Source organism: Leptospira stimsonii, assembly GCF_003545885.1.
GTDB lineage: Bacteria > Spirochaetota > Leptospiria > Leptospirales > Leptospiraceae > Leptospira > Leptospira stimsonii.
This window is the reverse complement of sequence record NZ_QHCT01000001.1, coordinates 1-230686: the sequence shown is the minus strand read 5'-3', so window position 1 is coordinate 230686 and position 230686 is coordinate 1. Positions and strand designations below refer to the sequence as shown.

Genomic DNA, 230686 nt, shown 5'->3' with positions numbered 1-230686 from the left:
TTTTTTAGATACTCAAACACTCTTTCTCTTGTCCAAAAATTCCGCACCGGAACTCTTTGAGGCGATGAAATACAGCCTTATGGCCGGCGGAAAAAGGTTACGCCCGGTTTTGGCGCTCGCGGCTTCGGGTGGATTTCAAGTCGATTCTAAGAACGCTCTTTTTTTAGGCTCTTCTCTGGAATGTATTCATACGTATTCATTGATTCACGACGACCTCCCGAGTATGGATAACGACGATTTTAGACGAGGGATGCCGACTCTCCATAAAAAATTCTCCGAATCGACCGCCGTATTAGCCGGGGACGCGCTGAACTCTTTTGCATTTTATTTTCTCTCATTCGTCGAGATGGAGAATGGGGATGTTTCCCTTTATAGAGATCTATTAGAAATTTTGCATACAGGCGCCGGGGCACCCGGGATGGTTTCAGGACAGATTTACGACTTACAAATGGAAAGGGAGAATTCGATCTATTCCCGAAACGGGAACTCGGAAGATCGAGTCGGGCTCGTTCAGTTGACTCATCGATTGAAAACGGGTTCTCTGATCAAAGCGTCTCTTTTGATCGGTAACCGTTTGCGAAGGGATTGGAGAGAACGAGCCACTTCTCTTTCAAAATACGGAGAGGACCTCGGATTGCTCTTTCAAATTACGGATGACATTCTCGACGTGGAAGGAACGCAAGAATCGCTCGGGAAAACGCCGGGAAAAGACGTGAAAGCCGGAAAGATCACCTATCCCGCGTTATTCGGCTTGGATCGTTGTAAAGAAATGGTTCTGGATTTACAGAAGAATTTAATTTCTCTCTCTTCAGAATTCGTTTCTACTCCCGAAGAAACAATTTTTTTCCAGGAACTACCGATCTACATTGGCCAAAGAAAAAATTAGACTCGATTCGCTACTCTTAAAGAAAGGATACGCGGACACGTTGGAGAAAGCGAGAAGTCTGATTCTTTCGGGTTCCGTTTTGATAAACGAACAAAAAATAACCAAGGCCGGACTTCAATTTTCGGAAAATTCTGAAATTCGAATATTGAACGTGATCCCTCAGTATGTAAGCCGAGGCGCGTACAAACTCTTAAAGGCATTTGAAAGTTTTTCAGTAAAGGCAGAAGGAAAGGTCTGTATCGATCTCGGTGCGTCGACGGGCGGATTTACGGAAGTTCTTCTCGAAAAAGGAGCTTGGAAGGTTTTTGCGTGCGACGTCGGTTATGGGCAATTGGCAGAAAGAGTGAGAAATCATCCTGCGGTAGTCGTAAAGGATCGTTTTCATCTTAAGAATCTCTCCTCGTCCGAAATCGATTGGGAAAACGAAAAGAATCACGTTCCGAATCCGAATTCCATTTTAATAGTGATGGACTTGAGTTTTATTTCGCTTCGCTCCGTTTTTCCCGTTCTAAAAAGATTCAGGCAGGAAAAGAATATTCCTAAAATTGAATGTGTTACTCTGATTAAACCTCAGTTCGAGGCCGATCCGAAAGATCTTGTGAAGGGTGTTCTTAGAAATTCGAAAATTCGCTGGAAGGTCGTTCGATCCTTGTGTACATTTCTCAAAGTGGAAATCGGAGCTTCCATCTTAGGTTTGGAATGGTCTCCGATCGAAGGGAGAGAAGGGAACAAGGAAGTGCTTCTGTATTGGACGTTATAGAATTTTCAAATGATTCTTCTTTCAATTCTTCTTCGGATTTGGAATTATTGATTCCTTTCTTTCGGAATTGAGGTAAAAAAAAGAGTTTTGAAAAGAGGAATGTAAGAATCGGATTCTTTTTCTTAGAACGATTTTCCTTTCTCCTTTTGAAATCGTGCACAACATCGTTTGATAACTTAAAAAATCCATGGACGATTTTTCTTCCTAAAGATATTTATGATTGAATCATGGCCGAGTTACTCAAAGACCTTTATACGAAAGAAGTCCTACAAAAAATTGCGTCCTCCTTTTCAAAGGAAATAAAATCGGTTTCGGAAGAAGAATGGATTCGAAGATTCAAACAAAAAGATTGGAATCGACTCGAATTGAAACAAAGAATTCGAAGAATCGCGGAAGTCATTGCCGAGGAACTTCCGAAACCGTTTCCTAAATCGATCAAGCCGCTTCTTGCGATAACGGATTCGATCGAAAAACGATTTTCCGGAAAGGAAATTTTTCTTTCGATTTTTCTCGGAGATGTCGTTGAAATTCTCGGCATCGAATATCCGGAAGAATCGATGATCGCCTTTGAAAGAATTACAAAACTCATCTCTTGCGAATTCTCCATCCGCCCTTTTTTAATTCGACATCCCGAAGTTGCTTGGTCTCGGATGTTGGAATGGTCTCTTCATTCGGATCCGAACGTGCGAAGATTGTCTTCGGAGGGAAGTCGGCCCAGACTTCCTTGGGGCATGGGAATTCCCGGTTTAAAAAAAGATCCGAAGAGAACGATTCCCATTCTTCAAAATTTGAAAGACGATCCGGACGAGGTTGTCCGAAGAAGTGTCGCCAATCACCTGAATGATATCTCCAAAGATCATCCGGAAATTGTATTGGAGATCGCGGAGAGTTGGGTCGGAACTACGAAAGAAAGAGATGCACTTTTAAAACACGCACTTCGAGGCCTTTTGAAAAATGGAAATCAAAGGGCGCTAAAGATATTCGGATTCGGTTCCAAGGTAAATGCGAAAATTCTAAATCTAAACTTGAAATCAAAGAAAGTGAAGATCGGAGGCGAGCTTTTGTTTCGTTTTAGTGTAGTCTTGGAAGAAAAAAAGAAAACGAATCTTAGAATGGAATATAAGATAGAATACGCAAAGGACTCCGGGAAAACTTCCAAGAAAGTTTTTCAAATTGAAGAAAGATTTTTTGATCCGAAAGAATCCGTTTCCTATGAAAGAAAACAATCCTTTAAACAAATGACAACTCGAGTTCACGTTCCGGGAAAACATACTTTAGAAATTTATATCAATGGAGAGGAGAAGGCGAAGATTGAATTTCAGGTGATTGGTTGACTATAGAATGGTTCGCGGAGAATTTCTTTGAAGAGGAATTACCAAAATAATCTTTTGGCGCCCTGAAAATTCAATTCGACAATAGATTTGATATTGACTCTAAGAATAAAAATCCTCCTTTTTCGAGGTTCAAAAAATTATCAGATAAAACAAATGCAGAAAATCTAAAGTATCAATTTAGATTCTTTCGAAAAGGAGATTCTTTGAAATTCGGTCGAAGGTTTCATTCTGCAGGCTGATTGCGTCTGTTTTGAATGTTAAGCCAAGAGAACGCCATAGATGATAATTAGAATTCCTATCAGGTTGGTCGTAACTCCGATCGCGCCTAAAGTTTTTCCTAAAATCGGATTATCTTGAAATTCATCCTTAATTCCTTGGAGCCAGTTTGCGGTGTCTTTGAGTGCGAGGAAGAGCGATGAAATGGCGAACAAGGCCGCTCCAATCAACCCTAGGTTTTCGGATAAATTCGCGTAACGAAACGCAATGACCAATCCTAAAAGCATCGCACCTTGCATCAGAGAACCGATATGCGCGGCTTGCAAATAGCGGGATGGAAATTCCGCCTTCTTCCTTGCGAGCGCATACGGAAAACCGGTAAGACTTCCGTAAGCTAAATTCAAAACTCCGGCAACGATGAGAATCTTTTCAGAAAGGAGCATGGGGAGACCTCTTTTATCGAAAGAAAATAGAGAAGAACGGAGATTTCGTCTATTCATAAATTTTTAAGAGCATTCGAATTATTCGAGCCGTTTTTCAAAATTGAAACGGAAGTCGCACTTACATTTGAAAAGGAACCCGCTTCGTTATGAGATACATCTTGAATTAGGTTCCTACCAAAGGGTCCGGGGATGAAAACAGGAACGGCTCCCTTTGTTTTCGAGTAGAATCAGTAAGTTTAAAAAAACCTTAAAGCGAAGTTTGAGATCGGTAGAGGAGGTTAGTTTTCGAAAAGGAATCGGCGGGGTTCTCATCACATAAAAAAACCCCGTCGTTTCCGACAGGGTCCTTTGTTCCATTTCGATTGAAAGAAAGAGTTAAGGTCTTACTGAAATCACTTCGTCCTTGTTAACAAGGTTTACGATGTGTTTGTATTCAGGAGAATCTTTTCCGTATTTCAGCTCGGTTGCTCTTAAGAGGTGAACGTTTTTCTTGTAACGGTATTTGAACATCTGGTCTTCAGAAGCTCCACCGTATTTCTTGATCATGTTCTCTTCGAAAGCGTAGCAACTTGCCAGATACTTGTGAGCAGGATATTCCTTTTCATTCTCGTCGATCTCGATGTAGAGTTCGAGAATGGGGATACACTGTGGAAGATTTTGTAAATCATACTCAGTGAGGATCCATGATCTGTAAGTATCGGAAAGAAGTCTCTTAAACTCTGGTCTTTCTCTCAAGTCCGGGTTTTTGATTTCATCTAAGTGATTGATCGCCTTAGTGAAATAGTTCAGAGCTTGTTGTTTAGCAACGAGTTTCTCACGTGATACGACACGGTCTTCTCTTGCTTTGCGGTCGACTTTTTGCCAGTACCACTTCTCATCGAGACGCTTTTTTTCAGCTTCTTCTTTGCGGTATTGTTCCACAGACTCTCTCATCTTGAGAACTGTGTTTACTCCCGATTGGTAGTTGGATAATGCCAGCCTAAATTTGTTGTTAGCGAATGCCTTGGAGAGCTGGTGGAGTTCTTGGAAATTTTTGTCATAGCCCTTAAAGTCAGGGTTTTTCCACAGAGCTTCTTGTTCCTGGATTGCTTTTTTACGACGTTTCTGCTCTTCCGTGAGGTTCTTGTCATCGTCTTCGGGAACCAACTCGCCTTTTAGCAGCTCGTCAATTTTTTCTACAGCTTCATTGGCTTGCTGATTACCGCCCTGATTGTTTTGCTGAGCTAAAACAGACAGGTTGAGTCCCAGCACGGCCAGAAGAATGAATATGCTTTTCATCACCTTCATAATGCTCACACCTTTTACTTCTCTTTCAATGGTATTAGGGAAAAGGAACATCCTGCGCCTTCTCTCCTCTATATCTATCGGACTTCGTTTCATGGATATAAACTAAGAACGAATTTTTTTTACGCTTTCTTCCCGGTTAGGGACATAATTGGCTCATTTCCGGAATTTAATAAGAATCTTTTAAAGTTTTCTTTCATTTTACAGGAATTAGCCGTTTCCTACTTTCCTACATTCGTTTCATTTTTCCAGCAGATTCTGTTTTCAGAAAAGGTTTTCCTTCCTCCTTTTGATGAAAAAACTGGAAACTACAGTATGATTCTTAAGAATTACACACCCATTCAGGAAGGCGCCCCCAATTGTCCGCAGTGCGGCGGTGTTGGTTTCTCCCTTACCGAACATGTTCCGGGGACTCATTCCGGGGTCCTCTCGATCTGTCATTGTATTTCCGAGAATTGTCCCTGCCAAGGTAAACCACCTTGGAGAGTCTATGACGAAAGTCTGGGCAAAATGGTTCCTTGTGTCTGTCACAACGCAAGAATGGAGTTGGGACACTTAGAAACTATATTCAAAAAATCTGGAATTCCCCCGAAGTATCGATATCGAACCCTTGATCAGACGGATCACGGTCCAAGCGTTGGAATTTCTTTTACGATCGCACACAGCTGGGCGAACGATCTCGTCCAGAAATGGAACGATCCGGACTTTAAACCGCACGGGTTATATCTTTGGGGCGGGCCGGGGACCGGAAAGACGCTTTTAGCCTGTATCATCTTGAACGAACTCATTTTTCGATATAAGACAAATTGCAAGTATGCGAAGATCAACAGAGACTTTCTCAATACTCTGAGAGAAACTTACCAAAAAGATTCCGAAACTCACGGGATGGAAAAAACGATCGAAACACTTTTCGCCGAAGTCGAAGTATTGGTGTTAGACGACTTCGGAGTTCAGAAAGAATCGGATTGGTCCAATTCAAAGTTATACGATCTCATCGATGCGAGATACGAACAAGAAAAACTCACGATTCTTACTTCGAACACTTCTCCGGCAGAATGGAAAGACAAAGCGGAAGGTAGAATTTATTCCAGACTGAAAGAAATGACCGAAGAGGTTCATCTGGAATGTGCCGATTACAGATTGAAAATTTCCGAGTCCGGAGGGAAACTTTGAAACAAGCATTTCTTTCTCTCGGATCCAATCTCGGGAATCGATCCGAGTTTTTAAAAATCGCGATTCGTAAATTGAAGAATACGATCGGAATCGAAGTCATCAAAGAATCGGAACCTCTGAACACGGTCGCGCTGGAAGTCACGGATCAACCGGACTTTTTAAATCAGATCATAAAAATCGAAACCAGCTTTTCTCCGGAAGAATTGTTGCAAGTCACTCTTCGGATAGAAAAAGAAATGGGAAGAGTTCGAGTGCAGGATAAGGGACCGAGAGAAATCGACATCGACATTCTTACTTACGATATTCTTACGATGCACACGAAAGGTTTGCATCTTCCTCACCATTCTCTTTATACACGTCCTTTTATTCGGGAGATTTTAGAATCGATCGGTGAAACGTCTTTGTACGAACACTTTACGGGGGGCGAATATGAGAAACGTGCTTAAGATTTTTTCTCCTGAGAAAAAAGGGAAAGAAAAAATTTCCGTTGTGACCTGTTACGATTATAGTTTTGCGAAAATTCTCAATGAAACGGAAGTGGATTCCATTCTTGTGGGAGATTCTTTGGGAATGGTCTTTCAAGGCAATTCGAGCACTCTTCCCGTAACTCTGGAAGAAATGATCTATCATACCAAGGCCGTTCGAAGAGGAGCGCCTGAGAAATTCATCATCGCCGATCTTCCATTCTTGAGTTATCAGACTTCGATCGAAGACGGAATCCGCTCCGCAGGAAAAATGATGAAGGAAACCGACTGTGACGCAGTCAAAATAGAAGGTGGATCCGACTTTATCTGTGAGTTAGTGACCATTCTCAAACAAATCGGGGTTCCAGTGATGGGTCACCTTGGTTTGACCCCGCAGAGCGTCCACGTTTTCGGAGGTCATAAAATCCAAGGGAAGGGGGAAGAATCGAGTGCGAAACTTCTTCGGGAAGCGGAGAATCTTTCCGAGTCCGGTGCATTCTCCATGGTCTTGGAAATGATTCCCGCCGAATTGGGAAAAAAAGTCAGTGAAACCATCGGAGTTCCGACCATCGGTATCGGAGCCGGGCCGGACTGCGACGGACAAGTACTTGTCTTGAACGATTTGCTCGGAACCGACGCAAGTTTTCAGCCTAAGTTTTTAAAGAAGTTTTCCAATCTGCATTCGATCGTAAAGGACGCGGTGGGAAATTATCACAGGGAAGTAAAATCCGGAGAGTTTCCGGGGAAAGATCATAGTTTCTGATGAATTCTTGACGATAATCGGAACAATAGAAGCTTGTATAACAAAGGGAGAAGATCCCGTTCGGAGTGAAGTGTGGACATAGTTGAGTTAGAAAAGGGTCATCCAGAAACGGAGGCCATCATCAAAGAACTGGCAAAAGAATGCGGGAATCAAACCGAAATCATCCGCGGCGCGGCGGTATCGGATACGATTCATTTCATAGGAGACACACGCAAAGTTTCCGAAAAAGAAGGCTATGTCAAAGAACTCCCCGGGGTCGCAAAAATCTGGAACGTGTCCATTCCATATAAAAACATCGCAAAAACCGCGGCCGGTAAAAACGGAGAAGTGGTTCACAGAGAAACAAGAATCGTAGAAGTCAAAGGTCCGGACGGACTGGTTCGTAAGTTCGGAACAGGAAAACATATCTTTATCGTAGGACCGGATTCTCCACAAACCTATGAACAGACTCTTACGATCGCCAAACAGGCCGTAGAGCTTGGTAAAAAATATAATATCTTAGATAGAATCATCTTTAGAGGCGGGGCTTTCAAACCTCGCACTCGTCCGACCGACTGGAGAGGACTTGGTTGGGAAGGAATCGCGATGATGGATAAGGTGAAGGCTGAAACAGGTCTTCCTTACGTAACCGAAGTGATGGATCATACGATGGCCGAAGAAGTTGCAAAACACGCGGACATGATTCAGATCGGAACGAGAAACGCGCAGGATTTTGAACTTTTGGAAGCGGTGGGAAGAACTGGAAAACCTGTGATTCTCAAACGCGGCTTTGGAAACGAAGCCGTAGAATGGTTCTCGGCCGCGGAATACATCGCCAATCAAGGAAATTTGAATATAGTTCTTTGTGAAAGAGGAGTCAAAACTCTTTTTATCAAGGAAGGATATTGCAGAAACACTCCGGATTTGAACGTGATCACTCACGTAAAAAATCAGACGATTCTTCCGGTCATTTACGATCCTTCTCACGTTGCGGGAGACGATAAGATCGTGATCTCCAATCTTCTGGCTTCTCTTCCATTCAATCCGGATGGATCCATCACGGAAACCCTTCACGTAGAAGAATTTAGAAAAGAACAGATGTGCGACGCGGCGCAGGCGCTTCTCATGAGCATCTATGAGAAAGCGGTTCAGTCGATTTTAAAATACGAAGAGGCGATTCGTCCGATTACGGATGACGTGGATTCTTATTTTGTGAAACGGAAATCGGGAAAGTAAAAACTCGAACTAAAAACCCGGAAAAATTTCTAAAATAAAAATTATCTGAAGTCAAAAACTTTTGACCTTAGCTTGAACCGAAAGGCGATCTTGGAGTTTTCCAAGTCGCCTTTTTTATTGAGAACTTGCTTTGCCTCGATTATAGCGACAAGAACTTTCTCATTGATTTCTTTTGGGGCGTGCCTCTTCGCTTTCGCTCGAGTCGCGTGTCTACAGGCTCGCGGATTCCCGCTCGTCCTCTTCGAGGACGCTTACGCGCCTTCCGACCCGCTCACGCTGGGGAAGGTCGGAACTCCGTTTTGAAAATCTTCGGGCAACGAGGTTTGTTTGTAGAAAATCCTTCTAATTTCCTATGATTTGTCTTTAAAACAAGTGTGGGAACTCCATCAATTTTTGATGGGAGAAAAGAAAAACGGATGTCGAAATTCTTATAAAGAGGCCTGGAAAATGAATCCGCTTTTTTCAAAGTTGAGTTTTGAAAATAGGGTCCGGACTTCCGACCACAAATTGAATTTTCAAGTTCATAATCGACTTTAAACGTAAAAAATGTAGGAACTCTTACAATTTCCTCAAACCAAAATCATCAGATTTTGAGTCGATCACAGAATATTAAGCTTTCGAAAATATTCTATTTTATTCACAAGATTATTTGAACACATTTTGGTGTAAGTTGAGTTTCTAGGAATGAGGAGTTTCAATTGTTACGACAAGTTATCGTGCAAAGAAAACTTTTAAAAAGTATAGAAAGGCTGAGGGATTGATTCTTTAAGAAATTCTAATATTCTATGCGCTAAGACAATTTGAGGAATTGTCTTAGCTTCCGAAGGATTGTTCCCTTTGTGTTGAGTTTCAACGAAGGGAGTTCCTAAATTCTTTCCTATAAACCTAAGAGAATGTGTGCAGATTATTTTTTTTGAAAAGAAATTCGAAACTTTCAGAACGTTTATTCAATCTCGAACTTCTTTTTCAATTCTTCTCTTGTGGATTCCCAAGTCGCCGGTGTTTTGAGACTTAAGGCATAAGATGCGTTGGAATCGCCGGATTTTAATTTCTGTTCCGCGTCCGTCACGAGTGCTCTCAGATCTTCCAGTCCGAAGTTAGCAGAAACACCTTTGGTTTGATGGAGTTCGGCTTGAAGATCGGATTCTTTTTTTTCTTCCGTAAAACGAACGATGTTCTTGATACGAATTTCCATATTGGAAAGTAAAGATTCGACCATTTCTTTGAGCCAAGCGGCTTCTTCTTCGTCATCTCCCTGTTTCAGAGAATCCAGTCTGTTCCAGTCCACAAGCATGGTTACAACCTCGTTCCAACTATCCCTTTTTTTTAGGATTCGGCAAGCTACTTTTCGATGAAAGACCTATCAGTTCAAGGCATCTTTTAAAAGCTTGAACAAAAAAGCCGAGTCGATTTTTGTATTTTAGAACCGAAGTGAGGTCTAAATGAAAATTCATCCGACTGCGATTATCGACTCAAGAGCGGAATTACACGAATCCGTCGAGGTCGGTCCTTATTCCATCATAGAAGGACACGTTTCCATTCAAGAAGGAACCGTGATCGAGAATCACGTTAAAATTTGTGCCGGGACCGAAATCGGAAAATTCAACCGTTTTCATCAAGGAGCAGTGATCGGAGTGATGCCCCAGGATCTGGGTTTCAATCAGCAACTTTTGACAAAAACGATTATCGGCGATCATAATATCTTCAGAGAATACGCAAACATTCATAAGGGAACAAAAGAGGATTCTCCAACCGTAATCGGAAATAAAAATTACTTTATGGGAAATTCGCACGTCGGTCACGACTGTATCTTAGGAAACAGTAATATTCTCACGCACGGCTGTGTTTTGGCAGGACACGTGACACTCGGAAATTTTGCGTTTATTTCCGGTTTGGCCGCCGTTCACCAGTTTTGCTTTGTAGGAGATTACGCGATGGTCGCGGGTCTCGCAAAAGTCGTTCAGGACGTTCCTCCGTATTCCACGGTCGATGGAAATCCGAGTACGGTCGTCGGGTTAAACAGCGTGGGAATGAAGCGCGCCGGATTCTCACCCGAAGTTAGAAACGCGATCAAACACGCATACAAAGTGATTTATCATTCTAAGCTGACAACAAAGAAGGCTCTGGAAGAATTGGAAGCTTCAGGAAATCTTATCGAACCGGTTCAGTATATTATAAAATTCTTTAGGGATAGCGATCGAGGAGTTACGGATCACAGGTGAGAATTTTAATCACAGGGGGCGCCGGTTACATAGGGAGCCACATAGTTGCGCTTCTCCTCGAAAAGAAGCATGATCTTTTGATCGTTGATAATTTAGAAAAAGGAAACAAAGCGAATTTGTTTCCGGGCGTGGAACTCATCCAGGGAAACATCCAAGAAGAAAGGATTTTGGAAAAAGCGTTTTCGAAACCCGTCGATGCGGTTTTTCATTTCGCGGCTTGGAAGGCCGCGGGAGAATCCATGACCGATCCTTCCAAATACGCTTTGAACAATATCAACGGAACTCTAAAACTTCTTACCTTTATGGAAAAGGCAGGAACGAAAAAAATTATTTTTTCTTCCTCGGCCGCCGTTTACGGAGCTCCGAAATATCTTCCTATCGATGAAAAACATCCGCTTCAACCGGAAAATTATTACGGTCATACGAAGTTGGCGATCGAAGAAAATCTCAAGTGGTTCGATACTCTAAAAGGTTTTCGTTTTGCGGCATTACGTTATTTTAATGCGGCCGGCTATGATCCGAAGGGAAGAATCCGGGGATTGGAAAGAACTCCCGCAAATCTTCTTCCGATCATTATGGAAGCCGCTTCCGGAATGAGAAAGGATTTCGAAGTTTTTGGAACCGATTATGAGACTCCGGATGGAAGTTGTATTCGAGATTATATTCACGTAAATGATCTTGCTAAGGCCCATATTTTGAGTCTGGAATATTTGGATTCGGAGAAAAAATCTCTCACGGTTAATTTGGGATCCGAGAACGGCTATTCTGTTTTGGAAATGATTCGCCTTTCGGAAGAGGTTGTCGGAAAACCGATCCCTCATAGGATTTCGGGCAGAAGAGCGGGGGATCCGGCTGAGTTACTTGCTTCTTCGAACCTCGCAAAACAACTGTTAAAGTGGTCTCCCGAATACAGCGACGCGAAAACCCTTCTCAAAACGATGTGGGATGTGTATCAAAATCCAGCCTGATTAACGGATTGTTTTACACTCAGGGTTCACGGAAGTTACGTATTCCAAAGGGAGAGTTTGCAGGAATTCCCCCCCGGAAAACTTTCCTTTAAACTGTATTTTTCCTTCTCTGAAGAGACGCACCCATTCGTCTTGCAATTTGTTAGCTACGGGTGCATAGGACCAATGCCATTTTTCTTCGTTATAACCTTTATTGGCTCTCGAATTCTTCGGGGAGTAAGGTTGGCAAAATCCGAATCTTTTTGCGTTCGCCCGCATCCAGAGATAAAATTTTTCCCCTTTTCCCCCTTTTTCAAAATAAGAATTTTCTAATGCGTTTAGATCGACATCGGTTCCCCAGTGATGTCTGGAAGTCCCCGGTGCGCTGGAAAATTCTAAGATTAAGGAAATGATTTCCTCTGGAGTTTTCCCTTGGATCGGTGCTCTCATTTTTCTTTTCCCCGTATATTTTTCCTCCCAAATTCCTTTTTGAACTTTGAAGGAACGGAATGCGGATACGATAAACGGTTTTTGTTTTTCTTCCGGATTCTCTCTTTGATACGATTGAAAGAGTTCTAAAAGTTTTTCTAAAACATCCTTTCTTAGATAATGAACTCTTGATTCTCCTGGATTGGAATAGGGGACGAAAGCCGTTTCCTGTTTAAAGTCCCCGAGAAGATAGGATTCGTTTGGAACGCCGGGAGGATTTACTGTCTGAGAAAAGAGAGAACTTTGTATAACTAAGATCGCAAAGATGGAAATTAGAATTTTCATAGTTAGTTGTCAGGATGGAAAATTCGGACTTCTCTGCAATGGGTTTTTTCTATGGGAGAAAAAGGGAAAATTCAGCTTTGAAGACGGGTTGTGTTCGGAGTTCCGTCCAAATTTCCAACGGGGTAGGTTGTGTCTGACGCATTGAAAAGATTCGGATGGGTTCTCGCTCGTAATTTCTGTGGGAACTCCTATGAATTGAGGTTTCACTTTGATGATTTGTTATTTTAAGAAATTAGCAAGAGGGGAATACACCGGAGTTCCGTCCAAATTGAAACGGTAGATTCTCGAATTCTAAGGATACTTACGCGATTTTCTGTAGGAACTTCGATAAAAGGAGAATCTGATTCGACTCTTTCAAGCCTTGTACCCTGAAAAAAAACGGAGTTCCGTCCAAAACCGAAATTGCCACTCGTTCTTCTTTTCTTTTTGTCGGGTGTTCATTCTGGAAAACGCTATGCTTATAAATTAAGACATGTTTTTTAGGAAAAAAAATTTCAGGGAGATTCTTTCCAATGAAAAAGTGGTTCATCACTTCCTTGATTCCTTTTCTCTTGCTTACAAATTGTTACCTTTTTGATTCGATCGGCCTTTCCATTCCAGATACGGTCTCTGGAAGTGAAGCGAAGAATCAGATTCTTACGAGCGCACTGATCGGAGCGGTGGCTGTGCCGGATTCTACGGCAGTCATTGCGATCATTTCTCCGCAGTTGGCAAAAGTGGAGGAAGATCGTTACTACAAAAAAGTGGATGTGGACAATTGCGCGAGCTCTGCGCTTTTGATAAACGTTCTTACGATCAATGTAGGCGGATTTAACTGTAACTTAGAACCGAGAGAATATGTTCTCTGGTACGTTTATTAAAAAGTTTTTTAATACAGGCGATCTTTCAGATCGTCTGTATTAAGATCAATTTGAAAATAATAATCTTCCTTCGCTAAACCTTCCGCGAATTTCTTCCTTTTCTAAATCTCCGGGATTTCCGAACAACGTCGCGTCTTCCCTCGTTAATTCAATCAACTTAGAATCCTCTCTCAGATCTGCGATTCTGAAATCGGGAAGACCACTCTGACGAACGCCCAGTAATTCTCCAGGTCCGCGAAGTTGAAGATCGATTTCGGATAACGCAAAGCCGTCCGATAGATTCACCATCGCCTCGAGTCTCACTTTCGCATCGTCCGTAACTTTAGAATCCGTCATCAGAATACAAAAACTTTCCTGATCACCTCGGCCCACACGACCTCGGAGCTGATGAAGTTGCGAGATCCCAAATCGATCCGCGTGTTCGATCACCATTACGGTAGAATTCGGAACGTCGATTCCGACTTCAATGACGGTCGTCGATACGAGAATTTGGATCCTATTCTTCGAAAATTCTTTCATTACTCTATCTTTTTCCGCGGTGTCCATTTTACCGTGAACGAGTCCGACTTGGAAATCTGGAAAAATTTCATGTTTGAGTTGTTCATAGGCTTCGATACAGGATTTGAGATCGACCTTTTCCGATTCTTCCACCAATGGATAAACGATATAACATTGTCTTCCGGATGAAACGTATTTACGAATGGATTTGTAAACTCCGTCTCTTCTATCTTCCTGAAACCATTTGGTTTGAATTGGCATTCTTCCCTTGGGTTTGGATTTGATCGTTAGTAAATCCAAATCTCCGTAGAGTGTGAGACAAAGAGTTCTCGGAATCGGAGTCGCCGTCATGGCGAGAATATCCGGATTCTTTCCTTTGGAGCGAAGCGCTTCTCTTTGATCCACTCCGAACTTGTGTTGTTCGTCTATAATAACAAGACCGAGATCTAAAAACTCAACGTCTTCTTGGAATACGCTGTGAGTTCCGATGACGAATAATGTATCTCCTTTTTTGATTCGATAAAGTTTTTCATATCGATTCTTTTTCGGTTCCTTTCCGACAAGGAGTTCGATTCCCAAAAAAGGCATGTTTCCCAAAAAACCGAGAATGGTTTGGTAGTGTTGTCTCGCGAGAATTTCCGTGGGCGCGACCATACAGACTTGAATTTGGTTGTCCAAATAACGAAGAGCAGTTAAAAGGGCGACTAACGTTTTTCCGGAACCCACGTCACCTTGTAACAAGACCGCGGCCGGTTGTTCTTTTGCGGTCAACTCTTGGATTTTTCGGATCGCGGATTCTTGATCTTCCGTGAGTTGAAACGGAAGATTTTTTCGAATCACCGATGCGGTTTTCGAATCGGGCAAAGGCCAGAGCACCCGTCTGATCTTTTCTCTTTCTTTCTTTTTGTGCTCTATGAGAAGATTGAAGTAAAACAATTCTTCGTATTTGAGCCGATATCTGGCCTTTTCCAAAGCGTTTTCATCCGTTGGAAAATGAATTTCGCGATAGGATTCTTCTCTTGGAACGAGTTCCCTTTTCTGAATGATTTGTTTGGGAAGAATTTCCGGAATTCTTCCCTTTAATTTTTCCAACCCGAGATAAAGAATTTTCCGAAATCCACGAGAATCCAAACCTTCCGATTTTAAGGATTCCCCGGAGGGATAAAGAGGAATGATTCTTCCCGCGTGAATCATTTCCGGAAGTTCTTCCGGTTCTTCTTCCGCTTCCTTAGGAGTTTCTTTTTTTTTGGATGGAGCAGAACTTACCGTATAAGTTGGTTTGATCGCGCTTGTTAGAATTTCGTAATCCGGGTGAATGAGTTGGAAGCCGCGAAAGAATTCCAATTTTCCTGTCGCAACGAGCGTCGTTCCGGGTTGAAAAATTCTTTGAAAGAAATTGACTCCGCGAAAAAAGACCAAAGAGATTCTCTCGTTGTTCCTGGTTTTAGCTCCCACGACGAGCCTTGATTTTTTTCCGTGCGCGAGATAGGCGTCTACAACTTCCAAAATGAGAGTAACACTTTCTCCCGTTTTTAAAAGGACGTTGTCCGTAAGATTCCGATCCAGATATCTTCTCGGAAAAAAATTGAGAAGATCCTGAAGAGTGTGAATTCCTATGGACGCGAGGGCTACGGCTTTCGAAGGTCCGATTCCTTTGATCAAGGTAACCGGAGAAAGAAGCGTCGAGTTTGCGTTTGTGTTTTCCGATTTAGAGACCGAGTTCTTCATCTTTTACTTGTGTCGGAGTCCATTCCGGATCTTGAATCTGAGAATCCGCTTTTTGTTTTTCTTCGGTTGTTTCTTCGCCTAAACCGAGATAACAATATCTACAACCGTAGATTCTTGCGTGTCTTTTGATTCCTGGAGAAGGAGGTTCCGAAATGATCGCGTATAAATATTCCGTTTTCTGCAAATACTTTCCGCAGACCGGACAAATTCTCGGTTTGGGAAGATTCGGATCCCAATTGTTCCCGTAGACTTTTTTCGGATCGCCGTATTCTTTTGAAACTCCGTTTTCTTGGTCTCTTTTTTTCTCCGCTTTGTCGATTCGTTTTGTATCCACGGAATAAAGAAGATGGAAAAAAATCGCGGCGACTCCCAAACAGAGCATAACGGTTAAAAAGCCAATCATTGATTCAAGTAATCCTTAATTTTCGCCGCCATTCCCGGAGGAAGTCCGATTCCTTTGTCCTGTAATCGATGCGAATATTTATGAAAAGAGTATGTGTGTTGGGAAGTCTGTACGATTCCTTTAAAACAGTTTTCGATCGATTCCGCAAGAGATTCGCTAAGAGGAATGTTTTCTCCGATTTCCTTTTCATACTTTCGAAGAAGTTTTCGATTTACTCCCCGGCAAATCGAACGATAAAAACAAAATCGTATTACTAATTCCGAATCCGATTTTCCCGTTTGGATGTCCTCTTCCAATTGATTGAGATTGATGCAGTCCACAATTTCCAATTTATAAGCGTTGGTACTGTGTTCGTACGTAACTAAATTCATAAAAAGGTGTTTGAACAAGGCGATCTTATAACAATCTTCCATTCCGCACTCGCCCAGTTTCTCGTTTTCGCATCGGGTGTACATCACAATATCCGTATCCGATTCCGCGGTAGCTTGTCCGAAGTTAAGGGAACCTAAGATATCAAATGCGACGATGTCTCCTCCAAAATTGATTAGCTTGGAGAATTTTTTAAAGTCTTCGATTCTTTCTCTGGAGATATGCGTTTCGTGTGATCGGAAATACCGCTTGAGTCCGGTAAATTTTTGAATGGTGGGATAGTTTTTAAATGCTGGAATTGTCATGTTAGATTCTCACAAAATCTTCCGCCGACACCTCCGAATCCTGACTTACAAATTTAATCGCGGGAGAATTCCCTTTGCAATCTACTTCCATTAACAGGCGAATTTTGTGGTCCACCAGTCTATTCAATTTTACGGTTTCTACAAGCCCATTTTCTAAAAATATTTCAGAGAAGAAGCCGCCTGGTTGAAAACCGAAAATCGAATCTACGGCGCCGAAGTTGGAAGGATTTAAGAATACGGTTTTTCCTTTTTTTACGATTCCTTGATCTTCGTGAACGTGACCGGAAACGACGAGAGATGGAGAATAATCGTCCAAGTATCTTCGGATTCCTTGAGAACCTACGTTTCCGTAGTTCGGAATCTTATCTAAAAAACCGTAGGGAGGATTGTGAATCACGACTACGTCCGGTTGTTCTTCTTTGAAAAAATCTTCCGGTTCGCTATAACTTTTTCCATTCCGATTGTATTCGTGGAATTTGACCGCTAACTTTTCGGGAATTCCGGAAGTAAGAATCGGAGCACCTCCATAGCCGGCAAATTTATAACCGTCTTGTTCAAAGGTCTTTCTATGAATGTCTCTTTCATAAAGAGCGCTGTATTGCAGATCGATATCGTAGTTGCCCGGAAGAACTCTCACGGGAGCCGTCGCATATTTTTGAATGATGATTTCTATGAGCTCGTATTTTTCCTTCATCGTCTTTGCGGCTTGATGAAAGAGAGTTCTGTATTCTTTGGATTTTTCCACGATATCGGCAGGATATTTTTCCGGAAATCGAATCGCCCGTGTCGCATAATCATACGCGTTGATTTCTTCTTTTTGATCCTTGGAGATTCGATACATCTCTTCTTGGATCGTACAGAATTCTATGATTCGATCCGTACTGAAGAACGCTTTGTAGATAATGTCTCCGGAGAAGAGATATAGATCGGCAGTGGTTTGCTGAAGAATTTCCTTCAAGCCTCGAAGACCGTCGTGGATATCTGTCAGGTAAATGATTTTCATTTCTATCGATCCAGAGATTGTACCGTCTCTTTTTCGCTACAGTCTCTTAACAAAAAGAGAACCCGGTACACTCAGTTTAGGAACGGGTTGTGAAATGTCCAACCTTTCTAATCATTAGTCTCTCCACAGAAGAAGAAGAGAATCCTCATTTTCGGAAATCGGTTCGATTCGTATATATTCGGGACCAAAAAAATCCAAAAGCGGTTTGAGAATCGTTCCCGACTTCACAAACAAGAAGACGTTTCCTTTTTCCGGAATAACTTTTTGGATCGTAATTTTCCCCGCGAGGTCAGGAATCTCCGAAAGAAAAGTGTCCATGTTGACCGTGATCACGTTACGAACACCCGTTAGTCTAAGAATCTCCGGAATTTCTTCCACGATGGTTTCTAAAATCAGTCTTCTATGAAACTGAAAGATTTTCGAAAAGATTCGAATCGGATCGATCTTTCTGGGCGTATGGCTGAAAAGACGAAACGATTGAATTTGAAGACGGACTTGATTCTGAACGACTCGAACCGGTGTGAGAGTAACGTTGTAATCCACCGAATCCGTTTTTAAGAATTTAGACCAGAACAAACCCTTGATAGAAAAATGTCCGGTTAGAATGAGGACTCCGTTTCCCGAATCGAATTCAAGGGATTCCAGTTGATCTTGTGATTCTAAAATTTTCTTTTTTAAAATTTTATTCAAAGAATGGAGTTTGAGAGTAATTTTATAATTGCTCTTCTGGCTTTCTTTTTCCAAAGAAAATCCGGTAAAAAGATCAAGAGGGTTGAAGCCTATGAGTTTCCTCAAATTGAGCATGGGAGATCAAAAATAGTTTGCGGGTAAAGAAGAGTAAACTAAATTATTGATTCCAAGTCGGGAATGATTCTTAAGAACCAATCGGGGAAAGAATTTTTTTCGACCGGATATTGCGATTGAGGAGTTTGTATGAAAATCGGAGTCATCGGATCGGGAAGTTTTGGTACCGCCTTAGGAAGTTTATTGGCCGATAAAGGGTACGATGTTACGCTCTGGTGTAGAAGCGATTCTCAGGTGGAAAGTATCAACCGAGATCATATCAACAACAAACACCTTCCCACTTTTATTCTTCCTGAAAAACTGGTGGCAAGTAAGGATCTTAAAACGGTCGTTCAAGGAAAAGATATGATCGTATCTTCTCCTCCTTCCCATGCGCTTACCGAAATTCTTCGAGAGATCAAAGAATATCTTCCGGAAAAAGTTCCGATTGTTTCTGCGAGTAAGGGAATTGAAAACGGAACCTTACGCCTTGTTTCCGAAATCTTCGAATCGGAACTTCCGGGAAAATATCACGCTTATCTTTCTTATCTTTCAGGACCTTCTTTCGCGAAAGAAATCATTCAAAAAGTTCCCACGATCGTGAGTATCGCTTCCAAGAATGAAGCAACCGCTCGGAAAGTTCAGGAAATCTTTAGCTTCTTATATTTTAGAACGTATTGGACTCCGGACGTCGTCGGTGTTGAGGTCGGAGGTTCTTTGAAAAACGTCATCGCGCTTGCCGCGGGAGTGAGCGACGGTCTTGGGTTCGGACAAAATACTCGAGCCGCTTTGATCACGAGAGGTTTGAACGAAATCACAAAGATCGGCTTGAAATTGGGAGCGGATCCGATGACCTTTCTCGGACCTTCGGGAATGGGAGATTTGATTCTTACTTGTTGCGGGGAACAATCTCGAAATCGTACGGTGGGATTTCGTTTAGGGAAAGGAGAAACACTCGAACAAATTCTTTCGAGCATGAATGAAGTCGCCGAAGGTGTGAAGACCACACAAAGCGCTTACGAACTTTCTCAAAAGTTGGGCATAGAAATGGCGATCACAAACGAAGTCTATAAAATGCTTTACGAAGGTAAGAATCCGAAAGAAGTTGTGAAAGACCTTATGAAGCGCGATTTAAAAAGAGAAGGCGTTTCCGTCTGATTTAAATTGAAGTTCTTTTCTTCTAAATTCTGTATTTGTTTCGTTTTGAGTCTTGGCGCTTTTCATTCGATAGCGGCTCAAACAAAGCAAGAATTCGGATGGGCTAAAAGTTCGGACGGTTTTTCTTTCAATCTCAACGGAAGAACCGTTTTTCAATCGAATGCAGAGGTCGTTTCCTTTCCGGAAAGTCTAAGTCTATTAGAAAAATCTGATTTTCTTTTTTACGCAGGAGAATACTATATTCTCAACAAAGACGTTAGACGTTATGAAGCCATTTTAAAACTTACTGCGAACGCGGAACCGGAGTTGGCTCTTGGAGGAATCTTATTAAGAATTCTAAAAGAGATAAACTTTAATTCAAAAGATTCTTCTCGAAATCTTCTTTCACAATTCGCAAAGAACGAAAAAAATCCGTATTTAAAGGAACTTGCGGAAGGATTTGATTCTTCCGTATTCGAGAAAAAATCGCCGGAAAATCTAAAGTGTTCCCGAAAGAACGTATTCTATTCGCTTTGTAAGACTCTGCGTCTAAAAAAATATCTCGAAGATTTTAAAGTCGAAGCCAAGTCCCACGAAAGGGAATATCTAAATTTAAACAGAACCCTCGCTCCGTTTTTGGAAGATCCGGAACTGAAATACATTCCTTTCTTAAGTAATTTTATCTTCAATATCGCGGACCAACTCGCTGAATTAGGCCTGTCCAGAGAAGCGGTTCATTTTCAGAAAATTCTTATCATCTCCGAAAATTTAAGCGGAAGAATCATCGGTTATTCCTATGAAAAGCTCGCTTACTACTATCTGATCGGAGGAGATCTCGTTTCCGCCGAAAAAGTATTGGATTATATTCTTAAATATCATCCCGACTTGAGAACTCCTTATAAAAATCATCTTTATTTAAAGTTAGGCACCATTGCTTATCTCAATCAGGATTATAAAAAGTCTCTGGATTATTATCTCAATTTGGATTTTTTAGAATGGTCTTCTACGATTCTCAATCCGTTTTTGGGAGAGCCGATTTCGATCAACAGCGCGCGGGATTTGATTTCGATGGCGATTTGGAGAACGAAAAGTTCTTTCAAGGCAGTCGATGCACTGAAGTCCGTTTCGACTCCGAAGAATTTAACCGAAGACGATCTGTTTACCCGTTTGAGAATCATTCAGATTCTTATGAACGACGAGCCGGAAGTCGCCGGAAAAATGGCGACGGAAATTACGTTCCTCGCTCAGAGTAAAGGATGGAAGAGGGTGGAATATTCTTCCACGCTTTTGAACGGATTTATTCATTATAAGAAGAATGATCTTCGAAAAGCGATCATCGAATTTACGAAAGCGTACGGGATTCTAAAATCCGCGGATCCGGTTTATACGGAAGAATGGATTCGATTGACGGGTCTTTTTTATTCTCATAAAGAATCGAGATCCTTAAAAACGGTGAAGGGCGCTTTGGATCAGGCGATCGCGATTACGATTCAGAGAAGACCGGACGATATGCTTCTGCAGTTGAAAAATTATCTTCCGGCGGTTTACGGTTTGAGGGAATTCACGGACGCCGCGATCAACTACTACATCACACACGGTCATACGATCGAACTTCTCGGATTCTTATCAAGACTCGAACAAAAAGATGTGATGGGAAATAACGCTTATCCGAACACGTTAGTTTCCATCATCGATACGAGCAGGAGAATTTCTTCCTTTAGAGGATTTTATCCGGGACCAAAGGAACACTTAACTTCAAGTCGATCCGAAATTCGAAAAGCCGAAGTGACTCGGTTATTGGAAGAATTCGATCCGTTTCGAAACCAAGAGATCAAAAAATCGCATATCCCGGTCCTAAGCGTTTTTGTAAGAGACAAAAGAACTTACATCTTCTGGAAACCCGCGGATTCGCAAGAATTGGATTTGAAAGAAATCCCTTCCGAGTCTGCTTCCTCATTTACCGTGCAGACGATGCTCAAGGCTTTGGTGGAATCATCTTCCAAAAGCGATAGCGTTCAAATTTATTTGAACGTAGCTGGAATGGAATCTTTCGATTATCTCAAGAAAGAATTTCCGGACATCGACTTCCGACTGTTTACCAAATTCAGCAAGAAAGAAGATCAGACGAAGATAGAAAGAGTGTACATCGGTGATTGTAAGAGCGCAGATTCTCCCGTTAAACCGAACTTCGAGAAGATCGGTTCTGCCTATTTCGAAGGAAACAAACTTTTAACAGGAAGTCACTCGATGATGGTCTGGAATCTAAAAGTGGAGAATAATTCTCCGGAAAGTTTGAACGAATACGCCTGGACCTGCGGGGAAGATCCGATTCGTTTTTCGAGGTTACACCGGCGTTACGATTTTAGAAACACTCCTCAGAGATTGATTTTTACGAGAGATTCTTTGAGTGGAAACGGTTGGAAGGGGCGGTCGGAAGATTTTTTAGATTGGGTTTCCTTTTGGATTAATTCCGGCGTTCATCGTATGTATTATATCAAATCCTTGGACTTGAATTCAGAATCGGACATAAACCTTTTGGAAAAACTTTCGCAAGAGACGAGCGAGCCGGAATCTTCTTTTCGAGGAATTCGGATTCGAAAACACATCGAATAGGCCAAATCATACTTACTTTATCTCTTTTTATAAACGTTGATTATAAAAAAATGTACGGTTTTTTTTCTTTTAAACGATCGACATTTTTCGCCAATTTAAGGACTCTATCCAGTAAACTCACATGGACCCCGAAGGTAGTCAGTTCTACACTCCAACGATATCAGCTTTCCGTTCTTTTTCTTCCGAAACACGGCTCATTCTAAAATCAAATAAACTTAGATCCGCTCTAATCTCTATCCTCCAAACATGGAACTAATCGGCTTTTTCATCATCGTTCTCTTAATATTTGCGAACGGATTTTTCGTTTCCGCAGAATTCGCTTTGGTTTCGATTCGCCCGTCTCGTTTGGAAGAATTGATCAAGGAAAATCGTCCCCTCGCGTTGATTACCAAAAGAGCCGCTCAAAAGCTCAACGATATGTTGTCCGTTTGTCAGGTCGGAATTACGGTCGCAAGTCTTTTGTTAGGTTGGGTCGGCGAAGGATACGTTTCAAGATGGCTGACATTTTTCCTGGAAATGTTCGGTTATTCCACGAGCGAAGCGACTATTCACGGTTTGGCGATCACGGTTTCGTTTACGATCATCACCTTCTTGCACATTCTTCTCGGAGAACTTCTCCCTAAGACGATCGCGATTCAGAATACGGAAAAAATCGCCCTCTTTATCAGCATTCCTCTATTCTTCTTTTATTATACGTTTTACCCGATTACTTTCTTTTTAAACGCGCTTACTTCCTTGCTTCTCAAGTTGATGGGAATTCAGGAAAATAAAAGTAGAATGATGCATTCTCCCGAAGAATTAATGATCATCATCGAAGAACAGAATAAACAGGGAAAAATCGATCAGGAAGAATTTCAGATCATTCAAAATACGTTTCAATTTTCCGAACATCAGGCGAAGGACGTAATGACTCATCGTCTGAGTATCATCGGGATTCCACACGAAACTACGATGGATTCTTTGATTTCAATCATTGCGGAACATCATTTCTCAAGATATCCAATTTATGAAGGAAACACGGATAAGATCATTGGGATTATTCACGTGCAAACTTATCTCACTTGGCTTTCCAATTCCAAAAAGGGAAGAAAGGAAAAAGTTACCGCGATCATGCAACCCCCGATCTTCGTTCCGGAAGGCCTTTCGATTGAAAAAGTGATGCAGAAGCTGAGAGAAAACAAACAACATATGGCGATCGTCATCGATGAATACGGCGGTGTTTCCGGTCTCCTGACTTTAGAAGATATCATAGAAGAGATTTTCGGTCAGATCCGGGACGAAACCGACGATCATGAGACCGATCCGTTTCCGGCACAACATTCGGATAGCTTTGCGATCGACGGAGAAGCTGAGTTGGATGATCTCAAGGAAATTCTTATCGGTGTTCAAGACGAGGAGATCAGCGATATTCGCACGATCGCGGGTTTTATTCTCGGGAGATTGGAGGATATGCCTCAGGAAGGTTCCACCATTTCTCTTCAGTCCGGAACTCTCACCGTGGAAAAAATGGAAGGAAATAAGATTCTTTCCGTTCGTTTTACAAGAGGAAGCCTCAATAACAAGGCGCAGTCTAAATCTAAGTAGAAGTGGAAAACCGAAATGGCCAATCCTGGAAAAGAAATATTAATTGCGGTTTCAGGAAGTATCGCGGCTTACAAAACTTGTGAACTCGTGAGGAACCTTACGAAAGAAGGTTTTCCCGTAACCGTAATTATGACTTCTCACGCAACTGAATTTATCGGTCCGATTACCTTCGAAGCTCTGACCGGTAAGAAGGTTCGAGTCAACGAATACGAAGAAGGGATGGCCCATATCGATGCGAAGAATTCCGCTTCGGTTATGGTCGTAGTTCCGGCAACCGCGAATATTATCGGAAAAATGGCCAACGGAATTGCGGACGATCTTGTAACCTCAACGTATCTCGCCGCGAATTGTCCTGTGATCGTTGCTCCTGCGATGAATCCTTTTATGTATTCTCATCCTTCCGTTCAGAGAAACTTAAAACGTCTTTCCGATGACGGAGTTATTTTGGCAGATCCGACGAACGGAGTCGTTGTTTGCGGTGACGAAGGATATGGAAAGTTAGCCGAAATTTCGGTGATTCAAAAGATGATCATCGATGTGTATAGAAAGAATTCTTAAATAATTAAAAGAGACGCGAAAGAATTGGGATTTTCTAAAGCCATCATAACCTCCGGTCCTACTAGAGAATGGATCGATCCGGTTCGTTATATTTCCAATGCATCTTCCGGAAAGATGGGATTTCATATCGCGGAAGCCATCGGAAACTGGATCAAGGATGTAACCTATGTCCATGGTCAAGTGATGGAAGAATATAAGAATCCCAAAGGTTCTAAGAAGATACGTGTTGAAACGACTTTAGAAATGAGAGACGCAGTTCTTTCCGAGATTCAGAAAGATACGCTCTTGATCATGGCGGCGGCTCCGGCGGACTTCCGACCTGCAGAGAGTAAGGAGTCGAAGATCAAGAAGGAAGATGGGAGCGAAGTCCTTCTCTTGGAGTTAGTGAAGAATCCAGATATTCTAAAGGCGGTCGGTTTTCAGATTTCGGAAAAAAAACTTTCTGGTTGCTGTTTGGTTGGCTTTGCGGCCGAAACCGATTTCTTAGAAGAACACGCGATCGGAAAATTAAGAGCAAAGAATCTCAATTACATCGTTGGAAATTACGTCGGTAAAAATGAGAAGGGTTTTGGAGAGGTCGAGACAAGCGTTGTAATTTACGCCCCCTCCGGGAAAGTCGCGGAGATCGGCCCTCTTTCGAAGGAGACACTTTCCGGAAGAATTGTGGAATTCCTAAAAGAGGACGTTTCTAAGTCTGTCCTCCGTTAAAGCTAGTGGTCGGAAAACCGGTACAAATCCGTTTTCGGAATGGTCTCTAAACCAAACCCGCTAGCTTTTCTTGGTCTTGAGCAAGAAGGATCACGGATTCGCAGTAGGTTTCCCAGTCGGTTCTTCCGGAAGCAAAATCTAGATAAATGGATTCAAGTAAGAGAAAAAACATAAGTCACCTCTCTTTATAAGGATCGAATCAAACCTCCAAACTCCTTGAGTTCTTTTTCTTGCAGGAGAGAGCAGGGGAGGATCTTTTGAGTATAAGAATATGTCCCCAGCTCTTTCCGAATCTCGGCTCCGCCTTCTAAAAGAGTCATTAGAGGCTTCTAAAATTCCATTTAGGTCGGAAGTCCGGCTCTCCATCCTATCCTCGTTTAAAATCGGCGGAATTTGTCCTGTCATCGTAGAACCGGAAAGTTCAGAGCAGGTCTTAGAAGTTCTCTCGATTTTTAAAAAGATGGAACTTCCCTGGAAAATTCTTGGAGGAGGTTCGAACCTCCTAATTTCCGATCATCCGGACAATTTTGTCACTCTTCGGCTTTCCGGAAAATTTAAAGAATACGATTCGTTAGGAGGAGGGGCGTTTCAGATTGGAGCCGCAACCAACACGACTCCGACGTTTCGGCAGATTTCCCAAGCCGGTTTTACAGGGGCAGAGTTTTTAAGCACGATTCCCGGTTGGACCGGAGGCGCAGTCATTCAAAATGCGGGTTGTTACGGCGGAGAACTTTTTGATCTCATCCGAAATGTTGAATTCTTAAGAAATGGAGAAGTGTTAAAGAGAAAGCCTAGCGAGGTGGAACACGGCTATCGTTTTACTGAATTCTTAAATAGAAAGGATTCTATTATTCTTGGAATTGAGATTCTCTTGAAGGAAGGAGATTTAGAAGAAATCGAAGAATCTTTAAAAGAAAAGAGAGAAAGAAGGAATTCTTCTCAACCTGAGAATAAGAAAAGCGCGGGTTCGGTCTTTAAGAATCCTAAAATTTTTAAGGAAGACGGAAAGGAAATCAAAGCTTGGGAACTCATCGATCAAGCCGGTCTAAGAGGCGCCGTCAAAGGAGGAGCCCAAATCTCTCCTGAACACTGCAATTTTATTGTAAATCTTGGAACTGCAACCGCCTCAGACGTGAATTATTTGATTGAACTCGTCCTTGATAGGGTTTTTCGGCAAAGCGGTGTTCTCTTAAAGAGAGAAATCGAATATTTCGGCGATATTTCGTGAAGAGTCTCTTCTCCGGAATTCCGACACAAAAAAAATCTTAGTCCTTTGAAGCATACATAGAGAGATCGGCCTCATGAATAAGATCTTCTAATTTCTGGAGAGAACCGACCGACATTCCCCAAGTAAAGTGAAAAGGAGGATTGTTTTCCTTACATTTTCTCAAGAGAATTGACATAGCTTCATGAAATCTTTCCTGAGTTTGGAGAATCTTTTCCCGATTCTCATGTTGAACAAGGACTAAGAATTCATCTCCCCCGATTCTAAAAATCTTATCCGTCCCTCGAATTACGTATCGAAGAATATTTGCGAAACGGCAAAGAACTTGATCTCCTGTTTTGTGCCCATAGGTGTCATTGATAATCTTAAAATCATTGAGATCGAGTAGAGCTACAAGAGCAAGTTGGTCTTCCATTCTTCTTCCAGACCATTCTTCTTTGAGATGATTCAGTTTGTTTCTATTAAAAACGCCGGTCAGAGCATCTCGAAAAGCAAGTGTCTTTGTTTCTTCATATTGATTCGAATGGACTAATGAGATCGCGGTAAAGTCAGCTATCGTCTGAAGAATCACTAAGTCTTCCTGAGTAAATGAGGAACCGTCGAACCGATTGATAAGCTCGATTACTCCGTGAACTTGGCCTCTAAAAATCATTGGAACAGCGATGATCGTCTTTGTTTCGAAACCGGTTCTCTCATCCACTTTTGAGGAGAATCGTGGATCGTTTTTCGCGTTTTCCACAAAGACAGGACTTTTCGTTTCTACGACGGATCCTGCGATTCCTTCTCCGAATTTCAGTCGGATATTTTTAATTCTTTCTAGATCAAGACCTTCGGCGATAAGAAAGAATAATTCTTCCGAACTCTCGTCATATCTCATGAGGCTCCAGTTTTCAGGGCTGAAAAACAATCGCACTTCTTCCATGACTGCATCCAGGATTTCCTGTTGCTCCAAAGAAGAAGTGATGATTTTTCCGATCGAAGAATATAACTTTATAAGTTCAGGTTTTGGGTCTTTTAGCGGCATGGTTGCTCATTCTCTTTAAACGAAACGATGGAATTTGTATCTTTTGATTCAGAGTTTCTATTATAGATGCTTAAACCCGATTTTATCAAGATATTTCCTTCTTTTACGTTGTGGAAGTTATTCTTTTACCAATCTACAATCAATTCAAATGTTATTTGATCTCTTTTATGGGAGAATTTTTGAATTAGGCTCTGAATTCTATATTTTGCTCTCTCGGATATTTTGAAAGAAATTCCTTTTTCTTCTCTTCTTTCCATTTCTAAAAGAAGAACGAAGGTTTTGCACATTGAAATTCCTAAATACCTCGCTATTGTTCGGAGTTCCGCCCAGTCTTTTGCTTTAGGGCGAAATCAGATTCTTTTTAGATCTTGCGATTTCTTCTGATAAGAGATTCTTTCTAAGGAATTCGGTTTCTGCGTTTGAATTGCTTCTTCTTTATACTCGTTTAAGAGAATCTCAAGGTAGGCACTGAGACTTTTATGCTTTTTGATTTTTTCTAAAGCATAAGGGTAAAGTTGCAAAGGAACATAAAAATCTGCAGTAAAATAATTCGCTCTTCTTGAGCCTTTTAATTGCTTTTCATGGAAGAACCTATTTGTCTTTTTATTTTGTCCGCTCATACCGGAAACGGTTCCGAGAAGTTCTCGCGGAGAGCACGGCGATGAAGGTTTTTTTGTAAAAATTACACGGAGTTCCGACTTTTTTCCACAGCGAAATCCCCTTTTACCCCGTCCTCGTCCGGTAAATCATAGTCCGGAGTTCCGACCCTAAATCCCCAAGATCAACTCGATCCGTTCCTCAAGACCACGAACTCGGTCCAGATACAAAGCCTCCACGGAACATGCTAAAACCAAACTATGGAGAAGGTCCACACAGAGGGAAAGTTTCTCTTCCTTCCTCTGAATCAATTCGTTTCTTTCAAAAGCTACTTCAAGCAATCTCCTATACTGACTTCCGTATCGTTCCGTGTATTCATTTTGCAAATTTACGGGTGCAGAATAGATTAAACTAAAAGGAAGTCTGGCTTTATCGGGGTATTCTTTGGCTGTTAACGCGATTGCTCTAAAAATGGAAATTACTTCTTTGTGAAGTCCTTTGTCACGAACGACCCTTCTTCTAATTTCATTGAGAATGAGAAGATGCGTCGCGATGAGCGCCTTCCTAAAAAGATTTTCTTTGGAATGGAAATGATGATAGATACTAGGTTGTTCTAAACCACATTCTTTGCTGATTTCTCGTAAGGACGTTCCATGAAATCCTTTTTTAGAGAAGGCGATTGCCGCTCCCTCTAAAATTCTTTCTCGAGAATTTTTATAGTCCCTATTTAACGGATAAAGGGGACTTCCGTCTTTTCTTAACACTTGCTTTGTATCTCCGGTCTTAGAGATCTTTTTTTATATATTGATTCTAAAACGTTTTTTCAAATATCTTAATATTCGCACACTCAAACGTCAAAATTCTTTTTTAAAAACCTCGAAATAATTCCTAGTATCGTTAGGCAAAATCGAAGGCGAAGGTCCGAATCCGGGATTGTTTTGATTCGGATTATATTGACCTTTACTCTCTTTCTTATTTTCATTTCCTTGATAACTTATGAGAGTGCTAAACAATAGCTCAAAATTCGCAACATTCAAAGTGGAATCTTCTAAAGTGATTTCTACGAGAAAATGATTCCCTGAACTCGTGTAATCGAACTCGTAAAAAAAGACGGGATCCGCGTAAGCTGAAAAAATCGGAGCGATCTTCTTATCTTTTTTATCACTTCTATAAATCTGAACAAGGAAAGAATGAGCGGCATCATCGTGCGCAAGGCCGATTCCTAATTTGTATTTTTGAGTTCCGTCTTCTTGGATGGAAGGAAGATGAATCTTATAAATCACCGAGTTCCCTTTAAAAACTGCGCCATTGAACTGGTGCTTTTTTTCTACATTGTATCCCGAGTCCCTCAGATTTCTTCTGACTTCCTCTAGAAAAACTCTCAATTCTCTTTTTTCTTCGCTCGGTTTACCGGTGACGGAGGTTCCCGCTGGAGTTCTATCTTGAGAAAGGAGAAAATACGGTGCGTAAAAGACGGCTAAAAGCGATAATAAAGGGAGAATTGTGCGTATTTTAGAAATGGATCCGTTCATTTTGTTCTCTTCTTATGTAGTTTAGTCGAGGATATACACGATGAAAAGATTTTTTTATCCATTCATATCCCTCTTTTGTTTTTTTCGATTCGGCCGACATTCTTAAAAGATACTATTGGGATGGAATTCTATGCAATCTAAGACTCTTCTTCTGTTCATTTTTCTTGCTTCTCTCGGGAACTGTGTCTCGAATTCGAAATACGATTCTCTTTTGAAGGCCTATGAGGATTCCAAACTTGAAAATCAGAGAATTATAGGCGAAAAAGAAGGTCTCTTTAATTCCTTAGAAGAATTAAAACGAATTCAAGAAGAATCGGACAAACGTATTCGCGAATACAAAGGCCTCATGGCGACTTTTCAATCCATGATCGATTCCGGAAAACTAAAGATCAAGATTATCGACGGAAGAATGGTGGTCGTTCTTTCATCGGATATTCTTTTCCCGGTTGGATCGGCTTTTCTTTCCCCTTCCGGTACGGCGGCGATCCGAGAAGTGACAACTCTTCTTGCCTCTTTAGACGGAAAACGTTTTCAAATCGAAGGCCACACGGACGATACTCCAACGGGAATCAAAGGTTATACGAATTGGGAATTAGCTTCTTCCAGGGCATTGAATGTACTCCATACCATGGTAAAAGCCGGAATGCCCGAGATAAGAATCAGCGCGGCTTCGATGGGAGCCTCGAGGCCCGCACTTCCGAATACATCTCCCGAAAACAGATCGGCAAATCGAAGAATCGAGATCGTAATCGTACCGGATCTTTCCAATCTTCCTGGAATGGAAGAGTTAAAGAAGTATTCGAATTGATATATTATAAAAATATAATTCTATAAAAAAGTATAGGCCCAATAAATCAAGACGAGTTGCAATGGAAGTCGAAGGAGAAGGGTCCATTTTGGAGGATCGGTTTTTCTTCTGGATTGATAGTGGTAGAGATTTGCAGGAAAAACTGCGATTAAGAGGAGAATGATTCCCCAAGCTCCGATAGATCTTGTTTCCGGAAAGAAGAGAAGTAAGCCGAGTCCAATTTCGATAAGCCCGCTAATCCAAACAACGAATTTCGGATAAGGAATGTACGGAGGCATGATTCTCAAATAAAACTTCGGAATTACAAAATGAAGAATTCCCGCGAGGATATAGAGAACCGCCATCGAATAAAGGCTGAAAACGATTGTGTCGGGCATAAACCTTTCCTTTTAAAAGAGTAAAAGGTTATACGAGAATCGGTTAAAACCGGATTTTAAAAAAAATCAAATCGTCCTTTTTTCTCTGCCTCGATATCGGTTTCTTTGTTTTCGCATTCTTATTTGAAAACTTCCGATTCTGAGAGAACTGATTTGTTTCTGGCGAAATTCTTCCTTACGATAAGCGTCTTTCTTTTGAAGGAACCGATTTGATTTTAAATTCATAGGCAAAACTCTCCTTGCCCTGGAATTACTCGGCCATTATGGGAAAATTCGATAAAGTACAAGAAAAAAAAGAATCCTGAACATTTTTTTTTCGATTTTATTACTCAGGTTAGGCGAACCGTTTGAAATCTTCTTTGCGTGTATTTTCGTCAAATCAGGTTATAAGTTATGGATTTAAACAAGCCTCTTAAACGGGTGATGACCACAAGAATCGTTACCGTCAACTTGGACGATCCGGTTTCCCGAATCGGGAAGATTTTCGATAATTTGGAGTTTCATCATCTGCTCGTAATCGACGATCAAAAGAAACTCATCGGTGTGATTTCCGATCGCGATTATTTAAAGGCAATCAGTCCTTTTATCGGAACGAGATTGGAAAGGGTTCAAGACGATCTCACGCGGAAAAAAACCGCTTCTCAGTTGATGAGTCCGTTTCTAATTACCGCTTCCGAAGATCAGACGATACGATATGCAATCGAACTTATGATACGCTATAAAATATCCTGTCTACCGGTTATGGATAATCTAGGTGAGATAGCGGGAATCGTTACTACGAGGGATATTCTAAAAGAATCCCTTGTCATTCCCCAGGACTCAGCTTCTTGATTCCGCAATACGAAGCGAAGAAAGATTCGGTTTGGTCTTTTCCGAATTACGAATTAAGGAAATTGAATATTCGGAATAGATACTTTCGAGAGATTCCGCCACTTTTTCCCATGTGCATTCGAGAGCTTTTTTTCGAGCTCTAACTGCCATTCTTTTACGTAAATCGGTTTGATTCGCAAGAAAACAAGACATCTCCACGAATTCCTGTTTTTGTCCGAAACCCGGTAAAAACCCGGAAGAGCCGTGTCGTAAATAAGAACCAGCGGCGGCATATTGATAAGCGACCAAGGCGATTCCGCTCGCCATCGCTTCCAGGACCACGTTCCCGAAAGTTTCCGTCATACTCGGAAAAAGAAAAAGATCACCCGAGGCAAAGTGCCTCGCCAATTCTTCTCCTTTCTTCAAACCTGCGAAAATCAAATCCGGATTCTTTTTTTCTAATGAATCTTTGAGTGGTCCTTCTCCAACCAAAACCATCTTTGCGTTGGGGTTGGTTTCCTGGATTTTACGAAAAGTTTGAATACTCAGTTCGATATTTTTTTCCGCCGCAATTCGGCCAACATACAAAACAACGAGCTGATCCTCGGAGACTTCCCATTCCTTTCTGAGAATCGGATCTCTTTTTGAAGGATGAAAAAGTTTTGCGTCGATTCCTCTGGAAACAACTCGGACATTTTCGTATCCTTGGCTAACCAACTTTTCAACGATATCGTTTGAAGGTGTGAGAGTGATTTCAGTTTTATTGTGAAGATTGCGAAGATACCTCTCTACGAGTTTCCCGGCAAAACCCACTTTATAGAATTGGGTATAAGAATGAAAATTGGTTCGGAAATCACTGACAACTGGAATTCCTAAATCTTTTGCCGCTCTCACCGCGGACCAACCGAGAGGGCCTTCGGTTACGACGTGGACTATGTCCGGTTTTTCTTTTTTAAAATGTCGCTTTAATATCCTCTTCGCAGGAAATCCAAAACGCATATCGGAATACATCGGAATTCTACAACCCGCCATCAAAACTTCACGATATCCTTCTCTCGAATTCTCATTATCGCGGAGACCTTGTCTCGGACGAAAAAGAAGAATTTCGTTTCCTCTCTCAACGAGGTCGTTTACCATTTTATGAAGTGTCTTTGCAACTCCATTGATTTCAGGGTAATACGTTTCCGTTACGATCACGATTCGAAAGTTTCTTTTGGGAGCGATCAGAGAATGGCAAACTTCGACCGATTTAGAATTGGATCTCATATCCAGTATGGTACTGGGATGAGGTTGGGATTCCATTAAGGAATGATTAAATTTCCGTTACAGAACGGATTCTTAGAAATAAAAAAGAAGTAGGGAAGGAACCGAGCCCTTTCGGACTCGCAAAGGAATATCGAATCCGCTATTTCTTTTTTTTGATTTGGGTGTTAGAGGGAGTATTTTTTTTCTTGGAAATTTCTTCCCATTTCGCATTCAACCAGACGGAAGATTCCAACGTTTTACCGTCTGAGAATTTTACTAAATAAGGTTTTCCGGAAACGCTGGATTTAGTACCGATATATTCGATAAACTGTGCGATCGTTTGAATTTTGCCGTCTGTCGCCTTTAATTTGCGTTCCATGTGTTCTCTTGCTTCTTTCGGGTCGTGTTCCGCACCGTTGCGAACAAATTTACATTCGCAGGATTCCAGCGAGTTCATCAATAAATTCAAATCTTTCTGAAATTCGGAAGATTCTTCCGCTCCGATTGAAATGAAGGAGAGCAAAACGAATAACCAAATGCTTTTCTTTTTCATCTTCCTTGTCCTAAAATTGATTCTTTACGATTTATTTCCATTCTTTCGAATTTAAAAGCGATGAACATTAGATCATTCCAAACTTAGATCGGATTCACTTTTTTTGAAAATGAATTTTTGGATTTTAAAACTCTATCGGAGTAAAGAGTGCAAAATGAAAAGTTCTAAATTCGTACGTGTATCCGTTGTCCTTGAACAAGGGACCTCCGAAAGCGAGTCGAAATTTAAAATAACCGATTTTCGGAGTTTCAAAGTAAAACATAAAGGAAAAAACTTGCTGTTTACTGAAACTCACTTGAGATCTGGCGAGACTTCCCAAGGTAATAGCCTCTAGTGGAGTATACGTTCCTGGATGAGCGAAATAAGCGTACATTGCAATCGGATCAGGACGAAGCAATCCTTTGGATGCATAGTAATAGCCGAGCATCTCTAAATTCTTCCCGGTGGAAAGGTTACCGAGGAGATAACTTACCAGCGGATCTCCGCTAGCAGGATTAATATTTCCGGTTAAGAATTGTAAGGTGGAAAGATTGTTTAAGAAGGTAGTACGATTCGTCGTATCTAAAAATAAATAACCTAAACTCAGCGCAGGATCTTGAAAGTCGACCGAGCCGGTCATTTTCACGTTCGCCGGTCCCACTCCCACACCTAAACGAAAAGAATCCGATCCTTCCTTTCCAAGATAGACAATCGGAATTGCCATGGAATAAATTCCCTCTACTCGAGTATTAACGTCTTGTTTTGTGCGATCATCGGAGGAAGCCGAAGAAGAGGAGCCGTTCCCGGATGAGGATCCGGAGGAAGACGATCCGGAAGGCGCATTGATTGGCTTCGGCATAAATTGATTGTTTAGAAAAAAACTAGAGTTGTGTAGAAGGAAATGTACTCCGATATATTCAGAAATTTGAAAGTCTCTTGATTTTACATCCAACATCCAAGTTGTTTTTCCCGGTCCTTCCTGCGTCATTGTAGCATCGTTGCCCTTGCCTCGAATATCCACGGTAACACTTTCTAACGTTACCCCCGGATTGATCGAGAACCACTTTGGTCCTTTTTTTTCGGTATTAGGTTTTTCCCTCGTTTTTTCGTCAAAGGTTTGAATTGCCGGCTTATCGATCACTGGAATCGAATCTCCGTTAGGTGTTTGAACCAAAAAATTCGGCCCAAGATAAAACTCGGATGGTAAGAAAGTGCTTTTCGAATCCGCAAAAGAGTTATTTACGAAAAGAAATAAAAGGATAAGATAAGATGAGAAAAAATTTTTCATATTTATTCTTCAAAGTTATTACTAAAATTTCAAGAAGGAATGGAATTCAAGACGAATACGATTTGAAAAAAAGCTTCCGTCTTTTCAAGTTAAAAAATTTAAGCTTTCACTCTCTCAATTCTTCCAGAGCGTCTTCGAGTCGATCATCGCCCCAAAAAAGTTCTCCATTTGCGATAAAGCTGGGTGCTCCGAAAATTCCGATCTCAGTGGCATGTTCGGTTTGTTTTCGGAGACGATCCTTCACATCTTCATCGGATGCATTTTTTAGAATTTCTTCTGCATTGACGCCAATGTTTTTTAGAATAGGGCCAATGATTTCAGGTGAGGAGATGTCTTGGTCTTTTGCAAAGTTTGCCTGAAAAGTTTCCCGTATGAAAGATGGAATCCAAGGTTGTCCCTCATTCGCAACGACGATTCTGGATGCCAAAAGACCGTTTCTCGGAAAAATACTCGGAATCAAAAAGTTAATCCCGTACTTGCGAGTTCTTCTTTGCATATCCTTCCACATATACTTTCCTTTTGCGGGATAAAGATTGAATGGAGAATCATTCCAACCTTGCTCTTTGAAAATCGGTCCGAGTAAAAAAGGTCTCCATACAATTTTAATTTCTGGATCTTGAATCACTCTTTCGATTCTCATTACAGAGAGATAGGAATATGTGCTCGCAAACTCAAAAAAGAATTCAAAAATTTGCATATACAATTCTCCTTCAGCAATCTAATTTCCGGATGTGGATTCTAATTTCGATTTAAAAAAGGTCCAAATCTCTTCGCCCGGGTCCAGCTCATAGGTAGGGGTTCCCATTTTGATAAAAGGAACTTTTCGATTCACCCCGGGCCAATTATGGCCACCGTCCACGATCTTATAATGAAGAACGGACGTTTTTCCTTTGCATTGATTGTAAGAATAAATCTCTACGCTTGTTCCGTCTTCTTTCTCGTCTTTCTTTTTAATTTCGGGTTGTTTGAGACAGGAATTCCACTGGAGCCATCGATCTATCGAATCTTCTACGCTTAGAATTTCCCCTCCGTCCCTCACATAACCACCGTAATACGGAACAGTGGAATCCTTCGTTCCGTTGATAAAGGCTACCGATACGTTCCCTGAAGGTTCGAAATTTCTGAGTATGAATTCCGAAATCTGTGAGGAAACACTTACTCCCGCGCGGAATCGTTTCGTTTTTTCGATCAACATTCTTTGAGTCATAAAGCCGCCGTTGGAATGACCAAAAATAAAGATCTTGTCCTTATCAACCGGATGAGATTCTGAGATACGATCTATGAGTTTTTCTAAAAAGTGAACGTCGTCTACTTTTTGTTTGTCGGCAGGGGTCGCTCCTCGCCCATCGGCCCAGCTTCGATCAATTCCATCGGGATAAACTACTATAAATCCTTCCCGATCGGAGATCCGATTGAGTTTGGAATCTTCCATGATGTTTCTTCCGCTCCCGAGTCGTCCATGAAGTCCCAGAACTAAGGGAAGTTTCTCCGTTCCTGAATATTTATTTTCCGGTAAATGGATCCAATACGTTCTTTCGATTCCATCTACGGTTATTTTTTCCAATCGGGAACCGTCTTTTGTTTCCGTTCTAAGATATCTTAACAATCTGCATTCCGTTAGGAAGGATAGAAGAGATAAAAAGAATATTAAGGATATAAAATATGTTTTTCGTTTCATTTTTGTTTTTCGAATTCCTCGAGAGAGTTGATTAAAGACTTTTCGAACGAAGTGGAAGGCCAATAGAAAGGAGAGAATGGAATCAGGACCCAACCCCTCCATTGATCCAAAAGTAATTCGTGAACGGATTCTTTCGGAGTTTTTCCCGATTCGGATATTCGATAGGTTAGAATGTGTTCGCTTTTGATATGAAACGGAACGATCCCGAGAGTTAGAAAACTTGCGATCAGATTGAGAAAGTGAAATCCTCTATATTCATACTCTGCTTCCTTTTCTTGAAGAATGATTTCAAGAAGAATGTCCGATCGTTCATCTTCTCGATATCCTTTTTCTTGAAGATTCTTTTTGATATGATTCATCTCCGAGGTATAAAATGTAAATCCGGTAAATTCCAGTCGAAGAGGTTTTCCTTTAGGAATAGAAATGGAATCACGTATGATTGCCGGAGGATGAACGATTCCGATACAGGAAGAAATGAAAAGAACAGCGGTGAATAGAATAATATTCCGTTTCATCTAATATATCGACCTCGAATCTGAAAGAAATTTTTTCGCATAACTAGCGTAGACGAATTCGATTTCATCTTTGTCATCGAAGGGCATTAACAAAAGGGGTATCCAACCGATTGCGAAAACGTTTTCAATGGGATAAGAATATTCTGCGACTTTCTGATTTCGTTTCCATACTTTGAACAGAACGCGATCCGATGATTTTTGAATGATGGGAAAAATAAGAAAAGTTCTGTAAGCGGCGATCCGATTGAGGAGATAGAGAGAAAATTTTCCGGGTTCTTTTTCGAGCATCCAAGAAAGAGGTTGTGAATGTTCTCCGAAGAATAGAGAAAAACGAGGAGCTTTCTCCAAAATGATTTGGATCTTGATTTCGGAATCCTTTTTTGTGTGCACCGAAAGTTTTTTGAATTTTCCGGAAAGATAAAACGTTCTTAAAATTTCCGAGGCGAGTTTTTTACTGGAATCTTCTTTCCATCCGATCAATTCGTAAGTGACTTCCTTTTCCCCATTGGTTTCCAATTTTGAAACAACGGGCGGATCGCCGATGAGAAATGTGGAACAAGATTGAAAGAAAAGAATAATCAAAGAAGGAATTAATTTTCTCATCATTGAGAATAAAATGAAAGGTTTTCCTTTTCAGATCAAGCTCTAAATCCTTTCTTATAGGATGAATGTTGTCTTGGATTCCGATGCGAATGGAAAATGATCTTCTCGGAAGATTATTTTTTAAGAAATTCTTAAATTAAATTTCCCCAAGCATCGATTTGATGATCCACCGCATACAATCCCGGGCCTAAACGTTTCCCTTTTTTACTTTGATCCGCCATACCTAAAGCGGCAGATGCGAGTTGTCCTATGATCGCGTCCATTCCTTCGGTTGGAACGCCGTAGAAAAGAAAGTTGATCGGACTCAAGTCGCTTAACAAAAAGAAGGTTTTTTCGATTTCTTGTCCGTTTTTGTCTACGCAGAATGTTACCTTCCCGCCTTGATCGATTCCGGATTGAGGATCCAGAATACGATCAAATTCTAATCTTACCGGATAACCTCCGATCTTCTTTTCATCTGAAAAAGAAAGGTCGTTGATCCACTGGATCAAGTCCGTGTATTCGGCGGTCTTTGTGGATCCGGAAGAAATGAGAATCTTCGATTTTGTTCCGTTGAGAATCAGATCTTCGAAATGTTCTTTTTTGAGAATGGAGTTTCCAATCACTCCCAAGATTAAATCTCTGGAATAGAATTCTTCCTTAGGAATTTCGTCTATCGTTCTGTAGTTTCGACTTCCGGGCTTTTCGACTTTGAGATCTACTTGAATCAATTCTTGATTGGTTTCGTGCAATCTGGATTCGAGATATTTGCACAAGAAAGTTCCGATGTTTCCCTTGGCGCCGAGAATCAAAATTTTTCGGGAAGAAAGAATCATTCCTTGTCCGTTCAAGATCGTTTCGATCGCGTTTAGAATGGAATACGCGACTTCTTTGGATTCCTCTTTTACCTTTTGATTGGAGATCGCGATGGAGAAGGCGGGTAAAAAGAGTTTTTTATTTTTGTCCTGAACGTTCTTAAGACGATCGTATCCGTTTCTCGTATGTTCGACGGTGCCGACTAACGTTTGAGTCAAAAGTTCCGCGACAGAGATTTTAGGCGCTTCGGTGGGAACGGAATATTCTTTGCAGAGAAACGAAACGTCTTTTCCGTTTAATGCGAAATCATTGAAGAAGGGTGCGACGTAACCTCCGTCTTCCACCAGAATTACTTTTTCTTTTTTCCTATAAGAATCCAAAAGAAGACTAAGAAAGAGATGTCCCGAGAGCAGTTTCATCGCGTCGAAAAATCCGAGTTTTTCTTCTTCCAGACGATCGAAGAGAGGTTTGAGTCTGGATGAATCGCTGTAGAGAGGTGAAATGGAGTAGTAGATTTTATTCTTCGCTCCCACTTTGAGTTGCAGGCCGGACATATAAAAATGATCGGTGGGAACGTCCAGTAAAACGTCTAGATACGCCGCGGGAACAACTCCACCGTATTTTACGAAAGATACCGTCAGATTCTGCGCTCCGAGTCTTCGAAACGCTTCGATCAATGCGACGATCTCGGATGTGATATGGTGAATCAGAAAAACGTTAAATCCGCTCAGATCAAAATTATGATTTTCGCTATTCGCGATCCTTTCTAAAATCGGCATCCGCTTCAGATAGTGATTCAGATCCAAGGTGGTTCTTTTTGCGTTGAAGCTGAAGTTCAAGACCCGATCCAATCGAGAAAGATCGATATAAACGTTGGTTTCTTCGGAAAGTTGAACCTTTACGATAAAACCTTCTTTGAGGTGTTTTGTAATTTCATGATCTTCTAATATTAGAAAAATCTTTTTAAATAAGGGCAGTGTTTCGTTCGGATCCGTTTTTACGATCGATTCCGAAAAGGCCTTGTCCCAAAAAAGACTGATTTGATCCAATTTGCCGAGAGGGGTTTTTTCGATCTGCTCGAAGACTCGAGAAAAAGAACGATTTTCTTCCACATAGGACTTTTCCCCTCTTTGCGCGGCGGAGAGAATTCCATTGTTGATCGCTTCCGCGATCTTTGTGCTTCCTGCGATAAAAATTCTCGAACCGATATCGTCTACGATGACGTGCGGGACCGCGGTTAAATCGATGTTGGCTCGATCGTAATTCTCCACCGTAAGTCGAAAGAAAAATTCTCCCGGTTCTTTTTGATTGGGAACTCTTTCGAGAATGAATTGATAGTCTATGTTTTCGTTCGGGCTTGCGTGATGAAACGGAAAGACAAGCGCAAAGATTCCGGAGCTTTTTAGATCTTCTCCGTAAAACTCAGGATGAATCTTTTTCGCCCAGACCTGTCTCTGAAACGTTCCAAAGACCGTTCTTAAGTGATCCTGAAATTCTTCTTTAAAAAGGAGAATGTCCTTTAATACTCCGGCTCGCGCGTAGATCTGAATGTAGCCGATGTTCATCTTCAGGAGTTCGCTGTTGATGTTCGGATTGATTTTGTAAAAGATCGTTACGTCTCCGATTCCATTTTGCACTTGTTCGAAAACTTCTTCTCCGAGAGTTCGGGAAAGAATGGAAAGGCCCGTAAAAATTCTAAGATTGCGAAGATCCAAATCCCAGATTCCGTCCTTTCCTTCTTTGAGGACGGCGCCGAGAGACGTTTCCGATTCTCTGAGTTTGGAAGAATTAGGCATGTGAAATGACTACTTTGATCGCTTCGGGAGTATGTGCGGTCGTAAAGGCTTCGGACAGTTTTTCCGGTGAAAAGGAATGTGTGATCATGTTCTTTTCGAGCGCTTCGGTTACTTTTTTATCTTCCTGAAGAAGTTTGATCGCGAGGTGAAAATCTCCACAACGGGAAGTGTGGATCGATTTTCCTAAATTCAAAAATTCTAATAGAGGATTCCCATTGGATTCTCCTTTGAAAAGGATCGCGCTTCGAGGACGAATCAAAGAATTCTCGTGTTTGGAATTGGGTCGGATCAAAAGATCGATTTCTTCCGCAGTTCCCGCGATTCCAAGATCGAATCGAGGGACGTGTCCTTGGAAATCTTTCGAAAGAAGAATGGTTTCGGCTTCTTCAATACTTCCGTAATATACTTTGAAATGAGAGGGAAGAGAAATTTTTCCCACACTCGGAGCGACGTAGACGGTTTGATTGGAACGATTTTCCTTTTCCCAGTGAAAGTTTAGATTCTCCTCGCTGAAGGGCAAAAGGGAAAGTTCGTCTACCACGAGTTCGGTGAGTTTTTTGACTCCGAACACTTCCTGTCCGTTCGTGGTTTTCAGATGCAATTCTCGTTTGGAAAGTCGGATCGCACTTTCAAATCCGGAAGTCGTGCTCGTCGTGTCGTAGACGATCGCAAAACGTTCTTTCAGAGATTCTAAACTTTCCTTTCTGAGATCGATCGCTTCGTCCGCTCCAAGATTGAGGGAAAGTTTTAAGAGATGATCGTGTCTTGCGAGTGCTGAAATTTTAAAATCGATTTTGGAAGAAGTGCGATAAGCGGCTAACGCGGCGATGACGAGACTTCCCAATCTTCTCGGACCTAAGACCGCTACGTTATCTCCTTTCTTTGGTGGAGAAGCGATGACCGCTTGCAGAGAAGCGGCAAAGGGTTCGATGAGAACCGCGGTCTTATCGGGAATATTTGTGAACGGTATCGCCGCATTCTGCGGAGCTAAGATATAAGGACCGAATCCGCCGGGGAGTCTGTCGATACCAAGAACCTTTCTTTCCGGGCTGTGTGTTGGAATTCCTTCTTCGCAGAATTCGTCTACGGGATCGTCGCCTCTGGCTTCGAAGGTGTCGTTGATCTCGACAACGTATTTTTGTTTGATTCCGTTCTGTTGTTCTAAGTCTTCTGCGATGACCTCATGTCCGATCACTTGGGGTAAGGGAAAAGGAAGAAAACGTCTGGAGAGATCGGTGGAACAAACTCCGCAGAGTTTGGATTTCAGAAGTTTGTATCCCGGTCCAAGATGAAGGTATTCCTTTCCGTTTCTGGAAATGTCCCAGCCCGTTTCGAGGCTTCCTTCGAACTGATACTTTGCAGTTTCGAAAGAATCGTCCGAACGATAGTCCATAGCGTCAAATTGGATTTTCATACATCACCCTTGTTTAGACAAAGAATCTAAGAATTACGGTCAGTATAGAATGGCGCGGGATTCCGACAAATCCATTCTCAAGCGTTGGAGAATACAATCCTTCCCTTTCTCCAAACTTGAAATTCTCCAGGAGAGAAATGATTCCATTCTTCGTTGGAAGTGAGCGGTTGCGTCGCGATGACCGTGACTCTGTCGCCCGGTCGGGTCACTTTTCGAAAGTCCACGCTGAGATCCGCGTCCAGAAGTCGGGCCCTTCCAAAAGGAGATTTTCTCGTGATCCAAGAAAGTTTTGTGGAACAGAATGCGTAGAGGTGTTTGGAATCGCTAAAGAGAAGATTGGAGACTCCTTTTGACCGGAGTTCCGTCACAAGTTTTAGGACGGCACGAAAAAGTTCGGCTTCGTTTCCGGGGCGTTCCTGGAACATCTTCTTGAGTTTTCCCAGGAGCCAGCAGAACGCGTATTCGGAGTCCGTAGTTCCGACCGGCTTAAAATCACCGAGGGATTCTTCTTTGATCTTCTTAAATTGTCCATTGTGGGCAAAGGTCCAGTAGGAACCCCAAAATTCCCGGACAAAGGGGTGGGTATTTTTCAGTTCCACTTTTCCCCGGTTTGCCTTTCGGATATGACTGATGACGGTTTCGCTTTTGATCGGGAGTTTCCGTACGAACTCGGCAATTTTGGATTCTACCCCGGGCGCGGGGTCGTGGAAGACACGAAGTCCGCTTCCTTCGTAGAAGGCGATTCCCCAACCGTCTTTGTGAGGGCCGGTCTTCCCGCCCCTCTGGACAAGACCCGTGAGACTGAAGCTGATGTCCGTTGGGACATTCGCGCTCATACCGAGGAGTTCACACATTCTTCTTCCTTTTTTTTGTCAGCTTCTAATATATTAGATTAGTATTCGTTAAAACGGATTTGTGCCGTCCAGCGATTTTTTCAAGGATTCCTTGCAGAAATGAGCACGCAACTGGAAACTGAGCGGGTGATTTTGCATATAGATACAGAAACCGGCTGGAGAGGAGGAGAAAGACAACTTCTCCTTTTGGCGGAAGGCCTCAAGAAAAGAAAGATCCCTCAACTCATCCTGGGTAAACCGGGATCCGCCCTGGAAAGCCGTTGTTCCGACCATGGACTTCCGTTCGAAGCCCTCGCGATGAAAGGAGAATGGGACCTCGCCTCCGTGAAGGCGATTCGAGCGATCGTCGAAGAAAGAAAAATTCGACTCATCCACACTCACACAGCAAAGGCACACACACTCGCCCTCTTTGCAAAATCAAAACTTCCGACAACAAAGCTTGTCGTTTCCAGACGCGTTGATTTTAGTATCCGGAAGAATCTATTCTCCATCTGGAAATACAAATCCAAACGCAACGATCTCTTTCTCACGGTTTCCAATAAGATTCGGGAAATTCTTCTGAGAGACGGAGTCGATCCTGCAAAGACGGTTACCGTTCACAGTGGAATCGATTTCTCTTTTACAAAAAAATTACCGGACCCGGCGCGTTATAAAAAAGAATTCTCGATTAAAAAAGATACTATCGTAATCGGGAACGTAGCCGCGCTCGTAGATCACAAAGATCAAAAAACTCTTCTTCATGCGGTCGCAAAGATCGATCCTTCTAAAAATTTCAAACTTCTCATTCTTGGAGAAGGAGAACTCAGGAAAGAATTGGAAGACCTTACTAGTTCATTAGGAATTTCTGATAGAGTTATTTTTACCGGATATAGACAGGACGTTCCGGACATTCTTTCCCTTTTTGATATTTTTACTCTGACATCCAAAGAAGAAGGGCTCGGAACTTCGATTCTCGACGCGATGGCGGTGGGTCTTCCGGTCGTTGCAACCAAAGGTGGAGGAATCGGGGAAATGCTTACTCACGAAAAAGGAGCTTTTCTCGCCGAAGTCGGAGATTCCGATGCTCTTGCAAGATATTATGAAATTCTTATAGATGATTTGAAACTCAGAAAAAATTTCGGAACCTTCAACAAAGAATCCGTAAAAAGATTCTCCATCAAAAATACGATCCGTAAAACGGAACTCGCATACTATTCTTTCTTAGGGGAAGAACTTTTCGGAGCAACAGAATGAAACGTCTTCTCATCATCGACGGACACGCCTTCGTATTTCGCGCCTATTACGCGTTTGGCGCCTCCAATCTTACCAATTCCAAAACCGGAAAACCCAGCGGGGCTACATTCGGTTTTTTTAAAATGCTTTTTAAACTTCTTCAAGATTACGCGCCGACTCACGTAGCGATGACCTTCGATCCGGGCGGACCTCTCGAAAGAGGAAAAACCTTCGAAGAATACAAAGCTAATCGAAAGCCGATGCCGGAAGATCTCCGTCCTCAAATCAAAGAAGTGATGGAAACCCTTTCCAATATTGGATTTAGAGTCCTCAAAATGGACGGACACGAAGCCGACGATATCATCGGAACTCTTTGTGAAAACTACAAGGCCACCGCAAAAGAGATTCTGATTTTCTCGGGCGATAAGGATCTCTATCAACTATTAGAAAAGAAGAATATAAAGATGCTTCGAGGCAAAAAGGGAGTCACCGAATTCGTAGAAATCGACGCGGGTTGGGTCAAGGAAGAATTGGGAGTCGATGTAAAACAAATTCCGGATTATATGGGAATCGTCGGAGACACTTCGGACAACATTCCCGGAGTCAAAGGAATCGGAGACAAAGGCGCTTCGAAACTTCTTCAGGATTATAAAACCTTGGACGGGATTTATAAGAATCTCGATAAGATCAAAAATCCTTCGATGAAAACCAAACTCTCCGAACAAAAAGAGAACGCATATCTTTCCAAAGCGCTCGCGACGATCAAACGAGACCTTGATTTAGAAATCACCGAAAAAGATATCGAGACCCCGGATTACAAATCGGACCAGGCGATTCTTTATTTTAAATCGCAGGGATACAACGCGCTTTCCAAGGACCTCGCGAAGTCCGCGGGAAAAGAAGTTCCTAAGGACACGGAAGTGTCCGAAACAAAAGACGAAACTTCCGTTGTTCCTGCGGGAGAGAAAGGAAATTATAAGTTCATCACAAGCGTGGACGAACTTTCGAAAGTTTGCAGAGGACTTTTGAAATCCAGAATTCTCGCGGTTGATACCGAGACAACTTCTCCCAATCCGGCGATGGCTCAACTTTTGGGAATTTCTTTTTCCAATCAGGAAAAAACCGGATTCTATGTTTCGGTTAAGAATTCCGCATCTTTGTTTCAGGAAAAATCTTTGACTTTGGAAGAAGTCAAAGAACACCTCGGACCGGTTCTTGCGAGCGAGGTCCCGAAGGTAGGACAGAATATAAAGTATGATTTGATCGTATTAGAAAATCATGGTTTTGTGTTAAACAACATTCAGTTTGATACGATGTTGGCTTCTTACGTTCTTCAGCCGGAAGGAAGACGTCACAACATGGACGCTCTCGCAAAGGATCTTTTGAACTACGATACGATCACGTACGACGATCTCGTCGGGACCGGCAAAAAAAAGAAAGAACTGACCGATATCGATCCGGAACAAGTCGCGGAATACGCCGCCGAAGACGCAGACATTACATTTCGACTTTATCAGGTTCTCAGAAAATCGATCAAGGATTCCGGCGTGGAACCGATTCTTCGGGACATTGAGCTACCTCTGGTTCCGGTTTTGGCAGAGATGGAAAAACACGGGATCGCGTTGGACGTTCCTTACTTTGAAGAACTTGCAAGGGATTTTGATCGCGAGATTCGCCACTTGGAAAGTGAAATTCACAAACAAGCGGGCGCTCCGTTTAACATCGCTTCTACGAAGGAACTTCAAAAAATTCTTTTCGATCAACTTAAACTTCGAACCGTAAAAAAAACTCAGACCGGTTATTCCACCGATCACGAAGTTTTGGAAGAATTAGTCGGGGAACATCCGATCATAGAAAAACTTTTGGAATACAGAAAATATACGAAGCTCAAGTCCACGTATGTAGACGCGCTTCCGAAGATGGTCAATCCCAAGACGGGAAGAATTCATACGAGCTACAATCAGACGATCGCGGCCACGGGAAGATTGTCTTCCACGGATCCGAACTTGCAGAACATTCCGATTCGAGATCGAGAAGGACGTTTGCTTCGGAAAGGATTTATCGCGGGTTCCAGTGACTTTGAAATTCTCAGCTTGGATTATTCTCAGATCGAGCTAAGAATCATGGCCCATGTTTCCAAAGACCCAGCGATGCTCGACGCATACAATCACGGTCTTGACATTCACAGAAGAACCGCGTCTGCGCTTTACGGAGTTCCGGAAAAAGAAGTCAGCCCCGAAATGAGGGACAAAGCCAAGGTCGTCAACTTCTCCGTAATCTACGGAGTCACTCCTTACGGTCTGAGTCGCAATCTTAGAATTTCTCGAGACGAAGCAAAGTCTTTTATTGAACGTTATATGACACAGTACCCTGGCGTAAAAAGTTATATGGACGAGATGGTCGCCTTTGCGGAAGCAAACGGTTATGTTCAGACTCTTACGGGAAGGCGTCGTCCCGTGACTGATATTCATAGCACGCATAAGTCCGCGAAAGAAGCGGCCAAAAGAATAGCGATCAACAGTCCGATTCAAGGAACGAGCGCCGATATGATCAAGATCGCGATGATCTCGATCCATAAGGAGATACAAAGCCAGAAATTAAAATCGAAACTGCTCTTGCAAGTTCACGACGAATTGGTTTTTGAAGTTCACAAAAAGGAAAAGGATGAATTCAAGGCTTCCATGAAAAAGCACATGGAAAGAGCGATGCCTTTGGACGTTCCGATTCTTGTGGAGGGAAAGTTCGGAGTCAATTGGGACGAGGCTCACTAAGCGCCTTTGCATTTGACTAATATTGAGATTTGGCTCCGGAAAAAATTCGTAAGGTCCCAGTCGTTTCGACCCATACAGCTTTTTGAGGAAAGCCATCCGAGGAAGCGATTTTGAAACTCGCTTTCGATCGAGGCCCCTTCGTTCCCTAAGGAATGCAATGTTCGTGTTCGATCGATTCTAAAAGAATTTTTAAAAAGAATACGCAGTTGAATCGAAGAATTCTGCGGAGAGTCATGAATAGAATCTTGATTGAAAATTACCGTTTTCTTGCAGTTCATTCCAGTTCCTTGATTCAACCTTGATCCAAACGTCTGCGTCTGGCGGTTCTGCCTTATGAAAGGTATCTGCAATTTCTTTCCGCAGAGAAATAAAGGACTTTTTTTTGCGAAGAACGTATTTTCAATATTTGTTTGTCTGATTTGTTTTAGTTCCTGTACCCTCTGGCCCATTTTGACGGCGACGGCTCTTACTAAACGGAGCGATTCCGATTCTTCCTCCATTCTACTTTTAATGTTATTGGTTGGAGCTCCCACGTCAGAGGACGGTAACTCAACCACAGCGAACGGTTCTGGCGCTCAAACTTTTACCTGTGGATCTTCCGGATGTACGATTTTTTTATCAATGGGAATCAACGGGAACTTAGGAGGGATAACCGGTGCGGACACACATTGTGTGACCAGCGCTGTGGCACAAGGCGCTCCCGGAAATACAGCCAGTTATAAAGCTCTTATCATGACTGACAATGGGTCCAGAAACTTGGCCTCGTCTTGGGTGCTCTATCCAAACACTGTCTACCGAAGTATGAACAATGGCAACTTGGTGATCACTACGACGGACGCGAACGGACAATTTCAATTTCCTCTCTCTGCAGGAATTACGAGCCCCGGCGGAAATGCTGTCTATACAGGCATCGATACGACGGGAGCGAGCTGGCTTCCAAAGACCGGGGTAAATTGTTTGAATTGGACCGATAATACAAATCTTGTATCGGGTTGGATTGGAATAAGCAATGCACCCAATCAGGAACTCGATTCGGGAGGTTCTTTTACGTGCGATCAATCCCTCGTTTTATATTGTGTACAAAGATAAACGCTCTTCCGTTCGCGAAAAAGGAAAAAATTTATTTCCAATCGATTGGACAAAGAATTTTTCCCGTTCTAAAAGGATTTCATAGCGGAAGAAAAAAATATGGAATTGGAAGGGATGAAAGCGAATTTTCTTTGGAACATTTCGGTTTGCTAAGGCGATGTGTTCCTTTTGTGGGGACGAATCAAATCTCTTATACTTTACATTTATAATTCATAATATCAATTTACAAATTCCTATTTATTGGTCGTTCATTCCCTTTTTCGGAATCAACCTTGATGTAGGAATGAGCGACTAACTGTTGGATATTATGAATTGTATCCGCAATTTTTTATCGCGAAGCAATCGAGGATTCCTGGCTCGGTTCGTTTCTGCGACGTTAGTCGTTATATTCTCATTGACTTCCTGTACCTTGTGGCCGATTCTCACTACCGTTGTTGTTTCGAAACCAGAATCCGAAAATTCTTCTTCTCTTTTTTTACTTCTCTTGGCGCAAGGCAGTAGTTCCTCAGATTCTACAAATGGAACTTCCACTTCTAGTCCAGGACAGGTAACCTGCGCGGCGACCGGATGTTCTCTTTTTCTAACTCCCGTCTCGAATGGAAATTTTGGCGGAGTTTCCGGTGCCGATACAAGTTGCGCGGCTCAAGCCGCCGTGATCGGAGCGCCGGGTAACACAACCGGTTACAAAGCGTTTCTCATGGCTGAGGATGGTACGAGAAGTCTAACGACGTCTTGGGTCCTGTATCCCAATGCGAATTACTATAGTATCGAGAACAGTAATCTATTGATATCAACCACAGATGCGAACGGACAATTTGCGGCGACTTTAACAAATGAAATTACGCCTTCTGCAGGGTTAGCCTATACGGGCATAGATACGAGCGGGGTCACCTGGATACCAAGGACTGGACAAAGTTGTGTTAACGCGGGCGCTTCTTGGACGAGCACAAGCGCAGGAGTTACCGGTTGGGTGGCGAATCCTAATTCGCCCGGCATAGAAATAGGAGGGGCCGGAACTCTCACGTGCGCCACTGCCGCGTCGATTTATTGCGTTCAAAGGTGATGAAAAAGGGTGAGGTTGTCTGTGTTAAAAGTAAATTATATAATTCTGATATTCTTTTGTGTCTCGATAACCTTTTGTCAACACGCAAGAGTGGAAGTTTCGCCGATCGCAAATCAGAAAAAGAAAACCGAATCGAAAAGAGAGCGGATTCTCTTAAAACAAAATTATTACTTAATGGGCTTGCTTCCTCGGAAAATCGAATATGAGGAAGCAAGCGTCTGCCCGGAACGAGGAATCAAAGAGATTCATCAATATTCTTCTTTTTCTAATATTATTTACGAGCAGTTGACGCTTGGTATCTATTCACCACGTTCACTGGAAATTTTTTGTCATTGATACGATGTTAAGAATGAACCAAAAAAATGGAAACGATCTCTATTTGTGGGGATTATTCGTCGGATTCTTTACTTTAATTTTGAATTGTCATCAGACCGTCGTCATTCCTTCCAAATCGCCGCGTCTTGGGGAGTCGATTAAGGGAGTAAACTCCATTTCCAGAAGTTACATTCTCGGATACTTTGAAGGAAGTTATTCAAAGGCGGAATGTTCAGAGGGAATCGAAAATTTTAGAATTTTTAGAAGTATTTCGGACTTCGCGATCCATATATTTTTCGGAGGAATTTATGAGACCAGAAGTGTAGAAGTGGAATGTTCTCGTCCGAAATTGGATTTTACTTCGATTCAAAAATCCAGTTCTATGATTTTAAATGGCGTTCATTTCGATTCGAACTCGGATAAGATTTTAAAGGAGTCATATATCATTCTTGAGGAATTTTCAAAATATCTGAAAGAACATTCAAATATTAGAATATTAATTTTATGTCATACGGATCTCAATGGAAACCAAAAAAGAAACGATTCACTTTCTTTAGAAAGAGCTTCCGCAACAAAATTATTTTTGATTTCAAAAGGAATCGAATCTCCTCGTATGGAAATAAAAGGTTTGGGATCTAAGAGGCCTATGATCCGCAGTTTGGATGATCGAGCTTCTTCGCTTAACCGAAGAATTGAAATCCAGGTCTTGAATGGGAAAGAATACGATGCGATTTCAAAAAAGAAAATCGAAACCGAGGACGATTCGACGGAAGGTTACACAACGAAGATTATCTTTAGAAACGGCACTACTTTAAACGGAAATGTTATCAGTCAAACGGCGCAATCGATCCAGTTGGAAAGGAAGGGAGAGGTTCAGGAAATCGCGAAGGACAAGATTAGGAAAATAGAATATATTCGCAAAAAATAAGCGAAAATTCAGCTTCGAAAAAAGTTTTTTTACGAGATTGAACTTGATAGGAAAGCGCACCGATGTTTCTGGAGTATTCAATCTTCCCGCAAATTGACCGAATTGTCGATCTTTTTGCAGGCCTCAAGGAGTGGGCGAAGGTCTCAGGGGTTAGTAAAAACGTCTTTTGGACGGGAATTGTCTTGGTTTTATTTTCAATTTATAAATCAGGAATAAAAAACAATAAATTGTTTCCTAATTTTGTCTTACCAAATGTTCTAAAATGTAATAAGAGTTGGGGTTGTAATACGTTTTGAGGATCTTCAATGCCAAAAGAGAGCAAAGTTATAATTTGGAAGTTTCGTTTTAGGAAAATGCAAATTCAAATAGGGAAATACCTTCTCGTATTTTCCGTTTTACCGTTTTTCCATTCTTCGTGTACAGTGTGGCCAGCAATTACAACTTTGGCAACGACTGAGTCGAAAAAGGCGGACCAAAATAGCTCATTCCTTTTACTCCTTTCCGCGGGTACCGTAAGTATCATCCAGAATACGGTTTCCAGCGAAACAAATCCAGGAGTTGCACCTTGTGCAACGAGCGGGATAGGATGTGCCTTGTTTTTGTCCACACCGATGGCTAACGGTGGAAACTTTGGCGGAGTTGCCGGAGCGGATGCACAATGTGCGAATGATGCCATTGGGAGAAACGCGCCGGGTGTTTCATCGGGATCTACGTATAAGGCTCTGATCATGTCCGAAAATGGAACGAGAAATTTAGCATCAAATTGGATTCTCTATCCGAATACCATTTACTATTCGCTCGAAAATTCCAACCTAAGAGTCGGAATTACGAATGCGAATGCTGAGTTGCCGGGTGTGTCTGATAATAGCCTAACTGGAGGGTCGTTCACGGTTTTCACCGGAATTTCCAAAGGACCTCCTTGGGCGCCTTTTCCGGGATACACATGTTCTTCCTGGACAGTCGGAACTGGAGCGCCTAATTATGGTTTGGTGGGCACTACGGATATTGCTAACAGTTATATCGATAGCGGTGGGGGAATTGCCTGCGACTATATCTACAGCATTTATTGTGTACAAAGATAGTTTTATGCGTTCTATTTTCTTTCGTTTAAAAATTCTTACTTTGATTTCGAGTTTAACGGCGCTTCCTTTGTTTTATTGTCAACACGCAAGAGTGGAAGTTTCGCCGATCGCAGAACAGAAAAAGAAGACCGATTCGAAAAAAGAACGGATTCTCGTAAAACAAAATTATTACTTAATGGGCTTGCTTCCAAGAAAAATAGAATATGAAGAATCGAGTATTTGTCCTGAAAGAGGAATCAAAGAAATCCATCAGTATTCTTCTTTTATGAACGTTTTGTTTGAGCAAATGACTTTGGGAATTTATTCTCCGCGTTCCTTGGAAATTTATTGCTACTGAGACAACGATGAGAACATTTCAAAAAAAACGAAACGAACTTTTTATCCTGGGAATCTGCCTTGGATTCTTCTCCTTAATCCTGAATTGTCATCAGACGATTATAATTCCGTCGAAATCTCCGCGACTCGGAGAATCGATCAAAGGTGTACACGCCACTTCCAGGAGTTATGTTCTCGGATACTTTGAGGGAAGTCACTCGAAGGCAGAATGCTCCGAGGGAATCGAGAATTTTAGAATTTTTAGAAGCGTCACCGATTTTATCATCCATATATTTATCGGAGGAATTTACAATACACGAAGTATTGAAATAGAATGTATTCGCCCTAAGTTGGATTTTGCGACGATTCAAAAGTCGGGTTCGATGATACTCAAAGGAGTTCATTTTAATTCGAACTCGGATCAGATTCTGAACGAGTCCTACGTCATTTTAGAAGGATTGTCAAGATATCTAAAAGAAAATTCTAAACTAAGAATCTTGATCGTCGGGCATACGGATCTGAACGGAAATCAAAAACGGAACGATGCATTATCCTTAGAACGAGCCTCGGCGACGAAGAACTTTTTAATTTCGAGGGGAATCGATCCTCCCCGAATGGAAATCAAAGGATTCGGATCGAAAAGGCCGATGCTTCGAAGTCTGGATGAACGGGCATCCGCGCTCAACAGAAGAATAGAAATTCAAGTTTTGAAGGAAAGAGACGAAGACGTCGCTAATAAGCGAATCGAGCCGGAGGAAGAAGACTCGGATAAAAAATATTCTACGCGGATCATCTTTCGAGACGGTAAAATGCTAAAAGGCAACGTAGTTAATCAAACCGCCAATTCAATTCAATTTGAAAGAAACGGAGAAGTTCAGGAGATTCAAAAAAATAAGATTCGGAAAATAGAATACATCCGCCACTGATAAGAATTCTATTTTTAAATTTCTTTTTCTGATTTATGGCTCGATCCTTTCTAGAAAAATCGAGCCATGAAATCGATTTCTCGTTCTCTTTTCCTAAAAAAGACGGCCGCGTTTTTATTTTCTACCGGCCTCGTATTTCCACTAAAAAAAATAGTATCCAAAGAAGGTTCCGATATGTTATTGAGAACGATTCAAAAAACCGGTGAAAAGATTCCGGCGATCGGACTTGGAACTTGGCAGACCATGGATATTTCACCCGATTCTTCCGAACTCAATACCTTAAAGGAGGTTTGGAAAGAATTTCTTTATCAAGGTGGAACGGTCGTGGATTCGTCTCCTATGTACGGAAAATCGGAGGAGATCGTAGGGATCCTCGCCTCCGAAACGGCGGAAGAATTTAAGAAAAAAATATTCTTTGCGACTAAGGTGTGGACCAGAGGCGAAAGCGCCGGAAAAGCGCAAATCGAAGCTTCGTTTCGGAAATTCAAAACGGATCGAATCGATCTATTCCAAATTCATAATTTACTTGATACTCAAATACATCTGAAGACGCTACGTTCTCTCAAAGAAAAAGGAAAAATTCGTTATATCGGTTTGACACATTACGTATCTTCCGCATTTTCCGAGATGGAGAGAATCGCAAAATCGGAGAATATAGAGTTTTTACAGATTCCATATTCGATTGTTTCTCGCGAAGCGGAAGAGAGAATTCTTCCTTTTGCAGAATCGAACGGAATATCCGTCTTGATCAATCGTCCATTCGAGGAAGGAGAACTCTTTCGAAGAGTTCGCGGAAAAATTCTTCCGGATTACTTTCGAGAATGGGATTGTGAATCGTTTGGGCAGGCGTTTCTAAAATTTATTCTTTCCAATTCCGCAGTCACTTGCGCGATTCCTGCAACTTCCAAACTCGCACATTTAAAGGATAACATCAGAGCGGGTCAAGGAAAGCTTCCTTCGGGAAAGGATCGCGAAGAATTCAGGAAGAGACTTTTGCAAGTTTTGTAATCCGAAATTTCGTCGAAACCTTCTCCTCTGCGATTCATACATATTCTTTTTTGTCGAACTACGATTTTATATAATCAAAGAAAAGAACCGATTCGTTTCCGGTCGTTTCGAGAAACGTTTTGTCGAAACAATTTTTTAAAAGTCGGAACTCCGGATAAAACTCATCCTAGTTCAGGTCCTTCTTTTCTCTCTTTGATGGTTTTTTTCCGTCTTTTTACGGAGATATTCCCTTTTAAACGATTGAGAGGACGAAGCAAGGCTTCCTTGTTTAGGTCGGAACTCCGGAAGATTTTCTCACTTTTTCAAATATTCAAGAAAGAGCATGTTTACGAATCCAACATTCTAGTTTAGAATGATACCCCGTTCTAACTAATTGCGCCCGATTCCGTAAGGAGAACGATTTAATTTTAAACTGAAAATATTTCTTTCCTGGCTCAAAAATGGAGAAAGATTTCATTCTAAGTATTCAGAATTCAGAATGATTCAAAGTTGGTAAAAGAACTGTTTAGGGAGTCCTCATGAGTCGTAGTAGTCTTAAGTTTATCCTATTGATTTCCGGAATTTCCATCTTATTCACGCTGACTGGAATCATATCCGGGGTCGCATATTGGATTGGTAAGAAAAAAATTACGGAAACGTTTCTCAGCCAAATGAGAGGCGTTATCGCAATTGTAGGTCTTGAATTTGATTCATTCTTAACCTCTCATGAAAATTTGGCTTGGACGCTTGCGGAAGACCCAAGGACGATCGAATCCCTTAAATCCGGTAAACCGATCGCTTCTGAATATTATAAAAATATAATGAAACGATTTGCAATGTATGAGAATATATTCGTCTGCGGATTGGATTCCGATGCGAAGGTGATCGTGGACGGGATTGGAGGAAAAAGTATCGGTATTAAAATCGCAAGTTCTGGCATCGAAAAAAGTTTGAACGCGACAAAGGAAGGTAAATCCTATCTCGCAAAGGCTACAAAATCTCCTATTACCGGCCAACCGGTCGCCTTACTTTCTGTTCCGATCTTGGAAGGGGGCCGCGTGATCGGACTCCTGGGGATCGCTCTTTCCTTCGATTCTATTTCCGAAAAAATACTCAAAGAAATTAAGATCGGCGAACAAGGTTATGCTTCCGTGATGAGTCAGGACGGAATGATCATCGCACATCCGAAGAAAGAATTGATTCTAAGTTTGGAGGTTTCGAAAGAACCTTACGGAAAACAAATGTTGGATATGAAAACCGGAGAGGTGATGGAATTCAATTTTCGAGGCGAGGATCGTTTCTCCACGGTTTTTCGATTGGATCATTGGGGAATTTCCATCGTAGCGATTCAGCCGAAATCGGAAGTTCGCGAAGCCTTGATCGGTCTTCTGATTCTTATCATTCTTGCCGGGGTTGTAACGGCATCCTTATCCGCTTATCTTCTTTTTGTCCTTCTAAAGAAACGTTTGAATCCGCTCGAGAATGCGAGCAAACTTTTTAAGAACATGGCCGAGGGTGATTTGACTTCCGATATTCAGATCGTTTATGACGACGAAATCGGTTCTATGAGTCGAGATATGAATTCGTTTATCAAAAGTCTGCGGAATTCACTCAAAGATATACAAAACGTCGCAGGAGAATTAGCCGCGTCCTCGGAAGAGTTGACCGCTTCTTCCGATTCTTTCGCTACCGGCGCTCAGTCTACAGCGGCTTCCACGGAAGAGATGTCGGCCACAGTGGAAGAATTGTCCGCGGGTATGGATAATATTTCATCGGGTACCGATCGTCAGTATAAGAATATAGTAGAATTTCATAATAATATAAGAACTCTTTCTTCCAGTGTAAGAGAGATCGGAACCGAAATAAATCACGCGCTCGAATTGACCCAGGGTATTTCCACTCAAGCAGTAAAAGGCGAAGAATCTTTAGGTCAGATGAAGACGATGGTCCAGAATATCATTAAATCTTCGGGGGAGATGTCGGCCATTATCGGAATCATCAATGATATATCGGACCAAACTTCGCTTTTGGCCTTGAATGCCGCGATCGAAGCGGCCCGCGCCGGAGAAGCAGGAAAAGGATTCGCCGTCGTTGCGGAAGAGATCTCGAAGTTATCCGAAAAAACGGCGTCTTCCATCAAATCGATCAGTGCGATGATTTTAAGAAACAATCAAGAGTTGGATTCGGGAGCGAGCGGTATTCAATCTTCTTCCGAAGTGATTCATGAAATCATTTTGAGCACGGATATCGTATCCAAGGCGATGCAAAAATTACACGGGATCACAACTTCCCAAGAAGGAATCAACATTCAAGTCGCTGAAAGAGCGGAGAAAGTCGGGCAGGACGCTGAATTTGTCAAACGAGCAATGGATGAACAAAAGCAGGCGTTTCATGAAATCACGCAGGTAATCGTTCAGATCAATGATCATACGATCTCTACGGCTTCCGGTTCGGAAGAGATCTCGGCTTCGGCAAAAGGTCTGGAAGTTTCCGCCGAAAATCTAAGAAGAATTACGGATCGATTCGTACTCTGATCTTTTTTTTCACGGAAACGGATCGGCTCGAAAAATCATTCTTACCAAGCGAGTTTTCAAAATCAAAGAATGGAATCTTTTGCCTGGAACGAAGTTTCGTCTCAGGAGAAACAGAAAATTAAAGAAGAATCGAATTATATAATGATTGTCATTTTCATTCTTGTTCCGTAAAATTCCACTTGCGATTCGCTTGGATGAAAGGAATCGGATTTCGGATTTGATGCGTACTTATGAAATTGAAAATCGCAAATGGGATTCGTCACTCATCGAGATTCTTATCGGTTCTCTTGACTGTTACGTTTTGCCAGTATAATCCGGAATCTACATCCGCACCCGAGTTTTCATTGATCGGATTGTCTCGCGTTATTTCGGGCTCTGGACCGATCGGGATCTCCATCAATCAGACTGATGTTACGAGCGGTTCTTCTTACGACTTTCAATCCGTTCTGAGCGGATTCAAATCACCGAACGCGACGATCACAGTTACCAATTCTTCCGGCAGTTCGATCGATATTTCCTCCACGAATTTTTTAACTCTTTCAGGGGCAAACGCTTCGGACTTTATTCTTACCGGATCGCCTAACGGTACTATAGCGAACGGCTCGTCGATCACAACCGGAATCTACTTTACTAGTTCTTCGCTTGGAGTGAGAACCGCGATTCTTACTTTACAACCGGGAGAAAGTCTTTCTCCGATCTCGATAAATCTACAAGGAACAGCGGTCGGAAATCCTTCCGGAATGTCTTTATTTTCTCAATTCGAATCTCTTGCTTTTCTCGATTCTTCCGGAAGAGGGAACCAAGGTTTCGTTACAGGAAATTTCGGTTCTCCTTTTGTAACGGGTGTTCGTGGAAATGCGATTCGACTCGGATACGGGGCCTTTCCCACATTTGAATACATTTCGATACCGGATTCGATTCCGCAAAATTTTCACTTTTCAGGAACGCAGGCGATTTCCATTACCGCTTGGGTTCAACCGGATACGGGAAATTTCGGCACGATCTTTGATAAATCGCAAGACAATGACGCCAACCCGAATGTGATCTTCGATTTCTCCGTGAGCAATTCGGGACTTCGTTTGGGATCTTGGCAAGAAACCGCACTTTCGGAAGCGGTGACTTGGACCGGTTCGATTCCGGCAGGATGGCATCACGTGGCTTGTGTCTACGATCCTGCATCGAATCCGAATTCGATTTTGTATCTCGACGGAATTTCCGTTCAAACAGGAAACATCGTTTCCACAACGACGGCGCCGGCCAATTCTGCGGCGGCAAATATTGGAAGGTTTCGAAGAGACGCGACGCAACTATTTGTAGGAGCGATCGACGAATTAAGAATTTATTATCCCGTCGCGCTTTCGGCTTCACAAATCCAAACGATCTATAACAGTCGTTAACTGAATCAATGGGTATTTTATGACTCTTCAAGAATGGAAACAAACCGGATCGTATTTTTCCTATCAGGACTGGAAGATATTCTTTAAAGAAGAAGGAAAAGGAGAATTTCTCCTTCTCATCCACGGATTTCCGACGGCTTCTTTTGACTGGGAAAAAATTTGGAAACCTCTAACTAAAAAATACAAATTAATCGCTTCGGATTTGCTCGGTTTCGGATTTTCCTCCAAACCCTCGATAGAATATAGCATTTTCTTACAGGCGAATATCATTGAATCATTGTTAGTTGAACGAGGAATAAAAGAAGTCAATATCCTGGCACATGATTTGGGCGATACGGTTGCCCAGGAACTTTTGGCTCGATTTATCGAACGAAAGAAGTCCCAAAAAAAGGGCGTCATAATCAAACGAATGATCCTACTCAACGGTGGAATTTTTCCCGAATCGCATCGACCACGATTGATTCAAAAACTTCTGCATAGCCCGATCGGTTGGATTCTTTCCAAACTTATGAATCGCAAATCCTTTCAAAAAAGTTTTTCCGCAGTCTTTGGAAACAATACGAAGCCGTCTCAGGATGAATTGGATCAATTTTGGAATTTGGTTTCCTCGGAAGGAGGAACAAAAATCGCCCATCTTCTCATTCGTTACATACAAGAGAGAAAACTTTACCGAGATCGATGGGTCGGAGCGATTCTCAATTCTCCCGTTCCGATTCGGATGATCAACGGTATCGCTGACCCTGTCAGCGGAGCTCATTTGGTAGAACGTTACAGAGAACTTTCACCGAAGGCAGATATCATTGAATTGAAAGATATTGGGCATTATCCTCAAGTGGAAGCCCCCGATGAGGTATTGAAGGCGATTTTAAAATGAAAGCAGCGTTCGTTCATTCGTAAGAATGAGAATCATTCTTTTTCATTTCAGGGATTCTCCTTGAAAAAAAGCGGTTCTAAAAGATCGTGATGGAATCAGGAAAAAAGGAGATCGATTTCGAAAGATTCTCCTATTCTCTTCATGGCTAAATCAAGTTATAATAATCCCCGTTTTTTTGATTTTGTTTACGATGAATTTTTAGCCGCGGCAGTGGACGATCCTTCTGTTTCTTTTCATGAAGGAATCCTTTTTCATTCTTTAACCAGCGAAAATATATTAGAATTATTAGATATAACAGGTATTCTTCCCGAGATCCATAAGAAAGGATATGAGAAGGTTCAGTTGGAAATATCGGGAACGGGTCAGGATTTTCAAAGACTCGTTTTGACTTCCGAGAAGGAGATTCTTCTTCATCTTAGATTGAGCATCCAAGAATACAGATTGGAGATCAACGATTACTTCTTTAAGGAAAAATACTTGATCATCAATTGGTTACAGACACGTCATCCGAAATCGCCTACCACGGATAAACTTAGGTTGTATCCCGGACAAGACGTTCCTGGCTTGGGAATCTTTCATCAGATTTCGGATTTTATAGGGTTCCTCATTCTTTCACTCCGATTAAACGGCGCCGTGATTCGTCCCGAGTATTTTCACGACGCGGTTTTATTCTCTAAGAAGTTTCATTTTTTGACTCCCGAAGCCCAAGCCTTGTTTCTTGCACTCAGAAGGGATTTTAGGAATGAATCGATTCGTGGTATTTCAACTTATCTTCATTCCGGAAAAATTCAGGATCACAAAACCGTCGTTCAATGGAAAGCCGTCGAGATGATTCTTTTTCTCGAAAAAACTTTGAACCCTTTTGTTTTTAACAAGAAGTTTGATAAAAAAGTAAGTAAGATTTTGGATTCTATCAAACTGAGCATTGTCGAATCTTGATCTGAATTTTTCCCCGAAAATTTTAAGAAAGAAATCATTCGATTCCGAAAATCTCTTCCTCATCGTTTTGTCCTCGATTTGAAATTCCGAAAATGAGAACCAGGAGTTAACTCCAATTCGAAATGCGGAGAATGACTCGTCCTAAATCTTTTTTGCAAATCGGTGACGGACCGAAGATCTCGCTAGGTCGGAACAACGGCAATTCCCTTCTTCGGATGTACTCCGCTTCGATTCGGAAGAATTCTCATTAATCCTTTTTGCCTATTTTCTGTTCTAAGAATCCATTGTTACGGATTTTTTTAGAAAGAATTCGCGAATAAATCTCGAAATTTCCTCCCTTTCTTTTTTTTAAAAGCTTTCGTTTTATAAAAAGCTTCAAAAAAAACTTGTAATTCAATTCTGTTGATTTCAAAATCTGGCTTCGTCGAATTCAAGAATGGAAGAGAGAGTCAGTATGGATCACAGAAAGTTTTCGAGAGTTTTTCCTGCGGCGAATGAGGTCATCGAGGTTCAACTGATGGGGCTCAACTTTATAGATATTTTGAATGCAAAGGATATTAGCATCGGCGGTGTTGCCGTTGAAGTTCCGCACCTTTTTGAAGGTTGCGACTTGAATTCCCCCATTCAGATGATTCTTACGCTTCCAGGCAGAAACCCGTTGAAACTTTCCGGGAAAGTGAAGCGAAAAGTTACGACCTCCGAAGCCTCGATCTTTGGAGTCGAATTTGGTTCTTTGGATCCAAAGGCTAAATATTTGATCGAATCCTATATTCAATCCCGCGTTCAAATGGCTTCTTGATTTTCTCAAATTTTGTTTTCTTAGAACGTTCGTTTTGAAATAGAAAGACCCATTCGATTCTTCTTTTTTCCTGATTCATTTTCTTCCTTTCGATTTCGCTTTTAGAAGATAGAAAAAATCCTATCTCATCTGAATTCTATTCTTTCGAGAAAATCGACATCGATCCATAGGATTCCCATTGAAATCCGCTTCCAAAGTAGAAATAAAGATCTTGCAGAAATCTCATTTTTCGTATGTTTTTATAAGAATTCCTTGAATATGCGTTGAAATCAAACTTTGAATTTTTCATCCTTTGAGTCACCGGAATTTATTTCCTATGTAATCTGTACGTAACGAGAACGAATATGATAGGGGACAATCTAAAACCGAAGGATGCTTCTATGGGAACAGGTTTCGTAGATAACAAGATCAAGACAGAAAGAAAATTGGAAGTTCGCATCGCCGAAAACCAATTGGAGATTGAGAGAACCTTAGCGCTTCGTTATGAAGTTTTTAATCTCGAGTTAGGCGAAGGACTTCCGCAATCCGCGGCCACACGCAAAGACAGAGACGAATACGATCTCTTCTGCGATCACCTGATCGTTGTGGATAAAAATCGCGACGATAAGATCGTTGGAACCTATCGAATTCTTCGCAGAAGCGTTGCAAAGAAGAACATAGGTTTTTATTCCGATAACGAATTTGATATTACCAAAATCTATGAGTTGGATGCGGAAACGGCTGAAATCGGAAGAAGCTGTGTTCATCCGGACTATAGAGACGGTTCCGTTATTTCTATGCTCTGGGCGGGCCTAGGAATGTATATGAAGAAGAATGATGTACGTTATCTCTTCGGATGCGGATCGATTCATCAAACCGATGCTCAGTCCGCGAATGAAGCCTATGCCTATTTGAAAGAAAAGAACGCACTCGCAGGAAAAGAGTTCGACGTGAAGCCTCTTCCAGGATTCGAGATTCCCGGTTTCGATCCGGACTACGTTGTGGAAGACATGAAGTCGGTTCAAAAAACGATTCCTGCTCTGATCAAAGGATACGTTCGAGTGGGTTCCCTCATCTGTGGAATTCCTGCTTGGGATAAAGTTTTTAAGACCATTGATTTCTTTATTCTTTTTGATGTTCGCGATATCGAATCCAAATACGGAAAACGTTTTCTCGATTAAAATTCCCTTCTCAGACTGAACCGGAACCCCCTTGACGGGAGTTCCGGCGTTTTATTAGTATCTTTTTAGGCGTTTGCCTGAAGATATCTTTCCGATGAAACAAAATGAAATAGATTTTCAGCATCCTAGTACTCGAGATCAAATCCGATTCTATTCTTTGGTTGCGATTGCCGGAATCTTGATGGTCACGGCATATAAACTTGGATCCCCGTCTTACTACTTAGGTTGGTTCGCTTTTTTTATCAGCGCATTTTCCGTCGCCGGAAACGATGCAGTACAAACGGTCGGAACTTTTATCGAAAGTAAAAGAACCGTGCATTGGATTCCCAAACTCGCCGTTTTGGGCGGAACCGTTGCAATTTTATTTTTAGGAACCTGGGTCTTTAACGATTCTCAGGTTCATTTCGGAAGATTAGAAAGTTTTCCGGAAGTGAGAGAATTCAATCTCATTCAACTCCTCGCGCCTCTGATCTTAGTAATCATCACTCGACTGAAATCTCCGATCTCGACGACGTTTTTGATCTTAGGTCTTTTTGGTGGAAGCAATATCGAAAAGATGCTTACCAAATCTTTTTTCGGTTACGGGATCGCTTTCGGAGTTGCGATTCTCGTTTGGGGAATTCTCGTAAAGGTGGATCCAAGGGAATACAAGGAAGATCACGTTCCCGATCCAAGAAGCGAAAAACGTTGGGCTCTGTTTCAATGGGCATCTACGATTTATCTTTGGATTGCTTGGCTCCGTCAGGATGCGGCTAATATCGTGATCTATCTTCCGAGACAACTTTCCATCTTAGAATTCGCACTCGCGATCTCTATGCTGATCGTGGCTCTCGGAATTATTCTTTATACTAACGGTGGTACGATTCAAGAGATCGTTACGGAGAAATCGGATATTCAATGGTCCAAAGCCGCAACGATCGTGGACCTTGTTTACGGGACGATCCTGATTGTCTTTCATCAATGGAGCAAGATGCCGATGTCGACGACCTGGGTTTTTTTAGGAATGCTCGCAGGACGGGAGATCATCCTTAACTTTATGACATTCCGCGATTTACCGTATTTGGAAACGTTTCGAAAAGTTGGGAAAGACGTCCTGTTGGCTTCAATGGGAATCGCAGTGAGCGTTTTTATTTTTATCCTGGCTTCCCAGATTTATCCGGAGACAACTTCCGGTTTCATGAAATAGGGTTTTCGACCGCTTTCGTAAATTTCTATCGAAACATTAGATAATTAGAATATTCTCCATCTTTGGTTTCTTTTTTTCTTCGAGTAATTTTAAGAAGGGTTTGCCCGTCAGTTTGAATCTTTCTTTTTGCCGGGAACAGAAAAGAATTTCTTACAATGAAACTCCTTTTTCTTGCGATCAACTTTCGTTCGCAAAAAAATTCTTTTTCCGAAAGAAGATTCTTGGGAGTTCCAAACGTTTAAACCGATTTTTCCACTTCTTAGGAAAGAGATTTTTACAACGTATGAAAGGTTGTGCATGTTCTTCTGAAATTGCGTTTGTTCGAGAACTTGGTCGGAACTCCGTAAAAAGAAATCCTCACAGAGCCATTCCCATCGAAAAGAAAAGGATTCCGCTCTGAAAAATCGGGAAGAGTCGGAACTCCGTAGAGATGGAACTCCACTTTGGAAACTTGGTTAGAAAAAGAGATTTACGATTTGTAAAATGGAATTCGAAGGTCTTACTTACAAATTCTTCTTTTGGACGGAACTCCGGTGAAATCGAATCTTACAGAGCCATTCCCATCGAAAAGAGCAGGATTCCGCACTGAAAAATCGGGAAGAGTCGGAACTCCGTTGTTCTGAATGGGTTTCTATCCTTAGTTAAAAAGGTTATACCGAAGAATACAATAGATCGCTCTGAAACCGTCTTTCCAACCGATCTTTTTGCCTTCCGCGTAGGTCCTTCCATAATAGGAAATTCCTACTTCAAAAATTCGAACGTCCGGAATCTTTGCGACCTTTGCGGTAATCTCCGGCTCAAACCCAAAACGGTTTTCTTTGATATCGATCGACTGAATGATTTCTCTTCGGAATGCCTTGTAACAGGTTTCCATATCGGTGAGATTGATATTCGTAAACATATTGGAAAGTGTTGTGAGAACCATGTTTCCCAAACGATGCCAATAGTAGACGACCCGGTGGGGTCTTCCACCCAAGAATCTACTTCCAAAAACGACGTCCGCCTTACCCTTGTAAATCGGATCGATCACTTCGGGAATTTCAAACGGATCGTATTCCAAATCGGCGTCTTGAACGATTACGATATCTCCGGTTGCGGCTTTGAACCCAGTCCGAAGCGCCGCGCCCTTTCCTTGATTGATTTCGTGAAAGATGATCTGATCCGCCAACTTCTTAAAAGGAGCGGTTTGCAAAAGATCTCTTGTTCCGTCTTTCGAGCAATCGTCGACAAGAATGATCTCCTTGTTTTTGATCGGAACTTTTTTAACGGTCTCCAGAATATTGCGAATCGTATTTTTTTCGTTATAACAAGGAATGACGATGGAAACTTTCATATTTACCCCAGACCGGTGATCTCAGCCATCCGGAAATCCCGGATAATCGTTTCAGCTCTTACAATTATTTTTTCAAGAGCGATCCCGAAAACCAAATTCTGATACGATTCAGCGGCCTTGGGAAATTCTTTCTCGTCGATTTTGATCGAGAGCGTTTCTGAAATCCGATTTTTTTCCATACAATCCTGAATGGAAGTGATGATTCCTTTGAGAGCGAGACAGGTTTCTTTGAGAATATTTTGTCCGTCTTTTTCCATCGCGCTTTGATTTCCGTTCGCATCCAGAAGTGCTTTCACGTGTTCGTTGATGCGGTTTGAGGGCAATCCGCGACGACTGACGCCCATTCTTTCGATGATCGTCATCGCATCTTTGAAAATGGAAAACTCAGGTGTTCCTTTAAAAATGTAAGTTAATGCCGGAAGCTCAGAGTCGGCAAAAGAAAGAATGGCTCCGTAAAAATATCGGATTTCCGGTTTTGCGAGGGGATGAAAATCGATTCTCTGGTATTTTTTGAGTCTGGCTTCCTGCTCTTCCAAGATCTTGTTGATCGTATCCCCTTTGGCGGCTTGTTTTTTGTCTTCCAGTTCTTTGTGTTTGGCTTTTAGGGTTTCTAAGAATTGGATTTCTTCCTTTAAAAATTGAGTTAAATTCCCTTTTTGTTGGAGAATCATCATCAATCTGGACTCGAAGGCTTTCAGATCGAAGGCCTTCGGATTCTTTTTGGAATTTTCGGAATATTCCGCTCTGAGTTTTTCCAGAACGGCTTTGATTTCGGCGCTTTGTAAAGGTTCCATAGGAGATTGCTCCTATTCAGTATCGACCCATCTCTCCAAGGAAATAAGCAAAGAAGATATATCTTCGGAACAATAGAGAAGCGCGGTTCTGGAATCCCGGAACATCTGTTGCTGATTATAGGCCAATTGTTTGATATGATTGTCGTTCTTTGTATTCAGAACATTCAAGGTGTTGAGGACCATTTTTTTTAGTTTCTGAATCAAGCCCAACATCATTTCCTGCATTTCCCAAAGAGTCACCAATTTGAGTTTTTCGCTGTCCAGGGTCTTTGAGAGGAGAAGCTGTTTTCTAGAAGATTCATACTTTGCGGTGTAGTAATTTACGGATCTTGGATAGGTCGTAAGTTCTTTGTGGTAGTTTAGAATTTTGTCCAGCTTTTGAAAGAATTCGATATCGAATTCACGATTCAGATTACCGATGATGTTTTTGTTCTCGGACGGATCCCCTGTGATTTCAAAAATTTTAGAATTCTGAAGGTTATTCAAAACGGAATGAATTCTTTCTTTGATCTTCATAAGATCCGAAATTCTCTTTTCAACGATATTGGTTTCTCCAGGAGTCGAAGAGCCGAAATCGATTTTAAGAGAAGAATCTTTTGATTCTTTCGAAGAACTTGCGGATGGAGCGGAATGTTCCATGATATTCAAATCCAATCTTCCCAAATCGAGGGTATTACTGTCTTTTGCCTTGGTTTGATCCCAAGCCGGTTCTTGGAAAATGCTCTGTTGAACCGCGGCTTCGTTGATCATCGTAGACTCGTTCGGTTTTGGGATTTTGACGGAAGGTTGTTGTTGCGTCTTCGCGATGATTTCTTGCAAAGTAATCTTGCCTAGGCCCGGAGAGAGAGGTCTAGAAGTTTGCTTTGTCTGAACGGGAGCCGAAGATGGTTTATGATTATGAACCTGAGTCGCTCCTTTTGCGGGCGATTCCAGTGTGATTCTAACAAACTCGGCTCTTCTTGTATTACGATTGAATCGAAGAGCAAAACGATTTCCCTGTTTATCAATAAATTTTTGATTCAGCTGGTCCACAGAAAGCGCGTTCGGATCCACGGAAGAAATCGAATCGACGACGATGTATTCGGATCTTTTTACCATTAGAATCCGTCCTTGGAAATTCTTGGATTCTTCTCATACAATGACTTCTCAAGGAAGGATGAACTGGAGATCGGAATCGGTTGTAAATAAAATTCCAAATACGTGTTCTGTAGAATTTCTTCCATTACCATATAGATCGAACGGGATCTATTCAGGCAATACTCAAAGATTTGTAAATAAGAAGTTTCTCGAATTATAAAAGAGGTAGAAACTTTTTGTCTATCCGTCGTCAAAAAACACCTCCCGGATTCTTCAAAGTCTTGCAGAAATTGGATTCCTAATTCCGCGAGCTCTGATAGATCGATGTTCTCTTTTTGAAGACGGGAAAAAAAGTCAGGATCCAAAGAAATCGAAAGAAAAATCTTTCCTAATTGTTTTTGTTTCATCGTTGCACCTCTTCATAACCGGTTCTCGAGGGTTTCAGGAAGAATCAGAAAAAGGGGGCAGAAGTACGGAATTTTGCAGGAATTCATTTGACAGAGGGAAGGGTACAGAAAACCTGGAAACACTTATTCGATAGGAAGTATTAAGCCTTGGCTAATATTAAGTCTTCAGAAAAGGATATTCGGAGAACAAAACGTAGAAATGCGGCGAATTCTCAGAATCGATCCAGGCTCAGAACGCAAGCAAAGAAAGTTCTGAAAGCCATCAAAGATAAAGACCAGAACGCGGCTACCGCTCTATTTGTAGAGTATACCTCTCTTCTGGACAAAGCTGCAAAAACAAACCTGATTCACTTCAAAAACGCAGACAGAAAAAAAAGCAGAATGGCAAAACGCCTGAATGCAGTTTCTGCTACAGCATAAAAAACGGAATTATAGAGGGCGATTAGCTCAGCTGGTAGAGCGCCTGCCTTACAAGCAGGATGTCGGCAGTTCGATCCTGTCATCGCCCAAATAGTTTTCTTCCGGAAAACACCCCAACCTCTATGAATACCAAATCCCCCGTATTCAATCATCCCGACCTGATGGTTTCTGTTTCGGGAATTCGTGGGATCATCCCGACCGGCCTTTCTCCAGAAGTTATTTTTGATGCTCTTCGTGCGTTCGGCACCTGGATCGAAGGATCTAAGATCGTCATTGGAAGAGATTCTCGACCTTCCGGTCCATATATTGAAAATATCGCACTTGGTTTGATGCAAGCAATGGGGAAGGACGTCCTACAACTGGGAATCGTTCCTACTCCGACGGTAAAAGCCGTGGTCAATCTTTCGAAAGCGGGGGGCGGGATCATGATCAGCGCCTCTCACAATCCGATCATCTGGAATGCTTTTAAATTTATCGGCCCCGGCGGATTCTTTACGGATGCGAGTGCTTTGGAGCAGATTTTAGATACGGTTCGCAATCATTCTTACAGACCAATTCAGTACAAACCTTCTTCTAAAATCGTTTCCGGAAAAGAATGGTGTGAAAAACACATCGAATCCGTTCTCAAAAGGGTGAACGTAAACGCAATTCGTAAGAAAAAATACAAGGTTCTCGTGGACGCGGTCAGTGGAGCGGGGAGTTTTCTTGTTCCCGAACTTCTGGAAAGGCTCGGTTGTAAGCCGATTCTCATACACTGTAGTCCCGACGGAACATTTCCTAGACCACCCGAGCCGACTCCGGAAGCGCTCAAACAAACGTCTCGAACGATGAAATCTTCTGGAGCCGATATCGGTTTTGCTTTGGATCCAGATGCGGATCGTTTGGTTGTTCTCACGCCTAAAAAAGGTGCGATCTCGGAAGAATACACCCTTCCTTTGAGTTTTCTTTCTCTTACCTTGGGCAAGTTTCCAAAAAAAGCAAACATGGTAGTCAATCTCTCGACGAGCTTTATCAACGAATTTGTCGCCGGCGAGTACGGCGTTCCTGTTACTCGTTCTAAAGTGGGAGAAGCCAACGTTGTTTCCGATATGCTTCGCCACAAATCCGTGTTTGGCGGAGAGGGGAACGGCGGAGTAATCGATCCTGTGATCGCTTCCTTTGGAAGAGATTCTCTTTCGGGAATCGCGCATATCCTAAACGTAATGGCGGCAACGGGAAAGAAGATCGATTCTCTCTTGGAAGAAATGCCTTCGATTCATATGCAGAAGACCAGCTTTAAAATCGCAGGAAAGAATCTGCAAGATATCTATTCCAAATTCAGAGGAGAGTTTTCCTCTTATTCCGAAGAGACTTTGGACGGCTTGCGTCTTGCTTCGGAAGATTCTTGGATTCATATCCGACCTTCGAACACGGAACCGATTATCCGAGTGATAGGCGAGGCTCGAACCAAAAAAGACCTCAATTCTCTGCTGGACCGTGCGGGAAGACTTATGGAGAATGCCTGATATGTGTGGAATTGTCGGTTATGCCGGTAGTAAGAATGCGGAATCAGTACTTGTCGTCGGTCTGATCTGCCTAGAATACAGAGGATACGACTCGGCCGGGATTGCGGTCTTAGATCAGGGAGACATCCTGGTCAGAAAAGCGAAAGGAAAGATTAAGGATCTCGAGGCTCACCTCAGAGAGTTTCCAGCTCCTGGAAATGTCGGAATCGGGCATACTCGTTGGGCGACCCACGGAGAACCGAACCAAATCAACGCCCACCCGCATACGGATACGAATTCTACGATCGCGGTTGTGCATAACGGAATCATCGAAAATTATTTAGAACTCAAAAACGAACTCAAAAAGAAAGGACACGTTTTCCAAAGTTTAACGGATACGGAAGTTCTTCCTCATTTATTGGAAGAAGGTAAGAAGAGCGGCAAATCCAATAAGGATTCTTTCCTTGAACTCTTCGGCAAAATTCATGGGAAATGGGCGATTTCGACCGTTTTTGAAACGGAACCGGATCGTGTTTATTTTGGACAGGACGGAGCCCCTCTTCTCATCGGTAAGGGTAAGGATGAATTCTTCTTGGCTTCCGATATTTCTCCACTCACCAGAAACTGTGAAGAAGTTTATTACGTAAATTCGGGAGAATGGGGTTACTTCAATCAAAAGGAATTCAAACTTTTCGATTTTTCAGGAAAGGAGCTCACTCCGGTTTTCAAAAAACAGGAACTGCGCTGGGAAGACCTCGATAAGGGCGGTTATCCTCATTATATGATCAAGGAGATTCACGAACAAGCGGGAATCTTTCGTAAGGTCATTCAAGAACGTATATTAGATAACGGTGAAATTGTTTTTCCGGAAATCAAACTCAACAAGGACGTTCTTTCCAGAGTCAATCGTATCATCATACAGGCGGCGGGAACCAGTTATTACGCCGGAATGATCGGCAAACACTATCTCGAAAATTTCGCAAAGATCCAAACGGACACCGAAGCCTCCTCCGAATTTCGTTATAGAAATCCGGTCGTGGAAGGCGACACACTCATCATGGGAATTTCCCAGTCGGGTGAAACCGCTGACACGTTAGCTTCCATTCACGAGGCGAAAGCGAAGTTCATCAAAGTGATTTCTCTTGTGAATAACGTAAATTCTACGATTGCAAGAGAATCGGATTCTTATATTAGAACCGACGCGGGACCGGAGATCGGAGTCGCAAGTACGAAAGCGTTCACAGCTCAGGTTCTGAATCTTCTTTTGTTCTCCATTTACATGGCGAATTTGAAGTGGTTGATCAGCGACGAAGAAAAGAAAACTCTCATCGAAGAGATTCGTCTTCTTCCCGCGAAGATCGATCGGATTCTCGCGCAAGCAAACAAGATCGAAGAGATGTCTTCTCACTTTACCACGGCGAAGGATTTTATCTTTTTAGGAAGAACTTACAATCATCCGATTGCGATGGAAGGCGCGTTAAAGCTGAAGGAAATTTCCTATATCCATGCCTCCGGTTACGCCGGCGGAGAATTCAAACACGGTCCGATCGCGTTGATCACGAACGAGGTTCCTGTGGTTTGTATCGCGACAAAATCTGAAATTTATACAAAGATGGTTTCCAATATTCAGGAAATCAAAGCGAGAAAAGGGATCATCATTTCGATCGTTACGGAAGGAGATCACGAAGCAAAGGCTCTTTCGGATTATTGCTTTGAAATTCCGGAATGTTCCGAAATATTAAGTCCGATCTTAAACGTGATTCCTCTTCAATTGCTTGCATACTATTCCGCGATTTCAAGAGGTTGTCCTCCGGATCAACCGAGAAACTTAGCCAAGTCCGTAACCGTCGAGTAAGAAGATGCCGAAGATCCAGAGAATTCTCATCGATGAAAGAGAAGTTCCCGCGGGTTTACGATCTCTTACTCGGATTCGATCATTCTCGGAGATTCGAAACGGAATTCTGAATACCATTCAGAGAACGAAAGAACTCTATTCGGATGCAAAGGTATTTTACATTCATTCGAATCCAGCTTTTCAACAGGCGTTTTTGGAAAGAAATTCTAAACTCCTTCCTTACGACGGGAAGGATGTGGATTTGGTTCTATCGCCGGATTCTTGCCTTCCTTGGAATCTGATCGACGCCACCGCGAAGAATATAGAATCCGATCTGGAACTCAGCAAAGAGATTCAGAAATGGATTCGGAAAATCAAAGTAAAATCGAATCACTTTCAAGTCGTCGGAAAATCCAAACATCTTCACATTCATCCGTCCGCGACGATTTATCCCGGAGTCGTTTTTGATACGACTTCCGGACCGGTCGTAGTTGATAAGGACGCGAAGATCACTTCGTTTTCTTTCATTGAAGGTCCGGTTTTCATAGGTCCGAATTCTCAGATTGATAACGCGAGAATTACCGGAGCGACCAGCATCGGCGCCACGTGTAGAATCGGCGGTGAAGTAGGAACTTCTCTCATCGGTGATTTTACGAATAAACATCACGAAGGATTCTTAGGACATTCCGTTGTAGGAAGTTGGGTAAACATCGGCGCACTCGCGACGACATCCGATTTGAAAAACAACTATGGGGTTGTCAAAATTCGGGAAGAGAACGACGAGTGTATCACCGGTTCTATCAAGTTCGGATCCGTAATCGCGGATTATTCTAAAATTGCGATCGGAGTGATGTTGAATACCGGAACCGTAGTCGATTTCGGATCCAACGTCGTCGCTTCTCGTGTGAGTGGTTACGTTTCTCCGTTTACTTGGGCAGAATCGGGACAACCGTACATTCTCGATTTATTCTTAAGAGACGCTCGAAAGATCATGGCGAGAAGAAATCGGGAACTCACGTTATCCGAAACGGAACTTATCCGTATCCTATACGAATCAAAAGTAAAAAAATAAAAATCCGGAGGGTTCTCTATGGAAATTATAGAATCCAAAATACGTACGTCCTCATCGGAGTATAAAGAGAATTTTGAAGACCTAAAACAAAAGGTAGAATCGGTTCGCGGACTCATTCGTAAAATCGAATTGGGCGGCGGTGAAAAGGCGATTCAAAGACACAAAGGAAGAGGGAAGTTCACCGCAAGAGAACGGATCAACGCTCTCATCGATCCGGGAACCACATTCTTAGAATTTTCACCACTCGCCGCGGAAGGCGTTTATCCTGACAGTGTTCCTTCTGCGGGAATTCTTACCGGCATTGGAAGAATCTGCGGTGTGGATTGTGTGATCGTTGCGAACGACGCTACCGTGAAAGGTGGAACGTATTATCCTCTTACGGTTAAAAAACATATTCGTGCACAAGAGATCGCTCTGCAGAATTCTTTACCTTGTATTTATCTCGTCGATTCCGGCGGAGCCTTTCTTCCGATGCAAGACGAAGTTTTTCCGGACAAAGAACACTTCGGAAAAATCTTTTACAACCAAGCGAATCTTTCCGCGCAGAAAATTCCTCAGATCTCCGTTGTGATGGGAAGTTGTACTGCGGGGGGCGCGTATATTCCCGCGATGTCCGACGAATCGGTGATCGTTAAAGGAAACGGAACGATCTTTCTCGGAGGACCTCCTCTTGTGAAGGCCGCGACGGGAGAAATCGTAACTCCGGAAGAATTGGGCGGCGCTCTTGTTCACAGTACGATTTCCGGAGTTACGGATCATTACGCGGAAGACGACGCTCACGCGATCGAGATCACGAGGAACATCGTTTCGACGTTGCACCTTGCGGGAAATTCTTCTCAAAAAGGCGGAATCAGTTGGGAAGAACCTCTGTATCCCGCGGAAGAAATTTACGGAATCATTCAAAAGGACGTTCGTAAGTCGTATGATGTAAGAGAAATCATCGCAAGGGTCGTCGATGGGTCCCGTTTTCAAGAATTCAAAAAGTATTACGGAACGACGCTTGTTACTGGTTTTGCAAAAATCTACGGAAAGATGGTGGGAATCATCGCAAACAACGGGGTTCTTTTTAGCGAAAGCGCTCTGAAGGCTTCGCATTTTATAGAGTTATGCAATCAAAGAGGAGTTCCTCTGTTGTTTCTTCAGAATATCACCGGGTTTATGGTCGGAAAGAAATATGAGAATTCAGGAATCGCAAAAGACGGCGCGAAGATGGTGAATGCGGTTTCTACTTCCATCGTTCCTAAATATTCAGTCGTGATCGGAGGATCATACGGAGCGGGGAATTACGGTATGTGCGGTCGAGCATTCAATCCTAGATTCTTATGGATGTGGCCGAATTCTAGAATTTCCGTAATGGGCGGGGAGCAAGCCGCTAACGTGCTTCTAACCGTTAAGATGGAACAGCTCGAGAAAGAAGGAAAGAAAATGAACGAATCGGAACAGTTTGCATTTCGAAAGCCGATTCTGGATGATTATGAAAGTCGTTCTTCTTGCATCTATTCTTCCGCAAGACTTTGGGATGACGGTGTAATTGATCCCGCTAAGACGAGAGAAATTTTAGGAATTGCTCTTTATGCAGATCATTCCGAACGAACCGAGTTTCCAAAGTATGGAATTTTCAGAATGTAGAAAAAATTGCTTTCAAATTATATATCCGGAAATATCTTTCTAATTAAATTTTTCCGGAATCATCATGCAATTTAGAATTTATCATCTCTTCTTTCTCTCTTTGTGTCTTTTGCCATGGAGCTTAATGGGAGAATCGCTCATTCTCAAGGACGGAACCATTCTCAAAGGTCGAGTTACTTCTCAGAACGCACAAACCGTCGTGATTCAAACAGAAGACGGAAGGAAACTCGAATTCTCAAAGATCCGAATTCTTAAAATTGTCTATAAAGATGTCACGCAAGCGGAAGCCTTGAAGATTCAAAAGGAAGAAGAAGCAAAGCTTGCCGAAAAAGAACAAAAGAAGAAAGATCAAGAAGATAAGAAAAAAGCGGAAGAAGAACTAGCGAAAAAGAATAAAGAAGAAACGGATAAACAAAACAGAATCGATAAGGAAGCGAAACTCGCGGACGCGAATCAAAAAGAGAAAGAACGTCTTGCCCGAATTCAACAGAAAGGTTTGAGTCCTTGGAGTGTTACGTGGAGATCGGCGGTTCTTCCCGGTTGGGGTCAGTGGACGGATGAAAGAAAGTCTTCTGCTATCGTTTACTCTTCGCTTTTTATAAGTTCGCTTTACTTAGTGTATCGTGAAAATCAAATCTACAAAAATTCAGTGAAGGATTTGAATCATATCAACAATCCGTATGAGACATTCATTCCTCCTCCTTCTTTCTCGGATCCAGTCGCACTTTACATTTACAGTAAACCGTTTGAGGAACAGCGCGATCGAGTCAATCAAAACTATCACAAACTTCAGCTTTCCATTGCCTTTTCCGTTTTGATCTACGCGGTCAATGTTTTTGACGCCTATTTCTTCCACCCTCGCTTTGGAAAAACAATCGCTAACCATTTGATCCTGGACTACAATCCTCTGGCTCGTATGGATTCTTCTTCTACGTCAATTTCAGGTTCTCCCATGGCCGAAGCGCTCTGGAAATTCGGATATCGATTTAATTTAGAATAGAAGCAGTTTTTAGAATTTCTGAGCATCTTTTTCAGAGAAAAAGCAAAATCGATAAAAATGCCCAATAAATAAGCAAATTGGAGTACTTTTTCGTTTTTGGGTTTTTCTTTCGGAGGGAAAGTTTTCGGAGTTCCGACTCTTCATTCCCTTCCTTTCGAAAAAACGCGGGAACAACCACTTTTAAGCCATTTTGACTACCATTTAGAATTCTTAATTTATTATCTTCCTGGTACCAATCTTGCATTAATGTATGCAAATTGATTTGGGATGAGAATGATTATGAATTGGACCAAGAGACTACTCTTATTGCTCACTCTGCTTCTTCCATTTGTCCTTTTCGGACAAGAAGCAACTGCTCCCGCGGCGGCAACTCCCGTAGCGGATAAAGGAGACACTGCTTGGATGCTTGTGGCATCTGCGTTTGTGTTTTTTATGATTCCCGGACTCGCCCTTTTTTACGGCGGTCTTGTCCGATCTAAGAACGTACTTTCTACTATGATGCACAGTTTTGTTGCTATCTTAGTATTGACCATCCAGTGGACCGTCTTCGGATACAGTTTTGCATTTTCAGGAACGAACCCTTACTTCGGTAACTTTGATCTTGCTTTCCTCAACGGAATCGATGAGAATTCTTTAGAATTAACGATTCCAAAATACGTTCACTTTCTCTTTCAAGGAATGTTCGCTCTGATCACTCCGGCATTGATTTCCGGAGCGATTGCGGAAAGAGTAAAATTCGGCGGATACATCGCTTTTATCCTCCTTTGGTCCACTCTTGTTTACGACCCGGTCGCACACTGGGTTTGGGCCGCGGACGGCTGGTTGTTTAAGATGAGTGCTTTGGATTTCGCCGGTGGAACAGTGGTTCACTTGATCTCCGGTATCGCTGGACTCGCGGCGGCTATCGTCCTGGGTAAGAGAAAGGGAGAAGGTCCTGCTCTGATCGCACCGAATAACCTGACTTACACTCTGATCGGTGCCGGTCTTCTTTGGTTCGGTTGGTTCGGTTTTAACGCTGGCTCCGGTTTAGCCGTGAACGGGATTGCGGCAAGAGCATTCTTAGTAACTTTGATTGCGCCTGCGGCGGCTGGAGTTGCTTGGTTAGTTATTGAATACGCTCACACGAGAAAGGCAACCGCACTTGGAGCCGCTTCCGGTATCGTCGCCGGTCTTGTCGTGATCACTCCGGCGTCCGGATTTGTCGGAGTTCAAGGCGCTCTCATTATGGGCTTTCTCGTAAGTCCGGTATGTTACGGAGCAATTCTCTTAAAAGGTAAATTAGGATACGATGACAGTTTAGACGCGTTCGGTATTCACGGAGTTGGTGGTGCGTTAGGCGCGATTCTAACCGGGGTGTTTACACTTTCTCTCGGAGCTGGTGTCGCGAGCAGAGGTGATCAAATTCTGGTTCAAGTAATCAGCGTTGTCGCAACTGCGGCGTATTCCTTTATCGTTTCCGTAATCCTTGTTTTCTTAATCGATAAGACGATCGGATTCCGTATCTCCGAAGATAAGGAAATTGCCGGTTTGGATTCCGAAATCCACGGTGAAAAAGGTTACGAGATTTAATTTAGGTTACTGAAGAATTTTAATAAGGAGATTATATGAAATTAATCGTTGCTATCATTCAGCCGCATAAACTTGAAGAGGTTAAGGCAGAATTGACTAAGAATGAGATTTATAGACTTACCGTGAGCGACGTTCAAGGTTACGGTCAGCAAAAAGGAAAGACGGAAGTTTTTCGCGGCCACGAATATCAAGTGAACCTTCTCAGAAAAGTTCGTTTGGAAATTGCGGTAAACGACGAATTCGTTAAACCGACCGTTGATGCAATTCTCAAAGCGGCAAAAACCGGAGACGGAAAAATCGGAGACGGAAAGATTTTTATCACTCCGCTTGAAGATGTAATTCGAATCAGAACAGGAGAAAGAGGAAGTTCAGCGATCTGATTTCCTTTTGAATCAAGAATGGAAAAAGCCGGGATAAAACCCGGCTTTGTTTTTTTCTCACTCTGCGAACGTTAGCGGAACCCTCCGTCAAAAAGAAGAAGAAAGAAAGATAGATAGATAGATAGATAGAATTCTTTTGTCCTTAACTTGCCCGATTCTCTTGGAATTGAATTTTCTTATTTCCTAAGAATCACGAACCTTTCCTTTCCCGAAAGGTCCTTCTCCACTTTTCCTTCCGCCCAACCTTTGCCGATCGATTCCTCTACAAGAAGATTTGCAAGAGAGGGAAGTGTTTCCATATAAAATTTTCCATTCGGATTTAAGTAAGAATGCGCCTTTTCGATTAGGCTCGTCAGAAATTCTTTTGGATTTTCCAAAAAGAGGGCAAGGTGAGGTTCATAATCAACGACGTCCTTCATCATCGTTTCCTTGTCCGAGTTGGGAATATAAGGCGGGTTGGTTACGATCAAATCATAGCGGTTCTCAGGAGGAATGGAAGAGAACAAATCACTTGCAAAAAACTGAATAGATTCTTTCATTTCTCCTAAAAGAAGCTCGGAATTTTTTTTCGCCACATTCAGAGCCTCCTGTGAGATATCGCTGAGAGAAAGGTTCCAGTCGTTTCTTGCGATTTTGAGGCTGATTCCGATACAACCGCTCCCTGTACAAAGATCGAGAACGCGGAAATTCTGACTCTCATGCTTGAAATCGGAGAGGATTTTTTCTACGAGTTCCTCGGTCTCCGGTCTTGGAATGAGAACGTTCTCATTCACGAAAAAGACGGAATTGAAAAAAGATTTTTGTCCGGTGATATACGAAGTCGGTTTATTTTTGGATCGTTCTACGATTCTTTCTCTGTAAGCGTCCTTTTCGGATTCGTTTAACAATCTTTCAAAATTTACATACAACTTCACTCTTTGGAGATTTAAGAGATCGGCCAAAAGAATTTCCGCATCCAAACGGGCGCTGGAAATTTCTTTTTTCTTTAAGAAATCTTCCGATTTTTTGAGAAGAGAGAGGATGGAATCTGGATGATGCATTATGAAGTCGTATCCTTACTTGGAAAAAATGGCCGGAAACTCAAGATCGATATTCCCGTAGGAAATACGACACTCTCCGTGAAAGCCCCGCGCCCCACCCTGATCTTGGGTGGAGGGGTGTGGTTGTGGGAAAACTCGGGAGATTTTGCTCTATCATAAAAACGTAATTTTGCAAGAATAAAGCATCCTGTCTTTTTGTCGGAACTCCCACAAATCCAAATCTTTAGATCGCCGGAATCAGATATCCGCTCTTTTTTCTGGCGAGGATATTCGTAAAGCGAGTAGGGGCTTTGGTGCCCCCGAGAGGATTCGAACCTCCGACCAAAAGTTTAGGAAACTTCTGCTCTGTCCACCTGAGCTACGGGAGCGTTTAAGAATTCGGTTTCCGTTTTTGTGAGACTATTCTCTGGAAGTCGGCGATATTGTGTATAACAATTTTGTCTTCGTAGAGTTCGATTTTTCCGCTCTTAGAAAGAGTGTTGAGAACTTTTTGCACTTCTCCAACAGGCTGGGCGCACCATTCCGCAACGTCGTGTTGAGAAACGTTTAGAACGATTTCCTTAAAATCACTGTGTGCGTGCATCTTTTCATAGAGCATCAAGAAAACGTCGGCCACTTTTCCTTGAATATCATCCATGAGAAGAATCAGAAGTCTTCTTTTGGCATCGTTGATTCTTACCGAAAAGATCGTTAGAATTTTGAGAGCCAACATCGGATTCTTCGTCATCAAAAGTTCAAAGTTTGCTCGGTTAAAGTTTAGAACTTTTACTTCCGAAATCGCAATCGCAGTAGCGGAACGAGGTTGTTCCTCTAAAATCGCCATCTCTCCGAAGATGTCCCCTTGCTCTAAGATATCTAAGGTTTTGATCAAATAGTCTTCTTTCTTTGTAGGATTCGGAACCGTTTTTACGATCTTTACTTTTCCGGATTGGATCAGGTAAAAGTCGTTCCCCGGTTCGTTTTCGCAAAAGATAATTTGGTTCGGATCAAAGGTCTGACCGAATTTGGAAAACATGGATTCGAGCATCATATCCATATCAGGTGCTCATCTCCTTTGCTTTCAGTCTGGACTTTTGAGAAATGCTGTCTTTTTCCGGAGGAAGCAAAGCCACCTTTCCATAGAGCATTCTTGCTCTTTGACGATCTCCCTGAAGTTCGGAAATTTCCGCCAAATGAAAAAGGGATTCTTTGATGGATTCTCCCGAAGGGTATTTTTTGATATAGGTGGAAAAGGAAGAATTCGCGTTGTCGAGATCGTTCGTTTTCATAAGGCAGATTCCGAGTTGAAAAAGAGAATTCTCCACCAACTTCTTCTCGGAGTCGAATTTGAAATCCGTTCGATTGAGTAGATCCTTGTAAATTGTCATCGCATCACTGTGTTTCCCAACGTTCACCAATGTATGAGCCCGGTTATAAAGCGACGTGATGGAATTATCCACTCCTTGCGTTATCGAGGATTTTTCCACTGCGGGTTTCATGATGTTTTGGAGCGTTTCCTGAGAAACCCTATTTCCGCCTTCGTAAACGAGCGGAGGCATATTGAGGGGAAAGGGACTTCCTCTTCTCGCAAGTTCCAAAAGTTCCGTCGCACGACCGGAATATGTGGTTCCCGGATAGTGCTGTAAATATTTTTCAAACGCGTAGACTGCGTGCGGAAGATTGTTATTTTTATAGAATACTTCGGCTACGTTCATCAATTCGAAAGCCGGATTTCTGGTGTCGGATTGCCCCAGAATCTCTTTCAACTTTTTATGAACTTGTCTGAGCTGACTGGAAAAAACTTTCATCATTTTCAAAATGAGGTGGGTTTTCTCCGCTACAAATTGTTCAAACTCATTGGGTTTGAAAACGAGAATGGTAGCGTTGCCTATGACTTGAGCGGTCTCTTCTCTAGGGTATTTTCCGAGCGCGGATTTGACTCCGAAGAATTCTCCGATCCGGACGTCTTCTTTCACTTCTTGTCCGGTGTCCAATGCCGGAAATGTTAGGATGACGCGCCCATTTCTCAGGACGTAAATATCCTCCGCTTTATCCTTTTCAAAATAAATGATGGATCCGCCTTTATAATTTCTGATGATCGGACCGGCCAAATGATTACCTACTCAAAGTTATCAAATTCTTTCTGTGCGGGGAAAAATGCCAAATCCTTTTTATAACCAAGGGAGACGGCAAGCGATTCCAGGAGTTTTCCTGGAGAACCGGTTAAATACTTTTCTGTGTCCTCTATGCGAATTCTCTCCACGTCCGCGCCGGATTCTTCGAAAAAAGTTTCCAAACTAACATCCCCATAAACGGGAACGCCGTCTCTTAGGACAAGACGAATACTATTTAGGTCGGATTCGCAGAGGTTCGTATAGGGATCTTCTGAATTTCGAGATACGATCACCAAATCCGCTTTTTTTCCGACTTCGATGCTCCCAATTTCCTTTTCGACTCGCAATGCCTTTGCCGGGTTTGTCGTCACCATTTCAAAAAGAATTTTGGGAGAAAGGTCTTCTCCGTATTCGGTCTGATAAAATTTTCTCGCTGTACGAATTTCTTCCAAAAGATTCAAGGAACCGCATAAACTCGAATCCGTTCCTAAAGAGACGTTCACTTTGTGCTTGAGAAGATCTCGAATGTCGGTCGTTCTTTCGTAGAGAAATAGATTCGCTTCCGGGCACCAAACCAAATGAGCCTTCTTTTCGGCGATGAGCGCGATATCGGACTCGGATAAGACGACGCCGTGAACGAGAACGGTATGTTCACTCAAACAATCCATTTTACTCAGCGCTTTGAGAGAATCTCTCGATTCGGAATCGAATCCTTCCGCGATTCGAGTGATATAGGGAATATCGTCTTTTAGGGCTTTTGCATATTCTTCTTTTGGTCCGTCTCCCCAATTCAAAGAATAGGTACAGATACTATGAGAAAGAGAATAACGATTGAGAATTCTTACGGGAACGTTTCCTACAAAAGGATCTTGAACGAAGTGCGGAATATGATCTTGAACAGACGTAACACCGGAGATTAGATTCTTAAATGAGCCTAAAAGATAGAGTTGTTCCGGTTCCAATTGTTGTCTTTCCGAAAAGACGATCGAAGACTTGAGATCATTATCCCACGGGAGCCAGTTTAAATACGGCTTGCTCGGAGCCACTTTTGGAAGATAGGTGCTCAGCAGGTGATCGTGAGCGTTGATCAAACCCGGATAAACATAGAGTCCGTTGAGATTCAAACGAATTCTATTTCCGGCAGGAGGACCACCGGAATTGACGGAGGAGATGACTCCGTCTTTTACAACGATCGTTCCGTTCGGAATCCATTGATCCTTAGTTACAATGCAGGCGTTTACGAGTTCGTATTCCATTTTTTGATTACATTCTTTACTGAATTTGTAAGCCCGGATCCACGGGGGAGCTTCCGCGATTCAGTTGAAAGTAGAGTCCCTTTCCGGATTCCAATGAACCGATGATTCGAGAAGAATCGACAGTTTCTCCTTCGGTGACGGATACACTTTTGAGATTTGCGTAGACACTCGAATATCCGTTCTTGTGCTCCAATATTACGTATTTCTTATATCCTTCCATCTCATCCACAACCAAAACTTTTCCGGGAGAAGCGGGGCGAACCTCATTCTGCCTTGAAGCTTTGAAAAGAACACCCTTGTGCGGAGCAAAGCTTAACTTGCTAAAAACGGTTTGAACGGGAGGTCTGCTTTTGAGAGGAAAACGAAGATGAGGTTTGGAAGAATCAGGAAACTCTTCTTTGCTAATCGTTCTTGGAGTTTTCGAGGCGAGTTTTTCATTCTCCCGAGTTACGGGTTTTTTCACCTTTAAGGATTCTCCAGGAATCAAGGGATCGTCCTTTTTTTTACCGTTCCATTCCATAATCTTATGATAATCTACGTTGAACTTCTTTCCCAAAGAATAATAAGTGTCTCCTCTTTGGACGTTGTAAACGGTAAGATTCTGCGACCCAGCGGCAAAGATCGAAAAGGTGGTCGTAAAAAAAAGTAAAACTAAGAATCTCCGAAACGCACGGTTCATTTCTTTGAGTATCGGCAAAAGTGAGCGAGGAACTGCATTCAGGAATCGGTTCGGAGATAAAAAAAGGGAGCCCTTTGAGGCTCCCTTTGGTAGGAAAGATCTTTCCGTGAAAAATCAATCTTCGTCTTTTTGATGAACCTTGTATTTTTTCATCAACTCTTCCGCTACGTTTCTTGGAACCGGAGCGTATCTGGAGAATTCCATGGAGAATTCGGCCTTTCCTTGAGTCGAGGAACGTAAAACGGTAGAATATCCGAACATATCCGCGAGAGGAACTTCCGCTTCTGTTTTGCAGTAGTTATCTTCTTCGGTCGTGTTGAGAATCATACCACGTCTTTGGTTCAGAGAGCCTAGGATCGCTCCTTGGAACTCGGAAGGACCGTCCACTTCTACTTTCATGATCGGTTCCAGAATCTGAGGATTCGCTTTGTTGAATCCTTGGCGGAACGCATAACGGCCCGCGATCTGGAACGCCATATCGGAAGAATCCACATCATGGTAAGCTCCGTCGTTGATCACACAACGAACTCCGATGATCGGGAAGCCGATCAGAGATCCTCTCTCTAAACAACTCTTGAATCCTTTGTCTACGGACTGGATGTATTCTCTCGGAATTGCACCACCTACGACCTTGTTTACGAAATCGTAATTCAGAGATTCTTCGAGAGGGATCGGTTCCATGTAGCCGGCAACACGACCGAACTGACCCTGACCACCGGTTTGTTTTTTATGCGTATAATCAAAGTCCGCTTTCGTAGTGATCGTTTCACGATACGCAACCTGAGGCGCTCCCGTGATCAATTCCACTCCGTATTCGCGTTTCATACGTTCGATGTAAACCTCGAGGTGAAGTTCTCCCATCCCTTTGATGATGGTCTGACCGGATTCCGGATCCACGTGGGTTTGGAATGTCGGGTCTTCCTTGGTAAAACGGTTTAACGCTTTCGCCAAGTTGTTTAAGTGTTTCGATTCTTTTGCTTCGATCGTAAGTGAAATTACCGGAGCGGCAACGAACATCGATTCCATGGAAACTTTCAATTTTCCGTCTGTGAACGTATCCCCGGAAGCACAGTCGATACCGAAAAGAGCGATGATGTCGCCCGCTTCCGCGTAGTCGATATCTTCCATCTCATCGGAATGCATTCGACAGAGTCGACCGACGTTATGCTTCTTGTTATTCGACATGTTGTAGATGGTCATACCTTTGGAAAGTTTTCCTTGGTAAACGCGCACGTATGTGAGCTGACCATAACGTCCGTCTTCGAGTTTGAATGCGAGGCAAACCAATGGTTTTTCGAAATTGGATTCCAGAACGATCATTTCTTCGTTGTTTGCCTGATCCAATGCCTTGTTCTTAACGTCCACTGGGCTTGCGAGGTAATCCAAAACTCCGTCTAAAAGTTTTTGAACCCCTTTGTTTTTGAAAGCAGAACCCATAAAAACGGGAGTCATTTTGAGCTCGATGGTTCCAGTACGAATCGCTCTTTTGATCATTTCTTCGGTAGGAGTTCCTTCGAGAAGAGCTTCGGTCAATTCGTCCGAGAACATAGAAGCCGCGTCCAAAAGTTCTTCGTGTTTCTTTTGTGCGAGTTCTTTCAGATCATCCGGAATTTCTTTTTCCTGGATGTCCATACCGTCTTTTCCTTCGAAATAGTAGGCCTTCATTTTTACAAGGTCTACGATCCCTTTGAGGTCGTTTTCAAGACCGATCGGGATTTGTACGGGGACGGCGTTGTGTTTTAATTTTTCTTTGAGCTGGTCGATAACGCGGAAAGGGTTGGCTCCCGTTCTATCCAGCTTGTTGATAAAGGCAACACGAGGAACGTTATACCGTCTCATCTGGCGGTCTACGGTAATGGACTGAGACTGAACTCCGGCCACTCCGCAAAGAACGAGAATCGCAGAATCCAAAACACGAAGGGAACGTTCCACTTCTACCGTAAAGTCAACGTGACCCGGAGTATCAATGATGTTGATCGTATGATCTTTCCACTGGCAATAGGTGGCCGCGGACTGAATGGTGATCCCTCTTTCTCTTTCGAGGTCCATACTGTCCATCTTTGCACCGACTCCATCCTTTCCACGAACTTCGTGAATGGCGTGAATCTTGTTCGTATAGAACAAAATTCTTTCGGTAAGGGTCGTTTTCCCGGAATCGATATGGGCAGAAATCCCAATGTTTCTGGTCTTAATGAGTTTTTCGCTCGGTTTGAATTCGGCAACAGCAGTGCTCATGGCCATTCCTCTTATAAAAGATTGCAAATCCATTCGGTGAAATCACCGACGGGGAGCTTTGGAGAAAGTCCCTCAATTTACCAGATTCCAAAAAAGAGCGGATTTGTAAATCTAAATCATTGAATCAGTTGCTTTGGAGTCGTTTTTCATTTGCCGGTTAACGATTTGGAAAAAATATGATCTTTTGCATCCCAGAGGTCAATTTCACCCTTTTTGAAATCGAGAACGGATTTTGGAAAGCTTGCGGTTGAGAACCAAGAAGTATTCTTTTTTGGTCGAAGGCACCCGGATTCTTATTTGATCCATTCGTTTGGAGAATCGGAATCTCCTTTTCGCTGGGAATAGGTTCTTATGCACCCACTGAAACTTTTTAAAAGAAATGTAAATCGAATCGCGAAAGCATTTCTTTTGTTGTCGGTTGCAAGAACTCTTTGTCTCGGATTTGCAATGGCGATTCTGGCCGGCTCCTTTGCCATCTATGTTACCGAATCGGGTCGCCTCAGTTATACCAATTCCCTTTATATCGCAACTTCTTCCATTTGCGTCACCGGACTTTCTCCTGTTCTTCTTTCGGAACTCCAGAGACCGACTCAGCTGATTATGATGTTTCTCATCCAGATCGGTGGATTGGGAATCATAACGTTCACGGTTTTGATCGGGGTCTTAGTCGTGAGAGGTCTTTCTCGAAGTACACGTTTGGCTTCCTTTGTTTACGAGGCAACGGACGCTCATCTTGCGAAAAAAATGAGAGAGAAGAATCAGGGGCACAATCATTCCGGAGTAGTCGCTCCCGGTAAGAAGAAGTCGGAAGCGGAAGCCTCCTACGTTAGAAGAATGCTTCTTTCACTTTTTAATATTTCTCTTTCTATCGAGGCAGTCGGTGCGATTCTTCTTTACCTTTATATGCCGGAGACGGATCGCCTTCCTGGAACTCCGAACCGATTTTTTTTGAGTTTGTTCACTTCGGTTTCCGCGTTTAACAACGCGGGCTTTTCTATCGTGGACGATTTGAGTTTTCTTGCGAAAGATCCGATTTCTCTTTTGATCATCCAATTCTTAATCGTAATGGGTGGAATCGGATTTCCAGTGATTATCTTCATCGAAAAATCGATCTTGGAAATTATTCAGAAGTTCATGAGCAAAATCGAAACCGTCACCGAGACGTTTATGATGCGAAGAACGATGCTTTTGGGCGTGGATCCTCCCGGATGGTTTATCTTTGTGATCGCGACTTCCGTTCGTCTGGAAGAACGTTTGGAAGTGTATCGAAAAGAATTGTTCGGAGACGCGAATCGGATGCAGATGAGCATCATCGTATTCGGATCTTTGATCTTGATTCATATCGGTGGACTTTCGATTCTTCTAATTGAATACAACAATCTGGAAACGATCGGGAAGATGGATTTTGCGGATAAGTTGTTTAATTCTTTCTTCTTATCCGTTTCTTCAAGGACCGCCGGTTTTAACACGTTCGATATTACCGAAATCAGAAGTGCGACGTATGTTCTTCTTTGTTCTTTGATGTTTATCGGAGGAGGCCCTCAAGGAGCCGCCGGCGGGATCAAGATCACGACGTTCTTTATATTAATCTTATATTTGAAAAATGTAATTAGTCCTCAGACTCGAGTACAGGCTTGGGGAGAAGACGTTTCTAAGAATTCGGTCGCGATTTCGACTCGAATCTATTTTCTCGCGACGATTTCTCTCGTGATCTTTATGTTTTTGATTACCCTCGCGAATGGAAACAAACACGGAATCGAAACGATCTTCTTTGAAGTCATGTCCGCTTTTGGAACCGTCGGTTTGAGTCTTGGAATGACCCCTTACACGAATGACATTGAAAAATATCTTTATATCGCTCTGATGTTCATGGGGCGAGTCGGAACCTTTACTCTTCTGATTGCCTTCACTGGACACTCCGGACTCGGAGATTTGGGAAGTAAGGACGACGGCTTGAAGATTCAAGTCGGATAAAAATTCTTCGCTTTCTCATTCTTAATTCTTGCAAACAGACCCTTCTCAGGAAGGGAAATCCTACTTCGATCCAAACCGGAAGAGCCATTTTTAAGAATCGATTTTGATTCGACCTTTGATTTTCAACCCAATGAAAGACGATTCTCCGTAAGGAAAGTTTATCGGGATTTTCCGAAAATGGGAGATCGAAAAAGAGTTGAAGAGAAGAGCAGGTATGTAAGTATATATAGAGAAGGAAGAAGTATATATGGCGCTCAGCATCAAAGACCCCGAAACGGATTTATTAGCGAGAAAATTAGCCTCGCTGACGGGGGAAACGCTGACTGAGGCCATCACAAATGCACTTCGGGAAAGGTTAGATCGGATGGAACACAATCTGAACGTTCATTTTTCTTTGGATGAGATCTATGAAATCTCTCGTCGTTTTCGAGAACGGATTCAACAACCGTTTTCTTCTTTGGATCACGGGGAAGAGCTCTATAATCAAGAAGGATTGCCGGATTGATCGTAGATACTTCCGCACTGCTCGCGATTCTTCTCCAAGAAGAAGAACAGGAAAAATTTGTCCTCTCGATCGTTTCTACTCCGAATTCTCGAATGTCGGTTGCAAATTATTTGGAGGCCGCGGTTCGAACCGATCGCCTCAAAGATCCGGTACTTTCCCGCTTGTTGGATGAAGCCATCGCAAAATTGAAAATTTCATTGGAACCGGTGACCGTCGAACAAATTCGACTGGCTCGGGACGCTTACAAAGATTTCGGGAAAGGAAGCGGACATCCTGCGGGTTTGAATTTCGGAGATTGTTTTGCGTACGCGCTTGCGAAGGATCAACGAGCGCCTCTTTTGTTTAAGGGAGAAGATTTTCTTCACACAGATGTGGAGCGCGCAAAGACCTTTTGAAATTCTGGTTGCAGTTCGTTTGGAAAAGAAGAACGTCTGGCCGTGGATTATCGAATTCGAATTCAAAATCGACATTATCAGTTTTCTGATCTGAAAAGCGTACTCGCAAAGGCTAGTCCGCTTCGCTCAGGAGATATTTTAGCGGGAATCGGAGCTACGAGTTATGAAGAACGAGTCGCGGCTCAATTGATTCTTTCCGATCTTCCCTTGACCTTATTCTTGCAGGAACTTCTGATTCCGTATGAGGAAGATGAGGTGACTCGATTGATCGTCGACAGTCATGACTCAAACGCCTTTACATTGATTTCTTCTCTCAGCGTCGGTGAATTCAGAGAATTCTTATTAAATGAAAAAACGGATTCCGAAGTGCTTCGAAAGCTCGCCTTTGGAATCACTCCGGAAATGGCCGCCGCTGTTTCCAAACTCTGCTCGATTCAGGATTTGATCAGCATTGCAAAGAAGTGCAGAGTAGTTACGAAATTTAGAAATACGATCGGACTTCCGGGTAGACTTTCCGTTCGATTGCAACCCAATCATCCGACGGACGATCTCAAAGGGATCTCCGCAGGAATCTTGGATGGTCTTCTTTTGGGAAGCGGCGACGCAGTCATTGGAATCAATCCGGCGACGGACAATCTTCCTTCCGTACATTCTCTCCTCAATCTTTTGGATGCGCTGATTCAGAAGTATGAAATTCCCACTCAGAGTTGTGTGCTCAGTCATATCACGACCACTCTTGAATTGATTCGACGCGGAGCTCCGGTGGATCTTGTGTTCCAATCCATTGGCGGTAGTCAAAAGCTCAATGAAAGTTTTGGAGTTGATTTGAAATTGATCGAAGAAGCGCGAGACGCGGCTCTTTCCCTGAAACGCGGAACGATCGGTGAGAACGTTCTGTATTTTGAAACGGGACAAGGCGCCGGACTTTCTGCGGACGCGCACTATGACGTGGATCAGCAAACCTTGGAAACAAGAGCCTATGCGGTTGCCAGAAAATTCTCCCCCCTTCTTGTGAACACGGTCGTCGGTTTTATCGGACCTGAATACCTCTACAATGGTAAACAAATTCTCCGAGCAGGAATGGAAGATCATTTCTGCGGTAAACTTCTCGGTCTTCCCATGGGAGTCGACGTTTGTTACACGAATCACGCGGAGGCGGACGGAGATGATATGGACACGTTACTCACTCTCTTGGGAGTTGCTGGTTGCAATTATATCATGGGCGTTCCCGGAGCGGACGACGTGATGCTTTCTTATCAAAGCACTTCCTTTCACGACGCGTTGTATCTCCGACAAGTGCTCGGATTGAAACCTGCACCGGAATTCGAAGAATGGCTTACCCAAAAAGGAATTCTGGATTCGAATTTGATTCCTCTGGATCAAAAACTCCAAACGGGACTTTTATCTGACTTGGAAACGTTGGCTGGTTAAGAGAATGGATTGGAAAGACTGGAAACAATGGACGACGGCTAGGATCGGTTTAGGGCGCGCCGGAGTTTCGCTTCCTACAAAGGAGATTCTTCGATTTCGTTTGGATCACGCCAGAGCAAGGGACGCGGTTTGGGCGGAAGTCGATTTCACCGCTGTTTCTGATTTTTTTTCAGAAAGGAAAATTCCTTCTCTTGTGATTCAGTCAAAAGCGATTTCGAGAGAAGAATACTTAGCCAGACCCGATTTGGGTAAAAAGGTTTCTTCGCAAAGTTTTCAAAAATTAGAAGAATTGCGGGAAAGTCGTTCGAATTTTTCCAAGGATTTCGATTTAAGCCTCGTGATTTCGGACGGACTTTCTGCGAGCGCGATTCGAGATTCTCTTCTTCCCTTTCTGGAAATTTTTTTACCTTCCTTGGAAAATTCTAAAATTAAGATGAGTCCGGTCACAATCGTCAAAAACGGAAGGGTTGCCATAGGAGACGAGATCGGCGAATTTTGGAATTCAAAGGCGGTCATTATTTTGATCGGAGAAAGACCCGGGCTTTCCACGGAAAATAGCTTAGGTCTCTATTTGACTTATCATCCTTCCAGCGGACTTACCGATGAAAGACGGAATTGTATTTCTAACATTCGTCCCGAAGGAATGTCCTTTTCGGACGCTTCCAGAAAGGCTTTGTATCTCCTCGATCTTTCGCTACGGAAACAACTTTCAGGAGTCCACCTCAAAGACGAAGAAGCTCCTTCTCTTTCGGAGAATCGTAAAATCGAATAGAAATTCGAACATTACAAACGATATGTTTCCTTTCCATTCTTGGATTTTCCTTGATGAATTGAGGGTTTCTAAGGAATGTAACCGAGTATGCTCTTACAGTATTTGAAATTGCTCCGGATCCATCAATGGATCAAAAACGTAATCATTTTTGCGGGCATTATATTTGCAAAAAAATTAACCGATCCGGAATCTCTTCAAAGAGTCGTCTCCGCCTTCTTTTTATTTTCACTCGTCGCTAGTTGTCAATATGTGATCAACGATTATTTGGATCGCAAAGAAGACGCGCTTCATCCCGAGAAAAAACACAGACCGCTTGCATCGGGGAAATTGGATCCTTCGTTTGCCTTATTTATTACCGCGATCATTCTTCCTTTGTCCTTGATTCTCGCCTATCTTTTGCACCCGATCTTTTTCGCACTGGTCGCCTTTTATCTCGTCTTTAACGTTTTATACAGTAAGTTTCTAAAACATATGGTGATCTTGGACGTGATGAGCATCAGTATCGGTTTTGTGATTCGAGCGATCGCCGGTTCTGTGATCATTCATGTTTCTTTTTCCTCCTGGTTACTTCTTTGTACATTTATGTTGGCGCTTTTTTGGGGTTTTTCCAAAAGAAGGGGAGAACTCATTATTTTGGAAGGCAACGCCAAAAGTCACAGAAAAATTTTGGACGAATATTCCACGAGTTTTTTGGATATGATGTTGGGAATCGTAGCAACGATGACTCTGATGAGTTACGTCCTTTACGTGACGAGCCCGACAACAATTGCGAATCTCGGAACCGATCAGATGATCTATACGATTCCGATCGTTGTGTATGCGATCTTTCGATCCCTTTATATCATTTATATTAAGAATATGGGACACAACCCTACGAAGGCGATTCTTTCCGATTGGGGTGTTTTGGTCGCAGGCGCGATTTGGGTGGCGTTGGTCATCGCGATTATGTATTCCGGTTTCGGAAAAGGCGTTCGTTTCGATCTTTGATTTTTTTGAAGGTTCCTCTCCTTTTTTTGATTCCAAGATTTTAGAAGAAGTCCATTTTCAGAAGAGCGGGGAAACGGTTTCAGAAATCATTTAGAACTTTTCTCAAGTTTTTCGAATGTAGGAACTCCTATAAGAATTTAAAACCAATGCTTATCCGAAAACCAAAACTGTGGGAACTCCTGCGTTTTAGTCGACGGGATTCCCTTTCGAAACGTTGAATGGAACAAAAAAACAAGACGATTGTAGGAACTCTTACGAATTTTCTTTTACGGATTTGGATCAATTCTTATTCAAAAAATCTTCTTCGAAATCAAATCGTACTCTGAAGCGGGATGTTGAAGAATGCATTCGAGATTCTTACTTCACATTTTTGAAAAAAGTACAAAGGCAAAAAACGTTTCGATGAAAATTTCGTTCTAAAGAATGGAAATCTAACTTTGTAACGATTCCGATTGCCAAGCGAAGATATCATTATGAAAGACATTATAAAAAAAACGGCAAACATCGCATTCTGGATTCTTCTTTTTCTTACGATCACAATCGGAATCTCCGTTTTTAAGGCCTCCGATTTAAAACCGTCCGTTTCCTTAAACGGGATGGAGCAAACAAACGGAGAAAAATTCGATTCTCAAAATCGGGTTTCCGTCGTTTACTTTTGGGCGACCTGGTGCGGAGTCTGTTCCACAAATGTTCCCTTGGTTCAATGGTATTCCGGTCTTTTGGAAAAGAGCGATCGATTCTCTTTCGTATCCGTAGAAGAAGGAGAAGACGCTCTGAAACTTTCCAATTATATCCGAGAACGGGACATACGATTCAAAGTGATTCCGGGAAATTCTAAATTCTTAAATGAATGGAAAGTGAACGCATTTCCTGCGTTTTTTATTTTAGACAGAAACGGTGTGATCCGATTTGCGGATACCGGAATCATGAATCCTCTCAGTTTATTTCTAAGAATTTGGATCTCTTCTTTTTTCTTTTAATTGGTTCACTGTCTGATCCGAATAGATTCAATTTATTGCATTTAGTTATCAAATCGTTCTAAGGCGTAGAAAACGGTTTTTTTTTAACCTAGGCTCAAACGTAGTTTTTTTGGAAATATTTTTCCAAAAAAAGATTCCGATATTTCAGATATTGATTGTAAAAAGAATCTTTTTTTCATCCATTTCTATAGAGGGCGATTTTCTCTTAGGAATTCAACTTTCAATGCGTACCGATTTTTCCTTTCGATCCATTCTTCTTTCATTCCTCTTTGTTTTTATTCTACTTTCCAGTTGTAAGGAAAAGATTCCGGAAAATGCGTGCGATCCTTCTTCTGACACTTTCTTAGAAGCGGCGATCCTCAGTTCCGCTTCGGGAAATTTATTTCCGGTTTGTGCGCCTCCGCCGCAATCCTTCTCTTACCCTAAAGCGGTTTTTGCGAACGGAAGTCCGATCAGTTTGGTTCCGAGTGTCGTTGGGACCGGTTTGAGTTATACCGTTTCCCCTGCGCTTCCCACGGGAGTCGTTTTGGATTCTTTCAATGGATTGATTTCCGGGTCTTACATCGGTTATGCGGGAGTCGACACGATCTATCAGATTAAGGCTTCGAATTCTTCCGGAAGTTTAACGTATTCTTTGGAATTGATTCTATTCGGTTCCGCACCTTTGAAGACAGGGCAAACCGTGTGCTCCGATTCCGCCGGACTCGCGATCGCTTGCGCCGGTACAAAACAAGACGGAGAATTGCAAAATGGATCCACACCTAGTTTTTCCGGTCCCAATTTGATAAACGGAACGGATTATACGACCACTGATCTTTTGACCGGTTTGATTTGGAAGAGTTGTAACGAAGGTTTATCCGGATCTGCCTGTGGAAGCGGGGCTTTGAGTTCGCTGAGTTGGGTTGCTTCGGACTTAGCATGTTCCAATCTCAATGCGGGAAGCGGATATGCAAATCGAACCAATTGGAGACTTCCGAGTGTAAAAGATTTGGGTACGATTTTGAATTACGACGGATCCGACCCCGCGTCTTACGCGTCCTTCTTTCCCGCGACGAGCGCCTCCGGTCATTGGACTTCTACTCCTTTTTTTCCTTTGAACACAACGGACAGTTGGTATGTTTCCTTCACGGATGGGGTCGTGCGCGAAACGATAAACGGAAATACGAATCCACTTCGTTGTGTTTCCGGTTCGACGATCCCAAGTCCACTTTTCAAAGACAACGGAGATTCTACTGTGACGGACGTAAACACAGGTCTGATCTGGGCACAGTGTAGCGCGGGGTTATCGGGAAGCGGATGCGCGATAGGAGCCGTATCGCTTCCAAATTGGACCACTGCTCTTCTCACCTGCAACTCATCGAGTTTGTCCGGTCGAGTCTGGCGTCTGCCTTCCATCAATGAACTGAGAAGTTTGACGAATCTTAGTCTTGCAAATCCAATTCTCAATACCGTTTATTTCCCGGGAACGTTCAATGGAAATTATTGGACTTCGACTACGTACACAAATCCGTTAAACGCATGGACGATCGATTTTGGACCGGGATATGTGGATAGTATTTCGAAAGCGGCAACGGGGGCGGTTCGTTGTGTTGCGACGGGGCCGTAAGTTTTATCCTTTGAGCAAGCTCAGATTCGAATCTCTTTTTACCGATATGTAAGTGTATGGAGCCTTTTAAACCAAAACCTCTTCTGAATAAGTCGGAACTCCGGCAGATTAAGAAATCTAGGACGAGAGTAGAAGGGCAAAAGGTAATCACGGACGATGTTAAGAAACTAAAGTCGCTCAGCGTCACTCCCGACCTTCCTAAAACGGAACTCATCCAATACTACAAAGAACCGATCTGGATCGAATATTATATTCCTCGAGAATCAAGATTCGCTTATGAAGTGAAATATCTTTTCGTAAAGTTGATCGATCCCGTTCCAAGACCGGAACCGGCGGATCAAATTTTGAGAGAAGCGATTACGAAGGGAGAATTTATCGATATCATAGAAGTTCTTTTTCAACATCCGGAAAAGGAAGATCTGATTCGGAGCAGTTATCTCAATACGTTTCCTTTTTTAGAATCGATTTCAACGAATTATAAACAATACTTAAAGAGCGGGGACGCTTACGATCTTCGGATTCCTCTCTTCCACACAGAAGCTTTGATGAAACGAGAGCCGACGGTTGCGACTCTGGAATTTTTAGGTCCTTTTACGATCTTTAATTTGAATTGGTTGATTCGAAAGTTAAACGAGGCGGGAGAAGAATTTTCTCTCGAAGACGAAACCATTTCCGTATTGATCAAAAGAAGAAACGAATTCTGGGAACAAAATTCTCTCGAAGTCGATGAGGACTTCGAACTCTTCGCGGCCTTATTTTACGAACAGGCCTTTCCACATCGAGGTTCCGAATTCGACGACGCATTACTTTTGAGGGAAACCGACGATCCGAAAGTTTAACTCAATTTCTTTTGTCTTCCAGTGAGTTTATCTTTTAGTATTAGAAACGGCTCTTCGATTAACAAAAAGAAGAACCAAGAGATGACGAACGTAACAAGAATCAAGTAAAGACTCGTTAGTAAAAACATTCCAACCGTCGGTGTCGCTTGCAACAAAGGTAGAATTTTTTTTGCCGCTATCGGAATCGCGAATATATGCCAAAGATAAGCGGTATATCCTAACCGAGCGAATGGTCTGAAAACGGAGAGACTGAAAAAACTTTTTAGGAAGCCGGGAAAGAAGGAAAAATACATAAGAACTCCGAATCCAAAGGAAAGCAGGACGGGCCGAAAAACAAGCGCCCAGGAAGTCCCCGGATCGATCTGATGTGCAAAGATTACGACCGCAATCGCAATCATTAAAAGGGAAACGATTCGGCTCTTATATTTTTCAACTCCTTCCGTCGTCAATGGAAAGTGATGAAAAATCTCGTAGACGACCATCCCGGCAAGAATCGAGTCGAACCTCGCATGAAAATTATAAGCGGCGTCCATGTTCGAAGGAAACGCAAGATTCATTCGGACTAGGAACGCGGTGAGAAATCCGATGAAGTAAAAAAAGAATCGAATCTGCATGTTTACTCGGAACAGAAATACCGAGCAAAGAAACGGAAGAATCAGATAGAAATGTTCTTCGATTGAGAGCGACCAACCACCGTTGTAAAGATAATGAGGAAAAAAATCGGAAAGGTAGAATATATCAACCCAAACATATTCCATCCTAATTTTTGTCTCCTCTATCAAGGAAAGAATTTGAGCGTTATCGATTTGAATGGATTCTAATTTTGCGAGCTGTTGAGCCTTACTATAATAGAGGATTGCGAGAGCAAAATAAAAGGCCGGAAAAATACGAAGAGATCTTTTGATAAAAAATTGTTTGATTTCCAGTTTTCCATTTCTTTCGTGTTCTCGAAACAATCCGCCGTAGATCAGAAACCCGCTGAGTAAGAAGAAAAAATCCACTCCCGAAGAAAGGGAACCGAGAAAAAGACGCAACGGATCCTGATCTCCCGGGAGAATCGGTTTCGCAGTCACCCAAGCGTGGAATACGACAACGAAAAGAATGGAAAGCGCTCTGATTCCATTCAGATTTTCGTATTCGTTTTCCTTTTTATGGAATATAGAAAAACAGTATTCTTTTATATTCATTTTATTTAAAATACCCGTGTCTTAATTTACGCTTTTACACATCATCTCGTTATTCTAACAAATTCGGGCTCTTACAAAAAGAGCCAAACCTTACCTCTCAATTTTTGAAAGGGAACCAATCCGTAATTCCTGGAGTCAGTAGAGTTTTCACGATTATCCCCTAAGACTAAGAAGTAACCGGGGGGAATTCTTCCTGCGTCTCCGATCGGAACGTTCCCTTTAACGGCGGTCATCGGAATCATAGAAAGGGAAGGTGCGATCGTTTTGAAACCGGGTTTTAAAAATGTTTCCTGAAGAGGTCCGTCGTTGATGAGAATTCGATCGTTCTCAAAACGAAAATAATCTCCCGGCAAACCTACAACTCTTTTTAAACTAAGTTCTTCTTCCAATCCGTCCAAAACTAAGACGTCGAATCTACTCACCTGACCTTCCAAGAAAGAAAATTCCCATTTTCCGATCCGAGCGGGAAAACCCCATTTGGTAACTAAGATCAAATCGCCTTCCTTATAAGAAGGGGCCATGGAATAGCCTGAGATAAAATAGATCTGAAAGAGAAAGACCCGCATGAGAAGGATCGTTAAAAGGGAAAGGAGAATCGGAGAAATTCTCCAGAGAGCTTTGGCGATCTTTCCTTCTTTTTCGATACTTTTCATAAGAGACTGGAACAGGATCCATCGTAAGATCCGTAAGGAAAAGTCAAAAATAGAACGTGACTTCCTGAATCGAACGAATTTTCCCTTCTCCTTTTTTATGAAGTCGTTCGCGGGAAATTTTGAATGATCGTTTTATTGGGTATATTTCGAGCTATCAGTAAAATGATTCTTCGAGAAAATACATTGTCACGATCTATCAAGAAATTTCAGAAGGGCGCATTACAGACAATTTGATTTACAGACTTTACTCAATATTTTTTTATGAAATATCGAATAATTTAGGATCTCGGTCAAATGAAAGCAGCGTTCTTGTCACTTTTTGAAAAACGAATTTGGGAAAAGGATTCGTTAAACGGCCTTAGAGCGATTTCAATGTTGATCATATTTATATTCCATTTTTATGATGGACTGAATGCACACCTTCCGAGTGATTCGAAAGTCATTCATACTTTTTTTAGTAACCTCACATCCTCCGTAGACTTGTTCTTTGTCTTGAGCGGCTTCTTAATTTACGGCGTTTTGTACAGGAATTGGGAAAAAACCGGTTCCGTAAATTTTAAAGAATTTTATATCAGTCGAAGCCTACGAATTTTCCCGGCTTATTATGCGCTTGTATTCATCACTTTACTCATTGCAAAAATGCAATATAAAGCGATGAGTCAATCCACGGATCCGGCCGTGATCGAAAGTTTGCCGCTCTTTGCCGAGGCGATTGATCGATGGATCTACGATGCGCTCTATCTTTCTAATTATATCAAATCTTTACACTTTCATACTTGGTCGCTTTCTTTGGAAGAACAGTTCTATTTGGTATTTCCGTTAATCTGCTATTTAATCTTGTTTCGCTTATCAAAAAAACCGCGACTTACGTTTATCGCCGCCTTATATTTGTCAGCCCCATTGATTCGTTTTTTTGTTTATTATTTTAATGCGGGGGAACAGCCGTATCAGGTTTTCGATTCTCTCTTTCATAGACCCGCTCACACGCGTTACGATTCTATCGTGATCGGAATTCTTGCGTTTGAATTGTATAAGAACTGGAATATCATTCCTCAAAATCCGAATCGGACGCGAGAATTATCGCTCCTATTTCTGGGAATCTTTTGTCTTTTGGTAACTAGCTTTGTACCCTATTCCTTTTCCGTATATTACACAGTCTTCCGATTTAATTTTTCGAATATAGGTTACATTTTGGTGATGCTCGCGAGTATTCATCCGCTTTCCTGGGTTGGGAAATTTTTAGGAGCCAGAGTGTTTGCTCCGTTTGCACGTGTGAGCTACGGAATGTATCTCTGGCACATGGTTGCGATCTTTTTTGCGAGCGTAAAACTTAAGGTGAGAACGGACACGATATCTTGGGTTGAATTCTCAACGGCGCTCGGTACCGGTCTCGTGTATGCGATCCTCTTCGCATTGCTTTCTTACTTTTTGGTGGAATATCCGTTTCTGAGTTTGAAAAATAAACTACGTAAAGAATGACTTCAAGTTCAATGATCGTTGAATCTTGAACCCTTGGTTTGATTATTTTTTTCCGGAAATCATTTCCGTGAGTAGGATCAAGCCGATTCCCTCTTTTTTTATTTCGGTAATGGAATAACGATCTTGAAAGTGTTCTCTGGCGTATTTGCTCAGGCTATTATCCGTGACGTCCTCTATGAGAACGAAATTTACTTTTTGATTTTCTAAAACGATCGTGTTCAGATCTTCTACGCTCGGTAACAATAGAATCGTCTGGTTGAGATAATTCAATCCGAACGTATTTGCAATGTTATTTCTATGAGTAACGAAAACTTTTGATTCACTCCAAGGAATTGAAGATTGAATCTGCGTTAATTGATGAGAAATTCTTCTCATCGTTCGGATCACTTTATGATTTATATTCAGAGAGTATAGAATTAGAATTCCCAATATCGAAAGAAAGAATTTTTGGAATATCGGTTTTCCAATCTTGATTTGTTGAAACTCTTTTAGTAGAAGAAGAGGGACGAAGGCGCTACAAGTGAAATATCTCGAACCCCAATCGATGTTCGAATCATTTGGAGTCAAGATACAAACGAGCGTCAAGTTTGTTAAAAACGTAATGATCCATATCTGCGAAGTTTCCCGGATTTTTGTCCAATTCCATAAACAAAATCCGATCACGAAAAGATACCAAGCGGAATAACCGAAAAGACCAACTCTTCCGTTGCCGTTGATCAGAAGACTTCGGATACTTCCAAATTTCGTCGACCAATCAAAGAGCAGAATGGATCGATTCGATTCAACTCTTGGTCCGAGAATAGAATCGTAATGAACCCAGTTGTAGGCTATGAAAGCCGAAAAAAGGATCAAAAATCCGAATGAAAAGACGAAACTCCTTCTTATAACCTCCTTCTCAATCGTTTTGGCTTTTATCAATGGAATTAGGAAATTAGAGAATAAGAAACAGGACGTGAGAATGATCACTTCCGGTCTATACCAACAAGCGATCCCCATTAAAGCTCCCGAAAAAAACAAACGGAGTTGATTTTTGTTAAACGACATATCTTCGGTTAACAAAAATGTAATTCCGAATAGAACCAAGGTGGCGGCGATGGAAACGTCGGAGAACGAGATAAAATGATGCAACAAGGGAGTTCCGAAGATTGTAGCGATTGGAATCAGATAAAGTTTCGTAATTCTAAGTAGTAAAATCAGATAGAAGAAAAAGACAAAAGCGGAAAGATAGATAATACCTTCCGGAAAGCCGAATGCGACAAAGGGAGCGGTAATGATTGTATTTGCGAAAGGAAACGGAGTGATCTTTTCTCCGGGACGAGAAGTTGAAGTGTCGATCAAAAAGTATTTGTAAGCGGGGTCGATCGATTTACCGAGATAATGAACGGATTGGGATTGAAATCCGGATTCTACCCAGCCCTTAGCCTGCAAAATTTTTACCAAACTATCGGCGGCAAAAGAGGATTTCGGTAACGTATAATAAGTCGTAGAAAAGCAAAAAACGAATATACATACGAAAAAAACCACATTGAAAAAGGAACGTGCACGAGGACTTTTAAATTTATCAGAGAGATTTCCGATTTTCATACGTTATTGTTAAGCCGATTTCCTTTTTTGATTAAAAGTGACTCTGTCCTGATTGGATTTTATTATCGTTTTCTCGTATAGATGCCGTAAACAATCTCGATACTTCCAAGACTTTGTCTTTTTGAGATCTGAATCGACTGAATCTTTTCAATCGCAGTCGGATCGAATTGTTCTAGATAAGAAAGCATTCCATTTTTTGTATCCTTATCGTATTTCAAATCTTTCATTCCTTCCGTATATACTTTCGTATAAGCGAAATATTCGAAAGGAACGGAGACTTGATTTCGAGATACGGAATATTTTTCGAGTAACTCGACTAATTCCTGTACGTTGACGGCCTCGTAAACTCTACCTTGAAAATAAAGTCCTTCACTCGCCATTCCTCCGATGAGCCCGTTTTGGAAGATCAAAAGATTTTCCTTCGGTTCCTTCATGATAAATTCTTGAACTCCTTTCGTATTCTTAGCAAAACCTTTGGTTGTTTTGTAATAGATCCAAGTGGGAAAGATGGAAATTCCAAGAATCAAATAGAATGGAATTCTCCAGAGATTAGTTTGATTTCTTAAAAACCGAAATGTGTGCGACGCGAGAAGGAAAAGTCCGGGAAGACCAGGAGTTAAATAGCGTGAGCCGAATTCCGCTCCTCCATCGTTCGGTGCGGTACTCGAGGCGATGAGGATTCCAAGAATGGAAGACGCGATGAGCGCTTTTTCTTTAGTTTCAAGCCCCTTCCAGTTCTTTAAAAATGAAAACCCAAAAGCGCAGATTCCTAAAAATAAAAAAGGAGAATAGCCGAAAAGTCCGAGCTTTAGATTTCCATAAAATAAAAGATTTATAAAATTCTTAAATAGATTGGATCCATCGGCGGAATCGTAATTCGCATTGAACCTCGGACCTAATACTGAATGGAAATGAGTAAAGTTGAATCCGCAGTAAACGATAAAGAAAAAACAAAGAAGCGAAGAAACGATGAAAAAACTTTTTCTGCTTTTGATTTCTTTGGAAAGAGGAAGTTGAAAGAATGTTTCGGTAATCCAGTAGATCCCCAAAAAAATAAGATATTCCAAACGAAACCAATAACAAAGCGAAAGAAAAAATACGCTTCCAATCGCGTAGGTTATGGATAAGCTCTCTTTTGATTTTTGATAAAGAAGAATTCCGGAGACAAATAAAAAAAGACCGACCCCGACATCCATAAATAGATAACCGTTCATTACGATCGGAGATAATATCGAAAAAAGAAAAATCTGCCAAGACGGGATTTTGAATTCTTTCCCGAGAAGATATAAGGAAGAGCCGATCAAGAGGGCGGATAAAAAGTAGACTGCATAAACTCCTCCGAACGGAAAAACGATCGCATAAAGAATTCCTAAAGAGATAGGAAAGGCGATGATCTTGTGGCCGTTTACGATCGACATCTTCAGCAAACTAAACTTAAGTTCCGGATCAAAGTCAAACCCCGGATAGAATACGTCCAAGGATTGAAAGCCGCTTAAAAAAATCGATTTTCCGAGAATGAATTTTTCATAGTGATCGGCCGAAAGAAGATATTTCGGAGGAATGCTTAAGTAAAGAAAATACGAAAAAAGAAACGCGGCCAAAATCGAAGCGTATTTGTTTTGAAAGAAACGAGCGAAGAATTCTTTGAGTTTTAGGATCATTGAGTTATCAAAAATTCAAAAATAGAAAACGAATCCAATCGAGAGGAAAGAAAAAGAACCCAAGAAAACGTTCCCTTCATTTCGAAGTCAGAGTATCGATATCCGTTTCGGGGTCAATCTGCTTTCCCTTCTTAAGCCGATCTTTTTCGGTTTGATCGAAGATCGGTTTTCTTTTTACGAAATGAATTTTTTAAAGAATTACGAATTGTAAAACGAAGTATTTTTTCATTGATCCATTCTTGGAATCGTGCAAAACTTGAAGTTATGCAACAGGAAACTTCCTCTGATTCGAATTTACTTGGTCAATTTCTTTCCCAATCTCCGGTTAGGGCTCTCATCGATCGTTACAAATCGGAAAAGGGAAAGGTTCGGAGCTTTATGGAAAAGCTTCCTCTCTACGCGAGTGGATTGAAGGGAACCGAATTTCAAAATGCAGATTCTCTTTTGAGAAAAGAACTAGCTTCTCAAATTTCTCGTCTTAAGGAACCGATGCGAAGGCTCGAAGAGGGGTTCGTTTCCGCGAGAAAAATGGATCTAATCGGAAGCAGTGAAATCGCCGTGGTTCTCATCGATAAACTTACGAATACGATTCAGTCTGCAGGTTATGGAATTACCGGTCTTGGAGCCGGACTCAAAGCGACTCAAGAAGAATTGGAAAAACTTGCCGAATTCGATTTTTCCCTTTTTAAAGAAGTGGAAGGAATTGAAAATAAGATCCAGGCTTTGAAAGTTACCGCCGAATCTTCCGTTGAGGAAGTGCGAAACCTGGTCGGCGAGATTCGAGTCGCGCTGGATGAATTGGAGAACGCATTTCGATCTCGGAAAGATCTGTTTACGAAACTGTAAACGGTGAACAAAGGTCTTACTGGATAGATGGAATTCTGCGCACTTCCACGTCTACATTCGATATAAGAAATCTTAAATAATAAAAAGGAAATAAATCATGGCATTGATTGATGTAATCAAATATGAAGGACAACCCGGAGAGATCGTTTGGAAATTTCCGAGAAACGATATCAGCCATTTCGGTCAGCTTGTCGTAAACGAAAGTCAAGAGGCTGTTTTTTTTAAAGAAGGAAAGGCTCTGGATGTTTTTGGACCGGGAACACACACCTTAAAAACGGGAAATATTCCGCTCTTGGAAAAGATCGTCAATCTTCCGTTTGGCGGGCAGACTCCGTTTACTGCGGAAATCGTCTACGTAAACAAGTCCGTGATCAACATGACTTGGGGAACTCCGGCGCCGATTCAAATCGAAGACCCTAAGTATCATATTACTCTCGGACTCAGAGCATTCGGAAATTATAATATTAAAGTGATCGATTCCAAATCTTTTGTGAACACGGTCGTGGGAACGCAACAAAGATTCAATCACGACGGAGTCGATAAACTTCTAAAGCCGATGGTCGTCACCAGACTCAGCGATTTTATATCCGAAGTAGTATTAAAGACCGGGGTTCCGATTACTCAGATCTCTCAACACCTCGAGGAAGCCTCCAATGCGGGGAAAACGAAGACACAACCCGATTTCCAGAAATACGGACTCGAGGTTGTGGACTTCTTCATTCAATCGATCAATTTTGATCAAAACGACCCGAACTTCCAAAAGATTCAGAAGGTTCTCACCGATAAATTCGAAATCGAAACGATGGGAAATATGTATCAGCAGAAAAGAATGTTGGATATTGGAGAAGCCGCCGCGAACAATCCCGGAGGCGCCGCCGGAGAAGGGATGAGCGCCGGAATGGGTTTGGGAATGGGGATGAATATGGCCGGAATGATGGCGAATATGATGGGACAAAACCAAGCGGGAGCGAAACCGGCAGGAGACGATGCCGCGACAAGAATCGCAAAATTGAAATCTCTCCTCGACGGTGGACTGATCACACAGGAAGAATTTGATACCAAAAAAAAGGACATTTTGAATTCTATCTAAAATATGGTTCCCACTCTCACTCGATACAAAGCCGAATTTGAATGTATAAACGATTCCTGTAAGACACGATACGATCTAAATGAAATCGTTTATGAATGCAGAAAATGCGGAAGTCTTCTTCAAGTCTCCCACGACCTAGAAGCCCTCAAGGCGGTATCGGGTGAAGAATGGAAACAAACGTTCGACTCCAGATTTCGGTCCGTTCGGTTTCCGAATTCTTCCGGAATTTGGAACAAGAGAGAATGGGTTCTTCCCCATATCGAAGATAAGAATATCGTAACGTCGGGGGAAGGGCTTTCTCATCTCTTTCATTCCGAGCGATTGACCGCAGATTTAGGTCTTGGAAGTTTTTACGTAAAGCAGTGCGGGATCTCACACACCGGTTCTTTCAAAGATCTCGGAATGACGGTTCTATTATCACAAGTCAAACATATGATCGCGAGCGGAGTTCCGATCAAAGCCGTCGCTTGTGCGAGTTCCGGAGATACTTCTGCGGCTCTGGCTTCCTACGCGGCGAAAGCAGGAATACCGGCGATTATCTTTCTTCCCGCTGGAAAAGTATCGCAGGCGCAACTCATCCAACCGGTTTCGAACGGGGCGAAAGTCATCGCACTCGATACGGACTTTGACGGATGTATGCAAATCGTCAAAGAGGTCACTCGTGAAGCGGGGATCTATCTCGCAAATTCGATGAATTCGTTACGAATCGAAGGACAAAAAACGATCTCCGTTGAAATCACACAACAATTGGAATGGAAGGTTCCCGATTGGATCGTGATTCCCGGCGGAAATCTCGGAAACGTTTCTGCGCTTGGAGCCGGTTTCGAAATGATGCTTTCCCTCGGGTTGATCGATAAATTACCAAGAATCGTATTGGCCCAGGCGGAACACGCAAATCCGTTGTATTTGTCTTATTTAAAGAATTTTGAAAGTTTCGAACCTGTCTCTGCGAAGACAACGTTGGCTTCTGCGATTCAAATCGGAAATCCGGTCTCCATTCAGAAGGCGATCAAAACTCTGAAGAAATTCAACGGTGTTGTGGAACAAGCGAGTGAAGCCGAACTTTCCGACGCGGCGGCTCGGGCAGATCTTTACGGTCTCTACAATGATCCACATACAGGCGTCGCACTCGCGGCCTTGAATAAACTTTTGAAAAGAGGAACGATTTCAAAAGGTGAGAATGTGGTCGTCATCTCTACTGCGCATGGATTAAAATTCACTGAATTTAAGCTTAAATTCCATGCGGGAGAAATTGGCGGAACGGACTCTAAGATGGTGAATTCCATTCATAGAATCGAGCCAAAAGCAGAGAAAGTAATCGATTTGATTCGAAATCTGTTACATTTGTAATAAAGCCCGTTTTTAAGAATTTTAATACTTTTTTTCTTAATTATTTTTTTTTCGTCGAAAGTCAGAAGTTTTTCGTCATATCTCTAATCCATGAGGGATTTTGACGATGTATCAGCGGACTTTCAAATGGAAGTCGATTCTGCAATTTCGAAAGAAGTTCCCATATCTTTAATCACCTATGTCCTCACGCCCAAGGGTGAGAAAAAACTCAAATATATCATTCAAGGAATTCTCACTCGTTACGATCGTTTGGATCTAACGGAACTTCTCTATACTTCTTCTAAGGAATTGATCGTTAATGCGACAAAAGCCGCGATCAAAAGAATTCTTTTCAAAGAATCAAAACTCAATATTGAATCTTTGGAAGATTATCAAATAGGAATGGAATCCTTTCACAATAGTTTAAGCGATAAGAAGTTCCCATTTTATAGGGAGAAAATGAAAGAGCATGATCTAACTATAAAAGTAACATTCTTTTTTAATAAGCATCGTATTATTTTAAAAATTCTTAATAATTTTCACTTAACGGATCAGGAGGAGAAGAGAGTAAGAGAAAAATTTAGAATTTCTCGGGACTTCGATAATCTTTTTGAGTTCTTTATGAAGTTCGGAGATTCAACGGAAGGCGCGGGACTTGGAATTACGATGGTTGAAATTTTAGTTGCACAGAGCGGATTTGACAGACACTTGTTTACGATTTACAGTAGAGAAGGTATTTCGCAGACTGTTGCAAGAGTTGAAATTCCTCTGAGTGAGGATTATATTCCTAGGAGATTGAAATTCGGCAAAGGCCAAAGTTTCATACCTAGTTTAGTAGAATGAGGAATAATGGAACCGAGTAATCAAGTTAATAAGTTACAAGAACAAGCGAATCTAATGAATCTCGCTCTTGAATCCGTAGTTACGGAAGATCAAGCAGTAGAACTGATTCAAGGAAAGATTCGTGACGCTTTCCTTTTGAAAATTAGGATCGATATCGAAAATAGAAGTGGAGCCGTCGTCGCATTAGTAAGCAAATATAAGAATGAAGTAATAGAAATTTATTCTCTCTTTTCCAATTCTTCTTTGATTCGTAAGATTCGTAGTTTTGAAGATTCCGCCGCGTTTGCGTTGGATATGGTGGAAGCGGCGAAGTCGGAACCGTTCGACCCGGGCTTATCCGATAGTATCGGTCGGATCGTATACTCTAAACTCACCAAAGCTGTTTTGGAATCTTCTTATCCGAATTGGGAAAGAAACGACGCTTCCAGTCTTGTCAATATTTTAGAAAATCAAATCAAAACATCATTAAAAGTGAATATAGTTCGCATCCAAGCGGATGTGGAATATATGTCCAGTTTGAAGTTCAGAGCTAAGAACGTGTTTAGCGGAGTGATACCACCCGTAAATCGTCCGGCGGAAGAACCCGGAATCGGACAAGTTCCAGAAAGCCAGGAAAAAACTCCGGTCCAGAGGCAGATCGAACAGTTCAAAAGACCTTTCGGAAGAGTGGTGCTCGCAAAAACCGTTCTTTCCCCGGTCGGTGGTGTTGACTTTGACGATTTGAATGAAGGAGACAAACTCCTATTTCAATTGCCTATGGGGAGTATGGATGAAAAGGCCATGGCGAAAACCTTAGGCGGTTTTGATGACGCCGGCAATCCTAAGAGCGTGGTGGGAGAATTTATCGGAATCGCCGCTGGGAAAGGAGAATACCATATCTTTGCAAAAGGACCTTCCGGTGTCTTATTACAGGCCTTCGAAGAACGTCCCGTTCGACTCGCAAGAGTGAAAGGAAAAACGACCAGCGCCGCATCGACTCCGACAAAAGTGGAATCCGGAAGCGGATCTTTAGGAATGATCATCGTCGCGGGTGTTGTCGTTGTCTTGGGCCTACTCGTATTTCTCATTCTAAAATAACTTTCGAATCAAAAATCGAAGTCTTACGATCGTATCGTAAGAATGAAAGTGATTTGTTCGCACTATAAGATCCGGTTTCAGAATTCAAATTTTTACTGGGATCGGATGTTTCCGAAAAAAGTTAGAAGAAGACTGTTCTTTTAATTGATCTTGCAAGAGAACGTTCTCGCTGAAACGAATCATATACGATTCGGATTGGCAAATCGCTTCCGGAAATGACCGGTTCCATTTAGAGATTTGCGTGCGAGAGAATTCTTCGTTGAATAAGCTTTCGAAAGATGGAAGACTTCAAGCGATACCAAGATTGACTAGTTTTCTAGGGACGTAGATTTCTTCGTTGAATAAGTTTACGACAGAAGGAAAACAAACTCAAGCGATAACAAGATTGACTAGTTTTCCAGGAACGTAGATTTCTTTACGGATTGTTTTTCCTTCTAGGATTCCCTTTATCTTTTCCAGATTCTTCGCCAGTGTGATCGCGTCTGCTTGCGTTACGTCTTTCGGAGCTTTGAACTCGTCCCTCAATTTTCCGTTTACTTGAACTACGATGAGAATCTCGGATTCCACTAAGTATTTTGCGTCCGCTTCCGGGAATGTTTCGTGAGAAAGGGATCCTTTTTTGCCGGTTCGCTTCCAGAGTTCTTCCGCAATGTGAGGTGCGAAAGGAGCGATCAAAAGAATGAAAGGTTCCAATATTTTTTTCGGTCTTCTTTCGAGAGGAGTGAACTCATTCACGAAGATCATCAACTGTGAAATCGCCGTATTGAAAGAAAAATTTGGAATGTCTTCCGAAACTTTTTGGATCGTTTTATGAAGAATCTTCCATTCTTCCGGAGTCGGTTCTACGTCGTCGAGCCGAAAGGATTCTTCTTGGCCGCTGTGAAAGAGTCTCCAGATTCTATTTAAAAATCGAAACACTCCTTCGACTCCGCGCGTGCTCCACGGTTTCACCATCTCCAATGGACCCATAAACATTTCAAAGAGTCGAAGGCTATCCGCTCCGTATTCTTTGATCACGTCGTCGGGATTGACGACGTTTCCAAGAGATTTGGACATTTTACGTTTGTCTTCACCAAGGATCAATCCTTGATGAACGAGTTTTCCAAACGGTTCCTTTGTGGAGACAACTCCCATATCATATAAGAATTTATGCCAGAATCTGGAATAAAGAAGATGAAGAACCGCGTGTTCCGAGCCGCCGACATACATATCAACGGGCATCCATTTCTTTTCTAATTCCGAATCGCAGAAAAATTTACCGTTCTTCGGATCGATGTAGCGTAGATAATACCAACAAGAGCCGGCCCATTGCGGCATCGTGTTCGTTTCTCTCGTTCCGATTTCTCCGGTAACGGGATCCTTGTATTTCAACCATTCTTTCGCGAGAGCAAGAGGGGATTCTCCGGTTCCCGAAGGTTTAAATTCAGGTAAATTAGGAAGTACTAATGGAAGTTCGGATTCGGGAATCGCTTTCGTAATACCTGAGGGATAATGAACCAAAGGAATCGGTTCTCCCCAGTATCTTTGTCTTGCGAAGAGCCAGTCCCTCAGTTTGAACTGAATCTTTTTCTTTCCGATCTTTTTGGACTCGGCCCAAGAAATGATCTTAGAAGAAGCGGATGTATAATTCAAACCGTCGATGGATATTTCTGCGGAAGAAGAATTGATACAAACGGATGTTTTGGAATCAAACGCGGTGTCGGCGGAAATCTCACCTTCAATCACCGGAATGATTTTGAGATCGAATGCCTTTGCAAATTCAAAGTCCCTTTGATCATGCGCCGGTACAGCCATGATCGCGCCGGTTCCATATCCGTAGAGAACGTAATCGCTGATCCAGACCGGAATTTCTTTGGAAGGATCCGCCGGGTTGAGCACGTAGGCGCCGGTGAATACTCCCGATTTCTCTTTGCTCAATTCGGTTCGGTCCAAATCACTTTTGAGAGCGGATGCTTTCTGGTATTCTTCTACTTTCTGTTTTTGTTCCGGTGTTGTGATGGCGGAAACGATCGGATGTTCCGGAGCTACGACCATATACGTCACTCCGAAGATCGTGTCGGGTCTTGTAGTAAAGATTCGGATTCCATCGAGATCGCCGATCGATTTTTTAAAAGGAAAAGTGATTTCCAGTCCTTCGCTCTTTCCGATCCAATTTTTCTGCATCTCGAGCGTAGACGTCGGCCATTCTACTAGGGTAAGATCTTCTAAAAGACGATCCGCGTATGCAGTGATTCTCATCATATACTGGCGCATCGGTTTACGAACGACTTCGTATCCCTTTTCTACCCATTCTTCCACTTCTTCATTGGCAAGAACGGTTCCCAAGGCTTCGCACCAGTTTACGGGGATTTCAGCTTGATAAACGAGTCGGAAGTCCGAAAGAATCTTCTCTTTTTGCGCGGGAGAAGCCCCGTTCCATTCTTCTGCGCTGAACGATTTATAGTCCAATCCCTCAGAACCTTGTTTTGAGAATCTTTCGACAAGATCGTCGATGGAACCTGCTTTTTTGAGTTCCGGGTTGTACCAAGATTTGTAAAGCTGAAGAAAAATCCACTGTGTGAATTGATAGTAGTCCGGATCCGTCGTGGAAAGTTCGCGAGACCAGTCATAAGACAAGCCGATCATCTTGATCTGTCTTCGAAAGTTATCGATATTATTCTTTGTAGTAGTGGCGGGATGAACTCCTGTCTGCATTGCGTAACGCTCCGCAGGGAGTCCGAAAGCATCCCAACCCATGGGATGCAAAACTTCAAAACCTTTCATTCTCTTGAAACGAGAGAGAATGTCGGTGGCTGTGTATCCTTCCGGGTGACCTACGTGCAGACCGGCGCCGGACGGATAAGGAAACATGTCCAAGCAGTAGAATTTTGGTTTAGAAGACCGAATATTTGTCTGAAAGCTATTGTTCTCTTCCCAAAAATTTTGCCAAAATGATTCTACTTCCTGAAACGGATATTGCATTTGGATCCTTACTTTCTTACTGAGTCTATTACCTTGATCAATCTTTGAAATGTTTTACTCAAACATGACTTACAAAGATCGTATTGGTAAAGTTGCGTGACCTTTGATCTGCATCCTGTGCAAGTCAAGAGATGATTCCCTTTCGCTTCTGTTTGTTTTTCTTCGAGTAACGGCATTTTGCTCCCAGACTTATCCATGCTGATTTGTTTATTTACAGAGTGTCAATAAATCCGGAAAGAAACGTGATCCAACAACATCCCTTCCCGGCTGATCGGAGATTACGTTATAAAAAGCGGCTAGTTTAGAGTCAAAAAAAATTAGCGAACACTCATCAGAAATAAGTGGAATTTTTTTTAAAAAAATTGAGATCTTTTGTTTTATGTGGAATGCTTTTTTAAATGCATGTTTCCAATGTATGAAAGCCGATCGAATGGAAATATATTTCTTTCTCGACTAAACAAGGATGGTGTCGCGTTTGTTAAAGGTAAAAAATCTCAATAAGTCCTATTCAGTTTCGGGAAAAAAACTCGAAATATTAAAAGACATCTCTTTTCAGATCGAAGAAGGAGAATTCATCGCAATTATAGGTCCTTCCGGCTCCGGAAAATCAACATTGCTTGCTATTTCAGCAGGTTTGGATCGTCCGGACGAGGGAGAAGTGATCTTAGACGGGATCCCTCTTTTGGAAAAAAAGGAAGACGAACTCGCAAAATTACGAGGAGAAAAGATCGGATTTATTTTTCAAAATTTTCAACTGATCAAATCACTCAATGCGTTGGAAAATGTCTCTTTACCTCTTGTTTTAAATTCAAAATTGACAACGGCTCAGATAAGGGATCAAGCGTTTTCGTGGTTGGAAAAAGTTTCCATGAAAGAAAGAGCTTCGAATTTTCCGGGACAACTTTCGGGAGGAGAAGAACAAAGAATTGCGATCGCCCGATCGTTCATACACAACCCGAAAATTTTATTCGCAGACGAACCCACTGCGAACTTAGATAAGAAGAATGGAATCATGGTGATGAATCTTCTCGCAGAGTTGAATCAAAGAACTTCTTCCACTTTGATCGTAGTTACGCACGATCATTCCGTCGCGGATCTTGCGGATCGTGTTTTAGAAATGAGCGACGGAAGAATCATTCGAGAAATTCAAGGTAAGAAGAATCGATTTAAAAAGAAAACCTCCGTAAAATCTGCGAAGAAAAAGGTTTCAAAGAAAAAAAGATGAAACTGAAATTATTAATCCTTTCGATCCTGCGTGATTTTCGTTCAAGAAAAAGTTCGGCGTTGCAGATCGTTTTAGCGATCGCGATCGGGACCGGCTCTGTTACCGCGATTCACGCTTATAGAGAAGAATTGAGCCGGTCCATTTTAAAGGAAGCCCGTAACCTTATGGGTTCCGATCTTTTGGTTCAAACCCCTTCACCGATCACTTCGGAACAAAGAGAATTTATGTCCCAAAGTCTTCCAAAGGGATCGGAAACATCGGAACTCGTGCAGTTCGCTTCTATGCTTCGAAATCCGGAGAATGACGAAACTTCTTTGTCGCTTATCAAAACGATGAAGGGAAGATTTCCTTATTACGGAGAAATTCTAACCGAACCTGCGGGGGCTTATCGCAAACTCAAGGAAGGGGAGATTCTACTCGAAGAAAGTCTTATCAAAAATCTAAAGTTAAAGGTTGGTTCTTCCGTTTCTCTTGGCGAAAGAAATTTCATTTTAAAAGGGAAGGTTTTGAAAGAGCCGGGGATTGCGGGAAGTTTTCTCTCCATGGCTCCTACTTCGATTATCACTTCTTCTTCCTTGGCTTCCACGGGTTTGGAACAGAGAGGTTCGAGAATCAGTTATCTGATTCCGATTAAACTCAAGGATCCGAGCGTTGCGAGCAAATACAAAGAACTTCATTTTAAAGAATATATTCAAAAAGACTTAACTCTTTACGATTCTACTGAGACAAATTCGGGTTCTCGAAAATTCTTAACGAACACTCTGGATTTTTTCAGCCTTTTGGGTTTGTCCGCTTTCTTTTTGGGTGGAATTTCGATTCTTCTTGCGAGTCGAGCAGGAATCCGAGAAAAGTCGGGCGCACTCGCCGTGTTGAAATGTCTCGGTGCAAGTCCAAGAGCGGTAAGTTTGATCGTCTTAGGAGAGTTGCTATTCTTTTCTTTGATCGGTTCCATGCTTGGGATCGCATTAGGAAATATTTTATTGGGTTGGATTCCGGATCTCGCGGGAGAGGATCTTCTCGGTTTTAAACCTTCCATCGGATGGTCTTCTTTTCTTTGGGGGTTGTTGATAGGAATTTTGATTCCCTTCTTTTCCTCCATCGAATCTCTTGTGGAAATCCGAACTCTCAAACCGATTCTCGCATTAAGTGAAGAATTTCAAGAGGAAGCAGATCGAATTCCTAAGTTTAGAATCACTCAGATATTTGGCTACGCGGTTCTATTCTTATTGTTTTTTCTATTGGCTTGGTGGGAAACGGAAAGCCCTTGGAAGGGGTTGATTCTTTGTTCCATTCTTCTTCTACTCCCTTTAGTTGTTTTTTTGGCATATTCAGGAATTAGAATATTAGTTTCAAAAGTTAAAGAAAGAAGCGATCTGACGCCTTTTTCGAGATTTATCATCGGTAAATTCGATCGCCCTGGTACAACGTTGTCCCTTTCCGTGATCGGACTTACCAGTTCGTTGTTTATTCTTCTATTATCGCTGATCGTGAGTGAGAGTCTTTTGGAATACAGCGGTGCGAAGGACAAAGAACGAAGACCGAATCTTTTCGTTATGGACATTCGTCCCGAACAAAAGGAACACTTCGAAGAAGTTGTGAAAGAATTCGGCGGAGAAAAGGTGATCGTTGCTCCTGTGATCGGCGCGAGATTATCCAAGATAAACGGCGAAACCGTGAAGAAGGACGAGACCGAATCCTCAGCATTGAAAAGGGATTGGAGATCCACCGCGAGAACAAGAGAATACTTTCTTTCCTATCGAAATGATCCGTATCCGACGGAGAAGATTGTAGATGGTGATTTTTGGAGAAAAGGAGAGGAAGATCAAATCTCGGTAGAAAAGGAATTCTCCACCTATTTGAAAGTCAATTTGGGAGATAGCCTTACCTTTTTGATTGGGGGAGTAGAAGTGACCGGTGTGATTCGCAATTTCAGGACCGTGAACTGGGCCGATATGCGTCCGAATTTCGTCGTTTTATTTTCGAAAGGAATTTTGGAAAAGGCTCCCGGATATTATCTGAGTTCACTCCGGATCGAGTCCGAAGAAAAGAGATACGATCTTCAGAAGAGTTTAGTTTCTAAATATCCGAATCTTACGATCATTGATACGGACAAAGCGGTACGTGCTTTTCTCGGGATTTTGGAAAAAATATCCTTCACGATTCGACTGATGACTTGGTTGATTTTAGGCGCGTCTTTGTTGTTGATTTTGACCGCTTTGAATTCGAGTCGAAAGGAAAGAATCGAAGAAACCACCTTATTACGGATTATTGGCGGTACTTCGGGGTTTCTTAAAAAAGTATTTTTATGGGAAGGAATTCTTTTGGGAACTTTTTCCTTTCTCTTAGCATTGTTTCTGGCTTGGGTGGCAAACGAGTTGATAAGCCAGAAGGTTTTGGAGATTCAACCTTCGCATCCGTTTTGGGAATATTTGATTGCCTATGTTTTTACGATCTTCGCGACGACTTCCGTTTATTATTTGAACCTAAGAGGAGAATGGAAGAAACCTCCCGTGAGTTTTATGAAGGCGATGTAATATCTTTGCAAATCGAGTTCATGTCGATGGGAAGTCCTTGTTACTGTGCTAAGAGAATTTCAAATTTTCTAACTTCCTAATGAGAAGAATTTTTTGATTCGCAGTTTTTTTTTGAAAAGAAACGAGCGATTCAGCTTCGGAAAAGAACCGTAAAAGGTATGGAGCAAATTTTCTTTAATTCCGATGAGAGCATAGAATCTGCTTTGGCAGAAGTTCAGGACAAAGTAGTGACGTTGCTTGTGCCGGAATTTTTTTATGAAAATCTTCCGAAAGAAGAGAGAAGACTCTTGGGTAAAAAACTTCCCTATCTTTTGAGAAGATATGGAAAATATCTCTGTGCACAAAAAAGGTTCAATGAACAAGGGATTACCACCCTCTATCAGAAAAATCAAGGTGCCCTAAAAAAGTTAAATGTTCGAATGGGAACAGGGTATTGGGCTTTGCTAGGAACGTTGGCACACGCACACGGTGTTTCTCGTTGTTTTCTTTTTAATTATATGTTGTCCCTGGATCAGGCAGGAGTCGGAGATTCTCTCGTAAAAGTTTTAAACAGAGGAGTTCCTACCTTTCACGAGGTTTACAGATATATCTGGCAACTAGAAATCACTCACAATAGAGTTTCGCGTCTTCTGGTGTTCGAGCCGAATCCAATTTTGGCCTATTTTGATTCAAGTTTTCCTTGGTTTAAGACATAGTAAATAAGATCTGGAATTCTTTTTGAATCGATTGAACGAGGACGGGCAATCATCGATAAGAGATTTCCTCTTTTAGAAGTGGAAGACTTTATTTTAGATTGGAAGCGAAGAATTCCTTTTCAGAAATCTGAGATTTCGCAGAACAAACTTTATAGTTGGAAGCGGAAGGACAGGAAGCGGTTCCCCCGACCTTACATCCTTTGTCCTGACATTTTTTTCTATTATCAAATGTATCGGAGCCGGTATATCGACAATAATCTCTGCAAAGGTCTGTGGAACCGGAAGTGCAAATATAACAACCATCGGCTGAAAGATCTCTTAGCAAAAACAAAGAAGCGAAAATAGCGATTATATATAAGACGCTCTGAAGCTTTTTCATTCAATTCCCCTATTTGAAGCCGATCGTAAAAATTCTTTTCTCTCTGTAAAGGCGAAAAAGCTCGGAAGCTTTTCTTAGTTCAACATCGGGTCTTTCGTATGCTCTACGAAATAGCGGTAGATTCCGCCCTTACTTCTCAAAGCCTCTTGCCAGGTCGTTTCCGGATCCTGATTCAAGACAAAATCTTTTGTCGCTTCGTGAACTACCCATGACTTCCGATTCATTTCCGTTTCTAACTGTCCGGAACCCCACCCTGAATATCCTTGGTAAACGTGGAATTTAGAAGGAGAATCAATCAGTTCTAAAAGAGTATCGAAACTCCTCGCGAGATATAATCCCGGAATCACTTCGATTCCCGGCTGAGATAAATTATTATTCTCGTGAAGAACGGAAATAAAAGTCGGATCCACCGGACCACCTGAGTAAATCGGAAGACTCCGACTTACTTGGTCCGGAATTCCTTGAATCACATCACCGATGGCCGCTTCCTGCTTTTTATTCAAAACCAAACCGAACGCACCTTGGCTGTCGTGTTCTATCATAAGAATCACCGTTTGATTAAAGTAATCCATCACGATAGAGGAATTGGAAATTAAAATCTTTCCGTTGTACGTTTCTTCCATTCTTGTTAACCGATCTTAGACCGTTCCTATCTTTTAGACGTTCCATGAATTTCAGAAAGAATTTTATATGCAATTTCCAACGTTGCAACATCCGAATTCCGATTCACGATCGGATCCGTTTCTTTTCTGATACAACGGATGAAATGTTCGTGCTCTTGTTTTAATGGATTATCTTTGTGGACGAAGATTTTTTCTACGATCGATTCCTGGCGGTATTTGATTTCTTCGGATAAAAGAAGAATATCGGAAGTCGCTTGTCTATGAAGTTCGATTTCCTGATCCGTAAAATCCAACATAATATAAACGTCTTTTTGAGTGATGTTTAATGTTCTGATTTTTGCTTGAGTTGCTCGAGAAGCTGTAATGCTAGCGAGACATCCATTTTCAAATTCTAGTAATACGTTGGCGATATCTTCGTGATTCGACTGAACTTTCGTTCCGGATGCGGACAACTTTTTTACCGGAGAATTGACAAGGTTCAATACGATGTCGATATCATGGATCATCATATCGAGAACGACTCCGACGTCCTTGATTCTTGGATTGAAAGGAGCCAATCTTCGTGATTCGATCAGTAACGGATCCTTTACGATCTTGCCTAATTCTAATACAGCTCCGTTGAATCTCTCAACGTGACCAACCAGTAAGACTAAATTTTTATCGGCGGCGATCTTTACTAATTCCTTTGCCTGTTCGGTCGTCTCCGCGATGGGTTTTTCGACTAATACATGTTTGCCGGCTTCCAAGGCTTTCTTAGCTATATCATGATGTAGGAAGGTTGGAACTGCAATGATGACTGCATCTACTTTTAGAATTAATTCCTCAAACGAGGAGAATGCAGAAGTCTTATGTTTCTCGGCCATCTGCTTGGCTCTTTCTAAATCGGCATCGTAGATTCCTACGAGAGTTGCATCCCCTAGAGTTCTTGCTACGTTCACATGATATTGACCCATGTGTCCGGTTCCGATCACGCCTAGTTTTACTCTTTCTGTCATTTTTTATCCTTTTCTCTTACGCTTGTTTCTGCGTTCTTCGGGGAATTCCCGAGCGTCTTCTGATAATAAAAAACAGCCTGAAGTTCTTTTTTTTGAATCGAATCTTTCAGGCTTACGTTCTTCTTTATTTTGTGAAAATTTTTCCCTTGGAACCGGGGATGTTCTCGCCGGATTCTCTCGCGAATTCTTCGATCAATTCTCTTTGTCGTCGCGTTATCTTTTTTGGAATTTCGATTCTTACGATAACGTGTTGATCGCCTTTTCCGTAAGCTCCAAGATACGGCATCCCATGTCCTTTCAATCGGAAGACTTGCCCTGATTCCGTTCCTTCCGGAATTTTCATCTTGGCCTTTTTGCCGTCTATCGTTGGAACTTCGATCTCCGCACCCAAGATGGCTTGCGCTAAGGTTATCTTTCGTGTAAGAATAAGGTCGTTGCCTTGGCGTTCGAATAACTCGTGTTTTTTGATATGAGTTACTACGTAGAGATCTCCGTGTGGTCCGCCGTTAGGTCCAGCTTCGCCTTCTCCGGAAACTTTTAATCTGGAACCGGTTTCGATTCCGGGTGGTATTTTTATATTGATGGTTCTTCTTTTTTCTTGAAGACCTTGTCCATTACAAGATTTGCATGGATTGGAAATCGTCGTTCCTTTTCCTCTACAAGTAGGGCAGGTGGTCGCTACGGAAAAGAAACCTTGCGTTCTTCGGATTTGACCGGAACCTCCACAATCGCCACATGTCGTTGGAGAACTTCCTTTCGCCGCACCGGAACCGCTACAGTCCGGACAGGATTCCAATCTTGGAATTTCAATTTTGTATTCTCTTCCTAAGGCGGCGTCTTCGAGCGATACTTCTAAGTTGTAGCGTAAATCGGATCCTCTCTGCGGACCGGATCTTCTTCCGCTTCCCCCGAAACGTCCACCACCTTGTCCGCCTCCGAAAAAATCACCGAAGATATCCCCGAAATCTCCAAAGATATCGGAAAAATCAGTATAAGCCCCTTGCCCATATCCGGCTCCACCTGCGCCAACGCCGGCTTTTCCAAATTGATCATAGGCCTGACGTTTTTTCGCATCGCGAAGAACCTCATATGCTTCCGTGGCTTCTTTAAATTTTTCTTCGGATTCCTTATCACCTTTGTTTTTGTCGGGGTGATATTTGATTGCTAACTTTCGATAAGCGGATTTGATCTCTTCGTCGTTAGCCGTCTTGGAAACTCCAAGAATATCATAGTAACTTCTTTCACTCATTGTTTAATTCCAAGTAAAGCGCTGATTCTTATTGGGTAAGTTTGATTGCGAATTCAACACCTTCGATGTCCTTGAGAATACCCGCGTTCGTCCTTGCGGCCGAACGCGGGTTTGATTACTCAAAGTTTTTACTTTTTCTCATCATCCACTACAGTATAATCTGCGTCGACGACCTTTTCCCCGTTGTTGGCGGAATTGTCTCCAGCCCCCGGTCCGGGTCCTCCAGAGGAGGCACCTGGCTGTTCCGAACCTGGAGCTCCTTGAGAATAAATCTTCGTTGCGATGTCGGATGCGATTTTGGAAATCGATGCTTTCGCAGATTCGATTCTTGCTTTGTCATTGCTTTCGATCGCTTCACGAGCGCGTTTGATTTCGTCGGTCGCGAGTTGTTTCTCGTTCTCGGCGATTTTATCTCCGGCTTCGTTCACGGTTTTTTCCAAAGAATAAGCAAGAGTGTCTAACTCGTTCTTCGCTTCGATAACTTCTCTTTGAGCCTTGTCAGCCGCCGCGTGAGCTTCGGCGTCTTTCACCATCTTTTGAATTTCATCTTCGGACAATCCGGAAGAAGATTCGATACGAATCTTTTGTTCCTTGCTCGTTCCAAGATCTTTCGCGGATACGTGAACGATACCGTTCGCATCGATGTCGAACGTAACTTCGATTTGTGGAACTCCTCTTGGTGCGGGTGGAATTCCGATCAGATCAAAACGACCGAGAGTTCTGTTCGCGGATGCCATTTCTCTTTCTCCTTGGAGAACGTGAATGGAAACCGCAGACTGATTGTCCGCCGCAGTCGAGAACACTTGCGATTTTTTTGTTGGAATCGTTGTGTTTCTTTCGATCAGCTTGGTCATCACACCACCGAGGGTTTCGATTCCAAGAGACAACGGAGTTACGTCGAGAAGAAGAACGTCGGAAACTTCTCCCGCTAATACTCCACCTTGAATCGCGGCTCCAACGGCTACGACTTCGTCCGGGTTTACGGATTTATTCGGTTCTTTTCCGAAGATCTGTTTTACCAGTTCTTGAACCGCTGGAATCCGAATCGATCCACCCACAAGAATCACTTCGTCGATCTCAGAAGCCTTTAGTCCCGCGTCACGAAGCGCGTTTTCACAAGGAATTCTCGTACGATCTACAAGAGACTTTGTAAGTTGATCGAACTTCGCTCTCGAAAGAGTCATGTCCAAATGTTTTGGACCGGATGCATCCGCAGTGATGAACGGAAGATTGATCTGCGTGGACATCGTTCCCGAAAGTTCTATCTTCGCCTTTTCTGCGGCTTCTTTTAATCTTTGTACGGTGTTCTTATCCGCGGAAATATCGATTCCGGTTTGATTCTTAAATTCGGAAATCATCCACTCCATGATCGCCATGTCGAAGTCGTCTCCACCGAGGTGAGTATCTCCGTTCGTGGACTTTACTTCGAAGACTCCGTCGGCGAGTTCAAGAATCGAAATATCGAACGTTCCTCCACCAAGATCGTATACGGCGATTTTAGAATTTACATTCTTCTTATCAAATCCGTAGGCGAGCGCGGCCGCGGTCGGTTCGTTGATGATTCTTTCCACTTCGAGTCCGGCGATTCTTCCGGCGTCTTTGGTCGCTTGACGTTGTTCGTCATTGAAATACGCAGGAACCGTAACTACTGCTTTCGTAACTTTGTGGCCGAGATAGTCTTCCGCGGTCTGTTTCATTTTCATGAGGACGCGTGCGGAAATTTCCTGAGGAGTGAATTCTCCCGCGGAAGTTTCAAACTTTACGCCTTCGTTTCCGGAACGAACCACCTTGTAAGAAACGTGTTTCATCTCGGATTCGCATTCGCTCAGTCTGCGTCCGATAAAACGTTTCGCAGAACGGACCGTATTTGCCGCATTGGTGATCGCCTGGTTTTTCGCAAACTGCCCAACCAGAGTTTCTCCTTTTGCTGTAAATGCTACGATCGAAGGAGTCGTTCTCGCTCCTTCAGAGTTTTGAATAACGACTGGGTCTCCACCTTCCATGACGGAAACGACCGAGTTTGTGGTTCCTAAGTCGATTCCTATGATTTTTTCTTTGGACATTGTTGTGCTCCTTTATACTTCCCTGAGATTCTAATTATGCCTTTGGTTTTCCGATCCGAACCCTTGCAGGTCGAAGCGCGAACTTCTCTTCGTTTTCCTTATAGAAGTAACCGGGTTGATAAACTTCAATTACGGTTTCTTCCGAATATTGATCCCCTTCTTCAGAAGAAAGCGCTTCCATCGACATCGGATCGAAGGATTCTCCTTTCGGATCAAAGCGAACTACATTCGATTTTTCTAAAATGGAATAGAATTCCTTTAGGACCATCGCGACTCCGTCCACGAAAGGTTTTAATTCTTCCGAAGTTGTCTGAGTCGTCGCGACACGTTCCAGGTTATCGATCGGATTTAAGAATCCCGTAACGAGAGATTTTACCGCTTCTTTTCGGATCGATCCGAATTCTTGAGCGGAACGTCTTTTGAAGTTCTGAAACTCTGCCCTTTCTCTCGCCCACGAATCCTTTAAGGATTCGATTTCCTTTTTAGCGGTTTCTAATTCAATTTGAAGCGTGATTTCCGGTTCTACCGTTTCGGTTTGCGCCGTTGATTGTGTTGATTCTTCAGGATTCATGTTCTCTACTTTCGTTTCCTCTAATGTTACTGTTTGAGAATTTTTCTCTTCGGCCTTTTCTTCTCTGGAAGATTTGTTTTCTACGTTTTCGTTTTTGGCCATCGAATCTTCTCCCGTTATTTACTAATGCGCGTTACCATCTCCGAAACCAGTTTGGATGTGAAGTCCACAAGAGGAAGGGCTTTGTTATAGTCCATTCTCTGCGGTCCGATGATCCCCAGTGCTCCGATCTTTTTCTCTCCCATCTTATAGTTGGAAGTGATGATCGAAACTCCGGACATAAACTGATCTCCGTCTTTTCCGATGATCGTATAAACACCGTCTTGGTCGATATGTCCCGAAAAGAATCCTCGTAAGAATCCTTGGTCGTCTAGAAGAGAAAGCACTTGTGAAAGTTGTTCTTCCTCGTCTCTAAAATTCGAATACAGATTCTTAAATCCGTCGATATACAAGGTGACTTCGGAATTATCCGGAGTCATCGCCGAAGAAATCAGAGGAGCGATTCTCGTAAAATCCTCCGGTCCGTCTCTTCGTACCATCAGCTTCGGGACCACTGTATTCTGAATTTCGAATATATCATATCCTCGCAAGTTGTCGTTCAGATATTTCGAGATCTGATAAAGCGCTTCTTGCGAATAATTTTGATCCACGAAAAAATTTCTATTGAGGACGGTTCCCGATCTCATTACGAGAATCATAAGAATTTCGTCCCCATGAACGTGGATGAGTTCTAAATGTTTCAGTGTGTCCAAATTCTTCGCAGGACCGATTACGATTCCCGCAGCGTTGGACAAGGAAGAGAGGACCGAGGCTGTAGCTTTGAGGATCTGATCCAATTTAAACTGCATCTTCAGGTATTCTTCCTGGATTCTTTGTTTTTCTTTGAGGGTTAGTTCATACATTGTTACGAGGGAATCGACGTAGAATCGATATCCTCTTTCCGTAGGAATTCTTCCGCCGGATGTATGCCGAGAAGCAAGGTAACCAAAATCCTCCAGGTCTTTGAGAACGGCGCGTATCGATGCCGGAGAAAGTCCGATGTCGTGTTTATCAAAGAGCGTCTTCGAACCAACGGGCCGATTCTCCAGAATAAACTCATCTACAAGGGCTTTCAGAATTCTTTTATGACGGTCAGAGAGATCCATGCTTCTTTTTTAGCACTCTGAATGTTAGAGTGCTAATCCATACAATAAGTTTCCGAATTTGGGATAAAAATGTCAAGGAAGAAAGTCGTTCAGTGACTTCCGGGCAAAAAAATCGAAAAAATTTTAGCAATCTGCCCGGAAGAGTGCGCGAAGAATTCGTTTTTTGGAAGGAATTTTGGAGTGGAAAACAGGTGATTTTCCGTTTTGGAGCATTCTTCCTTTTCCTGGGATTTTTTTGAAAAAGGGACGAAAGGTCGGAACTTCGACCTAGATCCGGATTTCGGAAATCGACCGAACCCATGCCGAGAAGATTTGAAACCCAGGATCCCAATTCCCGAGTTGAGATTGGGCGTTGATATGTCCGAGTTCTCCGAGATTGATTGTCTCGAGATTCCAGAGTTTTCCCAGATTCTCAGAAAACTCGGTTTTCGAATACGGATCGTTTTCGCTGAAGAGGAGAACTCCTTGGGTTCCCAGAGGTTTTTGCGGGAACTCCCCAAATTCTTCCAGACCTTTCGGAAAGACCTTTGAATTCGGGTCCGGAGGCGCGACCAAGAAAACTCCCCGAATCCGATTCGAAAGTCGACCGAGCGTTTTTGCGATCAAAAGACAGCCGAGGCTATGACCGATGAGAATTGAATTCTCCGATCCTTCCGTCCTTTCGATTTGTCGGACCAAACTTTCTTCCCAAACGGAATAGAGCGGATTCTCCCAATCCTCTTGTTGAATTCTTTTGAATCCGTGAAGTTTCTCCCAATGGGTTTGCCAGTGTTCTGGACCGGAATTCGAAATCCCGGGAATCAAAAAGGTTCGCATTGTTGTCTTCTCATGGTTCGGTCTTTTTTTGTTCGATTCTCCAGAGAACGGAGAATCTGGATTTCCGGAAAACGTGCGCTTTCGTCGAGAAGCGGTTTTGGACGAAATTCCGACCAAAAAAAGAAGGTTCGGAGGATCCCCGGACTTCGGCCGTTTTCTCACAGAATTCCGCTCAACATAGGAGTTCCTACGTTTTCCTTGTCAAGTCTTCTTGTTCGTTAAAACAGAAAATATTCTTATATGGTAAACGGAATCTCAGAATTCTATAGAATTCCATAAGTTGGAAAACAACACTTTCCGAATTTCGGTCTTCCGTCGATCTTACTAAAAGAGAATGAATTCCCGCAAAACAAGGCTCACGATCTTATTTTCTTTTATCTGTCTTCTTTTCTTGATCCTCATCGGGAGAGTCGTCTTTCTTACATTTCTGAACGAACGAGAAGTCGTCCTCAAAACCGGAGATCGGGTCATGCGAGGTGCGATCTATGATCGCCGAGGAATTGAACTCGCGATGACCGTTGATTCCGCGACGATCGGAATTTATCCCGCAAACATCTACGATCCGAATTTCACCGCAGTTCAACTCGCGCCTTATCTCGAAATGTCTCCCGAAAAAATCGAAGCGATGATTCGGGAAAAGAGCCGTTACTTTCTCCTCAAGAGGGAAATCGACGAAGCCCTCGGAAACAAGATCATGGATCTTTCTCTTCCGGGTGTAAGAAGAGAAAAAGAATACAAAAGAGTTTATCCGCACGGAAATCTTGCTTCGAGTCTTGTCGGGTTTACGGGAATGGACGACGATCGCGCGCTCTCCGGTTTGGAAGTGCAATACAACCAAGACCTCATGACTCCGACGGAATCGGATTCTTCTCGTGGAAGTAATTTGCATCTTACCATCGACGGTTTGATTCAATACAAACTTGAAAAGGCTCTCGGCAAACGTTTTGAAGAAACCGGATCCAAAAAAGCGATCGGGATTCTTATGGAAATCAATACCGGAAGAATTTTGGCTTCCGCTTCGTTTCCGGCGTTCGATCCGAACCAGTACAACGAATCCGGAGAAGATTCTCATACAAACTGGGCGATCCGTCACGTCTACGAGCCCGGTTCCACGATGAAAATTTTCTTGGCCTCCATTCTATTCAATGAAAATCTAATACGTCCTGACGAGAAGTTTCACTGTCCCGGTTATATTGAACTCGGTAAAACGAGAATCAAATGTACGGACGCGCACGGGCATCTGAACCTGGAAGAAATTCTTCAATACTCTTGCAACGTCGGAATCATCAAAGCCTCACAAAGAATTCCGGAACCTCTTCTCTACGATTATATGAAGAAGTTTCAATTCGGAGAAAAGACCGGATTCTTACCGAACGAATCGGTCGGTTACTTTCCTCCTTTGAAAAAATGGACTCCCGCCACGACGATGTTTATGGCGATCGGACAAGGTGTTTCCGTGACTCCGATTCAACTCGTGGCTTCCGCCGCTTCGGTTGTCAACGGAGGAAGAATGCTGACGCCAAGAGTTGTCTCTCACTTCAGCGATTCTTACGGAGAAATTCTTCACGAATTCAAAACTCAGGAAACCCCGATCGGAATCCGAGAATATACGACCGAAAGAATTTTGAGAGCGATGACCCGAGTCGTTCAATCCGGAACCGGTAAGAACGCTTACATTCAAGAGTATTCCATCGCGGGAAAGACCGGAACCGGACAAAAAGCCGTATCAGGAAAAGGTTATGTAGAAGGTCTTTGGTCCGCTTCGTTTCTCGGATTCTTTCCGGCAGAACGACCCAAGGTTGTAGGCTTGATTCTTTTTGACGAACCGAAAGGAGGAACTCATTCCGGAGGAGGGCTTGCGGCGCCCGTTTTCAAAGAGGTGGTGGAAAATATCATTCCGATCATCGAACAAGGGGAAAAGACGCTCAACGTTTCTCTCAAACGTTTTCAAAGAAAGAATTTGAAAGTTGTGGAACCGGGAGAAGTTCCCGATCTCTTGGGAAAAAGCAAAAGAGAAGCCCTGGAAATATTGAGGCCTCTGGGAGTTCCGGTGAAATTTCATGGAAGCGGATTTTGTTATCAACAAGAGCCGAGCGCCGGAGAAAAGATCGGCGACGGAAGACTGAATTTATATTTTAAGTAAATAGAATATTCTATAATCCTAAAATGAATACTTCTTCAGACGAATCCGTCCTTTTAAAAAATCTGAAAGCCTTGTCTTCAGTTTCACCCGGAATCGAAGAGAGAATTCTTCAATCCGAAAGAAAACTGGAAGTCAAAACTTCCAAGACGGGATTTCCGATTTTGGTCGCAGATGGGATTTCTCTCCACAGCGCTATGGATCCGGTCACCGAATCCAAACGTCTTCTCGAAGGTTTGAAAAAAGAGGACGAAGAAAGGGTTTTTCTTTTTTTCGGAGCGGGAATCGGTTATTCCATTCAAGAGAGTTTGAAACGGAAGAACGTGACGACGGTCTGGATGGAGGCGGAGGCGATCGTGTTACGTTATGCGCTTTCGTATTTCGATTATTCCGAATTCATAAAATCCGGTTCTTTGCGAATCTTACTATCTCCAATCCTCGAACAGGATCTTTATGCCGCTTTTCGCGGAATTTCCGGATTCCCGATCAGTTTTATCGCACATCGTGGAAGCAACCAATGGAAAAAAGAATCCTATGAAGAATTGAGATTTATCGCGGAAGGTTTTTTTCATAAGAAGGACGTAAACATTTCCACGCTCACTCGTTTTGAAAGAATCTGGACTCGGAACTTCATCACCAATCTTCCCGCACTTTCCGGAATGCAACCGATCAAAACCTTGTTTGGAATCTGCGAAGGGAAGGTTGATGTTCTCGTATGTGGGGCGGGTCCGTCCCTTCTTCTTTCCTTGGAAGAAATTCGAAGTTACAGAGAACGTTATGTGATCATTTCCGTGGACACCGCTTTGATGGTTCTTTGGAACTCGGGAATCGATCCCGACCTGGTTTTTTCCGTGGATCCACAAGCGCTCAATTCCAAATATCTGGAAGGATATAACGGAAAAGCAAAAATCGTTTTCGATCCGACTTCTTCGTATCATTCGCTTCGTTTGCCCGGAGAATTTAAGCGCGGTTTTTTTACTTCATCACCGTTTCCTCTGATCAAGATTCTTTCATCTAATCCGGAAGAAGAAATCGGAGTCATCGATTTCGGCGGTTCCGTTTCCACAAACGCGGTCAGTCTTGCGGAAAGGATGGAAGCGAAGAATGTTCTTTTAGTAGGACAAGATCTTTCCTTTCCGGATAAACTCGCTCACTGCAAAGGTGCGGTCTTAGAAGAAAGGCTGAATTATATCGAAAGTAGAAAGTTAAGAAGAGAATATCACAATCACAAACAGATGACTGCTCTTCCGGTAAAACACGCTCCTTCCTTAAAAGGCGGAACCATTCGAACCAACGAAAAACTAATGATCTTTAAGAAATGGTTCGAAGACCATCCCAAAAAAAATCCATGGTTTAACCTCGGACGGGAAGGCGTTGTCTTGGAAGGAATTCCCAATCCAAAATTCTCGGAATATATTCAAAATAATGAATGTAATTTCGATGTTGTTGGATCGGTGCGTGAGAAAATCGAAAGGCTCTGTGAATCTAAGGATGGCACATTGACTTCGATCGGGTTCGAAAACATCGATCTTCGGAAAAGAATTCTTTCTGAACTAACAAGTCTTTCCATACAGCTCAAAGGATTTTCGGAAAAGGTCAAAAAGGGAAAAGTGCTTTCGGATCGTCTTTATTCTCAGATCAAATCCGAAGATCGGTTTAAGGATCAGATTCTGAAGAGCTTAAAAGAAATGGATCGGATCGACGAGGAAGTTTCTTCCAGAAAAGGACTCACTGAAATTTTAGGAATGAGCATTCAAAGAACGGTTCTTATGATTACGGAAGGGTATGAAGGCGGCTTAACTTTGGAAGAGAAGAAAAATGAAAGACTGGGAATCGCCAAAAAAAGCCTTCTTTTGTATCAAGGGTTGGAAGACGCCTGCACTCTTCATTCTAAACTCATTTCAAAAACGATCGTTCAGCTTTCTAAATCCTAATTCTTCTTGGATTACCCTTCGTGTCTCGTTCGGAGAAGAATATTCAAAAAATATCATTCCACCTTTTTGGAATTCTTATAAGAATCTGACTCTTTGTCGCTTAACAAATATGAACAAATGTTCACTTGGGTCATTTTTTATCCGAGCGATTCGAGTTTTTGTTGATTCTAATTTAAAATCGATTCTTTTTTTCCAAAAAATAAAGAGGCGGGACTATGGGGATTCTGAATTTTGCGACGTTCGCGTTATTTGCATTTGCTATTTTTGTTATGAATTGTAATCCGAAGGAGGACGATAAAACAAAGGATTTTATCGCGGCGAGGGCTTTGATCGGTTGTTCTTCCTTGGATGAATGTTTTTCGAACATGGCTTCTCTTTCCAAAACGGGAGCTTCTTTTCAGGTGTTTAAGAAGAATGGAACTCGCGTTTATTTAAAGGAAACCGGTGATTTGACCTCCACAAAAACAGGACCGATCTTTTCGGCTTCGAAGTTGGTCACCGCATCTTTGATCTTACGACTTGTAGATCAAGGATTGATGAGTTTGGATGAAACAACGGGAACAAGGCTCGGATGGACCGGTGTAAAAGGGCAGATCAAGCTCAGACAACTTCTTGCGTTTACTTCCGGACTCAACCCGAGTTCGCCGAGCGCGGAAAGTAAAAGTTGTATCTTTACTCTTCCCGCAGGCGCTAGTGCCACTGATAAAAATAACTGCGTTACTTCGATACGAGATTCTACACAAACTCTAAAAGCGCCGGGTGACGTATTCTATTATAATTCTTTTCATATGGCGGTTGCACAAAGAATGGCGGAAATCGCCGCAGGTCAGACTTGGCAACAAATCTTTGATACTGAATTTGCGGCCGCGGGAAAGTTAAATTTTTCCGCAACCGATCCGGACAATGGAAAATGGTATGCGGATATTACGAGCAAGTCCGGTGACGGAAGTTTGGCCGGCGCCTACGGTCTATTTATCAACGCGGTGGATTATTCTAAAATTCTCAACATGTTGATCAACGACGGAATTTATACTCCCGCAACGGGAGCTCCGGTTGCGATATTGACCGGTGGTTCGAGAGTTGCGTTAATTCGAGAACTCTTTAGCGATCAGTATCAATCTCAGACTACGATCGAATATTCACAATTTGCGGCTTTTGGTTATCGTTGGCATTACGGTCTCGGGAACTGGAGATTTTGTTCAACTCCGGATGTTCCCAGCACTTGTGAATTGGATATCGTCTATCATAGTTTTGGTGCGAACGGATTCTATCCTTGGATCGATCGGAATGCAGGTTATTATGCGGTTGTCGGAGTGAATAACTTCAACACGAATGTTTTCAGCGTTTTTTCTTTACTTCAACCGAATTCGACTTCTTTGTTTTTTGGACAAGATGCGAAACGTTTTATTCCTCCTTTGCTTCAGTGATATGGATCAACGGATTCGCTCGAATTCGAAACAATTGTCCGGGTCGCTATCATCGGCGGCTCCCGAGATGGCGAAGTTGAAACCTTCTCGAGTGCTCTCGACGATCCACCAGTGAGCCCAGTCTAGAACCCAAGGATCGAATGGATTTTCACGGTTCGGTTTTAAGACTTTGATTTTTAAATCCGAACCGTTGATATCCCATCTGCCCTTTTGAATTTGAGGTTTTGAATCCGAGGAGCGTTCGATCGTCTGCGTAAATGTTCCGTTTGCCTTCAAGTCCAAGACGATTCTTGTCTTTCGGTAATCGGCGAAATATTCCCAAGAACCTGCTAAATCTTTTCGCGTGACTTTTTCCTTTGTCGGCTCGGGAAGAAATGCGGGACCACATTGAACGAAGAATAAAAAGATAAGGAAAGCCACTCGTTTCATAGAAGTTCCGAAAGTGGAACAATTTGGAAGATCGTCAATTCAATCCTCGAGAAGCTGAATCCCAGGATATAATTCGCTTTCGAGTTCTATACCCGAATTGTAAACGAGTTCAAACGGAACAATACATAGCTTTGGAATTTTACTTCGAGATGAAATCGTTCGAAGCACCTCCGAAACGTTTTGATCTTGAGAATTTTGTTCCGATTCTTCTCAAAAATAATTTTCCAGGCAAGAATGCTTCGTATGGAATCAAGGATTCAAATCGAATACGTATTCCAATACGGAGTTGTCACCGCCGTAAAGATTGTAGTTATTTCTTCTTGCCTGGGCTCGTTCTTCCGGAGTATTCCAGAGCGTGTTTTGTCCGACGGGTGCGTAATGTAAGTTGGACTCGTGAGCCTTTCCATTCACGAAAAGTCCGGCATTCTGAGAAGTTACATAAAAACTGATTTCGTCTTTTTCCTTTGCAACGAATTCAACGATCAAAGCTTGTCCGTCGATTTCCGTGTTATTGAATCCATCGATAAAGAATTCCAGATAAGCCAGATACCGTTTTCCGATAACGGTTTGAAACTTTGGTAGATTGTCCTCAACGAATAACAAAGGTACGTTTTCACTTGTTTCCTCGTTCTTAATATAAACGAGAATCCCACCGCCGGCCATCCATTCGTCTCCCTTGAGAGTAAGAGATTTTGGATTTGTAGAATTGGGAACGCAAGGAAGAGCAACGCCGTTTTCGTCCATTTCACGAACGGTGGTAAACGAGTGTGCATTGACTTGCGAGGAAATCGAGACATTTTGAAGGAGAAGAGCAGAGAGAACAGGAGGAACAGTGTTCTCGCTCCGAGAACACTGTATCACCGAAAGGAAAAGAAAGATCACTCCGATTCCGAAGAATTTACGTTCCATTGTATTTGCTCAGGTCTTTGTTTTTTGGATGGATTCCGCTTCCTTGGGAATCGGTTCCGACTCTTTATAAGCCCTGAGATATAAAAGTTTTTCACAAAAGATCTATTTTTCGAATTTTTTTCTTTTTTTCGATTGACGGAAATTGTGCACCGCAATACAAAAGGATTGTGCGATGCACAAAAGAATCGATCTCAAGGAGAAAAATCGAATGGAAAAGCAAATTCTAGATGTTCTGAATGCGGGTCTTGGACTCATCAAAGCTGGTCAAGAAGGTCTGGGTAAAGCGAAAGCTGATCTCGAAAAAACCTATTTGGAGCTTGTTACGAAAGGAGCTTCCGACAATTCTGAAGCGACTGTCAAAATCCGCGAGACTGTTGATAAAGTTCTCAACGACATCAAAGAAGTGTCTTCTGTAGCCGGAAAAAACTACGAAGAAACCAGATCTAAGATCATCGAAAACTACAACAAAATCACCGAAGAGATCAAAAACAAAATCCCTGAAGGCCAAATTGAAGCTGTAAAAGCTAAAATTAACGAAGTGGCTGAAGCGATTAAAAACACTACTTCCGGAAAAGCACCCGCTTCTAAATAAGAATCGAGTTCCCATTTCCCTCTCGGGCGGGTTGAAACCCGCCTGAACCCTTTCTTCTTTCCTTTCTTGACAATCGTTCCCCTGTCGATACACTTTCTCACCTATGAGCATTCGATATCGATGGATTCTTCTTTTTCTCTTAGCCGGCTTCTTCTTCTCCGTTCAAAGCCTATTTTCACAAAATATCGTTCCTGTTCCTGCACATTCTTCTTCTGAAAATCAAGATTCGGATTCGAAGAATCTCGATTCTCCAGCGCAGGGAAAAACGAAAGAAACGTCTCTTTCTCAAAAGGAAATTCGAATGAAGAAAAAATTCTTCCTTGGAGGAATCTATTTTCCAGGTTACGGTTCTGCGATTTTAGGTTGGAACGCCTGGGAAAAAGTGACGATCGGAATTCAATACTATCAGAACTCGAGTCAAGTGAACGGAGACTTTGATTCCAGATATTCTTACTTTTTAGGTTACGGAGTCGCAAGACAATCCGACCGAGAATCGAAAAACGCGGGTGGAGGAATCTTTCTGAATTATTTTTTGGCGGATTCTTCCGTTTATATTCCCGTCCAGGTCGGAGGGGAATTTATGAGAAACACGAGACATGACCAATTTATCGATACGCGAGGCGGGCAATCGTATCAAAACGAAAGAGTGAATTTTGATTACGGTCCTCGCTATTATGCGGGAACAGGAATCGGAGTCCGTCATCAGTTCGAATCCGGATTCTTCTTTGGCTTCGAGGTCGTCGTGAGAACCTTCGGTCGTTATCACAAAAACGTTTCTCTCAATACGTTAGAATATGGAAATCGTTCTGCTACGATCGAAGATTACTGGATTCGAAAAGAAGAATTGAAACGGGACCACGCCGGGAAAGTTTCCGATGCGGGTTTTGATCTCGCGGTTGGAATCGCTTTTTGAAAAAAGAGATTTTTCTTAGATGATCGAAAAAATCAAAGATCGAAGAGATTTAAGTCGACCTCTCGTTTTTGCTCACAGGGGTTTGAGCGGAACGTTTCCTGAGAATACGATGATCGCTTTTCGAAAAGCGATCGATGCAAAGGCGGATTTGATCGAATTGGATGTGACTCTTTCGGAAGATCGGGAAGTGGTCGTGATCCACGATGACGATCTGGATCGAACGACAAAACTCGTCGGGAACGTTCGAAATTTCGATTCGGAAATATTAAGCGAATTGGACGCGGGCTCTTGGTTTTCTAAAAAATTCAAGAAGGAAAGAATTCCGTTTCTAAGAGAAGTTTTGCGTCTGATTCGAAAATCCAAGACGGATTTGAATATCGAGATCAAATCCACTGGTATGGATTTTCCGATGAGAGAAGATTCCATCGAAAAGAGAGTTTTGGATTTAGTTCTGAAGAATGGACTTGAAAAGAGAATCGTGATTTCCTCGTTTTCTTGGGAATGTTTGGAGAGGGTTCGTAATTTTAATTCTAAGATTAAACTGGGCGTTTTGGTCGGGGATGATGAAAGCGGGAATCTGGAAGAGGCGATCGTTTTTGCCGAGAAGATCGGGGCATGGAGCATTCATCCTTCCAGAGAAGAAGCGAAGGAAGTGAATCTGAAAAGGATTCAAGAGAAGAATTTTTTGTCGGTCGTTTATACGGTGAATGAAGTCGATGAGATGAAACGTTTTTTGGATCGGGGCGCGGACGGTCTTTTTACAAATTTTGCGAAGGACATGAGGAGGCTTCTAAAGAAAGCATATTAGATTTTTATGTTTTCTTTGGACGGTTTTTTTAGGAAGGCGGCGCTTCGAGAGGGTTCGGTGTTACCCTGAGAATACGGGAAATCCTTTTTTGCGACCGTTCTAATTGCCAGATGAAGCTGTAGACCTTGTGGTCGATGGGTTGTCCCACCCAAAACTTTCTCAGCGAGATACCGACTTCTTTCGATTCGAGATACAAAAGAAAATTCAGGAGGAAACAACGGGAAACCCCGTGAGCTTCCGCCAACGTTCCCAGGAGTAACCAATCTCCGGTTTTCATTCTCACGTTCACTCTCTTTAGTTTACCGACGTTCTTCTGATATTTCCTTTTTCCCGCATTCGAATTCAATCTCCTCATGGAAGAAATAAAAACTGCATATTTCTTCACGAGAGATCGGATCCTCTCAGGAAGAGCGCTTCTTTCTTCCGCCGATAAATTCTCTAAATACTTTTCCGGGATCAGAATGGTCTCGGCTTCGGAATGAAATTCCCGAATCTTAGAAGTAATCTTCGGTTCGCTCTGAAAAATGAATTTCCTCATATTCAAAACGGTTCTCTCGAGTTTTGAAGAATCCGGACTTTGGGAAAAAAAATTATGTTTTTGCATCAAATGGACACAAAAACACATCTAACTAAGTATTGTTCAGAATACAAAGAGGCTCGATTCCTTCTTCAAATTTGAATTGTAACCTCATCGTAATTCGAATCCAACGGATATCTGTCAAATTTTCAAAAAGGACCAAACAGTTTTTATGAATCATTTTTTCTCCGCTCTCAAATTTGCGCTCAATACGAAGAATAATTCCACGAAAGGAATTCTAGAAGAAGAATTCAAACTTTCCCTTGGAAACGAAACCGTAGGAATTCTTAAATTCTTTCCGGAAAAAAGAAAAACTTTCAAAGGGGCGATTCTTGCGATCAACGGGATGGCCTATCTTGGAAATCAAGATCCTCGTTTCAAAGCGGTCTGTCGCGGAATGGCCTCTTGCGGATTTTTGGTCTTTTCTCCGCAGATGCAGGAGATCAGCGAGTTTAAGATCCGTCTCGAGAGTATTGAAAAGATCAAAGGTCTGATTCTCAATCTTTCCTCGAATCCTGAATATTGTCCGGATGGTAGAATCTCCTTATTCGCTCCTTCGTTTTCAGCGAGTATGGGTTTGATCGCGGCCGCGACTCCGACGATCGGAGAAAGAGTAAAATCCATTTGTACGATCGGCGCCTATGGAAACGTTCAGACGACTCTTGATTATCTCATGTCGGCGGAAGGTTCGGATGAATACGGGAGAATGATTCTTCTTTGGAACTTCGTTCATTTTGGAATCGGGGAGAATGAAGAAGTAAGAAGAGCGCTTCACGCGTCTATCTTGGACGGAAGTTTTCTTCGGGAAAGTCCGGAACTACCGAAAGTTTTAGAAAGCTTACAGCCCGCCAATCGAGAAATTTTTAGAAAGCTCAAAGAAGATCGAAACTATCGTTCGGAGATCTGGAACCGAATCGTTCAGAACGCGGGACCGTTTCGTTCCTTTCTCCAAGACCTTCAGGTTTATAATAAATTGGAGGATTTGAGAGCGCACGTTTCCCTCATTCATGGAGTGGAGGATAACGTTGTCCCTGCCTCCGAATCTTCTCTGATTTTGGAACGTTTGTTGGAGAGGGACCTTCCGGCAAATCGATCGAAGTTGGTTTTGACTCCTTTGATCTCTCACGGAGATATTGGAATCACATTGAAAACGCTTCCTTCGATCTTTCAGCTCTTAAACGGCTTTGCGTTCTTCTTTAAACACGCGGCCGCAAAAGCGTAGAATTTAGTTTCTTTCCACTGGATCGATGTCCGTATTGATCCAGTATTCGTCTCCATAGTCGAAGAACAATTCTTCTCCGGCTTTCACTTTTCGAATCGCCTCAAACCTCGCGGTTTTCCAACGAACCGATACGACTAACTTTACGTTCGGTTTTGTACTATGATTCATAAAGCGGGTATAATTACTTTCTTTGCCTTCCCCGTAGATCCAGTGATCCTTACAGATCCAAAGCAGATATTTCGATTCGCAATATTTGGAGGAATTCGCAATTCGATCGGTCAGGATCTTGCCTGTATAATATCCGATGGTATCGCCTTTGTTGACGTTTTCTTTCGGGAACAAACCCATTCCGATTCCGGGAATCGATGACGACTTAATTTCAAAATCCTTTTCCTTAAAGATACGGGAACGTGAAGACTTCTTACGTAATTGCATTTTTGAGACTCAAACTCCTAAAAAGAAAAGGATGGCTTATGAGTATCATTCCCAAGAGAGTATAAAATTTGCAACTGAATTCTTGTAACCCCTTTCAAAACTCATCTTCAACGGTTCTAAACCTTTGATTCTCAAAGGAGCTGATCGTACGGATTCTATCTTAGATGTTCTAACAATGGATTGGAAAAAATTTATCTTAGAATTCGATCGTTTCTTCTCATCGAATCGAACGGTTGATTTCGAGTTTCGATTTTTTTCCGGTCTGCGGATTTCCGTCTCTTTCCATAAAAAATGTTGCAGGTTGAAAAGAATCTTTTTCAAACAAGGAGTTCCTTTCTCTTCATTCAAAGTCGGGAATCACTCGCTTCTTTATTTGCTTCGAGTTGGGGATATTCATAAAACGTAAAGCGTGTAGAATTTAGACAAGACTTAAGTCATCGGTGTTTCATTCCGGTTTCTCCGAGTATTCTGAAAAACGGCGTCTTCAAAACATTCTTCTCAAACTCTCGATCGACAAACTTTGATTTGTCTCTCATTAAAACTTCTTGTCAGATGAATGCTCGAAGTGGACCTTATTCGTATGGAAAAACCTTATAGAAAGAACGTCGGGATGGTCGTCTTCAATTCCCGTGGAGAGGTTTTGGTCGGAGAGAGGCTCAATTTTCTCGGTTCCTGGCAATTCCCTCAAGGAGGAATCGACGAAGATGAGGACCCTGAAGCCGCCGCGCTTCGCGAATTGCACGAGGAGGTCGGGATCGATTCCGGAAAGATCGTTTCGGAATATCCGGATTGGATTGCTTATGATTTTCCCGAGAATCTTCCTCTCAATCGTCATCTTCAGAAATACAGGGGACAACTTCAAAAATGGTATTTGATCTTTTGGGACGGAGTAGCCGCAGACTGTGACTTGGATATTCACGAAAGAGAATTCGAATCCGTCCGTTTTATTCCGATTGAAAACACTTTGGAAACCGTGGTTCCGTTTAAAAAAGATGTATATTATAAAATCGTAAAGGACTTCGGTCCTAAGATTCAGACTTATTTGGAGAAAATGAAAACGAAATCATGACGGAAGAACGTTCTTTTTTTATCCCTCCAGGAGGACCTCCCGGTCCTGTGCCGGGCCTTCAGCTCGTTTTTAACGCCGTGGGAGAGCTTTCCCTTCGAAAACTCGTCTCTGATTTTTACGATCAGATTCCACAGAGCTCGATCGCATTTATGTTTCCGAAGAACGTGGAAGAAAGCAAAACAAAGTCCGCGGACTTTCTCATCCAAGTGACGGGCGGTCCACCGCTCTATTCTCAAAATTACGGGCCGCCTCGTATGAGGGCTCGACATCTTCCTTTTCCGATCGATGAAAAGGCAAGAAGAGTTTGGCTTTCCTGTTATCGTAAGGCCTTGGACGGTTGGGAGGCGGATTCTGTACAAAAGGAAATTCTCTGGAGTTTTCTGAAAGACTTTTCGGGATGGATGGTGAACTTGGAAAACAAGACGGAGGAGTCGAATGGCATCGAAGAATAACGTAAGAGCAAAAATTTTGGTCCGAGGAAAAGTGCAGGGAGTCGGCTTTCGTTATTATATTCTTCAGCGTGCCCAAGAATGTAGGCTCAGCGGATTTACCCAGAATCTTCCCGGAGGAGAAGTGGAAACCGTGGTCGAAGGTGATAAAATGTTTATCGAAGATCTCTACAAAGCGATTCAGAGAGGACCGAAAGGATCCGAGGTAAAGGAAGCGGTTATCCATTGGGAAGAAGCGAAAGGAAACTTTAGAACCTTCGAAATCAAGAAGTAGTTTTATTTTCCACCTCTTGCAATCGCAGTGTTCACCGATCGTTTGGAGTCTGGTTTCGAAGAAGTTTCTTCCACCTCCGTCACAGACGGTTCGGTTTCCGCTTCGATGAGCCATTCCGCTCGAACCTTATCCAATAACTTCTTTCGATTTTCCTTATATGCGATTTCACGCGTAAGTTGCTCGAATTGTATAATCGATTCTTCATGTTCTAAAGACGATTCCAAAAAACCGAATGCGCCTAAAAAGCTTAGGATCTTGGAAAACCAAGAGAGATTTTCCTTATAACAAACGTATTTGAGTTTTAAGATTGCTTCTTTAAAATCGCTCTTTCTGTAATAAGCCGCCAATTCGTTTTTTTCTTTTTTCAAAAGGAATAGGAAGATTCTTACGAGGTCTTTTTTGTAGGAATATTTTTCGATCATCACATGTATCAAGTTGAGAATCGTTTCCTCTTTTTTCTGGCAGATACACGAGATTTTTTTTCCCTTCTCATACCAATCACAAGAAATACAATCCGGATCCCTTTTCAGATTGTCGACAATCGAATAGGAAAATTCCTTATCTTCATCCAGGTTGATCATTACAAACTGTGAAAGGGCGTCGCTTTTCATCGACATCATCGTCTTTAACATTTTGATCGATTTTAATTCTTCCGCGGACGATCGTAGATTTTTTAGATGGTCGTGTTTTCGGGAAATATAATTCGCGAGAATTAGAAAATCCTTAAACGTTTCCGGTTCAAGATTTCCCAAACTTTCGCCGATGATCTTCAATTCTTCCGAAACGAATTTTTCTTCCATACTTGAGATCGAACCGGAGTAGTTTACATCGATTACGATTTCCTTCCTATGCTCCGTAATTAGATTCCAAGCGGTCTGATATTTTTCTTTGAGACGTTTTGAGAATTGATTGAGATAATAACTTTTGAGAATGTCGAAAGCCTTTCCTGAAAGATCATCAGCGACGTGAAAAAGCCCGGTCGTTTTTGTGACCGCGATATGTTCGTTCTCGTGGATCGTTTCGAAGATGATCTGAATCGAATCTTTGATCGTTTCTTCTTTTAGAAGTTCACTAAACGTAAAGGAATGGATCCATTTTTTGATATCGAAAGAATCTCTTACGAACGTAGACGCGCTTCCCGAGATTAGATATTCGAAAATGGAAATTAATTCGCTGATCTGAAACGGCTCACAACCTAAGATATAATTTTGGATCGCGAAGGAAGACTTGCTTAAACTGTTGAGATAGATTTCTTTTAGGTTTTCCCGATTGGAAGGTTTGAATTGTTTTTCTGAAATCAAACAGATACCGACCGTAAGCTGACTCGTTTCGGGGAGAAATTTGAACTCCGGGAATGCGAAGATCAGATTCATGTCGGACAATTTTTTGAGAGTGTTTATATAGATCGGTTTGGATCCTTCGTCTTTCCAGACCTTTAAAATTTTTCCGGAAAAGAATCCTTCCAACGTAGTATGGTTTCTGATCTGATAGAGAAGTTCGATTTCTTTAGGATTTAAAAAGATCGCTTCCTGATCGGTAGCGTCCGCCTCGTTTCTGAGATATAGATAGGTCGGCATGAGATTTTCGTATTTCTCATGGTCGTATAGGGATTCTTTCTCCAAACGCTCAACCTCACAAGACGAATTTCAAACCGAAAGGTGAAGAGATTCTACACTACATATAAATCGAGAATAGCAAAAAAAACCGATTCGAAGAATTTATGTTTCATTCCGGGACTTTTTTTAATGCGGCATTCCTTTTGAAATGACCTTCCAAATTCCCGAAAGGTCAAAGATTAGAATGATTTGAATCGTTACGATTGAATTCGATAAGACTTGCTCCGACTTTTAAAAAACGGATTATAGGTCTTTGTATACTGGGGGAGAATACTTGAAAAAGAGAAGATTGGGAAAATCGGGAATGGTTGTTTCAGAAATTTGTATGGGAACGATGACCTTCGGTTCTAGTTGTGACGAAAAGGAAGCATTCCGAATTTTGGACCGTGCATATGACGCGGGAATCGACTTTTACGATACGGCCGAAATTTACCCCGTTCCACCTGACGCTAGTTATGTGCATGAAACGGAAAAGATATTCGGCAAATGGCTCAAAACGAAATCGAGAGATTCGATTCTTATAGCGACCAAGGTTTGTGGTCCCGGACATGGTTGGTTTTCTCCGCCGGTTCGCGAGGGAAAAACGGCTCTGGATCGAAGAAATATCCGAGTCGCAATCGAAGGAAGTCTGAAACGTCTCGGCACCGATTTTGTGGACCTTTATCAAACCCATTGGCCCGATCACGATTTCGGATACGAGGAAACTCTTGAAGTTCTAACCGAACTCATTCAAGAAGGAAAGGTTCGTTATATCGGAAACAGCAACGAGACGGCTTGGGGAATGATGAAAAGTCTTTCCGTTTCGGAACGATACGGTTTCGCACGTTATGAATCCATTCAAAATAATTTCAGCATTCTGAATCGAAGATTTGAGGACGCGTTATCCGATATCTGTCGTAGAGAAAGTGTGAGTTTACTTCCGTATTCTCCGATCGCAGGTGGTGTGCTCTCTGGAAAATACAATTCTCCAAATCCTCCGCAGAACGCACGATTCAGTCGTTATATTAATTCCGGCGAAAGACAAAGAAAGATGGCGAATCGTTTTTTAAACGACGGGACCTTGGCTTCGACAGAGAAGTTATTGACGGTCGCAGAATTGGCGGGAATGTCTCTGACGGTTCTTTCCGTCGCTTGGTCCAAACAACACGACTTCGTTGCGTCCACGATCGTCGGTGCGAACACTGTGGAACAATTGGATGAGATTCTTAAGGCTCAGAACGTGATTTTATCCGATGATATTCTCAAAAAAATCGACGAAGTTTCAAAGGAGATTCCTTATCCGATGGGATAAGCGGTCGTAAATTTTTTGATACTTTCGGAGGTTCCGAATAGAATTAAAATTTCATTCTCTTGGAATACGGTTCCGGATTCCGGGAGAATGATCGTTCCTTCCCGTTGATTTTTGTTGTCGGAATCTGCCTTTCGAATCGCCACAAGGTTGAGTTTATATTTTTCTCTCAAACCCAAATCCTTCAGTTTTTTCCCGAAAAGGTGGGAAGAAATTTCCACTTCGAAAAGACTGTATTCTTCGCTTAACAATGTTGCTTTTTTTACGCCTTGATAGCTGAGTTGTTCCGCCATCGAAGCGGCGGCTCTTTCTTCCGGATTGAAAAGATTTTCGATTCCGATCATTTGTAGAATCTTACGATTGATTTCGGAATGATATCGTATATGCAAAGATTCTAATTTCATATCTTTGAGATGATAAGCGGTCGTGATCAGAGATTCGAAGTTCTCAGCCAAGGCGACTACGATATCGTCCATATCCTCTAAATCCAATTCTTCCAAAGATTGTTTGTTGCTCGTGTCGACGCAGACAGCGAGCGCACAGTGATCCTTGATTTCTTCGATCGTCTTGATGTCTTTATCGATTGCGGTGACTTCATGTCCGTTTTCGTTTAAGTAGATAACGAGAGATTTTCCGAATTCTCCCAAGCCGATGACGGCGATTCTTTTTTTATGAGTTTTGTTTTTTCTTTTTACGGCCATTGTTTTCCTGCCCTATCCGACGATGATGGATTCTTCCGGATATCTTAGGCCGGAAGTTTTTTGTTTCGGAACGAACGCGATGAGAATCGTTAACATCCCGACTCTTCCTCCGAACATCATCAGACAAATCATCAGTTTGCCGGGTGAAGTCAGGTTGGGAGTGATTCCTCTCGAAAGTCCCGCAGTTCCGAATGCGGAGACGGCTTCATAACACAAATCTAAGAATTCGAATTTTTCAGTCATCGTTAAGACGAAAATTCCGAAGAAGATGAGAAAGAGGGAAACTAAAATTCCTGCCGAGGCTCTGGACACGGAACCGGACGATATTCTTCTTCCGAAAATTTCCACTTCTTCCTTTCCTCGTATATGATTGAAAAGGTGAAGACCGGAAACCGCAAGAGTCGTCGTTTTGATTCCTCCTCCGGTGGAATTGGGAGAGGCTCCCACCCACATAAGAAATAGGGAAACGAAAACCATTGGCGTTCCCATTTTAGAAATACTTAATGTATTAAAACCGGCTGTCCGCGTGCTGATCGAATAGAACAGGGAATGAAATAGTTTATCCGTTTCATTCAAACCCGCGAGAGTGATTTTGTATTCTAAAACGTAATAAGAAAGACAACCCAGTAGTATGAGCGTTAATGAAACAGTAAGAATGAGTTTCGCCCCGAGTTCCATTCTTTTTCGCTGTTTGTCAGTGTTAAAAGCCCAGTGGATCAAATGATTTACCGTCGGAAATCCAAGTCCGCCTAACACGATTAAGATCATAACCACGGAAAGGAACTTTCTTTGGTCGAGCATCCAGCCGGTTTCAAACCCTTGGGGAAAGACGGAGAACCCGGCGTTGCAAAAAGAACTCACTGCGTGAAAAAGGGAGTTGAAAATTCTATCTTTTAGAGCCGTTTGCGACGGATCCGGATACCAGAAAAAAATGAACAAGGCTCCGAGTCCTTCGATCAGAAACGTCTGAATTGCGACCTGCTTTAGGATAAAGGAAACTCTTCCCACTGTTTCCTGACTGAAGAGATCCTTGATGAGAAGCTTATTGGTAACGCTGACTTGCCCCGCCAAAAAGATGGCGAAAAAAACGGTGAGGGTCATCAGTCCAAGTCCGCCGATCTGGATCAGAACCATAAGAATCGTTTGTCCACTTCCGGTCAGTTGAGTCGCTACGTTGATCGTGCTGAGACCCGTCACGCAGACGGCGCTCACTACCGTAAAAAAAACGTCGATCGTGTGAATCGACGTCGTCTGTGCTCTTGGTAGGGAAAGCGCCATCGTACCAAGAAAGATAAGAATGGCAAAACTACCTGTGATTACGAAAGAGGGACTGATTTGTCTGTAATTGAGGAGATCCGTTTTACGGATCAGGCGAGAAAAATTGCTGAACAAAAGAAAAATCTGGCTCAAGGAAAGAAACGCCAAACTTGCGTCTTCTCCGCTCAAAGAGTTGAACGTAAGAAGAACATAGATTTCTTTGCTGATCAGTTCCTGAAAAACGAGAAGAGAGATTACGATAACTTCCGTTTTGTGAGCTACGAGATAATCCGTAAAGTTTCCGAGAACAAAAAGAAAAGAAAGTGCCTCGTAGATAACTAAGGAAATTACGATTCCGTTGACGAGAAGTCGAATCCAGTGAGTCCATTCGTGAGGATAATAAAAACCGTAAATGAGAATCAAAAGTCCTAAGGAAACGATTCCGCAAAGAGAATAATAAATTCTTAATATAGGTTGAATGGATTCGTGATAAAGGATCGCGGCGTTATGACGGAATTTTAGAAAATCTTCGAAACTTTCCCGAAACGATTTCATCAGAAAGAAACGTTAAAAAGTGTGATATCGATTTTGTATTCTCGACCCGGAGCGACGGAAGCGGAGGAGCCGGATATCGGGATCGGAACCGAATTTCCAAATCCGAGAGAATCGGGCGATGTCGGTTCCACCGGAGGAGAAGCGGGTTCGTTTTCTTTTCTATCCGCTTCCAATTCTTTCATATCCTTCCAAGCGTTCGCGAGGGCGAGACTCGTACCAAAAGTAAAAATAAATATGGAACCGCCGAAGGTCTTTTGAAATTTATGAACTCCATGAATCTTTGCCGAAGAAGCGATCGCGTATCCGATACCGAGAGTGATCGGAAGGGTCATAAAGAAGATGATTGAAAATCGTCTCGCCGTAGTTTCCGTATATTTCTCTTCTTCGAAAACTTGGTTCTGTCTTTTTTTTCTTTCCGATTGTTGCGCTTGTCTTTGAAGAATCGCTTCCACATTGATTTCGCCGGTGAGGGGATTGATGAGATTTTCCTGTCCTCGTTCCACGTTCGGATTGGTGGTTCGTCTCAAACCTCCGGTGCCCGTAGTAGAAAAAGGAGGTTCGAAAGGAACTTGTGCGTTTTTCGGAGAAACGAGGACCGGTTTTTTAAAAGCAGGAGGAATCGTATATTCCTGATAACCGTCACGATTGGGAGAATCCTTATAATTTCGAAGATTGAAGTCGTACGGATCCGCAAAGTCGCTCTGACTCTGGGAATACAATCCGCTCAGGTTTATGACGGAAAGAATCAGAAGAATGGCCGTTAAATTACGGATTTCCTGGAATCTGGGCATGGCCTTTCCTCTACAATCTGCCGAACGCAGGTCGAGGCAAGAATTTTTAAGGCCGATTTAGGAGGCGGATTTCCTGCCGCTCAGAATCTCGGAAGTATAAAGAAAAGAATTCAATCTCACCGATTCCAAGGTCTCCGCACTCAGACCGATCTTAGCCGCTTTTGAATATTCTTCTTCGATGGTCGTGCCGAAAATTCCTGGATCATCCGTAGAAATCGTAAATCGTAAATCATGTTTTTCGAATCTTAGAATCGGATGAGTTTTTGGATCTACCACCATGCCTATGTATTCGTTCGAGCTTGGACAGGATTCGATGATTGCGTTTGTCTTTTTGATTTGGTCCATGCAGAAATTCTGAAAACCGAAACATTCTTGTAGAAATGAGGGGGAAGTTTCGAGCTCGATCGTTTCTTTGTGTTTGAGGGAATCGATTTCATTCCCGATTCTTTCCCGAGAAGGAGTTTCCATATAAGAATCCAATTCTTCCTTTCGATCATAGTAGAATTGAAGTTGATCGAGACGTTCCGATTTGGATTCGAAAATTTTCCTTTGAATGCTGGACGGATCCAAGCCGAGAGCGATCGCGTGACCGAGACGATGCGCCCCCCACTGCGCGGATTCTACAACCCAGCGAGAAGCCGAAAGAATGGACTTGTCCTGAAAACTTTCGCCTACGTGATAGAGAATCGAAAGAGCCGTATCTTTCTCGGCGGCGTTGTCTTTATTCACTTCTTCTAAGAATTTCCGTTTGTCCTTGGGCGGAAATCCTTCTTCAATATAACAAAAATCTAATCCTACCAAATATTCTCGAATGAGAGAATTCCTTTCCATCAGACGTTTGAGAAGTGCGTATTCTTGGAAAACGTCTCCGTCCCTATGCAAGGAGACGACGAGTTTTCCCTTGGCACGGCCTCCGGTTTTTTCCTCTCCTTTCGCCAAACCTTCGCAGGCCGCGATCGTCTTTTCGTAGATTCCTTCTTCCGTGTCTTTTGGAGAATACATGATTCTATATTCGCCGAAGGTAACTCCTTGAGAAAATTGATCTTCTACGATTCGAGATGCGACTAACGCGATTTCGTCGGGATCGAACTTGGATAACGCGATGATAAGATTGAATTTAGCCTGAAATTCCGGAAACGGTCCGTGATGATTGAACTGATAGAGTTTTCGAAAAGAATCGGGATTCTTATAATCCTCGAAAAAAGTTTTCGTAGAAATACTCTTTCCATAACATTGTTGATAAGAATGGGTGAAGATTTCCCAACGAGGTGAGGGATTCGATTTTCCGATTTCAAAAAGAAATTCGGAAGTGATGGAGCCGTAGAGATGATTGTGAAGATCGGTATAATGTTTCATAGTTTCTTTTTCGGACCGCATTTTTGTTTTCGTTTTCAGTGAGTTTTCGATCTTGGAGAATGATTTTCAATCCGCCTCGAATTGTTCCTAAGACGTACTTGAAAAAGATATTACAAACGTGAAAGAAAAATTTTCGGAAAAGAAGTAGTTTTAATCCGCAACCTTATAATTCTGGATGAACCTTGAAAACTCTACGTCATTTACTTCATACTTTTTATAGAAACATACGACCTAGTCTTTTGAATACGATGATTCTCAAGTTGGCGGTCCCGGTCGTGTTTGGAATGCTCAGTCAAACCGTTGTCTGGGTGACCGATACGATGATGGTGGGAAGGCTTGGTAAGAATTCGATCGCGGCGATCGGGATCGGAGGAATTGCGCACTTCACCGTTCTCGCTTTTTTGATGGGATTTTCGATGGGGATTCAGGTCATCGTTTCGAGGAGATTCGGAGAAAAGAACGATTCCGAAATCGGAAAAGTGGGGCTTACGACTTTATATCTTGCTTTGTTTTTTGGAGGATTGTTGTCGATCGGAGGAGCGGCTTCGAGCGGATGGATGATGGAACTTCTCAACAAGGACGAGATTGTGAGAGGACTTTCGAGTGATTATCTCTACTTTCGTTTTTTGGGAACGATCTTTTTCTTTTTACTATTTACGACTCGCGCCTTTACGGACGGACTTGGGATCACGACCGCGGGACTCGCATCCATGATCATAACATGTTTTGCGAATATATTCTTGAATTGGATTTTGATCTACGGACATTTCGGTTTCGAGGCAATGGGAGTGAAAGGCGCGGCGATCGCTTCTTCTCTTGCGGGTGGCGCCGGATTGCTTGCGTTTCCTTATTACTTTTATAAAAAAGATCTTGGAAAGTATTTCAAAGGAATTTCTTGGAAGTTCAGCTTTCCTCATCTGGAGGAAATTCTCAAAGCGAGCACAGCGCCCGCGTTAGCCGAATTACTGAATAATATTTCCTTTATGATCTTCATCGAGTTCGCGACCATTGTTGGAACCGCCGCGGTCGCAGTTACGAATATGTTGTTTAGCACGTTGAGTCTTTCCTTTTTACCGGGTTACGCATTCGGGGTCGCGGCGACGACGATCTTAGGACAAGCGCTGGGGGCTGGGAAAGCGAAGCTGGCCTATCACGGAGCGTTCCGTTCCGCATTCTTTTCTGCGTGTGGGATGGGGACGATGGGTTTGGTTTTTATTCTATTCGGAAAGAAGATGTTGTCCGTATATACGAACGATCCGGAGTTGATTCAAGAAGCTTACGGACCGCTTGTGATTTTAGGAATCATCCAGGTTGCGGACGCCTATCATATGGTGATCGGGTCGGCGCTTCGGGGAGCGGGGTTGCAAGGATTTGTATTCAAGGCCTATACCTTGGCTTCTTATTTTGTATTCTTACCTGTTGCGTATTTCTTGGGGATCTACTTAAAACTCGGGTCCGTAGGACTTTGGTCCGGGATTGTCGCCTGGGTTTTCGTGTTAGCTCTTGTTTTTCTGATTCGTTTTAGAAGAAGGGATTGGGCACACAATCGAGTTTAAGTGGATCAAAGGACCCGGAGGAATGATTCTAAGGTAGGAATGTAAGCGTATTCTTTCTTGCCAGATCCGGTTTTTCGGTTTTTCTGGTCTGAAGATGAAAAAAGCGCTCATAACTGGGATCACGGGGCAAGACGGATCCTATCTAACAGAATTTCTCCTCGGAAAAGGGTATCAAGTGCATGGGATCGTAAGAAGAGCCAGCATGTTCAACCGGGGAAGAATCGAGCATCTTCGCGGGAACTCCAATCTGGTCCTGCATTACGGAGATCTTACTGATTCGAGCAACCTGAACCGAATCCTGGAAAAAGTATCCCCAGACGAAATCTATAATCTTGCGGCACAATCCCACGTGGGAGTTTCTTTTGAAGTTCCGGAATACACCGCAGAAGCCGACGCCGTAGGAACTCTGAGAATTTTAGACGCGATCAAACAGATCGGAGTCAAGAGTCGTTTTTATCAGGCCTCTACTTCCGAACTTTACGGAAAAGTCCAGGCGATTCCACAGACGGAAAGCACTCCATTCTATCCAAGATCGCCATATGCTGTGGCAAAGCTCTACGCATATTGGGCCGTGGTAAACTACAGAGAAGCGTTTGGGATTCACGCATCGAATGGAATTTTATTCAATCACGAATCTCCGAGAAGGGGAGAAGGATTTGTGACAAGAAAGATCACGATCGGTGTTGCCAATCTTCTCGCGAAAAAAGGTGGACCGATTCACCTCGGAAACATGGACGCAAAGAGAGATTGGGGATATGCACCGGATTACGTCGAGATGATGTGGATGATGTTGCAACAACCCGATCCGGATGACTACGTGGTCGCGACAAACGAAACCCACACGGTGAGGGAATTCGTGGAAAAATCCTTCGGGTTTGCAGGAGTGCAGGTTCGTTGGGAAGGAAAGGGAGACACGGAGAAAGGATTTGACGCAAAGAGCGGACAACTCTTGGTCGAAGTAAACCCGAAATTCTATCGTCCGACCGAAGTAGATATTCTCATCGGAGATCCCGCGAAGGCAAAGAAAAAATTGGGATGGGAACCGAAGGTGAAATTCGAAGAACTCGTAAAGATCATGACCAAAGCGGATTGTGAGTTGGTCGGTATCAAACTCTAAAAGAAAAATCTATTTTTTGAATATACTTTGGGCGATTCGCTCGCGAGCACATTCTAAAAAAGGCTCGCGATCGCGCTTTCCGCTTCAATCTCTCGCGAATAATCCACTCCATTCTACTTTTCTAATATACTAAAGTTCTCTTTTTCAGAGAGAAATCCAAGCCCTAAAAAGTGATTTTTCTTTGAAAGGCGCTCGAGATTTCCGCTACGATCGCTATCGCAGGGAGCGGAAAAAAAATAAAACCTCAAAAAAGGGTTCGGACTTAAGGAATCCATTTTGATATTAAAAAGGAGAGAAAGAAAAAAATCAAAATGAAATTCTCACCTAAGAATTTTCTTTCTAAAATAGAAGAGGATCGAATTTAGGAATAAACGATCCCATGAAAATAGTTAAAAACCAAAAGGTGTTCCCAGAAAAAAAACTTAGGATTTGAGAACTCAAATTCCCCTGAGAAGAGTGCGAAAGACGAAGAGATTAAAAATTTCCATTCAGAGAAAAGATTGTCGTAGTTCCGACCATTTTCCGTAAAAGCCGCGAGCCCCCGCCCCAATCGGGTGGAGGAGGAGGGCTCGCGGGAAAAAAGCGAGAGACATTTCTCTATCAGAAAAAACTACTTTTTACAAGTAAAAGTTTTTCATTTCGTTTCGTAGGAACTCCTACAAAAAATTCTATTCAGACTTGTTTTTCCGAAAAGAATCTTCCCGGAATAGTTTGAATCGATTAACCCCAGCCTTCGCCCCCATCAACGTCGGCCCAAAGATACCAAGAAAGGATCGTCCGATAAGGAGAGAATGATTTCAGGAATTCTTGAATCTCTTTCTTATTGTCCTTTGAGATTCCATAGTGTTTTTCCACCGACTTTCGGAGAATCAAATCGTTGATCGAAAAATGATCCCAGCGATCAAGTGCAAAGATCAAAACCATCTCGGCGGTCCAAGGACCCACACCTTTCAAAGAACAAAGAAGTTCCAACACATTCGTATCTTCTAATTTATGGAGTTTAGAATCTGAGATGATTCGACTTTGATACGCTTCAGCTACTCTTTTGATCGTTTCCGTCTTTGCCTGCGAAACTCCGATCTTTCTCAAATCTTCGTTCGAGATCCGGAGAACTCTTTCAGGAGAAGGAATTTTTTTCGTTTCAGCAAGAGCGATCAATCTTCTCTCGAAAGTGAGAGCGACCTTCGTTGAGAGTTGTTGTCCTAAAACGGATTTAATGAGAACCTGATAGGGAGAACCGATCGTCTTTAGATTGCACGGACCGACCGAATCGATCAATGTTTTGGTAACCGAATCCTGCTTTCGGAGCCACTGAATCGCTTTTTTGAGTCGAAAATCTCTGTCTTCAATATTCTGCGAGAAAGAAATTCCGGAACTAGAAGATTTCGCTGATTTTCTTGGAGCAGTCATTCCAAATCCGGGAAAGACGCGTTATGCTCTTTTCTTGAGTTTGTTTTCCATCTGGGATTTTTTTCTATAGATATGAACTAACTTTTCCAATTCCACTAAATCCGTACAACTGAGTTTTCCTTGATCCAGTTTGATCCACTTATTTTTCGTAAGAAGATCGAGGACCAAATTCTCATCTTTCGGATACGAAAGACCGACCATCTTGATTAAGTCTTTTGTACCGATCTCAAAGTTATACGAAACCTTCGGGGTGATCTTGATTCGATTCTTCTCGACCAAAGTAAGAAGAGTATCCGCGATTCTTCCCTGAGGATCGTTGATCATTAAATTTGCGAGTTGTTTATAAGCGGTCCAAATTCTTTCCGAAAGAAGGGTGATCAGACGAGTTGCCAATTGAGGCTGAGCCTTCACCATTCCTTCGAAGTTCGCTTTGTTGATGGCGAGAAGTTGAACTTGACCCCAAGCGATTGCGGAAGCGGATCTCGGCTTATTGTCCAAGAGCGCCATTTCCCCGAAAATGTCCCCGTTTTGAAGAACGGCGAGTAATACTTCGTTTTTATCCACGATCTTGGTGATTTTCACCTTCCCGTTCTGGATGATATACAATTCTCTCCCGGGTTCGTGTTCGCAGAAAATCATCTCGTTGTCCGCGTACATCCGGTTGAACTTCGTCAGATCGATCGGAGCCGATTGCATCGGCTGATTCATTGTCTGAAGTTTTAGTTTTGCCTGAGTGGCAAACGGACCGTTCGGAAGATATTGGAGATATTTCTGAAATGCGTAGGCCGCGTGCGGGTTGTTCTTCTGATTGAAGTAATTTTCCCCGATGTTGTAGAGTTCGTTCGGATCTTCTTCCACAGCGGAGCGAAAGGTCAGACGAGTGATCGTCTGGTCGAACTGACGGAGTTTCATCGAGAAGTAGCGGATGATTTTCATCGCTACCGGTGTATTCCTTTGAATGAGGGTTCCGAATTGATCGTAGCTCACTTCGATCACGGAAACGTCCGTGAGCGCCACTGCGGATTCGATCTGCGCGTGTTGGCTCATCGCGGCGACGACGCCGAAAAAGTCCCCGGGACCTTGTACGGAATTCGGGTCTTCTCCTACAACTGGGTTTTCACGTCCTATTTTTACCTTACCCTCGCGGATAATAAAGAAGCTAGGCGAATCTTTTTTTCCCTCTACGATAATGTAGGAGCCCTTCTGAAAGTTAACGATTTGGAAGATGCCTGTGGACATGCTGTTGGGTTAGTATTTTTTTTGAAAATCAGAGTTCAACTGTTTTCATTATCGGATTTTAGGAATCCAATCTCCAAAAAAAGAACTACTTTTCTCCACATTCTGACAATTCCGTCTTAGATCCGCTCAAAATCTCCCATTCAGAGAGCTCTAAAGAGGCTTTTTCGGCGAGTTCTCGGGAAAACGACTGGGTGCAGATGGATTTGAAAACCTCTTTCGCTTTGTTTTCCTCTCCGATCTCAAGATAAAGTTTTCCGGCTTCAAAAAAGGCATTCAAACCCTGGGTAGAAGAGGGTTCTTCCGAGTATTGCTGAAGGCTGATTTCGAGAACTTTTTCAGGGCGTCCCAGCCGGGAATAGTTGTTTTTTAAGACCTGATAGGCCTTGGATTTGAATTTGCTCGAAGGATAAAGAATCAGAAAACTCTTAATTTCTTCTATTGATTTGTGAAATTTTCGGTCTTTGTAGGCTTCTTCTGCGATTCGAAGAAGATTTTGCGCTTGGGTTTCTTGAAGCGGACTCGCTTCGGAGCGAAGGGAATTCGAAAGAGAAATCCAAGCGAAAATGAGAAAGAGTATGAAAACGTAAGAACCTTTGGCCTGCAAGATAATCTCCGGAGGAAAAATTCCCCTAATAAAGATTATCTGCAGAATTGCCGAAAAGGTTGATTACTTTTTCTTATCGATTGTCTTCCGGTGGTGTTCGCAGAGCCGATAGAGTTTGCCTGAAGAGGGATTCTTCTTGGCAACTTTCGTTCCACAAACAATACAAAGGCCGTTGTTTCTTCTTCTTTGGTACAAGAGTTGTACTCTTTCCGCTCCGGAAAGATTATACTTACTTACCTGTATTCTGAATCCCTTATATAGATAATTCCCCACTGCATCAATGGATTGAGATTTTACTCCTGTTACCAGGGACTCAAGATCGTCGTTCGAGATTTTTTTTGGTTTCATACAGTTACTTGAGACGAAATCACCTAATTAAAATTACAGAAAAAAATGCGCGTTAGATCTTTTTTTAAAAAACGTTTAAAAAAAAAGAAAAGTAAAGGAAACAAAATCATAGAAGGGAAGCCATAAATTTGAAATAATTTGTTTCCAAGAAAGAGAGGGAACGGATCCGAAGATCGTGATAACGAGCGGAATCCTTGACTTAAAAACAAGGGAATCCTGCCCAAAATTTTGGATAACGAAACAGGCGTTCGGCGGTCGAGAAACGGCGAAAAGCGGCTAAAAGCTTGCAAAATTGGAGTGGATCCAATAAAATTAGAGAGTCAATTTCACAAAATGAAAAGGAAGGAGATGTTTCAATGAAGAATGAACATTTGTACCCTCATCTAAAAAATCGAAATGGGTTCAAAAATCGAAATCGTCTTTTCCAAAGGATTCATTCTGTATATAGGGTATTTTACCCTATGTTTCTTCTCTGCATCGTAGTTTCGACTTTTGCTTGTAAGGCGAGCCCGAAAGACCAAGTGCAAAAGATATTATCCGACAAACAAATCCCTGTGGAGGAAAAGATACGTCAGACATCGTTCCTCCTTTTGGGAGATCGGCTGAAAGAAATAGAAATCGCCCCAGGAGAAACGTCCGGAAGCGGCAACGTAAGAGTCACTTTAGCAGTAGGTGGAAATTCCGCGCTTACCTTTTTAGGTCAGAAAGAATACAAAGAAAGAATGAAACTGGAAATCGCGCTTCTTTCTTTTCGACTTTTGCAGACGCTCAAAAATCTTCCGATCGAAAGTATTCGAGTAAGTATCATAAAACCGTATTACGTAAAAAATTCCCCAACGGAATCCATAGAAGAATTTGAAGTTTTTAGAGCGAGGATGGAAAAGAATTCGATGAAGTCGATTCAAGGTTTCGAAACCGTCGATTCCTTTGCCGCCGATTCGTACGATTCTCCCGATCCAGCCGTTTTGGATGTGATGGTTCAGATCGTTCAAGCCTGGAAAGTGGAGTTGGATGAATTGAACCGTGTGGAAGTGAACTAAAAGAACGCAATCTCAGTAAACGAAGAAAAAACGGAAACGTTCTCCTTCTGAAAAGAATGGACCGAGATTGGAAGATCCCATTCTAAAAGATCCATGTCTCTTCTACTTTTAAAACAAGTCATGAGTTGATTATAAATTATATTTTCAAGATTAGAATATGCGAAGAAAATGGAAGTTCATTTTCTATCGTTTTTAATATGATATTTTACTCCTAATTCTTCCCCGTAAGATCCGTATTTTCTTTGAAAAAGAATGATTTAAACTTTTTCCGACAAACGAAACGATTCCGTAAAACGCATGAAAACGGACTTGAAGTTCGTCTGAAATAAACTTACGAAGAAGTATTACTTTCAGCTCCGAGAATTCCTTTTGATCCCGTTATCAATAAAAATGAAATATTCCGATTTAGAATAATTTAAGAATATTGAATATTCAAATTTTATTTTATACTTTTAATATAAAAATTTTAATTCATTCTACTTTTTTATTTTTTGTTTGTCATATTTTTTACGTTTTTGGCAAATGTTTCCGAATTTAAAAAAGGAGGTTTGTTGCAATGACCATAGAAAAAGAAAATTTGGACGATCTGGAATCAGGAAGAGTTTTGAATGATTCTGAAATGGAATGTCTCCGGGAAGCCTGTAGAAGCAATCCGTTGCATTATACTTGGATACGAATTTTATTCTCTTTTGGATTGAGACCTGAGGAATTGATTTCGATTCGTGCGGAAGACGTCGACATTGAAAATGGAATATTAAGAATTCGTGGTTTAAATGGGTTGGCGGAACGTTCCTTGATGATTCCGGGATGTTTATTAAAAGATTTTTACGGTTCTCTCAAAGGGAAATTGCCGGATGAATTCCTATTCTCAGGAAGAAAAGGGAAACTCCATCGAAGGACGATTCAAAAACTTCTTCAAAAGATAGAAAGTAAAACCGGAATTGAAATCACTTTTCCGATGATTCGAAGGACAATCGCAATGAGAATGCATAAACACGGCATTTCTATCGCGTATATTTCGTTCTATCTCGGATATAAGACTCGAAGGGCGACCTATAAATTGATTGGGAAAAGCGCGAAGGTCGAGCGGTTAAAAATATTTTCCATCGAGGAAATTATAGACATTGGAGCTTAAAAATGAGTTGTAAACGCGTTCTGAAAGCTTAATTTAGTCCTAATTCTCCAAAAGGAAGCCATCTTTGGAAATCAAGACGAAAAAGATCGGTAAACATACTCTAGTTGCGCTCAATGGAAGGCTGGATATCGGACATTCAGACGAAGTCGAAGCAAAATTACTAGATGATGTTCAGTCCGGCCAGGGTGATATTTTGATAAACCTGGAAAATATTTCATACATCTCCTCTTCGGGGATTCGTATCTTTGTAGGTATGGTCCGTGAACTGGAAAAGCAAGGAAGGAAGTTGAAACTCTGTTGTATCACTCCTCCCGTAAAAAAAGTTTTCGACGTGGTCGAACTGCTGGATCTGTTTGAAGTTTACGAAACAGAAAGCGCGGCTCTCGATTCACTAACCTAAAATCCGGGAATTTTCCCGGATTTCCCTCGGGGTCTATGTCCCGGAAATTTCTTTCTAAACTCATCTCACCGAACGCAGTCCCTCCGGCGCTGTTGTTTTTGATCGTCTTTGTTTTTGTTTGGATTCCACAAAACGATCGATTGGAATTCCCTCCAGTCTGGCCGGATGAAGTCCTTTTCTATTCCCCAGCTCAAGATTTTGCAAGTTTCGGAACTTTGAGAACGAACGTTTTAGAAGGTCTGATTCCGGGAATGGAAGAGATCACACTTTGGATGCCGCCGATCTATTTTCTTACGGGCGGATTTTGGATGCAATTCGTTTGGCCGGGCTTGGAAGGTTTGCGTCTTTTCACTTCGATCACGGCCGCGTTTTCGATTCTTATTTTATTCGGGATTTTAAAAAGAATCGGATTCTCCTCTTTCTCCGCGCTCTTCTCTTGTCTTCTCCTCGCGACAGATCTTCTTTTTTTAAGAGTGGGTTTGATGGCGAGAATGGAAGCTCTCTGCCTATTCTTTGCGTTAGGAAGTCTTTTCTTTCTTGTACGAAGCGCTCTGGAAGAATCCCCTGAAAAAGTAAGTTGGATCGAAGGCGCCGGCGCCGGTGCTTTGCTCGGGCTTTCTTTTCTCTCTCATCCTTTCGGCGCGGTTTTTGGAATTCCTTCTCTCTATCTTCTTTGGAGAAGGGGTTCTCTGTTTCAGCCTTTGTTTTGGTTGGGCGGAATACTACCGTTGATCGTATGGATCGTTTGGCTTTTTCCGAAATGGGATCTATTCTTATTTCAATTCGGGTTGCAGTTCGGAAGAAAGAAAGAACTCTTTTCCGTTTTTTCCATGATCACAAAGATCAAGATTCTCATCGGAGGATATGAAAATCCGGGAGTAAGAATTCTATTTTATATTTTTCTTTTGGCGGGAATTGGAATCAATCGAAGACTTTTGAAAGAGAAAAAAGAACGTTTCATCTTTCTTTTTGTTTGGATTCTTGGGACGCTCGCATTTCTTTTTCTTTCCACGGAATTTTATTATGTGATGTATCTTACGATTCCGATTTCTGCGTTAGGCGGAATTCTTTTGGAGGATTCCGATCGAAAGAGAGTCGTCTATACCGGTTCCGGACTTTTATTCTGCAACTTACTCGTTCTTTTTCTTGCGTATCGAAAAGTGGGATTTGTGAATCCGGAATTCGATCTCGGAAAAAAATTTTCCGAAGAGATCGCAATCGAACTCAAGTATTCTAAAAAAGTTTATATCCAAGCGATCCCAGATCCGTATTTTTATCTGAAAGAAAAATATCCGAATCAACAAATCTTAGAATTCATTCCTGGAGAATTGCCCGTGCCGCCGGAAATGTTTATCGGAACTCTCGATTCCATCGATACGTTTGTTTTTAGCGAAGGAACGAAACGAAACGAAACGATCGATTCTTATCTAAGGGAAAATTCCTCTTCCTTTTATAAGAAGAATGTTTCTGTATCTCCTTCCACCACTCGAAAATTGGTCCGAGCTCAGGCGGAGATCTATCTTCGGAAAAAGAAATGAATTCTTTTCGGATCCAAAAACTTCTCTTCGGAGCGATTGCATTTGCTTTTTTCTTTCATGCCTGCGTGGGAAAAGAATCGGACCGACAAGGTCTTTCGGCACTTTTACCTTTGATCGGTCCGCTCTTAAACGTGGGAATCATCGGAGATTCCCTTTCTCAGAGATCGGATGGTTTCGGTTTGAGAGAAAAGTTGGGAACAAGATTTACCGTTACCGACTATTCCGTTTCAGGAAGATCGGTGCCCGGTTGGAACGACGTGATCGGAACCGCTCTTACGGAACAACAGGATCTTTTGATTTTAGAATTAGGGACGAACGACGTTTCCAGTTATCCGATCGATCAGTTTCCAGGAAATTACGAAATTCTTCTCCAGTCGATCCAAAAGGTGAGCAACGCGGCGATTCTCGTAACAATTTTGCCTCCGACGATTCAACCCGGTTATCGCGCAAATATTCTTCAGATCAATCCTTATCTAAGAAGCCTCGGTTCCCGCTATTTAACCGCGGACATGGAAACCGTTTTTCTTGAAACCGAAAAGACGATTCCCTTGTATCCTCAGATCGATCCGATTCATCCGAATCCGGTCGGTTACGATCTGATGGGAACCGTGTATTCGGACGCTATTCGGAAGATTTATTTCAAGTAAATTCAATCATTCTTATATTCACAATTCAGAATGAATGGATTGAATACTTGCGCTACATAGAGTCTTCCTTCGAACGGAATCGCCGTGCTTCCTGCCGAAATTAAATCGCCCGAAGTCGCGAAAATTTCATCGAACTTTCCGTTCTGATTGATCCGAAATATCTGAGTCGGTGCAGGATAATCTTCGTTTAACATATGTCTTATGAATTTATACGTTGAAGGATGACCAACGACGAAAATTCTTCCGTTGGAATCGAGTTCTAAATTATCCGTTCCGGAATCTAAAAAAATCGTTTCCGCCGGACCAAGAACCGGGTTTCCATCCTGTCTCTGAATTGGAAAACGAAAGACGCTCCGATCCGTAAAGCCGGAACGATAGAGAAATTCTTTTCCTTGAGAATCCTTTACGTGGAGAATTCCGTTTCCATACGAAAGTGGATTGTTCAGGTTCGACCAAGTTTTTCCGTTGTAGTAAGCGATATCGGCCCGTTTGAATCCGAAAAGATCGTCCCAGAGAAGGTAACGGAGAAAACTTCCCGCACCGTGATCGTTCGAAACGTAGATTTCGTTTTCGCTAACGGCGTGGAGGTCGTTTGGACTCGTGATCAAAGGATCTGTGAGAGTTCCTACATGAGACCAATCTTTTCCCTTTCGTTCGAAAATTTCCACGGTATGTTTTTTATAAAGTGTAGGATGAGAAATCACATAAAGACGATAGGTCCCTTTCGTCTTAAGGAGACTCATTCCGTGAGGTCGGAACTCCGGAGGAAATTGCACCGGAAGTTCTTTCGGAACCGAAGAATTTTTGAGATCGATCCAAAAGATCTTTCCCGTCTGATCGGAGATTCTTCTCTCGTGGCTTGAGACATAAAGAATTTTCTCTTCGGCGTCTAAGGCTAAATCTTCCGGACCGGGGAGTCCTTCGATTCGAACGCAAGCCGATCCGGACGGCCCCAGCGATTTGACTTCCGCGCCGCAACTGAGAACGGCAAAGAGAGAAAGGATAAACGCAATTTTTAGAAAACCGGAGGAGTTCCCGCAAAGGAGGGCTTTTTTTAGCAGAAGAGACTGTTTCATATCGTTTTACGGTCCATTTTTCGCGAAACTACGGTGTCCTTTTCCCCAGAAGATGATTTCGATTTCAAGCTGGATCGTCGGAGATAAGACAGATTTCCGTAAAAGTCGCGAGCCCCGCCCTGGTTTAGGGTGGAGGGGTGGGAGGTGGAAAAAACTGGAGAAACTTTCCTTTATCACAAAACGGCTGTTTTGCAAGCGAAAGTCAATCTTCTCTGGTAGGAACTCCTTCACCACCAATGGCCGTTTGAACTCCGTGTTTTAAATTTTTAAAAGGATTGCCGGAAACTTTGGAGAGAGGCAAGGAAAAAACTTAAAAAAAATGTTTGCTATTTTTATGCACTGCACAAAAATAGCAATAGAGATCCTCTAAAACGAATTGAGGGGTTGCTGTATGGAAAAGAACAAATTAAACGACATAATCAACGCTGGGATCGGCGCCGTTCAAACCTCCCGCGAGATTTTCGACAAACTAGTAGATGATTTAAACGATGGAAAGGAAAAGATCGAAGAAAGATTCGATCAGCTCAAAGCTCAAGGTGAAAAAGACATGAGCGAGAATGCACTCAAATTGAAAGTCAATCTTGCATGGGGATTGGTTCGGTTCGAAGAAATCCGAGACAACATTCTGAATCATTTCATTAAGAAATAAGTTTCTTTGCGCTGGAGCAAGATTCTATTTCTTACTCTCTGGTCTTTGATTTCCGCCGGAGAGATTCATTCCAAGGAAATTACACTATTCTCACACTTCATTGATTCCTCTCCCTCCATCACTGGGGAGAGGATTCTTCTCAAACAAAACTTCACACCGGCTTCCACATTCAAATACTGGATCGCTCTTTTTCTAATCGAAAAGAATTTGGTCTATCCTAGTTTTCAAAAAATAAGTTCCGAAAAACATATCCCGCATTCGCCGCGAGCTCTGAATCTCCGAGAAGCGATGTTGTATTCTTCCAATTCTTTTTTTCTTTCGTTTCTGGAAGACGAACCGAAACGTTACGAAGAACTTCAAGATTTTCTAATGCGAATCGGATTCGTTTCGGAAGTTTATAAAAAACCGTTTTTGAATCGTAAGAATCTTTTCCTTTCTCCTTCGATCAAAACATCTCCGGAATCACAACATAACTTTCTCGTTTCCTTCCTAAAAGACGAAGGTCGTTCGAGAGGAGTTTCTTCAAAGACGTTTCAATTTTGGAAGGAATCCGCTTTTTGGTCCGAATGTGATTCTCAAAATTCAATCCTTTACGGAAAGACAGGATCTCTCGGTGGAGCGTTTTGGTTTTTGGGTTTTTTAGAAAAGAAACAAAAATTTTGGGAACGTTGGACGAAAGATCTCCCAAAAGAATATTCCGTGATCACGGTTTTGCAAACGGGAGAAGGATCTTCGAGAGAAGGGGCGATTCGTTCTTTCTATCGGATCGCGGGTTGTGAGAATGAAATCGAAAACGTTTTGAAAAGAATCTCGGAGTGACTGGATTCGAACCAGCGACCCCTTCCCCCCCAGAGAAGTGCGCTACCACTGCGCTACACCCCGATTCTTAAATAATACAGTAAGAATTTTGGAAAAGGCTCTTCTGTAAACTGAAAAAAGGGAAGGCCTTTAGCAGAGAAAGTCCGGGCAAAGAAACCAGATGATTTGTCCGTCTAAAAATTTTTCTCTCGGAACGTTCACCGCCAACGCGGAACCGGGAGAAAAAAGAAAACTTTTACCAACTCCTCCGATTCCTAAAAGTTTTTCTGCAAAGATGGAAACATCCGGACTATGCCCGACAATGAGAATCGTATCCGAGTTGGAAAAACTTTTGATCAAAGGACAAACTCGAGACATGTCTTGTCCCGCTTCTAAATCCTCTAAGGATTCCGTTTCTTGATCCGGATGAAGAATGTCCGTATAAATTTTCGCGGTCTGCGTGGTTCTGAGATAAGGACTGTGATAGATCTTTGTGACTTTAAATCCGACTTGAAAGAAACGCGCCATCTTCTGAACGTCTGCGACTCCCTTGGACGTAAGAGGTCTGGATCGGTCTGTGCCGTCTGGAGAATTCGGTTCCGCTTCTCCATGTCTCGCAATGATTATCTTCATGTTTTCAGAGGATTGACCGGGAACGAATTCCCGAAAATCGCCGAGCCTTCTCTCGCTGGAACCTTCGTTTGCAAAAAAGGTCCAACCGTTCTATATTCCGGCTTCCATCGGGATTCTTTTAGAGAACGTAAAGGTTCTGGACCCCGTAGACCGGTTTGTTAGAAAAGGCTCTGATTCCAAGGAAAAGTGCATGTCCGAATTTGCAATTGAAATCGATTCAATACAAAAAAAATACAAAGAACAAAACGCTCTCAAAGGAATCTCGTTCCGAGTCCCTAAGGGATCCGTCTTCGGACTTTTGGGTCCGAATGGAGCGGGAAAGACCAGCTTAGTCCGGATCCTTATGGGATTCTCCAAACAAACATCGGGAAACTTTCATCTATTTGGACTCCCGTTTTCACCAATCCTTCGCAAAAGAATCGGTTATCTTCCTGAAAAAGTTTCGATTCCGGGTTTTTTGACTGGCGAAGAATTTCTAACGTTCAGTGGAAAGTTAGCAGGAATCCGCGGCTCCGAGATTCGAAAAAAGTCGAATGCTCTTTTGGAAAAAACAGGAATCGCAGACGCCGCTTCCAAAAAAGTTTCCGGTTATTCGAAAGGAATGTTACAGAGACTCGGGCTTGCCTCCGCTCTGATCGGAGATCCGGAACTTTTGATTTTGGACGAACCGGGTTCCGGACTCGATCCGAAAGGTTATATCGATTTCCGAGAAACTCTCGTTGAAGAAAATAAAACCAAGGGTACAACCGTATTACTGAATTCTCATAGACTTTTGGAAGTTGAAAAAGTCTGTCACGAAATCGGAATTCTCAATCTCGGAACTCTCGCCGCAATCGGTCCTCTGGAATCTCTGAAAGAAGGGAAGAATCGAATTCTTGTAAAAGTGGAATCCGTTTCTCCGGAATTGGATTCTTATATCCGAAAAATTTCTTCCGAACAAAAGATCTCGGACAATCAGATCGAATTCCTTCCCACGAACGAAATCGATCTTAGAAAAATTCCCGCGGAACTCGTAGGGTTGGGCGCGAACATTCTAAAGTATGAAAGAATTACCGAATCCTTGGAAGAAGTTTTCTTAAGAGTTACGGGAGGAAATCATGAGTAATCTTTCCTGGATTCAAGATCAGATTCCAAAAGTGTTTTCTATCGCGTTTCTAACTCTCAGAGAAACACTTCGAAAAAGAATCGTATATTTCATTTTTATAATATCCGCTCTCTTTTTATTTTTCAATTTCAGTTGCGACATTCAAGTCGGCGGCGAGGATCAATCCGGGAATCCGAATTTTCAAATCTATATCGTATTTCTCTTTTTCGCTTTTTGGAATACGGTTCTCGCCCTGTTTCTTCCGGTTTCTCTTTTAGGCGAAGAATTGGAAAACAAAACCTATCTTCCGATTCTATCCAGGCCGATTTCTTCTTTAACGTATCTCGTTGGAAAATCCTTCGGCGTTTTGATTCTCATTTTAGCGAACGCAACTTTTCTCATCGGAACGTATCTTGTTAAACAGCAGTTATCCGGAGGAATTTTTTCCTGGGATCTCTTGAAAGCTTCTATCACGATGTTTCCGATTTTTTACTTTTTGATCGTTTTCGGATTTTTACTCGTTTTATCTTTTGGGAAGAATGCGGCTTTTTTCGGCGGACTGGCTGTTCTGATTTTTTCCACTTTTTTGGATCTGTTTATCTATGAGCAAGCCGCGGCGAGTTTGGTACAAACTACCGATTTGAAAAAGCAGATTCTCGAAGTGATCTACTGGATACTTCCTCAGGAAGGAACGATCTTTTTCTTTTCGAGTTCTCTTCTTGCAAAGAGTCTTTCCCAGGTTCATTACTACGGGGAATATTCCTTGGCTCAGATTACTCTCTGGATTCTTCTCTCTTTAGGTCTTGGAAAAGTTGTTCTGGACAGGAAAGAACTTTAAACAAAAAGTACCGATTGACAAATCTCTAAAGAGTCATAATTCTACCTTGGGTTGACGTTTTGTCGACTCGATTGGATTTTGGAAATCGGTAATGAAGATTCAATGGTATCACTATGAAAAGGAAGGTTATTATCTTTCCGTTAAGAATCTCAACGTTCCTATCGAATCGCTCAATCCTCTTTATCTCAGAATCACACATCTCAACCGAAACATAGATAAGATCATCAGTTTTCTTCTGGATCGTTATCTTCAATATCTGGACATTACTTCTCTCCGGGAATGTATCTTTTCCATTTTAAGGGAAACGATCATGAACGCCGTAAAAGCGAATCAGAAGAGGGTGATCTTTCAGGAAGCCGGTCTGGATATCAACGATCCGAAACAATACTCGATCGGAATGGAAAAATTCAAATCGGAACTCATTTCTAAAAAAGATCTTTATACCGATCTTTTGGAAGAGAAGGGTTTACACGTTTTGATTACGTTCGGATTTAATCAGAATAGTTTTTTATTAAAAGTCGCCAACAACGTAAGTATTCTTCCCGAAGAGGATCAAAGAGTTCAGGAAAGAATTTCTAAAGCGCATACATACAACGATCTTTCCGAAGTTTTTGAAAATCACGGAGACGAATCCGAAGGCGCCGGGCTTGGTCTCGCGATGTCCTTGCTGATGTTGAAAAACGAAGGGATCGAAGGGGATTCTTATCGAATCAAATCGGAAGAAGGCGTTACTTCTGCTTATATCAAGATTCCTTTCGGTTTTAAAAAAAGAAATATAAACCTTCAGAAAACGGGGGAAATTCTTTCCGAAGTCGATACACTTCCCACGTTTCCGGATAATATCAATCAGATCATGAGTCTGATTAACAAACCGGATTCTTCGATTCAGAGTATTACAGAACTCGTAGCGAGAGACGTTTCTCTTTCCACGAACATTTTGAAACTCGCAAACTCTGCGTCCTTCAGTCAAAGAGCGCGGGTTGAAAATTTGGAAGACTCGATCAAGGTGATCGGTTTGTCCGAGTTGAACAACATTCTTCTGAGTTTAGGAACAAAAAAAATCCTGGAAGAACGTTATAAAGAATTCGAAGCGATTTGGGAACGCTCCAGCCTCTCAGCCTTTATCTGTAGAAGACTCGGGGAAAGAATGGAATGGAAAAAACAAACCATTACCGTTTTGGTTTGTGCCGCGCTCCTTCACGACGTTGGACGGGTGATTCTTCTTTCGCTCGAGCCGGAGATCTCATCGAAAATTACGGAACTATTAGGGAACAGATCTTTTCCTTCCCCGTTGACTTTGGAAGAAGCCGCATTAGGAATTTCGCATACAACCTTAGGCGGAATGATTTGCGAAAAGTGGAATTTTTCGGATACGATTCGCGTTTCCGCCGAGATGCATCACCGGCCGCTTCTGGTTAAAAAAGAATTTCAGGATCCCGTTTTTACGATTTATCTTTCCGATATGATCATCGACATTTCGCAAGGTCTCGCGGATTATTCTTTGATTCAGACTTCGGTTCTTCAGCATTTCGGTTTTAAAAAAGAGGAAGAATTCTCCGAATTTACGAAGAGAATTTTACAGGAATATAAGGATTTTAATAAGAAGTCCTAAGAATTCTTTCCTAACATTTCTTTTAGGAAAACGGAAAGAAACGTAGCGGCTTCGTGAAAATCCTTCGGTTTTAATTCTTCCGGTCTTTTATCCGCGTCGATCTTTGCGTTTTCCAACGCTCCAAAACATTCCGCTCGAAACGATTCTTCCGAGAAATTCTTCGACGTTTGCACTTCGAGTGGAAGTGAAGTGACAGGTGCGTCCCGAAAAGAGGAAGTCAATTTTTTTCGTTTTCCCCAAAACGCCATTCTACATAGACATTCAAGAGCAATAAATCCGAACTCGTCGCCAAACGCGGGTTTGGCTCTGAATTCCAAAACGGAAGAATCCACGTTCGGTCTCGGATAAAAAGCTCCGGCTTTGATGTCTTTTTTGAGTTTCCAATTCCCGTAAGCGGATAAGTAGAATTGGATCGAAGAAGCCTCGTTCGAGATTCTTTTTGCAAATTCCTTTTGTACAAGAAAGGTCGCGCCGATGAGACCTTTTAGATTTTTCACCGCGCTCAGGGTAAGTTCGGAGGAAATATAATAAGGAAGGTTTCCGAAAAGATAAACCTTTTGATCCGCATACTCCGGAAGAAACCCGAGCGCGTCTCCTTCTCTGAGTTCAAACTCCGGAAGATATTCGCGCAACCAAGTCGCGTAAACGGGATCGATTTCAAAAAGTGTGACCGGTTTGTGAAAATCCAAAAGACCGTGAGAGATCGCGCCCAGGCCCGGACCGATCTCCAAAATTCGATCGATGGACGGAAGCAGATCTTGGCTCAAACCGGAGAGGATGATTTGGATCGCATTGGGATCGATGAGAAAATTCTGTCCCCATTTTTTAAGTGGAGCCGAGGACTTGGATTCCAGAAATTTCCGAATTTCAGAAACTTTTCGAAAGGGGTATTCTCTGGAGTTCATCTTTCTCCAGAAACACCCAACTCTCCGAAAGCCCAAGCAGTTTTCGATTTTGATTCCAGACTTCCGCGCGATCCTTGCTCCCGAACGGGGTTTCCAGAAGAATCCAACCTTTTCCGAATCGTGTTTTCTGAACAAGGGAAGACAGAGAATCTTTTTTTGTATGAAAGAATAGAATCTTAGAATCGCTCGAGAGAGGAATTTCACGTACCGGTTTCGACTTTTTGAGAGGAATCTTGCTTACGAGATTCCAAAGATCGGCGTCCCGACCGGAATAGAGGAGCTCCGAATGAAAAGATTCGCGGGAACAGAGGAATGCCCAGCTCAAACAAGATTCGTCATCCACGAAGATTTTATTTAGGTCTTTTCCGCCAAACGAATTGCAGAAGATATTTTTAGAAGTTCGAAAGGCGTTTGCGATCTTCTTATTCGCGTATTTACACTTTCCAGAGAAAAATAGGGAATCTCCGTTTCGAAGGAGAAAGAAGAATCGATTGTAAACGATACGATTTTCTTTTGGAAACAAATCGGGCGCCATGTAGAGAAAAAAATGAATTCCAAAAACAGAAAGAAAAAACAAGGAGCAAAAAAAAGGATACGCTCTTTTCGAAATAGTTCTCCGGATTCTTTGATCTATATATTCTAAATTTTGAATATTTAAGAATTCTGTTTTTCCTTCTTCCTTCTTTAGAAATTTATTTTCCGTCCAGTATGCGAAAAAACAAACGAGAAAGGAAAGGAGGAGCCAGCCAAGAAGCCCGGCCCAAAGAGCGTCCCCCATTTCTCTATAAAATCCGAGAGGTTTGGAAAGCGAATCGGAAAGATAAAAAAGAATTTGGATCAAAAATTCCGTAATCGACCAAGAAGATTCTATTAAGAATCGAATTCCCGTTTCGTGGAAGAGCAAAGAAAGATAAAGAATCGGAAGTAAAATCCCGGCTAACGGAACCACTATGAGGTTGAGAAGTATCGATCCAAAGCTGAAGGCCCCGAAGGAAAAGAGTAAAACGGGCATCGTTCCCAAACCGGCCGAAAAGGAAACGATCAGATTTTCCTTCAAAAAAGAAAGAATCGGATTCTCCTTGGAAAAAATTTTGAAAGGGATTTGTAAAGGATAGGAAAAGAAAAAGATTCCCGCTACGGCGCCAAAGGAAAGGCAAAAAGAGACCGAGTGGAATCGAGGAGGATCCCAGATCCAAAGAATCCAAGCCGAAGAAAGAAGAAGATCTACCGGCCTAAGTTTTCGAAAGAAAAGTCCTTGGATTAAAAGTAATCCGGCGAAAATCCATGCCCTCGTAAGAGAAACGGGATAACCTAAAGCAGATAGATAAAGGAACCCGGTAAGAAGAGGAACGATCCTTGGCGTCGCATATCCGAGAATTGGAAAGAAGTTGAGAAGTCGAAATTGAACTCCCATTAAAATTCCGAGGTGAAGACCGGAAGCGGCAAAAAGATGTAAGATTCCTCCTTCCTTCGCTTTTTGTTTGAAGTTCCTGGAAAGTTGTTTCGCTTCCCCGAAGATAAGGCCGGATGCGATTCGGTTTGTATTCTTTTCCAAACCCGCTTCTTTGAGGTGACTTTGAATTCTTTCTCGGAATCGATCCTGAAAACAGACTTCGTTTTCTCCGAAGAGATTTTTCCGCGGAAATGAATAGGTTCGATTTTCCATTTCTCTTTGGAACCGATCCGGATAAAGGCTCGTCGCCAAAATGAGAAAGAATATTCCGAAAATAATATATTCTGAAAATATAAAATATTTTCTAAAAAGAGTTCCGACTGAGATAAGAAGAATCGAGATTCCCATCCAGAACAAACCCGTTTGTGGAAAGATCCACTGGATGCAGATCCCGAGCAAGGTTCCGAAACAGAATTTCGAAAAGGAGGAGCAAGGTTGCCAATTGCGAAAGTGTTTTCCCATACCCTAAACGGTTCCGAGAAGCGTTCGGGTGTGCGATCGATCCTAATTATTTTTCGGTTTTTAAATTCAGCGATTTTTAGAACGGGATTCGATTGAATCGTTTCCGGTCGAGGGCGATCCCGAAAGTTCAGGCGTCGTCAAAAAGGGATTTGGATTGTAGAAAAATCCGTCGTAACAACGACATTCTTCCGTGAAAAAGTCGCGGTCCCCACCCTCATCGGGTGGAGGAGGCGGGTCCGCGGGAAAACTCGGGTGATTTTTCTCTATCAGAAAATACGAATTTAGCAAGTAGGAAACGTTTTTTGCAGGAGCTCCTACAAAACGTCTCGCTTGGAGAAAACGTTCCCTTTCCACAATTCTTCAAAATTCGGAAGGGTTGAAGTCAACGCGTATTCAAGGATGGATTCGCGAAAGTGAGTCGGACACGATTCTAAGAATCAAAAACGGAATTTCGCAAAGATTAAAAACGATACATTCCCAGTTCTTTGCGAACCCGATCCAAAACTCCGGTGATGGTTTTTTGGGCCTTTTCCTTCCCTTTTTTGAGGGCGCTTTCGACAAAACTTGAGTCTGCTCCGATTCTTTCTCTTTCCTTCCTAAAAGGGGCAAAGTAGTCTAACGTGTCCTGAAGAAGTTGTTTTTTGAGATCTCCGTAGCCGGTTCCCGGCGTAAGGAATTTTTCTCTTAGGACTTGTTTATCTTTTTCATTTAAAAATAAAGAATGGATCGCATAGATATGACTTTTGTCCGGATCTTTCGTTTCGTCGACTCCGGCGGAGTCGGTCATAATGGACATTATAGATTTCTTAAGCTCTTTTTCTGAATCGAAAAAGTTGATCGTGTTTCCGTACGACTTAGACATTTTTTGTCCATCGGTTCCCGGCACGAGGGCTGTCGCTTCGTCGATCTCAGGTTCGGGGATCTTAAAAACATGTCCCACTTCTCTGTTAAAGCAGGCCGCGATATCTCTCGCGAATTCTAAGTGTTGTTTTTGATCCTTTCCCACTGGAACACGATCTCCGTCGAAACCGAGGATATCGGCCGCCATCAGAACGGGATAAAAGAAAAGCCCACCTCTCGGATGAAACCCTTTGGCCACCTTATCCTTATAAGAATGTGCCAACTCCAGCTGATTTACGGAAATAAAATGACTTAAATACCAAGTCAATTCGTTGACTTCCGGAACCGAAGATTGGAGCCAGAACGTGCATTTTTCCGGATCGATTCCAAGTGCGAGAAAATCACAAACAGCATTGTAAGTGTTTTCTTTTTGTTTTTCTTTCGATGAGAATGTGGTTAAGGAATGTAGGTCTGCAACGAAACAATAAAGGTCTTTGGAATCTTGGTATTCTTTGAGTTTACGGATGACAGAGAAAAAATTTCCTAAATGAAGTTTTCCGGAGGGTTGGACTCCTGTAAGAATCCTCATACTTCCTCCATTCTTGTCGTTTCGTATTCTTTTCCGGCGAGTCTTTCGTATTCTTTCATCAGAGCTGATAGTTCCGTTTCGATTTTTTTATGTAAGGTCAATTTCGTAATCGTGGCCTTGTCTTTGTATATTACGGAATAATTATAGAGTAGTTTTGACATTTCCAAAAAGACAAACTCCAAAGTTTTTCCGTTCAGTCGGTTTCCCGAGACTACCGTAGAATCGTAAAAGGGAATAAATCTATGAAGGATCTTAATTTCCTCGATCACCTTTTCTTTGGAAACCAAGACACGATCGTTTAACTTTCCTGCCGTTTCGTATTGTCTTGCTAAGAGATGGTTTTCTACGAGGATATTGAGTTTTTCCGCGAACTTTCCCATAAACCCGGCCGCGTCTCCGAGTAGTTTCAAAAGATTCTGAGTGATCTGATCTTCGACACCCGCACTGGAGGTCGTATGTTCGTTGTAAGTCGCAAAACTATACTGGAAACTCGGATACTTTTTGTTAAACGCATCCAAAAGTCGGAGAAGGTTGTTGATTTGTTCTATATCACTCTTGAAAAGTCCGGGAAGCATGATGATAACATCCCGGCTTTGATTCTTACTTCCGATTTTAACGGTTCCTTCCAAGATCGGAGCGTAGGAAGCCTGAAAGTCGCGAAGAAGAAGATACATCAACTTGTGGGGAGTTCCCTTAAATGCAGATTTTATCGAAGCCGATTGCATATTTTCAGGAACGTGATTTTCGAAGTAATCGTCGACAATCTGATTCAGGAAGTCGAAATTCATTCTTCCCTTATCGTCGATTTTAAAATATCGTTCTCTCAAATTCTGGAGCTCTTCTTTGCGATTGAGTCGGGATTGAATATCATCCGCCAATCGGATCAGAGTCGTTTCCACCTCTTTGATAATGTCGGAAGAACCTTGGAATTTCGTCTCGTTGATCGGAGGAACGTTGAGTTGTTGAACGATTTCTTCCCAAGAGATCATTCTTTTTGTGGCCACGATATGGAACGCGCGGATTGCGTCCGTCATTCTCGGTCTTCCGTTTTCGAGATTCAGACCGTAGGTTAGGCCGGCCATGATCTGCGGCATTCGAGGCACTAATTTTTCGTCTTTCCGAATGAGCTCAGGAACCTGGGTCATAATGATATCTTTCGAATCTTCCCGGCTGAGATGGCGTGCATAATAAAGTTCTAATTTAGTGGCGCGATTGAGGAAAATTTCCGGCGAAATCTGATCGATGAACAAACTGTCCAAAGAGATGATACTGTTCAGTAGTTTATTAAAATTTAATACTACGTTGTAAACGAGGGGTTTCCAGTATCTCCAGCCTTGTTGTTCACAAAAGCGAAGCGCTTGGATTGTGGCGATGATCTGATCTTCTTTTAGGAATTTAAAAAGATTCTGAACTCCGGGAGCGATTTGCAGTTTTCTACCGAGAAAACCGACGTCGATCGTTCCGGTATCCTTAGCGAATTTATTGATTGCGGCATTTCCTCCGAAGAGGTTTGCGAGAAAGCCGATTCCGGCGGCTGAGGCCGCAGGGTCGTTCTTTTTTTGTTGGCTCTGTTTCGGGGACGTTCTTACGGAGGTGGAGGTTTTTTCCGAAGATCTTTTCGACTTGTCCTCTTCGTCCGCCTTTTTATTTTCCTCTTGTTTCTTTTTCTCAAAGTCTTCGTCGACCTTTTTCATCAAGTCGATTCGGATAAAGATATCGTTCGACTTTTGTATGACTTCGTCGATCTGCTCCTGATGTTCGGGACTTCTCTGTTTACGATAGAGATCCGCAAATATCTTATGGGCGTCGGTCCTTGAGTTTAGAGACAAAAGACTATTCCTTTTCGTTTAACGGGTTTTCAACGATCTGCGCACTGGAAGGAGCGCTGAAGTTAAAAAGAGAAGCGGATAAACCTACGTTAGTCTGCACACCGGAAAAGCTGATCGAAGTATATTCGCCGGATCCTCTGTGTTTCATTCTTAACGATTTCGGTGTGTTATCCGGATTCATTGTTACAACAATTTCTTCGTATGTTTTTGTCGGCGATTTGAGTCGGATCGATCCTCCAACTTGGGTCACTTCTTCGTAACCGCTTAACAATCCAAAGACGCCGCCCGTGCTTCCGCGGAGATCTTGTTTGCCTACGATCGCTCTTGCTGGAGAATAGAACCAAAGAAATCTTCCGTTGGAAGATACAACTCTGCCGTCTGAGAATTTGACGTGTAAATAGTTCGGTTTCTTAAAGGAAAGTGTTCCGGAAATTTCGTTATTGATGGTTACGCTGGCTCGAAGACTGGAAATTTCTCCCATTCTTCCTAAGAGTGCGTTGAGTCTGTCGCGTCCAGGATCCCCTGAAACAGAAATGCCGCAGACTAGGATCAGTCCTGCGGCACCCGGGAGTAGTCTCCTGATTTTCAAAAATGCCATAGTTTCAAACTATGCGCGAAGGTTGATTATCCAAGTACTTTTTTTGAATAAAAACCCATGCTCAACTCCCTACGGGTTCGTTTCGCAGGTTGATTATCCAAGTACTTTTTTGAACTCTGCAGTAACCGCAGGAACTACTTCAAAAAGGTCTCCCACGATTCCGTAAGTCGCAACTTTAAAGATCGGAGCGTCTCCGTCTTTGTTGATTGCTACGATATACTTAGAAGAACCCATTCCCGCTAAGTGCTGAATCGCTCCGGAAATACCACATGCGATATAGCAATTTGGAGAAACGGTTTTCCCGGTTTGTCCAACTTGGTGAGAGTGAGAAATCCAACCAGCATCCACCGCCGCGCGAGAAGCTCCGAGAGCCGCTCCGAGAGTGTCCGCAAGTTCTTGAAGAATCGGCCAGTTTTCCGGTCCTTTGATACCACGACCACCGGAAACGATGATCGAAGCCTCAGTCAACTGAACCTTAGAACCGCCGCTTAGATCGGTAGAAACGATTTTTACCTTCGCATCACCAGCCGCTGGAGAAGCCGCTTCTACAGCTCCAGCACCCGCTTTTTGAGTGATCTCTTGAGAGTTTGGACGAACGGTAAAGATTTGGACCGGGCTTGTTACTTTAAAATTTGCGTAGGCTTTTCCGGAGTAGATCGGTTTTTTTGCCACGACCTTTCCACCGTCAACGGAGAATCCAACAACGTCCGCAACGATTCCCGCTCCTACTTTTACGGCAACACGAGGAGAATAATCTTTTCCTTGTGAAGTGTGTGGAAGAAGAACCACCGCAGGGTTTTGTGCCTTGATTACTTCCGCAACCAGATTGGAATACGTTTCAGCGTTGTATTCGCCTGAGTTTACGGTGATGATCGAATCAGCTCCAACAGCCGCTAATTCAGGAGCGTGTTTTTCAACTCCGCTTCCGATGAGAAGAGCTACTACTTTACCGCCGATGGAATCAGCGATCTTTCTTCCTGCTGAAGTGATTTCTCTGGAGATTTTTTTAAGTTCTCCGTCTTTCAATTCGCCAACAATTAATACGTTGCTCACGGGTGTTCTCCTTAAATAACCTTAGCTTCTTCTCTGAGAGCTTTTACGAGTTGAGATGCGAACGCGTTTGCGTCTGCCGCTTCCAGTTTTCTTCCAGGAATACGCGGTGGAGGAGGTTCGAGTCCGACAACTTCGATTTTGCTTGCGGGGTTACCAAGATCAGCGGCGGATTTTGTTTCCACAGGCTTTTTCTTAGCAGTCATGATTCCTTTGAGAGAAGGATAACGAGGTTCGTTGAGTCCTTTTTGCGCTGTAAGAGCTACGGGAGTGGAAGTTTCGATGGTTTGTGTTCCACCTTCTACTTCTTTCGTTGCTTTCACTGCGGTTCCGTTGATTTCAAGGCTCACCGCAAATGCGACGTGAGGAATTCCAAGAAGTTCCGCAACTTGAACGACAACTTGAGAAGAATCAGTATCGATGGACTGTCTTCCTCCGATGATTACGTCTGCGTTTTCGGCTTTCGCGAAATTGGCGATCAGCTCTGCAGTGTTGTTCGTATCAAAAGGAACGTAGTTGTCGACTTTGACGTGAACCGCGCGATCTGCGCCCATAGCGTAAGCGGTTCTAAGAGCTTCTACAACTCTGTCTGGTCCAAGGGAAACAGCGATTACTTCGCCACCGTGTTTTTCACGCAGTCTGATTCCTTCCTCGATAGCAAATTCATCATAGGGAGAAATAATCCACTTGATTCCGGCTTCGTTGATGGATTTATCCCCTACTTTAATACTGGTTTCGGTGTCAGGTACCTGTTTCACTAATACGATGATTTTCATTAAATGGGTACTCCAAAAAAAATTAGTGCTGTTAACACAAAAATCTTGTGTCTATGTAGTGCAAACCACTTTTTTAAGCAAGTCTAAGCGATCTCATCGGTTGAGAATAGATATTTAAACCAGTAATACGTCCAGACCATAAATCCGATTACGATCAGAACATTCGCATCCGTCTTTAAGAAAAAAGCAAGTCCCCAAAAAAGCGGGAGAAACATCCAAGCGCAAAGAGACAGAAGTAGGAAGAGAGAATTCTTTTGAAAGGGAGAATTGAGGGCTTTTTGAAACCCGATTCTTAAGGAAGAAAGGCTTTTCGGAGATCCTTGTTCCTTGTAAGATAGGAAGAAAAAAAGTCCACAAAGGATTGTCAAAATGAGAGCGTAGATCATAAGATAGTTTTTGGAAAAGAAAGATTCTCTGTCGAGCTGTTTTAGTCGCAGGGAAGAAGGATATTAGAGAAGAGGAACACATGAGAGCATTACTAGAAAAGCCCAATGATTTATTCAATCCGACCGAGAACCACTTAGCGCTTCGGGAAAACGTCGCCAAATTCGCAAGGGAGAATATGGACCTTCAGGCGAAGGAAAACGACGAGCATGAAACCTTCAATCTTCCTCTCTTTCGGAGAATCGGTTCCGAACTCGGACTCTTCGGAGTCACCGTTCCGGAAGAAGACGGAGGAATGGGAATGGACGCTGTCGCCGCGGTCATCATTCACGAAGAAATGTCAGCTTATGATCCGGGTTTTATGCTTTCGTATCTCGCTCACGAAGTTTTGTTCGTGAATAATTTCTATCACAGTTCCAACCCCGCGCAAAGGGCGAAATATCTTTCGAAAGTGATTTCGGGAGAATGGATCGGCGGAATGGGGATGACCGAACCCGGAGCCGGAACGGATGTACTCGGACTCAGAACGATCGCGACCAAAAAAGGCGACAAATACGTATTAAACGGTTCCAAACAATACATTACAAACGGAAGTACGGGAAGCGTATTTCTGATTTATGCAAAGTTGGATAAGAATTCGAAGAAGATGACTTCGTTTATCGTAGAGAGTTCTTATCCCGGATTCAGCGTGGGAAAAAAAGAAGAGAAGATGGGAATGCGTTCCTCTCCGACGACTCAGCTTATATTCGAAGATTGTGAAGTTCCTGCGGAGAATTTGGTCGGTCAGGAAGACGGCGCTCTCGTTCACATGATGCGAAATCTCGAGATCGAAAGAATCACTCTTGCGGCTCAGTCTTTAGGAATCGCGAAACGTTGCGTGGACATCATGGCCGATTACACGATTCGCCATAGAGAGGCTTTCGGAAAAAAACTCGCCGAGTTCGGACAGATTCAAAGACTATTAGCGGAATCTTACGCTGACTTTCAAGCGGCTCGCGCTCTTGTTTACAACGTAGCTTCTCAAATTCATCCGGAGAACAGAAATTCTTTGGGAGCCGCGTCCGCAAAATTAGTCGCGACGCAGATGGCAGAACGAGTGTCTCGGAACGCGATTCAAGCGCTTGGAGGATACGGGTATTGCAGAGAATATCCGGTCGAGAGACTTCATAGAGATTCCATACTTCTTTCCATCGGCGGTGGAACAAACGAAGCGATGCAGAAGAATATCGTTGCCGATTTGAAAAAAATCTACGAGGGTACTCCTTGAGTCGAAAGAACATTCAACTGACCGAAAAACTGGAAGAGTATATCTTCCGGTTTTCCGTTCGAGAATCTTCCTCCTTTCAAAAACTCAGAGAAGAAACGGCAAGGTTGGCTCAGGCAAACATGCAAATCAGCCCGGAAGAAGGGCAGTTCTTAAACATTCTTACCAAAATCAGCGGCGCCAAAAGAATCATAGAAATTGGAACCTTCACCGGTTATTCTTCCCTTTGTTTTGCTTCCGCGTTGCCGGAGGACGGAAAACTTCTTTGTTGCGATATCAGCGAAGAATGGACAAAGATTGCAAAGAAATTTTGGAAAGAAACCGGATTGGAGCAGAAGATTTCTTTGAAGATCGGATCCGCATTAGAAACTTTGCAAGTTCTTTTGGAATCTCGGACATCGCCGGAGTGGGCGCCTGGATTCGATGTCGGACCGTCTTCAATCGACTTAGTTTTTCTCGACGCGGACAAAGAGAATTATCCGAACTATTATTCCCTGATTTTGAAATTACTCAAACCCGGCGGATTGTTGATTGCGGATAACGTTCTTTGGGACGGAAGTGTCGCCGACGATTCTCACCAAGAACCTTCCACGGTCGGGATTCGGAAGTTTAACGAACTCGTGCACAAGGACCCGAATGTCGATATCAGTATGGTCCCGATCGCAGACGGGGTTTCGTTGGTGCGAAAGAAGTAGATCTATCGAACTGGAACGAGTTTTCCATTTTTCAAAACATATTCAAACGTTTTAATTTTCTCTTTTGCTTCTTTGGAACAGTCTTTTGAGTTTAAAGAAATGCTTGAACTGCTGTACGTGATATGTCCACATTCTCCGTTGAATCCGGAAAAAGTAAGTAAAGAATCGAAGCCTGATCCGTTGAATCTGTATAAAACTTGGCTGATATCTCCGGATCTCCCTGAAGTTTCGGTAACCATTACTTCGTCGATTCCGTCTCCGTCCAAATCCTCAAACTGAATATCACCGATCCCGATTTGCAGATTCGTGTATGATTTTCCTTCTTTGAGGATCAGCAGATTTCTTTTATACGGAAAGTCATCATTGACATACCTGCTCTTCGACTGAACTTCCACATGATACACCTTCTTTTTTCCAAAGGAATGTTCCGTTTCCATTACCGTACTCAAATCGGTCTCACCGTCGAATGCCTTGTCGATTGTTTCCAAAAGCGCCCTGTTTGAATTTGGTGAGTTGTCGAAATACAATTTAGAATAGGAAAGATAGTTTTTTAGGTTGTCGGCCGGCAGATAACCTGAATAAACAATTCTACTTTGTTCCTCTTCGTCGGATTCGTAATCGGGCCTTTTTTCGCCTAAAATGTAAAAGTAAACTTTCCCTTGAGGAGTTATGAGTTTCTGAGTGAAGTAGAGTTCTGCACCTTTGGTAAATTCATATGGAACCTCGGAGTTAGGTATCAATTTTCCATTCGTATAATTGAATACTTTTGACGGGGTTTTTGTAAGCAAAGCCCATCCCGTCTGACTCAATTCGATCGTCTCCGTTTTCGCTAAAACTTCCGGGCTGATTCCCCTCATTAGATAAGCGGTAAATACAAATCCGGTCTTGCCGTCTTTTGTTTTGATTTTTGCCCAAGTGCCTTGCATCCCGTCGATGTTTAGCTTTTTTGAATGTTCCTCGATGAGTTCGACGATGTTTCTCGTCGCCAATCTTCCCAAAATTTTTCCCCCTGTGCTTGGCGTTTCTCTCAATAATAATTGAGTCGCAGTCACTAAACCGAATTTATCTCCGGTTACGGGAAGAAAGTTTAAAACGTTGTTTTTGAGAATTTCCTCTTCTTTGGAGATAAATCCGACTTTGTCCTTTTGACGAATTTTAAACCAAAGGAGTTTGCTGACCGAATCCTTGTCCGGAAGATCCGCGGCAAGAACGTCATACGGATATGACTGGTCCAAGGAGAACGCGATTTCACTTTTTAAGGTAGGTTTAGAATATACTTTAATATCCTTTTGAAGAACGACTCCGAAACCGATCGGCACGCTGGCACAGGAATATAGAAAAAGTAAAAAAGCTATATTCATTGATAAACGAATTAAAGAAGAGAATTTATTTTTGTGCATATCTTATCGGATCCGAAAGTTGATTTTATAAAAATGATGTTTGCCGTAAAATGGGTCAACCTAAAATGTATTTTCTCATTCGGAGAATTAAATTCTCGGGATCCGGTTCCATGAAATTCAATCCACGTTTTATATTCTTGTTTTTGACGACCGGTTGTTTTTTGGTCACCTTCCTCGGTTCAGAATCAGGAAAAAAAAGCATTAGACTTTTTGAATTTTTAAGATTTGAAAACGGGATCCGACCCGTTTCCTTTCATCCTGAGTCGGACACGATTCGAGATAAAGATTCCGGAAGATTGTTGGATTCTGCGGCGGATTGCAAACCGTGTCACAAGGTCGTTTACGGAAATTGGAATCGTTCTCGTCATAAAGTAGCTCATACGAACGAGATTTACAGAAGCAGTTTTTCTCAAGAACCCATGCAATGGTGTGAAAATTGTCATTCTCCCTTACGATCCAGTTTGGATCAAACTCCGTTTAAACCGGAAGAAGGAATATCCTGCAACGTTTGTCATGTTCGGCAGGGAAAGATTCTTTCAAGTAAAGACCCGAACCCGTCTCGAAAAAAATATCACGAGTATATCCTAATCGAATCCTTTGGAACCGAAGAACTTTGTGCGTCCTGTCATCAGTTCAACTTTCCGACTTGGCTCTCGTTGAAAGATCATATTTCTCCTTTTGAATATTCCAACTTGAATATGCAGGATACGGTAAACGAATGGCGTCATTCCGGATTTGCGAACGAATCGAATTGTATCGATTGTCATCTTGCGCCCTCGACTAACAATACACATTCCTTCCGTGGAGGGCATTCCATCTCCGAATTGAAAAAGAGTCTTGAGCTGGAAGCCGAATACGTCGGTCCAAGAACGATAGAGGTTCGAATCATATCGCTCGGGATCGGTCATTCGTATCCCACCGGCGATCTCTTTCGCGCACTACGGTTGAAAGTATATTCGGAATCCGGAAAGTTTCGGGAAGAGTTTATACTTCGAAAGTTATATCGAAATGCAACCAAGGAAGAAAAGGAGAAATCTAACGAACCCCGGATTTTAGAATCCGATACAAGGATCCCAGCTCCGTCCGGAAATAGAAACTCGGCTCAAAAAGAATTCTTTTTCGAAGCTTCCGATCGTCCCAAAAAGCTCAAGCTGGAATTGTGGATCGATTACCTAAACGATACCGAGAAGATTTTTTCCCATTTAAAACGAAAGGAAACATTGAAGAAAATTTCGAGTGAAACGATTCGTATTCGGGGACGGGAGAATTTCACTGAAAAAGATACGGGTTAAAAGTGGATGCAGAAATTCTAATATTCGATCCGAGCAGGTCGTAATTTGAGGAGAGAAAAAAAAGAAAGGGGAATTTAACTCTACAAAATTCCCCGATTCTTATTCTTTAATCAATCGTTCTATGGTTTTTTCGGAAAGTTGTTTCATCTGAACGCCTTTTCCGGTAATGGCTTCCAAGGATTTGGAGAAATTCTCCTGGCCTTTCAACATTCCTACTGAAAAGATATTCTCCGATTCTACTTCCAAGTTTCGGATCGAATCCGTTAGTTTATTCTTTTTATCCTGAATCTGCTCTTTTAGAACGGCTTGATCCATGTCCGGATTTTCGGACAATTCTCTGAACAGAGGCGTTTCTCCGAAAAGAATGTTGATGAGTTCGCTGTTCGGCGTGCTCCCTTCATTCAAAATTCCGAGCTTCATCTGTTCTTTCGAGAATTCTCCTTGTAGGCTAGAAAGGGTTTCCTGGATTTTCAGGTATCGGGAAGTGAGTCCCGATGAAAATTCTGTTTTGTCCAGACTTCCTTGTCCTTCCTGTGCGGACGCGGTTCTCCCACCAACGGAAGACCGTTTGTCGCGGATCAATTTTTCCGCGGAGCTGATCAGATTTGTGAGTGGAACTTCCATGTTCTTTCCTCCCTTCAGAATGATAAATCCGGAAAGAACACCAACTTGAGGTTGTGAACTTTAGAAGGGACTTCTTTCCTTAAGTGCTCTATGTCGCATCAAAGATTTTAATTCTGTAGACAATCTATACTAGATATCGGACGGTACTCGGGAAATAAATGAATTTTTTTTCGGAATTTGTAAAAAAAAATATAAATTGACTTAAGATTTCAAAGATTCATGCGACGAAACATCCAGAAACATAAACCCAAAAACATTCCCGGTGTGATCCAAACACCTAAGAACGCGGGGATGACGCCGTTTTCGCCCAACGATTTTCCCGCGGAATTGAAGATATAATAGATCAATACAACTCCGATCGTAATTCCTAAAGACGCGACCCCTGCCGTTTTTTTCGTAAAATAACCTGCGATCGTTCCGATCAACGTTACGATAATCGTCATCATTGGAAGTGCAAAGACGGAATGTTTTTCGGTAAGAACGTCTCCATAAGGAAGTCCTTTCTGAATTCTTCTTTTTTGTTCTTCACCCAACTGGATCAAATTCATCTCTTCCACGGAGCCCGCGGGAACCTTGAAATAGGTCGGGTCTTCCGGTAGTTCGTATTCTTTCTCTTCAAAGGATTCCTGGGAAGAAAGATTGAGATCGCTGTCAAAGTGCCATTCTTCCACACGTTTCATTTTCCAGATTCTTGTCTCGTAATTGTATTTTGCTTTTAAGGAAGAGATAACGGTTTCCGGAGATCCGTCCGGACGAAGCCGAATATAATTGAATCCTCCGTTGATCTCGTCCTTATCCGGATCATAGAAATACAAATAGTAGAATCCTTCCTTTCCCTTTACATGAAATTGATAGACGCTGTTGGCTAACGTTCCCATGCCTTCGGTAAGAGTATCGTGTTCTATCTTTGCGAGTTTGTTTACCGGTCTTACGATAAACTCCGTTCCCAAAAGCATGATGATCCACATGAGAATTCCAAAAAGAATCAAGGGAGCTACGATTCTAAAAAACGAAACTCCCGCGGCCATCATGGAAACCAGCTCTTTGTTCACCGAAAACTGACCCACCGTAAAACAAATCGAGAACATCAGAGACATCGATACTACGGTAGTTGAGATGATTTTAGGAAGACTATAAACGAGGAAGAGTGCGACGTGATAGCGGGGAGCTTTTGTCGTCGTAAAGTTTCTCATGTTGTCGTTTACGAGCGAAAGCAACATGATCCCTGTAAGAAGAATCACGGTTCCGATAAAAATTTTGAAGAATTCTCCGAACAAATACTTATCTAAGATTTTGAGAGGAAAAAATTCTTTCTTCCAATATTGAAAGAAGGATTTGATCGGATCGAGTTTGAGCGGGAATGCGGACATATCTCTGTGATTTTTCGGAACTTCGAACCATTCTTACGAAACTCGGAGAAATGACAATCACAAGAGGATCGAAAAAACGAGGGGTTTTCGAATCTTGACTTCCGTTTTTGATCGGGATTTTACGATCCCTTTCTCTTTTGGATTCCGCAAAGCTTACCGCAATTGTGAGCTCACTCTTTAAAAGATCCTGTCGTAAGAACGACGAATTTTCGTAAAACGAAAGCCCCACCCAAATTTAGGGTGGAGGGGAGGGGGGCGGAAAACTTCGGGAAACTTTGCTCTATCAGAAAATCAATATTTTGCAAGAAAAAGTCGGAAACGTAGGAACTCCTAGAAAATCCCGATCTGGGTTGCCTCGACTGATTCCAAATCGTTTTTCCAGATTGCAAGGACGCGTTATCGGTCGAGGGCCTCGATTCTTTTCCGTGAAACTTTTTTCCGGAAAAGATCCAACTGAAACGGGATTGAGAAATCTTTTTCTTCGGAATTTTATCCCTTTGCAAAGGCCGAAGCCGAGAAAGTGGAATCCGAATTCTCCAAATCCTTTTTTCGATTCTAACGAAGAACGGCAAAACTTGTGAAATACAAAGCGGCACTCAAAATTCCGGTTGCGACGGCAAAACGCAAAAGTCCAGGAACAAGTCCGTCCGCGGTTTGAAATCGATCCCAGAGATCCAAACGTTTTTGCAATTCCCGCTCTTTTCCGGGCGTTAAGGTAGAATATTCAGTTACCGCCTTCGAAGGTTCCGGCGCATGCTCCAATTTGAATCGGCCATTGCGAATTTTTTCGGCTACTTTCGATTCTGCGATCAATAACCTTTCCAGGCTTGCGTGTTTGAGCGCGGAAAGAGCACTCAATGCCTCGTCGATCCAAGAGTCAACGACCTCGAGCCATTTCTGCATGTTGTCTTCGGTAGCTCGAGTGAATTCGAATTTACTAAAGGCAGAGGACCAATCTTTCAGTTCTAAATCTTTCAGAAGTCCTGCGTCTAATATTATATTTTCCTTATGTTTGTGGATTTCCTCAAGTGCATCGAAAACCTGATTCCCTGCTACGACGAGACGAATTAACTCTGAGTGGCTTACGTGACGATCAGCAGTGACAACGGTATAAACGTTATTCAACAGCGCTTTGCTGTCCTCTAAATTAGCCATGGAATGATCGGCGTAGTGAAGTATTTCCAAAAGGCCGCTTAGATATTCTGGCCAACCCATTCCCACTTTTTCGGCCGCCTTCTTGTGAACCGAACGGCATCTCTTATCCTGTTCGAAGAGAAGAGTTTGGATTTTTTTACATTCTTCTTCCAGGCTTTTGATTGCCGCGGGAAGTTCCCTCTTTTTCAATTCTTCTCCTCGAAATCGAATGACTCCGTCCGAAGGTGTGTAAAAACCCTCTTTTACGCCGATCAATAAGTTTTTTTCTTTTTCAAGGGAGCGAAGTTTTTCGAGTTGTTCGGATAAACTCTGCGGATAAAGATTTTCGAGTTCTTCTTTCAAGGAACTCACTTGATAAGAGTAGAATTCTTTCGGAGAAGACGCATAACGGACGAACGATCTTCCGAGATACGCTCCTTTGTAATCGCTGTTGAGATATTCTTTTTTATAATATTCATCCACGCTTGTTAGAATTTCGGGATCGTGATTGAAATCCGTTTTGAAATTGGAAAGAATCCGTTCCGTAAATTTTTCTCTTAAAGAATCCGCGTCGTCGAAGATCAACCATCCGCTCCGGTCATCCAGAGATTTCGGAACATATCTTTTTTTTGCGTTCGCTTCTCTTTCATGATTGTAAGGGTGAGTCGCCCACATCCGCGGGGGTTGCGCGATCTCAGAGGTAAAAATCCGGTGTTTCTCCGGATTTTCGGAAGGCAACTCGGGAACTTTTCCATAATGCGGGTTGTTCCAGATCTTTCTAGATTGATCAATGATTTTGGAATGAATCGGAAAGATATCCTTCGCGCCTTTTCCCATTCTTATATGATCGATGATAAAACCTTGCGTCGTTTCCCAGGCTTCATCCGCCGCTTGCAATTTATGTAATGCGTGAATCAGGGCGTCGCTTCCGGTCACGGAAACCGCAACCAAATCGGCTTGAAATTCCATCTCTCTGGAGAGCGCTCTTTGTGCGAGAACGACTAAGTTGAAAAAAGATTCCATCGCAGATCGGAGAGACCAGATCACAAGACGTAGAATCCAACCGATCCATGCGACTCGAATATCAAAACGAGAAACGGAGCGTAAGAAATCGTCTAACGCATCTCTTCTTGCAATCAAGTGTGCGGCGATTTGTTGCGCGATATAAACCCAGTTTCCTACGGCCATACTCTTTTGCGCGAAGTGTCCGAACTCGTGCGCTAAAACCGCTTTCAATTCGCTGATGCTCAGAACGTTTACGAGTGCGAGTCCGATCTCAAGATTCTTCTTAGATGGAAAGAAAAAATTGAGCATCGATAAATCGTAAAAGACGCATGCGTTCACTTGCGGAGAAAGAAAGACTCGGTGTGGTCTCGGAGCTCCCGTCTCGTCCGCTAATTGATGGAGGAATTGAAAGAGGTGCGGTTGGTCTTTTTCCGTGATTTCGTATTCGTCTCCCATATTCCCTTTTTTTACGAAGAATAAGGCTTTGATCATAAATAAGGAGATCAAGCCGGAGCCGATGCCCGCGATCCAAGAATACAATTCCAAACCGTTTCCCGCGAGCCCATGATGAATAAAAGAATACGAAGCCCAGGCGAACCATCCGCTTAACGCAAGATAGACGAGAACAAAAAGAACAAGTCCTATAACGGTCAACCAAAGATTTCGTTTGTGAGCTTGATTCCACCCTGAAACTTCGGAGGGAAGCGTATTGATTGGAGAATTTATTTCCATAAAAGAACGTCCTTTTTGATTCCCAATTTTTCGAACCTTTGTTTTTACATAGTATAGTCGATATGGAGAAATATCGGGACAAATAATTCGAAAGAAAATTTTGGGAATGTATTTTTTTAAAATTTGTCATCTTCTTTTCGAAAAAAATTCTTTGTCGGAACTCCGACAAGGGAGGAGGGAAAGATCGTTCCGGATCCGGGTTTTTTCGAGACAGAAATTGAGGAACGGTTCCTTTTTCGGTTTTATTTTTTCGAATCAAAGATCGTTCTGATTTTTGTAACTTCGTGGGAGTTCCTACACAAAATCTCGAAGAGAATTCTTCTTGCGGAAAATCCTTTTTTAGGATAGAGAAATTTTTCCGAATTTTTCCCGCGGACCCGCCTCCTCCACCCGATGTGGGTGGGGACCGCGGCTTTCACGGAGGACTGTCTTTTTTCCGACGGATGAGTCTTTCAAATCAGGATTCTTATCTTTCGGGAACTCCTTTCGGCTGAAATAAGAGGTTTTACAAAAAATCCCGGAACTTTCGTCGAGAGAGAGAATTCTTCCCTTTTCCGAAAATTCATCTTCTTCCTCTCGATTCTCGGACGGAAGAAAAGAGAAGTCAATTTTCGATTGACGATTCCGTTTCCGGAGACGATTCTTCCGAGGGAAAGGAGTCCCTCATGAAATTTCGTTCTCTTCTAATTCTTGCATTTGTTGTTTCTCTTTCTTCCGGAGCCCTTCTCGCGGAAAAATCGACCGACGAGCATATCAAAACACTTTCTTCCGGTTCCGACAGTGAAAAATACGAATCCGCAGTGGCTCTTGGAAAAGGAAAAGAAAAATCCGCAATTCCCGAACTCATCAATCTCCTCAATCGCAACAACGAGCCGAAAATCGCGACAGCCGCGGCGATCGCACTCGGGAAAATCGCCGAACCAGGCGACACGGCGATTGCATTAAAAAACAAAATCATCTCTTCCGAAAACGGAGATATCGTCTATGCTTCGTTAGCTTCTCTTCTCAATATCACAACGAAGAATGAAAAACTGGAAGATTCCACAAAAGAAGCATTCGAATTCGCTGACAAGAATCGCAGAGGAGACGAGTACGTTTCCGATTTCTTGGATCTTATCAAAAAGAAACTCAAACTCTAATTTTCTCCAAAGCCCTTGTTGACTCCTCCGGAAATCAGCCGTTATTCACGGAATATTCTCCTGGATGAGGTCAAACGCGGGGGCCAAGAAAAACTCAAGTCCTCCCGGGTAACTGTGATCGGGGCCGGGGGCTTGGGTTCTCCCGTTCTCTTTTATCTCGCCGCGGCCGGGATCGGAAAAATTCGAATTTTAGATTCGGATATTGTCGACACGACCAATCTTCAAAGACAAATTCTTTTCAAACATTCCGAGATCGGTTCTTCCAAAGCCGAAACCGCAAAACAAAGAATTCAAGAATTGAATCCTTTTATCGAAGTCGAATCTTTTCCTTTGCGTATTCAAGAGGAGAATGCGGAGAATCTCCTAAAAGATTGCGATCTCATTTTGGAAGGATCCGATAACTTCGAAACAAAGTTTTTGATAAACGACTTATCTTGTAAGTTGAAGATTCCGCTTCTCATCGCGGGAATTCTTCGTTTTGACGGGATGATTTTGGGAATCCGCCCCGGAATCGATCCTTGCTACCGTTGTATCTACGAAACCCTCCCTCCCTCTGATGCGATTCCGAGTTGTTCCGAAGCGGGTGTGATCGGAAGTATGGCTGGAATTATCGGAAGCATCCAAGCTACCGAGGCGGTCAAATTCTTATTGGGACTGGTAAACGAAGAATCACCCGGCGTTTTCGGATCGATTCTTCAATTGGAAGCCAAATCCATGAATTTCCACAAAGTTTCTCTTTTAAAACGATCCGATTGTAAGGCGTGTTCTCATATATGAAGAAAAAAGAATATTCAAAATCCAACGTAGACTATATGGAGCAATCCGATATTCTAAGAGAATTTCAAACTCTTCCCGGGGTCGGTAAGTCGATCGCGATGGATTTTTGGAATCTAGGATTTCGAAGTCTGGATGAAATCAAATCGAAGGACCCGGAAAAACTCTACGTTCAAATCTGCGATTTTCACGGAGGACATGTGGATCGTTGTATGCTCTACGTCTTTCGTTGTGTCCACTACGCACTGAACACGAAACAACCGAATTCAGAAAAGCTAAAATGGTGGAATTGGAAAGATTCCGTCAAAACTCAAAAATTAAAACGATAGTTCGCGCCCACCTGAACGTAGGTCAAGACCGTCTTCGAATCCAATAAGATCGGAATTAAAATTTGAGGCGCGAAAACCTTGAGTAAGATCTGTGAGGGATCCGTATTCCCGCTACCTTCGTTTTCCGTTATATAACCGGACTGCAATTTATTTTTGAGAGTTAGATTGCTTGCTTCCACGAATAAGCTTACGTCTCCCTTGATCTTTGCGGAGAACTTTAGATTCACTTCCGTCCCTGTCGATCTCCATTGATAGTCTAAACCGAATTGGCTGAATTTCAACGGAGCGACTTCGAATCGAAACTCGTTGCTTTGAAAGGAGGAAGGACCTCGCATATCCAAACGGAGGAGTTGTCCTTGGAGCGTGAATCGTTCCAAAAATTTCCACTCGAATCCGATTCCAAAACTATAACCTTTGAACGGATTGCTCGTTTCTCGATAACTCACTCGGTTGGGATTGATCCCTGTAGGGGTGATACCCCCGAGGCTGTCGACTTCCTGAGAAGTTTTAGTCCAGATTCTTTCAATCCCTCCCAAGATTTGAAGATCCAACACCGGGTGCGGATACGGAGTAAAACCGATTCTGGAAGAAATTTTCTGAAACTTGGTCGTTCCGTTTCCTAAAAGAATATTTGTAGCTCTCTCGGGGGTAGAAGAGGAACCACTGCCTCCTCCGTAGGAAAGGGTTTGGAATCCACCGACGTCTAAATTGCCCTTTGCCTCTGTTCCCCGGATCTCGAAAGTAAAACGGTTCCATGCGTAAAATAAGCGGGTCGTGGAACTATGATTCTTGCTTCGATACGGAGTGGATTGTAGTTCCACTTGACCCCCGCTACTAAAAAGAAGTCCTGCGAGTTGCACTGTCTGAAAAAATGGACGGAGTTCCGATTGATTCTCTCCGCCTCCGACTCCAAAAGATCCTTCTAGATAATGGCGTTTCGCCTTTGCGAGTTGCTCTTCTCTTTTTTTAAGTTTCTCTTCCTTCGCTTTGAGTTTCTCGTCCTCTAATTTTTGTTTTTCCGCAAGTTCTTTGTCCTCTTTGATTTTCTTTTCCTGCTCGGAAACCTGAGGTTCTTTTTTTACGGGAGTCGGTTCGACGATCTTTGCAAAGGAAATTTTTCGGATCGCAGACTTAGGATACACTTTTGTGTTCCCATCCGCGAGCTTGAAGGTTACGGATTCCTTGTCCTGGGATACGATCGAACCTTCCAATTTGTCTCCGGATTTAAGAAGAATCGTTTCGCTACCGAGAGATAGATTCGTAAAAAGAAATACTGATAAGGATAGTGAAATAATTTTTTTCATACTCTGGATCGGTTTACAACCGGTATCGGGGAATCTTAGCATATTGGCTAATTCCTGCAATTCGATTTAACGTTTTAGGGTTCGATTTAGAAAGAAAAAACTCTTTCAAAAAAAGGGGATTTATTCTTACGAATTCAGATCACATTTGTAATAAAAACAAAAATCTATAATTTGCAAAAGTATAGAAATCCTATTTTAAAAATTGAAGAGAAGTGTGTCGACGTGGTGTGAATCGGGGCGGATTCATTTACGAGGAATCGTTCCTATTTGATTCGATTCTTAAGTGATGTGATGAGTTTGTCTTCTTTGTCCAACTTACTTTCCAAGAGAAGAATTTTTAGATTCTCCGGAGGATCGGAAATTTTCACTAAGTCTTTTTCCGTACAGATTACAAAGTCGTATGCTTTTGATATGGAAAGGAGTTCATTCTCGTCTTCCATCGTATACGAATGATGATCTCTATAGGATCGTGTGACCAATTCGATCGGATGAAAACTTCGGATCATCGAAAAGAATACTTCGGGATTTCCGATCGCAGTAAACGCATAAACTTTTTTCCCGTATAAAAGTTTTGTGGAATCCAATTTCATACTCGGCGATAAAAGTTTGTCCGGTTCCAAAGAAAATCTCAAGGCTCCTTTGGAAAATTTATTCTGAAAGTTTTGAACGATTCTTTCCACCGAAGGTTCGTATTTCGAAAACACGATCCAATCCGCTCTCGAAAGCGCGGAGAACGGTTCTCTTAGATTTCCTGCGGGGATTAAAAACCTTTCCGTTCGCACTTTGCTCGAATCCAAAAGTACGATGTCCATGTCTCTTTCCAAAACGTGATGTTGAAATCCGTCGTCCAAAATCACGACCGTCTCTTCGGAGATTCCCAATTCTTCCTTAAAACGAATATAGGACGCGTATCGATCGCTCCCGATCCAGACTTCAGCAAATGGAAGATGTTTTTTTAAGAGGAGGGGTTCGTCTCCCGCTTCTCTGGGACTGGATTGCGGCGTGACTCTGAGGCCGTTTTTGGTTCCTGTGGAACCGTAACCTCTGGAAAGAAGAACGATTTTTTTATCTGGAAATTCTCTGTGAATCGTTTTTGCGAGATAAATGGAGAATGGAGTTTTACCGGTTCCACCCATCGATAAATTACCTACGCTGATTACAAAGGCTCCGGGGAGTTTTTTTTTCGGAGTGAGTTTTTGATCGAGGAGAAAAAGTCCTCTGTAGACAAAGGATAGGGCGTAAAATATCGGAAATAATAGGACTTGAATGAGAGATAAAACCGTAAAAGACTTCATAAGTAAATTAGAATTTTCTAAATTTATACGTTTTCGGCCGTTTCGGCGAATTGAATGTCGTAGAGTTTTTTGTATTTTCCGTCCAATTGGATGAGTTCGGAATGTGTTCCGGATTCTACGATTCTTCCGTCTTCCATCGCAAAGATTCGATTCGCGATCTGAACGGTGGAAAGTCGGTGTGCGATGATGATCACGGTTCGATTCTTATAAAGAGACTCAAGCGCTTGTTGAACGAGTCTTTCCGATTCCGTATCGAGTGCGGAAGTCGCTTCGTCCAAAATCAGAATTTCCGGATTGAGAAGAAGCGCCCTTGCGATGGCGATTCTTTGTCTCTGACCGCCCGAAAGCATGACGCCTCTTTCGCCCACGATCGTTTCAAAACCTTCTTCGAAGGAAAGGATGAATTCCATCGCGAATGCTTGTTCGCACGCGGCGAAGAGTTGTTCGTCCGTAACACCTTGATTTCCGTAGCAGATGTTTTCCCGTATCGTTCCGTTAAAAAGAAACACCTGTTGCGCTACGATTCCGATTCTTTTTCTAAGATTACTCAGATCCAATTCTCTGATATCGATATCGTCCAAATAGATCGCACCTTCCTGCGGATCGATGAGGCGAGGAACAAGATCGACTAACGTGGATTTCCCCGCGCCCGATGCGCCTACCAACGCGATCGTTTCCCCTTTCGGAATATCGAGATCGATTTCTTGAATCGCAGGATTTTTGGATCCGGGATAACTGAAAGTTACGTTTTCGAATCGGATTCCTTTCACCATCTTCTTTAAGAATTTTGGATGTTCCGGATTTTTAATATCGGTTTCCTGATCCAGAAGTTCAAAAACTCTTTCTCCGGCTGAGATTGCGCTCTGAATCGAGTTGGAAAGCATACTCATCTGTTTGAACGGTCTCATCAAGAAGATCAACGTTAGGAAGAACGCCATAAACATCCCTCTGGAGAAGGTTCCGTCTTCCATGAGATAAGCGCCGAAACTCAAGAAAATCACCGCGACGATCGAGCTGAATAATTCCGTTAGAGAAGGGCCGATCTGATGATAAAAATGTCCTTGGAAGGTTTTGTCCGAAAGATCCTGATTGAGTTCCCGAAATCGATCGGCTTCGACTTTTTCCATGGAGAAAGCTCGAATCACGCGAATACCGGAGATCACTTCCTGCAAATGTCCGTTTAACGAAGAAAGACGTTCTTGTTGGTTGCGGGTCGCTTTTCGGATTTTATCCGCGAACGCGGAAACCGGACCCATCACGAGGGGAACGATGATAAAAACGGCTAAAAACATTTTCCAACTCAAGTAGAGAAGAAGAAGTAAATGCGTGATGATATAAAAAAAATCTATGATTGCGTCTTTGAGATCGGAGCTGATCAGTTTGCCGAGAACTTCCACGTCGTTGATGATTCTACTCATAAGAATCCCGGTTTTTTCCTGCACAAAGTGATTGAGTGGAAGCGTCTGCGCCTTTGCGTATAGCTCCGCCCTTAAGTCTCGAATCGCGAGATAACCCGCCGAGTTGATACAGTAGACGGCCGCGGCAAGGAAGACGAGTTTGAGAAGATAAACCGGAAAAACGATAAAACAAAAAAGTAAGACGAGCTCGTCATGGCTCATGGTTTTTAGAGAAGAATTGAGTTTGATCTTCCATTGGGCAAGTGTGAGTTCGATGGATTCCACGCTTGATAAAGAATCGTTCTCTTCGTGACGTTGGATGAGGGCTTTGTCTTTTTTTGTGAGGGAAATTTCAAAACTCGTCTTTTCTCCGGTTCCAAGGGAATCGAAGATCGGAATCAAAGAAGTGAGGGAGGCCCCGTTTAAGACCGAAACGAGAAAAGAAAGTACGACCCCGGAAATCAGTCTGTATTTGTACTTGAAGGAATACTTTAGGAGCCGTTTATAGATGTTCATTGGACAGGTTTAGTCTTTTGAATACTTCTCTACCCTTTTTTGCAGGAATCCTTGTTTTGTCCCTTCTTTTTTCCGGCTGTAATCGGAGAGAAGCAGATCCGGAAGAATTGATTCTTTCCATTCCTTCGGATCCGATCAGCTTGGACCCTTTGTTTTCCACGGATTTGTCTTCAAGGACTCTCGGCAAATTCTTATATCCGTTTTTGTTTCAAAAAAACTCCGGCGGAGAGGAAGGGTATCAACTCGTGGAATCCTTTCGATTACGAGGAACGGAAGAACTTCGTTCTCTTCAACTTACACTCCGGTCACATCGCCTAACGAACGGAGATGAATTAAGTGCGCAACAAGTCAAAGAATCTTTGGATAGACTTGTAAACACTCCTGGGCCGAGAAAAAATCAATATTCTTTTTTGAAAGAGACAAAAGTGATCGGAGAAAAAGAGATCGAATTGAAGATCAGCGGTGGACTGAGACAGGCAATCGACGCCCTTTCCTTACCGCCCGCCGCGATCGTTTGCTGTAAACAGAAAGATTCCGATCTCCTCGAAGCGGAATCTTTTGAAACATTAGAAAAGAAGAATATTGAGTCCTCTCTCAAAGCCGGTCGTTACGTTTTGAAAGAATGGAAAAAAAACAATTACATCCTTTTGGAAAAAAATCCGTTCCTCAAAGAAAACCTTCCTAAAAGGATTCGTCTGAGAATTTTGGCGTCCGCTTCCACAGGCGTATTTTTATTTTCCAAAGGAAGAATGGATCTTATGCGTGTTCCCAATTTTCTACTCAAAAATCCGAATCTAAAAAGAGAGAATTTATATTTTAGAAAAGGATCGGGGGTTCAATACATCGCGATTCAATCCAAGGAACCGTGTTTTGATCTCAATTTTAGAAAAGCGATCAATACCGCGATCGATCCGAATCTTGTGATTCAAAAATTGCTCGAAGGAAATGCGGATCCAACCTTCGGTTCCGTTCCGCCGGGAACAATTTCGGAAACGATGAAAAAGGAAATCCTCAATAAGAATCCCGAGATCGATACGATCTCGAGTCATAAAAAGAATCTCGCGATCGAATATCTGAAGCAGTCTTCTTGTTACCCGAAAATTTTAGAGAGAGAAATCGATTTTAGAATGCGAGGCGACGAAGAGAACAGCGCGAACGGATTGGCCTTGGCTGGATTTCTGAAAGAGATCGGTTTAAAGATCAAGATTCATCCTATGGAAAAAGCGATTCTTTATAAAGAGAACGCGGAAGGCAAAGGAGATCTAACGTTGCTTTTCTGGTATGCCGATCTTCCAGGTGCATGGAACTTTATTGATCCCTTATTTTCCGGAAAAGACAAAGGGAACGGCGGAAATCGGGCTCACTACGAAAATCCTGAGATGGAAGTTTTACTTTCCAAAACGAGGAAATCCGATTCCTTACGTTTAGAATCGGAGACCTCGAACGCTTTGCAGATTCTTTTGAGAGAATATCCCTGGGTCTTTCTCTGGTCTCCTTACGAAACGTTTCTTCTTTCCGAAAGAGCGAAACGATATTCTAATTTGGTGGAATTTCTTTAACTTCAGGAAGTTCGAGTTCCACGGAATCTTCGTCTCCGTCCTCAGGCTGTGGCGGAGCATTTTTTCGATCTCCTATCGCTGGAGAATTTTCTTGAGTATTCGTTTCCGTTGTTACGTTAGTCACATCGGAAGGAGGTCCGGGTTGTTCTCCGATGTAATAGTATTGTCCGTAGAGAGGATGAGCACAAGGAACGGAAGAATGAAGAAGCGAACCCGTATCTCCGCAGACGTCGACTTTCACAAAATCGCCGTTAAACGGTTTGATCAGCGTATCGGAAAAGCCGATATTGCTTGCGATATAATTCACGTAACGAAACCAGATATTTCCGCTGATCGCAGAACCGGAACCTTCAAACGGAGCTCCGACATCGTTTCCGATCCAGACCGTGGTGACCAAGTCCGGATTGACTCCCGCAAACCAAGCGTCCCTAACTCCCTTCCGAGATCCCCATTTTTTCCGAGCCTCTTTAGGAGATTGAACGGTTCCGGTTTTACCACCCATCGGAAAAGAATTTTCCTCTTTGAGTCGGAGTTTCATCGTTCCTTGTTCGCTTAAGACCGCTTCTAAAAGATTCATCGTTTCCGCACAAGCGACCGGATCCAAAATTTGGATCGCTTCGTCAGGACCTTTGAGGGGAGCCGAAAACATTTCGCTTCCTTCGAAATCCGTGATTCTTAGAATTTGAATCGGAGTCACTTTTTTGCCGCCATTGGCGATGGTCGCGTAAATGAGAGCAAGTTCCATCGGAGACAATTCTCCGGAACCGAGGGCGAGAGAAAGATTGGGTTGGAATCTTTTTTCCAATTTCGCTTTATCGATATCCAGAATCATAGAGACTTTTTCCAAGAAGTCTCCAACTCCGAATTCGTTTAACAATTTTACTGCGACCGTATTGATGGATTGAGCGAACGCAACTCTCGCAGTGATCTCTCCTTTATAACCTTTATACCAATTTTTCGGAGAGTATCCTCTGATATTGATCTCCTCGTCCACAACTTTGGAGGAAGGAGTGATGATTCGATTTTCGAAAGCGATCGCATAAACGAGAGCTTTGATCGTAGAACCCGGTTGTCTTAGGGCGGAGACCGCACGATTGAGGCGGAATATATTCGAAATTTTGTAACTACCCACCATCGCTTCAATATAACCGTTGTTCGGATTGATCGAAATGAGAGAACCGTTCATGTTGTCGATAATGGATTGTTGTGTTCTCGCTTCCTCTGCGTTGTCTTTCTTTTGATAAGAGGCTTTGATTTCGAGCAATTTCCTACGGACGGATTCGATTCCTTCACGAAGTGATTTTTCGGCCGCGTCTTGTTTTTCGTAATCAAGAGTCGTGTAGACGTTCATCCCTCTGGTTTCAATATCGATTTCGGAAAAAGTGTCGAGGATATGTTGACGGATTCCGTAATTAAAATCGGGTGCGAGGTTGACCGTAAAGTCCTTATCGAATCCGTATCTTGCGATATCGGAGGAATAAAATTCTTTTTCTCCGTCTTTTGTGACTTCGACTTTATAGATCGCTTTGAACTTCTTGAGATTGGATTCTAAGAGACTTGAAAAATTCTTTCCTATTCTGGAAGGATTTGGATGAAGATGTGTGTTCTCCGCCATCGGAGTTAAGACCATCTTTTGTCTTCTTAGCGCCGTCTTGAGGCTTCGAACAGGGTTGTAATTCGAAGGAGCAGGAATGATTCCTACCAGCATGGCGGCTTCTTCCGGAGTAAGCTCGGCGGCGGCCTTGTTAAAATAGTAACGACTCGCTTCTTCTACTCCCGTGTTTCCTTCCCCCAAAAAGATTCGGTTGAGATACATCGCTAGAATCGTATTCTTATCGAATTGACTTTCCAGATAAAAGGTACAGTAGAATTCCGTAATCTTATTGAAGATGTTTCGTGCGCCAAGATCCAAAGTGAGTTTCGCAAGTTGCTGAGTAAGAGTGGAACCTCCCTGTTTTTGAAATGTCGTCAAGTTAATGATGAGCGCTCTGATTAAAGCCGTGTAGTTGATTCCGTGGTGATTGTAAAATTCACGATCCTCGGAAGAGAGGAGGGCCCAGACAATATTTCCGTGTTCGGCGAGATTATCGGTTCGAATCGGCTTAAACTTTCTTCTCGAAAATTCTCCGATCATTTTTCCGTTTCGATCTAATATCCGAATCGGACGAATCTGACTTATCTCATAGTAGTTCGTTACTTCATTCTTAAATTTATCAAGATTGGAAACTACCTCGTCTTTTTTCGTAAGCCAGACCACGTAAGAGCCGCCGATTAAAAAAGACGAAACAGCAATCGTCGCGATTCCGCCGTATCTTAGAATTTGTTTCCAATGAGCTTTTGAAAAGAGGAAGAGGTTTTGAAGACCTTCCTTAAGGGAATGAAATATGGAAAATAGTTTCTCGCTACCGGATGCCATCGTTTCCTCTATATCTCTGTTGATCTCAGAGAAAGACAATAGAAACGGTAGATTCCTTGTAAAGTATTAGAATTCTTTCGAACGAGTTTCCGAGCCTTGGTTCGAAAACCTTTTCACCGATTTTGTCAAATGATTTTTATAGAGCGGCGTTTTGTAGGAACTCCGACAAATTGTTTTTCAAGGAATTTCAATTGAATTTTAATCAATCGATGTGGGAACTCCTAAAAAGGGAATCCTTGCTTTGAGGTTGAATTCAGGTCGGAACTCCGGAGTTTTTTATTGAGATATTCACTTAAAAATCGAATTTGGAGGGGAAGCGGAACCTCATCCGAATTTTAAGAACGTCTCGATCAGAGATTCAAATCGATCCTTGATAAAAATGAGGAGTTCCTTTTTTTCCGATTTCTCAGGCGAAGCGGGATTCTTTTCGGAAAACTATTTTGAAGAAACAACGAATGCGGGAACTCCCTTAAAAAACGGACTTTTCTTTCTGGACTATAAATCAGGTCGGAACTCCATGAACACTCCGTTTCAATTCAGAAACAAACGAAGACGAATTCTAAGAACATTTTGAAAATTTTTAGGAGTTCCTACCTTTTCTCTCTTCACAGAAAAGGCTTCTTTGACAAAAACTATTTTGAAAAGAAAACAAGTGCGGGAACTCCCTATTTTTTCACTTCTTCTTCAAGATCGTAAAATTCACTCTTCGATTCTTCCTTCGACCTTCATCGGAATCATTCTTATTGAGAGGAACACTGTCTCCAAAACCGCGAGTCTGGATTCTTTGCATAGGAATCGAATGTCTCTTGGAAAGATACTCCGCCACAGCTAACGCGCGTTTTTCGGAAAGCAGGAGATTGTCCTTTTTCTTACCCACGTTATCGGTATGTCCTTCGATCTGAATTTCGATTTCCGGATTTTCTTTTACGATTTCTGCGAGTCTGTCCAATTCCGGGGCGGACTCGGGAGCGATCTGAAAACTTTTCGATTCAAAAAATAAGTTATTGATCTGAATCGTACCACGCTCTTGGATCGGTGGTAATTGTAATACGACTTCCACGTTATCTGGAATTTTTTTTCGAGAACTCAAATTCAGATTTTGGGAAACGGGGAGATATCCTTTCTTTTGCGCGTAAAATCCGTAGTTTTCTCCGAACGGAAGGACGATGGAAAAGTTTCCTGTGGCCGGATCACTTTTAGCGCTTCCAATTTTTTCATGGGACTTTAAGGATTCATAATATATATCGGCAGATAGGGGTTTTCCATCCGTGTCGACTACTTTTCCGTTGACCACGACGACTTTGTCAGGTCGCATCTCCTTCGGAAGATACGCCATAAACAACTGTCCTTCTTTGCTTATATAAGCCCAGTCGCTGTTTGCCGGAATAGAAAAGAAATTCACACCTTTCAGATTTTCGGAAACCTCGGTCGGTTTGGTCCATTGGTCCCAACCTTCTCCGATTCTTCTTGTCATGTAGATGGAAAGACCTTTGTGTCCGTCGCTAGAAAAATAAAGAGTTCGATCGTCGCTCGCTAGAAACGGCGCCATCTCTTCGTGTTCGGAATTGATCACTTCTCCTAGATTCATTCCGAGAGGAAAGGTTCCGTCCGATAACATTTTGCTCACGTAGAGATCGAGTTTTCCTTTTGCATCCTTGTGTTGGGAAGAATAGATCAAAATTCTTCCCGAAGAAGAAAGTGTGGAGCCACCGAAAACTTCCTGGCTGGAATCGTTTTTCTTTCTATATAAATTATAAAAATCAGGAAATTTTAATATACTTGGCTTCGACCAAGAATCCTTCTCCTTAAAACTTTTGTACAAAGGAACTCTTCTTGTGATCTGTTTTGATTTGTCGTCGTATTCGTTTCTGAGTTCATCGATCTTCTTTCTGTATTCGTTCGAATTTTTGGAAGAACGGGCCGCGGCTTCTCCTTTGGATTCGAATTCTTTTCCGAGTTCGTCCAACAATTCCTTTTCGCCAAACGTTCCGAAGACGAATAGTTCGTTTCCGCCGGGAAGGGCGGAGATCACTGCGGAAGGCATCTCGTTGTTTAGGGGAGAACCCATTTCTTTTCCGTCTTCCCAAAATCCTCTTTCATCGAGTTTGGAATACCAAATCTTCTGAGTTCCGGATTTACCTCTTTTGATATAAGCGGTCCAGAAAAGATGTTTCCCGTCCGGAGACGCGGTCGGATTGAATGCAAAGATATTATGATTTACGTAATCGGGAATTTTTTTGATCGTCCAAGGTTTGATCTCGCTCTCATTGAGAAAAGGATGGATTTCATAACGGATCGGATTGCACGTAGAACCCTTCATGTTGCAAAGAATTCGAACGGTCTTGTCGTTGAGTTTGGAAAGTTCGGCTGTGATTTCGTTCGACTCGATCGGAATGAATGCGTTCTCCGTGCTCAATAATTTTCCGAATTGAAGAATCTTTCCCGTAAAGATTTTGTCTTCGGCTTGAAGACCCGTAAGGAACGGGAAACTTAGAATCAGAGGAAGAATGGATCGAAGTTTGGAGCGCATACACTCTAACCTTCGGTAGAATTTCGAAACTTCTTGATTCTCCTTTTTCTTGGCAAAAAACCCTACCTTGAAAATCATGGTCATGATTCTCCCCCTGGCAGGTATTCTCAGATGATCAGCACTTCCGGATTAACCCTAAACTTTGGTAAAAAAATTCTTTTTGAGAACGTTTCGGTGAAATTCAAGGAGAACTGCCGCTACGGATTGATCGGCGCGAACGGCTCCGGTAAATCCACTTTTATGAAGATTCTCGCGGGTCTGGAGCAAGCCGCCAACGGAACCGTTTCGATCGACGCTGGAGTAAAGGTCGGGTACTTAAAACAGGATCATTACGAATTTGAAAACGAAACCGTGCTCAACACGGTCATCATGGGTAATAAGGAACTCTGGGAAGTTTCCCAGGAAAGAGACGCGATCTATTCCAAACCGGAAATGTCCGACGAAGACGGAATGAGAGTTTCCGAACTCGAAGAAAAATACGGTGAACTCGGCGGCTACGAAGCCGAAAGTACCGCGGGAGAATTGCTCGAAGGATTGGGAATTCCTACTTCGAGTCATACGCAGACTCTTTCGTATTTGACCGGAGGTTTTAAACTCCGCGTTTTATTGGCTCAGGTTTTGTTTGAAAAGCCGGAAGTTCTTCTTTTGGACGAGCCTACCAACCACTTGGATATAAAGACGATTCACTGGCTGGAAGAATTCTTAACAAATTATCGCGGCGTTGTCATCGTGATTTCCCACGACCGTCACTTCATCAATTCGATCGCGACTCATATCGCCGACTTAGACTATCAATCACTTACGATTTATCCCGGAAACTACGACGAATACATGGAAGCTTCTACGATGGCTCGTGAAAGACTTTTAGACGAGAACAAACGGAAGAAAGAAAAAATTGCCGAACTCCAAGAATTCGTAACTCGTTTTAGTGCGAATGCGAGTAAATCCAAACAAGCCACCTCGAGACAAAAGCAGATCGAAAAAATCAAACTCGACGACGTAAAACCTTCTTCTCGGGTTTCTCCATATATTCGTTTTAAAATTAAAAAACCTTTGGGTAAGGACGTGATCCTCGCGGAGAATATTTCGAAATCCTATGACAGACCGATTTTCAAGGATTTTACGACCAATATCACCAAAGGTGAAAAGATCGCGATCATCGGAACCAACGGAGTTGGAAAGACAACTCTTCTCAAAACCCTAATGAAACAGCTCGAACCCGATTCCGGAAAAGTTGTCATCGGAGATTCGGTCACCGCTTCCATCTTTCCTCAAGATCACAGGGAAGGAATCGTGGAAGACGCGGATACGATCGTGGAATGGCTCTATCGTTATGCGGATCCGGGAACGGAGATGGAAGAGATCCGCGCCATTTTAGGAAGAATGTTGTTTAGCGGCGACATGGCTAAAAAACCTACGAGCGTCCTTTCCGGAGGAGAAAAATCACGCATTATCATCGGAAGAATGATCATGACGGGAGACAATCTTCTTGCACTCGACGAGCCGACGAACCACTTAGATTTGGAAACGATCGAAGCGCTCAACTACGCGTTATCCGTCTTTGAGGGGACCGTTATCTTCGTTTCTCACGACCGGGAATTCGTTTCCTCTCTCGCTACAAGAGTAATCGAAGTTTCCACGGAAGGAATTCGGGATTTTAAAGGAAGTTACGAAGATTTCCTTGAAAGAGAAGGTGCGGAATTTTACAAACGATTGTCCGGCGGCCCGGTTCTCGCGGAAACCTGATTCGTTTTTAGAATTCTTCCCGTATTTTCGATTCGATTTTTCGAATCGTACGAATCAAAGCCTATTTCGAAACATCGGAATAGGCCTTTTTATTCCATCCACATTTCAAGTCGTCTTAGTTAAAACACACTCTTTCCATTTCATTACGCGGCGAGTTGCAAACTTATAAGTATTAATGCGAAATGGATTCTGTTCAAAACTCATTTATAAATGCAGTCGCTTTTGTATGAAATTTATTTACAATTCGATAAAGATAAAAAGAGCAAAGATGATTCTTTAGAATCAACCGATACGTTCCAATTCGAATTTTAGAATTTTCTCTTTTTATCTTATTTGCTTAAAATCGGAATAAGAATTAAAAATAATGAATTCGAACCAGCCTACTTTCGTAGACCATGTAGAAAAAAAACGACCTCTTTGTCCCCGAACAAAATCAAACAGAAATCGTGGTCTTCTATTTCCCGATGGAATCGCTTCCGGATTCTTTCTTTCATTCTTACTTTTCCTTCTTATCTCGTTTTTTTCTCCTGAGTTAAAAGCCCAGGTAGAACTCGGAACGTTAAAAATGAATTCTCCCGATCGGGACTATTCGATGAATGGAAGCTGGTATTTCAAGGCATTGGATGACACTTCCTATTCCATGCCGAATTACTTCCATACTCATTGGAGTTTTTTTGAAGTAGCTAAGAGTTGGCACTTGGAAGGATACGAGTATGACGGAGTAGGATGGTTTCGGATGAGTTTCATTCTTTCACCCGAATATGAAGGCAAGAATCTCGCTGTCATGATTCCTTATATCGAAAACGCACATGAATTTTTTCTCAACGGTCGTTTGATCGGTAAGAAAGGAGAGATTTCTGAAAACGGGAATCTCGTCGTTTCGGATACGAGGAATGACGTTTATACGATTGATTCTTCACTCGTTAAAATAGGAATTCCGAACGTAATTTCGGTAAGAATCAGAAGCGCGGGCGGATTGGGTGGTTTTGCGTTAACTGATTTTTATATAGGATTGGAGCAGAATATTAGGAAAAGATTCAATCTCCACTTGATCTGGGCCTCCATCCTTTTCGGTTTTTTTGCGTTCAGCGGTTTTTATCATCTTCTATTTTATTCCGTTAGAAAGACCGAACGGCATTATTTATACTTCGGAATCCTTTGTCTTCTCGGAGCAATGCAAACTTTCGGTTACAGGACGATCACTTATTGGTTTTATAATGATGCGTGGTTGAATCAATTCTTGAACGGATCCGGAATTATTCTTTTCTCCGTCTTTATGATTTTATTCTTTCATAATTTTTTTAAATCCAAGCTTTCAATTCTTTCCGGACTTTTTATCGTTCTCGCATCCGTAATTTATGTTTGTTTTATTCTTTCCTACATTCCTATCCTTTTGGGGAGAAACGAGTTTGCTTTTATAGGACTTTTTTGGAGGAATCTACTTCCACTTTCCATCGTGAATATCTTCTTTTCCATTTTCTACGGACTTTATCACACGGTTCGAAATCTAAGTAAGAATCGATATGAAAGTAAGGTTTTGTTGATCGGTTTTTTTATACTCCTGGTTTTCCTCGTCCACGGTTTTATTTCATATATGGGTTATATTAATCACAATTCCTTTATGGAGTTGGGATTTTTATTGTTTCTATTTTCCATCGCTTTCTCTCTTTCAATTCGTTTTTCGCAGATTCATTCCAAAACCGAAACTCTAAACGAACAGTTATACAATAAGAATGAAGAATTAACAAAACTCTATACTTCATACGCTCGTTTTGTTCCGAAGGAATTCTTAAATAATTTAGGAAAACATTCCATCTTAGAAGTGAGTTTAGGAGACCAGATAGAAAAAGAAATGTCCGTTATGTTTTCGGATATCCGATCCTTTACACAGCTTTCGGAGAAGATGACTCCGGAGGAGAATTTTAACTTTCTCAATTCCTATTTAAAGAGAATGAACCCGATCATTCAGTCCCATTCCGGTTACATAGATAAATATCTCGGTGACGGAATCATGGCCTTGTTTCAGGAAAGTCCTGAGAACGCGGTGGATGCGGCGATCGAGATGCAGAATTATCTGATTACTTATAACGAGCACAGGCTTAAATCCAATTATATGCCGATTACGATCGGAATCGGAATCCATTATGGAAAAATGATGTTGGGTACGATCGGAAGCGATGAAAGGATGGAAGGAACCGTAATATCGGACGCGGTAAATGTTTCCTCCCGAATCGAAGGTTTAACAAAAATCTACGGTTCTAAAATTATTATCAGCGAACAAACGATGTATCGACTTCCGGATCCGGATAAATACAATTATCGTTTGTTGGATACGATCACAGTGAAGGGAAAAAGCGATCATCTTTGTGTCTATGAAATCGTGGACGGTTCGGAGCCTTCGCTCCTAGAATTAAAATTATATACAAAGCCTATTTTTGAAAAAGCCGTTCTCGAATATATGAAACAGAATTATGAAAGTTGCATAGAATACATGAGAAAGGTGCAAGAAATCAATGTCGATGATAGAGCCACACATTTGTATATTCTTCGTTGCGAGCAAGCAATGAACCAAGGTGCAAGACACAGCTGGAATAACGCGGTCTAATCGGCTCGATCTTTCATTTTGGAATTATCTTCAAAATGAGAATTCGGTTTGAGATCGGATGATAAGTTTATTTTTAGCGATTCTGTTCTCCTATCTTTTTAAATTATAACTCGAATTGAAATTTTATATTTTTCTTCGTTTCGGGAGGAAAGGAATTCTAAAATTTATTTTAAGAAGAATATAAAAAATATTCAGAAATAAGAATGTTTTGAGCGCGCACGGGAACTGGGATCATTAGGGAGAAAGAAAAATTCTTGCCTGAAATTTATTTAAGGAGCCATCTATGGTTATGCCAGCGTTAGTACAAAATATTCCCGCACGTTTGGGAGAGGTTTTAGGTCCGAATGGAACGGTTGAATTCGTCGATTTTCTGAACGAATCCTTTGGAAACAGTCAAGCGAATACAACCGAAATCTTGACGGAGAAATTGGAAAATCGAATTTCGAAGGAAGCGAGTCAAGTTCAAGTTGAGATAACTGGAATGCGATCGGAATTTGCAGATCTCCGATCCAACGTTTCAAGACTCAGCTCGGAATTTGTAGGTCTTCGATCCGAATTTTCAGGACTTCGCTTGGAGTTCGCAGATCTTCGCGCGGATTTTGCCGATCATCGATCTGAAATGAAATCGGAAATATCGGAGATACATAAAATGATAGCAACACAGACGAGATGGATCTTTGGGGCGATGATCGGATTGGTCGGAGTATTTTCGATAATCGTGAAATTCTAATATACCAAAGGATTAAGTCGAATCACTTTTTAAAAAGGAAAGAAGTCCTTTTAAGGCTTCTTTCCGGTGGGAAACCCGGTTTTTTTCCAACTCCGGAACTTGGGAAAAGGGTTTCTGGAATGATGGAAAGATAAAAACAGGATCGTAGCCAAATCCATAGGGTCCAACGGTATCGTATTCTTCGGAGATGATTCCTTCGCATTTACCTTCAAACGTTTTCTCGATTTTGCCATCCACGTATGCGATTACGCAAGTATAGTGAGCGTTTCGATTCGGATTCCCCTTTAACGTATCCAAAAGAAGAAGCGCTCTTCCTTTGTCATCCAGTCCTTCTCCTCCGAATCTTGCGGAATAAACTCCCGGAGCTCCGTCGAGCGCTGAAACACAAATTCCGGAATCATCGGCAATCGAGGGAAGTTTGGTTAGACGAAAAAGTTTTCTGGCTTTGATAAGTGCGTTTTCAGCAAAGGTGGAGCCGGTTTCTTCCGCTTCGAAAGAAACGTTCAAATCCTTCGGTGTAAGAATTTGAACGCCGAGTTCTCCGAGAATGGAACCTACCTCTTTTACTTTGTGCGCATTGTTTGTTGCGAGCGCGAGTTGCTTCAAGGAGCGAATTAACGATTTAGTTTGAATTCGTCAAAAGCGTCTTCAATGTTCGGGACCACTTTGAATACTTTATCTAACATCGTAATTTCAAAAAGTTGTAAAAGATCTTCGTCGTTCACAACGATGATAATATCACCTTCTGCGCTTTTGAATTTCTTCTTGTAGGAGACAATGATGCCTAACGCAGTCGAACAGATATGACTCACTTCGGTAAGATCGATAATGATCTTCGGACTAGGGTCAAAATTGTGTTCACTCAGGTTTCTGTCTAATTCTTCACTATCGGATTGAAGAATCGATCCGGCAATTTTAATGATGTGAATATCGTCTTGTACGGTTATTTCCATGGGTGTCCCGTTACTTCTGTGGCTGTTAGATTTCGGTTTTTCAACTAAAAAACTAAACCGGAATGGGATTTTTGACCCGTTTTTTTACAAATCCGGCGTTTTCTATGTCACTTGATACAGAATCGAAGGTTTCGCCCCTTCTTCTCTTCTTGCTTAGTGTTTTTTTATCAGATTATCCATCCAAATCGGAACCAAAGGAGAATCATGAGGTCCTCCTTTTTTCTCCTTTGGATATCGTCCGTTTTTTTGAATGCAAAAGGGAGGAAGGCTTCAAAATAAAAGTGAGGAATTTTTCAAAATCTATGATTGTATCCTCGAGATAATTCACGTCTGTCGGAGCAAATGATGTTAAAGAAAATCGGATTTATAACAGTTGGAATTTTATTCTTACTCGTATTGTTGTTTTGGGTCGGACAAGGGCCTCGAGTTGCGATTCCTCAAGATACACAACCGGGTGCGGAGTTCGTTTTTCCGGGAGAAGAAAATACTACTCAAGAAACGCTTTCCCTTTTGATTTCTTCTTTGAAAGAAAAATATCCGAAAGGTTCAGAGGCAAAGAGAGATGCTCATCCGTTTGCACACGGTTGTGTGAAGGGCATGTTTAGCGTTTCCTCAGAGGTTCCGGAAGAATTTAAATATGGTATATTCAATTCTCCTAAAACGTATCCGGTCTGGATTCGATTCTCGAACGGATCGATTACGAAAAAGCCGGACTTTGAAGGAGACATCCGAGGAATGGGAATCAAGCTGATGGGAGTGGACGGGCCTAAGTTGGCGGAAGACGAAAAACGAACTCAGGATTTTCTTTTGATCAATCACCCGGTTCTACCGGCGGGCGCACCGGAAGAATATCTTTCGCTCTTCAAAGCGGCGTTTGCAAAAAAACCGATGTCTTATTTTTTCGGCGGAATGCCTTGGAATTGGAAACTTACTGCGTTGAAAGAATCCATTTCGATCCGAGGGAAAAAAATTCCAGACGTATTAGAAATTCGTTATTGGAGTACGACTCCTTATCGATTGGGAAAAGAATCGCTCGCTGTCAAATATTCTGCGCGACCTTGTGAAACAAAGGAGCTTAAGCTTCCGGATTCTCCCGCGGAAAATTATCTTCGTCAAACGATGATTTCTCATCTTAAGGAAAAGTCCGCTTGTTTCGAGTTTCTGATTCAAAAACAAGGGAATCCGATCGCAATGCCTGTGGAAGATCCGGCGGTTCATTGGAACGAAAAAGATTCTCCTTTTGTCTCCGTCGCAAAGATTGAAATTCCAGTTCAGGAGTTTGCAACCTCCGAACAAGATCGATTCTGTGAAAACCTTTCTCTCAATCCTTGGCACAGTTTGCCGGAACATCGTCCGTTAGGCGGAATCAATCGTGTCAGAAAGCTTGCTTACGAAACGATCTCGAAATATAGAAGAGATCAAAACGGCGTCAAACCGATCGAACCTACGAAGTGAACTTGTTAGAAGGAAGTATTAGAATTTTATGAACAATCGATTCGATTTTAAGATTTCCTTTATGCGCTTTTTGGTTTGTAAGAATGGATTTCGCATTAGCAAAAAGGCTCTTATTGTATTCCTTTTTCTTTTGACCGCTTCTCTGTTTTCCCAAACTCAAGGCGGTTATTACAACCTTGTCTATTCTAAGATGGGTGTGATCGGATCGATTGAATTTAACGGAATGTCGATTCTTTCCGAATCCAAAGGCGACGACGTTAGCGGTCAGATCGATCTCAATGTATGGATTCTTCCCGGAGTCAATAAGATCAAAGTGAAAGGTCTTAAGAAAAGAAAGGAAGACGAAGTTGCGCCTCGCATCAAAGCGGTTCTTTACCTCGGACAAAAGGGACAGTTTCCGGACGAAGGTCAGAAAATTGCGGGTTACGAATGGGAGGAAGCAACGGGGTTAAAAGTTAAACTTCCTATCGAAGAGGTAATCACATTTACGCCGACGGAAATTCCTCCTTCCGATCTATGGAAAAGCGCAGAAGTAATTCAATTGAATGCGGAGGATAAGGAAAAAATCCAAAAGTTGATTACGGATTTATTCGATGGATTTCAAAAGAAAGACGAGAAGAAACTTCTTCAGTTGATGGAGTTTCGAACAAAGGAATTTGCCCGAGCCAGATACATTTCTCCGGATGAGGAAATTAAGGATCTGAAAAAGGGTGTGAAGAGTATTTTGAAAAGCGTGGGAGGGAAACTCGATAAACTTGAATTGAACGATCTTCAATATCAATTGATTGCGGATAACAAAGTAGTTTCGGTTTTTACGAAAGCAGGGAACAGTCCGATTGAAAGTAAGAAAATTGGTTTTTCTATTCCGCTCTTTTTGTCCAAGATTCAAGGCGAATGGGTGATTTCACGTTAGTTGAATGTTGACTTATTGATCGAAGGTCCTCTCTTTGTGGTTGCGTTACTGAAATCTTGACAAACTTAAGTTTCACTATATTTTTCAAGCTGGGACGTAAAGACACTGATTCAGGGGACTTTTATTCTAGTTTAGAAATTCTCTTGCGTTTCGAATTATCGGAATAGGGATATTAGCGCATTTACTATTGATTCCGTCTTCTTTGGTTTCTTCTCTTATCCAAGAGAGGGAAAGAACGGGAAATGAAGCGAAAAAAGACGTTACTTCCAAGTAGAGGGAATTTCAAATCATCGGCGGTTAGTTGGTGTCCGTTCGTTTTTACGATACGATGAAAAACGATCTCGGTGAGAATGAAAGTATTTTACGTTATGCGCACTTTCTTCTTGAGGATTTTTAGATTAACGGTTCTTTGAAACCGGAAAAAAGATACAGAGGAATCTATGTGATTGCTTTGTATCCATCCGTTTTGAAATTCGAGGAAGTTTTTCTCCTCGCGACCAGCATTCTCTTTCGATTTCCAATAAGGATCTTATTTGGTCGGAAGTATTTCCTTCGCTTGGGGATCAGCGACGTAAAAGGAATACGAGAACAAATTACAATTCAGATCGGGGATACAAAAAAGGAGATGGGATCGGGAACGTGAACTGCCGATGTATTCGCTTCAAGAGTCAACGTCAAATTCCCTTGGGATCCCGAGTCGTAGGAAAGATTTTTTCGTTAAACTTATGTTTAACGGGAGTAAGGAGTTATATTTTCTACTTATACCAAGGAGACGAAGGTGAGTTTGAGCTCCCCTTGGAAAACTCCTTCTTTTGAAGGGAATTTTTTTCCCGATTTCAGGGAAATCAACGATACATGTTTTTAAAGCGACCTGGAACGTCTTTGGATTGAATCGAAATTATTCCCCAGATTTTATAGGAGCTTCTGAAACGGACCAGATTCAAAACTTTACGTTCGGGGTTCGTTTTCTTCTACCGGTCGATGAATATCATAGGACGATCCGCTCTTCCAAATGTATCGAACTCTTTTTGTTATTAACTTTTATAACTTATTTTTTTATCGAGGTATTTAAGTAGGTAAGATTGCATTTTATACAATGTCTTCTTTTGGAATTTTCCGTTCTGCTTTTCTCTATTCTTCTTTTATCATTAACCGAACACATCCCGTTTAACGTATCTTATTGGATTTCCTGTTCCTTGAAACTCGCTTTCGCTACGCTTTTACAAGGGTGTTTTTCAAGAGGGAATTGGTTTTTCTCGTGGCAGTCGGAATCATATTAGGTTTTTATGTTTTATTTTTCGTAATCCTGCAACTGGAGGATCTTACATTGCTCGTCGGAACGTTGGGATTGTTTGTTCTGCTCGCGATATATTTCACCGGAAGTATTCAGGATTTAGAATCCGATCGAAATTTTAAGTAAAAAAATTATGAAATTTTAGACCGAACTTAATTTAAGATTACGGATCTATTGAGGCGGAATATTCTTCGTCGAATACAGATCGCGGCTTATTTGATTCAACCGCTTCCTCAATGGGAATCGATAGAATCGTTTTTTGAAGACATTCGACTTCGGAATAGGTTCCCAAAAAAATCTTTTCTATAATTTTTGTTTCTGTTTTTTCGCAAACGACTTTCAAATTGACCTTGCTCATTTCGCTTTAATTTGAATTCTAAGGATATGGAATATATTTTTAGAATTTCACTTCTATTCTTCTTCGTTTCTTGTGCGGTGACTTCTCACCAATCCAAGCAGGTTCAACTCGGCAAAACATTCTCTTTACAGAACTTGAATCAGGATACAAAGGGATCGATTGTCTTTCAGAAGTTCGTAGCGGCAGATTGGGAAGTCGAGCGGGCTGGCTTAATTAATCTAAACGATCCGAAGGCCGCGAGTTTAAAACCGGGTTCGGAGCCCATTCAAATTTATTTTTATGTGATCGATCATCCTAAATTCGGAAGATATATGATCGATACAGGTATTTCCAAGGAGTTTCGAAAGGATCCCAAAGAATGGCCCATTTCTTCCATCGTCGCCTCCGCGATGAAAACCGCTACTTTAAAGATTAAGATTACTGTGGAGGAATGGCTCAAAAAAGATCCTAAAAAAGTGGAAGGAATTTTTTTAACCCACATGCATCTCGACCATATCATGGGAACCAAAGACTTCGCTCCCGGTCTTCCTATCTTCGTCGGCCCTAAGGAGTCTACCGGAAAAAGATTCATCAACGTATTTGTTCAAGGGACCACCGATAACGTGTTAGGTGAGAATCCGAATCTTTCTGAACTCAAGTTTGAAGAAACGGAGAATTCTCCGGGAGTGATTGACTTCTTCGGAGATCAGTCGCTTCTCATCTTTCATCTAGAAGGTCATACGCGAGGAAGTCTTGCTTTTTTGGTGAAGAGTTCTTCCGGTCCTCAGTTGGTATTAGGAGATTCTTGCCATACAAGTTGGGGTTGGGAAAACCAAGTTCCTCCGGGAGACTTTACTGAGGACTTGGAGAAGAATGCTGTAGCCTTGGCTTTTTTGAAAAAAATCGCTTCCAAATATCCCGGAATCCAAGTTCATCCCGGACATCAAAGTATATCAGGAAATCGTAATTAATTTTTATCTTTAGGAACGCTTAGCGGAGAATTTGTATGAAAGAAATAGATCGTTCTAAACCCGTTCTTGTCACTGGAGGGGCGGGTTATATCGCTTCCTGGGTGATTCGATATTTATTGGAAGACGGACTTTCGGTGAGGGCTACCGTGAGGGATAAGGGCGATTCTAAAAAAATTTCCCATCTACTCAAATTGGGAGAACGCTTTCCCGGAAAATTGGAATTTTTCGAAGCGGACCTTTTAAGGGAAGGTTCGTTTTTGAATGCGATTCAAGAGAAGGGGGGAGTTGAGCTGATCATTCATACAGCATCTCCGTTTTTTATCGATGGAGTGAAGAACCCGCAGAAAGAATTAGTGGAACCCGCGGTCTTCGGCACGAAGAATGTTCTCTTATCCGCGAACCAATCCCCTTCGGTAAAAAGGATCGTACTGACTTCGAGTGTTGCGGCTATCATGGGAGATAACAGCGATTCGGCGAATCATCCGGACAATCGTCTTTCTGAAGCGGATTGGAATACAACCAGCAGTCTTACTCATCAGCCGTATCCCTATTCTAAAACGCTCGCGGAAAGGGAAGCGTGGAAGATTGCGGAAGGACAGACGCGATGGGACTTGGTTACGATCAATCCTTCCTTTGTTATGGGACCTTCTCTTTCCGAAAGAGCGGACGGAACGAGTGTGAACTTTATGCTCTCGATGATCAACGGCAAGTTTGCTCCGGGAGTTCCGGATATGATGATCGGATTTGTAGACGTGAGAGACGTTGCGCGTGCCCATATTTTAGCGGGATTTACTCCTTCTGCGAGCGGGAGACATATCGTTTCTGCGGAGACGTTGAAATTTTTGGATGTTGCCAAAAAGATTCGAGAGAAATTCGGAAATCGTTTTCCGATTCCGAAGAAAGCTCTTCCAAAATTTATAACGTATTTGATAGGGCCATTTTTCGGGCTGTCATGGCCTTATATTTCGCGTAACGTAGGAATTCCGTTTGCGCTGGATCATTCTTACAGTAAAAAAGATTTAGGACTGACTTATAGACCTATTTCGGAGACTTTTGCGGAGCATATTGAACAGATCGTTTCTTCGAATATGTTATCCAAATAAGAATCCTGAGAAGAAGATCGATTCCTATGAGAAAAATGTATCATAGGAATCGTATAATGTAGAATTCAAATATTCGTATTTCAGAATGGAGCAGAGTTCTAAGGAAACTACAAATCTTTCTATCATTATTATCGAAAAGTTCGAAAAGACTGTTTTAAGGTAATGAATACCTAACAAGCGTCCCCGCCCGCCAAAAATAAAGTCTCCAATTTACCGTTGATAATTTTAGAGAATTCATTTATATAGCCATCGTAGCCGTTGTGGTGGAAAATTAAAATCGGGGTTCCGTTTTCATCTAGGTCAAGGGCATCGATAAAATGATATTGCCCTCCGTAGATTGCCTGTTCGTTCATGAGTATATCAAATTTTTCGAATATTTTTTTGCCGAGCTCCTCACCATTCAATTCGTATAAAGCCGCGTAATAGGACTTCTCTTCGGGCTCCTTTTTGATCGCGTATCGAATGAAGATGTATTTTTTCCCAGGGGAATTGATCGTATAAAAATCTCCCCTTTTTAAGAATTTAAGTTCGTCCTTGTTCGGATGTTTCTTTTTAAAAATGGAATTAGCGGACGCATCCATGATTTTTGAAATTTTTTCCGAAGGATTGTAACGATCCGATCGAACCTTATCTCCGATCTTAGCTCCAAAAATAGCAAAGACGGAATCCTGATACGTATCGATTTTTCGAAACGCGTTGAAGTTTCCTTTGATCACTCTAATTTCCTGACAACCCGTGATCTCTTTCGTTTCGGGCAAAAATTCACCCGCGATATTTGTGCGTTCATAAGCGATCGCTTTTTCTTTTTCCTGAATCTTCTTCTTTTCTAAGAAATAAGTTTCTGCGGAATGATCGCTCGCGGACAACCATTGATTTTTGACTCTGATCGCTAAGGACCGAAACCAGGAACCTTCCGTGCTGGATTTGATGGATCCGAAAAGTTTGGCATCCGTCAACTCTTCAGGCTTTTTTTTACTGAGAAATTCGGAAGCGGCAAAACCCTTGGCACCGGTTTTTGTTTTGATTTCTTGCCATTCCTCAAATTGAGAATCCTCTTTGATCCAGACGCTTTCACCTTTATCCAGTTGAAAGAGTATTTTTCCGTCCTTCGGCTTTTCTCGAACGTTTAGCTTTCCTTCGAAAGTGAGTACGTATCTTGGAGAAAGTTTGTCTTCAGCGAATACGAAATCGGAAAAGAATAGGAAAAGAGCCGCTAACGCGATTTTTAAAAATACGGGCTGTGATTGTATGAGTATTCTTTGCATTTAAAGAAACTGGATCAAAGCCCTTAAGTTTTCAAGAAATTATTTTTTGATTTTTGCGTCGTTTAGGGACATTGCTTTTTTCTGATGGTCGTTTTCCCATTCTCCGATGAAAAGAATATTCCCGGTCTCACTTAAAAGAGTTCCCTTACCATGTCTCTTGCCTTGTAGCCATTCGCCCATATATTTAGAACCATCGTCATAAACGTAGATTCCCTTTCCTTGGTAGATGATTCCGTTTTTATATTCGCCAACGAACTCGATTTCATTTGGAAGAATTAAAATTCCTTTTCCTTCCGGTTCACCGTTTATAAAACGAGCACTGAGTTTTGTTTGATCGGGCCATATAAAAACACCTAACCCTTGTTTAACGTCTTCAACGAATTCTCCTTGATAGATGCTTCCGTCAGGATAAACGTATTTTCCTTTTCCATGCTTCTTTCCTAATTTCCACTCTCCTTCATAGGAGTGACCCTCAGGATTTCGAATCGTGCCAATACCGTTATATTTGCCAGAATAGAACTCACCGGCATAACGTGTGCCGTTTCTAAATTCTTTTGCTCCGAAACCAAAATTGCAATTTCCGTACGTGCATTTGGCCGAACGAAAGAACAGGAAGTATATACTAATAGTTCCAAGGAAGAGTAAGAGTAGAACGGAAAAGGTGAAAAGGATTTTCCTACGCTTCGCAAATTGCATAATGAAGGTAAGTCCATTTCCAGTAAGGATTCTGATCTTTGAGAAAGTCTTTCGTATGCTTTCGAGAATTTTATGTCTCATCTGACTTGCCGTCGCTTTAATTTTTAGGATTTAATGAGAATAAGTTCTAAGAGAGTTCAATTTATGAAATCCTTTTTTCGAAAATTAGTTAGGAAACCAATAATCGTTTAGAATGTTGGTTAAATAGGAAGTTTAGAAACGAAATATGAGTCAAAAAACGTTAATCATTCTTTTTGTGGTTTTTTTCGGTATTTCCGTAAATTGCTTCGGAGACAGTTTGCCAACAATGGAAGAACAATCAAAAGCATTTGAATCAAATCAACAAGGTTTGACATCACTGAGTCGGGGAGATCTCATTCAAGCGCGCGCTTATTTCGAAAAAGCGGTTAAATTAGATCCTCAATCGCCAGAATATGTCAATAATGTCGGTATTACCTTTCTCAATGAAGGCAAGTTAGAGCAAGCTATCATTCACTTTGCCAAGGCGTTGGAAAAGAATCCTTCCTACGCAAGAGCTCATTATAATCTGGGTGTCGCTTATCAAAAGCAACAGAACAACGAGAAAGCCGCGCTGAACTATGAAAAAAGCGTTGGAATCGATCCTTCAATTTCGGAATCTTATTTCAACTTGGGCATCGTTTATTCGCGCTTAGGCGATAAGAAGAAAGCCATTGCGAACTACATGAAATTTATCGAAGTCGCTCCGCAGGAATATGATAAACCTAAGAAGGATGCGAAGGCAAAAATAGAAGAGTTGAAGAAGGGTTGAGAATGCTAACAAGAGCATTATGCTTTTCTGTTTACGTTTTATTCATATTCTTCGCGTTCTCTTTTTGCGGTAAAAGTTATCCGTTAGAAAAGTTTGTGGAAACTAAACTCGAGAGGAGAACTGGAAAACCCGAATTATTCAGTTTAAACGGCGCTCCTTATTCTGCCGCGGTTTTTCGGGATGAGCTCGTCTTTGAAAGAGCTCATTTTGAACTTAAACAGGAGTTTCCTCAACCTGAAGAGCTCGAAAAATATTTAAATAGATATGTTGAAGATACTGTCATCTTAAAGGATGCGGTAGCCGATCTGGATTTAAATAGCCCTGAGGCGGCCGCATATCTTTGGCCATATATTCGCAAAGGAATTATTGCTTACTACTTGGATAAAAAATCCGGTGTCTTTGAAACCAATAATAACTTTCCTGATATCGAGATCAGAGAAAAAGATATCGAGGATTTTTATAATTTGAATAAGAATAAACTACCAGTTGGTCTTTCAGAGACTGAAGCTAAGAAAAAATTAGAAAACACTGCAAGATATCTAAAGTGGAAGAAGCTCTACGAAATCCGGAACGAAAAAAAGAAAGAAGTCGTAGGTACCCTTAAGAAGAACAATTCTGTGCAGATAAAATACAACGCAATCAATAACGTAATTAGGGATTAAACGTATCATGACTAACCTAAGGAAAGATGAAATTCTCTTATCAATAAAATATTTCATATTTATAATATTTCTCCCGGTATTCTTATCTTGTTCCTCTAAAGAAGATGCACTTACTTTTTACAAAGAAGGTGTTCAAGCTTATTCCGAAAGAAATTTAAAAACCGCGATCGAAAAATTTGAGTTAGCTTCGAAAGAAGACAAGAAGCTTATCTCTTCTAGAATTATGTTAGGCAAGTCATACTATTATTCAGGGAGATTTGAAGACGCAAAGAAAGTCTTCGAAGATGTCGTGAGTGATTTTCCGGGAAATTCAAATGCACATTCTTGGTTAGGGCGCATTTTATTAAACGAAGGCACAAAGAAAGAGGAAGCCAAACAACATTTAGTTTATGCTACACAGTCTGATGATAGTCAGGTGGATGCCCTCTATTATTTGGGAAAAGCCTATGAACAAGAAGGAAAAATCAAAGAAGCGCTTCTAGAATATCACAAAGCTTTGGAAATAAAAAGAAAGTTTGATAAGATCCATCGGGACTTAGCGGAGCTCTACAGAAAAGCAGGATTGGAAGAGCGAGCGTCGGAACAAACGCAAAATAGAGAATGAGTCCTATACCAAATTTTTTTCCAGAATGAAATGATTCTTCTTTTGCAAACTAAAATGAAAAATATATGATAAAGAGCCATATCCAAAATTTCTATAACGTTCTTAAATTACATATTTGGCCGATTCAAATTTGCATGACTTCCTTTTTTTTGATCGGTTGCGGACATTCTGGCGAGGAGAAATTGCTCGCGCAATTAGGTCTAGAATGGAAAAGTTATTATGCATATCCTGAAATTGTCGGAATAAGCCCTCTTGATAATACGTTTAATGTTGCAAAGGACTCTTCCATTATCATCGATTTTAACAAACCGATGGACAAAATTTTTACCGAGGCCGCTGTATCGGTTACGGCTAACGGAGGAAATACTGCATTTACACCGAATTGGGTTTTCGATACGAGACTTATTTTGGAATTCAAAAGCGGTATAACGGAAGGGAAACGTTATGAAGTGGCCCTGAGTAAAACTCAGGTGAGGGATCAGGATCAAAACTTAATGGCAAAGAATTTTCTTAGCCATTTTTATACGGAAGGATTGGGTGCCCTTCCAACGGTGACTTCTTCATTGCCGGCATATACCGGAAACATTGTTACGGGATGGGGTGTGTCAGTTAGTCCAGTGATTAATTTTTCTGAACCGATGGATGAGGCAACGACTGATAGTGCAATTTCGATATCCGGTGGTCCGGCAGTTTATTTAGCTGTTTGGAATGCGGCTCGAACGTCCGTAACTTTACAATTAAAAGCTGACTTGGAAATCGGAACTACATATACCCTTCGAGTTTCCACTTCCGCGAAAAGTCAATCCGGGATTCCATTAGCAAAAGATTATATTGTTTCCTTTAGCACCGGAGTTGCCTCGCAACGGCCGACCGTACAACCGACGATGTTCACAACCGCGTGGCCTGCTACCTTTTTGCCCGATCCGGCAACTAATCCCGTTATCGCTGGAAATTCTAAGAACGATTACTTTATCTTTACTTTTTCTGAACCGATGGATAAACAATCTGTAATGAATGCCATTTCTTTCAGTCCGGCGATCTCCGGACAATTCGAATGGGTTTCTGGTAGTCTCGTTAAGTTTACTCCGGGGTCGCCATTACAGTCGGAGGCTACATACCGATTAAAAATTTCTAATACAGCAAAAAGCTTGCAGGGTCAGAATTTGCTCACCGGCTACATAATCGATTTTTTGGTGGATAATCCGAATGACAGCCGATCCATTCAATTTGCGGGATCCAATGGCCGCACCTTTGATGGTACATGCGTAATTCTTCCTGCCGTTGATTTGGCAGTCCCGTTGATTCCAGATCTTAATTTTATTTATCCTATTAATCCGAATACGACCTGTACACAGCAATACGAGTTCGAATTATTATTAAATACGTCCGGTGCTCAGGCTTTGAGAACATTCGGAGACGGGGATGTTTTTTCAGCAGGTAATATATCGATTGATTATGTTTCCGGAGGTCCAACTACGAGCGCTTTACGAATCGATCAATTGGATTATTTGCCATCCGCAAACCCACAACGTATTAAGGTAAGAATTCGGGGTGTTTCTGGAAACCAAGTTCGATATAAATTTACGATTCGTGGCGGTGCATCGGGAATCCGTGATATCAATGATAATATTTTAAATAACGACTTGGAGTTCTTATTTTTCGACCCTTAAAAAAATTCCAATATGGTACGTTATATTATTATGAAATATTTAGGACATACATTCGCATTCATTCTTCTTGCTTGTCAATTTACAGTGGGATGTTCGCAATTCTTAGACAATGCTTCAGGACCGCTCGACTTTCTTCCGGCATTGCACGTATTAGGTGATTCTTCTCCTCCATTTATCGAAATGAGTTCTCCCGGGCAAGGGTTGAGCGGGGTGGATCCGAATTCGGAAATTTTTATTCTATTCTCCAAAAATATGAATAAACCTTACACCGAAGGCGCTTTTTCATTAAGCAATAACGGCGTTAATCAAGACGGAACCTTTCGTTGGATCGACCGAGCGATGATTTTTAAACCGACTAAGGCATTGACCTCACCCGGATTATACACTTATTTAGTCTCCAGATCCCGTGCGGAAAGCGATATGGGCGTTAATCTTTTGGATGATCTTAGGGTTAACTTCAGTTTTAGTACTGACTTAAGCACGCCTAAAATCGTTACAACGGTTCCTCAAGACGGGTCGACTGGAATTCCGATCGATTCTAAAATCACTATTGAATTCAACAAGCCGATCGATATTGCCTCCCTTTATAGCGGAATTTCGATTAGACCGGATGTACCCCTGGACTTCTTGAATGTTTCCGTTTCCAATGGGGATACACGATTCGTATTCACTCCTAAGCAGGAACTTGTATTCGGAACAATCTACACTGTGACAATTCCTAATACGGTAAGGGATCAGGCGGGCAACACGCTCACAACGGCATATACCTTTAGTTTTACAGTAGGGAACGATTTTCAAGTGCCAGATTTGACACAGGTAAGTTTTCAGAATACTTCGATTTCCGTTCCCGCCGCTCCGGACATAGTCGTTCCGGGCGAATTCATCGTTACGTCAGGTTTAAATAAAGATAAACCTATATTCTTGGACTTTACGGAAGAAGTTAAGTTATCCTCAGTTTCGGACGGCGTACAAGTTTCACCCTCCGTTCCTTTTAGTGTATCTTCCGCAAATCCAACTAACACACGCTTTAGATTAGATTTTCTTCAACCGTTAGACTTGTCTCGAGTTTATACTTTAACAGTTTCTAATACGATTGTAGATCTTCAAAATAATAAGCTTCGAAAGAACTACACATACTTTTTGAAAGTAAAGGGAAGCTATTCCCAGAAGATCAGAGTCAAAGGAATTTATTCCGAAGCGGCGTTTACCAGAATATTTCTTACCAATCAAATCAATATTCCGGGTGGAGGTGCGACGCCGCTTTCGCAAGGAGTTTGCGTTCCTTCGCCGCCTTCCGTTGACAATTGTACACAACCTATCTTTATTCGTTTTTGTTATGGGGAAAGCGATCTTGATCCTGATTTAGATACGACCTGTCTCACTCCTGGAACTTTAACCGGAGATACGCAGTCAAAAATTCTTTTGAGTTCAGTAAGAGTTACATTAACGAGAGAATTTGGTAGTGGGACAACAATTAACGAATTTATCGGAAATTTAACCGATGCAACGCCGGTAATCTTTGCCCCCGGAATTTTTGCATTTGGTACGAGTGCTTTCGGTTTAGGAAAAGGTGCGACCTATCTATTGAGAGTCAGCGGCGGTACAAACGGCGTAAAAGACAATCACGGAAATACAATGGATAATGACTACACTGTTCGTCTTCGGTTCTAATAGTATTTAATGACAGCTTTTTTTCTAAGGAATAGAGTAACCACTCTGGTTACTTTTCTTCTCATACTACTATTGGGCGCAATCAGTATCAAGGATCTAAAGATTGATCTATTACCGGACATTTCATATCCTACGTTAACCGTAATTACCGTTTATGAAAACGTTTCACCTTCAGAAATCGAAACTTTGATCACCCGTCCAATCGAAGAGATTGTATCTTCGGTAAACGGGGTGGATCGAATTACCTCTGAATCTTTAGAAGGCGTTTCGATTGTGAAAATTCGATTCCGTTGGGGAACGAATATGGATACGGCTTCGATTCAAACGAGAGAGAAAGTGGACCTCGTAAAGGGTAGCCTTCCTATCGATTCGAAAAAATCGATCGTACTTAAATTCGATCCGAATGACGCGCCCCTTTTGCAGATCGCCGTTGTTCCCACCGGAATCAATCCGAAAGAACTTAGATACTTTCTAAAAAAGAACATCGCACCGTACTTTGAAAGAGTTGATGGGATTGCGGCCGTTTCGATTACGGGCGGTTATGAAAAACAAATATTGGTGAATATCGATCGGGGTAAGTTGAACTCTTACAGTTTGAGTCCTTCAGAAGTTATTCAAAGAATTGGGGCGAATAATTTTAATTTTCCTGCAGGCAATATCAAAAGAGACGATCGGGAAATTCTCGTGAGAACTATGGGGGCTTACGAGAATGTAGACAGTATCGCCGACTTGGTTGTCAATCTTTCCGAGTCAGGTGCGCCGGTATATCTTAGAAGTTTAGCGGAAATATTGGACTCTTATAAGGAAAGAACGAGCGCGAGCTTTTACGACGGGGAAGAATGTGTCGCTTTGGTTTTGAAAAAAGAAGCAGGGAAAAATAGCGTCTTTGTTTCGGATGAGGCAAAGGAGGTTATTCATTTCGTAAATGAAGAATTCGGCTCAAAACTCAAGCTCATTATAGTCGCGGACCAATCCGTATTTATCCGAGATTCAATCGGTGGAGTTGCTTCCTCGGGCGTTCAGGCAATCATCATTTGTTTTTTCGTTTTATCTTTTTTTCTCGGAACGTTTCGAGAATCGATTATAGTCACTCTATCCATTCCAGTTTCCGTACTCGTAACACTCGTTTTTATGTATTTCCAAAAAATGACTTTAAATACGATGTCGCTTGGTGGCCTCGCTGTCGGAGTCGGGATGATGGTGGATTCTTCGATCGTGGTATTAGAGTCCATATTCGGATTTAAGAAAAAATTTCCGAACGATTCTGTGAAAAGTTCTTTGGAAGGGACAAAAGATGTAGTCGGTTCTTTGTTTTCTTCCACTTTAACAAGTATCGTGGTTTTTCTTCCGATTCTTTTTATTGAAGGAATCGCCGCATCCGTATTTAAGGAATTCGCACTTTCGATTACTTATTCCTTGATTTCTTCTTTTTTTGTTTCCGTCAGTTTTATTCCGGTGCTTTGCACTTTACCTTTTTTTTCAAAAGAGCAGACAAACGACGGTCCTTTCTCCTTTTTCTGGGCTTTCCGAGAGAAATCTTTAAACATATTAGAAGAGTTGTATGTGTTCTCCGTTAAATTCGTGATTTCGAATCGAAGAAAAGTTACGTTATCCGTTCTCGCTCTGATTCCTTTAACCGTTTTGTTTTTTAAAGTTTTACCGGTCGAATTGATGCCCCAGGTCGAAAAGGCCGAAATATCAGCGAAGATCATTTTACCGGCGGGTTCTTCTTTGGAAAAAAATACTGAAATCTCCAGAAGAGTCGTGGAAATCCTAAATCAAACAGGATTGGTTGCGAGAACGTTTTTAAAAGCCGGTTATGAAGAAAAGGATCTGATCATAAACCCGAAAGGTGACTTCGGTTTAAACCGATCGGAGTTGTTTATCGGACTAACATCCTATGATGTTGCTGAGGATCTAATCGAAAAATCTCAGGAGGCTCTCGAGAATTTACATAATGAAACGGGTGCTCAGATTTTATTTATACCGGCGAAAGATTTGCTTTCAGATATTCTTCCGGAATCTGGGGAAGGATTGACTTTGGAAGTTTCCGGGCAGGATTTAACGGTCTTAAAAGAAACCTGTGAAGAGATTCGGAGGGACTTGAGTGAACTTCCCAATTTTACGGAAGCAACTTCTTCTTTTTCCGAAGAGACACCCGAGTTGAGAGTTCTTATCGATCGAGATAAAATGGCGGGGTTCGGACTTTCCGTTGAAAACGTTGCTAAAACTTTGAGAGCGGTTATCAAAGGAGAACAAGCTACCCGTTTTCGAAGGAATGACGATGAAATTCCTGTATTGGTAAGACATCGTCTCTCGGATCGTTCCGGAACGGAATCGTTAGCGGATACTTTATTTAAGATTCAATCGGGATCTTTTATTCGTCTTCGGGATTTCTCGGAAATCGTTTCCGGTTTTTCCAATAGAAAAATTCTAAGATATGACGGTCGAAGAGTCGGAATCGTCAAAGCTCAATTCACCGATATAAAATACAGCGAAGCGGCTTCCCTTGCTGAACCGGTTTTGAAAAAATATTCGGACCGTAAGGATATATCGATTCTTCCTGGAGAAACGCAGAAGATGATGGAGAAATCCATCGATTCTTTAACGTTTGCGATCGCACTTTCTATCTTGTTAGTATATATGGTTCTTGCATCCAATATGGAGAATGTCGGACTGCCGTTTGTCATTTTATTTTCGATCTTCGTATCCGGAGTAGGAGTTGCGATCGGTCTGATACTAACCGGCAAAACGTTAAATATCATCTCTGTCATGGGAATGATTCTTTTGGCGGGAGTTGTGGTAAACAATGCCATCATTCTTATCGAGTTTTATCAACTTCACTCGAAAGATTATCGAACGACCGAAGAATTAGTGATCGCGGGAGGAAGAAGAAGATTGAATCCGATCTTGAGTACGACCGCGACTACCATCTTAGGATTGTTACCGCTCTTGATCACTTTCGGCCCCCCTTCTCCTCAGGGACCTATGGCCGCGGCGGTTATGGGCGGATTGGTTGTTTCTACGATTTTGACCCTCGTTTTTATTCCTATGGCTTATATGGCCTACGTGGAAAATATTTCTAAGTTTACTCGCAAAAAATGAACGCCATTCTTTCCTTTTTTCTCAAGAGAAGAGTAACAACTTTCATGTTATTCTTCGGGTTGTTCCTTTGGGGAATGATATCGGTTCGTCTTCTTCCAGTTTCACTGATGCCTGCAACTGAATCACCCGCTCTTACGATTGTCACAAAATATCCCGGAGTCGCGCCTTCGCGCATCGAAGAAATCCTAACGAAACCAATCGAAGAACAAATCGTTGGTGTAGGCGGAATTGAATCCATTTACTCGACTTCCGAAGAGGGTGAATCCCGGGTGAACGTAGTTTTTTACGAAGTTCGAGATCTAACTTTGAAAGCCGTAGAATTAAAATCGAAGATCGATTTAATCCGCGACACGTTTCCAAGAGAAGTGGAAGAACCTGCAGTCATACGTTATGATCCGAGCGACCGCCCTATCTTTATAGTTAAATTGGAATCCGCGAATTATTCCTTAAAGGATCTAAGGGAAATTGCGGAAAATAAGATAAAAAAACGTTTAGAGAGAGTGGATGGAGTCAGTGAGATTCGTGTCGGCGGAGGTCGATATCGAGAAATCACTGTAGAAGTAAATCGTGATATTCTTAATCATTTGGGGATACCCCTCTCCGAGGTCATGGAAAGGATTAGAACTGCGAATGTGGATCTTCCGGCAGGTCGGATTCAATCCGGAGAGGATTGGATTAATGTTCGAGTTTTAGGGAAATTCTCCGCAATGAAAATTATGGAGGAGATCACGGTTCGCTCTCCCAAACAAGACAAACTGATTAAATTGAAGGATATTGCGATCGTAATTGACGGTCACAGAGATAGGGACGATATCTCAAGGGAGAACGGAAACGAGAACGTTACGATCTATGTGCAAAAAGCCGGAGAAGCCAATACGTTATTAGTCTGCGAAGGACTTCGGGAAGAATTATCGCAGATCTCGTTTCCTCTGGTGAAAACGGAAGTAACCTATGATCAATCCGAATTCATTAAGATATCAATTGATAGAGTTTCCAGCTCCGCCGCGACCGGCGGATTGATTGCAATTATCGTAATGTTTTTATTTTTACGAAACTTTCGAGCGACGATGATCGTAGGAGTTTCGATTCCATTATCCATTGTAATTACTTTCGCGGTGATGTTTCTTACAAAAACAGGCATTAACGTAATGACGCTCGCTGGATTAGCGTTAGGTGCCGGTCTTTTAATAGATAATTCCGTGGTCGTACTCGATCGAATATTTTTCCTGAGACAACAAGCAGATGCAAAGAAAGACGCTATTTCAAAAAATAGATTGGATGATTTCGGAAACGCAAAAAAGAAGAAAGGGAAAAAGAAAACGCGTGAGAACCCGGATTTAGAAGAAACGCCAATTTCGAATGAGAGTACTTCATCAATTGTGGACAATTCCGTCCTCGGATTGTATAAAGAATTGGCGGCTTCAACACTTACCAACATTGCAGTTTTTTTTCCATTCTTTATCGGATCAAAGGAATTAAAGCAACTTTACGGAGGAATGTCTTATACAGTTAGTTTCTCCATTCTTATTTCTTTATGCGTTTCTTTATTTTTTTTACCTCAGCTTGCTAAAATATTTCTTTCCAATCCGGAAAACTTCAAGCCGTTTCAAATTGATATCAACGCGATCCTCAAAATCCCGTTCATCGGCGATTGGCTTTCCCCTTTAGTTAATTTGATAGCACGAATCGGTAAATTATATTCTCGTTATGTTTCCAGCATCCTTAGTTTACAAAAATTGCGAACGTTTTATCTTTTTTCTCTAAAGCGATTATTACGAAAACCGCAACTCGTATATCTTTCGCTTGTTACTTTAATCGTCGTTGGAGGAGGGATTTCCCCATTTTTAAAACAAGAATACGTGGATCCGGTTGATGCGGGAGAAATTCGTGCAAGCGTCGAATTGGAAACGGGAACTCACTTGGAAGCCACGAGTGAGCGTGTTAAACGAATTGAGGAATTGATAAAAAAAGTTTCGGATGTGGATAAGATCAATTCTAAAATCGAAAAATGGCACGCGGATCTTTACATTAAGTTGAAACCACCGGACAAGAGATCGAAAAACTCGGACGAATTGATTGCGGAATTCAAAGATTTAACCGAACCTCTTAAAGATGTTTTTGTTTATTACGTTGAAAATGGATCGATGGATAGCGGAAGAGAATTGGATATCGAGTTCATAGGAGACGATCCGATCAAACTAAAGGAGATCGCAAAGGAAGCGGCGCAAAAAATAAAATCGATTTCCGGAATACAAGAGACGGTTTTACGATTTCGAGAAGGAAAGCAGGAGTTTCGTTTGAACGTTTTTCAGGACAAAATGGCTTTAACCGGACTGAATTCGCAAGAGGTGGGAAACTATGTTCGAACTGCAATCCAAGGATCTATCCCGACCAAGTTTATAGAAGAGTCCAAAGAAATAGATATTCGAGTCCGATTCAGAGAGGCAGATCGATTCGATTTGAATCAGGTTGCGTCCTATAAAATACCCGGCGCGAAAAATTCAATTTCCATTTCCGAACTATCAAATCCGGAAGAAAAGGAAGGAGAAACAAAAATTTATAGAAAGAACAAACGAAGAATGGTTACGATCACAGCAAAATTAGGAAGTCTTGATTTAGGGTCTGCAGTCAATCGTATCGGTGAAGTTCTAAAAGAAATACCGATGCCGGATAATTATTATTTCGAGTTCGGTAGCTCCTATAAAAAGTTAGAAAAGAATAAGAAAGAAATGGGATTTATGATCTTTCTAGCTATATTCTTAATTTATTGTATTCTCGCTTCTCTTTTTGAATCTCTTAGAATTCCCTGGATCCTCTTGGTTTCCGTTCCATTGGGAGTATTCGCCGATTTAATCCTACTTTTTGTTTTTCGAATGTCTTTGAATATTTCCGTGTATATCGGTTTTATTTTGTTGGCTGGAATTGCGATCAACAACTCGATTATGCTTGTTGATCAGACGATCCATATCTTTTCACACAGTAATGGGCAGAATCGCAATTTCGCTTTAATAAGAGCGACTTTAAAATCCGCCTCAGAAAGATTGAGACCAATCTTGATGACCACTTTGACTACTGTAACCGCTTTGATTCCAACGATGTTAGATTTTGGCGAGGGGAGTCAGTTGTGGAGACCACTTGCGATAACCGTTTTCTCGGGACTTAGTATTTCGACCGTGTTAACGTTGTTATTTGTCCCAGTTCTTTTCTTTGGCTCCGAAAAAACAGGAAAGCAAGGAAAAGAAGGCATGTTTTCGTTTTTAAAGAGTAAGTTCGGCCGCAAACAGGAATTTAAGTCACTTCCTCTTGAAGAATGATTTACTTCTTAGATTCCGTCGTAGGAGCAGGTTGCTTCACAGGTTCTGGTGCTTTTTCTCCTTCTTTAAGGCCTGAAACGTTTCCGATCGCAACTAACTCGCCTTCCTTGACGTCTCCTGAAATTTGAGAATTCTCACCGCTCACACTTTCAATCTTGATCAACTTCTTAAATAAGAGATTGTTTTTAGAAACGAAAATATAACCTTCATTCTTTTCCTTAGCCGGAAGAATACTTTTTGCCGGAATAAAAAAAGCAGGCTCCGGGTTGAGATCTTTGATTTCCGCTCTTGCAAACATTCCCGGTCTTAAGAGAGCATTCTCATTTTTATAAATGACTTTGACTTCGGCTGTTCTACTCTGAGGGTCGACTATCGGACTAATGATCAAAATTTTACCGGTTAACTTTGTTTTTGGCAAAGCATCTACTGAGAACTCTACTTCTTGGTCCGGTTTAATTCTGTTTAAATCCGATTCGTTTACAGAAAATTTTAATAAGAATTCGGAATCATCGACTACAACGAAAATCGCCTGACCTTCTTTTACGGCTTCTCCGGCGAAAATGGATCTTACCGCAACGATCCCCTTTAAAGGGGAAACGATTGTTGATTCTTTAATCAAAAGGTTTGTAGAATCGATGCTAGCCTGTATACTTTTCAAATTTGCAATTGCGATTTCTAATTCGGATTTTTCAACGATTGTGTTCAGGTCTACCAGTGCTTCGTGTAACTTGATCTTATCTGTTGGAACCTTAAAGCCTGCTCTTTTCAGATCTTCCGGGCGATAACCAACCTGAAGTGTATCTAGATTTTTTTGAGCTTTGAAATAATTCGTTTGAGCGGAAACGATCCCTGTTTCAATCCCTTTGAGTTCGGTTTCGGAGACTGCGCCGATTTTGAAAAGTTCCTTTTTGTTTTCATACGTTCTACTGAGATTATCGTATGTTGCCTTTGAATCTTTGAGATCAGCCTTTGCCTTCTCGATGTTGGCAAGTTCCCTTTCTACCCTTTGTTTAGATTGAATATACTTCGCTCTTGTTAGATCTATTTGTTTATTCTGAACTTCCAGAGAAGCCTTGTCTTTTTTAAGCTGTATTTCTAAGTTGAGCGTTTCCACCTTTGCCAGTGGTTGTCCTTTGGTGACTCGATTACCTTCTTCTTTATATACCTTTTCGATTCTTCCTAAAACCTTAGAAGTAATCTCCGCTTTATGATAATGTGAAACGCTACCCAATACGCTTATAACGGATTGTTTTTTTGTTAAGGCTAATGGAACCATTTCGAAAGGCGGTTTGTTGTCGTTTTTATTCTCGTCTTTTTTTTTCTTCCCGCACGATATCGTCATCGCCACGATTAATAGAATAATTCCGAATATTAATTTACGTTGATTCATTTAATTTTTCCCAGTTTTGATTAATTCGAGAGAATCGAGACTCGCCCCGACTGCCATTTCCAATTGAGAGACTGCCGTTAAATATTGAACTCTCGAGGAAATCATTGTATTGATAGCTTCTAAATAAAATATTTCAGTTTCGGCAAGATCGGTTCTACGCGCGTCTCCTAAACTCACTTGTTTCTCTTTAATAAGGAGACGTTTTTCGAAAACTTTGGCGTTCTCGTCAGCAAGCTTTAGAGATTCCCAAGAAAGTTTATAATTCTGTAATGCTTTAGCGACTTCAATCCGAATGATATCGTCCAATTGTCTTCTTGTAATCTGAGCTTGTTCGGCCGCGATACCAGTCTGCGCGATCTTTCTTTTGTATTGCATGTTGTCCATAATCCCGACGGTTGTCGTAGAAGTTAAGGAGCGATTCGTATCCTCGTTTCTAGAAATATAATTCGAAGTATCTTGAATCGAATTCGGTCCGAGTGCCATGCTGAATTTAAAATTGAATCCGAATTCTCTTTGTTTGGGATCGTATCTGTCTCCGGAAGAGGCATAGAATCCGCCCACGGAAACCGTCGGGATATAAAAAGATTTAGCGATTTCGTATTCCGACGTGGTCTGAATTTCGGCGGCTTTTGTTCGTGCGAATTCGATTCTGGATTGAAACGCCAAACCTACTAAATTATCCAAGGAAAGTTCCTTGTAGGCAAATTTGATTCCATTCAGAATATCCGCGCTGAGGCTTATTTTTGTGGCGCTCGGAAGTCGCAGTAGAATTTTAAATTCTTCCACCCCGGACTGATATGCAGTTTCTGTTCTTTTATTTTGGAGCGTGATTTCGTTTAATCTATTTTCGATTTGTAAAAGTTGAACCTCAGTTGTTTCCCCTAATTTTAATTCTCGTTGCGAAAAACGAAGCTGATCTTTTTGCCGTTGAATGGATTTAGCTTGTATTTCAAGTTGAGCTTTGTTGCTGAGAAGTCCGTAATAGGCGTTTCGCACCTTGAGTTTGAGATTGTTAATCGAAATAAGAAAATCGTATTTTGATAGGTTGAGATCGTTAAGTGCGGCTTGTAGAGCCAACGATCTCCTTCCTCCGTCAAAAATGACCTGATCAACGTTGAGCGCAATTCTTTGTGATCTACTATCCGATTCGTTTTCGACTACGTTTGCGTTTCTAAACCAAGATACGGATGCGGTAGGGAAATACGCTCTCCAACTTTCCTTAACGATCAAGTTCTTGATCATTTGTTGACTTCCAAGTAGGCGAACATCGGGACTATTTTCAACGGCGATGTCCTCCGATTTACGAAGGTCTAAAACTATATTATCCGTCTCCAAACCAATCAGACGCTTACTCGGAGAAATTAAGAGTAACGATGAAGCGATGAAGGTGGTAGTAAAAATTTTAGGAATCTTTTTTTCTACGAATCTCATTTTGAAACCTTTGGTCGGACGGTTTCTGATGTTATTCCCAAAATTTCCAGTTAAAGGAATTGGAACGGGAATCTTTTACTAAGACGGAACGGATTCTTTCGGATGCCATCTCAGCAATGAGAGTGTTATTATCAAAAATTTCCATCGTAACGCCGGAATTCAATTTGATTTGAGCGACTAAGATGCCTGAAGAATTATAAAGTCTAAGAAAAATTCCCGTCGTTACACTTTCATCCAGGATGTTTCCGGTCCGTTTTTCATAGATATAGCCGTCGATATATACGCTACAGTTTGCAACGGAACAGGCCTTCTGAATACTTTCCCTCGATGGTTCCATTGGTTTTTCGCCGGATTCTCCTACTAGGCCAGTCTGACCGTTTCCTAAGTTTCCATATCCGAGAAGATTTGCATTCTGAGGTGCTCCTCCGGTAACCGGAGCCGTATTTTCCTGAGCATTTTGTTTTGGAGGATCCGGTTGAAGTTCTTGGATGGAAACGTCGAGACCTTCTTTTGTGAGAAAAAAACGGATTCCGTTCGTGAAGTTTTCAGCGGAGAATCCACCGAAATTTGCAGGTCGAGAACTGAATCGATTGATCGATACTTTTTTAATGGTGCCTAACTTCTCCGTTTGACTTCTTACGTCTTCCACGTTCGATAACCAATGGATTTTAGTTCTTTGTAATATCGCGCAGTTAAAAAAATGAAGTGTGGAAAAAGTAAGTAATATAAAAAGTTTCTTTGATGTCATTCGTAGAGTGCCGTTCTTCTTTGTGCTACTATGATCCATTTCGGATTAATTTTGGAATTTGATGCTATAAAATTTTCCATTTTACCGAATTATATGGTATTATTATATTAGAAGCGTTTCGATTGTATTTATATACCTGTATGAAATTTATTTTCAGTTCACAATTAGCCTTGGTTTTGATTTTGATGATTTCTTGCCAAATGAAGAACGACAAGGATGAAAATGAGGATTTATTTCGGAGGCTTGCAGTAGGTTCGAGTACCCCTTCTTCCACCAATAGGCAATCTCCGGACTCTCAGTATTACAGAATCGGAGGGAGTATTTCCGGTTTACCGTCCGGCGCCAATCTAACGTTAGCTGTCAATGGAACGGATCAGACGATTTTCAATACTGGAGGCCCGTTTTTGTTTCCGTTTCCATATCCCGACCGGACAAGTTTTGTAATCAGCGTTCTCTCTTCTCCACCGGGATATACTTGCACAGTATCAGCTAACGCGAACGGTGCGATTCAAAGCGCAAATGCAACGAGCACGATTGTACTTTGCACTTCCCCTTGATTTTTTGAGGGAATTTTTCGCATTTTATCCATTTCAATTGAAAACTCAATCCTGTCTTTTGCCCTTCGGAATGCCCGCAGTCTCCTAATTCCTATTCCAGTTAATAAATTATGTCTCTTTAGGTTTTTTCTGTTTTCCCTCCCGAAAACGCGTCAAATTGCACGAATTTGCCTTTCTTACGGAAAAAAACTTGTCAAAGAAGAATTGGACCGCCAATTTAGCCGGAACTGCGTACTCTTTCGGGAGTTGTGCATCATTTTAACGAAAGGGTTTGAATCTGAGTCTTTTGAGATCTAAAACGAAGCGTATAAGAATGGTTAGGATTTCTTTTTTTAGGAATTCTTTCTCTGCGCTTGTTCTTTTTTTCACAGTGATCTTAGGGACCACTTTTCCGATCTCCTCTTTCTTCGAAAGATCGGAGTCTCAAATTTCTCACCAAAGAGCTCTTAACGCTTCATTGGAACTTTCTCATTGGGAAATCAAAGAGGATTTGAATCTGAATCAACCTTTAGAAACTAAAACTTCCTCTTTCGAAATTCCTCCCTATTTGACTTCTCAAGCTTCTCAGAGTGGTCTACCGAGTGATCAGATCTTTGAAAGTTACTGGGAAGATAAGGTTGTTCTATTGGTCCGCTTGGGAATCGTGGATGGCAGAATATTCCATTTTTCGCATATACCATTTTTTAGAATTTTCCAGGATAGAACTTTAGGGGATACCTCCGTTAGTTTCTTACTCTTTTGGGGAACTGTTCGTGAAAGAACTTTAGAACGTCTTTTTTTAAACAATTATAAAACACAAAACGTTTTCGGATCCTTAATATCAAAACTTTCTCAAGGTTTTGCATTCGAGAATTCGGAACGTGCAGAAAAAAGAAAAATCACACGCTATTTTGCCCGGTTAACGCACAGCGATCCGGAAAACAAAAGGAATCAAAATATCCTATGACAAATTCACTTTCTAACCTTCTCCATTTCATTTCTTCTACCCAAATTCTTTTTTCAAAACAAGCTTCCGTTTATTACAAACGAGTTCAACAAACATGGTCGATTCCGAGGTATAGACGTAAGTTCTTAAAGAGTTTACGATCTTTCTCGTTAACACTTCTCAAATCGTTCCTACTATTATTCTTAATCTTGGATCTTTCCGTGGCTCCCCTTTTGGCTCAACCGACTCTTTTTCGAGATCTTTGGAGAAATGGATCTGACGGTAAATTAGAACGTCAATATCAAAATGCAGAAAAGGCCCAAAGTGAAACGGAATGGGATCAGTCGTTAAAGAAAGGGAAGGATCTTTTACGTGCCGACTGGGAAGCTCGCGCAGACGAAGAGATTGATAGAGAGCTCGTAAAAAATGGTACCACGCAGGACGCAACAGCGAAGGCGGATTTAGAAAGAGAAAAACAGCTCAATCTTCAGCAATGGGAAAGTGACGTTCAAAATGAAATCGACTCTCGCAAAGGTGAATGGAAGGCGAGAATCGCAAGTTCAAGTTTAACGGATCTTCTTACGAACTTTGATCGCGAGACTCTACGTCAAGCGGTCATAGGGGCTGAGAATTTCTCTAAAACGGGGACGAATGCTACGGAAAAAGTCCAACTCTTTGATCAAGCGATGGGAGGAGTTCTCGGAACTTTCAGAGCTCAGTGGGAAGATCAGTTGGATACTCGTTTAGGAGGACTCGCGTCGAGTGTAACTTTCGGAAATGCAGTAGAGCTTAATTCGTTTATTAATTCCCTCAATGAAGTTAAGAAATATTTCTTATCGGAATATTATTATGAAGAATCTTCTATCGTAGCAAGTTATCGCGCCGGGTTCGTCTCGCGTGAAAATCAAAACGATGACTTGGATTCGCAGATCGCACAAGAAACGGATCCGTCTCAGTTGGCACTTTTGTTGATTAATCGAGCAAAGAAGAATATCGATCAAAATTTTGCGGGAATCGTTCCTCAAAACGGGACCGTAGTTAATCAACCGAACTTAACTGTTTCGGATGCCGACAAGTTTCAGACCGACGCCCTCAAAGCCTTGGAAGACGGCCAAAAACAGTGGCAGTCCGCGATCGACGATCTTCTTCTTGGAAAACTTCGATTCGATAGAGAATCGGAACAACAACGTAAAAACGGTGAAGCCGATTGGACGGATGCATATGGCCAACTCTTAAAGGCGAGAGAAGATTGGAACACGATAATCAAAGGACAGATCCAAAAGGGACTTCAGGCGTGGGACACTTCTGAAAATAACTTACAGCAGAATAAACAGGCGGCCCTTGCCGAGTTGGATAGAACTCTTGCAACCGGAAAAGAACAATGGCAGGCGCATGTCCGCGGGGTCGAAAGTGTAGTTTTAGGCGGAGCAGATACACTTACGACGATCGAAACGAACAAACAATTTTTTAAGGAAGCCTTGGATCGCGCTACGAAGCCGAATAGCGGATACAATAGTACGATTATCGCGGAATATCAAACACAACTAACGTATTGGACTGGTTTGGAAGGACGAGTCCGGACCTTAGTCGCAAATGCACAAAATTCGATACATGATACAGACATTCGCGGAAACGCGGTAGGACAAGGGCTTCTTGTAAACGCCGGCGGAAGCGATAACTATATTTACACTTCTGCGGAATTAGAATTAAGAATCGCGCAGGCGGAGTTAAAAGTATTACAGGATCAACGTGATCGCGCGCAAGGCGTTTATGACTACGCCGTTCAAAACGTCGCACAGAAAACTCAAGATCAGTTGGCCGCCGATCTGCAGACTTTAAAAACTCAGTTTCAATCCAAAGAACAAACGTATTTGAATCTTTTGAAAGAATTAAACGGCGGGGGATCCGGAACGAGTTATTCCACACCTGGATTGGATTCCAATTCCACTGCATCTGCGGCTGTTGATGGCGCTGTGGCTGGAGCGAATTTGCTCACCGATTTAGAAGCGGCGAACAAGTTGCTGGAAGAAAAACGAAAGGCATTAGAAACCGCAAGAGCCGATATGCAAAACTCTCAGGCTTCGTATGAGAGTGTGATCAAGATGCAGGTTTTGATCAACAACCCACAATTACTCGGTCAGATCGGAGAGCTGAGTTCGGACGGTGCGAAAGCGGATAATACAGGACTCAGATATGATATTCTAAAAGCAAATCAAGCTCTGGAAGAAAAGAGGGAAGTCCTAAGGCAACAAGAACAGAAAATGTATGAGCTGACGTATGAAAAGGAAAATGCTCTTCGTACTCAATCATTCTACAATCAGACCTTACAACAGGTCTTAGCCTTTGAAAACGTTAAAGACAATAAAGCAAGATTGGAAGGTATTCTCGGGGGAAGCGGAAGTTTGAGCGATAAGATCGATTCTCTCATGTCCGGAGACAATCTAGTTGTACTCTATGGGAACGACCTTGCATTACAAATTCGTAATAATCTAACACAATTAAAAACCCAGTTAGTGGATTTGGATACTCCGGTATTAAATTCGGCGACAAATTTCGATTCTCAGGCTAATGCGATAAAAGACGCGGCTACCCAGTTTCCGGTCGTGGACTATTCTCAAAAGAAACAGGACTTAGTGAACTATATTAATCAGTTGAAGTCCGCTCGTAATAATTTAGCGAACATCAACAATCTTGATACGAGTTACCTTCAGATCGGACGTTTGGATCAAGGTATCGACTATTTGGATTCTCTCTTAACCAATTGGGATGAAGTAGAACAAGGGATGACCGAAGGATTGGATAATATTCGTACGAATTCTTCGGATTACCTTGCATATGCGACAGCCAATGCAGGAATCAAAGGGACTCTCGCGTATTCGGATCGCATGTTGCAGTTTAGCGGTGAGCTACAAGGCGGAGTCGCAGGGATCGGACAGTTTCAGAGTTATCTAAACGAAATAGGTCAGACGAAACAATATTTAGATACGGTATTATTGGATACGGTTCAAAGGGGGGGAGTGTTAGTTGAGACTTCTCTCACTGGTGGTGACCGTACGCTTGCGCAACAATTCTTTAATAATATAAAGAGTGGATCACTACAAAGTAGTCAAAACTTTCAAACTTCATTTACAGGTTTGAGTCAATCTTTCAACGGATTGAGCGCAACATTGGGAAGTTTTGGAGAATCTCTAACCGGATTTAGATCCAGTTTGGAACAAAGAAACGGAAAGGTAAGCACGGTTTCTGGAGCCTTGTTGACTTTATACGAATCACTGGATTCGGATTATCAAAATCGCAAAGCCCAGCTTCAATTTTTATTGGATCAGAATGGCAATGATACGACTTTAAATCAGATTTCAAAGAGCTTGGAAAATACTCGGAATTTGGAAGGCGCCAAAATCAACGAGAAGGCCATGGAAAAGCTTATCGGATACTTAAAAGATCTGCCCGAGTCAGAGCGAAATATCAACAGCATTTACCTTAAAGTCCTGAAGGATTCGGACGCGAGACTCGCCGACTTGAAATTAGGTCCGAATGAATTGGAGGACAGAAAGGCTACGGAGCTGGTTCTTAATTTTATAAAAAACCAAAGTAGTGCACTGTCCAGAAGTCTCAGTTCGCCTGACTATAACGATTTTATCACTAGCCTGGAAACCCAACTTACGAATGCATCGGACACGAGAGCCTTTTACGAAGGCGGGGGAAGTCTGACCGACGCTGAAAGAAACGATATTCGTGCGAATGGAACTGCGGCGGAACGGAGAACTTTGAATGAATACTATTCTTTTGGAAGCACTTTCTTTTTCGGTCAGGGCGCCGTTTCTAAAGTAGCATCCTTGGATTCGACTGTTCAGGGTTTCGGCTCTTTCGCGAATTCCGTTAGAACAGGACAGGTTCTTTCCGCACTGAGAGACGATTACTTTAAAGCGCAAGAGAACAAGACGACCGGTTTATTAAAAGAACTTCAAACTTTAGTTCCCGGTTTTAGCAATCTGACCGCTTCGCAACTCTATCAGGATTCTTTCGAACTTGGAAATAGTACGGATCACGATACGGCAGAGGAAACGAGAAGAAAGAATTTGTTGGACGAGCTTTTAAGCGGTTTGAATACGAATGAATCGCTTCTGACAACGTTGTCGGACATTAATCTATTGAGTACATATTACGGAAATTCCACCGCCGTTCAAGTATATGGACAGGCTTTGAATTTAAACTCCGAGTTAGAACAGAAGAAATCGGATTATAATTCCATTTTGGCAAATATAACGCCAAACTTGGATTCGGCGGTTTATCCTGCCGAGGATTTGCTGAACTTTTTGTCGCCTTCATTGAATGCGTATTACACCAATCAGCTGACTTCGTATTCTAATCTTTATTCTATGAAGGATTTTGAATATCCTGCTTCGACTAAACCTTTTAACTCCATTGATTTTAGCGGGATTGAACCTTATATTTCAAGCGTTCAATCCAATCTTGCTCTTTGGGACTCGAAACGGAATTCTCTCCAATCCACAGTTGACGTTTATTCTAATTTGAAGAACGAATTGAGCGCCCTTACTCCGGGAAGCCCCGAATATAATGCAAAACTATCGGAAGTTACAAACGCGTTGTCCGTTTTGAATGCTTCTTTTCAGGAATTAAAAGGTTATTTCTCTATTCTTTCGGCCGATTCCATTCAGTTGAACGTCCAGTCTCAATCGATTTTGTCGAACATGAAAACGAGCGCCGGAGTTCCAAACGATAAGGTTGTTACCAATCTCGCCACTTTTGGTACTTTACCTCCGGATATTTTAGCGGCTCTTTCCGCCGATCCGAGTTCCGTTTATTTTGATATGTCCTCATTGCCCGGAGATACGGTTTCACAAGTAATCCAATGGGAAGCGGCTCTTATGCAAAACGGCGTAAACACGAACGATAAACAGGCTCAGTTTAACGCGGCTCTGAACGCCCGTAATTCTTCCGCAAGCCTATTTTTGAATCAACTCGCAAGTGCTAAATCGGATTTGGACGCAACGAATACTAAGATTACAAACTTTAAGAACGGGCTGGACGATCGGATTCAAGTATTCATGAATCAAGGAAGCCAAAATCAAATTTCAAGGGAAACACTCGCTACTACCGTCGAAGGTTTGAGAGCCTTTTTCTTAGAAAAACAGTACAAGGGAGAACAGGTCAATCCCGCAATTATCGAAGCACTTGAAAACGCAGGTGCGTTTACTGACGAAATCGAAAAACTGAATTTCTTTAAAAATATTCCTGCGGCAGATCGTACGGAAGCGAAGTTGAACGCGGCTCTTTCCGATGCAAAAGTTTATACTACTGCTTTGGGAGAAGCTGAAAAACTTTTCCAAGATCTTCGTGGAACACTAAACAGTGTTGAGCAAGGTGGAAAACCACTCTCCCTTTCTATCGAACAGATCAATGCTTCTCTCAAAAAATACGAAGACTTAAAAGCGAAGTTGGATGGAAAAGCATTTACTTTAGATCCGAAGATCGTTTCTGGAATGGAATCTTTAAAGGAATTCTCTTGGGAAAATCATAAGGAAACCTTAGTTCAGGCTTTTCTCACTCGAACCGGAGACAATTTTAGCGTTAATCAATTTTTAGCAGAAGTCAAAACGGGGAAATATGTACTTCCTGGAAACAATGGAACGACGGTTCAAAAAGACGCTAAATTTTTAGGTCAGGATCTTACGGCCTCTCAACTCGCGGAACTTACCGAGCAACTCCAATACTACGCCGATCAGACCATGATCCAAAACGTTAGTTTGTCTCAGAGCTTGGACGGTTTTCTTTCCACTCAAGACCCAGGTCTGAAAGCGGAATTGGAAAAGAAGGCGGTTTCCGTCGGCTATCAAAGAATTTTGGCTTCTCTCAACCAGGGAGTTTTTTCCGACGTGACCCAACTTCCGGCGAGTCTCGCTAGTTTCGCGGTCATTTCCAATTTCAACGCATTCTTAAAATCTAAACCGAATTGGAATCCTGCAAATTCTGCTGATCGTGATGCGGCAAGATCCGAATATCTGCTTCGGGTCGGCGGAGAACATGGAGAACCGGCGATTCTTTCCGATTTTCTTTCCAACTATGACACTCGAAATTCTTCTTATTATCTGCCCGATTTTCTAAAAGAAACCGAAGTGCTTCAGTCTTACTATTCAAGACAAGCGACCGACAATTTACAGCCGGATGATCTCGCTTCTCTCACCACTTGGTTGCAGGAAAAAAAATACGAACCGAATCTTGTGCAGGCTTTGAACAAGGCTGTTCGTATGGATAGTCTCCTGTCCGGTTATCTCGGAGAAGACGAAACGGAGTATTTGAACTATGCCGGGTCTAAGCTTGTCGGCGGTTTAAGTGATGCCGAGAAAGAAGGCTTTTTTCTCAATCAAGCCGGGGCTTATAGTCCTTTTCAGAATTTGAATCCTTCCTCCGAGTTGCAGACGAATCAATTCTTACGTGATTTTCAGTTCAAGACCGGATTTAAGGAATTGGCGGATACGATTGATTCCGACGGTTTACGTTTAGCAAAAGCGAAAGATCAGGCCAAAAGGGACGAGAATATAACAAAATTCTCATATGATTTGGTCAAAGGAAATATCATCGTAGAGTCTTATTTGAGTTATTTGAATATCGGTCCGAATGGAAGACTTGAACCCGATCAAGATACACAAATAACGAATCGTCTTCGAGAGCTTGAATTTCAAGCAGAACAGAGACTCGGTTCTTTTATGAATCTTGTGGAAGGATATAAAAGTTTCGCCTTTGATCCCGATAAGGAAGATCAAAACCCTTCGATTCGGAGAGCGCTCGAAGATTTTGCAGGCTCCGGTTATTCCGTGAGAGACGATGTTTATGCTAAGGACGGAAGCGGTAATTATACATTTATGCCGGGGATCAATAATCTCAAAGGGATTATCGACAACTACGTGGACAATAACCTTCCGGGACGTTCCGCAAACGAGGATCCTTACTCTGAAGTTGGAAGCGCTAAAGGTTCGATGACTAGTTCGGCGAACTCGATCATAGAAGCCGGAAAAAGCATCGGTATTATCACAAATATCAACAATACTCTTCAGGGTTTAGTCGGGGACGATCTGACGAACAAACTCGCGCTCCAGTTGAAAACGGTAAAAGACAACTATTTGAACGCGGAAAACATCTTTGAAGACGCTCAAAATAAACTGAATCTTCAGCAGACAAACGTTAGTAACGCACAGGCTTTATATACTGCGAAGCAGTCCCAGGTGACCGCGGCGTATACTGACTTTGAAACTACTCAGAAAGACCTTTCCAATTTGAGTGCGGTGTACGACTACGCGGTTCTTGCTAATTATTCGCAACATCAAAACGATCCGAATTCTACCGCGACGGAAATCGCAAAACCGACAGATCTCGCAAAACAAAGATTAGACGCCGCGAACGCAAACGTAAACGCAAAACTCAAAGAGATCCAGGATCTTCAGGATCGAATCAGTAAACAAACTACATTAGCTTCTTTGCAAGCGGATCCGAGCGTCGCCGAGAACAAACAACAAACGCAAGAATGGGCGGAAAGGGCGCTTCGATTCAGTAAGGCGGAAACCATCATCAAAGACCGTATGCAGGATTTGAAGAGTCAGATTGCCGCAAAACGAAGTCAGTTGCAGGGAAACCTCAATGATTTATTGGTTCCAGCCACTGGACGTTTTAATGAGAATGGTTTAGATGGTTTGATTGATCCGAATTTGTCTGGTTATAAAAATCTGGAAACTAAGCTCCGAGGAGAATATTCCATTATGGAAGGCGTTCTTGGGGGAAAAGTTGGTTTCTGGGATTTTGTAAACGGAGGACGGGGTGATACGAATCCTCCTCGCTATGGCGGAGGACTTGCTATTGAACATCCTCAATATAATATACTTGGCTACATACGAAGTCTAAACGGTGGATCTACAGCGATTCCGAATACGTTGCGGCAAGCCCAGGATGGCTTTGATGGAATGTGGGCTTGGAACCCTGGAGCTTGGGGTGAAATTTCCGCTGGGTTGCGACTGCAGAGTCCAAACTATTCCGACTATGATAACGCGATGTGGAATAAGTTTAACAATGATCAGTGGGCGCAAGCTGTTACCATCGCGCTCATGGGTTGGGGAGGACTTCAAGTAGGACTCGCCGCCATTGCCCGTGCGAGCGCCTGGGCGACCGCCGCTACAAATTTGAATTCTTCTATAAATTCTGCTACGGCCGCAACAAACGAACTCAAAACCTTACAAGCCAAACTCAATTATTATACCGACATTTCGACCGGTGATCAGTTAAAGAATGTGCTTCTCGGAACGGGTCCAATCGATTCTTTGAACACCGGATTGACTGCGTCGGATTTGGATTATCTCGTTGGGTCCGGAGGGAAGCTTACTTCCGACAGTTTGAAATGGAGTACTGGAAGCGGTCAGGATCTTAATCTCGATCGTTTGGCAGGAAAGGATGGAAACACCGTCGTTCAAGAAAGTTACGTTCACGACGCTTACGGTTTGATAGTTCGTCAGGGTCAAACCGTACCGGGAGGAACGAGCGCGTCTTCTTCCACCTACAATGAAGATGGAATCCTTGTCACGTTTATGACGAGCGCGGACCAGATGTCTTCCGCCCTTGCAGTATTAGCGAAATCACAATATCAGATCGAGAAAAGAGAATACTACGCGGCTCAGGAAGCCTATGTAGGACCCGGTGGTCAGAAAGCGGATCAGAAGATGATTCTGGACGACAGAGAAGGTTTCTACGCAAATCTCATCCAAACCCTTAGTCAGAACACCGGCAAAAACATCGAGTATGAGATGTATAAAACCGTCGTGAGCGATTACATGGGCGAAGGACAAATTGTAGATCAGCTTTATCAGTTAAACGCGGATCAACAAAAAGAAACACAGCTCAAAGTCTGGGAAAACAAAGAAAAAGAATTTTATAATAAAAAGCAAGAATGGGTATCGAACATCGAGTTTTTGCAGAATACCGGCAACACACGTTTCAACGATATGTTGAGCACGATGACGCAGAACTGGGATTCTTGGAGAAGCGAGTTTAACGAAAAACAAAAAAAAGCGGAACAGGCTCATATCGATAACCTCGCAAAAACTCTCAAAGCGAAAGCGGATTGGGAGAAGGATGCGCTTTCTAACTTAAAAACGCAAGGCAATGGCTTTGAAATCCGCGGCGCGTATGATCAGATTCAGGGTATATTAGACTCTATGACGGCTAGTATGCCGACAGAAGTTGGAGCAACGGTAAACGCGAATACGATTCTAAACCAAGTGTTGCAGAATCGTCCTGCCGAATTGGATGCGGCCCTTGTACAACGAGGTGCGTATGCGGACGTTCAGTTTTTTGTGGATCAACTTCAAAAGACGAAGATTGACGATTCAACGATCAAGAATTTCCAAGACTTACGAAAGGAAATGGATGAATCCTCGAAGAAAGTCGTAGTTCTTCAGACGTTAGACAGCTTGTGGAGCTTGCCTGTTAGTTTTGAGGAAACAATTAAGGCCGCAAATGAGGGACTGAGTAAACAACTTACAACTCAATTGGCGAATGATGAGTTTATTCCTGCCGGGGGCGGATATGTCCGCAATGTTACGGGACCGACAGGTGATACTGAAACCCAAATTCTCCCGGGTTACAATCCTTTCCTCTATGTTAAGCCTGGGAATCTCCCGACAGTTTTAGACGGTAACAAACGGGCTTGGGATCTTACTAATTACAATGCCCTCGTAGGAGCTGGAGCTCCAACAACAATTGAACTTCAATTGATGGTGAAGCTTGCACGGGAACAGATGACTCAGGATTTCAAAAAGACCTACGATCCTGAAAATACATTCAACCGAGAAACTGCGGCGATCGCCTTTGATCCAATGGCCGCGGCAAAAGTATTCCAAGCGGGTCAGTCAGCACTTCAAAGACTCTTTACCGATCCTCAGACCGCGTTAGAATTCGCGGCCGCCGACGACGAAAAGAAAGCTTCGATGAAACAATCGGCTTTGGACTCCGGTTACTTGGTCGGTCCGACCGAATTAGGCACTTTTGGGGATCATCACTTTGTCCAATTCTATGGAATTTTAAAACTCAAGGAAAAATATAACGAGACGAAGCAACAAGGGGAAGCCTTCAAAAAGGATGCGTTGACTCAAGGAGCTGGAGCGGTTTTTGGCCCTTCCGCGGCCGCGTTTGTATTTAAGAATAAAGATATTATCAATACGGGTATTGCCATCGCGGCGATGGTAGTTGCCGGTCCAGCGGGTGCCATTGCGTATGCGGCCTTGCAGGCGGCGAATGCATACTCTTCAACCGGTAACATCGGATCTGCAGTAGCGGCTTCCGTAGGCGGAGCGATTACCGGTTATACAGGCGGGGCGATTAATATCAATACGAGCTGGGATCCAGATAATGGATTTGGAGTGAGTGCGGGCGCTTTTGGTCAGTCGATCGGTTACTCTCAATCCGGCGGGTTCTCAGCAAGTCTTGGAGTCAGCCTTAAAGAAAGTGGAAATGTAATGAAAGCTGTTGGGGCAGCGGTTGCGGCTTGGAAACCTGGAATCGGTCAGAGTATCATCAAAGCGGGTGATGCCGTCGACAAGGTCGTAGGGGAATGTGAGCTGTGTTCCAAATTCAGTGCGGGCGTTAGTTATTCGGAACAAGGTGGTTTTGGCGCCGCAATCGGCTACAAGAACGATTTTGGAGTCACCCTTGGTATGAGCTATACCAAAGATGGTGGAGTGAGTGCGGCCGCGGGAATTTCTTCTAAGAGCGGTTACGAACTTGGTGTAAGCTATTCGAAATCGGAAGGTTACGGAGCTTACGCGGCTAAAAATACAAGTAAAGATGGCGTTTTAACAAGTCAAACTTCCCTTACTTACAACGAGAGAGATGGTTATGGAGCAAAATTTAAGGATTACGGCCCCGGCGCTAATTCCGCGAACACCTTTAGCGTAACACAAAAAGGTGGAGTGAGTTTAGAATATGACACTGAATCCTCGCTTGAGATGATGAAAGGCAAAGGTTTTGGTCTGAGTGCAAATTTCGGCTGGAACGGAACTACCGATCTGAGTCTTCAAATGGGGAACAGCATCGTGAGCTACAATAGCTATAACGGTTTTTCTCA

Annotated in this window: 194 protein-coding genes, 3 tRNA genes and 5 pseudogenes (1 of these 202 cut by a window edge); 112 read left to right on the top strand and 90 right to left on the bottom strand. The window is 42.2% G+C overall.

Features of this window, described 5'->3' with window-relative positions; all coding sequences use genetic code 11:
* The 3 genes from DLM75_RS01105 to DLM75_RS01095 form a co-directional block, all read left to right on the top strand.
* Nucleotides 1-886, top strand: partial view of a polyprenyl synthetase family protein gene (locus DLM75_RS01105; protein ID WP_118967906.1) — the 3' portion only. The gene continues 56 nt to the left of window position 1, outside the view; 886 of the gene's 942 nt are visible here — the last part of the coding sequence; the start codon falls outside the window, past its left edge; the stop codon is at nucleotides 884-886.
* Nucleotides 867-1646 carry a TlyA family RNA methyltransferase gene (locus DLM75_RS01100; RefSeq protein ID WP_118966725.1) on the top strand — a complete coding sequence of 260 codons (780 nt, stop codon included), beginning with the start codon at nucleotides 867-869 and terminating at the stop codon, nucleotides 1644-1646. Before DLM75_RS01105 ends, DLM75_RS01100 begins: the two co-directional genes overlap by 20 nt.
* Nucleotides 1647-1873: 227 nt before the next feature.
* The gene (locus tag DLM75_RS01095; protein ID WP_118966724.1) at nucleotides 1874-2980 is read left to right on the top strand and encodes a DNA alkylation repair protein; all 1107 of its coding nucleotides are present in this window, start codon (nucleotides 1874-1876) and stop codon (nucleotides 2978-2980) included.
* A 257-nt stretch (nucleotides 2981-3237) separates the two neighbouring features.
* On the opposite strand, the gene DLM75_RS01090 is transcribed toward DLM75_RS01095, so the two are convergent.
* Nucleotides 3238-3639 (bottom strand): hypothetical protein, encoded by a 402-nt coding sequence (locus tag DLM75_RS01090; protein ID WP_118967905.1) that lies wholly within the window; start codon nucleotides 3637-3639, stop codon nucleotides 3238-3240.
* Nucleotides 3640-4014: 375 nt separating this feature from the next.
* Nucleotides 4015-4926 (bottom strand): flagellar coiling protein FcpA, encoded by a 912-nt coding sequence (fcpA, locus tag DLM75_RS01085; RefSeq protein WP_026131228.1) that lies wholly within the window; start codon nucleotides 4924-4926, stop codon nucleotides 4015-4017.
* A 312-nt stretch (nucleotides 4927-5238) separates the two neighbouring features.
* On the opposite strand from fcpA, the gene zapE reads away from it, so the two are divergent.
* The 4 genes from zapE (at nucleotide 5239) to DLM75_RS01065 (ending at nucleotide 8538) form a co-directional block, all read left to right on the top strand.
* Nucleotides 5239-6096 (top strand): AFG1/ZapE family ATPase, encoded by an 858-nt coding sequence (gene zapE, locus DLM75_RS01080; RefSeq protein ID WP_118966723.1) that lies wholly within the window; start codon nucleotides 5239-5241, stop codon nucleotides 6094-6096.
* Entirely contained in the window at nucleotides 6093-6542 is a 450-nt protein-coding gene (gene folK / locus DLM75_RS01075) for a 2-amino-4-hydroxy-6-hydroxymethyldihydropteridine diphosphokinase (protein ID WP_118966722.1), read from the top strand. The genes zapE and folK overlap by 4 nt, the downstream gene beginning before the upstream one ends.
* On the top strand, nucleotides 6526-7323 hold the full coding sequence (gene panB, locus DLM75_RS01070) for a 3-methyl-2-oxobutanoate hydroxymethyltransferase (RefSeq protein ID WP_118966721.1): 798 nt from the start codon (nucleotides 6526-6528) through the stop codon (nucleotides 7321-7323). Before folK ends, panB begins: the two co-directional genes overlap by 17 nt.
* A 72-nt stretch (nucleotides 7324-7395) precedes the next feature.
* Nucleotides 7396-8538 (top strand): N-acetylneuraminate synthase family protein, encoded by a 1143-nt coding sequence (locus DLM75_RS01065; RefSeq protein WP_100785309.1) that lies wholly within the window; start codon nucleotides 7396-7398, stop codon nucleotides 8536-8538.
* Between the two features lie 943 nt (nucleotides 8539-9481).
* Here DLM75_RS01065 and DLM75_RS01050 read toward each other — a convergent pair.
* On the bottom strand, nucleotides 9482-9832 hold the full coding sequence (locus tag DLM75_RS01050) for an Hpt domain-containing protein (RefSeq protein ID WP_118966718.1): 351 nt from the start codon (nucleotides 9830-9832) through the stop codon (nucleotides 9482-9484).
* A 148-nt stretch (nucleotides 9833-9980) separates the two neighbouring features.
* On the opposite strand from DLM75_RS01050, the gene lpxA reads away from it, so the two are divergent.
* Together lpxA and galE are read left to right on the top strand one after the other, a co-directional pair.
* Entirely contained in the window at nucleotides 9981-10760 is a 780-nt protein-coding gene (lpxA, locus tag DLM75_RS01045) for an acyl-ACP--UDP-N-acetylglucosamine O-acyltransferase (protein ID WP_118966717.1), read from the top strand.
* Nucleotides 10757-11728 carry a UDP-glucose 4-epimerase GalE gene (gene galE / locus DLM75_RS01040; protein WP_118966716.1) on the top strand — a complete coding sequence of 324 codons (972 nt, stop codon included), beginning with the start codon at nucleotides 10757-10759 and terminating at the stop codon, nucleotides 11726-11728. The genes lpxA and galE overlap by 4 nt, the downstream gene beginning before the upstream one ends.
* On the opposite strand, the gene DLM75_RS01035 is transcribed toward galE, so the two are convergent.
* Complete coding sequence (locus DLM75_RS01035; RefSeq protein ID WP_118966715.1) at nucleotides 11729-12481, bottom strand: M15 family metallopeptidase; 753 nt, start codon at nucleotides 12479-12481, stop codon at nucleotides 11729-11731.
* A 512-nt stretch (nucleotides 12482-12993) separates the two neighbouring features.
* On the opposite strand from DLM75_RS01035, the gene DLM75_RS01025 reads away from it, so the two are divergent.
* Nucleotides 12994-13341, top strand: coding sequence for a TIGR04452 family lipoprotein (locus DLM75_RS01025; RefSeq protein ID WP_118966713.1), 348 nt, complete (start codon nucleotides 12994-12996; stop codon nucleotides 13339-13341).
* 45 nt (nucleotides 13342-13386) lie between these two features.
* Here the strand turns inward: DLM75_RS01025 and recG are convergent, their stop codons facing one another.
* From recG to DLM75_RS01000, 5 genes are all read right to left on the bottom strand, one after another.
* Nucleotides 13387-15567 carry an ATP-dependent DNA helicase RecG gene (gene recG, locus DLM75_RS01020; RefSeq protein WP_118966712.1) on the bottom strand — a complete coding sequence of 727 codons (2181 nt, stop codon included), beginning with the start codon at nucleotides 15565-15567 and terminating at the stop codon, nucleotides 13387-13389.
* On the bottom strand, nucleotides 15548-15970 hold the full coding sequence (locus tag DLM75_RS01015) for a hypothetical protein (RefSeq protein WP_118966711.1): 423 nt from the start codon (nucleotides 15968-15970) through the stop codon (nucleotides 15548-15550). Before DLM75_RS01015 ends, recG begins: the two co-directional genes overlap by 20 nt.
* Nucleotides 15967-16644, bottom strand: a complete 678-nt coding sequence (locus tag DLM75_RS01010; RefSeq protein ID WP_118966710.1) for a hypothetical protein — start codon at nucleotides 16642-16644, stop codon at nucleotides 15967-15969. The genes DLM75_RS01015 and DLM75_RS01010 overlap by 4 nt, the downstream gene beginning before the upstream one ends.
* A 1-nt stretch (nucleotide 16645) precedes the next feature.
* Nucleotides 16646-17647 carry a metallophosphoesterase family protein gene (locus tag DLM75_RS01005; RefSeq protein ID WP_118966709.1) on the bottom strand — a complete coding sequence of 334 codons (1002 nt, stop codon included), beginning with the start codon at nucleotides 17645-17647 and terminating at the stop codon, nucleotides 16646-16648.
* Nucleotides 17648-17761: 114 nt separating this feature from the next.
* Nucleotides 17762-18451 carry a hypothetical protein gene (locus DLM75_RS01000; RefSeq protein ID WP_118966708.1) on the bottom strand — a complete coding sequence of 230 codons (690 nt, stop codon included), beginning with the start codon at nucleotides 18449-18451 and terminating at the stop codon, nucleotides 17762-17764.
* Nucleotides 18452-18580: 129 nt separating this feature from the next.
* Here DLM75_RS01000 and DLM75_RS00995 point away from each other — a divergent pair, with 129 nt between their 5' ends.
* The 5 genes from DLM75_RS00995 (at nucleotide 18581) to DLM75_RS00975 (ending at nucleotide 25030) form a co-directional block, all read left to right on the top strand.
* Entirely contained in the window at nucleotides 18581-19588 is a 1008-nt protein-coding gene (locus tag DLM75_RS00995; RefSeq protein ID WP_118966707.1) for an NAD(P)H-dependent glycerol-3-phosphate dehydrogenase, read from the top strand.
* 6 nt (nucleotides 19589-19594) lie between these two features.
* A complete protein-coding gene (locus tag DLM75_RS00990) occupies nucleotides 19595-22180 on the top strand; it encodes a tetratricopeptide repeat protein (protein ID WP_118966706.1) in 2586 nt (861 codons plus the stop codon).
* A gap of 246 nt (nucleotides 22181-22426) precedes the next feature.
* Entirely contained in the window at nucleotides 22427-23764 is a 1338-nt protein-coding gene (locus DLM75_RS00985) for a hemolysin family protein (RefSeq protein ID WP_118966705.1), read from the top strand.
* A 15-nt stretch (nucleotides 23765-23779) separates the two neighbouring features.
* Entirely contained in the window at nucleotides 23780-24322 is a 543-nt protein-coding gene (locus DLM75_RS00980; RefSeq protein ID WP_118966704.1) for a phosphopantothenoylcysteine decarboxylase, read from the top strand.
* A 24-nt stretch (nucleotides 24323-24346) separates the two neighbouring features.
* Entirely contained in the window at nucleotides 24347-25030 is a 684-nt protein-coding gene (locus DLM75_RS00975; protein ID WP_118966703.1) for a phosphopantothenoylcysteine decarboxylase domain-containing protein, read from the top strand.
* Between the two features lie 46 nt (nucleotides 25031-25076).
* Here DLM75_RS00975 and DLM75_RS24815 read toward each other — a convergent pair whose 3' ends face one another.
* Nucleotides 25077-25202, bottom strand: coding sequence for a hypothetical protein (locus tag DLM75_RS24815; RefSeq protein ID WP_010572808.1), 126 nt, complete (start codon nucleotides 25200-25202; stop codon nucleotides 25077-25079).
* 99 nt (nucleotides 25203-25301) lie between these two features.
* Here DLM75_RS24815 and murB point away from each other — a divergent pair, with 99 nt between their 5' ends.
* Nucleotides 25302-26258 carry a UDP-N-acetylmuramate dehydrogenase gene (murB, locus tag DLM75_RS00970; RefSeq protein ID WP_118966702.1) on the top strand — a complete coding sequence of 319 codons (957 nt, stop codon included), beginning with the start codon at nucleotides 25302-25304 and terminating at the stop codon, nucleotides 26256-26258.
* A 37-nt stretch (nucleotides 26259-26295) separates the two neighbouring features.
* Here murB and DLM75_RS00965 read toward each other — a convergent pair whose 3' ends face one another.
* The 5 genes and pseudogenes from DLM75_RS00965 to DLM75_RS00945 form a co-directional block, all read right to left on the bottom strand.
* A complete protein-coding gene (locus DLM75_RS00965; RefSeq protein ID WP_118966701.1) occupies nucleotides 26296-27279 on the bottom strand; it encodes a sensor domain-containing diguanylate cyclase in 984 nt (327 codons plus the stop codon).
* A 125-nt stretch (nucleotides 27280-27404) separates the two neighbouring features.
* Nucleotides 27405-27617 (bottom strand): annotated as a pseudogene (locus DLM75_RS24935) (DUF1564 family protein); the annotation flags it as partial.
* 12 nt (nucleotides 27618-27629) lie between these two features.
* Nucleotides 27630-27899, bottom strand: coding sequence for a DUF1564 family protein (locus DLM75_RS00955; RefSeq protein WP_118966699.1), 270 nt, complete (start codon nucleotides 27897-27899; stop codon nucleotides 27630-27632).
* 147 nt (nucleotides 27900-28046) lie between these two features.
* Nucleotides 28047-28640, bottom strand: a complete 594-nt coding sequence (locus tag DLM75_RS00950) for a TetR/AcrR family transcriptional regulator (protein ID WP_118966698.1) — start codon at nucleotides 28638-28640, stop codon at nucleotides 28047-28049.
* 90 nt (nucleotides 28641-28730) lie between these two features.
* Nucleotides 28731-29408: a hypothetical protein gene (locus DLM75_RS00945; protein ID WP_118966697.1), complete on the bottom strand. Its 678-nt coding sequence runs from the start codon at nucleotides 29406-29408 to the stop codon at nucleotides 28731-28733.
* 130 nt (nucleotides 29409-29538) lie between these two features.
* Between DLM75_RS00945 and DLM75_RS00940 the strand changes: the two genes are divergently transcribed.
* Complete coding sequence (locus DLM75_RS00940; protein WP_118966696.1) at nucleotides 29539-30216, top strand: OmpA/MotB family protein; 678 nt, start codon at nucleotides 29539-29541, stop codon at nucleotides 30214-30216.
* A 20-nt stretch (nucleotides 30217-30236) separates the two neighbouring features.
* Here the strand turns inward: DLM75_RS00940 and DLM75_RS00935 are convergent, their stop codons facing one another.
* Nucleotides 30237-30593, bottom strand: coding sequence for a DoxX family protein (locus DLM75_RS00935; protein WP_118966695.1), 357 nt, complete (start codon nucleotides 30591-30593; stop codon nucleotides 30237-30239).
* Between the two features lie 393 nt (nucleotides 30594-30986).
* Between DLM75_RS00935 and DLM75_RS00930 the strand changes: the two genes are divergently transcribed.
* Nucleotides 30987-31424: a CBS domain-containing protein gene (locus DLM75_RS00930; protein WP_118966694.1), complete on the top strand. Its 438-nt coding sequence runs from the start codon at nucleotides 30987-30989 to the stop codon at nucleotides 31422-31424.
* Here DLM75_RS00930 and DLM75_RS00925 read toward each other — a convergent pair.
* From DLM75_RS00925 to DLM75_RS00880, 10 genes are all read right to left on the bottom strand, one after another.
* Entirely contained in the window at nucleotides 31413-32705 is a 1293-nt protein-coding gene (locus tag DLM75_RS00925) for a glycosyltransferase family 4 protein (RefSeq protein WP_241547796.1), read from the bottom strand. The genes DLM75_RS00930 and DLM75_RS00925 overlap by 12 nt on opposite strands.
* Nucleotides 32706-32808: 103 nt before the next feature.
* Complete coding sequence (locus DLM75_RS00920) at nucleotides 32809-33201, bottom strand: YfeK family protein (RefSeq protein ID WP_118966693.1); 393 nt, start codon at nucleotides 33199-33201, stop codon at nucleotides 32809-32811.
* Nucleotides 33202-33325: 124 nt separating this feature from the next.
* On the bottom strand, nucleotides 33326-34354 hold the full coding sequence (locus DLM75_RS00915) for a hypothetical protein (RefSeq protein ID WP_241547795.1): 1029 nt from the start codon (nucleotides 34352-34354) through the stop codon (nucleotides 33326-33328).
* Nucleotides 34355-34574: 220 nt separating this feature from the next.
* Complete coding sequence (locus DLM75_RS00910) at nucleotides 34575-35165, bottom strand: 2-hydroxychromene-2-carboxylate isomerase (RefSeq protein ID WP_118966691.1); 591 nt, start codon at nucleotides 35163-35165, stop codon at nucleotides 34575-34577.
* Between the two features lie 21 nt (nucleotides 35166-35186).
* Nucleotides 35187-36146, bottom strand: a complete 960-nt coding sequence (locus tag DLM75_RS00905; RefSeq protein ID WP_158586424.1) for a CE1 family esterase — start codon at nucleotides 36144-36146, stop codon at nucleotides 35187-35189.
* A complete protein-coding gene (locus DLM75_RS00900; RefSeq protein ID WP_118966689.1) occupies nucleotides 36143-36661 on the bottom strand; it encodes a hypothetical protein in 519 nt (172 codons plus the stop codon). The genes DLM75_RS00905 and DLM75_RS00900 overlap by 4 nt, the downstream gene beginning before the upstream one ends.
* Nucleotides 36662-37267 (bottom strand): hypothetical protein, encoded by a 606-nt coding sequence (locus DLM75_RS00895; RefSeq protein WP_118966688.1) that lies wholly within the window; start codon nucleotides 37265-37267, stop codon nucleotides 36662-36664. It lies immediately after the preceding gene.
* 128 nt (nucleotides 37268-37395) lie between these two features.
* Nucleotides 37396-39855: a hypothetical protein gene (locus tag DLM75_RS00890; RefSeq protein ID WP_118966687.1), complete on the bottom strand. Its 2460-nt coding sequence runs from the start codon at nucleotides 39853-39855 to the stop codon at nucleotides 37396-37398.
* Nucleotides 39848-41269 (bottom strand): MDR/zinc-dependent alcohol dehydrogenase-like family protein, encoded by a 1422-nt coding sequence (locus tag DLM75_RS00885; protein WP_118966686.1) that lies wholly within the window; start codon nucleotides 41267-41269, stop codon nucleotides 39848-39850. Before DLM75_RS00885 ends, DLM75_RS00890 begins: the two co-directional genes overlap by 8 nt.
* Before the next feature lie 77 nt (nucleotides 41270-41346).
* Nucleotides 41347-42123 carry a class II glutamine amidotransferase gene (locus tag DLM75_RS00880; RefSeq protein WP_118966685.1) on the bottom strand — a complete coding sequence of 259 codons (777 nt, stop codon included), beginning with the start codon at nucleotides 42121-42123 and terminating at the stop codon, nucleotides 41347-41349.
* Nucleotides 42124-42249: 126 nt separating this feature from the next.
* Here DLM75_RS00880 and DLM75_RS00875 point away from each other — a divergent pair, with 126 nt between their 5' ends.
* From DLM75_RS00875 to DLM75_RS00780, 17 genes are all read left to right on the top strand, one after another.
* Nucleotides 42250-43356 (top strand): glycosyltransferase, encoded by a 1107-nt coding sequence (locus tag DLM75_RS00875; RefSeq protein ID WP_118966684.1) that lies wholly within the window; start codon nucleotides 42250-42252, stop codon nucleotides 43354-43356.
* A complete protein-coding gene (polA, locus tag DLM75_RS00870) occupies nucleotides 43353-46106 on the top strand; it encodes a DNA polymerase I (protein ID WP_118966683.1) in 2754 nt (917 codons plus the stop codon). The genes DLM75_RS00875 and polA overlap by 4 nt, the downstream gene beginning before the upstream one ends.
* A 333-nt stretch (nucleotides 46107-46439) precedes the next feature.
* Nucleotides 46440-47195 (top strand): DUF1554 domain-containing protein, encoded by a 756-nt coding sequence (locus tag DLM75_RS00860; protein WP_118966681.1) that lies wholly within the window; start codon nucleotides 46440-46442, stop codon nucleotides 47193-47195.
* A gap of 307 nt (nucleotides 47196-47502) precedes the next feature.
* On the top strand, nucleotides 47503-48258 hold the full coding sequence (locus DLM75_RS00850; protein ID WP_118966679.1) for a DUF1554 domain-containing protein: 756 nt from the start codon (nucleotides 47503-47505) through the stop codon (nucleotides 48256-48258).
* A 9-nt stretch (nucleotides 48259-48267) separates the two neighbouring features.
* A complete protein-coding gene (locus DLM75_RS24930) occupies nucleotides 48268-48594 on the top strand; it encodes a Bor/Iss family lipoprotein (RefSeq protein WP_429945406.1) in 327 nt (108 codons plus the stop codon).
* Between the two features lie 13 nt (nucleotides 48595-48607).
* Nucleotides 48608-49501: an OmpA family protein gene (locus tag DLM75_RS00840; RefSeq protein ID WP_158586423.1), complete on the top strand. Its 894-nt coding sequence runs from the start codon at nucleotides 48608-48610 to the stop codon at nucleotides 49499-49501.
* 353 nt (nucleotides 49502-49854) lie between these two features.
* Nucleotides 49855-50583 carry a DUF1554 domain-containing protein gene (locus DLM75_RS00830; protein WP_158586422.1) on the top strand — a complete coding sequence of 243 codons (729 nt, stop codon included), beginning with the start codon at nucleotides 49855-49857 and terminating at the stop codon, nucleotides 50581-50583.
* Nucleotides 50584-50587: 4 nt separating this feature from the next.
* Nucleotides 50588-50920 (top strand): Bor/Iss family lipoprotein, encoded by a 333-nt coding sequence (locus tag DLM75_RS00825; RefSeq protein WP_118966674.1) that lies wholly within the window; start codon nucleotides 50588-50590, stop codon nucleotides 50918-50920.
* A gap of 7 nt (nucleotides 50921-50927) precedes the next feature.
* Complete coding sequence (locus tag DLM75_RS00820; protein ID WP_118966673.1) at nucleotides 50928-51824, top strand: OmpA family protein; 897 nt, start codon at nucleotides 50928-50930, stop codon at nucleotides 51822-51824.
* Nucleotides 51825-51890: 66 nt separating this feature from the next.
* The gene (locus tag DLM75_RS00815; protein WP_118966672.1) at nucleotides 51891-52832 is read left to right on the top strand and encodes an aldo/keto reductase; all 942 of its coding nucleotides are present in this window, start codon (nucleotides 51891-51893) and stop codon (nucleotides 52830-52832) included.
* A gap of 518 nt (nucleotides 52833-53350) precedes the next feature.
* Complete coding sequence (locus DLM75_RS00810) at nucleotides 53351-55345, top strand: methyl-accepting chemotaxis protein (RefSeq protein ID WP_118966671.1); 1995 nt, start codon at nucleotides 53351-53353, stop codon at nucleotides 55343-55345.
* A gap of 230 nt (nucleotides 55346-55575) precedes the next feature.
* Nucleotides 55576-56742, top strand: coding sequence for a LamG-like jellyroll fold domain-containing protein (locus tag DLM75_RS00805; protein WP_118966670.1), 1167 nt, complete (start codon nucleotides 55576-55578; stop codon nucleotides 56740-56742).
* Between the two features lie 19 nt (nucleotides 56743-56761).
* Nucleotides 56762-57616 carry an alpha/beta fold hydrolase gene (locus DLM75_RS00800; protein ID WP_118966669.1) on the top strand — a complete coding sequence of 285 codons (855 nt, stop codon included), beginning with the start codon at nucleotides 56762-56764 and terminating at the stop codon, nucleotides 57614-57616.
* Between the two features lie 141 nt (nucleotides 57617-57757).
* A complete protein-coding gene (locus DLM75_RS00795; protein WP_118966668.1) occupies nucleotides 57758-58555 on the top strand; it encodes a histone deacetylase in 798 nt (265 codons plus the stop codon).
* 436 nt (nucleotides 58556-58991) lie between these two features.
* Entirely contained in the window at nucleotides 58992-59354 is a 363-nt protein-coding gene (locus DLM75_RS00790; protein ID WP_118966667.1) for a PilZ domain-containing protein, read from the top strand.
* Nucleotides 59355-59734: 380 nt separating this feature from the next.
* A complete protein-coding gene (locus DLM75_RS00785) occupies nucleotides 59735-60514 on the top strand; it encodes a GNAT family N-acetyltransferase (protein WP_118967903.1) in 780 nt (259 codons plus the stop codon).
* Nucleotides 60515-60608: 94 nt separating this feature from the next.
* Complete coding sequence (locus DLM75_RS00780; protein WP_118967902.1) at nucleotides 60609-61700, top strand: hypothetical protein; 1092 nt, start codon at nucleotides 60609-60611, stop codon at nucleotides 61698-61700.
* 637 nt (nucleotides 61701-62337) lie between these two features.
* Here DLM75_RS00780 and DLM75_RS00770 read toward each other — a convergent pair.
* From DLM75_RS00770 to DLM75_RS00755, 4 genes are read right to left on the bottom strand one after another with little or no spacing between them, the layout of a single operon-like run.
* Complete coding sequence (locus DLM75_RS00770) at nucleotides 62338-63033, bottom strand: glycosyltransferase family 2 protein (RefSeq protein WP_118966665.1); 696 nt, start codon at nucleotides 63031-63033, stop codon at nucleotides 62338-62340.
* A 2-nt stretch (nucleotides 63034-63035) separates the two neighbouring features.
* Nucleotides 63036-63827, bottom strand: coding sequence for a hypothetical protein (locus DLM75_RS00765; protein ID WP_118966664.1), 792 nt, complete (start codon nucleotides 63825-63827; stop codon nucleotides 63036-63038).
* Between the two features lie 12 nt (nucleotides 63828-63839).
* Nucleotides 63840-64925: an LIC_10450 family protein gene (locus tag DLM75_RS00760; RefSeq protein WP_118966663.1), complete on the bottom strand. Its 1086-nt coding sequence runs from the start codon at nucleotides 64923-64925 to the stop codon at nucleotides 63840-63842.
* The gene (locus DLM75_RS00755; RefSeq protein WP_241547794.1) at nucleotides 64925-65311 is read right to left on the bottom strand and encodes a hypothetical protein; all 387 of its coding nucleotides are present in this window, start codon (nucleotides 65309-65311) and stop codon (nucleotides 64925-64927) included. Before DLM75_RS00755 ends, DLM75_RS00760 begins: the two co-directional genes overlap by 1 nt.
* Before the next feature lie 147 nt (nucleotides 65312-65458).
* Between DLM75_RS00755 and rpsT the strand changes: the two genes are divergently transcribed.
* The 9 genes from rpsT to DLM75_RS00710 all read left to right on the top strand — a co-directional run bounded on the left by rpsT (nucleotide 65459) and on the right by DLM75_RS00710 (nucleotide 74699).
* Nucleotides 65459-65731: a 30S ribosomal protein S20 gene (gene rpsT, locus DLM75_RS00750; RefSeq protein ID WP_100785361.1), complete on the top strand. Its 273-nt coding sequence runs from the start codon at nucleotides 65459-65461 to the stop codon at nucleotides 65729-65731.
* 16 nt (nucleotides 65732-65747) lie between these two features.
* Nucleotides 65748-65820: transfer RNA gene (locus DLM75_RS00745), tRNA-Val, on the top strand.
* A gap of 33 nt (nucleotides 65821-65853) precedes the next feature.
* Nucleotides 65854-67236, top strand: a complete 1383-nt coding sequence (glmM, locus tag DLM75_RS00740) for a phosphoglucosamine mutase (RefSeq protein ID WP_118966662.1) — start codon at nucleotides 65854-65856, stop codon at nucleotides 67234-67236.
* A gap of 1 nt (nucleotide 67237) precedes the next feature.
* Nucleotides 67238-69070 (top strand): glutamine--fructose-6-phosphate transaminase (isomerizing), encoded by a 1833-nt coding sequence (glmS, locus tag DLM75_RS00735; RefSeq protein WP_118966661.1) that lies wholly within the window; start codon nucleotides 67238-67240, stop codon nucleotides 69068-69070.
* 4 nt (nucleotides 69071-69074) lie between these two features.
* Nucleotides 69075-70121 (top strand): GlmU family protein, encoded by a 1047-nt coding sequence (locus DLM75_RS24620; RefSeq protein ID WP_241547793.1) that lies wholly within the window; start codon nucleotides 69075-69077, stop codon nucleotides 70119-70121.
* 18 nt (nucleotides 70122-70139) lie between these two features.
* Entirely contained in the window at nucleotides 70140-71750 is a 1611-nt protein-coding gene (locus tag DLM75_RS24615; RefSeq protein WP_241547792.1) for a carboxyl transferase domain-containing protein, read from the top strand.
* 64 nt (nucleotides 71751-71814) lie between these two features.
* Complete coding sequence (locus tag DLM75_RS00725) at nucleotides 71815-72750, top strand: LA_0442/LA_0875 N-terminal domain-containing protein (RefSeq protein WP_118966660.1); 936 nt, start codon at nucleotides 71815-71817, stop codon at nucleotides 72748-72750.
* A 279-nt stretch (nucleotides 72751-73029) separates the two neighbouring features.
* Nucleotides 73030-74319, top strand: a complete 1290-nt coding sequence (locus DLM75_RS00715; RefSeq protein ID WP_118966658.1) for an ammonium transporter — start codon at nucleotides 73030-73032, stop codon at nucleotides 74317-74319.
* Nucleotides 74320-74354: 35 nt separating this feature from the next.
* Nucleotides 74355-74699, top strand: coding sequence for a P-II family nitrogen regulator (locus DLM75_RS00710; RefSeq protein WP_002619748.1), 345 nt, complete (start codon nucleotides 74355-74357; stop codon nucleotides 74697-74699).
* A gap of 176 nt (nucleotides 74700-74875) precedes the next feature.
* On the opposite strand, the gene prmC is transcribed toward DLM75_RS00710, so the two are convergent.
* The 7 genes from prmC to fusA form a co-directional block, all read right to left on the bottom strand.
* Nucleotides 74876-75739, bottom strand: coding sequence for a peptide chain release factor N(5)-glutamine methyltransferase (gene prmC / locus DLM75_RS00705; protein WP_118966657.1), 864 nt, complete (start codon nucleotides 75737-75739; stop codon nucleotides 74876-74878).
* A 291-nt stretch (nucleotides 75740-76030) separates the two neighbouring features.
* Nucleotides 76031-76107: transfer RNA gene (locus DLM75_RS00700), tRNA-Arg, on the bottom strand.
* 2 nt (nucleotides 76108-76109) lie between these two features.
* Entirely contained in the window at nucleotides 76110-76775 is a 666-nt protein-coding gene (locus tag DLM75_RS00695) for a Crp/Fnr family transcriptional regulator (protein ID WP_118966656.1), read from the bottom strand.
* A gap of 1 nt (nucleotide 76776) precedes the next feature.
* Nucleotides 76777-77829 (bottom strand): tetratricopeptide repeat protein, encoded by a 1053-nt coding sequence (locus tag DLM75_RS00690; RefSeq protein WP_118966655.1) that lies wholly within the window; start codon nucleotides 77827-77829, stop codon nucleotides 76777-76779.
* Between the two features lie 8 nt (nucleotides 77830-77837).
* Complete coding sequence (locus tag DLM75_RS00685; protein ID WP_118966654.1) at nucleotides 77838-79088, bottom strand: amidohydrolase family protein; 1251 nt, start codon at nucleotides 79086-79088, stop codon at nucleotides 77838-77840.
* A 16-nt stretch (nucleotides 79089-79104) separates the two neighbouring features.
* A complete protein-coding gene (locus DLM75_RS00680) occupies nucleotides 79105-79767 on the bottom strand; it encodes an LIC_10271 family cell wall hydrolase (protein WP_118967900.1) in 663 nt (220 codons plus the stop codon).
* 114 nt (nucleotides 79768-79881) lie between these two features.
* On the bottom strand, nucleotides 79882-82002 hold the full coding sequence (fusA, locus tag DLM75_RS00675; RefSeq protein ID WP_118966653.1) for an elongation factor G: 2121 nt from the start codon (nucleotides 82000-82002) through the stop codon (nucleotides 79882-79884).
* A 27-nt stretch (nucleotides 82003-82029) separates the two neighbouring features.
* Between fusA and DLM75_RS24575 the strand changes: the two are divergent.
* The 10 genes and pseudogenes from DLM75_RS24575 (at nucleotide 82030) to DLM75_RS00630 (ending at nucleotide 91491) form a co-directional block, all read left to right on the top strand.
* Nucleotides 82030-82219 (top strand): annotated as a pseudogene (locus tag DLM75_RS24575) (hypothetical protein).
* A 134-nt stretch (nucleotides 82220-82353) separates the two neighbouring features.
* Entirely contained in the window at nucleotides 82354-83976 is a 1623-nt protein-coding gene (locus tag DLM75_RS00670) for a TrkH family potassium uptake protein (protein ID WP_118966652.1), read from the top strand.
* A 247-nt stretch (nucleotides 83977-84223) separates the two neighbouring features.
* Entirely contained in the window at nucleotides 84224-84481 is a 258-nt protein-coding gene (locus DLM75_RS00665) for a type II toxin-antitoxin system VapB family antitoxin (protein ID WP_118966651.1), read from the top strand.
* Nucleotides 84478-84876: a type II toxin-antitoxin system VapC family toxin gene (locus DLM75_RS00660; protein ID WP_118966650.1), complete on the top strand. Its 399-nt coding sequence runs from the start codon at nucleotides 84478-84480 to the stop codon at nucleotides 84874-84876. The genes DLM75_RS00665 and DLM75_RS00660 overlap by 4 nt, the downstream gene beginning before the upstream one ends.
* Before the next feature lie 42 nt (nucleotides 84877-84918).
* A complete protein-coding gene (locus tag DLM75_RS00655; RefSeq protein ID WP_118966649.1) occupies nucleotides 84919-86307 on the top strand; it encodes an ethanolamine ammonia-lyase subunit EutB in 1389 nt (462 codons plus the stop codon).
* A gap of 4 nt (nucleotides 86308-86311) precedes the next feature.
* On the top strand, nucleotides 86312-87079 hold the full coding sequence (eutC, locus tag DLM75_RS00650; protein ID WP_118966648.1) for an ethanolamine ammonia-lyase subunit EutC: 768 nt from the start codon (nucleotides 86312-86314) through the stop codon (nucleotides 87077-87079).
* Between the two features lie 87 nt (nucleotides 87080-87166).
* Nucleotides 87167-88066 (top strand): decaprenyl-phosphate phosphoribosyltransferase, encoded by a 900-nt coding sequence (locus DLM75_RS00645; RefSeq protein WP_118966647.1) that lies wholly within the window; start codon nucleotides 87167-87169, stop codon nucleotides 88064-88066.
* Nucleotides 88067-88539: 473 nt separating this feature from the next.
* Nucleotides 88540-89046 carry a thioredoxin-like domain-containing protein gene (locus tag DLM75_RS00640; protein ID WP_118967899.1) on the top strand — a complete coding sequence of 169 codons (507 nt, stop codon included), beginning with the start codon at nucleotides 88540-88542 and terminating at the stop codon, nucleotides 89044-89046.
* 223 nt (nucleotides 89047-89269) lie between these two features.
* The gene (locus DLM75_RS00635; RefSeq protein WP_147456592.1) at nucleotides 89270-90652 is read left to right on the top strand and encodes an Lcl C-terminal domain-containing protein; all 1383 of its coding nucleotides are present in this window, start codon (nucleotides 89270-89272) and stop codon (nucleotides 90650-90652) included.
* A gap of 56 nt (nucleotides 90653-90708) precedes the next feature.
* Nucleotides 90709-91491: a hypothetical protein gene (locus DLM75_RS00630; RefSeq protein ID WP_118966645.1), complete on the top strand. Its 783-nt coding sequence runs from the start codon at nucleotides 90709-90711 to the stop codon at nucleotides 91489-91491.
* On the opposite strand, the gene DLM75_RS00625 is transcribed toward DLM75_RS00630, so the two are convergent.
* Complete coding sequence (locus DLM75_RS00625) at nucleotides 91488-92678, bottom strand: acyltransferase family protein (protein WP_118966644.1); 1191 nt, start codon at nucleotides 92676-92678, stop codon at nucleotides 91488-91490. The two genes, DLM75_RS00630 and DLM75_RS00625, sit on opposite strands and share 4 nt — an antisense overlap.
* A gap of 71 nt (nucleotides 92679-92749) precedes the next feature.
* Entirely contained in the window at nucleotides 92750-93331 is a 582-nt protein-coding gene (gene lepB, locus DLM75_RS00620; protein WP_174715063.1) for a signal peptidase I, read from the bottom strand.
* A 294-nt stretch (nucleotides 93332-93625) separates the two neighbouring features.
* Here lepB and DLM75_RS00615 point away from each other — a divergent pair, with 294 nt between their 5' ends.
* Nucleotides 93626-94810, top strand: coding sequence for an acyltransferase family protein (locus DLM75_RS00615; RefSeq protein WP_118966642.1), 1185 nt, complete (start codon nucleotides 93626-93628; stop codon nucleotides 94808-94810).
* Nucleotides 94811-94852: 42 nt separating this feature from the next.
* Here the strand turns inward: DLM75_RS00615 and DLM75_RS00610 are convergent, their stop codons facing one another.
* Both DLM75_RS00610 and DLM75_RS00605 read right to left on the bottom strand, forming a co-directional pair.
* The gene (locus DLM75_RS00610; protein WP_118966641.1) at nucleotides 94853-96394 is read right to left on the bottom strand and encodes an LA_3751/LA_3752 family putative glycosyltransferase; all 1542 of its coding nucleotides are present in this window, start codon (nucleotides 96392-96394) and stop codon (nucleotides 94853-94855) included.
* A gap of 62 nt (nucleotides 96395-96456) precedes the next feature.
* Nucleotides 96457-98055 (bottom strand): LA_3751/LA_3752 family putative glycosyltransferase, encoded by a 1599-nt coding sequence (locus DLM75_RS00605; protein ID WP_118966640.1) that lies wholly within the window; start codon nucleotides 98053-98055, stop codon nucleotides 96457-96459.
* A 264-nt stretch (nucleotides 98056-98319) separates the two neighbouring features.
* Here DLM75_RS00605 and DLM75_RS00600 point away from each other — a divergent pair, with 264 nt between their 5' ends.
* The 5 genes from DLM75_RS00600 to DLM75_RS00580 all read left to right on the top strand — a co-directional run bounded on the left by DLM75_RS00600 (nucleotide 98320) and on the right by DLM75_RS00580 (nucleotide 103240).
* Nucleotides 98320-98901, top strand: a complete 582-nt coding sequence (locus tag DLM75_RS00600) for an LIMLP_15305 family protein (protein WP_118967898.1) — start codon at nucleotides 98320-98322, stop codon at nucleotides 98899-98901.
* Between the two features lie 97 nt (nucleotides 98902-98998).
* The gene (locus DLM75_RS00595) at nucleotides 98999-99991 is read left to right on the top strand and encodes an SPFH domain-containing protein (RefSeq protein WP_118966639.1); all 993 of its coding nucleotides are present in this window, start codon (nucleotides 98999-99001) and stop codon (nucleotides 99989-99991) included.
* A 3-nt stretch (nucleotides 99992-99994) separates the two neighbouring features.
* Nucleotides 99995-101341: a threonine synthase gene (gene thrC, locus DLM75_RS00590; RefSeq protein ID WP_118966638.1), complete on the top strand. Its 1347-nt coding sequence runs from the start codon at nucleotides 99995-99997 to the stop codon at nucleotides 101339-101341.
* Nucleotides 101342-101431: 90 nt separating this feature from the next.
* Entirely contained in the window at nucleotides 101432-102163 is a 732-nt protein-coding gene (locus DLM75_RS00585) for a hypothetical protein (RefSeq protein ID WP_118966637.1), read from the top strand.
* A gap of 6 nt (nucleotides 102164-102169) precedes the next feature.
* A complete protein-coding gene (locus tag DLM75_RS00580) occupies nucleotides 102170-103240 on the top strand; it encodes an LIC10486 family protein (protein WP_118966636.1) in 1071 nt (356 codons plus the stop codon).
* Nucleotides 103241-103609: 369 nt separating this feature from the next.
* Here the strand turns inward: DLM75_RS00580 and leuS are convergent, their stop codons facing one another.
* A complete protein-coding gene (gene leuS, locus DLM75_RS00575) occupies nucleotides 103610-106201 on the bottom strand; it encodes a leucine--tRNA ligase (RefSeq protein ID WP_118966635.1) in 2592 nt (863 codons plus the stop codon).
* Between the two features lie 475 nt (nucleotides 106202-106676).
* Here leuS and DLM75_RS00565 point away from each other — a divergent pair, with 475 nt between their 5' ends.
* The 3 genes from DLM75_RS00565 (at nucleotide 106677) to DLM75_RS00555 (ending at nucleotide 110655) form a co-directional block, all read left to right on the top strand.
* On the top strand, nucleotides 106677-107426 hold the full coding sequence (locus tag DLM75_RS00565) for an ABC transporter ATP-binding protein (RefSeq protein WP_167731715.1): 750 nt from the start codon (nucleotides 106677-106679) through the stop codon (nucleotides 107424-107426).
* Nucleotides 107423-109960 carry an ABC transporter permease gene (locus DLM75_RS00560; RefSeq protein ID WP_167731714.1) on the top strand — a complete coding sequence of 846 codons (2538 nt, stop codon included), beginning with the start codon at nucleotides 107423-107425 and terminating at the stop codon, nucleotides 109958-109960. The genes DLM75_RS00565 and DLM75_RS00560 overlap by 4 nt, the downstream gene beginning before the upstream one ends.
* 158 nt (nucleotides 109961-110118) lie before the next feature.
* Nucleotides 110119-110655, top strand: a complete 537-nt coding sequence (locus DLM75_RS00555; protein ID WP_118966632.1) for a DUF1564 domain-containing protein — start codon at nucleotides 110119-110121, stop codon at nucleotides 110653-110655.
* A gap of 88 nt (nucleotides 110656-110743) precedes the next feature.
* On the opposite strand, the gene DLM75_RS00550 is transcribed toward DLM75_RS00555, so the two are convergent.
* The 8 genes from DLM75_RS00550 to DLM75_RS00515 form a co-directional block, all read right to left on the bottom strand.
* On the bottom strand, nucleotides 110744-111034 hold the full coding sequence (locus tag DLM75_RS00550) for a hypothetical protein (RefSeq protein WP_118966631.1): 291 nt from the start codon (nucleotides 111032-111034) through the stop codon (nucleotides 110744-110746).
* 74 nt (nucleotides 111035-111108) lie between these two features.
* Nucleotides 111109-111657 carry a YqgE/AlgH family protein gene (locus DLM75_RS00545; protein ID WP_118966630.1) on the bottom strand — a complete coding sequence of 183 codons (549 nt, stop codon included), beginning with the start codon at nucleotides 111655-111657 and terminating at the stop codon, nucleotides 111109-111111.
* 26 nt (nucleotides 111658-111683) lie between these two features.
* A complete protein-coding gene (locus DLM75_RS00540; RefSeq protein ID WP_118966629.1) occupies nucleotides 111684-112652 on the bottom strand; it encodes a Gfo/Idh/MocA family protein in 969 nt (322 codons plus the stop codon).
* Between the two features lie 124 nt (nucleotides 112653-112776).
* Nucleotides 112777-113901, bottom strand: a complete 1125-nt coding sequence (gene dnaJ / locus DLM75_RS00535; RefSeq protein WP_118966628.1) for a molecular chaperone DnaJ — start codon at nucleotides 113899-113901, stop codon at nucleotides 112777-112779.
* 128 nt (nucleotides 113902-114029) lie between these two features.
* Nucleotides 114030-115964, bottom strand: a complete 1935-nt coding sequence (dnaK, locus tag DLM75_RS00530) for a molecular chaperone DnaK (RefSeq protein WP_118966627.1) — start codon at nucleotides 115962-115964, stop codon at nucleotides 114030-114032.
* A 34-nt stretch (nucleotides 115965-115998) separates the two neighbouring features.
* On the bottom strand, nucleotides 115999-116637 hold the full coding sequence (gene grpE, locus DLM75_RS00525) for a nucleotide exchange factor GrpE (protein ID WP_118966626.1): 639 nt from the start codon (nucleotides 116635-116637) through the stop codon (nucleotides 115999-116001).
* Nucleotides 116638-116651: 14 nt separating this feature from the next.
* Entirely contained in the window at nucleotides 116652-117680 is a 1029-nt protein-coding gene (gene hrcA / locus DLM75_RS00520) for a heat-inducible transcriptional repressor HrcA (protein ID WP_118966625.1), read from the bottom strand.
* Between the two features lie 267 nt (nucleotides 117681-117947).
* On the bottom strand, nucleotides 117948-118496 hold the full coding sequence (locus DLM75_RS00515; protein WP_118967897.1) for an RBBP9/YdeN family alpha/beta hydrolase: 549 nt from the start codon (nucleotides 118494-118496) through the stop codon (nucleotides 117948-117950).
* Between the two features lie 334 nt (nucleotides 118497-118830).
* On the opposite strand from DLM75_RS00515, the gene DLM75_RS00510 reads away from it, so the two are divergent.
* The 3 genes from DLM75_RS00510 (at nucleotide 118831) to DLM75_RS00500 (ending at nucleotide 123997) form a co-directional block, all read left to right on the top strand.
* Nucleotides 118831-120639: a penicillin-binding protein gene (locus tag DLM75_RS00510; RefSeq protein WP_118966624.1), complete on the top strand. Its 1809-nt coding sequence runs from the start codon at nucleotides 118831-118833 to the stop codon at nucleotides 120637-120639.
* 23 nt (nucleotides 120640-120662) lie between these two features.
* Nucleotides 120663-122570: a motility associated factor glycosyltransferase family protein gene (locus tag DLM75_RS00505; RefSeq protein WP_118966623.1), complete on the top strand. Its 1908-nt coding sequence runs from the start codon at nucleotides 120663-120665 to the stop codon at nucleotides 122568-122570.
* A gap of 215 nt (nucleotides 122571-122785) precedes the next feature.
* Nucleotides 122786-123997, top strand: a complete 1212-nt coding sequence (locus DLM75_RS00500; RefSeq protein WP_118966622.1) for a serine hydrolase domain-containing protein — start codon at nucleotides 122786-122788, stop codon at nucleotides 123995-123997.
* Nucleotides 123998-124003: 6 nt separating this feature from the next.
* Here DLM75_RS00500 and DLM75_RS00495 read toward each other — a convergent pair whose 3' ends face one another.
* Together DLM75_RS00495 and DLM75_RS00490 are read right to left on the bottom strand one after the other, a co-directional pair.
* Complete coding sequence (locus DLM75_RS00495) at nucleotides 124004-124426, bottom strand: hypothetical protein (protein ID WP_118966621.1); 423 nt, start codon at nucleotides 124424-124426, stop codon at nucleotides 124004-124006.
* Between the two features lie 249 nt (nucleotides 124427-124675).
* On the bottom strand, nucleotides 124676-125335 hold the full coding sequence (locus DLM75_RS00490; protein ID WP_118966620.1) for a hypothetical protein: 660 nt from the start codon (nucleotides 125333-125335) through the stop codon (nucleotides 124676-124678).
* A 208-nt stretch (nucleotides 125336-125543) separates the two neighbouring features.
* Here DLM75_RS00490 and DLM75_RS00485 point away from each other — a divergent pair, with 208 nt between their 5' ends.
* The 3 genes from DLM75_RS00485 to DLM75_RS00475 all read left to right on the top strand — a co-directional run bounded on the left by DLM75_RS00485 (nucleotide 125544) and on the right by DLM75_RS00475 (nucleotide 127648).
* Entirely contained in the window at nucleotides 125544-125927 is a 384-nt protein-coding gene (locus tag DLM75_RS00485; RefSeq protein WP_118967896.1) for a phasin-related domain-containing protein, read from the top strand.
* 103 nt (nucleotides 125928-126030) lie between these two features.
* Nucleotides 126031-126840, top strand: a complete 810-nt coding sequence (locus tag DLM75_RS00480; RefSeq protein WP_118966619.1) for a hypothetical protein — start codon at nucleotides 126031-126033, stop codon at nucleotides 126838-126840.
* Between the two features lie 19 nt (nucleotides 126841-126859).
* Complete coding sequence (locus tag DLM75_RS00475) at nucleotides 126860-127648, top strand: glycerophosphodiester phosphodiesterase (RefSeq protein WP_118966618.1); 789 nt, start codon at nucleotides 126860-126862, stop codon at nucleotides 127646-127648.
* Nucleotides 127649-127676: 28 nt separating this feature from the next.
* Here the strand turns inward: DLM75_RS00475 and DLM75_RS00470 are convergent, their stop codons facing one another.
* The gene (locus tag DLM75_RS00470) at nucleotides 127677-128186 is read right to left on the bottom strand and encodes a DUF1564 family protein (RefSeq protein WP_158586421.1); all 510 of its coding nucleotides are present in this window, start codon (nucleotides 128184-128186) and stop codon (nucleotides 127677-127679) included.
* Between the two features lie 211 nt (nucleotides 128187-128397).
* Here DLM75_RS00470 and DLM75_RS00465 point away from each other — a divergent pair, with 211 nt between their 5' ends.
* A complete protein-coding gene (locus DLM75_RS00465) occupies nucleotides 128398-129447 on the top strand; it encodes an alpha/beta hydrolase (protein WP_118966616.1) in 1050 nt (349 codons plus the stop codon).
* 3 nt (nucleotides 129448-129450) lie between these two features.
* On the opposite strand, the gene DLM75_RS00460 is transcribed toward DLM75_RS00465, so the two are convergent.
* Nucleotides 129451-129882 carry an SET domain-containing protein gene (locus DLM75_RS00460; RefSeq protein ID WP_118966615.1) on the bottom strand — a complete coding sequence of 144 codons (432 nt, stop codon included), beginning with the start codon at nucleotides 129880-129882 and terminating at the stop codon, nucleotides 129451-129453.
* Nucleotides 129883-130462: 580 nt separating this feature from the next.
* Here DLM75_RS00460 and DLM75_RS00445 point away from each other — a divergent pair.
* From DLM75_RS00445 to DLM75_RS00435, 3 genes are read left to right on the top strand one after another with little or no spacing between them, the layout of a single operon-like run.
* A complete protein-coding gene (locus DLM75_RS00445) occupies nucleotides 130463-130951 on the top strand; it encodes an RNA pyrophosphohydrolase (RefSeq protein ID WP_118966613.1) in 489 nt (162 codons plus the stop codon).
* Nucleotides 130948-131403: a globin domain-containing protein gene (locus DLM75_RS00440; RefSeq protein WP_118966612.1), complete on the top strand. Its 456-nt coding sequence runs from the start codon at nucleotides 130948-130950 to the stop codon at nucleotides 131401-131403. Before DLM75_RS00445 ends, DLM75_RS00440 begins: the two co-directional genes overlap by 4 nt.
* Complete coding sequence (locus DLM75_RS00435) at nucleotides 131387-131674, top strand: acylphosphatase (protein ID WP_118966611.1); 288 nt, start codon at nucleotides 131387-131389, stop codon at nucleotides 131672-131674. The genes DLM75_RS00440 and DLM75_RS00435 overlap by 17 nt, the downstream gene beginning before the upstream one ends.
* 2 nt (nucleotides 131675-131676) lie before the next feature.
* Here the strand turns inward: DLM75_RS00435 and DLM75_RS00430 are convergent, their stop codons facing one another.
* Nucleotides 131677-133296: an exonuclease gene (locus tag DLM75_RS00430; RefSeq protein WP_118966610.1), complete on the bottom strand. Its 1620-nt coding sequence runs from the start codon at nucleotides 133294-133296 to the stop codon at nucleotides 131677-131679.
* Nucleotides 133297-133594: 298 nt separating this feature from the next.
* Here DLM75_RS00430 and DLM75_RS00425 point away from each other — a divergent pair, with 298 nt between their 5' ends.
* On the top strand, nucleotides 133595-134581 hold the full coding sequence (locus tag DLM75_RS00425) for an aldo/keto reductase (RefSeq protein ID WP_118967895.1): 987 nt from the start codon (nucleotides 133595-133597) through the stop codon (nucleotides 134579-134581).
* On the opposite strand, the gene DLM75_RS00420 is transcribed toward DLM75_RS00425, so the two are convergent.
* The 4 genes from DLM75_RS00420 to DLM75_RS00405 are packed head-to-tail and all read right to left on the bottom strand — an operon-like array spanning nucleotide 134566 to nucleotide 139238.
* Nucleotides 134566-135279, bottom strand: a complete 714-nt coding sequence (locus DLM75_RS00420) for a potassium channel family protein (protein ID WP_118966609.1) — start codon at nucleotides 135277-135279, stop codon at nucleotides 134566-134568. The genes DLM75_RS00425 and DLM75_RS00420 overlap by 16 nt on opposite strands.
* 12 nt (nucleotides 135280-135291) lie before the next feature.
* Nucleotides 135292-137091 carry a TrkH family potassium uptake protein gene (locus tag DLM75_RS00415; protein ID WP_118966608.1) on the bottom strand — a complete coding sequence of 600 codons (1800 nt, stop codon included), beginning with the start codon at nucleotides 137089-137091 and terminating at the stop codon, nucleotides 135292-135294.
* Nucleotides 137091-137882 (bottom strand): hypothetical protein, encoded by a 792-nt coding sequence (locus tag DLM75_RS00410; protein WP_118966607.1) that lies wholly within the window; start codon nucleotides 137880-137882, stop codon nucleotides 137091-137093. Before DLM75_RS00410 ends, DLM75_RS00415 begins: the two co-directional genes overlap by 1 nt.
* 57 nt (nucleotides 137883-137939) lie before the next feature.
* Nucleotides 137940-139238, bottom strand: a complete 1299-nt coding sequence (locus DLM75_RS00405; RefSeq protein WP_118967894.1) for an amidohydrolase family protein — start codon at nucleotides 139236-139238, stop codon at nucleotides 137940-137942.
* A gap of 182 nt (nucleotides 139239-139420) precedes the next feature.
* On the opposite strand from DLM75_RS00405, the gene DLM75_RS00400 reads away from it, so the two are divergent.
* The gene (locus tag DLM75_RS00400; protein WP_118966606.1) at nucleotides 139421-140794 is read left to right on the top strand and encodes an MATE family efflux transporter; all 1374 of its coding nucleotides are present in this window, start codon (nucleotides 139421-139423) and stop codon (nucleotides 140792-140794) included.
* A gap of 94 nt (nucleotides 140795-140888) precedes the next feature.
* Nucleotides 140889-141911 carry a GDP-mannose 4,6-dehydratase gene (gene gmd, locus DLM75_RS00395; RefSeq protein WP_118966605.1) on the top strand — a complete coding sequence of 341 codons (1023 nt, stop codon included), beginning with the start codon at nucleotides 140889-140891 and terminating at the stop codon, nucleotides 141909-141911.
* Nucleotides 141912-142631: 720 nt separating this feature from the next.
* On the opposite strand, the gene DLM75_RS00390 is transcribed toward gmd, so the two are convergent.
* From DLM75_RS00390 to DLM75_RS00375, 4 genes and pseudogenes are all read right to left on the bottom strand, one after another.
* A complete protein-coding gene (locus DLM75_RS00390; protein ID WP_118966604.1) occupies nucleotides 142632-143321 on the bottom strand; it encodes a DNA-3-methyladenine glycosylase family protein in 690 nt (229 codons plus the stop codon).
* Nucleotides 143322-143342: 21 nt separating this feature from the next.
* The gene (locus tag DLM75_RS00385) at nucleotides 143343-144560 is read right to left on the bottom strand and encodes a cyclic nucleotide-binding domain-containing protein (RefSeq protein ID WP_069606076.1); all 1218 of its coding nucleotides are present in this window, start codon (nucleotides 144558-144560) and stop codon (nucleotides 143343-143345) included.
* A 48-nt stretch (nucleotides 144561-144608) separates the two neighbouring features.
* Nucleotides 144609-145116: pseudogene (locus tag DLM75_RS00380) on the bottom strand (tetratricopeptide repeat protein); the annotation flags it as partial.
* A gap of 111 nt (nucleotides 145117-145227) precedes the next feature.
* Nucleotides 145228-145512 (bottom strand): LIC10235 family protein, encoded by a 285-nt coding sequence (locus tag DLM75_RS00375; RefSeq protein WP_118966602.1) that lies wholly within the window; start codon nucleotides 145510-145512, stop codon nucleotides 145228-145230.
* Nucleotides 145513-145973: 461 nt separating this feature from the next.
* Between DLM75_RS00375 and DLM75_RS00370 the strand changes: the two genes are divergently transcribed.
* The 5 genes from DLM75_RS00370 (at nucleotide 145974) to DLM75_RS00350 (ending at nucleotide 150272) form a co-directional block, all read left to right on the top strand.
* On the top strand, nucleotides 145974-146552 hold the full coding sequence (locus DLM75_RS00370; RefSeq protein ID WP_429945405.1) for a hypothetical protein: 579 nt from the start codon (nucleotides 145974-145976) through the stop codon (nucleotides 146550-146552).
* Nucleotides 146553-147108: 556 nt separating this feature from the next.
* Nucleotides 147109-147687, top strand: coding sequence for a tyrosine-type recombinase/integrase (locus DLM75_RS00365; protein WP_118966601.1), 579 nt, complete (start codon nucleotides 147109-147111; stop codon nucleotides 147685-147687).
* A 64-nt stretch (nucleotides 147688-147751) separates the two neighbouring features.
* Nucleotides 147752-148087: an STAS domain-containing protein gene (locus DLM75_RS00360; protein WP_069606080.1), complete on the top strand. Its 336-nt coding sequence runs from the start codon at nucleotides 147752-147754 to the stop codon at nucleotides 148085-148087.
* A 35-nt stretch (nucleotides 148088-148122) separates the two neighbouring features.
* The gene (locus DLM75_RS00355; RefSeq protein WP_118966600.1) at nucleotides 148123-149625 is read left to right on the top strand and encodes an ArnT family glycosyltransferase; all 1503 of its coding nucleotides are present in this window, start codon (nucleotides 148123-148125) and stop codon (nucleotides 149623-149625) included.
* Nucleotides 149622-150272 (top strand): SGNH/GDSL hydrolase family protein, encoded by a 651-nt coding sequence (locus DLM75_RS00350; protein WP_118966599.1) that lies wholly within the window; start codon nucleotides 149622-149624, stop codon nucleotides 150270-150272. Before DLM75_RS00355 ends, DLM75_RS00350 begins: the two co-directional genes overlap by 4 nt.
* 2 nt (nucleotides 150273-150274) lie before the next feature.
* On the opposite strand, the gene DLM75_RS00345 is transcribed toward DLM75_RS00350, so the two are convergent.
* A complete protein-coding gene (locus tag DLM75_RS00345) occupies nucleotides 150275-151348 on the bottom strand; it encodes a nucleoporin Nup120/160 (protein WP_118966598.1) in 1074 nt (357 codons plus the stop codon).
* 391 nt (nucleotides 151349-151739) lie between these two features.
* Between DLM75_RS00345 and DLM75_RS00340 the strand changes: the two genes are divergently transcribed.
* Both DLM75_RS00340 and DLM75_RS00335 read left to right on the top strand, forming a co-directional pair.
* On the top strand, nucleotides 151740-151997 hold the full coding sequence (locus tag DLM75_RS00340; RefSeq protein WP_069606084.1) for an LIMLP_16025 family protein: 258 nt from the start codon (nucleotides 151740-151742) through the stop codon (nucleotides 151995-151997).
* 6 nt (nucleotides 151998-152003) lie between these two features.
* Nucleotides 152004-152816 carry a penicillin-binding transpeptidase domain-containing protein gene (locus tag DLM75_RS00335; protein WP_118966597.1) on the top strand — a complete coding sequence of 271 codons (813 nt, stop codon included), beginning with the start codon at nucleotides 152004-152006 and terminating at the stop codon, nucleotides 152814-152816.
* Here DLM75_RS00335 and DLM75_RS00330 read toward each other — a convergent pair.
* Together DLM75_RS00330 and sixA are read right to left on the bottom strand one after the other, a co-directional pair.
* Nucleotides 152808-152879 (bottom strand) — tRNA-Pro (locus tag DLM75_RS00330). The genes DLM75_RS00335 and DLM75_RS00330 overlap by 9 nt on opposite strands.
* A gap of 66 nt (nucleotides 152880-152945) precedes the next feature.
* Complete coding sequence (gene sixA, locus DLM75_RS00325) at nucleotides 152946-153428, bottom strand: phosphohistidine phosphatase SixA (RefSeq protein ID WP_118966596.1); 483 nt, start codon at nucleotides 153426-153428, stop codon at nucleotides 152946-152948.
* Between the two features lie 190 nt (nucleotides 153429-153618).
* Here sixA and DLM75_RS00315 point away from each other — a divergent pair, with 190 nt between their 5' ends.
* The 3 genes from DLM75_RS00315 to DLM75_RS00305 all read left to right on the top strand — a co-directional run bounded on the left by DLM75_RS00315 (nucleotide 153619) and on the right by DLM75_RS00305 (nucleotide 156962).
* Complete coding sequence (locus tag DLM75_RS00315; protein WP_118966594.1) at nucleotides 153619-154533, top strand: ABC transporter ATP-binding protein; 915 nt, start codon at nucleotides 153619-153621, stop codon at nucleotides 154531-154533.
* Nucleotides 154526-155350, top strand: a complete 825-nt coding sequence (locus DLM75_RS00310; protein WP_118966593.1) for an ABC transporter permease family protein — start codon at nucleotides 154526-154528, stop codon at nucleotides 155348-155350. Before DLM75_RS00315 ends, DLM75_RS00310 begins: the two co-directional genes overlap by 8 nt.
* Before the next feature lie 91 nt (nucleotides 155351-155441).
* Nucleotides 155442-156962 (top strand): HDOD domain-containing protein, encoded by a 1521-nt coding sequence (locus DLM75_RS00305; RefSeq protein WP_118966592.1) that lies wholly within the window; start codon nucleotides 155442-155444, stop codon nucleotides 156960-156962.
* On the opposite strand, the gene rsmA is transcribed toward DLM75_RS00305, so the two are convergent.
* The 8 genes from rsmA to DLM75_RS00260 form a co-directional block, all read right to left on the bottom strand.
* Nucleotides 156959-157867: a 16S rRNA (adenine(1518)-N(6)/adenine(1519)-N(6))-dimethyltransferase RsmA gene (gene rsmA / locus DLM75_RS00300; protein WP_118966591.1), complete on the bottom strand. Its 909-nt coding sequence runs from the start codon at nucleotides 157865-157867 to the stop codon at nucleotides 156959-156961. The genes DLM75_RS00305 and rsmA overlap by 4 nt on opposite strands.
* Entirely contained in the window at nucleotides 157830-159782 is a 1953-nt protein-coding gene (locus DLM75_RS00295) for a ComEC/Rec2 family competence protein (protein ID WP_118966590.1), read from the bottom strand. Before DLM75_RS00295 ends, rsmA begins: the two co-directional genes overlap by 38 nt.
* 460 nt (nucleotides 159783-160242) lie before the next feature.
* Nucleotides 160243-161211 (bottom strand): tryptophan--tRNA ligase, encoded by a 969-nt coding sequence (gene trpS / locus DLM75_RS00285; RefSeq protein ID WP_118966588.1) that lies wholly within the window; start codon nucleotides 161209-161211, stop codon nucleotides 160243-160245.
* On the bottom strand, nucleotides 161208-163040 hold the full coding sequence (locus DLM75_RS00280) for a hypothetical protein (protein WP_118966587.1): 1833 nt from the start codon (nucleotides 163038-163040) through the stop codon (nucleotides 161208-161210). The genes trpS and DLM75_RS00280 overlap by 4 nt, the downstream gene beginning before the upstream one ends.
* Nucleotides 163041-163044: 4 nt before the next feature.
* Nucleotides 163045-163638 (bottom strand): LolA family protein, encoded by a 594-nt coding sequence (locus tag DLM75_RS00275; RefSeq protein ID WP_118966586.1) that lies wholly within the window; start codon nucleotides 163636-163638, stop codon nucleotides 163045-163047.
* Between the two features lie 93 nt (nucleotides 163639-163731).
* Nucleotides 163732-164691, bottom strand: coding sequence for an electron transfer flavoprotein subunit alpha/FixB family protein (locus tag DLM75_RS00270; protein WP_118966585.1), 960 nt, complete (start codon nucleotides 164689-164691; stop codon nucleotides 163732-163734).
* Between the two features lie 11 nt (nucleotides 164692-164702).
* On the bottom strand, nucleotides 164703-165464 hold the full coding sequence (locus DLM75_RS00265) for an electron transfer flavoprotein subunit beta/FixA family protein (RefSeq protein WP_118966584.1): 762 nt from the start codon (nucleotides 165462-165464) through the stop codon (nucleotides 164703-164705).
* Nucleotides 165465-165547: 83 nt separating this feature from the next.
* Entirely contained in the window at nucleotides 165548-165850 is a 303-nt protein-coding gene (locus DLM75_RS00260; protein ID WP_118966583.1) for an LIC10362 family protein, read from the bottom strand.
* An 80-nt stretch (nucleotides 165851-165930) separates the two neighbouring features.
* Here DLM75_RS00260 and DLM75_RS00255 point away from each other — a divergent pair, with 80 nt between their 5' ends.
* Both DLM75_RS00255 and DLM75_RS00250 read left to right on the top strand, forming a co-directional pair.
* Entirely contained in the window at nucleotides 165931-167115 is a 1185-nt protein-coding gene (locus DLM75_RS00255; RefSeq protein WP_118966582.1) for an acyl-CoA dehydrogenase family protein, read from the top strand.
* The gene (locus DLM75_RS00250; protein ID WP_118966581.1) at nucleotides 167112-167807 is read left to right on the top strand and encodes an O-methyltransferase; all 696 of its coding nucleotides are present in this window, start codon (nucleotides 167112-167114) and stop codon (nucleotides 167805-167807) included. The genes DLM75_RS00255 and DLM75_RS00250 overlap by 4 nt, the downstream gene beginning before the upstream one ends.
* Before the next feature lie 2 nt (nucleotides 167808-167809).
* Here DLM75_RS00250 and DLM75_RS00245 read toward each other — a convergent pair whose 3' ends face one another.
* Nucleotides 167810-169168: an SH3 domain-containing protein gene (locus tag DLM75_RS00245; protein WP_158586420.1), complete on the bottom strand. Its 1359-nt coding sequence runs from the start codon at nucleotides 169166-169168 to the stop codon at nucleotides 167810-167812.
* 149 nt (nucleotides 169169-169317) lie between these two features.
* On the opposite strand from DLM75_RS00245, the gene DLM75_RS00240 reads away from it, so the two are divergent.
* Nucleotides 169318-170499 carry a multiheme c-type cytochrome gene (locus DLM75_RS00240; RefSeq protein ID WP_158586419.1) on the top strand — a complete coding sequence of 394 codons (1182 nt, stop codon included), beginning with the start codon at nucleotides 169318-169320 and terminating at the stop codon, nucleotides 170497-170499.
* A gap of 99 nt (nucleotides 170500-170598) precedes the next feature.
* Here DLM75_RS00240 and DLM75_RS00235 read toward each other — a convergent pair whose 3' ends face one another.
* The 3 genes from DLM75_RS00235 to DLM75_RS00215 form a co-directional block, all read right to left on the bottom strand.
* Nucleotides 170599-171123, bottom strand: coding sequence for an LIC10415 family protein (locus DLM75_RS00235; RefSeq protein WP_118966578.1), 525 nt, complete (start codon nucleotides 171121-171123; stop codon nucleotides 170599-170601).
* A gap of 209 nt (nucleotides 171124-171332) precedes the next feature.
* Complete coding sequence (locus DLM75_RS00230) at nucleotides 171333-172493, bottom strand: LptF/LptG family permease (protein ID WP_118966577.1); 1161 nt, start codon at nucleotides 172491-172493, stop codon at nucleotides 171333-171335.
* Between the two features lie 555 nt (nucleotides 172494-173048).
* A complete protein-coding gene (locus tag DLM75_RS00215) occupies nucleotides 173049-175364 on the bottom strand; it encodes a M48 family metallopeptidase (protein WP_118966574.1) in 2316 nt (771 codons plus the stop codon).
* A gap of 665 nt (nucleotides 175365-176029) precedes the next feature.
* On the opposite strand from DLM75_RS00215, the gene DLM75_RS00205 reads away from it, so the two are divergent.
* Genes DLM75_RS00205 through DLM75_RS00195 form a run of 3 tightly spaced genes read left to right on the top strand, consistent with a single transcriptional unit; the run spans nucleotide 176030 to nucleotide 177606 of the window.
* The gene (locus DLM75_RS00205; RefSeq protein WP_118966572.1) at nucleotides 176030-176503 is read left to right on the top strand and encodes a HEAT repeat domain-containing protein; all 474 of its coding nucleotides are present in this window, start codon (nucleotides 176030-176032) and stop codon (nucleotides 176501-176503) included.
* Between the two features lie 15 nt (nucleotides 176504-176518).
* Nucleotides 176519-177280: a HesA/MoeB/ThiF family protein gene (locus tag DLM75_RS00200; protein ID WP_118966571.1), complete on the top strand. Its 762-nt coding sequence runs from the start codon at nucleotides 176519-176521 to the stop codon at nucleotides 177278-177280.
* Nucleotides 177277-177606: a helix-hairpin-helix domain-containing protein gene (locus tag DLM75_RS00195; RefSeq protein ID WP_118966570.1), complete on the top strand. Its 330-nt coding sequence runs from the start codon at nucleotides 177277-177279 to the stop codon at nucleotides 177604-177606. The genes DLM75_RS00200 and DLM75_RS00195 overlap by 4 nt, the downstream gene beginning before the upstream one ends.
* Here the strand turns inward: DLM75_RS00195 and DLM75_RS00190 are convergent.
* The 3 genes from DLM75_RS00190 to DLM75_RS00180 all read right to left on the bottom strand — a co-directional run bounded on the left by DLM75_RS00190 (nucleotide 177588) and on the right by DLM75_RS00180 (nucleotide 182118).
* Nucleotides 177588-178910 carry an LA_0442/LA_0875 N-terminal domain-containing protein gene (locus tag DLM75_RS00190; RefSeq protein ID WP_118967892.1) on the bottom strand — a complete coding sequence of 441 codons (1323 nt, stop codon included), beginning with the start codon at nucleotides 178908-178910 and terminating at the stop codon, nucleotides 177588-177590. The genes DLM75_RS00195 and DLM75_RS00190 overlap by 19 nt on opposite strands.
* 263 nt (nucleotides 178911-179173) lie before the next feature.
* Nucleotides 179174-180205 (bottom strand): tetraacyldisaccharide 4'-kinase, encoded by a 1032-nt coding sequence (gene lpxK / locus DLM75_RS00185; RefSeq protein WP_118966569.1) that lies wholly within the window; start codon nucleotides 180203-180205, stop codon nucleotides 179174-179176.
* 23 nt (nucleotides 180206-180228) lie between these two features.
* Nucleotides 180229-182118: an ABC transporter ATP-binding protein gene (locus DLM75_RS00180; RefSeq protein WP_167731711.1), complete on the bottom strand. Its 1890-nt coding sequence runs from the start codon at nucleotides 182116-182118 to the stop codon at nucleotides 180229-180231.
* Between DLM75_RS00180 and DLM75_RS00175 the strand changes: the two genes are divergently transcribed.
* Entirely contained in the window at nucleotides 182118-183677 is a 1560-nt protein-coding gene (locus tag DLM75_RS00175) for an ABC transporter substrate-binding protein (RefSeq protein ID WP_118966568.1), read from the top strand. The two genes, DLM75_RS00180 and DLM75_RS00175, sit on opposite strands and share 1 nt — an antisense overlap.
* Here DLM75_RS00175 and DLM75_RS00170 read toward each other — a convergent pair.
* Together DLM75_RS00170 and DLM75_RS00160 are read right to left on the bottom strand one after the other, a co-directional pair.
* Complete coding sequence (locus tag DLM75_RS00170) at nucleotides 183655-186093, bottom strand: transglycosylase domain-containing protein (protein WP_118966567.1); 2439 nt, start codon at nucleotides 186091-186093, stop codon at nucleotides 183655-183657. The two genes, DLM75_RS00175 and DLM75_RS00170, sit on opposite strands and share 23 nt — an antisense overlap.
* A 673-nt stretch (nucleotides 186094-186766) precedes the next feature.
* The gene (locus DLM75_RS00160; protein WP_118967890.1) at nucleotides 186767-188623 is read right to left on the bottom strand and encodes an OmpA family protein; all 1857 of its coding nucleotides are present in this window, start codon (nucleotides 188621-188623) and stop codon (nucleotides 186767-186769) included.
* Nucleotides 188624-188734: 111 nt separating this feature from the next.
* Here DLM75_RS00160 and DLM75_RS00155 point away from each other — a divergent pair, with 111 nt between their 5' ends.
* The 3 genes from DLM75_RS00155 to DLM75_RS00145 all read left to right on the top strand — a co-directional run bounded on the left by DLM75_RS00155 (nucleotide 188735) and on the right by DLM75_RS00145 (nucleotide 193704).
* Entirely contained in the window at nucleotides 188735-190369 is a 1635-nt protein-coding gene (locus DLM75_RS00155; protein WP_118967889.1) for an ABC-F family ATPase, read from the top strand.
* Nucleotides 190370-190733: 364 nt separating this feature from the next.
* Nucleotides 190734-192974 carry an adenylate/guanylate cyclase domain-containing protein gene (locus tag DLM75_RS00150; RefSeq protein ID WP_118966565.1) on the top strand — a complete coding sequence of 747 codons (2241 nt, stop codon included), beginning with the start codon at nucleotides 190734-190736 and terminating at the stop codon, nucleotides 192972-192974.
* A gap of 283 nt (nucleotides 192975-193257) precedes the next feature.
* Nucleotides 193258-193704 (top strand): LA_3696 family protein, encoded by a 447-nt coding sequence (locus tag DLM75_RS00145; RefSeq protein ID WP_118966564.1) that lies wholly within the window; start codon nucleotides 193258-193260, stop codon nucleotides 193702-193704.
* Between the two features lie 12 nt (nucleotides 193705-193716).
* Here the strand turns inward: DLM75_RS00145 and rdgB are convergent, their stop codons facing one another.
* Both rdgB and DLM75_RS00135 read right to left on the bottom strand, forming a co-directional pair.
* Nucleotides 193717-194310, bottom strand: a complete 594-nt coding sequence (gene rdgB, locus DLM75_RS00140; RefSeq protein WP_118966563.1) for an RdgB/HAM1 family non-canonical purine NTP pyrophosphatase — start codon at nucleotides 194308-194310, stop codon at nucleotides 193717-193719.
* An 8-nt stretch (nucleotides 194311-194318) separates the two neighbouring features.
* Nucleotides 194319-194657 carry an STAS domain-containing protein gene (locus DLM75_RS00135; protein WP_069606120.1) on the bottom strand — a complete coding sequence of 113 codons (339 nt, stop codon included), beginning with the start codon at nucleotides 194655-194657 and terminating at the stop codon, nucleotides 194319-194321.
* 345 nt (nucleotides 194658-195002) lie between these two features.
* Between DLM75_RS00135 and DLM75_RS00125 the strand changes: the two genes are divergently transcribed.
* The 7 genes and pseudogenes from DLM75_RS00125 to DLM75_RS00075 all read left to right on the top strand — a co-directional run bounded on the left by DLM75_RS00125 (nucleotide 195003) and on the right by DLM75_RS00075 (nucleotide 200730).
* Nucleotides 195003-196112, top strand: coding sequence for a catalase family protein (locus DLM75_RS00125; protein WP_118966561.1), 1110 nt, complete (start codon nucleotides 195003-195005; stop codon nucleotides 196110-196112).
* A gap of 28 nt (nucleotides 196113-196140) precedes the next feature.
* A complete protein-coding gene (locus DLM75_RS00120; RefSeq protein WP_241547791.1) occupies nucleotides 196141-197025 on the top strand; it encodes a hypothetical protein in 885 nt (294 codons plus the stop codon).
* Nucleotides 197026-197179: 154 nt separating this feature from the next.
* Nucleotides 197180-197890 (top strand): annotated as a pseudogene (locus DLM75_RS24925) (inner membrane CreD family protein).
* A pseudogene (locus tag DLM75_RS24610) lies at nucleotides 197838-198305 on the top strand (inner membrane CreD family protein). Before DLM75_RS24925 ends, DLM75_RS24610 begins: the two co-directional pseudogenes overlap by 53 nt.
* Nucleotides 198254-198445 (top strand): inner membrane CreD family protein, encoded by a 192-nt coding sequence (locus DLM75_RS24920; protein WP_429945402.1) that lies wholly within the window; start codon nucleotides 198254-198256, stop codon nucleotides 198443-198445. The pseudogene DLM75_RS24610 and the gene DLM75_RS24920 overlap by 52 nt, the downstream one beginning before the upstream one ends.
* Before the next feature lie 258 nt (nucleotides 198446-198703).
* Nucleotides 198704-199627, top strand: coding sequence for an MBL fold metallo-hydrolase (locus tag DLM75_RS00080; RefSeq protein WP_118966553.1), 924 nt, complete (start codon nucleotides 198704-198706; stop codon nucleotides 199625-199627).
* A 35-nt stretch (nucleotides 199628-199662) separates the two neighbouring features.
* Nucleotides 199663-200730 (top strand): SDR family oxidoreductase, encoded by a 1068-nt coding sequence (locus tag DLM75_RS00075; RefSeq protein WP_118966552.1) that lies wholly within the window; start codon nucleotides 199663-199665, stop codon nucleotides 200728-200730.
* 170 nt (nucleotides 200731-200900) lie between these two features.
* Here DLM75_RS00075 and DLM75_RS24535 read toward each other — a convergent pair whose 3' ends face one another.
* Nucleotides 200901-201995, bottom strand: coding sequence for an SH3 domain-containing protein (locus DLM75_RS24535; RefSeq protein ID WP_174715061.1), 1095 nt, complete (start codon nucleotides 201993-201995; stop codon nucleotides 200901-200903).
* A gap of 39 nt (nucleotides 201996-202034) precedes the next feature.
* Nucleotides 202035-202691 (bottom strand): MORN repeat-containing protein, encoded by a 657-nt coding sequence (locus tag DLM75_RS24530; RefSeq protein WP_241547790.1) that lies wholly within the window; start codon nucleotides 202689-202691, stop codon nucleotides 202035-202037.
* Nucleotides 202692-202917: 226 nt separating this feature from the next.
* Here DLM75_RS24530 and DLM75_RS00065 point away from each other — a divergent pair, with 226 nt between their 5' ends.
* The 7 genes from DLM75_RS00065 (at nucleotide 202918) to DLM75_RS00035 (ending at nucleotide 214507) form a co-directional block, all read left to right on the top strand.
* Complete coding sequence (locus DLM75_RS00065; RefSeq protein WP_118966551.1) at nucleotides 202918-203481, top strand: tetratricopeptide repeat protein; 564 nt, start codon at nucleotides 202918-202920, stop codon at nucleotides 203479-203481.
* A 95-nt stretch (nucleotides 203482-203576) separates the two neighbouring features.
* Nucleotides 203577-204143 (top strand): hypothetical protein, encoded by a 567-nt coding sequence (locus DLM75_RS00060; RefSeq protein WP_241547789.1) that lies wholly within the window; start codon nucleotides 203577-203579, stop codon nucleotides 204141-204143.
* Nucleotides 204144-204150: 7 nt separating this feature from the next.
* On the top strand, nucleotides 204151-204747 hold the full coding sequence (locus tag DLM75_RS00055; protein ID WP_241547788.1) for a tetratricopeptide repeat protein: 597 nt from the start codon (nucleotides 204151-204153) through the stop codon (nucleotides 204745-204747).
* Nucleotides 204748-204881: 134 nt separating this feature from the next.
* Entirely contained in the window at nucleotides 204882-206417 is a 1536-nt protein-coding gene (locus tag DLM75_RS00050) for an Ig-like domain-containing domain (protein WP_241547787.1), read from the top strand.
* Between the two features lie 12 nt (nucleotides 206418-206429).
* Nucleotides 206430-208088, top strand: a complete 1659-nt coding sequence (locus DLM75_RS00045; protein WP_118966548.1) for an Ig-like domain-containing domain — start codon at nucleotides 206430-206432, stop codon at nucleotides 208086-208088.
* A gap of 9 nt (nucleotides 208089-208097) precedes the next feature.
* Complete coding sequence (locus tag DLM75_RS00040) at nucleotides 208098-211193, top strand: efflux RND transporter permease subunit (RefSeq protein ID WP_118966547.1); 3096 nt, start codon at nucleotides 208098-208100, stop codon at nucleotides 211191-211193.
* Nucleotides 211190-214507 (top strand): efflux RND transporter permease subunit, encoded by a 3318-nt coding sequence (locus tag DLM75_RS00035; RefSeq protein WP_118966546.1) that lies wholly within the window; start codon nucleotides 211190-211192, stop codon nucleotides 214505-214507. Before DLM75_RS00040 ends, DLM75_RS00035 begins: the two co-directional genes overlap by 4 nt.
* Nucleotide 214508: 1 nt before the next feature.
* Here the strand turns inward: DLM75_RS00035 and DLM75_RS00030 are convergent, their stop codons facing one another.
* The 3 genes from DLM75_RS00030 to DLM75_RS00020 are packed head-to-tail and all read right to left on the bottom strand — an operon-like array spanning nucleotide 214509 to nucleotide 218076.
* The gene (locus DLM75_RS00030) at nucleotides 214509-215897 is read right to left on the bottom strand and encodes an efflux RND transporter periplasmic adaptor subunit (RefSeq protein WP_118966545.1); all 1389 of its coding nucleotides are present in this window, start codon (nucleotides 215895-215897) and stop codon (nucleotides 214509-214511) included.
* Nucleotides 215898-217328 (bottom strand): TolC family protein, encoded by a 1431-nt coding sequence (locus DLM75_RS00025; RefSeq protein WP_118966544.1) that lies wholly within the window; start codon nucleotides 217326-217328, stop codon nucleotides 215898-215900. It abuts the gene before it with no gap.
* Nucleotides 217329-217359: 31 nt separating this feature from the next.
* Complete coding sequence (locus tag DLM75_RS00020; RefSeq protein WP_158586416.1) at nucleotides 217360-218076, bottom strand: lipoprotein; 717 nt, start codon at nucleotides 218074-218076, stop codon at nucleotides 217360-217362.
* Nucleotides 218077-218276: 200 nt separating this feature from the next.
* Between DLM75_RS00020 and DLM75_RS00015 the strand changes: the two genes are divergently transcribed.
* Nucleotides 218277-218633: a hypothetical protein gene (locus tag DLM75_RS00015; protein ID WP_147456591.1), complete on the top strand. Its 357-nt coding sequence runs from the start codon at nucleotides 218277-218279 to the stop codon at nucleotides 218631-218633.
* Nucleotides 218634-219575: 942 nt separating this feature from the next.
* Nucleotides 219576-230686, top strand: an 11111-nt coding sequence (locus DLM75_RS00005) for a hypothetical protein (protein ID WP_118966540.1), incomplete at its 3' end; no start/stop codon positions are given.

What these genes read in the sequence shown, in the direction of transcription:
- DLM75_RS01095 (WP_118966724.1), top strand. Translation starts at nt 1,874, where the DNA reads ATGGCCGAGTTACTCAAAGACCTTTATACGAAAGAAGTCCTACAAAAA.
- DLM75_RS01090 (WP_118967905.1), bottom strand. Translation starts at nt 3,639, where the DNA reads ATGCTCCTTTCTGAAAAGATTCTCATCGTTGCCGGAGTTTTGAATTTA.
- fcpA (WP_026131228.1), bottom strand. Translation starts at nt 4,926, where the DNA reads ATGAAGGTGATGAAAAGCATATTCATTCTTCTGGCCGTGCTGGGACTC.
- zapE (WP_118966723.1), top strand. Translation starts at nt 5,239, where the DNA reads ATGATTCTTAAGAATTACACACCCATTCAGGAAGGCGCCCCCAATTGT.
- panB (WP_118966721.1), top strand. Translation starts at nt 6,526, where the DNA reads ATGAGAAACGTGCTTAAGATTTTTTCTCCTGAGAAAAAAGGGAAAGAA.
- DLM75_RS01050 (WP_118966718.1), bottom strand. Translation starts at nt 9,832, where the DNA reads ATGCTTGTGGACTGGAACAGACTGGATTCTCTGAAACAGGGAGATGAC.
- lpxA (WP_118966717.1), top strand. Translation starts at nt 9,981, where the DNA reads ATGAAAATTCATCCGACTGCGATTATCGACTCAAGAGCGGAATTACAC.
- DLM75_RS01035 (WP_118966715.1), bottom strand. Translation starts at nt 12,481, where the DNA reads ATGAAAATTCTAATTTCCATCTTTGCGATCTTAGTTATACAAAGTTCT.
- DLM75_RS01025 (WP_118966713.1), top strand. Translation starts at nt 12,994, where the DNA reads ATGAAAAAGTGGTTCATCACTTCCTTGATTCCTTTTCTCTTGCTTACA.
- recG (WP_118966712.1), bottom strand. Translation starts at nt 15,567, where the DNA reads ATGAAGAACTCGGTCTCTAAATCGGAAAACACAAACGCAAACTCGACG.
- DLM75_RS01015 (WP_118966711.1), bottom strand. Translation starts at nt 15,970, where the DNA reads ATGATTGGCTTTTTAACCGTTATGCTCTGTTTGGGAGTCGCCGCGATT.
- DLM75_RS01010 (WP_118966710.1), bottom strand. Translation starts at nt 16,644, where the DNA reads ATGACAATTCCAGCATTTAAAAACTATCCCACCATTCAAAAATTTACC.
- DLM75_RS01005 (WP_118966709.1), bottom strand. Translation starts at nt 17,647, where the DNA reads ATGAAAATCATTTACCTGACAGATATCCACGACGGTCTTCGAGGCTTG.
- DLM75_RS01000 (WP_118966708.1), bottom strand. Translation starts at nt 18,451, where the DNA reads ATGCTCAATTTGAGGAAACTCATAGGCTTCAACCCTCTTGATCTTTTT.
- DLM75_RS00995 (WP_118966707.1), top strand. Translation starts at nt 18,581, where the DNA reads ATGAAAATCGGAGTCATCGGATCGGGAAGTTTTGGTACCGCCTTAGGA.
- DLM75_RS00985 (WP_118966705.1), top strand. Translation starts at nt 22,427, where the DNA reads ATGGAACTAATCGGCTTTTTCATCATCGTTCTCTTAATATTTGCGAAC.
- DLM75_RS00980 (WP_118966704.1), top strand. Translation starts at nt 23,780, where the DNA reads ATGGCCAATCCTGGAAAAGAAATATTAATTGCGGTTTCAGGAAGTATC.
- DLM75_RS24815 (WP_010572808.1), bottom strand. Translation starts at nt 25,202, where the DNA reads ATGTTTTTTCTCTTACTTGAATCCATTTATCTAGATTTTGCTTCCGGA.
- murB (WP_118966702.1), top strand. Translation starts at nt 25,302, where the DNA reads ATGTCCCCAGCTCTTTCCGAATCTCGGCTCCGCCTTCTAAAAGAGTCA.
- DLM75_RS00965 (WP_118966701.1), bottom strand. Translation starts at nt 27,279, where the DNA reads ATGCCGCTAAAAGACCCAAAACCTGAACTTATAAAGTTATATTCTTCG.
- DLM75_RS00955 (WP_118966699.1), bottom strand. Translation starts at nt 27,899, where the DNA reads ATGAGCGGACAAAATAAAAAGACAAATAGGTTCTTCCATGAAAAGCAA.
- DLM75_RS00945 (WP_118966697.1), bottom strand. Translation starts at nt 29,408, where the DNA reads ATGAACGGATCCATTTCTAAAATACGCACAATTCTCCCTTTATTATCG.
- DLM75_RS00940 (WP_118966696.1), top strand. Translation starts at nt 29,539, where the DNA reads ATGCAATCTAAGACTCTTCTTCTGTTCATTTTTCTTGCTTCTCTCGGG.
- DLM75_RS00935 (WP_118966695.1), bottom strand. Translation starts at nt 30,593, where the DNA reads ATGCCCGACACAATCGTTTTCAGCCTTTATTCGATGGCGGTTCTCTAT.
- DLM75_RS00930 (WP_118966694.1), top strand. Translation starts at nt 30,987, where the DNA reads ATGGATTTAAACAAGCCTCTTAAACGGGTGATGACCACAAGAATCGTT.
- DLM75_RS00925 (WP_241547796.1), bottom strand. Translation starts at nt 32,705, where the DNA reads ATGGAATCCCAACCTCATCCCAGTACCATACTGGATATGAGATCCAAT.
- DLM75_RS00920 (WP_118966693.1), bottom strand. Translation starts at nt 33,201, where the DNA reads ATGAAAAAGAAAAGCATTTGGTTATTCGTTTTGCTCTCCTTCATTTCA.
- DLM75_RS00910 (WP_118966691.1), bottom strand. Translation starts at nt 35,165, where the DNA reads ATGCAAATTTTTGAATTCTTTTTTGAGTTTGCGAGCACATATTCCTAT.
- DLM75_RS00905 (WP_158586424.1), bottom strand. Translation starts at nt 36,146, where the DNA reads ATGAAACGAAAAACATATTTTATATCCTTAATATTCTTTTTATCTCTT.
- DLM75_RS00900 (WP_118966689.1), bottom strand. Translation starts at nt 36,661, where the DNA reads ATGAAACGGAATATTATTCTATTCACCGCTGTTCTTTTCATTTCTTCC.
- DLM75_RS00895 (WP_118966688.1), bottom strand. Translation starts at nt 37,267, where the DNA reads ATGATGAGAAAATTAATTCCTTCTTTGATTATTCTTTTCTTTCAATCT.
- DLM75_RS00890 (WP_118966687.1), bottom strand. Translation starts at nt 39,855, where the DNA reads ATGCCTAATTCTTCCAAACTCAGAGAATCGGAAACGTCTCTCGGCGCC.
- DLM75_RS00885 (WP_118966686.1), bottom strand. Translation starts at nt 41,269, where the DNA reads ATGAAAATCCAATTTGACGCTATGGACTATCGTTCGGACGATTCTTTC.
- DLM75_RS00880 (WP_118966685.1), bottom strand. Translation starts at nt 42,123, where the DNA reads ATGTGTGAACTCCTCGGTATGAGCGCGAATGTCCCAACGGACATCAGC.
- polA (WP_118966683.1), top strand. Translation starts at nt 43,353, where the DNA reads ATGAAACGTCTTCTCATCATCGACGGACACGCCTTCGTATTTCGCGCC.
- DLM75_RS00860 (WP_118966681.1), top strand. Translation starts at nt 46,440, where the DNA reads ATGAAAGGTATCTGCAATTTCTTTCCGCAGAGAAATAAAGGACTTTTT.
- DLM75_RS00850 (WP_118966679.1), top strand. Translation starts at nt 47,503, where the DNA reads ATGAATTGTATCCGCAATTTTTTATCGCGAAGCAATCGAGGATTCCTG.
- DLM75_RS00840 (WP_158586423.1), top strand. Translation starts at nt 48,608, where the DNA reads ATGAACCAAAAAAATGGAAACGATCTCTATTTGTGGGGATTATTCGTC.
- DLM75_RS00830 (WP_158586422.1), top strand. Translation starts at nt 49,855, where the DNA reads ATGCAAATTCAAATAGGGAAATACCTTCTCGTATTTTCCGTTTTACCG.
- DLM75_RS00825 (WP_118966674.1), top strand. Translation starts at nt 50,588, where the DNA reads ATGCGTTCTATTTTCTTTCGTTTAAAAATTCTTACTTTGATTTCGAGT.
- DLM75_RS00820 (WP_118966673.1), top strand. Translation starts at nt 50,928, where the DNA reads ATGAGAACATTTCAAAAAAAACGAAACGAACTTTTTATCCTGGGAATC.
- DLM75_RS00815 (WP_118966672.1), top strand. Translation starts at nt 51,891, where the DNA reads ATGAAATCGATTTCTCGTTCTCTTTTCCTAAAAAAGACGGCCGCGTTT.
- DLM75_RS00810 (WP_118966671.1), top strand. Translation starts at nt 53,351, where the DNA reads ATGAGTCGTAGTAGTCTTAAGTTTATCCTATTGATTTCCGGAATTTCC.
- DLM75_RS00805 (WP_118966670.1), top strand. Translation starts at nt 55,576, where the DNA reads ATGAAATTGAAAATCGCAAATGGGATTCGTCACTCATCGAGATTCTTA.
- DLM75_RS00800 (WP_118966669.1), top strand. Translation starts at nt 56,762, where the DNA reads ATGACTCTTCAAGAATGGAAACAAACCGGATCGTATTTTTCCTATCAG.
- DLM75_RS00795 (WP_118966668.1), top strand. Translation starts at nt 57,758, where the DNA reads ATGGCTAAATCAAGTTATAATAATCCCCGTTTTTTTGATTTTGTTTAC.
- DLM75_RS00790 (WP_118966667.1), top strand. Translation starts at nt 58,992, where the DNA reads ATGGAAGAGAGAGTCAGTATGGATCACAGAAAGTTTTCGAGAGTTTTT.
- DLM75_RS00785 (WP_118967903.1), top strand. Translation starts at nt 59,735, where the DNA reads ATGGGAACAGGTTTCGTAGATAACAAGATCAAGACAGAAAGAAAATTG.
- DLM75_RS00780 (WP_118967902.1), top strand. Translation starts at nt 60,609, where the DNA reads ATGAAACAAAATGAAATAGATTTTCAGCATCCTAGTACTCGAGATCAA.
- DLM75_RS00770 (WP_118966665.1), bottom strand. Translation starts at nt 63,033, where the DNA reads ATGAAAGTTTCCATCGTCATTCCTTGTTATAACGAAAAAAATACGATT.
- DLM75_RS00765 (WP_118966664.1), bottom strand. Translation starts at nt 63,827, where the DNA reads ATGGAACCTTTACAAAGCGCCGAAATCAAAGCCGTTCTGGAAAAACTC.
- DLM75_RS00760 (WP_118966663.1), bottom strand. Translation starts at nt 64,925, where the DNA reads ATGGTAAAAAGATCCGAATACATCGTCGTCGATTCGATTTCTTCCGTG.
- DLM75_RS00755 (WP_241547794.1), bottom strand. Translation starts at nt 65,311, where the DNA reads ATGAAACAAAAACAATTAGGAAAGATTTTTCTTTCGATTTCTTTGGAT.
- glmM (WP_118966662.1), top strand. Translation starts at nt 65,854, where the DNA reads ATGAATACCAAATCCCCCGTATTCAATCATCCCGACCTGATGGTTTCT.
- glmS (WP_118966661.1), top strand. Translation starts at nt 67,238, where the DNA reads ATGTGTGGAATTGTCGGTTATGCCGGTAGTAAGAATGCGGAATCAGTA.
- DLM75_RS24620 (WP_241547793.1), top strand. Translation starts at nt 69,075, where the DNA reads ATGCCGAAGATCCAGAGAATTCTCATCGATGAAAGAGAAGTTCCCGCG.
- DLM75_RS24615 (WP_241547792.1), top strand. Translation starts at nt 70,140, where the DNA reads ATGGAAATTATAGAATCCAAAATACGTACGTCCTCATCGGAGTATAAA.
- DLM75_RS00725 (WP_118966660.1), top strand. Translation starts at nt 71,815, where the DNA reads ATGCAATTTAGAATTTATCATCTCTTCTTTCTCTCTTTGTGTCTTTTG.
- DLM75_RS00715 (WP_118966658.1), top strand. Translation starts at nt 73,030, where the DNA reads ATGAATTGGACCAAGAGACTACTCTTATTGCTCACTCTGCTTCTTCCA.
- DLM75_RS00710 (WP_002619748.1), top strand. Translation starts at nt 74,355, where the DNA reads ATGAAATTAATCGTTGCTATCATTCAGCCGCATAAACTTGAAGAGGTT.
- prmC (WP_118966657.1), bottom strand. Translation starts at nt 75,739, where the DNA reads ATGCATCATCCAGATTCCATCCTCTCTCTTCTCAAAAAATCGGAAGAT.
- DLM75_RS00695 (WP_118966656.1), bottom strand. Translation starts at nt 76,775, where the DNA reads ATGGATATGATGCTCGAATCCATGTTTTCCAAATTCGGTCAGACCTTT.
- DLM75_RS00685 (WP_118966654.1), bottom strand. Translation starts at nt 79,088, where the DNA reads ATGGAATACGAACTCGTAAACGCCTGCATTGTAACTAAGGATCAATGG.
- DLM75_RS00680 (WP_118967900.1), bottom strand. Translation starts at nt 79,767, where the DNA reads ATGAACCGTGCGTTTCGGAGATTCTTAGTTTTACTTTTTTTTACGACC.
- fusA (WP_118966653.1), bottom strand. Translation starts at nt 82,002, where the DNA reads ATGAGCACTGCTGTTGCCGAATTCAAACCGAGCGAAAAACTCATTAAG.
- DLM75_RS00670 (WP_118966652.1), top strand. Translation starts at nt 82,354, where the DNA reads ATGCACCCACTGAAACTTTTTAAAAGAAATGTAAATCGAATCGCGAAA.
- DLM75_RS00665 (WP_118966651.1), top strand. Translation starts at nt 84,224, where the DNA reads ATGGCGCTCAGCATCAAAGACCCCGAAACGGATTTATTAGCGAGAAAA.
- eutC (WP_118966648.1), top strand. Translation starts at nt 86,312, where the DNA reads ATGGATTGGAAAGACTGGAAACAATGGACGACGGCTAGGATCGGTTTA.
- DLM75_RS00645 (WP_118966647.1), top strand. Translation starts at nt 87,167, where the DNA reads ATGCTCTTACAGTATTTGAAATTGCTCCGGATCCATCAATGGATCAAA.
- DLM75_RS00640 (WP_118967899.1), top strand. Translation starts at nt 88,540, where the DNA reads ATGAAAGACATTATAAAAAAAACGGCAAACATCGCATTCTGGATTCTT.
- DLM75_RS00635 (WP_147456592.1), top strand. Translation starts at nt 89,270, where the DNA reads ATGCGTACCGATTTTTCCTTTCGATCCATTCTTCTTTCATTCCTCTTT.
- DLM75_RS00630 (WP_118966645.1), top strand. Translation starts at nt 90,709, where the DNA reads ATGGAGCCTTTTAAACCAAAACCTCTTCTGAATAAGTCGGAACTCCGG.
- DLM75_RS00625 (WP_118966644.1), bottom strand. Translation starts at nt 92,678, where the DNA reads ATGAATATAAAAGAATACTGTTTTTCTATATTCCATAAAAAGGAAAAC.
- lepB (WP_174715063.1), bottom strand. Translation starts at nt 93,331, where the DNA reads ATGAAAAGTATCGAAAAAGAAGGAAAGATCGCCAAAGCTCTCTGGAGA.
- DLM75_RS00615 (WP_118966642.1), top strand. Translation starts at nt 93,626, where the DNA reads ATGAAAGCAGCGTTCTTGTCACTTTTTGAAAAACGAATTTGGGAAAAG.
- DLM75_RS00610 (WP_118966641.1), bottom strand. Translation starts at nt 96,394, where the DNA reads ATGAAAATCGGAAATCTCTCTGATAAATTTAAAAGTCCTCGTGCACGT.
- DLM75_RS00605 (WP_118966640.1), bottom strand. Translation starts at nt 98,055, where the DNA reads ATGATCCTAAAACTCAAAGAATTCTTCGCTCGTTTCTTTCAAAACAAA.
- DLM75_RS00600 (WP_118967898.1), top strand. Translation starts at nt 98,320, where the DNA reads ATGCAACAGGAAACTTCCTCTGATTCGAATTTACTTGGTCAATTTCTT.
- DLM75_RS00595 (WP_118966639.1), top strand. Translation starts at nt 98,999, where the DNA reads ATGGCATTGATTGATGTAATCAAATATGAAGGACAACCCGGAGAGATC.
- thrC (WP_118966638.1), top strand. Translation starts at nt 99,995, where the DNA reads ATGGTTCCCACTCTCACTCGATACAAAGCCGAATTTGAATGTATAAAC.
- DLM75_RS00585 (WP_118966637.1), top strand. Translation starts at nt 101,432, where the DNA reads ATGAGGGATTTTGACGATGTATCAGCGGACTTTCAAATGGAAGTCGAT.
- DLM75_RS00580 (WP_118966636.1), top strand. Translation starts at nt 102,170, where the DNA reads ATGGAACCGAGTAATCAAGTTAATAAGTTACAAGAACAAGCGAATCTA.
- leuS (WP_118966635.1), bottom strand. Translation starts at nt 106,201, where the DNA reads ATGCAATATCCGTTTCAGGAAGTAGAATCATTTTGGCAAAATTTTTGG.
- DLM75_RS00560 (WP_167731714.1), top strand. Translation starts at nt 107,423, where the DNA reads ATGAAACTGAAATTATTAATCCTTTCGATCCTGCGTGATTTTCGTTCA.
- DLM75_RS00555 (WP_118966632.1), top strand. Translation starts at nt 110,119, where the DNA reads ATGGAGCAAATTTTCTTTAATTCCGATGAGAGCATAGAATCTGCTTTG.
- DLM75_RS00550 (WP_118966631.1), bottom strand. Translation starts at nt 111,034, where the DNA reads ATGAAAAAGCTTCAGAGCGTCTTATATATAATCGCTATTTTCGCTTCT.
- DLM75_RS00545 (WP_118966630.1), bottom strand. Translation starts at nt 111,657, where the DNA reads ATGGAAGAAACGTACAACGGAAAGATTTTAATTTCCAATTCCTCTATC.
- DLM75_RS00540 (WP_118966629.1), bottom strand. Translation starts at nt 112,652, where the DNA reads ATGACAGAAAGAGTAAAACTAGGCGTGATCGGAACCGGACACATGGGT.
- dnaJ (WP_118966628.1), bottom strand. Translation starts at nt 113,901, where the DNA reads ATGAGTGAAAGAAGTTACTATGATATTCTTGGAGTTTCCAAGACGGCT.
- dnaK (WP_118966627.1), bottom strand. Translation starts at nt 115,964, where the DNA reads ATGTCCAAAGAAAAAATCATAGGAATCGACTTAGGAACCACAAACTCG.
- grpE (WP_118966626.1), bottom strand. Translation starts at nt 116,637, where the DNA reads ATGGCCAAAAACGAAAACGTAGAAAACAAATCTTCCAGAGAAGAAAAG.
- hrcA (WP_118966625.1), bottom strand. Translation starts at nt 117,680, where the DNA reads ATGGATCTCTCTGACCGTCATAAAAGAATTCTGAAAGCCCTTGTAGAT.
- DLM75_RS00515 (WP_118967897.1), bottom strand. Translation starts at nt 118,496, where the DNA reads ATGCGAACCTTTTTGATTCCCGGGATTTCGAATTCCGGTCCAGAACAC.
- DLM75_RS00510 (WP_118966624.1), top strand. Translation starts at nt 118,831, where the DNA reads ATGAATTCCCGCAAAACAAGGCTCACGATCTTATTTTCTTTTATCTGT.
- DLM75_RS00505 (WP_118966623.1), top strand. Translation starts at nt 120,663, where the DNA reads ATGAATACTTCTTCAGACGAATCCGTCCTTTTAAAAAATCTGAAAGCC.
- DLM75_RS00500 (WP_118966622.1), top strand. Translation starts at nt 122,786, where the DNA reads ATGGGGATTCTGAATTTTGCGACGTTCGCGTTATTTGCATTTGCTATT.
- DLM75_RS00495 (WP_118966621.1), bottom strand. Translation starts at nt 124,426, where the DNA reads ATGAAACGAGTGGCTTTCCTTATCTTTTTATTCTTCGTTCAATGTGGT.
- DLM75_RS00490 (WP_118966620.1), bottom strand. Translation starts at nt 125,335, where the DNA reads ATGGAACGTAAATTCTTCGGAATCGGAGTGATCTTTCTTTTCCTTTCG.
- DLM75_RS00485 (WP_118967896.1), top strand. Translation starts at nt 125,544, where the DNA reads ATGGAAAAGCAAATTCTAGATGTTCTGAATGCGGGTCTTGGACTCATC.
- DLM75_RS00480 (WP_118966619.1), top strand. Translation starts at nt 126,031, where the DNA reads ATGAGCATTCGATATCGATGGATTCTTCTTTTTCTCTTAGCCGGCTTC.
- DLM75_RS00475 (WP_118966618.1), top strand. Translation starts at nt 126,860, where the DNA reads ATGATCGAAAAAATCAAAGATCGAAGAGATTTAAGTCGACCTCTCGTT.
- DLM75_RS00470 (WP_158586421.1), bottom strand. Translation starts at nt 128,186, where the DNA reads ATGAGGAAATTCATTTTTCAGAGCGAACCGAAGATTACTTCTAAGATT.
- DLM75_RS00465 (WP_118966616.1), top strand. Translation starts at nt 128,398, where the DNA reads ATGAATCATTTTTTCTCCGCTCTCAAATTTGCGCTCAATACGAAGAAT.
- DLM75_RS00460 (WP_118966615.1), bottom strand. Translation starts at nt 129,882, where the DNA reads ATGCAATTACGTAAGAAGTCTTCACGTTCCCGTATCTTTAAGGAAAAG.
- DLM75_RS00445 (WP_118966613.1), top strand. Translation starts at nt 130,463, where the DNA reads ATGGAAAAACCTTATAGAAAGAACGTCGGGATGGTCGTCTTCAATTCC.
- DLM75_RS00440 (WP_118966612.1), top strand. Translation starts at nt 130,948, where the DNA reads ATGACGGAAGAACGTTCTTTTTTTATCCCTCCAGGAGGACCTCCCGGT.
- DLM75_RS00435 (WP_118966611.1), top strand. Translation starts at nt 131,387, where the DNA reads ATGGCATCGAAGAATAACGTAAGAGCAAAAATTTTGGTCCGAGGAAAA.
- DLM75_RS00425 (WP_118967895.1), top strand. Translation starts at nt 133,595, where the DNA reads ATGGTTGTTTCAGAAATTTGTATGGGAACGATGACCTTCGGTTCTAGT.
- DLM75_RS00420 (WP_118966609.1), bottom strand. Translation starts at nt 135,279, where the DNA reads ATGGCCGTAAAAAGAAAAAACAAAACTCATAAAAAAAGAATCGCCGTC.
- DLM75_RS00415 (WP_118966608.1), bottom strand. Translation starts at nt 137,091, where the DNA reads ATGAAATCGTTTCGGGAAAGTTTCGAAGATTTTCTAAAATTCCGTCAT.
- DLM75_RS00410 (WP_118966607.1), bottom strand. Translation starts at nt 137,882, where the DNA reads ATGCCCAGATTCCAGGAAATCCGTAATTTAACGGCCATTCTTCTGATT.
- DLM75_RS00405 (WP_118967894.1), bottom strand. Translation starts at nt 139,238, where the DNA reads ATGAAACATTATACCGATCTTCACAATCATCTCTACGGCTCCATCACT.
- gmd (WP_118966605.1), top strand. Translation starts at nt 140,889, where the DNA reads ATGAAAAAAGCGCTCATAACTGGGATCACGGGGCAAGACGGATCCTAT.
- DLM75_RS00390 (WP_118966604.1), bottom strand. Translation starts at nt 143,321, where the DNA reads ATGACTGCTCCAAGAAAATCAGCGAAATCTTCTAGTTCCGGAATTTCT.
- DLM75_RS00385 (WP_069606076.1), bottom strand. Translation starts at nt 144,560, where the DNA reads ATGTCCACAGGCATCTTCCAAATCGTTAACTTTCAGAAGGGCTCCTAC.
- DLM75_RS00375 (WP_118966602.1), bottom strand. Translation starts at nt 145,512, where the DNA reads ATGAAACCAAAAAAAATCTCGAACGACGATCTTGAGTCCCTGGTAACA.
- DLM75_RS00370 (WP_429945405.1), top strand. Translation starts at nt 145,974, where the DNA reads ATGTTTCTTCTCTGCATCGTAGTTTCGACTTTTGCTTGTAAGGCGAGC.
- DLM75_RS00365 (WP_118966601.1), top strand. Translation starts at nt 147,109, where the DNA reads ATGACCATAGAAAAAGAAAATTTGGACGATCTGGAATCAGGAAGAGTT.
- DLM75_RS00355 (WP_118966600.1), top strand. Translation starts at nt 148,123, where the DNA reads ATGTCCCGGAAATTTCTTTCTAAACTCATCTCACCGAACGCAGTCCCT.
- DLM75_RS00350 (WP_118966599.1), top strand. Translation starts at nt 149,622, where the DNA reads ATGAATTCTTTTCGGATCCAAAAACTTCTCTTCGGAGCGATTGCATTT.
- DLM75_RS00345 (WP_118966598.1), bottom strand. Translation starts at nt 151,348, where the DNA reads ATGAAACAGTCTCTTCTGCTAAAAAAAGCCCTCCTTTGCGGGAACTCC.
- DLM75_RS00340 (WP_069606084.1), top strand. Translation starts at nt 151,740, where the DNA reads ATGGAAAAGAACAAATTAAACGACATAATCAACGCTGGGATCGGCGCC.
- sixA (WP_118966596.1), bottom strand. Translation starts at nt 153,428, where the DNA reads ATGAAGATAATCATTGCGAGACATGGAGAAGCGGAACCGAATTCTCCA.
- DLM75_RS00315 (WP_118966594.1), top strand. Translation starts at nt 153,619, where the DNA reads ATGTCCGAATTTGCAATTGAAATCGATTCAATACAAAAAAAATACAAA.
- DLM75_RS00310 (WP_118966593.1), top strand. Translation starts at nt 154,526, where the DNA reads ATGAGTAATCTTTCCTGGATTCAAGATCAGATTCCAAAAGTGTTTTCT.
- DLM75_RS00305 (WP_118966592.1), top strand. Translation starts at nt 155,442, where the DNA reads ATGAAGATTCAATGGTATCACTATGAAAAGGAAGGTTATTATCTTTCC.
- rsmA (WP_118966591.1), bottom strand. Translation starts at nt 157,867, where the DNA reads ATGAACTCCAGAGAATACCCCTTTCGAAAAGTTTCTGAAATTCGGAAA.
- DLM75_RS00295 (WP_118966590.1), bottom strand. Translation starts at nt 159,782, where the DNA reads ATGGGAAAACACTTTCGCAATTGGCAACCTTGCTCCTCCTTTTCGAAA.
- trpS (WP_118966588.1), bottom strand. Translation starts at nt 161,211, where the DNA reads ATGAGGATTCTTACAGGAGTCCAACCCTCCGGAAAACTTCATTTAGGA.
- DLM75_RS00275 (WP_118966586.1), bottom strand. Translation starts at nt 163,638, where the DNA reads ATGGCATTTTTGAAAATCAGGAGACTACTCCCGGGTGCCGCAGGACTG.
- DLM75_RS00265 (WP_118966584.1), bottom strand. Translation starts at nt 165,464, where the DNA reads ATGAAAATCATCGTATTAGTGAAACAGGTACCTGACACCGAAACCAGT.
- DLM75_RS00260 (WP_118966583.1), bottom strand. Translation starts at nt 165,850, where the DNA reads ATGATCTACGCTCTCATTTTGACAATCCTTTGTGGACTTTTTTTCTTC.
- DLM75_RS00255 (WP_118966582.1), top strand. Translation starts at nt 165,931, where the DNA reads ATGAGAGCATTACTAGAAAAGCCCAATGATTTATTCAATCCGACCGAG.
- DLM75_RS00245 (WP_158586420.1), bottom strand. Translation starts at nt 169,168, where the DNA reads ATGAATATAGCTTTTTTACTTTTTCTATATTCCTGTGCCAGCGTGCCG.
- DLM75_RS00240 (WP_158586419.1), top strand. Translation starts at nt 169,318, where the DNA reads ATGAAATTCAATCCACGTTTTATATTCTTGTTTTTGACGACCGGTTGT.
- DLM75_RS00235 (WP_118966578.1), bottom strand. Translation starts at nt 171,123, where the DNA reads ATGGAAGTTCCACTCACAAATCTGATCAGCTCCGCGGAAAAATTGATC.
- DLM75_RS00230 (WP_118966577.1), bottom strand. Translation starts at nt 172,493, where the DNA reads ATGTCCGCATTCCCGCTCAAACTCGATCCGATCAAATCCTTCTTTCAA.
- DLM75_RS00215 (WP_118966574.1), bottom strand. Translation starts at nt 175,364, where the DNA reads ATGGAAATAAATTCTCCAATCAATACGCTTCCCTCCGAAGTTTCAGGG.
- DLM75_RS00205 (WP_118966572.1), top strand. Translation starts at nt 176,030, where the DNA reads ATGAAATTTCGTTCTCTTCTAATTCTTGCATTTGTTGTTTCTCTTTCT.
- DLM75_RS00195 (WP_118966570.1), top strand. Translation starts at nt 177,277, where the DNA reads ATGAAGAAAAAAGAATATTCAAAATCCAACGTAGACTATATGGAGCAA.
- DLM75_RS00190 (WP_118967892.1), bottom strand. Translation starts at nt 178,910, where the DNA reads ATGAAAAAAATTATTTCACTATCCTTATCAGTATTTCTTTTTACGAAT.
- lpxK (WP_118966569.1), bottom strand. Translation starts at nt 180,205, where the DNA reads ATGAAGTCTTTTACGGTTTTATCTCTCATTCAAGTCCTATTATTTCCG.
- DLM75_RS00180 (WP_167731711.1), bottom strand. Translation starts at nt 182,118, where the DNA reads ATGAACATCTATAAACGGCTCCTAAAGTATTCCTTCAAGTACAAATAC.
- DLM75_RS00170 (WP_118966567.1), bottom strand. Translation starts at nt 186,093, where the DNA reads ATGGCATCCGGTAGCGAGAAACTATTTTCCATATTTCATTCCCTTAAG.
- DLM75_RS00160 (WP_118967890.1), bottom strand. Translation starts at nt 188,623, where the DNA reads ATGCGCTCCAAACTTCGATCCATTCTTCCTCTGATTCTAAGTTTCCCG.
- DLM75_RS00155 (WP_118967889.1), top strand. Translation starts at nt 188,735, where the DNA reads ATGATCAGCACTTCCGGATTAACCCTAAACTTTGGTAAAAAAATTCTT.
- DLM75_RS00150 (WP_118966565.1), top strand. Translation starts at nt 190,734, where the DNA reads ATGAATTCGAACCAGCCTACTTTCGTAGACCATGTAGAAAAAAAACGA.
- DLM75_RS00145 (WP_118966564.1), top strand. Translation starts at nt 193,258, where the DNA reads ATGGTTATGCCAGCGTTAGTACAAAATATTCCCGCACGTTTGGGAGAG.
- DLM75_RS00135 (WP_069606120.1), bottom strand. Translation starts at nt 194,657, where the DNA reads ATGGAAATAACCGTACAAGACGATATTCACATCATTAAAATTGCCGGA.
- DLM75_RS00125 (WP_118966561.1), top strand. Translation starts at nt 195,003, where the DNA reads ATGTTAAAGAAAATCGGATTTATAACAGTTGGAATTTTATTCTTACTC.
- DLM75_RS00120 (WP_241547791.1), top strand. Translation starts at nt 196,141, where the DNA reads ATGAACAATCGATTCGATTTTAAGATTTCCTTTATGCGCTTTTTGGTT.
- DLM75_RS00080 (WP_118966553.1), top strand. Translation starts at nt 198,704, where the DNA reads ATGGAATATATTTTTAGAATTTCACTTCTATTCTTCTTCGTTTCTTGT.
- DLM75_RS00075 (WP_118966552.1), top strand. Translation starts at nt 199,663, where the DNA reads ATGAAAGAAATAGATCGTTCTAAACCCGTTCTTGTCACTGGAGGGGCG.
- DLM75_RS24535 (WP_174715061.1), bottom strand. Translation starts at nt 201,995, where the DNA reads ATGCAAAGAATACTCATACAATCACAGCCCGTATTTTTAAAAATCGCG.
- DLM75_RS24530 (WP_241547790.1), bottom strand. Translation starts at nt 202,691, where the DNA reads ATGCAATTTGCGAAGCGTAGGAAAATCCTTTTCACCTTTTCCGTTCTA.
- DLM75_RS00065 (WP_118966551.1), top strand. Translation starts at nt 202,918, where the DNA reads ATGAGTCAAAAAACGTTAATCATTCTTTTTGTGGTTTTTTTCGGTATT.
- DLM75_RS00055 (WP_241547788.1), top strand. Translation starts at nt 204,151, where the DNA reads ATGACTAACCTAAGGAAAGATGAAATTCTCTTATCAATAAAATATTTC.
- DLM75_RS00050 (WP_241547787.1), top strand. Translation starts at nt 204,882, where the DNA reads ATGACTTCCTTTTTTTTGATCGGTTGCGGACATTCTGGCGAGGAGAAA.
- DLM75_RS00045 (WP_118966548.1), top strand. Translation starts at nt 206,430, where the DNA reads ATGGTACGTTATATTATTATGAAATATTTAGGACATACATTCGCATTC.
- DLM75_RS00040 (WP_118966547.1), top strand. Translation starts at nt 208,098, where the DNA reads ATGACAGCTTTTTTTCTAAGGAATAGAGTAACCACTCTGGTTACTTTT.
- DLM75_RS00035 (WP_118966546.1), top strand. Translation starts at nt 211,190, where the DNA reads ATGAACGCCATTCTTTCCTTTTTTCTCAAGAGAAGAGTAACAACTTTC.
- DLM75_RS00030 (WP_118966545.1), bottom strand. Translation starts at nt 215,897, where the DNA reads ATGAATCAACGTAAATTAATATTCGGAATTATTCTATTAATCGTGGCG.
- DLM75_RS00025 (WP_118966544.1), bottom strand. Translation starts at nt 217,328, where the DNA reads ATGAGATTCGTAGAAAAAAAGATTCCTAAAATTTTTACTACCACCTTC.
- DLM75_RS00020 (WP_158586416.1), bottom strand. Translation starts at nt 218,076, where the DNA reads ATGACATCAAAGAAACTTTTTATATTACTTACTTTTTCCACACTTCAT.
- DLM75_RS00015 (WP_147456591.1), top strand. Translation starts at nt 218,277, where the DNA reads ATGAAGAACGACAAGGATGAAAATGAGGATTTATTTCGGAGGCTTGCA.